Here is a 230686-nt window from a genome sequence, read left to right as displayed (position 1 = left end):
ACGGTAAGCCATGTAAATGCTGGGCAGGAGCGTGATCACAACGATCAGTATTACCCACCTGGTAACTTTCTTCTCTGCACCTGGTGTTTCGAAAATTTTTTTATGCATTTTCAGGTACCTTGCCATTAAAAATGTAGCAATAACAATAAAAACGCTATTGATAAAGTAAAGGTAGACCGCGCCAAAAAAGAACGGCCAGTTGCCCATTGCCAAGCCGAAACCTGCGGTGCATAAGGGTGGCATTAATGCCGTTGCAATAGCTACACCGGGTATGACATTGTTTTTTTCTTTCCTGGAGGCGGCTACCATACCCGCCATGCCGCCAAAGAAAGCGATAAACACATCCCAGGTCGAAGGTGATGTCCGCGCCAGCAATTCAGACTGCGCCTCGTGTAATGGCGTGATCGAAAAGTAAATAGTAGAAGTGATGATAGCGATGATCGTTGCGACAAATAAATTCTTTCCGCCCTTTTTAACCAATTCCAGATCGTTGATGCCAATGCCTAAGCCGATCCCCATAACCGGGCCCATGATCGGCGAGATCAGCATGGCACCGATAATAACCGCTGTAGAATTGACATTCAGCCCAATCGAAGCTATGAAGATCGCAAAGATGAGCGCCCAAAGGTTTGCACCACGGAAATCCACATTTTTGCGAATAGCATTTATGATATCCGACTCTTCGGCTTTGTCCTCCTGCAAGTTGAACCGGTGGGTAAGGATGTATCGTATACGGTGTAATAGAGCACTCATAGTTTACTTTTGAGTTTTTACCTGCAACTTTTGTGCAAGTTTACCAATAGTCAGTCCCTGTACCAATATGGAAAACACGACGATGATATAAGTGATGAGCACAAATTCGTCCCGGTGCATTTTCGCACTTAGGGAAAGGGCAAGCGCAACTGAAATGCCTCCCCGAAGGCCGCCCCAGGTCAGGATCGCTATGGCATTGTTCTCAAATTTGATCTTATAGCGTAATAAAAGTACAGGAAAGATCACGGAGATCCAGCGCGCCAATAACACGATAAGGATGGATATTGCCCCGATCAGCATTACTGTTGAGTTGATCTTGATTATGAGCATTTCCAATCCAATGAACAGAAAAAGTACGGCGTTCAATATTTCATCTACCAAGTGCCAGAATTTCCCTAAGTAATCGCGGGTTTCATCGGACATGCCTTCGGCTTTGGCTTTATTCCCGGTTATTATACCTGCAACAACCATCGCCAACGGGCCGGATACATGTAAATGAGAGGCCAACGTATATCCCCCCATTACAATGGCCAGGGTGATCAAAACCTCAACCTTATATTCGTCTATCGAGCGAAGCGCCATGAACCCTAAATAACCAAGTATAGCTCCAAAAACCAGCCCGCCGACTGCTTCCTGTAAAAAGAGCTTACCAATTTCCACAATGGAAAATGCACCGTCCGCAGAACGTGCGATCTGCGCGATGCTGATAAAGATCACCACAGCCACACCATCATTAAAAAGAGACTCGCCTGCGATCTTAACTTCCAGGGATTCCGGTATTTTAGCTTGTTTCAAAATACCCATCACAGCTATAGGGTCGGTCGGTGAGATCAGCGATCCAAAAAGCAGGCAATAAATAAACGGAATTGGCATGCCGAAAAATCCGAATAGTAACCAGGTCATTCCGCCTACTAAGAAAGTGGAAACCAATATCCCTATTGTAGCCAGCAACAAAACCGGCCAGCGTTCAGCCTTTAATTTGCCGGCATCTATATGTATAGCCCCGGCAAAAAGCAGGAAACTCAGCATAAAATTCATCAAAACATCCTGGAAGTCGACAGAATTGGCTAATTGGACAGCTTTTTCGGAAAGCAGCGATTTCGAATTACCCAGCAACACCAGCCCCACTGAACAAATGAGCGATAACGCCATGATGCCGATGGTTGGTGGCCACTTGACCACCCGATGATTGATGTAGGCGAAAAGTGCGGCTAAAACAATAGTAATAGAAATGATTTCCTGGGTATTCATTAAGGAAGGGGAATTTGGTGTTGATCGACTATTGTATGTTATTAACTTGTGTGTTGGACAATCGGAACAGCTGCCCAATGGCTTCGGTTTATAAATTCTACGCAAAGCGGTTAGAATCGATTGCTCTTTTGCATCCGTAAGATCTGAAAGATCAGCACAATAAAATTAACAACGATCAATACGATCCCTAAATTTCTATCCATTACACGGTATTGCTTATTATTAAGCAATATTGATGGTAATTGTTTAGTGGTTGAGCATATCTGCTACTTAAAATCTCCCGGCCGGCCTAGGATCTTAAAATAACCGGCAACTATTGCTGAATTATATCGCTTAATCCCGTCGTCGCCTATAAATGAGTGGGTCGACGCTTTGCCCTCGACGTAGATCAGCCTACCCTTGGTTACAACACGGCTTGCCATATCTGCTATATTTCCCTTCAGCATTATCGTATGGATGTCTACCTGATCGCTTTTTTTTCCGTTTTTCAAAAAAGGTGTTTTGATTCTGAGTTGAAAGGACATTAATTTTTGATCTCTATCGCCTACCCAATCCGGTTCGTTGTCTAAATATCCTATAAGAATGACTTTGTTGATCCCAGCCATTTTAATCCAATACTATTTTTTGTTATCAGTTAACTTTTGCTCTTCAACCACAAATTTAGGTACTTCATAATCCTCTGGCAAATAATCGGAGGGTACTGTTGTGGCGTTACCGTCCCTTAGTGCTCTGTAATGAGGCGACATGATCTCCACACCGGCTTTATTGAAATGATCCTGAATATTGGCATGCAATGCCGAATAGATGACAGCTTGCCGGTTCGGTTCTTTGGTAAAAGCATTGATCCGGTAGCTAACATAATAATCATCCAGGCTGGTCTGTAAAACATAAGGTTTTGGTTCAGCTTCTATCATTGGTGTTGCCAGGGCCGAATCGATCAATAACTGGTGTACATCCCTCCAGGGAACATCGTAACCGATAGTAACAGTGGTATGAACGATCAGGCCATTTACAGGCGCGTCGCTGCTGTAGTTTATGGTATGGTTTCCCATCACAGTGGAGTTAGGAATGGAAATGATCTCGTTTTGAATGGTACGCACACGAGTGACTAAGATTGTTTTTTCAATTACGTCACCGGTAACTTCTCCGATCTTGACGCGGTCGCCTATTTTAAAGGCGCGCATATAAGTGAGCACTAATCCGGCTACTACGTTGCTCAATGCCCCGGCCGAACCGAAAGTGAACAGTACGCCCATAAACACCGACACACCCTTAAACACCCCTGAATCAGAACCTGGCAGGTAAGGGAAAATGACGATCAGCATAAAGGCAAGTACTAATACGCGGATGATCTGGTAAGTTGGATTTGCCCAGTCCGAGTAAAAGCCAGGCACATTAAGCTGGCCATGTTCTATCTCAGTAGTAATAAATTTAAAGAACTTTAAAACATACCTGAATACGACGATCAAAACCAAGATCGTCATCAGGTTAGGAATATAGGCCCAAATGGCATGTACAATTTTTTTTAACGGGCTGATCAGATAGTTAAGCAGCGTATCCGACACGTCTTTAGTAAATGGAAATATCCCGAATAGGATAGGCAGGGCCAGATAGATCACCAATAATATAACGGCCCATTTGACCAGCGTAAGCACTTTTTTTATGGCAGCAAGTTCATTCTCCGCATTCAGTAATTCATAATTTTTGAGGCGGATACCTTTATTGAACCATCCGGTTTGTTTCATTAGCCTGATCTGAAGCCAGTTGAACAGTTTGCGTATACCATAGATGAGCAAAACGGTAACAACAATCACCAAAAGCGCTAAAAAGCTTTCAAGCATGATGGTTTGCCAGCGTGTTTCCTGCTGGTGTGCTATTACTGCTATTCCTATTTTCGTCCTGATCGAATTGGCAAGTTGGTCCCGGCTGGTATTCTGCCATAATGCATCCTGATCGGATATCGATATCAGCAACTGGTCACGGAATAATATATCTGTAGTTTGCTCGGCTTTGGCCAGTTTTAATGAATCGGTTTTAAATGCAAAAATATCACTGAGTTTAGCAATTCGATTGCTAATTGCTTCTGCACGGTCCCGGGCGGTAAAGCTACCCTGACGGGTAAAGATATAAAAGAGCGTATCGCGAAAAGGGATAACCGGAAAGCCCTTTACAAAGGCACGTAGCGAATCGATCTGGCGCTTTTGGTTTACATATCGGAGTGAATCTTTCTGCCGTAAAGTTTCCAGTTTTTCCAGTAAATCTCTTTTTTGAAGATTGTCAGCGGTGGAAAGCTGTTTTTGTAAATCTGTCCGTTTGATCGAATCAGCCAGCCTTTCTTCAGAAAGTTGCTTTACTTTCTTTTGCTGCAATTCCAGTTGAATGGTCAACAGCGAGTCTTTTTTATGCTTCAGCGTATCTTGCTGGGCAACAACCGGCTGAATAAAAAAATAACAAAAAAGTAAACATAAGCACTGCTTCATAGATCGCTGGGTATTGAATAAATTTAAATGTAAGTAATTATATCAGGCCTTTGATATAATACCTACTCTAATTGTACCAAAAGGGTTATTCAAACATATCTAAGCCTGAACTGTAAGTTCTGTAAAGCTATTTTAAAAAAGCCCTGATATGAAGAATTTCAAAGTGTACCTGATGCTTTTATTGGGCATGGCCTTATTTGGCAGCGCAACGCCGCTGAGTAAACTGGTCTCCAAAGATTTTCCGGTATTTATTGCCGGAGGGTTGAGGGTTTTGCTTGCTTTTATTGTGCTTGCCCCGTTCATTAAACTTTCTAACATCAAAAAATATAAGGGGAAGGATGCCTGGCTGTTAGCTGGCATCAGTTTGGTTGGTGTATTGGGATTTACTGTGTTAATGCTCTATGGAATGCAAATGATCTCCGGCGTGACGGGTAGTGTGATCATGAGTGCTACGCCGGCACTTACCGCTTTATTGTCGGTGATTTTTTTTAAAGATAATTTTGACTGGAAAAAAGGAATGGCCATTGCGCTCGCTGTGGTTGGGGTCGTAATTATGCAATTGGGTAGCGGTGCGGAGGCACATGGAAAGAATGAAATACTGGGTATTGTGCTGGTTGTGGCGGCCATTTGCTGCGAAGCTGGATATACCTTAATGGGCAAGGCGCTAACTAAAGATTACCCGCCGGAGGACATTGCCACATTTTCTGCTATAGTTGGCTTCATCGGCTTTATTCCATTTATGATCTGGCAATTTCATGATCTATCATTTGGTGATGTCTCCATCCAAAGCTGGATTTACCTTATGTTATATGGAGCCGGTACAATGGGTCTGGGTTCGGTCCTTTGGTATAAGGGTATTCAACAAGTAGAGGGAAGTATGGCTGCAACATTCATGGGCGTAATGCCAATCAGTGCATTGGTCTTATCTTACGCACTATTAGGCGAGAAATTCAGATGGATTCATTTGATTGGTTTTGCGCTGGTGTTTTCTGGAGTGTTATTAATAATCAGCGTTCATAGGCAAATGAAGATGAAACGAATGTGAGTAACTTCAGAATTTTGAATAATCAGGTTAAATTTTTGCCGTTGTTCAGATTAGAAAAACATAGGCAATATTGAAACAAGTCTATGATAGTTTTTCCTTAAAGCCACCTTAGTAATCAATTCAAATTATAATACACGAAAGAAAAATCGATGGTTAACTTTTAAAGTTGTTAAGGCTCCGAAATTTCTTCTAATCTACTTTGTATCCATAAAACAGCTAGGTTATGGATATCAATAAATCATGGCTTTCAATGTGGCGAACAATTAACATCTTAATATAGTCGCTTAAATTACCCTTAAATAACAATACCTATTGAATAAAAAATGTCTTTTTCAGTCCTCCTCAGACTGGACATAATTCGAACCATTTTGTAGAACAATTAAAGATTTTAAATGCATTGGCTATTGCCTAATATAAACCCCTTTGCTTGTTCAAGGTATCTAATACCTGCAGCCGATAGAGCTTTCCAATAGGTACGATATTGCTTTCTAAATTTATTTCCTCCTGCGTGTAAGAATCAATCCTATTTACCGATACCAGATAAGACCGATGCACTCTAATAAATGATGATGCAGGCAGCATAGCTTCAAGCGATGTGATCGCATACTTGGTTATGACCGGGCCTTTAGTGGTGTTTATTTTGACGTAATCTTTTAAGCTCTCGACGTATAGAATATCATTAAGCATGACCTTTACCATCTTTCGGTCGGCCCGGAAATAAAGGAAAGCATGATCAACGGCGTCCTGGGCGTTGAAGGGAGCTTGGTCATCAGAACGGTCTTCCTGCGCGGGCAATGCCTTCATGACCGCTTTCAGGAACCGATCAAAACGGATGGGCTTGACCAGGTAATCCGTAACATCGAGCTCAAAGGCCCTGACCGCATAATGTTCAAAAGCGGTCGTCAGGACTATTTTTGGCGGATCAACCAATGTGCCGATCAGATCCAACCCGGTGACCTGTGGCATCTGAATATCAAGAAAAAGCAGATCGATGTGGTGTTGTTTTAGCATGCTAATGGCCTGCACGGCATTACCATATTCCCCGATGAGGCTAAGCATCGGTATCTGGCTGATATAACGCCGAAGTACCTCCCTTGCGGGTGGCTCGTCATCAATGATGAGGCAATTGTATTTCTTGATCGGTTGCATGATAAACAGTTTTGACCACTTGAGCACGTGCGGTTGCCAGTGTGATCGTCAGATTGACAATGTACATTTCTTCTTCGTTATTGATCACCAACTCATGTTGACCCGGATACAAAAGCTCCAGACGTTTGCGGACATTGGCGATCCCGATCCCGGGGTTCGAATTGTTAACGGTGGCCGGCTTGCCATTGATCAGTTTCATCGACAGTTCATCATTATTTATATAAACAGCAAGACTGATCCAGGGGTGCTCGGTTACCTGGCTTGCACCGTGTTTGAACGCATTTTCAACGAAGGGTAAAAGCAATAGCGGGGCGATCAAATGATCGGTAAATTTTGGCATTTGAATAGATAAGTCTAAACCCTCATCATAGCGGGTCGACTCCAGCTGAATATAATCTTTGATCATTTTCAGCTCTTTGTCAAGCGGCACTAACGGCTTGCTACAATCGTAGAGGATATAGCGGAGTAGTTGGGACAGGCCCATGATCATTCCGGATGCCTTCTCGGATACTTCCTGTGTGAAGGAGTAAATATTATTTAGCGTGTTGAACAGGAAATGAGGGTGCAGCTGTGCTTTTAGCATTTGCAGTTCAGCATTCGCTTTTTCCTTTTCCAGCATCAGGGCGGCTTGCTGCCTTTCATAGAAGCACTTCATCAACTTGATCGCAGCGGCTACACCGCCTACGGTAATACTTCCCCGCAAACCAGCCAGCATGGCTACACCGAATTGTATATAAAATGCAGGATGAGGCTCACGGGCAACGAGCGGCGATAGCTTATCAGCATTGAGATGACGAAAGTAGTCGATCACTGTTAGGGATAAGACTGCTGATAATGCCGCCGTTAAAAAAACTAAAACGACCGCACTTATAGTAGCCCAGCCATATCTGCCCGGCAACACCAAGTTAGGAATGACCAGGTACATCAATGTGTAAGCCAAAAACATACTTGGGACCAGATACATTAAAGTTTCCGGCGAGGTGATGATCAAGCGATGGAGAAATGGTTGTTGTTGCAACGCAGGTGACGGCGAGAAAGAGTATAGCAAAAGCTGGAACAGGAACCAGAGCAGCCAAAAGATTAGATGCCGCGACAACCGCCATTTGATACTGTTTGAATAAATAAATGGTATTTGCTGCATCGAATTTAATTATCATACTAAGATACATATAGGCTATCAAAGCATACTATTCCCGGCGACATATTCGACAAACCTAACTAAGCAGTCTATCAGATCATTTCGTCGTCGACGAAATGATCTGATAGACAAAGATAAGGTGTATGCTTTCGAATTGGCTACGTCGGGCTACTTTCCGGCTTTCATATGATCAACGCCAGTAGATTTGAATAAAAACAAATACTATGAAAGCATTACTCACCTTAATTTTTTTGACCTGTATATCGCTTGGTGCGTTCGCGCAGATCGATACTGCGAGCTATCCAAAGGAGCGACAGGAGATCCGGCAACTCCTGCGGAGCCAGGGACCAGGCACAAATATCAATTGCGCGGATATGATCGCGGTCGGTCCCAAAGGCGATATTTCCTTCACCCGTCAGCAATGGATAGAAGCGCAGAAGAAGGAAAAACTGGTATTCAAGGCTGTTAGGCCTATACCCGGCAATGAGTTCATCAGGATCTATGATGGCACCACCGCAGTGGTCAATTTGCTGATCAATGTTAACATTGTTGTTGATGGCCGTGATCTGAATATCAAGGTCCGCCGTTTGGAGGTCTACCACAAAACCTCCGGTAACTGGTGCCGCGTAGCTGGCCAGGGCACGCAGGTGGACGAGAATATATTTCCGATAAATACAAACCATAAACCTTAACCATATCACCATGAAAAGAATGATCAGGTCCATTCTTGCGTTTATCTTGATCAGCACGTTGCTGCTTGGCGTAGCCTGTAAAAAAGATAAAACACAAAAAGATCCGGACAAAGACACAAAAGGGCTTTACAGCTTTTCAAACACAGAATATAAAGGCATTGCAAACGTAGGTAATCATTACTATCCGCGTCCGTAATCGTTACGGTTCGGGGCTAATGACAGTGTTACCGCGTGGTCGCACTTAACGCTAAGTGTATGTCGCCGGGGTGATGTGCACGGCAAAATAACCAAGGTTGAGGAGGATGCCCAGGCCAAACTCAGGTTACTATAATGTTTGATCTGCCGGGCGATGAGCAATTCAATTCGCCGCAGGTGTATACCATCTCGGCCGATAAGTCAAAGATAACAGGTGGTACTTCACCCATCATATCTATGATTGATATGAAATTATTTCCTAAAGATGCGCCCAGCATTGTAGGTACCTGGGAGCAGCCTGAACACCCCGAATGGTTTCCGGATGTGAACGCTATTATGTTTCTTAATCCAAGTGAAACTATACCAGGGCAAACCTTATATACCCAAAACGGAAAAGCAATATATGCCACTGGCGGCCAGTCTTTACGCCATAGGGCATATTACAAACAAGATGGCTCACGTATCACATTTTTTGGAGCGCACCCCACATTGAGTGAAATTTATGATATCCCGTATTATGGTGTGCTTTCAGCAGACGGAAAAACATTATACGTTGATCCTTATGAATTTACAGCCGCCAAGATCACCACAACACTAAGCACTTTTGAATGGTACGGGCCGAAAGGCAAAACGCCATGGTTGATCAGGCAATAAAAAAAGTCAATAAACTATCTGCCAGATAGTAAAAACTTCACCATTAAAAGGCTAAATGGTTTTGTGCTGTAAAAGAACTGTATTTGGAAATTATCGGAAGCGGTTAGCCGATAAATACCATAAATTAACATCGTTATAAAAAAATGCCATCAAATTTTACTTTGATGGCATTTGCTCCCAGAGTGGATATAATCCGAACCACTTGGTAGATCAACTTAAGATCTTGAATGAGTTTAAAGTTGGATAATTGGAGATGAATATCCCGTTTCAGGACCAGTCGTCAGGGAAGAAATTTACGTCTGACAGCTGAAAATATTAAAAGCAATTTTCATCGAGAAATTCGTTAATTTGATATAGAACTAAATGATTGCAGGGTTGCAAAAGTTTAGGAACAAGGATTGGGAAAATACTCAAGCCTTGAAAAATTGATTATTTCCAAAACAGATTTTCCTTTTATAAAGTAAAGATTTAGAATATAAGAAAAAACTCAAACGCTCGTATCAAGTTATATCAATTACCAAGATCGTGTCTTTACAGTTTATGCAAACATCAATTATGTTTGTAATTATTGTTTTAATATGATACAGGCGCCACCCCCAGGTGCAAGATTTACATGAATGATATCTTTCGTTTCGACGTTCCTTTGAGAAACCTTATAACTTTCATTGTTGGTATGATAATCTGCATTATCGCCATCTTGGATAATCGTTACATGGTATTTACCCTTTTTTAAGAAGGAAAGTGGTATATCTAATTCCCGCGCGTTTTCATTGGTAGCTACGCCAATAAGCCAAGTTTTATCGGCAGCTTGCCGCGCCATAACTATATATTCGCCTATTTCCCCTTTAATGGTTTTACTTTCAAGCCAGGGCATTTTTTGCGCAGCGATAAATTGAAGTATCTCGGGATGCTTGTTATAGTTTTCCGGAATATCGGGGATGACCGTAACACCGGAAAACGTAATCAAGGTACGAGCGGCCTCAGCTGCCAAGGTCGTATTGGTCGGGTACGTTGGTGCATGGGTCCTTCCTTTTTGATTAAGATCGGCAAGACCATTATTCATATCAAGCGGACCGGCAAGCATGTTTACGAATACTGAAGTTACAAATGTCCTGGGTTCAAGAACTGTGGCACCATCAAGCTGTGCCTGGCAGAACTCGCGTGTAACAGCGTTAGGAAAAGTGCGCATCTGTCCATAAGGATGGACCGGGCCATCATGGAAATCGCATAACAGGTGATTTTTAGCACATACTTCAGTTATCATGCGTGTTCGCTCATTCTTTTCAGCAGGGGTTCCGGACATAAATCCGTATTTTATACCTGCAGCGCCCCAATCACTGTATTGCTTCAAGGTTTGCTCGATCGGAAACTGGCGCCCGCCAACATCATTTAAGTATAACCAGATGCCCACGTTTTTCGATTTCCCATAGCATATTATTTCGTGTACCTGGGCTACTTTCCCCCCTTTCAGCGGATCTGATTCCTTCCCGAACTCGGGGCCGTACCAGTCGGCATCAAGCGCCAGATATCGAATATTATTAGCAGCTGCAAAGTCTACCATTCTTTTCCAGGAAGGAAGCGACATATCATATTTAAAGCCACCGACCTGTGCGCCTGCGATCCGCCAATCCCAAACAGCAACTCCAGGCTTTACCCACGAATAATCCATGTTTTTCGATGACGGAGGGTTCAATAGTTCGATAATATGCGAATCAACCAGTTCGCTGGCTTTTGTACCATACATAAGCACCTTCCAGGCATCGTTAGGTTGAGAAGCAATCGAAAATAAGGTTTCCCCCTTTTTAGATTGGAGCACCATCGGCTCACCCGACGATAAATCAGCTTCATGAATGGCAAGATAACTATTATTGTCTACCTTGACTGTCATTACCGGTAAACGTTTATCGTCGCAATCTGCTAATTTCTCGGGTCCAATGTTAGCGTGCTCACCATTGTAATACCATGCCGTGTAATTGCCGCTGAAATTAAATTGAGTAAGATCACTGATCCCGCTTTTTTTGGGTGAAATGTATTTAAAAGCAATACCATCATTATAGGCCCTGAAAATTACTTTATAAGTTTTCAGGTCTAAGGTCAATTCATTGTAATACTCTGGCACAAGGGCTCGTTTTCCCCAAACCGGTTTCCAAACTGACCTTACTGAATGTCGCGACACCCTCGTGGGCAAAGGCTCGCCAACACCGCTTACACCCAGCCTTGAATTTACGATCATTGTTTTTGAATTGGCTGTAAACGAATAATTTAAGCCGTCGCCTGTTTTATAATTAAGTTTTAATTGTAATTTATTGTTTGGCGATGTGATAACCATCGGAAATTTAATGGATGCCGGACTGCCAGAACCTCCGGTATAAATGCTTTGTGCTTGTAGTAAAAGTGGAAATAATAATAAAATATTTAGTGCTCTCAATTTCATTAACAATTATAGGTTTTTCAATATTACAAACATAGCTTGCTAACCGATCTTTAAATTCCATTTAAATTGTTCTGTTAGGATGGCGAAACTGTTCCAAATTGTGTAAGACAGCCTCCAAAAAAATCCCTGAAACCGAAGGCAAGTGGAGGCCGGTTTTATCAACATTGCACTGGATATCAGCATGCAGGATAGATTATATAAACAAACACCATGATCAGAAAATTAAAGTTCGGACATTACCACAGTGCCTGTTAAATATCTCAGAAAATGCGACGCGGTCCTGTCTGTTAAATAAGGTAATCAACTCGCTATTTGTGAGCGTGGTGTACGACTTACGAAACACTGTTTAACAAATTTTGAATTGATATCATTAGTTAAAAGCCGGACAGGACCGCTGATAAGTTTAAAACGAACCTTTTTCCTTTATTCCTAAATAGTAACCCAGATTTTTCTCTAACTCCCCGCCGCCTACCTGCCCTGCAAGTACCGCAAGACTTTTGAACTTCCTTGATAAGGAAGGCCAGGTCATAGATTCAGCAAATTCTGTGTAAGATTTAAGGAAGTCTTTATGCGGAGGCAACGATCCGCGATTGATCTGAGATTTCGCTTTTGAAAGTGCCTGTTTGTCAAAAGATGCCAGCCGCTCAGCAATATTTAATACAAAACCGTCAAGTTCATCATCCGGAAGTGCTCTTGTTATCCATCCATATCTTTCCGCGGCCTCTGCATCGTAATCTATACCGGTCAGGATTGCTTCGAACGCTCTGTCGCGCCCGATAAATCGTGGGAGCCATTCTGCTCCCCCGCCCCCAGGTAAAATACCTGTACCTACTTCAGGCTGGCCAAAGTATGCTTTTTCTTTACTTGCATATCTCAGGTCCATCGCTAAGGCAAGTTCGTTACCACCACCCCTGGTTCGGCCCTTGATCACAGCAATACTTACAAAAGGCGCTTCAGACAATTTTAAAATGATCTCAGTCCATAGTGGATTGTTTTCTACGGTTTCCGATACAGGGAATTCGCTGAACTTTGACAAGTCAAAATGGTTATAAAAATAATCATTCGTTCTGCTGGAAAATATGGCAACTTTTAGGTTTTCATCCTCATATAAATCTGTTATGACATCCATAAGCTCAGAAACTGTTTCGGGACGAATTAAATTTACCGGCGGGTTATCATATATTACATTTGTGACCTGCGCATTAATTTTTTCTATTTGAATGAATCTGTATGTTCTCATTGTAACTGTATTATTCATGAAAGAAAGCTTGTATTTGTCGGAACAAACACAAGAACTTGCATTTTGCAAGCACTAAAAATATGCCATATGATTCAGAAAAAAAAGACTATTTAAATTTTATGAAAGAAAATAAGAAAAGATCCGACTGTCCGGTTAGTAATACGCTGGAAATCCTTGGTGATAAATGGTCATTACTTATTGTTCGGGACCTCATGTACAAAAAAAAATGCACGTACGGGGATTTCCTCAAATCATCTGAAGGCATTGCCACGAACATATTAGCAGCTAAGCTTGTAAAACTCGAAGACAGCAAAATAATAAAGAAACAAGCACATCCGGGCAATAAATCGAGCGTACTTTACACCCTGACCGAAAAGGGAATTGAATTACTTCCTACGATGATCGAAATGAGTTTGTGGGCAGAAAAATATTTTGATCTTTCTGCAGAGTGGAAATCAGTTCTTGAAACGGTCAAAAAAGATAAAACCGAATTTTTACAGAATCTAATGGACAAATTGAAAGCAGAAACCGGTAGCTGAAACAAACAGGTTATTAAAACCTCTGCCCATGAATTCTTTCAAAGCTCACCGTAAGGCCTTAGAAACTCTTATACCATTTCAAGCCAGATCAGAAAATAAACAGGCGCAGAATATCCATCACACCGGCCCCTGTTTATTGCAGGCAAGTACCGTTGTATGCAAAAAATTCATTTGCGTGTGTTTAGTTGCGTTTTACGGCAGATATAGTAATGATTGATTGCTAAGGGATCAGCACGATCTTTCCATGAGTATGGCGTTTTTCGAGTTCATTGTAAGCTGCTTTAACCTCTGTCAGCGGATAAGTTCTAGCTACCGGGATCTCCAGTTTGCCTGCTGCCATCATCTTGGCCAGTTCGGTGAGGACACCAGCAGTAGAGGCGCTGCTCAAGCCCTCTGTCTTGGTGCCGAAACGCTTCGCCGCTTCAAAATCGATAACAGTATTGATGCGGTCAGGCTCAATTCCGAGTTTAATACCCAATTCTACATAACCGCTGCCAAAACAGTCGATAAGGGCATCGGCTTTCTTTCCGTCAAGCGCAGCGATTATTCCCTGTTCCGCGCCTTCACCATGTTCAACCGGGATAGCCCCCTGCGCCTTGAGCCAGTCATGGTTAGCTTTTCCTGCCAGGCCGATCACCCTAACGCCGATTTGCTTAGCCAGTTGTACGATCACGCTGCCCACGCCTCCTGCGGCTGCTGAAAGGACGAGGATATCGCCTTTTTTTAAAGTTACGGAGCGCACCGCCGCGTAAGCTGTACCGCCGACAACAAACAGACTGCCTGCCTGTTCCCAGGGCACGGAATGCGGTTTGAAGGTTAACTGATCCCGGCTGACGATAACTGTATCTGCCTGACTGTTCCTGTCATTGCTGAATCCTATCACTTCATCACCCGGCTTGAAATCCTTAACTCCCTCTCCCGCTTCGGCAACTACGCCGGCAAAATCACTGCCCTGGCCGGAGGGAAATGCCGAGGGAAACATCTTTTCCATTTTTCCCTCACGGATAGCACTCTCGCCCGGGTTTATGGAAGCGGCCCTAACATTTATCTTTACCTCTCCGGCCTTCGGCGCGTTCAAGATCTCTTCTTTAATATATAAAACATCAGTACCGCCGAATTTATCATAGCGTACTGCCCGGTAGATCTTCTTTTGATTATTTTCCATGACGGGATATTTAAACCTGTTTATGATAACACTCTGGCGTCTTCATATGGTTTGTCATGTTCTTCTCAAATCAGCAGATGCCAGCCTCCTCCAGTAAATTCAAAAATGACTTGATCGCCTGAGCGATCTTGTGAATAATCAGAAAATGAATACGGATGATTCATCAGCCTGAAGGAAATCTAATATATGATATCATCAATGACAGACCGCTGCAGCGTAAAATATTAGACGGCGCCTTCCCGGTATCACCTTTATTTCCGGTCTGATAATCTATCATAACGAGACAGAAAACCTGTTACCCGCTCTGAGCCCGCTCACACCGCCTCCGTTATAAGAAACGGTATACCGGCCAGGTGTAAGCTTATAAATTGCCGCCAGATCCATAGTTGTTTTGACAGAATCGTGTGCCGGAACAGTGATAAAGGCGCTTTCGGGCGGCGGCATTATCCGCCTGGCCATCGCCCCCTGAAAAGACGCCTCGTTGCCCAGACGGTCTTTGATCTCAAAATATTTACCTATACGCGGTTCAAACGGCGTTTCCCATCTTAAAAAACGCAATGGTTTACCGGTTGGATTGGTTACAGTAAATAGCACAGGAACACGGTTGCCCGATTTCATTGCCGGGGCATCAAACCTTACCTTCAGCTGAGCAGCCTCGTTCAGATATTCGTATCCCTTTTCCCGTGTAACATGCTTTGGACTGTGGCAGGATGCCAATACAATTCCTGCAGCAATGATCATATAGCGACGAATCATTTTTTTACTTATTTAATGATGAATAATTAACTACCCGCAAATCGACTTCCGTTGGAAATTGATTTAACCATAATTACGCCAAAGTGCCGGGCCGCGCTACATCGCTGCTAAGAAAAAACAGTGCATACCTGTATACCAGACTTTTAAATACGAGATCATTTTGGATAACCGTTGCTGAATATATGCAGTCTTTCTGCCGCCTGCCTTTAAATTTCAACCAAAGCGATATTTAATACAGCAGATCAGACAACAACGAAATATCGCCTGTTAACAAATTAAAAAATTCAATAATCAACTGTATATCAATAATTTAAAAAAAGGCACAATTATTTCAAAAGGCTTTTCATATTCAATCAGCCATGCACAACGTAACAGATTCACCAAAAGCCAACCGGGCGCTTACGAAGCGCGTTACCGAATTGCACCGGAAGGGTTACGATCACGACTTCGTATTAACACCCGCCTTTCAGCTTTTTTGTCTGCAGAATAATTATGTATTTATAATGGAAAGCACTTCTGTTACGCTGGTTGACCAGGTATATGATGATTTTTTCGGGCAATATAAATATGTATACGTAGTCGAATCTGAATGCGGAGAGAAAGGAATACTATTATTGGATTTTATCCATTTTGGTGCAATCGCACAGTCATCCTCATTCATCAATTGAACTAAGCTAAACGAAACGATAAAAGAATGATTTCCTTCAGTTTTGCTTACGTTTCGCCTGAAATCAAATCACTGTTATCATGCACTATATTTTGTTGCAGTATATCCTGTTGCTTGCGGCAGTAGTATTGCTGATTATGCTCGCTCAAAAGATCAGGATCGCCTATCCGGTTTTTCTTGTGATCGCGGGTCTGCTGATGGGCTATATCCCCCGCATACCGGAAATATCGATTGATCCGGACCTCATATTTCTTATCTTTCTCCCGCCACTTCTTTTCGAAGCCGCCTGGTATACCTCATGGAATGATCTGTGGAAATGGAGAGGACCGATAAGTCTGTTATCTGTTGGCCTCGTGATATTCACCTCCGGCATAGTAGCCATAGTGTCTGAATTTACCATTCCGGGTTTCACGTTAGCGCTGGGATTCGTACTTGGCGGCATTATTTCACCGCCCGACGCTATTGCTTCAACATTGATACTGAAACACCTGAAGATTCCAAAACGAATTACCGCCATCCTTGAAGGAGAAAGCCTGATGAACGATGCATCAGGCCTTATCATTCTGAAATTCGCACTGGCCGCAGTGATAACAGGTAATTTCTCATTTGACCATGCCCTGAGTAATTTTTTCGTGGTGACACTAATGGGTATTCTAACCGGCCTTGCAGTAGCATACGTGATGTATGCTATCCACAGGTATTTGCCTACAACAGCCAGTATCGACGCTGTCTTCACCCTGATCACACCCTACTTTATCTATCTCACTGCTGAAGAATTTCATTTCTCCGGCGTAATGGCCGTTGTAAGCGGAGGTTTGTTTCTTTCTTACCGCTCCCACGAAATTTTCATGAATGGCCAAAGCCGGCTGCAGGTGATCAGCGTATGGTCCACCCTTATTATCATCATGAACGGACTGGTGTTTATAATGATAGGCCTTCAATTGCCCGGAATCGTAAAAAGCATGGGTACCCGTTCTTTATCAGAAGCTTTGAAATATAGTTTCACGATCGCAGTTGTTGTTATAGTTATCCGAATGTTGTGGATCTATACGGCTACGTTCCTTCCGCGCCGGTTATTCAAAAGCCTCCGGACAACTGAGCCGCAATGGGACTGGAGGAGTGTATTTGTCATCGGATGGGCCGGAATGCGCGGTGTGGTTTCACTTGCCGCCGCACTTTCGCTTCCAACCCTGACAGACGACGGTCGGTCATTTCCGCAAAGAGAGCTGATCGTTTTTATCAGCTTTGTCGTGATACTTGTCACTCTGATTTTCCAGGGGCTCAGTTTACCATGGATCATAAAAGGCCTTAAATTAAAAAATACGGATACGGATACAGCCGAAGACCAGCAACTTGCAGAAATACAATTGCATCTAACCAGGGTATCTCTGGCCATCCTCCAGGATAAATACGCTTTGGAATGTGAAGGCAACGAACTGGTTAACGGATATAAAACGGAACTGGAACACTTGATGGCGCAGGCCGCGGAGCATCTCAGATGCATGACTTGCGGAGTTAGCGGCAAAAAGGAGATCGATCAATATAATAACGTTCTTAAAGACATCTACCGGCAACAGCGGCAGGCACTTTATCAGCTAAAAAAGGAAAAATCATTCAGCGATGAACTTTTGAGAAGAGAGGAAAAGCAGATAGATTTTAACGAAGCAAGGATATTGGAAAGATAAAATCAAACAACCGGCCTTTAAACCTTACTGCATGGTCAGATCTCCTGCTGCCCGTAAATCGGCAGCGTAAAGTAAAAAACGGATCCGCCGGTCGGGCAACGCTCTGCCTTTACAGACCCGCGGTGGCTTTCTATTATTTCCTTTACAAGGTAAAGACCTAAACCTTTGCTCATACGCTGTTTGAAACTTTTGTCTTTGCTGTGATGAAATTTATTAAAGATCAGTTGTTCCTGCCCCTCCGGAACACCGGTGCCCTGATCTTTTACACTTACCACGGTCTGCTGCCCCTTCTTCGATATTTGAACTGAGACCGTAGAGGCCTCGGGTGAAAATTTAACTGCATTTGTGATAAAGTTGATCATTACCTGCAAAATCTTATATCTGTCTGCGCGCACCATCAGCGCCCCGGCATGATTGATCGTGAAGCGGTAGGTGCCATGTACGGTCCGCACATCCTGTATAATTTCCTGTAACAAGGAATTCAAGTCAAATACACTAAAATTATTCCTGCGCGAGCGGTACTCATCCGGATCGTAAGTAAGATAATCGTCAAGCGTCTGAGTGATCCCATTGATATGTCCGTCTACATTTTGCAGCAGTTTTAGGGTTTCGAGATCCTGTTTCCGTGCAAGCATCCTGATGACCCTTTGCGTGTTCAGCTTAACTATGGTGAGCGGTCCCCTTAACTCATGATTTACAACGGCCAGTCCCATCGAGTCCTCTGCAACCTTTTGCGTTATATTTTCAACCATGCCTACTAATTTCTCCGGTCTGCCCCACTGCAAGTAGCTCAAAACACCTGTTACTCTGATCCATTTCGTCTGGCCCTGGGGCGCCGTAATACATAGTTTGAGGTCTATACCTTCATTCTGCTGCAATGCAAAACGGTATGCTCTTAAAAGGGTTATGGTTTGCGCACTTTGTAAAAGTGCAAATATGTCGCTCATCCTGATCCGGTTACCCCCCAAGTCCAGCAGACTTTTACAATCCGGACATATCTTCAGGCGTTTGTTTACAAGATCAAAATCCCAATGCCCTTTTTGGACATCGGTACGGGTCAAATGTTTTGCAGTTTGCTGCATTATGATGGTTAAATTACTTAAAGGAATATTGGCTTTGAGGTGAATTATATTCGGGAGTTATGCAAAGATAGCAGACTTTGAACACCCGGCTCGGAAATAACCACCTCAAAACCAATTCATAAGTTACAATTGTGTAGTTTAAGGATCACCCTTTGTCCGTTTAAAGATGAGCGCGAAGCATCCACGCCATTTTTTCATGTGTTTCCATCAGACCGGTTACAAAATCGGAACTTCCTGCATCCTGCCATTTATCAATAAAAGAAGGCACCATTGCACGCAGCCGTATAATGATACTTTCATGATCGTTCAGCAGCTCTTTTATAAATCCCGAACTGCTATTCTGTTCTCTGGACTGTTCTGTAAGGCGGGTAAGCTCGAGAAAACCCTTTAAGGTAGCCGGTGCGAAATGCCCTAGGGAACGGACGCGTTCTGCAATGCTGTCAATAATTTCATCCAGCTGCTCGAACTGCGACTCGAAGAACACATGCATACTGTGAAAATCAGGACCTTCCACATTCCAGTGGGCATTTTTAGTTTTCGTATAAAGCAAAAATTCATCAGCAAGCAGATGATTAAGTTCATGAGCAATTTCGCCCATGAAGTTCTGAGGGATTCCAATGTTTGTTTTCATATCGGTTTACGGGCGCCGGTCGATCTCGTAACTATGCGAAATTTTTGACACCACTTTTATTTGATCTTTGTTATGATTTAAATGGGATTACAGCAAACGCCGTTTTAATCAAGTCCTTTGTAAACTAAAGCCGTAAAAAAATCAGGCCCGATAACAAATTTGCCCCATTGTTCATCGTACGCCTTGGTAGGTCGGGCATTGATGACATCTGTTAATGGCATCCCGCTCTTCTTTAATTTTGCCACGATCGTCTCGATATTTACCAGCATATCCCGGTAACGCAGCAGATCAGCTTTTTTACCGATGGGGCCGTGTCCCGGCACGACAAGTGTATTTTCAGATGCTGTTTTAACGTTTTCATCAGCCGCTTTGATCATGCCCTGTATGCTTCCGCCGGTGTTATAATCTATGAAAGGGTAATAGCCGTTCCACCAGGTATCGGCCACGTGCAGGGTATCGGTATCAGGAAAGTAAACAGAAATATCGCTGTCCGTATGGGCCGGTGCATAGTGCTTCAACCTGATCACCTGATCTTCAAAAGTGAGTTCATATTCCTGATCAAATACTTTTGAGGGAACGGCATTGGCAGGTGCCGGCGGAAAAGTATAATTCCAGTCATCTACCCTTGTCGTCTGCCCGAGCCACTTCGCCGTATTTTTGTGGGCTATGATTTGAGCACCGTCTTTATTTAACCATTCATTACCGCTGGCGTGATCAAAATGCCAGTGGGTATTGATCAGCAGCTGCAAAGGCACTTGATTGATCTCTGCGATTTTTGCCTTTATCTTTTCCCTGGAAACATCAATGCCCGCATCAACCATCAGATTACCTTTTTCTCCGGCCGATAAAATGATATTTCCGCCTGATCCTTCCAGCAAAGTAAGGTTGCCCCTTAATTTCGTTGCTTTTACAGCCGATTTCCTTGCCTCTTCAATGATCATCGTTACCGGGCTGCCTTTTTGTGCAAAAAGGTCACCGGGTGCCAGCATTAACATTCCTGAAAGCAGACCCGCTGAAGTTATAAACTGCCTGCGGTTCAATTGATTTGTATTTGTTTCCATTCTAATTGGGTTTGATACCAAAATTATGGCCTTTTATGTGCCCGGCTATGGATGCTTGCAGCAATTTATGGTACATATAAATTTCAGACCTTCCGGTTTTATTCCGGGCATATAAAATGCACATCAACATTATAAAGGTGGCGCACCCATTGACACCTAAGAGACTGTCGGGAATAGGATGTTTTCGTTGTCTGTACCATAAAAACGGTTTTCGATACATTTTTCCGGGCCGGGAGCCGCGCTACTTTTGTCATGTCCGGAAATATCAATCGCGCTCCGTCCTGTTCAACACAGGGTGTACGGCAAAAGCTTACCGCAGGTCAAAATCAGACTCCTGATCGGTCAGCAAGATTAAAAAACGCATTGATATAAGAGGAGCAGCACGCTGTGTCAACTGAAATATCGATCATATCCTACCATTAAAAACAAAGACCATGTCAAAAAAAGTAGCAGAGCAATTAGTGAGCATGTTAGTAAATGCGGGTATTAAACGCATCTACGCCGTAACAGGTGATAGCCTGAATGAATTAAATGATGCCGTAAGAAAAGAACCGGCATTGCAGTGGGTGCATGTGCGCCATGAGGAGGCCGGTGCATTTGCAGCAGCCGCAGAAGCAGAACTTAACGGACTTGCGTGCTGTGCGGGCAGCAGCGGCCCGGGCCACGTGCACCTTATCAACGGACTCTACGATGCCCATCGTTCAGGCTCCCCGGTGCTTGCCATCGCGTCTACCTGCGCTACGCACGAATTCGGGACTGAATACTTTCAGGAAACAAATACCATCAGGCTTTTTGACGACTGCAGTAATTATAACCAGATAGCCGCTACAGCTGCTCAGCTGCCAAGAATGGCGCAGGCAGCTATTCAGCATGCCGTACACCGTAAAGGTGTGGCTGTGTTGGGTTTACCTGGCGACGTGGCTGCGCTTAAGGCGGTTGCCAATGTATCATCAGATGAAAACTATTTTACCAAAGCAGCGATCATACCGGCGGCTGACGAACTGAATAAGCTTGCCGCGCTGATCAACAAACACCCTAAGATCTGCATCTTTTGCGGTATTGGTGCAGCGGAAGCACATGACGAAGTTGTCGAACTTGCCGCAAAATTAAAATCCCCGGTAGGATACTCTTTCAGAGGCAAAATGGGTATTCAGCATAATAACCCGAATGAGGTGGGTATGACCGGCCTGCTCGGCCTCCCTTCAGCTTATCACAGCATGCATGAAAGCGACATTGTGCTGCTGCTGGGAACCGATTTTCCTTATGTACCTTTCATCCCTCAGGACAAGATCCTTATACAGATAGACACGAATCCGGAAAAACTGGGCAGGCGCGCAAAGCTGACCATGGGTTTACATGGTGATATCCTGTCAAGCCTGCAAGCATTGCTGCCCCTGATAAATGAGAAAACAGACAGCAGTTTCCTGGATGCCCAGCTGCATATTTATGAAAGAGTAAAAGAGCATTTGACGACCTACGTCAAAGATAAAGGTAAACATGATGCCATCCATCCTGAAGCTGTAGCTGCCGAACTGGATAAACTGGCTGCGGATGACGCCATATTTACGGTAGATACGGGTATGTGCTGCGTTTGGGGCGCCAGGTACATCAGGTCAACCGGGAAACGCCACATGCTCGGTTCTTTTATCCATGGTTCCATGGCAAGCGCCATCCCCCATGCTATCGGCGCTGCGTTTGCCTGTCCGGAAAGGCAGGTGGTGGCCATGTGCGGCGACGGTGGTATTTCCATGCTGCTTGGTGACCTGGCTACGATTAAACAATATAACCTCCCTGTCAAAATGATCGTGTTCAACAACCGTTCGCTCGGAATGGTAAAACTGGAGATGGAAGTACAGGGGCTGATGGATTTTCAGACAGATATGGTCAACCCTGATTTTGCAATGGTTGCCGAATCAATGGGCATTAAAAACATCTCTATTCACGATCCGGAACGTCTCGCGAACGGCCTTCAGGAAGCGTTTCTTTACAACGGGCCCGTCCTGGTGAATGTGTTCACAGACCCTAATGCATTGGCTATGCCGCCTAAAATAGAATTGAAAATGGCTGAAGGCATGGCCGTATCAATGACCAAGCTGATGCTTGGCGGGAAATTCATTGAAGTATTAGACACGGTAAAATCAAACTATAAACATCTGAAAGAACTGGCTGATTAGTCCTGCGAAACTTTCCTTTAGCAAAATAACCATGAATAACATCGCAAAACCGATAAGTGCCAAAAGCGTCGAAAAGAAATTTATCATCGCCTGGCTATTTGGCTTACTTTTCTATTTCCTTGAATATGTTATCAGGTCCTCGCCTGCGGTAATGATCGCAGAACTGACCAGAACATTTCACGTCAATCAGCTCGGTGTAAGCACAATCCTGGGTACGTATTATTATACTTACGCTGCCACCAGCCTCATAGCAGGTATAGCGCTTGACCGCTACGGTGCAAAATGGCCCGTAGCCATCGGCACCGCAATTTTAGCGGCCGGATGCATTTTGTTCGCCATACCAATGGTCATTGCGGGAGATATCGGCCGGATGATGCAGGGGGCGGGCTCAGCATTTGCATTTACCGGCTGTGTATATCTTGCTTCACACGGTTTTTCCGCCAAATATATCGCAACTGCAATTGGCGTAACGCAATGTATCGGTATGCTCGGGGGCTCTGCCGGCCAGTTCGTGGTCGGTCCCTTTATACACAACGGGCTTGGACTCGATGTTTTTTGGATAGGCATAGGCATCGCCTGCGCCGTAGTTGCCCTGATGCTCTATTTTACCACCCCGCCGGAAGACAAAAGCAAAGAGCAAAATACAGGAATTGTCAATATTATTGATCCTTATAAAATAGTATTCAGGAACCTGCAAACCTATTTGAGCGGATTATTGTCAGGTCTGCTGTTTGCCCCTACAACCATTTTTGCCATGACCTGGGGCGTGGCCTTCTTTCAGCACGACAGAAATTATACGTATGCCGATGCCGTGCTCACCTGCTCCATGGTTCCGCTGGGCTGGGTAATAGGCTGCCCTTTACTGGGTTGGCTATCAGACCGGATAGGCCGCAGAAAACCGGTTCTTACCGGCGGCATCGTCCTTATGCTGCTCAGTTTTGCCCAGTTGGTATTCGCTCCTGCCCTGCTGCCCTCCATTTTCAGCATGCTGGTATTTGGGATTGCATCAGGTGCGGCCATGATCCCCTACACGATCATAAAAGAGGCCAACCCTGATGAGGTGAAAGGAAGCGCTACCGGCGCTATCAACTTTTTAACCTTCAGTATCACCGCATTCCTGGGGCCGGTATTTGCGTCAAAGTACGGTAAAGACCTCCTAACGTCAGCAGACCAGACTGCACATTTCAGAAATGCAGGCGGTTTTATGTTGTTAGTGATTGCGGCAGCACTGTTGTTCAGCTTTGTCATCAGGGAGACCGGCAGTGCAGCCAAAGGAAATAAGCAAGCATTATAAGCCATTCAAAAAAAACCGAAACCGTGAAACTGTTTAAATTATCCTTTTGCATTATCTGCTGCTGTTACAGCCAGGCGATATTTGCGCAGGGGGGCTCCCCCGATTACAAAGACGGAATGACCGTGAGACTTGATTCGACAGGTAAAAAATACATCAGGTTTATGACCTGGGCAACTTTCTGGGCCCGGCGGACATCTGCCAACCCCGGAACAGCGATCAACGGCGTTGCCAAGAATAACTGGTCAGACTTTAGCCTGCGGCAATTCAGGTTTGTAACCTATAGCCAGCTATCACCCCGTTATCTGATACTGGCCGATATTGGCATTGATAACCAGGCCTTTTCTTCCGGCGGGTCGGCCGGCGGCGGAAATACTGGTAACGGTGGCCCCGCTTTTTCGGGCACGCTGGGTAAAAAGCCTGCGCTTTATTTACATGACCTGTGGAACGAGTACGCCATAATTCCTGATAAGAATCCCGGCAACGGTAAAGCGAATCCTGCATCTGTCTATATCGGGACAGGTCTGCATTACTGGAACGGGGTAAGCAGGATGACCTCTGCAGGCTCAGCAAATTATTTAGCAGTAGATGTTCCGCTTTATAACTGGCCGCTTGTAGATCTTTCGGACCAGTTCGCAAGGCAGATAGGTGTATATGTAAAAGGGAATATCGGCCCGGTCAGCTACCGCTGGGCCGTGAATAAACCCTTCACCGTACTTTCATCTGCAACCGCTTTTCAGGCAGGCAGCCGCGACAGCAGCTTTGCGGTAGATAACAACGCGACTGGTAAAATGGCCACGACCGGTTACGCGGCCTGGCAATTTTTTGAGCGCGAAAACAACCAGCTGCCATATTTCACCGGCACTTATGTGGGCACCAAAAAGGTACTTAATGTAGGTGCCGGGTATTACAACAGTGCGGAGGGAACAGTTACACAGGCCGGAAACACAACAAATTCTGAATTGATAAGACACGCGGTAACGCTTTGGGCCGTGGATGCTTTCGCCGACCTGCCTTTTGGCGGAAAAGATAAAAACTGGGCGTTTACGGGTTACACTGTTTTTTACCACTACAATTTCGGCCCGAACTATCTGCGTTATGGCTCCATTATCAATGAAAATGTCAGCGCTGCGCAAAACTACAGCGGCAATATCTCCCAGGCCGGGTTTGGTAACTCCGCACCGCTTATCGGAACAGGAACTTCTTGGTTTACCCAGGCAGGTATCCTGCTTCCAAAAACATTTTCAGGCAAATCAACAAGGCTTCAGCCTTTCGGCGAATTCAGCTTAGAAAAATTCGAAAGGTTTAAAGACGCTACTTTCACTTACTGGAGTGCTGGCGGGAACATTTATTTAGACGGGCACCACGCGAGGATCTCCCTGAAATATCAAACCAGACCGATCGTCATCGGCGACAGGCAGGCTTTTTCCAAAGGATCCTTTATCATCGCAACCCAGGTATTCCTTTAACAGGCAATACCGGTCGTAACTTGAAATGCGATACTATTTTGCAGGGAATATTTTCGGATAATAGCATTTGCTATGGCAAAGACCGCATGATCAGATCAACAGCATTGCTGAGCAGCGAGCGTACAGGGAATAAACTGACGTGTGTGAGTGTCAGCCTTCCTGCTATAGTTACCGTCCCGATGGTCTGCTCTTTGCCAGTTCCGGAAACGACCACCGGCCCCCATAAATTCAGGATCTTGTAACTGCCATAAATATCCTGGTTTATACGGCCAAGATTGGTAATCATAAAATCAGTATCAACAGAGGATCTGACGGTCTTGACAATCTCTGAAAACGGCACCGGGCGCATCAGCCCGGCCCTGAAATATTTTACATAGGCTTTTACCTCATCTAAACTATCCGGGCTGCGAAGTTCATTACTTATAAAACGCGCCAGTGGCCAGATTCCGGGGAAATCTGCTGGCTGCAAAGCCATATTCCTGGTAATGACATTTAAAACAACATCCTGGGGATTACTCAATAATTCGCGAACGGACAGCGGGGCACGCGTAATTATGGGGCGATCCTCCGCCCCGCTTTTATTTGCGTTCAGAACTAAAGCGACTGCGGCGTTCAGTGCCCCGTTAATGGTGGTTTTTTCGCGGCGGCAATTTCCCAGCAAACGACTTGTGAAAGCCCCGGTTAGCTGCAGTTTGTTAATAAAAATTTCGGTTTCACTTCCCGGATCAGGGTATTTAACCGGTTCACCCGCCCCCGGGATAAATACCGGCTGGTTTTCCAAAATTTCTCCCACAACCACATCTATAGAACCTGGTATTTTCAACTGCGCTAACGTATAACCTGACAGTATTTTTAGAAGATCCTGCAGTATGATCAAACCCGCCATGCCATCGGCAATAGTATGGTTAGCGAGGATAATCACCGTTGAAGTTCCGGCTTTCTGCAGAAAAATTATTCTTATCATCGGGGGAGTGTCGGTTTGAACAGGGGCCATCATCTCGCTTTTTAAAACGTACAGCCAGTCGGAAAACTCGTCAACTTCCACGATTCTATAGGGTATTGATGGTTCTGGCCCGCAGCGGAACCAGAATTGGAAACGGCTGTCCTCTTTTATATGATAATTAAGCTGAGGATGCCGCCTGATCAGATTACCCATTGCGGCGGGAATATGACCAGGCGGTACCTTTCTGTCAAGTTCAGCAACCAGTGCAAAATCCTTTGTAAAAATATCGTTCAGCGCGAGATAAAGCTTTTCTACAGCGCCTAAGGGTCTGCCCTGGTAGTTCGACATGATTTTAACGTATGTGCTTCGTCCGAAAAGAATGAAGCGGATTTTTAATTACTGTGCCCTGTACTGACAGATTTTCCTATCCAGGTTTCAACTTCTGCAGCAACCCTGGCAGCGTTATTCTTATACCAGTCTACAGCATCCCGTCCCACCAATAAATGCAGAGGTGGCTGTTCGGTGTGCGCAATTTCTATAGCGAGTGCGGCAAGTTTTTTGGGATCGCCGGGTTGCTTACCGTTATTCCCCGCAGCCTGCTGCCTGGTCACACCAACGTTATTATTATAATCAGGGATAACAGTTGACGTTTTGGCGAAAGAGCTTTTACCAAGAAAATCGGTACTGAAAAGGCCGGGCGCAAGTGCCGTAACGTGGATTCCCAAAGGCTCCAGCTCTTTGGCCAGGCCCGAAGATATGCCTTCGACAGCAAATTTTGTTGAACTGTAAATGGTCCAGCCAAGAGGAGCCTCAAAGCCGAATAATGAAGATATATTAATGATATGTCCGGCTTTTTGTTTGCGCATAACCGGTAAAACGGCCCTGATTACATTCAGCAAACCGAACACATTGGTGTCATATTGCTTTCTTACCTCTTCATCTGAGGCTTCCTCGACAGCGCCCAGCAGACCATAACCTGCATTATTTATCAGCGTATCGATACGGCCGAAGTATTCTGCTCCTTTTTGCACGGCTGCTTTTACCGAAGCCTCGTCGGTTACATCCATTACTAACACCAAAAGATTTTCGTGCCTGCCTAAAAGCTCGCTTAATTGATCGGGTTCTGACCGCACCGTGGCAATTACCCTGTCATTATTTTCAAGCGCTATACGCGCCATTTCAAAACCGAAGCCTTTTGATGCGCCGGTGATCAGAATTGTTTTTCTTTGTTCCATTGTTCTTTGTTTTTTATCTGTTCTAAATCCGGGACAGCATTTTGCACCGGCTGTACTTTCTACATGAGCTATTTTTTCATACGGCTCATTACCGATTCAGGATCAACACCAAGTTCATTCACAACGCCCATCCCGAGGTTAAAATCGGCACGAAAGAAATGGCAGAACTGCCGGTTAATGATCTCCTCTTTTTTCGGGCCGTCGATCTGACGCATTGATTCCGCAATATTCCTGATCAGTTGCTTTTTATCTTCCTGTGACAGAACCTCACGGAAAAAGTTACCCGGCTGCGTATAATGATCGTTTTCGCCTTCGGCATTACGGTCAAACGAATCTGCAAACGGATGGCTCAATGTTTCCGCAGGCCTTTTGTAAACTGTATTGGGGCGGATATCATCAAAACTATTCGGATAGTAATTTGCAGAACGGCCGCCGTTGTTGTCATACCTCATAGCCCCGTCGCGCTGGTAATTATGTACCGCAAAGGGACAACGGTTTACGGGCAATTGCTCAAAATTTACGCCCAGGCGGTAACGCTGGGCATCCGGGTAAGCGAGTATCCTGCCCTGGAGCATCTTGTCAGGAGAATGCCCAATGCCGTCAACGATCCTGGAGGGCGCGAATGCCGCCTGCTCCACTTCGGCAAAATAATTATCAGGGTTGCTGTTCAGTTCCAAAACGCCCACTTCTATCAGGGGGTATTCTTTATGACTCCAAACTTTTGTCAGATCAAAAGGGTTGAAAGGGTGCTGGTCGGCCTGCTCAGCCGTCATTACCTGTATCTTGAGCGTCCATTTGGGGAAATCACCTCTTTCAATCGCTGTCAGCAGGTCTCGTTGCGCAAAATCAGGATCTTCCCCCCTCATTTGCCTCGCCTCATCAGAAGTAAAGTTTTTTATGCCTTGCTGCGTTTTAAAGTGGAATTTCACAAAAACGACCTCATTATCCTTATTGATGAGCGTATAAGTGTGGCTGCCGAAACCATGCATGTGTCTGAATCCGTACGGGGTACCCCTGTCACTCATCAGAAAAAGAACCTGGTGCAGCGATTCAGGGTTCAGGCTAAAAAAGTCCCATACCATCGTGGCACTTTTACAATTGGTAAAAGGATCTCTTTTCTGGGTGTGTATAAAGTCGGGGAATTTCTTGGGATCTTTTATAAAAAAGACAGGCGTGTTATTGCCAACAAGGTCCCAGTTTCCGTCTTCGGTATAAAATTTAAGAGCAAAGCCCCTTGGGTCTCTTTCTGTATCCGCTGAACCTCTTTCGCCGCCTACGGTAGAGAACCTTAACAACACTTTTGTCTGCCTGCCAGCCTCTCCGAAAAGTTTCGCTTTTGAATAACGGGTGACATCTTGGGTAACGGTAAATGTGCCGTATGCTGCTGAGCCCTTTGCATGTACTATTCTTTCAGGAATGCGCTCCCTGTTAAAATGAGCCAGTTTTTCATGCAATATATAGTCTTGCAAGAGCAGCGGCCCGCGTGGGCCTGCGCTCTGTGTGTCCTCGTAGTTATCAAAGGGAATTCCCGATGCTGTTGTAAGATCTTTCATGGTTGTTTATTTATCAACCCAAAACTAAAGCAGCAATGCAATGGTCTCAATGGCTGTTTAAACCATTTTATGGTACTAATCAACCGGGATTTGTGCGGCATACAGGCGGCACCCGCTTCGAAATATGGGAATAACAATCCCGTTTTCGATCCTCCTTACCCGTAAAAAGCGAAATATCGTTTTTACAAAATCAGCGATTATTGTCGATAATATTGAATATCAACTAATTAATATATTGGCATTTTACTTGCTGCGGTGAGAACTTGTTGGGCGCTTCACTACCGGAGCGCCCTGTTAATATGAATAATGGGGAACCATAGCCATTCGATAATATCCATCTTCTTAAATGCAATTATCTCCTATAAAAAAACTGATACTGGCCATACATATTATTTGCCATCACCGCCTTTTCCGATCTCGCTTATGGCGGTTTTACTATTAACATTTATTTGCGCGGGTGTTTTTATCATTGGCAAATTACGGCGTGCTAAAAAAGTGATCAACCGGATAAATCAGAAGCAGCGTGAAACAGAACATCGTTTGACCGAATGTCTGGACGAACGAGAGTGGCTTATCGGGGAAGTTAATCACCGGGTAAAAAACAATCTGCAGGTCATCAGCAGTCTTTTGAGCAATCAATCAGCTTATCTGACCGGCGCATATGCATTGGATACCATCAAAACTGCGCAAAGGCGTTTACATACTATTTCGCTGGCCTATCATAATATGTATGTGTCTGAACAATTATCTAATATTAATCTCCGGCAATATGTCAGCGCTCTTTTAAACTATTTAAAAGATGAATATAACGCCGGTGAACTGATTGTTATAAATAAAGAGGTGATTGACATAAGCCTCGGAATACAGGTAACCATACCACTGGGTCTCATCATTTACGAGGCTGTAAGTAATGCCATCAAGTTCGCATTTCCCGATACGCGAAAGGGTGTTATCAATATAAAGATCACCGAAAAAGAAAACAATAAACTTTTGCTGATAGTGTCTGACAATGGTGCAGGATTCAATGACAGCTATGATCCGGCACAAAGCAACAGTCTGGGTTTAAGTCTGATCACGGGTCTGAGCCGGCAACTCGGGGCAGAGGCTGATATCATCAGCGACAGGGGCCTTACTGTCACGGTTGAATTTCAATTTACAGAAGCCTAATAATCAATATAGTTTAAATAATGAAAGAAAATATTCTGATCGTAGAAGATGAATTTATTGTAGCTAATGACCTGCGTTTGAAGCTGAGAAAAAAAGGATACCAGATCTGCGGGATAGCGCCTTGCGTCGAGACGGCAAAAACAATGATCGAACAGCTGAATCCCACTTGGGTCTTGCTCGATATTTGGTTACAGGATGGTTCGATGGGTACTGATCTCGCGCCGATACTGACGGAAAAAAACATCGGCTTCATTTATATATCGGCCAACCCCGGTCCTGAACCGGATGCATATCCGAATGGAAAACATGATATCGAATTTCTTTCGAAGCCTTTCCGCGAAAAAGATCTTTTATTAAAACTGGAGGCGGCCCTGGAAAAACACCGGAATATACCCTTCAACCGGCAGTAGCGAGAAATCCTCTCTCAGAGCATATCCATATTGGAGCGTAAAATAGTGATCTGCATTATACTGCACACTGCCGGGATCTGAAGGTGGATTAGCCCTAATCAAACAATTAAAAAAAGAGCCGCTGATTAACATTTTATTTATCAATCAGCGGCTTTTGGCCAATATGGATGCCTGATCAGATTTGTAAGAACGGGCTACGCTGCGATATTTCGCTTGTAATCCGTAAAACGTTCGCCGCTGATCCGCTTAAAGAATTTACTGAAGTGGGATACATCAAAAAAGCCAAGTTTATAGGCCACCTCTTTCATATTGAATTCGTCATAATTCATCAGTCGTTTTGCCTCTGCAAGAATTCGCTGCTGAATAAAGTAACTTGTAGTATTGCCCAGGGTCTCCTTCACCATGTTATTGAGATAAGCCGGCGTTACGGCCATGAGGCGGGCATAATCGGCAGGCATCTTCAGGGTCGTAAAATGCTGATCAAGCAGCGAAAAGAATTTCTTTGTCTGCTGCAGACACTTACCTTGATTCACGGGCTGAAGGTGAGCGGTAGCCCTGCTCAGGAAAGCAGCGAACACCTGGAATAATCCACGCACCACTTCGTCTTTCATACCGTTGCTTGTATTATACTCGTAGATCAGGCGCTCCATTACATCTTTCAGAAACCGGTGCTCGCTCTTGGGAACCGGTATCTGATCTATATCGCCAAGATTCAGAAATACGGATTGAAGCAATGCGGATGACCCGGTAGAAAGCTGCAAAAAATCATGCGAAAATGAGATCATATAACCATGTGCAGCCTCATATCCCGCCAGAGAAAAAGCATTGTTAGGCCTGACGATGCCGATCTTTGAATTATCAATAGCCAGTTTTCTCCGGTCCATAACATATTCACATTCCCCGTTTTTAAGAAAAATGATCCGGTAGCGTGTATCCGCTCTTTTATTGATCGAGTGAACCGCACCGTCTTCCAGCTTTTGTATATTGAAAAAGTGATGATCTGCGGTCATACCCGACCGTTGGTATGCAATATCAGAAGAAACGTTTAAATTGATCATAGCAGTTATGTTAAACAAAGTGTAAAGTCTCGTTAACCGCTGTTTGCCAATTATATGCCACCATATTAAAGCATTGATATATAACACTTTAATCATTTTAACAATATTTCTGAAATTCGATATTTCGCCTTTATCCCGTTTTTCACATTCGAAGCGATGCCGTCCGTCGCCTCATTTTTTTAACGGAATTCTTTTTATAACGAAAGGTCTTATACTTCGCGGCTGATTTCTTTAATAAAAAGGATCTCCTTTTATACAACATTTACATCCATCCGTACATATTTTGATCTGAGGCCTGCCTTAATTTGGCCTGCTTATTCCTGCAGACATAGAATGCCACATGCTCAGCTATTTGCATGAAGGTTATCCTGAAACGACTGACCGGAAATACCGGTGAATAATCCGGAAATGAATCTATTTATATCTGCCCTGAATGAGACCATCGGATCGTAGCCGGAAAAGAATAATCGCAATGCTGCATTCAGCCTTCTTAGTGGTTTTAATGATAACCGTTGTTAGTTCCCCTGCCCTGTCGCAAAGTACGGGAATTCAAAAAAAAGATAGTCTGGAGATCTTTAGTTTAGCGGGCAAAGCCCGCCAACTTTTAAGCAAACCCAATCCGCAGGAAGCTGATATTGTTAAAGCCGAAGATATTATAAAGCAGGCACTGCAGCGGAGTGAAAAGTTAACCTTTAAAAAAGGCGAAGGAAAATCTTTGCTTCTCCTTTCATCTGTTTTTAAAGCACGTAAAGATGAAAATCGAGGGAGAGCTACTTTAGAACGCGCTGTTATTACATTCAGGTCTGACTCTTTGCTGAAAGAGGACGAAGCGGATGCCTGCATGGAACTGGCTGGCTATTATCCCATCACAGATGCCAAAAGTCTCGAAAAAAAAATCGGTCTGTACGAGTATGCCGTCAAACTTTTATACAAAGCCGTTCCTAAATCAATCAAACTGGCAAATTCCCTGAAATATCTGGGAGACCTTTACAACGTAAAAGACGATAATGTTACCTCAATTGAACGTCTGCAGGCTGCGGTATCAGTTTATAAGACCATAAAATATGATAAACTACAGGACATTTACTGCCTGCTTGGCGCCGTATTAAACAGAACAGGAGCCTCAAGAGAAGGACTCAAATATCTCTTGCTTGCCGAAAAAGCGGCGCTCCGGTACAATGACAGCAGCGCCACCGTTGCAACGCTCTATAACCGGTTAGGGAACGTCTACAATTCCCTGAACCAGTTGCAGGAGGCAAACAAAGCACTCAGGAAATCCCTTATATATGCCAGGCACAATCATGACACCGAAGCCATACTTATTGTAAGTGCAAACCTCGGCTGGAGTTATATCCGGATCGACAAGCCTGAAAAGGCTATCCTGACTCTTAAAGAAGCATTAAAAGATGAAAAGTTACTGGATACCGCCCATCGGATAAGCTTGAATACCACTTTGATGGAGGCCTACATCATCAAACATGATGCTGCCAATGCTTTAAAATGTAATGATGCGATCAAAAATATGATCGGGCAGTTCTATCTATACGATTTCCTGATCATTAATTACCACCGTGCCGCAGCGAAATTATTCTTGATGACACGAAATTTTGAAGAATGCCAGAGACAAGTCGATGCCACTGTTGCGATCACAAAAAACGGAAGCGTAAGCGACATGGCGAGCATTGAAAACATTCTTTACAAACTCGATTCGGCCCGTAACCGCCCATGGGATGCGTTAAACCATCTTAACCGCTACAAGCTGTTAAGCGATTCGCTCAACAGGCGAAACCATGACCGGGAACTTAGCCAGATGCAGATAGAGTACGAAACGGAGAAAAAGGACCTTGACATCGCTTCCCTGCAGCAAAGGTCAAAACTTCAGGAAAGGGCGCTGGGCAGCGAAAAGCTGGTCCGTAACCTTTCGGTTGCAGGAATGCTGCTTTTTGTCCTTTTCACTGCCGTCCTTTTTGCGAGTTACCGCTTAAAGCAAAAAAGCAACAGGGAGCTGCAAAATAAACAAAATGCTATCAACGCCCAGAATCTGTCATTGCGGCATTTGTTAACGGAGAGAGAATGGCTGATCAAAGAAGTACACCATCGGGTAAAAAATAATTTCCAGATCGTGATCAGCCTCCTTGATTCACAATCATCTTTTCTGCTGGACGAAAACGCATTAGACGTGCTTCGTGAAAGCAGACACCGGATGCACAGTATCTCCCTGGTACATCAAAAGCTTTATCAGGACAAAAACCTGACCGGCATAAATATAAAGGGTTATATCACTGAGCTGATCGGCTTTTTGAAGGAAAGCTTTTCCACCGGTACAAGGATCCGCTTTGACTGCAATATCCCCGATTTGTTATTCGATGTGTCGCAGGTTGTGCCTCTGGGACTTATTATTAATGAAGCTATTACCAACTCGATAAAATATGCATTCAAAAACCAAACGGATTGCGTTATTTCCATCAATATGGAAGAAACGAATGACCATCTCATCGGTCTGAGCATTAAAGATAATGGCTGTGGCCTTCCCTCGGACTTTAACCTCGATACCTGTGCGACACTGGGAATGAACCTGATAAGCGGCCTTACCAGGCAGCTCCAGGGAGAATTATCATTTTCAGTTTCAGACGGGCTGACGATCCTGATCAGCTTTGAACGGTTGAAAACCCTGGGCAGCCGCTCAGCTTCTGCAGATTCCGATATCATCATATGACGAGCGGTGTTTATAGTTAAAATAATATTCCCCGAAATATTACCGGTATGAATGATCGCGATTTGACCGGTAACCTAAAATCCATCCGTACCACAAAATCATTTATCTCTACTGCTAACAGCGGCCGCGGGGTGATAATTTTGAAAACAAAATTGCGGCTAATGCAGGCTGCGGAAAAATTTCAAAAACTATGGAAAGCATTATATCAGTAAAACATATCACAAAGACCGCAGAAACATCATACGGGAAATTCACAGAAAAAATGCTGTCTTTACTGGGCCGTATAGGCGAAGATGATTTTAAACAGATGAAGCTTAACCCGCATGGGGCTAAAGATCACATGGCCGCACTTGGCGGTTTTGAGGACCTGATACTTTTCGGCACGCAGGAACACGGCACCCTGCTTCGTCTGGCCGGTCAGCAGCGTAACGCTATTCAGGTTATATTGGGCAATCCGCTTATTGCCCTGCAAATGACGCAGCATGATATCCGTGCGGCGTTATATGCACCTCTGAGGCTGCTCGTTTATGAAACGGCACCTGACACATTGAATATCGAGTATGATCTTCCTTCAACCCTGTTCTCCCAATTCGGCCACCCCGATGTAACAGCTACAGGCCTTTTACTTGATACAAAACTTGATAAGCTCATCAATGAATGCCTGTCCTGATCTGCCGGCTTTCGGCTTAAAAATCAGCACATCCCATTAAAAAAATAAATGACACCTACCGAAACGGCGAAAATACTGGCGACTTTTCCGGCACTTGCTCAGGTGCCGGAAGAGCAGCTCATATGGTTAGCCGCCAACAGCCGGCCAAAGCACATGGAAGCCGGTGAGATGTTGTCCTCGCCGGAATTTCCCCTAACCGGATCGCATTTTATTATGACCGGTCGTTTTTCGGTATATAATTATCAGGGCGGCATCAGGCGTGATCTTGGGGCGCTCCAAACCGGTGAGATCACCGGCGCGTTGCCATTTTCGCGCGGAGATAAAACCACGGTGTATATTGCTGCTGCAAATCCCGCAATGGTGATCACCTTACCTATCGGGCTCATCAGTATAATGATCGTTGAACATTATGAACTTACGCAGGCGCTGGTGCATGTTATGTGTAACCGTATCCGGTATATGACATCCATTCAGCTTCAAAATGAAAAAATGATGGCCCTGGGTAAATTATCAGCCGGGATCACCCACGAGATCAATAACCCGGTAGCAGCCAATATCAGCGATGCCGACAGCCTGATCAGATTCCTCGGTGAAGTGAACAGGTCTGTCAAATTGCTGCCCTCAACACAACTGACTGCGCAGGCAGCGGCGGCATTTGATTTGGTGGACCGTATCGGTGATCACAACGGACATTCTGCGTTCCTGCCATTTAAAGAGCGGATACAAAAAGAAGATGAGCTCACTAAATGGCTTGAGGAAAATAACGTGAATAATGCTGACGATTTAGCAGATATCCTTGTCGACTTAAATATTGATCACAAGACGCTGGATAACTTCAAAACGCATTATACCAATGAGCAGCTCGCTTCATTTTTACGATGGATGGCGGAACTGCTACGGGCAAGGCAAACGGCTCAAAACCTGCTGTCATCTTCAAAAAGGATCGAAGAACTTATACGTTCCGTTAAAACGTTTACCCATATGGACCGCGGGGCCGACAGGCAAACGGCTGATATACATCATGGTATATCAAACGCGCTTACTTTATTAGCGCATAAAAGGAAAAATCTGAACATCGGTCTCGAAGAAAATTTTTATCCGGGGCTACCGGAAATACCAATTCTCATAGGAGAGCTCAACCAGGTTTGGACAAATATGATCGATAATGCGCTGGACGCGATGGAAAATGACGGCGGCGGCACGCTGAGCCTGAGCACGGGCCTCGCAGACGGAAATATCGTTGTCACCATAGCAGATACCGGTCCGGGCATCCCCCAAACTATCCAACCGTTTATTTTCGATCCGTTTTTTACCACAAAAGAGATCGGAAAAGGAACCGGTATCGGACTCGAGGTGGTAAGGACTATTGTCGCACAGCATTTCGGCTCGGTAAGCGTAACCTCAAGGCCGGGCAAAACCTTGTTCACCGTTTCACTGCCCGTTCAAACCCCAGATTAAAAAACATGCAAAAACCTATCATCATATCGGTCGATGACGACCCGCAGGTTTCCGCCGCGCTTACAGCAGACCTGAAAGCGGGATTTGGCAAAACGTACAGGATACTCAGCTCAGTATCGCCCCAAAATACGCTCATCAGCCTGAAAGATTTAAAAGGCAGCGGCGCAAACGTGGCACTTTTTCTTTGTGACCAGCGCATGCCCGGAATGACGGGCGTAGCCTTCCTGCAGGAAGCCATGAAATTGTTTCCTGACGCTAAAAAAGTACTGTTAACTGCCTATTCCGATACCGAAGTAGCTATCAAAGCCATCAACGATATCCGCCTTGACTATTATCTGCTGAAACCCTGGGATCCTCCCGCAGAAAAATTATACCCGGTTGTTACAGATCTTCTGGATGACTGGCAACGCCATTTTAAGCCGGATCTGAAACGCATAAAAGTCATCGGCTTTCAGTACTCGCCGCATGCGCATCTGATCAAGGATTACCTGGCAAGCAACCTTATCCCCTATCAATGGGTGGATGTGCAGGATAATGCCGCCCGTGGCGGTTTTTTGGAAACCAATCGTATCTCCGATAAAGATTTACCGGTAATTATTTACGATGACGGCACCTTCGACAAACTTCCGTCGGTAAAAAAAATCGCAGCAAAACTTGGCCGCGAACCGGTACTGGTGCACAAGATTTATGATGTGATCATTGTAGGTGCCGGCCCTGCAGGCCTTGCTGCTGCGGTATACGGTGCATCAGAAGGACTAAAAACACTGCTGGTGGAAAGAAAAGCGCCGGGTGGACAGGCCGGCACAAGTTCGAGGATTGAAAATTATCTCGGTTTTCCTGCCGGATTAAGCGGTGCAGACCTCACCGGCCGCGCAATAAGCCAGGCCAGGAGACTTGGCGCAGAGTTTATTTCTCCCTGTACCGTATGCAGTATCCACGAACAGGATGGCTACAAAACGGTGGTGCTGGAAGACGGTAAAGAAATTAACACCCGATCGGTTATCATCACTACAGGTGTAGATTACCGCAAACTTGAGGTACCGGGTATTGAGAGCCTTACGGGCTGCGGTGTTTATTACGGCGCTTCGAATACCGAGATCAATGCCTGCAAAGGCCGCGATGTTTTTATTCTTGGCGGGGGCAACTCTGCCGGTCAGTCAGCGGTTTATCTTTCAAATTTTGCAAAAAACGTATACGTTATTATCAGGCGCGACAGCTTATCCTATAGCATGTCTGCCTACCTGATCGACCAGATGGCGGCAGTAAAAAACATCCATTTGATCACAGATTCCGTGATCCTGTCTTTAACGGGGCATGACCACCTCGAAAACATCACTTACCAAAATCAGTCAAGCGGTGAGAAAGTTACCTGCAAGGCAGCTGCTTTATATATCTTTATAGGTGCGAAACCCTATACCGATTGGTTAAACGCTGATATCCTGAGGGATGACAAGGGTTATATTCTTACCGGCGCTGAGTTATCGCGGGACAGGGGTCTGCCCAAAGCGTGGAAGCTTCGCCGGGAACCCCTGTTGCTGGAAACCAGCAGCGCGGGAATTTTTGCCGCCGGGGACGTAAGGGCCGGTGCAATGGCACGAGTAGCTTCGGCAGTCGGCGAAGGCTCGATGGCGATCAGCATGGTACATAAATATCTTGCTGACCAGTAATAAGACATTAAACATAACTACTTATATATGGAAACAAAAATGAATGATCAGGTATTTGCTGTAGCAGAAGATCCTGCCCTGTCCAAACTCACGAAAGATTTTCTCGCGGCCTTAAACGCACCAGGCGGCCCCGGACTGGAAACGCTGCCTTATGTGCAGGCCCGGCAGGTACTGACAGACGCCCAAAATTCAGTACAGGTAGACTATTCCGGGATCGAAGAATCAGAACTAACTATCGTATCGGATGATTTTTCTGTCAACCTCAACATCGTAAAACCGGAGGGTGCATCCGCCGGGTTACCGGTTTTTGTATTCATTCATGGCGGCGGATGGGTGCTGGGCGACTATCCGACTCATAAGCGTATGGTCAGAGACCTTGTCGTGTTGTCCGGCGCAGCTGGTGTGTTCGTAAATTATACACCTTCACCGGAAGCAAAATATCCCCGGGCGATAGAAGAGATCTATGCAGCTGTTAAGTGGGTGGCCGCAAACGGCAGCCAGATCGGTGTTGACGGCAAACGCCTTGCCATTGTTGGCAACAGTGTAGGCGGTAATATGTCTGCCGTAACGGCCATTAAGGCAAAAGAAAATGGCGGACCAGAAATAAAAATACAGGTACTGATGTGGCCGGTTACGGATGCAACATTCGACTGGGCTTCGTACAGGGCATACGGAAAAGACCGCTTTTTAACTACTCCTTTGATGAAATGGATGTTTGATAATTACACCACAAACGCGGAAGAACGCAAATCTGTTTACCTATCTCCGCTTAACGCCACCTTATCGCAATTGCAGGGTCTGCCACCGGCCCTTATACAGGTAGCAGAGGCAGATATCCTGCGTGACCAGGGCGAGGCTTATGGTCATCTGCTTGACGAAGCCGGGGTACAGGTAACCACCATCCGCTACAATGGCATGATCCACGATTTTGGTTTGCTTAACCCGCTTGCACATTTACCGCAGGTAAAATCGCTTTTTGTTCATGCTGCGGCTGAACTGAAAAAATATTTGTTTGCCTGATTTTTGTTTGTATCTGACTGGTTTTTCGCTGTTAAAAGTTGCGCATAGGCGATATATCGCACATGAACCGGACTCAGATTTACACAATCTTATCATAAACAAACAGTTATATGCATGGTATGGATATTGACATTGAAGTGGAGATGCACCTGTTCAGGCGGGTGCATTAACGTTCTTTAACCGGTGACTAAACTTTTTCAAAGAATATGCCCTGCCCGTATGATCAGCAGCTTTTGCAGGCAGCCCTTTACAAATCATCAGGAATACGTTATTTTTATAAAGTAAAGGATCAGCAGTTTTTCTCTTATCCTGTTTTACGATAAAGGTATAGACAGCACAGTGAGAACGGTCTTATGGCTGCTTTCGGATCATAATCAATAAAGGAACCGGAAGTTGTTGATCCGGCTGCAGTTTCCTTTACAAATAAAGACCAGGGCTTACGGATAACAGCGGAAGCCGCACCAAACCTTAAATGCGAACAAAACGCGAATGAAAGAAAATATCCTGATTGTAGAAGACGAATTTATCGTCGCAAATGACTTAAAGATTAAACTTACTAAAGCCGGATATGCTGTTTGCGGCATCGCTGCGTCGGTAAAAGAGGCCGAGCAGCTGATCGACAAGCATAAACCGACGTGGGTGCTTCTTGACATCTTTTTGTTAAATGATTCTAAAGGAACAGACCTTGCTCCCCTGCTCGCCGCAAAAAATATCGGCTTCATTTATATCTCTGCCAACACCAACCAATCTGTGTTGGAAACGGCCAAGGCCACCAATCCTTACGGGTTTCTGGTAAAACCATTCCGTGAAAAAGATCTTCTGATCATGCTTGATATTGCGACACAGAAGCATCAGCATAATCTGCAGATCCAGCAGCAGCGCGAGCAGATATTCCGTACGCAACTGGAAGGCCTGGCTTTCTCCCGCGGAAGCCTGGAAGATAATACCAAAAAACTTCCGGCCATTATTCAAAACTTCATTCCCTTCGACGTCCTGAGGATCATTTTGCCCTCAAGGGCAGTTACTGATCATATCGCTTTTGCAAGAACAGGGTACGAGGAATACCAGACCTTTATCGAGAATGACTTTGCCGCCCTTTTAGGAACAGGCGGAAGAGACTTCGCACAAAACAAAGCTGATTTGCTGGATCTTGGCGGCAGCGAGTTGCTCAGGGGCACAGATTATCGCAGGACCTTACTGGATGATATTTTTGAAAAACAGTTAAGCGCCCATTTCAGGCTTTTGTCAAGGATTTCACTTACCCTCAAATTAAAAAAAGGCCCCTGCACACTTGCATTTTACAGCAGGAACGAGGATACCTATTCTGAGAACCACCTGAACCTGCTGCGCCGGTCATCAGCGTCCTTCGAGTCGATGCTGCAGCACCTGACAGAAGACAAAAGCGGGGTTGCCCCGGTTCGCAGGGACGCACAGTTAAAAAAAATTACGGAAACGAAGGCACCTGCAGTTGAAACAAAATTTGACGGCATTATCGGCAAAAGCAGGTCCTTACTGACCGTGTTAGATCAGATCGATATGGTTGCTACCTCCCCCACTTCTGTACTGATCACCGGTGAGAGCGGAACAGGTAAAGAAAGGATTGCACAGTGCATTCATAAAATGTCGCCGAGGGAAAAAAATGCACTCGTGGTGGTCAACTGTGCCGCTCTGCCATCCAACTTAGTAGAATCTGAACTTTTCGGACATGAGAAAGGGGCTTTTACGGGCGCAATAGACCGCCGCATAGGTAAATTTGAACAGGCTAACGGCGGCACCATCTTTCTGGACGAGGTTGGGGAATTGCCACTTGACGCCCAGGTAAAGTTGCTCAGGGTGCTGCAGGAAATGGAGTTTGAACGGGTTGGCAGCAATAAGCCTATAAAAGTAGATGTCCGGGTCATCGCCGCGACCAACCGTAACCTGGAAAAAGAAGTGGCAGAGGGCCGTTTCAGGCTTGATCTGTATTACAGGCTTAATGTATTCCCGATCTTTATCCCGCCGCTTCGCGAGAGAAAAGACGATATCGGGATGCTGGTAAAAAGCTTCATCGATAAATTCGCGCAAAAAACCGGACGCCCGGTTACGGGGATAAGCACGGGTGCCGTAAATCAGTTAAAACTTTACAACTGGCCCGGTAACATCCGTGAGCTGGAACACTTCATAGAGCGGCAGGTACTGATCAAAGGCGAAGGAATCATAGAACAGATTTCGGTTCCGCAAAGTGCGTCGGGCGCCGTTGTGACCCAAACAGCCCAACAAACCCCTGCAGGGAGTTTCAAAACCATGGAAGAGATGGAAGCTGAATATATTGTGCAGGTATTAAAAAGCTGCCAGGGCCGTATTGGCGGCCCTGGCGGAGCGGCAGAAATTTTAGGGCTGCCAACCAGTACGCTCCACTCCAGGATAAAAAAACTTGGCATAAAAAGGGAATTCAGCGCAGACTGACAGACAAAACTCAGACGCAGCTGATGTCATTTACTTCGGTTTCATCACTAAGTATTATCTATAGTTCAGCAGGTTTCCCTAAACCGAAACCTGCTGAACTATAAATTTCTGACCTGGGCTTTTAAAGCGTCATTTTTTCCGTGACTGTTTCATTCTTTGATTGCGATCGGCAGTGCGGATCTTTCATAGAATGTCTTTCTCTTACAAGGTGTCCTCAACGACAGCGCCTGTAGCTTCTGCCAAGGCTTACCATATTTGCGTGCATTGGTACAATGCTCACGGCCGGCACATCCGTATTTTTACCTTAGATAACAAAACTGTTTTGGGATGGCATATCATCTCATGCCGCAAAGAGCAACCGCGCATAAGCGCCGTAAAAACAGCATTATCTCTTAATCAAAATGTAAACAAAGTCATATGAAAACATACTATAAAATCTCCAGGCTGCCTGATGGCCGGCCGGGCGAACAAGGGCAGTCATTCGGTCCGTCGTTCAAGTCAAAAAAGAAAGCAAAGCACTGGTTAGCTAAAAACGCCCAAGCGGATGGCGAATACGTGATCAGCACTTTGTTTGCAGCTTCTTTTCCGGAAGATATCAAACCCAAAAAACAAGTTGTCAGTTAGCATCGCACATTCGTCATTTTGATCATTATTAGTAAATAAAATACGCACTCACTGCATGAACAATACTGATTACCAGCACTATTTCAAGTCAGTGCTGAACATGGTACATCCCATCGCACCGTACAATGAACCCGATTACATGAACTATTGCCGGCTGAACTGGTTCAGGCAACAGCGCTGGCTAAAAAACGGGATATTGAATAATGAGCTTGTTTCCCTGTTAAATGATATTGATGAACCGCAAAAATGGATATACATCACCGAACCCTGGTGCGCAGATGCTGCCCATACCCTCCCGTTTACACTCAAACTGGCTGAAGGCAATCCATTCATCAGTTTAGACATACAGCTCCGGGATTCGCCGCCATTTACCATAGAAAAATATCTGACAGGAAACAGCAGGTCCATACCAAAACTGATCATCAGGGACGCAGACGAGCGTGAATTGTTCGTATGGGGTTCGAGACCTGAACAGTGCCAGAGGTTGTACGAACGCTTAAAGATCAAAGAAACGCAATACGGGCAGCGGCATATAGAGATCCAGAACTGGTACAACAAAGATGCGGGAAGATCCTTCCAGCTGGAAATTTTAAAAACAATGCGAACTGTTTTAGCTGATAGCCTGCTGAAGTGAGCAGCAGACTTCCTAAAACAAAACCCCGGCAGCCTGAGCTGTTCCGGGGTTTGTCATTTTAAAATTGGGAAGTTATTCGAATTTATTTAAAAATGAATTGGCCTGATCTGTAAAAAGCTCTGGATATTGATTAAAAGAACCGTGGGCAGAATCGGGGTAAAATACCAGCACTGCATTTGGGATAGCTTTATACAGGTCTATCGAGGCAGAGCTGTCCATCATTTCGTCGTTGCTTCCCTGTACGATCAGCACAGGCTGGGTAATTTTTGATAGATTAATGGTAACCGGGTCTGTTCCCCACCTCGTCAGTGCACTTATTTGCGCCTTGATGGCCTCCATAGAGGCATTCTTGTCGCGGTCTTCATCCCTGATAAATAAACGGCCCAACGTAGCACCGATCTTTGCCCTGCTTTTCTCGCTTGCAGTAGCAAACACGAACAGGTACTGTTCCTTTGGCGGGAGCGCGAAGGCTTTTTCAACCAGTTGCGGAAATGAATGAAGCGCTTTTGCCCCCTGCGGAGCCGATCCGACGATGATCAGCTTCCTGAAAAGCTGAGGCTCCAGGTCAACCATTACCTGAGCAAGGAAACCACCAAGGGAAAAGCCCAGCAGATCACATTTACTGATGCCAAGTGCTCTGATCACTTTGATCGCATCTTTACCCATATCTTGTGCATTATCCGGCGTTTTGCCTTCTGAGTTACCAACCCCCGTATTATCGATCAATATAACCTGACGCTCTTTGGCCAGTCCGTCCACGATAATCGGGTCCCAGTTATCCAGGGTTCCTGTAAAGTGTTGCAGGCATACCAAAGGCGTAGCGCCGGGATCACCTGATTTTCTGTAAGCATACCTGATACCGTCTACCTCAATATATTCGGTAGGCGCCGATGCATAAATAAATGTTTTCTCAGTCATAAAAAGTGGATGTATGTTGTTTACGAATTCAAATCCGGCCTCTCTGTTATGTGCTCAGAGGCATCACACAAAATTACCGGGGAAGAGTGTCCTTTTTATGTACCATTGGACTTTATCGTGGTACGGTTCGCGCACGGTATGATCAACCTGTTATCGTAAATCCTGTAGTTTAATAAAAACGACATAAACATATGGTTATCTGTAATAAAATATACTTGTCCTTAATTTACGCTTGAACCTGAAAACACCGGAAAGTTTTCATACATGCGTACGCATCGGTACAATAAAATACAGGATTGGTACATATACCGTGGTGGCCCCCGGCGGTATTTTTACAAAGAAAATTTCACCTGAACCGATCCCGTTGTTCCTGCCGGCGGCAGAAACAAGAATGGAATAATTTTATTTGACACCATAGATGACACATACGGCATTCAAAGCCTTTTTATCATTCTTCTTATTTTTACTTCTGTCCTGCGAAGCATCTGAAGCACAGTTTATTGATCCGCTTTTGGATGTACGGCAGGAAAAGGAGACTGACGCGGCTCAGTTTCTGAAAAACATAAGTGCATTAAAGGCAGATACGAACAAAGTATCGCTCCTGCTTAAGGCCTCGCATATCTATTGGGAGCACCGCAGCGTCAACCCGCTTGCTGCTGACAGCTGTTTGAATACGGCACTCGCCGCTCAAAAGCTGAGCCTTGACCTGCAATACGCACGGGGCAAGGACGAGTCCGGTTTTATGATATACCAGGTTTATTTGCTCCGCGATCAGAATCTGCAGGCTGCCGGGCTCATAAAAGCTTCGCACGGAGAGCAACGCGTAAGGTTGATGATATTACTGGCGAATTATTATCTCAAAAAAAAAGACGCGACTGCGGACGAATTTTCAAAGGCATTTCAATTAATTACCCAAGCAACCGCTATCAGCAACAGTATAACAACTGCTCCGTATCAGGATGACTGCCGCATTATGCTGGCAAAGTATTACCTCGCAAAAGGTGAGATTGAAATGGCCAGGAAAACTTTTCTAAAAAACATTAAGACTCACCAGCTCCGGCATAACTACGCGCTTGAGGCAAGAAACTGGTCTGTGATGGCACATATCTTTCCAGAAAATGAAGATTCTTTTCATCTACTCATTCATTATCATGAAATGGCTGTTGACAGTTACCTAAGGGCAGGCGACAAAAAACAGGCAGCCAATGAATTACGCGACTTGGCGGTGGTTAACACCAACCATAACCAAACCAAGTTGGGCGGCAAGCAACTTCTTCGGTCAATTGCCATACTGGAATCTGTTCATGAAAAGGTGCCGCGACACTATTATTACTTACTGGCAGAAGTCTACAGATTTACAGGCTTATATCATCAGGCGCTGTATTACGGCCTAAAGGCCCTGCAAACACCTGAATATCATCACCCCAAACGTATGCTGATATATAGATCGCTTGGTGAGACCTATGCAGTCCTTGGCGATGTAAAAAATGGTTTGAAATATTACCAGATCTTGTTTGATCACCAATTAAGAGAAAAAAGCGGACTGACTTACGTAAGTGCCTACCGGATGGGACATATTCGGGGCGAGGCTGGACAGCCGGTAAAAGCGCTTTCTGAACTCAGTGAATATATCAAATTGCACCCGCCGGAGAACCTTAGTCAGAAACAGCTTTTCATATCCCTTTACGGGGATCTGTACCGCTTGAGCGGCCAGAACCAAAAAGCAGAAGAGCAGTATAAAAAAATGCTCGCGCTTGATGACGCCGTTAAAATAGAAAACGGCAAAAAGCTAAAGGGGCACGAGATCAATGTACAGGGAAGCGGCGCGCTATTTTTGATAGGTCGTTTTTACGGAGAACAGGGACGATACCGCGAATCAAAGAAACTGCTTGAAAGATCAATCGTCAATCCGCAGTATTTTGATGTACAACAGGAAATGGAGACTTACAAATTTTTGTTTAAAGCAGATTCTGCCCAGGGTGATTATATAACTGCCATCAGAAATCTTCAGCGTTATAAACTCATGTCGGATTCGATCAACAGCCTGTCCAGGAACAACCAGTTAACGGAAACAAATATCCGCTACCAAACCGGGCAAAAAGAAAAAGATATCAAGGTATTGGAAAGCAAGCAAAAGGCGCAACAGGCCGAATTGATGCGCGCGGCTACTGTCCGTAATGTTATTTTAGGTGGCGCCGCGGCTTTATTGCTCCTGACCATCATGGCCTTTACTGCTTTTCGCATCAAGCAACGCAGCAACAGGAGGTTGTTTGCGCAGCAACAGGTGATCAATGATAAAAATACCGAATTGCAGGCCCTGCTTTCGGAAAAAGAGGTTTTTCTGAAAGAGAAGGAATGGCTGCTTAAAGAGGTACACCACCGCGTAAAAAACAACCTTCAAATTGTAATGAGCTTACTGAGTACCCAGTCCTTCTACCTGCAGAGCGAGTCTGCGAGAGAAGCTATATTACTTAGTGAAAATAGGGTACAGTCTATAGCGCTGATCCATCAAAAATTATATACCGGCGATAACCTTGCCAGTATTAGCATGCCAGCTTATATCAGTGACCTTGTAATGCACCTGTCTGAAAGCTTTTCAACCGCCGAAAGCCATATCAGTTTTCAATTACAGATAGCGCCGGTAAGTATTGACCTTTCTCAGGCCGTACCCGTAGGCCTGATATTGAATGAAGCGATAACCAACGCGATAAAATACGCTTTTAATGGAAAAGGCGGCCAGATTTCCGTTATGCTCAGGATGCTGGAGCGCGAAACTGTTGAAATTGCCATATCTGATAACGGCAAAGGTCTGCCGAATGATTTTGACATGCATTCAACCAATTCGCTGGGTATGGAAATGATGCAGGGACTCACCGCCCAGCTAAAAGGAAACCTGGAAGTGGTCAATTCCTCAGGGACAGCGATCGTCATCAATTTCAGGCTGGTAAAAAGCTTCCCCGGCCCGGCTGCGGGTTTGTCTTGATCAACACTCTCCTATTTAATTCATCCCGCAAAGCAGGATTTGTGCGCTCTTCAGCCAAACCGTACCATAAATTGCATTATACGTGCATTGAACGGGGCGTTAAGGCCGGCTAATTTTGATCTTGTAAGCACACCTTGCCGTAGGTGAGCGTTGAGCCGCCTGATCGCTGTTACGTAACGCATGCCGAATGGCCGAAAGTAATCAGTGCCTGAAAAAGGTAGTGTATAACGCGATCGGGGAGTTTTGAGTTTTCGAAATGAAGCAAGATGCGCCCATCGACAGGTGTTACTCTCCGACGGCCTCTGAAGGATAAATGAATTAAAAAAATATGTATTACAGCATAAGTAAGTTTCTGGAAAACTGGAACAGACAAGTGGTTATCACCGCAGAGGTACTGGCCGCTATCCCGGAACATGCCGTGGAGAAAGACGGTTTTAGCGGTCTGAGAAAGCTTGACCGCCTTGCCTACCATATCACTCAGGGGATGGTACAGATCGGTGTGAATGCGGGCCTTTTCAGCGGACCTGAACTTTCACAGGACCCGCTTCCGGAGCGCATCGCCGACTCGTTGCGTCTTTATTTCTTTCACCACCACCAGATGGCCAGAGCGGTCCAGAATTCCTGGAACGATGAGATGCTGACAGAAGAAATAGAAATGTACAGGCAGAAATTCCGCCGGGGTGATGCATTATCGCTGCTCGAACGGCATGAACAGCACCACAGGAGCCAGATCACGATGATCATGGACCTGCTGGACCTCCGGGTTCCAAACCTATATCTGCACGTTCCGGTCAGAGAAAAATTAATCCACAGGTCATCCATAAATAGTTAACCCATAATGTATTATCACATCACTGAGTTTCTGGAAGACTGGACGAACGAGACCGGAAAAACCATCGAAGTTTATTCCATGATCCCCGAAGGATCAAAAGATATCATTGTAAACAATAAAGTAAGAAGCCTTTCCCGCCTGGCCTACCACATCCCGCAGATCATTACGCAGATCGGGGTGCGGACAGGCTTGTTCGACGGGCCCGAACTGCCGGAAGATCCGCTGCCTTTTACAATGGACCTGACGGGCAGCCTCTACCTCGACGTTCACAAAAAAATGGCCGCTGCCGTTTTAAAAAAATGGCCAGACGATATGCTGCAGGGCGAGGTTGACCTTTACGATCATAAATGGCGCCGTGGCGATGTGCTCTCGCTGCTTACCCATCATGAAGTACACCACAGGAGCCAGATGACCGTAATCATGCGCATCGCAGGGCTGAAAGTTCCGGGGCTGTATGGCCCGGTAAGGGAAGACTGGGAGCTGTGGGGTTTGCCGGTTGCCAAATAAGCCCGGGATAAAATTTCAAACGACAAAAACATAAAATAGAAAAATGCATAAAGCTAACGCGTGGGCTCAAATGGAGCCTAAAGGAAAACTGCAGCCTTACACCTATGACTTAGCACCGCTCCAGTCAGAGGAAGTTGAGGTAGAAATTGACAATTGCGGCCTTTGCCATACCGACCTTTCGGCACTGAACGGAGATTTTGGCTTGCCCTACCCTATTGTCGCCGGGCACGAGATCACCGGCCGCATCGTGGCATTAGGTGATGTTGCCAATGAGAAAGGCTTATCCGTCGGACAAACTGTCGGCATTGGCTGGAATAAAGAAAGCTGCGGTCATTGTGATCCCTGCCTTGCCGGCGATCCTCACTTGTGTGTCAATCTTAAAACAACTATCCTTGGCAGCAACGGCGGCTTTGCAAGCCGCATTAAAGCGCATTGGTTATGGGTTATACCCGTTCCCGAAGGTATCAATGCCGCAGATGCAGGCCCGCTGTTCTGTGCCGGAATAACCGTGTTTTATCCTTTACTGGAGTATGGCCTTAAGCCAACCGATAAGATCGCCGTTTTCGGAATTGGCGGATTGGGTCACCTGGCTGTGCAGTTTGCCCATGCCTGGGGTGCTGAAGTTACTGCTTTTTCATCCAGCAAGTCAAAACATGATGAGACGCTGAAATTAGGCGCTGATCATATCGTTTCAAGCCGCGATACGACCGAATGGGAAAGCCTGAAAGGAAAGTTTGATCTGATCATTGTAACGGTAAGCGCCAGTCTGGACTGGGATAAGATCATTTCGATGCTTGCACCGAAGGGCCGTTTACATTTTGTAGGCATACCTTATGACGCCATTCCAGTTTCTGTTTTCTCTTTACTTATACCTCAAATCAGCGTTTCAGCATCACCGGCCGGTTCAAGGTCAGCATTTAACAAGATGCTGCGTTTCGCCGCCCGCCATAAAATACGCGCGATGGTGGAACATTTTCCGATGAGCAGGATCAACGAAGCGATCGAACATCTCGAATCGGGTAAAGCAAATTACCGTGTCGTTCTTGATGCTGATTTTTAAAAAAGGTGTTCATTCTGCAACTAAGGAAGTGACGGAGGGCGGACAAGTGTCCGCCCCGGCTATCTTATTGACCATTATTACAAGTACCGGAAAGGCAGGAGGCTTACAGCTGACGGTATGAATTTGTTATTTGTTCCGTCAGTACCGGCTTGTCCGTTTCCCTTTCCTGTGAAAGTAATGGATTATAAGCGGAGGTGCTGCTTAAGGATTATCAAATGCATTTCCGGACATTCGTTTTGTACCACATTAACGGCTTCCGGTCCATCGAAAGCAGCGGGTGGTGGCGGTAAATTTACCATCATGAAAACCACATTTAGCGTGCCCGAAAGAAACCAGGTTTCGGAGGCCAATCAAACCATTTTCGATACCTTACAAAAGTCGCTGGGCTTCGTGCCGAATTTGTATGCCAGCTTTGCCAGTTCTGATCATGCATTGTCTGCATTTTTAAACGCGCAAGGCGCTAAAACATCGCTGACAGGTAAAGAAAAAGAGATCGTGAACCTCATTGTAAGCCAGGTTAACAATTGTGTTTACTGCCTGAGCGCCCACACCAAGTTCGCTAAAATGAACGGCTTTACCGATGAGCAGATACTCGAGATCAGATCAGGCGCTGCATCCTTCGACCCTAAATATGATGCCCTGGTAAAACTTGCGAAAAGTATAGCTGAAAACAAAGGTCACGCGTCACCCGAAGCCATTGATGCTTTTACAGACCAGGGTTATTCTACGGGCAGCATTATCGATGTTATTATGCTTGCCGGCCTGCGCATTATCACCAACTATGTTTATGCAATGACCAACCCGACGGTAGATTTTCCGTCTGTACCTGAATTGTAACTTCTTAACAGGGCGTTTTCCATGTCGCTATGTAAAGCGCCCGCTAAAAATAATTGTCATCTTTATTATGAAAAATCTGATCAACTCAATTGTCATACTCAGTGCTAAAACTCAAAATTTCGGACTTCATTTCTCCAGGTTTGCCATTGCCCTGGTACTGATCTGGATAGGTGCCCTTAAATTTGTTGACTATGAGGCCGACGGCATTGTTCCTTTTGTAGCAAACAGTCCGGCCATGTCCTTCTTTTACCATTCTGACGGTTCTTACAAAAAGCACCAAAATAAAGAGGGCGAATTTGTTAAAGCCAACAGGGAATGGAATACCCGGAACGGTACTTATTCTTTTGCTCTCGGCCTTGGCGTGCTCCTTGTGTTCATGGGGGTATTACTTTTGCTTGATAGTGCAACACCTTACTCGGGGCTGTTTGGGTCGCTCCTGCTGATCATTATGTGTATCGGTACCTTATCATTCCTGATCACTACGCCGGAATGCTGGGTGCCCGACCTTGGCGACGGTGCCCATGGTTTCCCTTATCTTTCTGCAAGAGGTAGGCTGGTGATAAAAGATATTATCATGCTGGGCGCTGCTTTCTACACGCTTGCCGATTCAGCTAAAAGGATACTCAAACAAAACGAACAAAAGAAAATATTCAGCTTCTGAGTGCAGCAAGGCCGTTGCCTGACTACCTCAGTAAGCATGAATCAGACAATTTCTCTATTATGGAAGATAAAGTAAAAACGATACCCTTGTGGCCTTCCTTTGTTCACGGCAAATGCCCGCGCTGCAGAAGAGGAAATATCTTTTTAAACAGTATGTATGGCCTTTCCGGCCAGAAAATGCACGATACCTGCAGCCATTGCCACCTCACTTTTGAGATTGAACCGGGTTATTTTTACGTGGCCATGTTTGTCAGTTATGCCATGAACGTAGCCGAGTTTATTACTACGGCGGTGGCCATCAGTATTCTCAGCGGTAGTACAAATCCCTGGGTGTACGTACTGGCAGTATTATCGGTATCACTGATCCTTTCGCCGTTCAATTTCCGGTATTCACGTATCATACTGCTGTACTGGCTTACACCCGGACTTCATTACCACCCCGAACTAAGCGGGGACCATCCTGCAGATCATGACTAGTAAGACAATTGATATTAAACACGGAATCCTTACCAGGACAAGCCGGCTTCCTGTAAGGGATACTATGGATGTATTGGCAAAGGGTATCAAAGAAAAGGGCGCAACGATATACGCCCGTATTGACCAGCAGGCCGAAGCCATTAAAGCAGGCATCGGCCTGCCTGCTCTGGAATTCCTGCTTTTCGGGAACCCTTTGAAGGGGACGCTGATGATGAATAAAAATCCAATCGTTGCGCTCGACCTGCCCCTGAAGATCATTTGCTGGCAAGGCGAGAACGGCCTTACCCATATAGCTTTTAATGACCAGGCGTATATCAGCCGCAGGTACGGTCTGAAAGCATCAGCAGATTCTCCGCTGAACTTAGCGCCACTCATCGACCAGATTCTTGCCGGAACAACAGTATAATTATCCCACCCGTTTTAATTTACCTGCCCGGATATTGGCATCAGGCAAATCCCCTTTCAAGGCCGGACGGCCGCCGGTATCTTTCTGATAAGAATTCACCTTTTCCATCGCTCATTTCATTTCAAATTATAAGAGCTTGACATTAGTCCTGACAAATGCCCGGGTCCTCGCGTACTATTCGCAATGTCCGGGAAATTGCAGCCTGATCCTGCCTTGAGGTAAAACAATAACTTGTTGCGGTGAAAATTCACCGCTCTTTTTATCGCTTAGAAATTTCGTTTGTGTCAGTCCGATCATTGTAACTGGCTTTGAGGGGGCGAACACAATGTTTTACGCAAAAAGGGCCCTTTAGTACGAATATGACATGCACTGAGGAGCCTTAAGTAAAAAACTTTATATAATTATAATTGAGTTCTTTTTCATCCGCAAAAACTAAAACCTGAAGTTGAATGCGATATAGGGATACCAGCCTTCTTCGGAATGTCCTGCCAGGACCTGCAGCACAGTAAGGCTGGCCGGCGCAAAGTATAGCCCGCCGCCGACACCCTGATGGATCTTATCTGAATGCTCACTGGCAACCCAAACCCTGCCAGCGTCATAAAAGCCGCTCATGCCGAACTGCCCGGGTAAAATATAGCCGGCAATATCAGCCAGTTTCAACCGGGCCTGCAGGTTGTTGAACACCATGTGCTGCCCCGCAAACCTGTTCTTGAGAAAACCAAGCAGGTTTCCCTGCCCGCCAAGAAACATGGACTGATAGAAAGCCGGACTGCCGATGCTGATCCCGCCGCCTATACGGTCTGAAAATACAAGCCTCGACGAAGAACCTGGTTTAAGGTACCAGGTAAACTCTGTCCGTATCTGGGCGAACGACCTTGAATAATCATTCAACCCTTTATAACCCGATATGCTCAGGTCGAAGTAATAACCTTTAGAGGGAAACACATCGTTGTTGCGCCTGTTACTGATAAAACGTGCGACCAAGCCAACATGGGCTTTATCTTTATCGACCACCGCACTGTCATAAGCATGGATAAGTGAGGGCAGGTTGATCAGCCTGCCGATATTCTCGTCCGGGTTCAGGTGATAGAGCTGGAAGGACGGGCCAAAGCTGACGCTACTGCCTTTTCCGGTGCGCCAGCGAAGGGCAGGATCGAAGTCATAAGTATCAAATATTGCCCTGTGGTATCTTCGGTAACCTTCAAATTTCACCAGCCTGGTTTCGTTACCGCGCCCGAAAAAATTCATGGTATTATCCGGTGCCTGCACAAGTGCATGCAAAGTAAGATCTGCGTTGCCGATGGCTTTTATCCATTCAGCATCGTAATTTATCCTGAAAGCATCCGTTGCAAACGAATGCGTCAGCATGAATTGCTGGGTTTGTGAATAAGCGCCCTTTCGGAATCCGTCATAAGCGGTATACTTAAAACCCGCACCAATCAGGAAACCATCATCGGCATTGATCGCTGCGTTACCCAGCGGCATCCATTTGTTGTAAAGGTTCGTGGCCTGCATCCGCAGGTTTGCTGTATCATTTGACAGGTATTTTATTAAGCGCGACGGATTGCCTTCGAATCGTGTACTGTCTGCAGCTCCGTAAACCCTGATCTTACTGACGGAATTTTTTACGTAAAAATACTTTGCATCCGCACTGTCGATGACCCTCAGCCGGATTGGGGATGTCTGGTTATCGATGATTATACGGTCATTCCCCCCGCCTGTATAAAGACGGATCTCTTTAGTAATCTGCGGCGGGTAAACCATATCCATGTAATCTGCGGCGGGCCCTTGTTTCCCGTTGATCTTTTTAATATTGATCCTCAGGGATTTATCCGGCGTCCCGGTTATCGTTATCAGTTCGTTTTTATCCGATGTCCGGATATCGACGATCCGGTTAATAAAATAATAATATTCAGACATTGCCGCAGGGATGTTGTTTCTTCTTTGCTTCAGCTTTCCAAAAAGCATGGCGCCGCGCAAGTCGTATATTTCCTTTGGCAACCGCTTTAAACCTGCTAAAAGCACGCTGTCATTCTCGGCGGCGACCAAGTCCCTGGCGCATTGCATCCAGTCTTCATAACTGATCTGGGCATCGGGATAGGCCTTGATAAATCTGGTTTTGTAGACAGACCATTTAACCCTGGGTATTTTGCCTTCAAAATCTTCGAGTGTGGGGTCAAGCCATGGCAGGGAAGCAATGGACGGGAACAGACCTTCGGTAACGTGAAAAACCTGATCGCGGTCTCTCGGAACAGCCTTATAAAGTCTTTCATTTCCGTTTTTAATGAATGTCCAGCGCCACTGATCTTCATGCCGGTCCCAGTCACCTAAAAGCAGGTCCAGCATCCTTGCTTTGAGAAAGGCTTTGCCATCAAAACGGTTCGCATAGTTTTTCATCAGGTCCCGTTCCATTTTCAGGGTACTTTCGGAGCTCCCTGCAGGTTCCCTTTCTTCGAGCAGGCAAACCATGCCGGTGAATTTAGTACGAAAATCCCCTAAGGCGGGATCATCAGCAACCACACCAATAACCGGGTTGGCATGCGGCACACCGGCTGCCTCTGCCAATGGCGGCACGACGAGGGCAGAATACGGGTGCTGCCCGGTAAACTCATCACCCACCCAGTCGACAGCAAACGTACCCCGCAGATTTTCCGGAAGTAATTTATCCGGAACTTTCTCAACGCTCCTGAGTACCCATTCCCGGCCGCCCGCATCACGCAGGCGCAGGGATTTGGATTCCATACCACCGCCTTCTTTTACCGGCGTAAGCCCCCCGTGCATTCCTGATAAGCGGATCACCGGCAGCTTTACCGGCAAAGCCCAGTCTTTACGGTAGTTCTCTCCAAAAAGCCTGCGGTGAATTTTACTCACCTGATCGTAAGAGCTGTGCAAATTGACAGTCACGCTGTCAGCCGCGCCGGCAATATCATGCCGGGATACCTGTGCCGTGGCAGCATGTGTGATCCCGGCTGAAGCCAGGAACAGGATTATCTTTCTCATCTTGTTCTAATTAAAAACAGTTCTATATGCTAAGGCAGATCATCTGCTCAATGCATGAACCGGATTTACCGCTCTGGAGGACGAAGCGGCACTATTATTGGATAAGGCCGCAATAACAAAAGAAGTAACGGCGATAATAAGGCCGAACATAAAGATATTGTAGGCCAGTCTCAGCAATCCGTATTTCTTACCGAGCACCACGGCCTGCCCGTACAGGTCACGTATAAGGGTGCGGTAAAGGAACTCCGTGTCACCCATTACTTTGAACATTCCGCGGGCATACGTTTCCAGGTCCATCCTGTAAAAATTGCCGAAAAACAGCAGGTTTACTTCTTTGCGTTCAATATCTTCTTCAGTAAACCTGCCATGGGGTATGGCGGGCCGCGTTGCCAGAAGGGATATGACCATTGATATCAGGCAAACTGTAAGGAGGACGATGGTAGGAATAGTAAGATACGCGTTCTCGTCCAGTTTCCGAAGCACCAAACTGATGATAGCGGAAAGGATAATGGCATTCACAGTGATCAGGATATGCGCCTTCTTATCTGCCATATCACTGAGCCGCTGATTATTGGATGAAGTGATACGGAACATCGTTTCTATCCCTTTATCACGCTTTTCGGTTCCGGGCTTTTCTTCTTTATTATTTTTTTTATCAGATTTGGACATAAATAATACCAGTGATCAAACTTCAAAAGAGTTCAAAGGCGGACTTTTTCTGATCTTGAAAAAGCCCGCTCTTTAGCCACAGAAAAACGCTTTATTAACGATTTAAATTCAATTGCGTGATCTGCAACCGGTGAATGATCGCGTGCGGCGTTTAAGCATACTGAAGATCAAAGATATCCAGCGACACCAGCAGAATATCTTTTACCGGGGTTTGGTCGGCGTCATTCAGCGGATAAATCCTGTGCACGGTAGGTGCCTTAATGCCATTAAACTCTTTGTACTCGGAATAGTAGTGTACGGCTGAATTGTTACCCAGTACTTCCGGCCAGTAATCATGACGTTTCAGCAAACCCTCCTGTGAGAAATAAAATACCTGCCTTGTGCTGTGAGTTGGAATATTGTCAGGGAAAACCACCTGCAGCCTTCTCCAGGTTTCGCCGTTTTCTTCCCATGGGTCCATCTCCAGGATGTGCACACCCGGTTGCGCTAAAAGAAATGGCGTAGTGAGGTAATTCCACGTAGCATAGGATACGAAATAAACGAACTGCAGCCTGCTCCAGGGTGTAAGCAGTTCGTGGCCTTCAAACGTTTTTCTGGCATTTTTTGATTCTTCAACCAGTTCGCCGTTGTTTTTAAGGATCGCTACGTCAAGACCGTTGAAAAGCGTTTTCTTATCATCCGCAAAAATGGGTGTCCAGCTGTCATAAGGTGCATGCAGGTTAGCCGTGAAAACAATGTCATCCAGTGAATCGGGATAACCTTTTCGCGGCCAGGTAATGCCTTTTATTGCAACATGCATTTTTACCGTATTCAGCTGGTTCCAGCGCGAAATTCCGCCATGGGCGTTCAGCACCAGGCTTAAAAGTTCATTTCCGTCTTTCATATTTGTTGATTATTTATTAATTCAAAATTAGCCTGCCGGGCTGCGTGCGGCAATGTATGGTTGCCCGCATTTATGGTACAGTTAGGCATAGGCGAAAATCAGCGGCAAAAAAAAGCCAGGTTTTCCTGGCGTCTTTTACTGGTCCTGTCCCGGATATTAAACAGCAACGATCACTTTGCCGGTTGTTCTGCCGCTTTCTACAGCAAGATGGGCCGCGGGCAACTCGCCAAACGGAAAAACAGCGGAAACATGAGATTTAATGATCCCGGCTTCCATCAGCTTTGCGATCTCTTTCATACTTTCCCCGTCAGATTTCACGAGGTAAAAAGATATAGCCACCCCCAGCTCCTTTGCTTTTGCCTGGGTTGCTTCGCTTTGCGGCGCAGGAATGCTGATGAGCGAACCACCTGGTTTGATCAGCGGTAAAAAGCGGTCAGTGCTTTCTCCTCCTACCGTGTCAAACACAAAATCGAAATTCCTGATCTTCTCATCAAGTGCAGGCAGGTTGTAATCTTCGTGCTCGTCGGCACCAAGCGAGATCACAAAGTCTTTATTCCTGGCAGACGATGTACCGGTAACATGCGCGCCTAGATATTTAGCGATCTGTACGGCAAAATGCCCTACCCCGCCTGAGGCGGCGGGCACAAGTATCTTGTCGCCTGCGCCGATGTTGGCCTGTTTTACCAGTACCTGGTAAGCTGTAAGAGCAGCAAGTGTTGCAGCAGCGGCCGACTCAAAACTTACATTTCCGGGCTTTAGTGACAAATGGGCAGCCGGAGCGTTCACATATTCGGCATAGGCTTCGCCGAGACCGGGAAAGCTGACCATACCGAAAACATCGTCGCCGGGTTCCAGTCCGGTTACCCCGGAACCTGTTTGTTCCACCGTGCCGGCGATATCCCAGCCAAGTATCAGCGGATCAACATCTTTTAAACGTCCGTAAAAACCATACCCTGCACGGGTTTTTACATCCACAGGGTTGATACTGATGGCCTTTACTTTAACCAGCACCTGGCCTTCGGCAGGAGATGATACAGGCAGTTCCTTCAGTTCTAAGTTTGCAGCCTCGCCGGGCGTATTTAATACATATGCTTTCATGATAATGATTATTTGAGGCAATAGTATTCAAAATATGATCTGCTGATTTGTACCGATCGATCCTTTTGTGGTATCCATCGTCAGCAAATGCCCATGGCATGATGTTACTGTGCCTGTCGCTTTTCTAACCTGATGTAATCCATACCATATTTTCGTTGAAAGGTGCACTTCCCGTCCGCACCTGTCGGTTATTTTTATAAAAAACATTAATATGAAAACTTTAAGCTTTGATGCAGAAACCAAATTTATTGATTTGAGCGGCGAAAAACTTGCTTACCGCATGTTCGGTGAGGGCCCTCCGGTTCTTTTCTATAACCGTTTCAGGGGTATACTGGATACCTGGGATCCTTTATTTTTAGATACCCTTGCCCGGGAGCATACACTGATCCTTTTTGATTATCCCGGCACGGGCGATTCAGAGGGCCAATTATCCACAGATATCTATGCCGTAGCTGACCTGGGCATCCGTTTGCTTGATCATCTCGGGATCGGCAAATTTGATGTGGCCGGATGGTCCTACGGAGGTCTGGTAGCGCAGACCGCGCTGTTCGGCAACACCGGCAGAATTGGAAAGGCTGTTCTGATCGGCACAAATCCACCCGGCATCAACGAAGTACCTTTCGATAAAAGCTTTTTTGAAAAAGCATTGAAACCGGTTAATGACCTGGAAGATGAATACACCTTATTTTTTGAACCTGCTTCTCAAAAAAGCAGGGCGGCAGCTCAAGCCTCCCACGAAAGGATAGCCAGACGCCTTGACCGGTCGAAGATCCCTGCCACGCAGGAACAATTTCAGCGTTACTTCGGTGGCTCCGCAATGCTGAAAGAAGATACCCATAATTTCAGGGGCGGGTATAAAACCATTCAAAATCCGGTGCTGGTCATCTCCGGCGATCATGATATCAGTTTTGCCGTGGAAAATTGGTTCCCTCTGCTTAAACAGGCACCTGCCATGCAACACTTTATCCTGAATGATGCAGGACATGGCCCTCAACATCAGGAACCGGAACTGATCGCTGATTATATCAATTTGTTCTTAGGCAGGCCCTGAGATCTGCCGCAACTGAAACTTGATATTGAAATAATCAGTGAAAGATTAAAAACAAAAAGGCCCGCATATATGCGGGCCTTTTTGTAATCATATATCCAGTTATTTTTGCGATATCTCCCGTGCAGCAGCATCGATCACGCCTGCAACTTTGTCCGGCTGTGAAATAAATACAACGTGGCTTCCTTTTATCTCAGTAACCTTCATATTCGCGCGTTTATACATATTGCGTTCTATATCCGGATTAATGGCCTTATCTTCAGTGGCTACAACAGCAAAAGCTGGTTTGGTTCTGAAAGACGCCATGCTAACTTTATCGGTAAAACACTGTCCGAATATCGGCCCTTGTGAAGCATACATAAAAGCGGCCAGTTCTTTACTCAGGTCTGCGCAAAAGCCCGCATGAAATTTCGCCTTATCGAAATAGATAACGCCTTTTTCATCCGGTGGCAAGATACCGAACTCAGGCGCTGCAGGTAACGATGAAGCCCACTGCGCAGTGCTTTCGCCGGCGTCGGGCGCGAATGCGGCTACATATACCAAACCTGCTACTTTGGGGTTATTGCCCGCCTGTGTGATCACAGTCCCTCCCCATGAATGACCGACCAGGATCACCGGTCCGTCCTGTCTGTCAATGATCCGGTTTGCCGCGTCCACATCATCTTGAAGTGACGTGAGCGGGTTTTGTACGACCGAAACATTGTAACCCTTTTTTGTAAGGTTATCGAAAACGCTTTTGAATCCTGAGCCGTCAGCAAATGCACCATGAACAATCACGATGTTTTTGATCTTGCCGGTGTTTTGGGCCATGGTTGTTATTCCTGTGAAAGAAAAAGCGGTCGCTGTCAAAGCGACGAATACTTTTTTGATGACTTTTGTAAAATCTGTTGTCTTCATTTTATTGTGTTTTGTTGGTGAATAATATGATGATCACACTGCGGCGTGCCGGCTGATAGTTCATGGCCCGATCTCTACGATCATTTCGACTTCTACCGGCCAGCCTTTAGGAAGAGCAGCCACACCCACGGCAGACCTTGCATGAATTCCTCTGGTGCCGAAAATCTCGGTCATCAGATCCGAATAGCCGTCCATCACCATAGGCTGACCGTAAAAGCTATCTGTACCGTTCACAAAACCGGTAACTTTTATGATCTGTTTTATTCGGGAGAGCTTACCAAGATTTTCTTTTAAAGCGGAAAGCTGTGCCAGCCCGCATAAGCGTGCGGCTGCATATCCCTCAGAAATATCCAGATCTTTTCCTAGTTTTCCCGTAACATCACTGCCATCTGCCCGTACCGGCCCTTTACCTGAGAGGTATAATAGGTTCCCGCTCCTGACCACTGCCGTATAACTTCCGAGCCGCCCGGGCAGCGCCGGCAAAACAATGCCTTTTTGACGCAGCAAATCATCCGGATCCTGGCCCCTTGCGCTTACGGTAATTGTCAAAAACCAGATCAGGCTGAACATGATGATCAATGCCTGTTTAATAAAGCGTGCTGCTTTGTTCATTTCAATTGCAGATTATAGTGTGTGTCATGAGCTGCAGAGGATATATCATCCTTTACGACAATTGTAAAGGGTCTGCCTTGCGGCGTTTACGGAATGAACTGCTGATCTTATGTATACTTGCGGTTTGAACCCGGTTCTTCAGCTGATCTTGCTGATCTTTTTTCAGAACCTGAAAATCATTGATATTTATCACTTTAGCCTGTATTTTCTTACGCCATGCTACGTAGATGGCAGCCGAACTTACGGCCCGCCGGTACCGCGTTTTAATAGCAGTTTCATCATATTCCGGTCCTGAATTTTCCGGGCCGTTGTTGATCGCGTAGAGAATCGTGGCAATACACAGCACAGATACCATGTGGGTTGTGTAGAAGATAAAATTTTCCATAACTGTTCAGATTGATTTTTAAAGAACCGGTTCTGTTATACTATGGATGCACCGGGACATTGCCCGGTCATCCGATAGTACCACTCTAACCTAACATGAAATTATTTTGTAGCCAGGGCATAAGCGAGACGTAAACCAAAAAAATTCACTTTACTGCCTTCTGCAGCGCTCGTAAATCTAGATGAGCCTTCATAACGTACACCAGCATCGATATAGCTGTTGCTTTGTCCCAGTTGCAGTCTTACACCGACCTGTGGGGCATAAATAAATGCCGCGGTCCTTTCAAATCCTACGTCCGGCTTGTTTGTCGCGAAGGCCGCACCCGCCTCAGCCTGTACGTATAAAATCTCCAGTGGGAAATATTTGATACCGCCCTTAACCGGTATCAGGCTGATATCGGTGAGGTTATTTTTACCAAAAAAATTATTATATCCGGCATTAGCGGTAATATACAAGTTTGCTGCAACGGGAATGTCAGCCTGAAACGATCCGCCGACGTTCCATCTGTGCGATTTATTAAAATCGCCGGTAGACACCCCTGACTCTACACCGAGGCTGTAGACTATACCGGTGCCGGTTTTAACCTGTGTTTCGCCTGTCTGGGCTTTCGCCGCGATGCTAAAACCTGACAAAGCTGACAGGACAAGGATAGTTTTGATTGAATTTTTCATAGATGTTGATTTGATTTATAAATAATTGTTTGATTAATTTTTGTAGCTCCCTATCTGTAAATAGTCATCAGTAGTTCCTGCGCATAAAGAAAGAAGCCGAGGCCGTGACCCTTCAGGAGATGAACCAGGTTCAGATCTCTACAATGCCAGTCCGCCGGATTTCTGCCGGGCACTTTTGATGCGCTTTCCGCAGGGATGGCCGGTTTGGTTTCCGCAGGATTTGCGTTAGGGATTAAATTGCTTTCCGGAGTTGAAATTGCTGTTTCCATACTGCCTTTTATTTGTTTTTTGTTTATCTGGTGCCGATGTATAAGAGGATATGCACGCGAGATGCCAAAATCATAAAAATCTGATTATTAGCTATTTATAATAAATACATTCAGGACTGGAATGTGATATATCATGTTTTCGCGAGTTCGGCAGCGAAATTTGACGGTTAAAAAGGAGGCGACTGAACTGTGTAAAAAGTTATTAATACGGTTAGCCGGTATTTCTGCATCGCAAACGGTGCCTGCAAAAAAAAGCGCCGGACTACTGCCCGGCGCTTCGTTCCATCAATCTATTTACTTTCCTAAATACAGTTTCAGCGTTGCTGAAGCCTGCAAGAAAAGATCTTTGGTCTGCGGAATATCCGCCAGACCGTTCAGTAACCCAAAATCATGGATCACGCCATTGTATCTTACGGTGGTCGCTTTCACCCCGGCTTCCAACAGTTTACGGCCGTAGGCTTCGCCTTCGTCTCTCAGCACATCGTTCTCTGCTACCTGAATCAGCGTTGGCGGCAGGCCGCTTAACTGTTCTGTAGTATCTTTTAAAGGAGACGCGAGTATGTTGCTTCTTTTAGCAGGGTCAGAAATGTACATATCGTACATCCATTTCATCAAAGGGGTAGTTAAGAAGCGGTCCTGACCGTAAAGTTTGTAAGATTCGGTTTCGAAATCTGCATCAACTATCGGCCACATCATTACTGCCACTTTGATCTCCGGGCCTTTTTTTTCCTTTGCCATCAGAGACATTACAGCGGTCATGTTACCGCCAACGCTGTTGCCGATAACACCAAGGCGTTTACCGTCTACGCTGATCTCCGAACCGTGAGCTGAGACCCATTTCAGGGCCGCATAGATCTCATTGATGGCCTGCGGAAACGCCGCATCGGGTGTACGCGTATAGTTTACAAAAACGCCTACAGCGCCAGACCCTACGACCAGGTCTCTTACCATTCTTTTATGGGTCGGATAATCACCTAAAACCCAGCCACCGCCGTGGATGAAGATAAACACCGGCAAAACGCCTTTCACGCCGGCGGGGCGCACAATGTTAAGTTTGATCTTAAGGCCGTCAGCGCTGATCTCTTTTTCGGACTCTGTGATCCCAGAGTAATCTACTTTTGCAGATGCCTGTGCGTTAACAAGCACCATTCTCGCATCTGCCGGTTTCAGTGTCTCCAAACCCGGGCTTCCATTATTAAGGCCTTTAAGGAACGTACGTACCTCGGGGCTCAGATGTTCGTCAGTAGCGAAGTTGGGCGCTTGTGCCTTAACGCCTGAAATTGATGCGGTTGCCAATACAACAGCCAGGATACCCGACTTGGTTTTTTGTAGTGTTTTTTGATTTTTCATTGGATTAATTATGTTAAATATCTTTTTGGGCCTTGTTCCAAATTAAATGCCTTTACATAAATTATTTAATTTCAATAAGTTATGTAAACATCACAGGCTTTAAGGATGTTGAATGTCGCTGAAATCCGATTGAGGACGCGACGGGTCGCCTTTCCGAATGGACCGGGATATCTTCACATGGTCCGGGGGAAATCGAAAGGCTACAGCAGAAAAACGTTGAAAAACTGTATATTTTTTTTAAAAAAGCGGAAGCTTATAGGGCAGGTTCATAAAGCCATCCACAGGGCAGCCATCAGGTCAGGTGCCTTTTCAGGTTTTGGGCTGCGCCTTCTGCCACCGGCAGTTATAATCATGAGGCCTTTAGCGCCGTCTGCGGCTTCGACGGTAAACAGCAGGCTTAACGCATTACCGGGCCCGAAAGCGTGATCTGCGAGGGTGATCGTCAGCTCCCGGGCGGCAAAATGCCGGTCGGTATCCCTGCAATATATACCATTGGCACCCTTAAGCGTGTAGGTGTTTTGGTAACCTTCTGATCTTAACTGTTCAAGGCTGAATATTTTTTGACTTTCTTTTGTAAACGCTAATGTTCTCATAGTCTTTCTTTACTGGAAGAAAAATATCATACCAAACAATGAGTCTTTGATAGTCAATATGTTAGATTAATAAATAATAAAACGAAACGGCGACATTTCGCTGATTGACAGAGGATTGGGTCAATAAAACCGTAAAAGATAAATTCAATGGAGATAACGACAGAAATTGAGCAGCAATTTTTCGCGATGAACATTGTTTGATTGTACATCGATTTTAAATGTTTTTTTATTTTTATCAAAAATATGGCACTTTTCAGGCTATCCATTATTTGCTGCATTACGCTTTTTTTGGGCGCTGGTAAAGTTTATTGCCAGAAAACGTCGTCGCAGGAATTGCAACACTTGCGTGCATCCCTTAAAAGAACGGGCCAGGATACAAGCCGGATAGACGCTTTTACGATGTTAGGCGACTATTATCTGTTTCTTCCAGGTGAAAGAAAAGATGATCTGGACAGCGCCTTTAACTTTTATGGGAAAGCAATCGCTTTAAGTAAAAAATTACATAATGACGAATGGGTAAATAGAGTGAAAGCCTCTTTAGCCAGTTGGTATTATGAGGCGGAAAATCCACATCAAGGCACAGCTTTATTTAAAGAAATCATCCGGTTTTATCAAAAAAGCGGCAACCGGGCCATGGAAGCCTATTCATTGCGACAACTGGGAAGCAACCTGATTGCCGAAAAGTTGCATAATCATCAGCAAGAAGGTTTGTTGTATTATGAACAAGCAATCGATGTTTACAAGAAGCTGGGCGATCGTCAGAAAGCAATCGAACTGACAAGTGGCAAGGCATTGGTATACTTTTCCAACGGAAAACTGGAAAAAGCCGAGAAGGCTTTTTTGAAAATGCATCAGGATCTCAACAAGATCGGCTATTACGGAGAATCCGACGGAACCGCCCTTGATTATCTGGCGTATATTGCCCAGGCAAGAGGAGACTTCAGCGCGGCATTCAGATATGCCCTTGAAAATCTTGAAAACCTCAAAAAACATCCCAATGATTTTTTGGAAAGCCGAAAGGCCAACATTTATCTGCGGCTTTCCGCAATCTATCTGGATGCCGGGAATTTCACTAAAGCCGAATTTTACGCCCGTCAATATTTACCCATCGTTTTACAGGAGAGGATGGATTACACGCCTGGTCTGAATATTCTTGTGAAGTCACTGATTGCCGAAAAAAAGCCCTCGGAAGCGTTAAAGGTATTAAATGGGACCATCAAAAATGCGCCAACAGATTCCGTGCAGCAAATATCTGTCTTTCTATTCTCGGGAGACATTTACAAGGCTTTGCGCTATACCCGTATAGCTGAAAAGAATTACCTCGCAGCCCTCAACTTGTATAATGCCATCTCTCCCTTGCAAAGAAAAACTTACCGCACTGCAAATCTCTATCTCAGCTTAAGTAATTTTTATGTTTCAATGCAAGAGTTTGAAAAGGCAAAAAAGGTTCTGGAACATACCGATCAAACGATTCAGACATTTACGCCACTGAGTAAAAGTAAGCTCGCGTTGGTGCGCTCTAAAATAGATTCAGCTGAAGGCCGTTATTTGCCCGCTTTAAAGGCCTTTCAATATTACAAAGAGCTGTCCGATACGATCTTCGATATCCAGAAAAGCCATCAGATGAGTCAACTGGAAGTAACTCTTGAAGTGCGGCAGAAGCAAGACAAGATCAACCTGCTCAGTGCGCAGAATAAAGCCAGCCTGGCTTTTGCCCAAAAGGCAAAAGTGGAACGTAATATTACTTTCATCGGCATTCTTATCGCCCTTGTTTTCTCGCTGATCACTTTCTTCAGTTTCCGGGCAAAGATCAGGAGCAATCGTTTGCTGACCGCCCGGCAACAGGAAATCAACGAGAAAAATGCAAGCCTGCAAACTCTGGTGAACGAAAAAGAAGTGCTGTTGGCTGAAAAAGAGGGACTGATCGAGGATAAGGATATATTATTGAAAGAAGTACATCACCGGGTCAAAAACAATCTGCAGATCGTCATGAGCCTGTTAAGTACCCAGCTGGAATACTTGGAAAACAGTGAAGCGCTCCAGGCGCTCGAGGAGAGCCAGCAGCGCGTGCAGGCGATTGCACTGATCCATCAGAAACTGTACCGTGATAAGGGCGGCGTGAGCGTACAGATGCAGTCATACATAGCCGATATGGTGGACGATCTGGACAGTTCTTTTAATGCCCGGAAAAGGAATATCAAATTCGAACTGTCCGTAGAGGCCATCCATCTTGATATCGACCAGGCTGTACCGGTCGGCCTCGTCCTGAACGAAGCCATTACCAATGCCATTAAATACGCATTCAGGGATGATAACGGAAAGGTTAATATTGCGGTCTCCCGGGCAAAAGGCCGCGTAAACATAAAGATCTCAGATAACGGCTCGGGGCTTCCTGATGATTTTGATCTTAACGTTTCCAATACACTGGGTATGGAAATGATGAAAGGGCTGACCAAACAACTGCTTGGCACTTTCGAGATCAGCGGCCGCGGGGGCGTAAGCATCCTGCTCAGCTTTCCTTACCGTGAAAAAGTCCTGATTGCCTAAGGTTAGAGAAACAATATAAATCGTGGGTTAAGCCGAACTTTTGTTATATTACTGAATACAGACGCTTGAAAATTATTTTTATTTTTAGAGGAAAAAGCAATGCCGCTTTACAAGATACTTTTCATATCCACTTTTATCTTCCTGTCGGGATCAAGCATTTGTGCGCAATCGCCGGCTAAAGCAGATCTGGGCAACATGCTGTATTCGCTTAGTAAAAGCCGTCCGGATACAAACAGGGTTAAAATCTTATGGGGCATCGGTGACCATTATTTATATAAGCCAGGAGAAAAGAAACAAGACATTGATAGTGCTTTCCTGTTTCTCCGGAAGGCCGTTGGCCTGAGTGAGCAGTTAGCTGAGTCTGAATGGAAAAACAAAGTTTCTGTTTCCCTGGCAGCAGCCTGCTTCGAAGCCAGGAAGGCTGTTGCCGGCAGGCTGATCTTCAAAGAGATCATTTCTTTTTACAAAAAAACTGGCAAAGCCTCATTAGAAGGGGATGCATGGCTTACCTTAGGTGACCAGCTTAAAAATACGGACACGACGCATCAGCAAAAAGAACGCCTGGCTTGTTATCAACGGTCTTACGAATTGCAAAAAAAAGCGTGTCAAAATAAATCGGCAATCCTCGCACTTACACGGTGGACGCAAACGGCATTGTCTATACGGGATTATGACGAGGCTCTAAAGGGGCTTTTAAAAATAAAAGCAGAATCGGAAAAGAGTAAGCTTTACACTAATATTTACGGCTGGGCCATAGATAATCTCACAACAATCGCTGCTTCAAAGGGGGACTTTTATAAGCAACTTTTTTATCAGATAGAAAACCTGAATGCCTTAAAAAAACATCCGGAATATTATACTGTCAATGGAGAGATCATGAGCTATAACCGAATCACCGACCTTTATCTCCAGATGGACGATTATAAAAAGGCCGAGATTTATGCTCTGAAGGAATTAGACTTAACTTTAAAAGCAGGAGAAGATTATGTTTTTCCTTTAGATAATTTACTGATCAGCCTTTTAAATCAAGGAAAAGCGTCGACTGCTCTGGCGATATTACAGCGGACAGTAAGGGCTATGCCGCCAAAAAAAATGCAGGAAATCGATGTGAGTCATTTTTACGGCAGGGTTTATGCGGCCATGCATAACTTCAAAAAGGCAGACCTGTATTTTCAGCGGGCGGCACGCTTGTACGAGGCAATAGACCCGCAACATAAAAATATAGACTATCTCACTTCAACTTACGAAACCGCCGCAGAGTATTATATTTCAACCAAACAATTCAAGATGGCCGCTCCCTTCGTCTCAGGCCTTGCCGGTATAAGAGAACATTTCTCAAATGTCCAGAAGAGTAATTTGGAACTAATGACGTCCAAAGTGGATTCATCCTCCGGAAGATACCTTCTCGCATTACAACATTTCCAGGCGCACTCCTTTTTAAAGGATACCATCTTCAATATGGGCAAAGTAAGCCAGATGAACCAATTAGAAGTTGCTTTTGAGACCAAAGAAAAACAAAACAAGATCAATGTATTAAACTCGCAGAACAAAGAAAATTTAGCGCGAGCAGCAAAAGCAAGACTTGAGCGAAATATAACCATTGCCGGTATTATCATTATGATTATTATCTCAGGGATAGCATATAACGTTATCAGAAATAAGATAAAGAGTAACCGCTTGCTTCGTGCACAAAAAGACGAGATCGACCTTAAAAACGGCCAACTTGAGATCCTGCTTAATGATAAAGAAAAGCTATTAACTGAGAAAGAGGGTTTGATCGCCGATAAAGATATTTTGCTAAAAGAAGTTCACCACAGAGTAAAAAACAATCTGCAGATCGTTATGAGCCTGCTGAGCACACAGTCGGAATATCTCGAGAACAGGGAAGCACTTCAGGCGATAGAAGAAAGCCAGCAGCGGGTACAGGCTATCGCGCTTATCCATCAGAAGATCTATCATGAAACGGGCGGTGTAAATGTCCGGATGCCTTCTTACATTTCGAATATGGTGGAGGATTTTATGGTGTTTTCCAATGCTGAAAAAAGAGGGATTAGGATCATGACAATGGTTGAGGAGCTTGATTTGGACATCGATGTAGCGGTACCAGTAGGACTCATTCTTAATGAGGGCATAACAAATGCAATCAAGTACGCTTTTGGGGATAAGGGCGGGCTTGTCGAGATCAATATGCACCGATGTAATGACCAGTATCATCTCTTGATTTCCGATAATGGGAAGGGGTTACCCCCTGAATTTGATCTTCGTACAGCCAGTTCACTTGGGATGGTGATGATGAAAGGGTTAAGCGGACAGGTTCAGGGTTCCTTTAATATTATAAATTCTGAGGGGCTGACTTTGTCTTTGAAATTCCCAATGAGCAAAACCAAATGATCAGCGCGTAAATACCATCACGCAATACCTCATAAATCTGTAGAAATGCTCACAGGAAATTCATCTATTTGTTTTAACAACATGGAATCAATGAAAATCGTACAGTTTTTTTTGGGGGGGATCAGAAAACTAAAGCCCGAACGAAATTAAGCGATTTTCAAACCCTAAATGACTATCGACTTATACTTTTCTATTATTAATATGAGGGCAACTCATAGCGTAAATTCGATAAGGTGATTGGCCAATCCAACTAAATGATGATCAAAATTATATTCTTACGCCCACATAAATGCGATAATGAAAATGCCTTTTATCGTTATTTACACTTCGCTACTATTTTAAGAAACTTGACACATGGTTTTTGTATTAACAATTCAGAACCGCAGAAAAGAAGAAAATACTAATAGTGAACCGACAGACCATGGCATAGCTCACTTTGACATTTGAGAGCAGCGTAACTGAACATAGCCAATTTGCCGATATCGAGTAATATCATGCCATCAATCTTAATCAGATAACTAATACATATTACTCATTCGTTTGATATAGATTACAGACTTATCTTTTTCTCTCCTGATAGCGAAATTTATATTCGCTACCGGTTAAAAATGCAATCATGAATAGGGTCGAAACACTCATAAAGGAATTGTTAAACACCACAACAATATACCATAACACTAAATCAGCATTTACGATTTGCCGGACTAGTTCGCTATTTATAATATCGGGTGCTAGCCAGTCTTGAAGATTTGTTTTTTAGAAATTGGGTATGCCAATACAGTTAATGTATTTTCGCATCCAAAAATTAAATCAACCTGACAATCAAATTTTTGTTAAATTACAGAAACACATTAGAAACTGAATTTATTAAAAAACATTCGTTGTGTCGACTGGTATTTGGATGTCTATTACGATTAACCATTCCCGCTCTATGGCCAGGAAAAGCCGCTGTTTAAAGATTCGGTCCTTAAATGACTAGGATTTTTTTTTGCTGAATCCTTTTGTTGTCAATTGGAACTGGTAAAGGTTCAATCGGTAAGATTTCAGAAACATGTCTGCGATATTTTTACGATAAGTGTCTGCTGTGTTGTTTTTTAAAGATTCCTGTAACCCCAAAGCCAAAATAACGGTTTGCAGTTTCAATTCCTCTGCTGTTCGTGCCCGCGTTGACGCCGCATTTAGTTTTGAATTGTTAGCCAATATTCCGGCTATTTGCATTCTCGCAGCCCGCTCCTTATCCTTTGTTACCTTTGCATCGGGTACATTGTTCACGATCTGATAACCAGCTAAGATTAAACCTGCCAGTGCATCGGCAGCATCATTATCATGTAATGCTGATGTTTTTAACATTTCGGCATAGACGGTTCCATAATCTGCCTTGCCGGGGCCAAATGTTGTCATCACCGCATTGGCGCCTTGCGGACTCTGGCTTTGCAGACGCTTAGTAAACGAAGCTACCACCGATTGTCGCATTGCAGGTGTAGATGTATAGGGAAAGCTGCTTTTTGCCTTGACGGAACTCTTTGGCCCAAAAGTGTTACCATAGGCCAGATTGCCGGACCACCCGGCCATCAGTGTGGGATCAAGGGCCATGATCGGCGCGTCTTGAGCCATAGCAGCGGATACGATACAGAATAATATTCCGGTAATAAGACTGGTCTTCTTTTTCATAAGCTTTTAATAACCTATATATAATTGACAGATCCGTAAAAAGTTTGGGCAACAAACCTCCAGGTCAGGAAAATGTTATATCAACCGATGGAAACAGCATTGCCCGGATTTTTTTTATATCCTGAATTTATTACCGAACAGCAAGAATTGCTGTTGCTGGATGAAATAGACAGCCAAACCTGGATCGTTGATTACCTGAGGCGACTGCAATATTATGGCTACCGGAACGAGCTGGAGAAACCGTATAGCCTGGTGCCTTTTCCTGTCGAAATGCCGGAACACATACGCGAATTGTCAACTCAATTAGTAAAGCAGGAGATCATACAACTCTTACCTGACCAGGTGATCATTAATGAATATAATCCGGGGGAAGGTATCAAACCGCACAAGGACAGAATGTATTATGAAAACCAGATCTGCGGGGTCAATCTGGGCAGTGGTTGTATCATGCGTTTTATCAGGGGGGAAAATGAAGAAGTTATAGACATCGAGGTGCCCAGGCGTTCTGTCTATGTGATGCAGGACGATGCGCGGAAAAAATGGAAACATGCCATACCTCCTCGGAAAAAAGATAATGTTAACGGCGAGGTAAAGCATCGCGACCGCAGGGTATCCATTACTTACAGAAAGGTAAAATCTAAAAGCGTTCATCAGCTGGACCCGACAGGCAAAGTTGCCCACATGCTTCAGGATCTGTTTCACATTTCGGGCTGATCAAATAGAGATCAAACCTGACCGGGAAGAATATCTTAAAACGCAGGGAAGTATTGTTCGCAGATTTTGTTACTGGCATCTAAATAACCTTAGCGTCATTTTAGAAACTCAGCAACCATAAATCTTAAATAATGATGGGCTGAAAAATTTGAAAACATTTTCTGCTAATTATTTTTGCCTAGTCTTTTAATTGATTGTATCATCAGGCGGCACATACAGCATTTTGGTGTTTATGACCTCAAAAAAGTCTTGCCGGTAGGCTTCACCAATGTTGATCGGCTGCTCTACATTCAGAATTCTGACCATGTTGCCTTCAACAGCCGTAAGATGGCTGAGCGATATGATGAATGATTTATGCACTCTCACAAAACCCCTCGCCGCAAGGCTTTCCGACAATTCTTTCAACTTCAAATAAGTGATGATCTTCTTTTTATCATCCATGTGAATGATCGCATAATTGCTCAGCCCTTCGATATAGGTTATTCTGCGGGCATCGATCTTCAATAACTTCCCTTTTTGCTCGGTTTTGACAAACACATAGTGATCCTGTTCTATGACCGGACGCTGGTTGCTGTGGATAGTCCACATCCGGTTCACCGCTTTTAAAAATCGGAGGAACTGAACTGGTTTCAGCAAGTAATCAACAACCTCATGCTCAAAGCCTTGGACGGCATATTCTTTATATGCAGTAGTCATAATAATGTGGCTATCCTTACTGATCAGTTTAAGCATTTCGACCCCGGTAAGCTGTGGCATTTGTACGTCCAGAAAAACGAGGCCCGGCTTCAGGTCGGTGATCATGGCCAATCCTTTGATCGGGTTCGTGGCAGTTCCCACCACCCGCAGAAAATGCACCTGACTGATATGTTGAAGAAGCAGGTCTATTGCGTGCTGCTCGTCATCTATAATAACGCAATCGATCATACTCAGAATGTTATATGTAAAGTTACACGGAAAGCTTCATCTATATTTTCTGTCACAAAGGTACAGCGATCACCATAAGTTAATTTGAGCTGTTGCCTGATATTTTGAAGGCCGACGCCATTCGAAAGTTCTTTGATCCCTTTACCTTTCTTATTTTCAATTGCAAAGCTAAGCTGGTTAACACTGGTGCTGATCCTGATCAACAAGGGATGATCAGTATCATGCAGGTCGCCGTGCTTAAAAGCGTTCTCTACAAGCGTGATCAGGATCAGAGGAAGGATGTTTATAGACTGATCGTCTATCTGCTCCTCATATTTAATATTTAAGTTATGGTCGTGACGGCGCTGGTTGATCTCCACTACATTCTTCATGTGTTCGAGTTCATCCATGATATTTACTTTTCCATCAATACCTTCACCCGTAGCCAATGCATAGCGCATAATGTTAGCCAGTATCAATACTGAATCAGCGGTCTCCCTGTCCGTTTTGATCACCTTGCCGTAGATAAAGCTTAAGGAGTTAAAAAGAAAATGAGGATTGATCTGGTGCTTTAAAGCAGTTAGCTCTGCCTCGGTTCGCTGCTTTTGCAGTAAGATCCGCTCTTTACTTTTATTGACCCACTCTACCAGCAAGGCTACAGAGAGGCTGCTGACCAGCGTAAATAAATAAGATATGATCAGTATCCAGCCTAAAGAATTTTCGGATAACTTGTTTCTCACGACATCGTTGTTGTCTTTCTCATAAAGGTAGCTGCCATAATTGACCGCAAATTTCATCAGAAAGACTGCTATCGTTATCAAAAAAGCGCTTCTGCGACTACGTTGCCCGTGCATAGCAGGCAGTATGACAACGAAGATCAGCAGGTAATGCGTTATAACAGACTCTGCAATAAAGCTTATTATATTAAACGCGAGACCATCGTCGCCGGCAAAATTCCTGATCGTCTGCTCTGGTGTTACCAGATACGAAAGCATGAAGAACGATCCGTAAATGAACAGCGAAAAAACAGTAAGTAACAGCAGGCGCCTGCTGTTATACTTGAAAAACCTGATCAATGCTATCATCTTTTATCACAGATCATCGTCACACTCTAATAGCTACTTATTATTCATATTTAATGAAGGTAGCAGTTATTTTTTTTGCTTTTATATCCATAGTTGAGGAACTGTTGGTACCTGTTACATTTTTCTTTTTTGAAAGGGATACATTGCTGGTACCGGTTTGTTGTGTGCTTACGACCTCTTCATTAAGTTCCATGATCACACCGTCTGCCCCCTTAGCTTTACCTAATTCGATCACCTTTTGCTGTGCAGCCTCCAGCGAGCCGAAACCTTTGCCGACTTTAGTAGAACCCATGGTCGTGTAGTTCCTTTTAACATCGTTTTTAGCCAGGTAAACATCGACATCTGATGTAGGTGAATAGGTTTTGCCAAAATAGGAAGGCGTTGAACATGCTGCTAATATCCCCATTACCAGGAATGTGATAAGCGAAAATACTGTTGCTTTTCTCATTTTAATTCTTTTAATTATCAATTAGTAAGTTATCAACGGCTTTCCATTCCTTAAAAACATTAGATCATTAGATCAACGGTCTTTGGAATATCGGAAAACCATGAAGCAAAAGTAATTTCGGATTTACCGGTGGTAAACTTAATTATGCGAACAGGCTTTTGCCCGATGTGAAATTGGTGAATTAAAAATTTGATTAGCTTAACCATATGGTTGTTTGAACTTAAATAATATTTGATCAGCTGATGGCGATAATAACGTCTGCATGCGAACTCAAACTTAGCCGACTGGCGAAGGAAGTTGTTATATTGAGCTACCCGTTCTAAAGCTGATCGAATAATACCTTATTTAATGCCCATGAAACTTAACATTGCCTCGATAGCACCCGGGGCCATTAAAGCCGAATCATAAAGGCGATGCCGCTTACTTTAGCACCGCCTATTTACTTACGCCTGACCGAAGAACAAGTTGCCATCGTCGTCCATACAGGTGTACTACGTGACCCTTAATCGATCAGGTTGTCTCCTAAAAATTGCCAAACGCAGTATAATTGTAGTTCACCCATTATATTCCTGATTTTGATCAAATTATACTTCAAATTCACTTGCTTTTGGATCACTATGAAACGTACCTGCCGGAGTTATTCTGAAACTACCAGCCGTGGCGAAAGTGTCTTCCATGAACATGAAATGATAGATCTTTTCATCTTTTACCTTTGCCAGTATCGAGAATGGAGAAGTAACCTGCTTGTTGAGCGATCTGGAAGTGTAAGTAAAACTACCGAAAACGGCTACTTTTTCATTTTCTGAAAATATATCCTGCACCTGAAAAGCCTGAATGGTCCAAAATTCATTAACTCCGGCAAAAGTGTCGATAAAACCTTTCGCCCCTTCATAATGGGTCCCGGTCCAAGGCAGGATTCGCTGTAATTCAGGGTTGTTAAAGTTCAGCGAAATATAAGTTGCGTTTGGATCAACGACCGATCTGATAATATCGGGATTTGTAGTGTTTGCTAAAAAAAGTTCGATAGTTTGTTGTGGTGTCTTCATTTTTATTGATTCTAATTTTTTTAATGGATGAGACGGGTGTGTATCTAACAACCGCATCAGATCATTCTTATTTAACTTCCGCCAGATACTTGTGCACGAAACTGATCGCCATCGAACCTTCACCGACTGCAGAGGCTACACGGTTCATGGCACCTGCTCTCACGTCGCCAGCCGCGAAGATCCCCGGGCTGCTGGTCTCCAGTAAATAAGGGTCACGTTTTAGTTTCCATATCTTAGGGAAGTCAGCATGTGTTTTCAGATCACGTCCCGTTTTAACAAATCCCTTATCATCTTTGATAATATGCATCTGTATCCAATCCGTGAATGGCTTTGCGCCAATGAAAATATATAGGGCGTCCGCCGGCAAGTTCCTCAGTTCCTGCGTATCCAATGTGCGGATATCCAGACTTTCCAATTTCTCTGCACCATAGGCTGATGCAACCTCCACTCTTGGCACGACATGGATATTATTTTCTGCGGCGATCTGGTCGATCAGATAGGCCGACATCGTATCGGTTAGGTCATCTTTACGGATCAGGATATATACGTTTCTGGCAAATTTCGAAAGATGCATAGCGGCCTGACCGGCAGAGTTACCGCCGCCCACGATATAGACATCTTTGTTCGTACAGGCGGTGGCCTCCGTCATGGCGGCGCCGTAATAAATGCCCGCTCCGGTTAATTCAGATACGCCGGAAGTTTCCAGTTTGCGGTAATCGACACCTGTGGTGATCACTACGCTGCGGGTAACTATATCGGATGCATCGTCCAAGATGATCCGTTTATAGCCATCCTTTTCTTCGATCGACCGCACTGATTGAGGTGAAAGGAACTCGACACCTAAACGGGTAGCCTGTGTCATAGCTCTGCGGGTCAGCTCAGCACCGCTTAAACCGGTGGGAAAACCAAGGTAATTTTCGATACGTGAACTGGTTCCTGCTTGGCCGCCCGGAGCGCGGCGCTCGATCAGCAGCGTCTTGAGTCCCTCGGAAGCACCATAAACACCGGCGGCGAGACCCGCAGGACCGGCACCGATGATCACTACGTCGTAAACTTCCTGCAATTGAAGATCAGGATTTAAGCCTATTTTGCCGGCAAGTTCGACTAAGCCCGGGCGGGTCAGGTAAGTGCCGTCCTCCAGGAATATGACCGGCAGGTCAGATTCCGCCAAACCGTTATTCTCCAATAATTTCTTTCCCTCCTGATCCGACTGGATATCCAGCCATTGGTAAGGAACCAGGTTTCCGGCCAGAAAGTCCTTGATCTCATGTGAACTTTGAGAATATTGATAACCGATCATTTTAATGCCCCTGAATACAGGGTGGTAGTCGATCTGCCAGTCATGCAGCAGGTCGTCAATTACCGGGAACAGTTTTTCTTCAGGCGGGTCCCATGGCTTGACCAGATAGTAGTCGAGCTTTACTTCGTTGATCGCCTTGATGGCCGATTCTTTATCAGAATAGGCGGTCAACAGTGCCCGTTTGGTCTCCGGGAAATAATGCATGGCTTTAATAAGAAAATCTACACCCTGCATATCGGGCATGCGCTGATCGGCCAGGAACAATGCCACGGCGTCTCCTTTGTTGTATAATTCCTGTAAACTCTCCAGCGCTTCCTGTACATTTATGGTACTCAGGATCCGAAACCGATCCCGGTAACGTGTTTTTAGGTCACGTGTTATCGCTCTTAAAACCTGAGCATCGTCGTCTATGCAAAATATAATGGGTAAGCTCATAAATTTAATAATTGGGATTAAGTGAATAATTCAGTTCAGTGACCGATCGGCATTTCCACGATAAAATCAGTTTGTCCCGGCCTGGATTGTACCTTGACGGCACCCTTGTGTTGTTTAATGATTCGCATCACTACATCCAGACCGAGCCCTGTGCCCTTACCGATCTGTTTCGTAGTAAAAAAAGGGTCGAAGATCCGACTTTTCACGTCTTCAGGAATGCCCGGTCCGTTATCTGAAATAGTCACCCGCACACACTCTTTATTCCTGAGCGTGGTAATGACCAGTTTTCCGTTCTTCTGCCCTTCCATCGCATCCAGGGCATTGTCAAGCAGATTGGTCCAAACCTGGTTAAGTTCCCCGATCATGGCATTGATCTCCGGCAAAGTCGAATCGAAATTTTCGACGACCTGTACGTTAGCATTCCTGATCTTGAACTGGAGCATCTTTAAAGTACTCCGGATCCCGTTATGTATGTCGGCGAATTGTTTGCCGTGGCCCTGGTCCATATGGGTAAATGATTTGACCGCACCTACAAGATCGGAGATCCTGCCGGACGCCTCATGAATATCCATCACGATCTTCTCCGTGATGAGATTGCTTTTGATAAAATTGAGCACCGCCGGAAAAGCCGTAGCGGAAAATTCCTTTTTAAGTTTATCCAGTTCTTCAGTACCAAGCCCGAAATCGACCAGGCTTTCTGCGATCTCCGCGGCCTCTGCAATGTTGTTATCGTCTAACCAATCCAGGAGGTCATCCTCCAGAGATGATCGCTCCATCATGCTCAGTTCCGGTTTTGCCGTTCTTAACAACGCGTTTAAAATGATATCGGTCAGGTGATCAGCTTCAGTACGATCCAGCCCAAGCGACATCACCTGCCTGAAGACGTCCGGAACTGCTTTCAGGTGCTGCAGTAACGATACGGAACCGCGGACCACCGCCGCCGCCGGATTGTTCAATTCATGAGCAAGTCCCGCGGAAAGCTTTCCTAGGGCCATCATCTTTTCATTTTGCTGCTCGAAGGCGGTAGCCTCCCGGATACGATTAGCCATTACATGCACGAGCGCTTGTGTAAGATCGAACTGTGTCCGGATCATCTCGTCGATCTCACCTAACGGCAGCTGAAGATAGGTCATGTCTTCCACGACATCCGCTACTACTCCCGCAAACTTGCCCCGCGAAAACGGCAGGTATCCTCCGATAGCACCCGTCTCGAAGATCCCGGCTTCGTGCAGTTCCTGGCCCCGTGGCACACTCAGCATCAGTTTTCCCGACAAGATCACAAACGGTCCGGGCATCTGATCGCCCTTGCTGAACAGGTTATTTCCGGAAGGCAGATCAAGAACCGTCCCCCGATCTATGAACCATTGCAGTTGATCCAGGGGTACATCCTTAAAACTGTCTATGGCCCGCAGCCATGTGGTGGTAATATTATCTTTCATAGGTTTTTCCTTTTAAGAAAATCGGATCGTTTTGAATATTAAACAAGCATGATCTTTCCGTGCCGGCCCGATTCTTTTGACCGTTCGATCGCTAACTTATAATCTTCCAGCTTGAAATCTCCGTCTGACTTTAGTATCAGCTGTTCATTCGCTATCAGTGTAAATATTTCACTAATCAGCCTTGTTTTATGTTCATAGCTGTTTTCGTTAAGCCAGTGAAAACTGGTGTAACCTGCAACGGTCAGCTTTTTACTAATGAATTCCATAGGCTCGATCTTGACGCTGTCACCGGACATATCAGAGAACAGCAGCATTTTTCCGCCGAAGGCAAGTGTCTTCGCGGCCATGGAACCTGTCCGTCCGCCGACAGGATCAACCACGGCATTAACACCCCGACCTTTGGTCAGGCGTTCGCAAACCGTAATAAGGTCGTCCGTATTGGTATTGATGATATAACCTGCACCCAGCGATCTGATATTTTCTTCAGCCGCACGGTTCCGCACCACGTTGATCAGCTGAAATCCCAATATATTGGCCAACTGGATCAGTAACTGCCCGATATTGGTGGAAGCAGCGGTATTCATTACCCATTGTCCCTCTTTAATGTTCAAGATCTCGCGGAGAATGACCAGACAGGTCAGCGGATTTACTATAAGTGCAGCCTGCGTGTCGTCCACATTGTCAGGAACGGGAACAAATTGTTCCGGACGACCTGTAACGTATTCCTGCCAGGTTCCCGGCAGATCAACAGGTGCAGGGATAACACGCTGTCCCTTCGTGAAAGCCAGATCCTGACTGCCGGCCGCTTCCACGATCCCGATACCCTCGAAGCCCGGTACCTGCGTACCTGCCGGCTCAGAACCATTACCACCAGAGATCATTGCCAATTCATAAGGATTAACCGGTCTCCGGATCATGCGGACAAGCAGTTCACCTGCCGCCGCTAAGGGAACAGGCGCTTCTTCTATCCGTAGCACCTGCGCCGGATCACCGTGTTTATCAAATACAAGTCTTTTCATAAGATCTATTCGTTCAGAACCCGGATCAGCGTGTCGGCTTTTCTGGCAGAGCCGAAATTCTGCCTGCGGATGTTCATTACAGTATTATTGATCTGCGTTTTCCGGAGGCTGGCCATTATTCAGGGAGCTATGCTGTTCATAGTCGATCTTGCCATAATCGCCGTTGAAATAATCCCTGTATGCTATAGCTGTATCTACCTTGGAATTCATGACGAAGGGTCCCTCCGCGAAGATCGGCTCTGTATAGGGTTCGCCGCCGAACAGTAGGATGTCACAAGCTTCCGGGTTACCATTTCGCAATTCGATCGTGCCGGCCTCCCTGTCGAATTCCGCGAAATCACCACCCCTAAAATTTTCATCATTGATCATGACCGGTAGCAAAGGCAAAAAAGCGGCAACTTCCGTTCTCTCCGAAAATTCAAAAACCAAAGCGCTCCCCGGCTCCAGGCGGACATGATAAAGGAACTGTTCAGAATAATCCGGTATCACAGCGGACAGATCCTCATAGGTGCCGATGACCACTTTGATCCACCCTTTTCCGTCTGCCAGAGTTTTTACAGGCACTTCCTCTGCCTGCACAGATCTGTAGGACGGCATTTCCGCCTTGATAATTCCGGGCAGGTTGATCCAGAACTGAAAGGCATGGATCAGTTTGGAATCGGTCTGCGGATCATGGTTGATCGTTTCATCATGAATGATACCATTGCCGGCGTTCATCCATTGTACACCACCTGAACGGACTATCGCAAAATGCCCGGCGCTGTCGAAGTGCCTGGCTTCACCATTCAGGATATAGGTCAGCGTGGCGATGCCCCTGTGCGGGTGAGCGCCGGTGCCTTCTGAACTGACCTTTTGCTGGATATTCGGTAGGATATGATCCAGTAACACAAATGGCCCAACGGCGTTTGCATACCTGTTAGGCAGCAGGCGCTGAATTCCCAGTTCGCCGATATCTTCTCTTTGTCCCTGAGTGGAAAAACTGCTTTTCTTTTTCATGTAGGTAAACTGATCCAAGCAGGCTTAAAGCCTGCTTTATGGGTAGTGCAATTTGTTGTTAAAGGAGGGCGATCGTATTAATGACCTTTCTCTCTCAATAAAGGGATCACTTTTGTTCCTATCAGTTCAGTGGAGCGCAAAAGCTGCTGATGGCTAAGGCCCGCATTATCCATCTGGAAGGTGAAGCGATCGACACCGCCAAGCGCTTCGCTATGCCGTATCAACTTTTTAGCGACTGTCTCAGGTCCGCCTAAAACGATAGCACCGTCGGCGGCTGTCTGGCTGTCAAATGAACTTCTGGTGACCGGCGGCCAGCCGCGTTCACGCCCAAATTTCGTCCAGATCTCGGAATATCCCGGGTAGTAATCATCTATCGCCGAACGGTCATCCTCTCCAACGTATCCGGGTGAATGAAGTCCTACAATAAGCTCTTCCGGTCTGAAGCCGGCCTCTGCGCCTGATTTACGGTACAGATCGACCAAAGGCCTGAAACGGTAAGTATCACCACCTATGATAGCGACCATTAACGGAAGGCCCAGCATACCGGCGCGTACGAACGATTGCGGCGTTCCGCCTACACCTACCCAAATAGGGAGCTTGTCCTGTAAAGGTCGGGGGTATACGGGCTGGTCTTTTAATTCCGGACGAAATTTACCCGACCAGGTTACGAATTCATGGTCCCGTATCTGAAGCAGCAATGAAAGCTTTTCTTTGAACAAGGCGTCGTAATCATTCATTTTAAATCCGAATAAGGGATACGATTCCACTGCGGATCCCCTGCCGACAACGATCTCTGCCCGGCCTTTCGAAATGATATCCAGCGTTGCGAAGCTCTGGAATAAGCGAACGGGATCGGACGTACTGAGTACGCTGACCGCACTTGTCAATCTGATCTTTTTTGTTCGGGCTGCAGCGGCAGCAAGGATCACCGCTGTCGCCGAATCCAAAAATTCCTTTTTATGATGTTCCCCGATCCCGTAAATATCAAGTCCGGCCTCGTCGGCTGCAACTATCCTGTCAAGGAGCTGTTCCATAGCATCAACGCTCCCGAGTTCACTGCCATACATTGCCGAAGCAAAACTATCGATGCCTATTTCCATTGTATTTTTTTTGATCATTAAATTGCTTGTTATTCTAGCGTGTCCCATCCAATGGCCGGACCAGACAGTTCATTTTGGTCGTTCTGTAAACATCAAACGAATGCTTGCTGAAGGGAATGACCGAAAGGCGGACCCATTAATAAACGGTTAATTCGGCTGTTACAATCTCCGGCAAAATAGCTTGAATGGCATCTGTCGTACGCTTTTGCAAAGATCACTATCCGGAGAGTCATGGAAAGATGATATATGTCAGGAAAATAAATAGACTAATGTCTACGATCTTGTATTTTATGTTCTGTTGCATTATCTTAAAGTAAATATTCTACTTAAAATTCTTTGGATAAGTAACATATTATCAATACTTTATAACTACCTGATCGGTCGCGTATTGTTGAAATGCGTAAAAATTAAGCTATATTTGTATTAATTATTATGGTGATTTCAACTGATATATAATTCTAAAAAAATAGGAAAGGTTACTATGTACGAGGCTTTTTTTGAGTATCTGAAAAAATTTAGTTCCGACCCACTTTCAGATGTAGAAAAGGAGTTGCTTAGTAAGGCATTTATCCCGTTCAAGCTGAGGAAAAAGCAGTTTTTGCTGCAGGCAGGAGATCAGTCGAAATTTATCGGTTTTATTATCAGCGGTTCTATGCGGATGTATTCCGTTGATGATAAAGGCGCGGAACATATCATTCGCCTGGGCGTAGAAGGCTGGTGGATGGGTGATCGGGAAAGCTGGGCTATGAATACCCCCAGCAATTACAATATCGATGCTTGGGAAAATTCCGAATTGCTATTGGTCAGCAGGGAAAATACATTAGAGCTTATTAAAACGATTCCTGCATTCTGTGAAATGATGCGTCAGCTTGATGAACGGAATATGATCGCCAATCACCGGAGACTGACCTCTTCGATCAGTTCACCCGCAGAAAAACGTTATACCGATTTCACAGATCGTTACCCGGAACTGGTCGAGCGTTTTCCGCAGCACCTGATCGCGTCTTATATCGGCGTGAATAAGGATACCCTGAGCCGTGTTAAACGGCAGCGCTTCCAAAAGTGAATTGCGGGATAATGATGTGAAATTCGCAAAAGTCTGCTTTCTTTCTGACAGATTATACCTTACTTTCTTGACAGCTTCCTGAATTCGTGTTGAATATAAATGATAGTTCACTTCAGATCGCAGGCTGACGACCTTAAAAAACATCAAAACCTTCGTCCGGTACGTGTAGTAACGAACGAAGGTTTTTAACACCGATCAGGTCAGTACCAAAAGTAGACTTATGCACTTACACCTGCTACTGACCATCCGGTCCGGCTGATGTCACGATTAGCGCAGGCTTTCAACAAAGAATGATCCGTTCGCTTTCAGGCTGTCAACAAATACGCCTGTGGTATCGGTACGGTTCCAATCCCGCTGAAGTTCACAGGCGAACTGGGTCACAGAAGATAATTGTACACCGGCCTGCTCCATTCGACGCAGCGCAACGTCATGAGCTACGACAGATGTTCCGCCTACGGCATCAACGATCGTGTAAACCTCATAGCCTTCTTTGATCAGATCCAATGCAGGAAAACACAGGCATACCTCGGTCCACAAAGCACATACGATCAGTTTTTTACGGCCCAGCGCTTTTACGGCATCCTGGAACTCCTGGTCTTCCCAGGCATTGACCGTTGTCCTGTCTATCTCGACAAGACCAGGTAATTCGTCTTTGATCTTTTTAACGGTCGGTCTGTTCAGGCCGGTCGCAACGTTCACCGTCGTAAGTATGACCGGAACGTTATAGCCGGTAGCGAGCTTGGCCACTATCGAGATATTATTGACCAATTGTTCGTTATCCATTGATCTTACAGAGCTGACCTGCAAAGGCTGGTAATCGATAAGAAGAAGGGCGGAATTTTCAGGGGTTATCAAATGATCGTTCTTAGGATCACGGATGGGATTAATGCTACTCATTTGTCTTAATTTTGATAGTTAAAAAATATATGAATTATTGAATTGTAAACAAGGTGCCTCGGCCTGGTCCGGGACGTATGAAAAGCAGGAACCAGCCGCGCTTCAACTAATGAGAAACATCGTAAATAAGGTGTCGGGACGTTATTTTAAGAAGTGTGCCTGACAGCATCATTGGATGAGTAGAAAGATGTTTTTTCATAGCGGTAACATTAGTATCGTTGTAAAAGATCTTCGCCAATAACAGTTTCGTGAACATATTCAAACAAGCGGATCGAGCTACAAAGTTGCGGTTCTAAAAATTGCTGGTCATTGAACTGGTTTAAGAAATCGGGCAAAAGAATAAAAAAAAATCGCGTATACCTTTTACTTTGCCGCCAGTCTTTTGCGGATCGTGCTGACGAATTCCGGCGTGACGCCAAGGTAGGACGCGATATGATATTGCGCTACCCGGAGCGGTACGGAAGGATAGGTTCTGATAAATTCCAGATACCGCTCCGATGCCGGCATAGCCATATTGTTGATCAGCCTATTTTGCGTAACAGAAAGATTTCGCTGTACAAGGATCCGAAAAACGCGTTCGAACTTCGGAACACGTGCCAGTAATTGTTCTTTTGTCTGTGGGGTTAGGATATACATATCCGTGTCTTCCAGCGTTTCAATAAAAAAACGCGTTGGTTTCTGCTCATTAAAAGAAGCTATGTCGCCAAGCCACCAATCTTCTGTAGCGAAAGATAAAATGACCTCATGCCCGTTCAGGTCGACATAATAGATCCTTGCGCAACCTTTTTCGATATACCCTTCAAATTGGCAGACCTCACCCTGTCGCAGTAAAAAAGTCTTTTTCTTTACAGTTCTAGGTTCCAGGAAACCGGTGAAGATCTTTCTTTCCTCATCCGTCAGCGTTATGCACTTACCTATGTGAGAAAGGATATTTTCGAACATGATATTTGATTTTTAAAGTGAAAAGTGCAGAAAAAGACAGGCGAGAAATTCTTCATAGGAACGACCACGTCCACGTTTTTTCTGATGGCAAATTTCACGATCACATAAGGTTTTAAACGATGATAATTGTCGACGATTTATTCAATAAAACGATTGAATATTTCGCGCGCCTTTCACTTCGTATAATTAACTACCAATGAGCAGATCAGGTCACTACAGATGGTCGCGGAAGCCAACTGCCCGGCCTTACACATGGCATACGCCTTTCTTATCTCCCATGACAGGCAATCGGAGGGCCCGGCAAACTATCGTAACTCATCAATGCTTCGATAAGGATGCGCTGAACGGTTTTAAAAGCAGCGTATTAAATTCGATAAAACAACAATGGATGACAAGGAGTAGATATTTGTCTACTAATTTTTCTGTCATTTATCATCTTTCAGATCTGATGCTCTTACTGAAATTTGCGGTTTCGACATTAAGAGATGCGTCAGGACGTAAAACCAGAGGGGGACTTCCTCACGCTCTTTTTTAGTCTTAGCATTTTTATTAAAATAACTCATGGAAGCTTTAGAATATCCGAACGGGGAAATTACCATCATCTGGAAGCCAAAGGTCTGCATACATTCAGGTGTCTGCGTCAGGACCCTTCCGGGCGTTTATGATCCCAAGGCACGGCCCTGGATCAGGGTAGAAAATGCGACGACACAGGAACTGGTCGACCAGATCGCCAGATGCCCGTCAGGCGCGTTAAGTATCAAACAAATTTAAACCAACAAGGAAGTTACTGAATAATGGAAAATACAAGTGTTGATTTTACGGATAAGATCCATGCCGAGGTCCGGCTATTCTCTGATAATGTACAGGTAGGTAAGATGAACCTGGCGCTGACAGGCGGAAGGCTGGCAGTATTCCATACCGAGGTCGATCCCGAGTTCGAAGGCAGGGGGTTTGCAAAATTACTTCTGGAGAGACTGGTAAGATATGCCAGGGAAAATGACCTGAAGATCATTCCGCTCTGCCCTTATGTGAATGCGCAGTTTACCCGTCACCCTGCGGAATATGACGATGTGTGGTCTAAAGATTGGCATCAATGAAATACGTTTTAGAAGATTCCGTCCGGGGTACGATAGGAGCTGAGAAATTCAGGTCAGCTATCCGGTGGAGAAACGGTATCCTGATCACGGACGAGCCGGAAAAACTGGGCGGGCAAGACCTGGGACCGGATCCCTTTACTTTACTGCTGTCATCTTTGGTATCCTGCACCCTGGCAACGCTACGGATGTATATCGACCACAAGGATTTGAACATTAAGGTGATAACGGTAGAAGCTAATATGTTCCATAAACTGGAAAGCAGCGGGCCGGTCCTGCTCATCGAACGCAGCATCAGCCTGGAGAACGTGCCGGATCCGGAGATGCAGCAGCGACACATCCGCATAGCAGAAAGCTGCCCGATATCCAAATTACTCAAAGGTGATATTAAGATAACGACGGAAATGAACAGTGAGCCCGCCGCAACCGGTGAGGATCAGACGTAGCTGTTCAGGTTCAACAGCTTTTTGCCATACCTGCGGGCTGATCCCGCAGGTGCGCCATAACCGGAGATGCGTAAATGATAAACCGGTATATCCTGAAAATGGACGGTCCATCAGATCAATTAAAAAGGGAAATTAAACGCTATGCATGAAGATCTGCTTTTGATCCTCGGATTACTTTTTGTAGTGATGCTGCTGGTCATGCTTGCCCAAAAGCTGCGCATCGCCTATCCGATATTTCTGGTACTCGCCGGTCTGGGGATCGGTTTTATTCCCGGCATCCCTGCGGTAAAAACAGACCCGGAACTTATTTTCCTCATTTTTTTACCTCCGTTGCTGTATGAGGCGGCCTGGTATACTTCCTGGAAGGAATTCAAAAAATGGTCAGGCAGCATCATTCTGCTGGCTTTTGGCCTGGTATTCCTGACCTCGCTGATCGTTGCCTGTACGGCACATGCCTTTATTCCAGGATTTACACTGGGTCTGGGATTTTTATTAGGAGGCATCGTATCTCCGCCCGATGCGGTAGCGGCTACCACAGTGCTGAAAGGCCTTAAAGTCCCCCGCCGGACCATCACGATTTTGGAAGGTGAAAGCCTGGTGAACGATGCCTCTTCGCTCATCGTGTTCCGTTTTGCCCTTGCAGCGATCTTTACCGGTACGTTTTCCATGCAGGAGGCCTCCGGACAGTTCTTTCTGGTGGCCGGCATGGGCGTTGTGGTCGGACTGGCCGGGGCGCATGTCATGTACGCCATACACCGCTTTCTGCCGACCAGTTCGGCTATTGATGCGACACTGACAGTGATGACACCTTACCTGCTGTATCTATCCGCCGAGCAGTTCCATTTTTCCGGGGTTATGGCCGTTGTGAGCGGCGGCTTGTTCATGTCCTTTCGTGCACATGAGATCTTTACGACCGGAGGCACCCGGGTCAATATGAAAGCGGTCTGGCACACGCTGATCTTTGTGATGAATACCCTGGTCTTCATACTCATTGGCCTTGAACTGCCCGGTATAGTCAGCGGGCTGGGCAGCGTATCTGTTTTTCAGGCTATCAAATTTGGCCTGCTGATCAGCCTGGTATTGATCGCGCTCCGGCTGGTGTGGGTGTATGCGCTGGCCAACTTTCCCTGGTGGATCAGCAAACGGATGGACAACGTTCCCCGGCCTGGATGGAAAAACCCGCTGGTCATCGGCTGGGCAGGCATGCGTGGTGTGGTTTCGCTGGCTACCGCCTTATCTATTCCGCTCCTGATCAGTAACGGGGCGTCGTTCCCTCAACGAGATCTCATCATTTTCATGACCTTCATCGTGATCTTTGTCACACTGGTCTTTCAGGGCCTTACGCTCCCCCTGATCATCAGATTGCTCCGTATCGATGAACTGGACCCCGTGCTCCCGCAGAATGAACAGTATGCCGGCATCCGCCTGAGACTGGACACGCTGGCACTACAACACCTGAACGGGAACCACACTTCTGCCAGCGAAACCAATAGTTTGGTAAGGGCCTATACGGCAAGGCTTGAACATGAGATAACCGGACATCAGAGCTATCTGGCATCGGTGGAGGCCTGTACGAACAGGGCGTTGGAGCGGGAAGGATTTCAGCGGATCATGTCAGATATTCACGACCTGCAGCGCAGGGAACTTTTCAAAATGAAAAAAGAAAAGACCTATACGGACGATGCGATACGAAAAGCAGAACACCTCCTGGATATTAACGATATGAAAGTTTCAGAAACTGATCTGTAGACCGGAGGAAACACAAAGCCGGGAGTTACCGGACAAAAACTGATTTTAAAAGGATTAAAACCAAACAACTATAATAAAGAGAGACAGATACCTTTCAAATGAAAACAAGATCAAATCTCAGGCGCCCTGCAGTACTTATCAGCATGGCCAACATTACCTTTTTAATATTTAGCGCCGCCCGGAAGTTTATCGCAGGATGTACCGAAGGTCCGGGACAAATATTACGGAGATCATAGGCGGTCACAGTGTAATTGTATCAAAGAAAAATGCTGTGGCTGAGGTGATCGCAGGCGCCGCCAGCAGAGAATAACCGATCGTTCGGCTTAGCGATATCCCGGTCGAAATGATCACGACATTAACAATCCTTTTCTTTCAGCCCCCGGGATCTTTTCCGGGGATTGCTTATCACTATATCTATGAGAATAATTTCCCTGTTCAAGTTAATATCTCTACCGCTGTTGTTCATTCCGGCCAGCCTGCTTGCACAGATCGGCAAAATTACGATACCACCGGGCGCTGACAGTGTACAGGCCGATGTGCATCCGTCATACAATAATGTCAACGGGTTTCACCGTATGCTCTTTGGAGAGAATTATCGCAGGGACTGGGCTATGCCGGTTAAAATGCCGGTGCTCCGCATCTCCGCCCTGCACGGCGGGCTTACGCCCGTCCGGGAAGGCGGCGGCATGCAGTCCAAGTCACTGCGGCTGACAGATGCACAAGGCCGGGAATGGGTATTGCGCAGCGTGGAAAAGATACCGGACAAGGTCGTGCCTGAGGCTTTACGCGGAACTTTTGTGGTCGACTGGGTTGGCGATGAGTTCAGCGGTCAGGAACCGTTTTCCGCACTGGTCGTACCCCCGCTGGCTAAAGCCGCCGGGGTACCGTACTCCAAGCCTGTCATCGGCGTTGTTGCTGATGATCCGGCACTCGGGCAGTACCGAAACCTTTTCACCGGGATGATCTGCCTGCTGGAAGAACGTGATCCGGCCGGCCCCACCGATAATACCTTTAAGTTCGAAAAGGAACTGATGCAAAGCTACGAGGCCCGTTTCAACGGTGAGCAGTTCCTGCGTGCTCGCCTGCTTGACCTGTTACTGGGTGACTGGGACCGGCATGAAGACCAGTGGCGCTGGGCAGTGACGCGCGAAGGTAACGCCCGGAAATATATCGCTGTCCCGCGTGACCGCGACCAGGTGTTCCATATCAACAACGGTGTTTTCCCCTGGATCGCTTCGCTGCCCTGGATCAATCCTGCGCTGGAAGATTATGACCCCAAAATACCACATGTTAAATTCAGCCTGTTCAAGACCAGGTTCCTCAAGGCCTATCCGGATGCACAGATCAGCTATGCTGACTGGAAGCGGATCACCGATGCATTCGTTAAGGCAGAAACGGACGAAGTGCTCGAAGCCGGCTTAAGGGGTTTACCGGCAGAGATCTACCGGCTGCGCCACGATGAACTGTTCAGCAAAATGCGGGAACGGCGCAACCATATCCCCGCCGCAATGTCGGAATATTACCGGTTCATTTACCGGATAGCCGATCTGCGCCTGACCGACAAAAATGAGCAGGTAACGATCAGTGATGGTGCGGGCAACGGCCTGCGCGTACTGGTGGAAAAAACAGCAAAGGATGGCACCACGCGGGGCACCTTAATGGATATGACCTATGATCCGAAGATCACCTCGGAACTGCGCCTTTACACTTCCGGCGGCGAGGACAGGATCAGTATCAACGCTCCTAATGCGTCCGTTCGTTTGCGCATCGTGGACAGTACCGGCGATAAACATTTTAATATTCAGGCGGCAAAAAAGGCCGTACACATTTACGGGGGATCGGACAGTTCCCGCTATACAGGAAACATTTCCCGCATCAGGCTGCATCTTTCTGCGGATACCATCAACCGGAAATTCATTCCGACCGATCCCTACAATGTCTGGATGCCGCTGGCGACAGCCAATATCAACCGGGATGACGGATTCCTGTTCGGCCTGGGTTTCCGGTACACCGGCCATGACGGCTTTCGCAAACAGCCGTACACCACGATACAACAGTTAATGCTGACGCATTCCTTTTCGACGAACGCATTCGGTATCAATTACTCCGGACAATGGCGGGAAGCGATCGGCAAGGCGGACCTGACGCTGGATCTCATAGCGCAGGCACCTGATAATACCCAGAACTTTTTTGGCCAGGGCAACAATACCGTATTTGACAAGACCGGAGACTATCGCCGCTTTTACCGTGCCCGATATAATGTTTATCACCTCAACCCGGCATTGCGCTGGCAGACCGGAAAGAACAGCTTTATCAGTGCAGGACCGTCTGTTCAGTTCTATCAGTTTGATGAGGAGGACAATATCGGCAGATCTGTTACCCGTCCGGGACTGATCCGTACATATGACAGCACCTCTTATCAGAAGACAAAGCTGCATGCCGGACTGCTGCTGAATTTCATTCAGGATCGCCGTGACAATACGATATTGACCGGCAGCGGTTACCTGCTCTCCGTCAGGCTGCAGGCTTATGCCGGCCTGAACAATGCTGCACGGTCATTTGCGCAGCTGATCCCCTCATTTACCGTTTATGGCAAAGCGGATCCCAAAGGGCGGCTTGTCCTTTCAGACCGTATCGGCGGCGGCATCAGCGCGGGTAACCCCGGATTTTACCAGTCCATGTACCTTGGCGGCCAGGGCAACCTGCTGGGATACCTGAAGAACAGGTTCGCCGGTGAGCACATGATCTATAACAATTTCCAGGCGCGGCTGCGCATTGCCAACATCGCCGGCTATATCCTTCCCGGGCAATTAGGTTTTACCGGATTCTTTGATACGGGCCGGGTATGGCAGTCAGAGGCTAATTCGGACACCTGGCACCATGGCGAAGGCGGCGGCCTTTATTTCTCACCGGCAGGTTTAGGCGTCGTGCAGCTGCTTGCGGGACATTCCGCGGAGGGCTGGTATCCATACATTTCATTGAATTACCGGCTGTGACCGGTTCGTTTAAACTATTAATTTCTATGAGCAAGAAAAAAGAACAGGTCAGATTCCTGAAAAAGAAATTTGCAGCGGTCATCAAAGCCTTTGAAAAAGAAAAAGATAAAAAGAAACGCAAAGAAGCATTTGAGTTTTTATGCGGCCGTATCGCAGAGTTCGGACAGTACGAAAGCATAGCGGCCGGGATCACGGCTGCTGAGCAAACGGACGGGGCGGCTAAGGCAACCCCGGCGATCACCGGCGTGCAGCCTTCGCCGGCACTCGTGGAAGAGCTCCGGGCCTCACAACATAACCTGCAGAACTGATATGGAGAACATACAAAGCGTCTACGCATCCGCGCTGGGTTACCTCAGCAGTTACTATCATTCCTTCTCCGAAGAGAACTTCAACTTCGGCCTGTCTTTGTGTACCCGCATCTCCCAGGAGTGCAGCAAGATCGCCAAAGACGAAAAACTAAAGGGTTACGACCTGGGCAATGCCTTGCTGGCCTGCTGTTTCCGCTTTGCCGGGGTGACCAATATCATGGTCCTGGAGGATACCGGTATCAAACTGCTTAACGATTTTACTGCTCAGGTCGACTACCCGGCGGAGGAGGTCGAGATCGTTCGCGGTCTGATCAGCCGCCACAGCCTTAATGAGGCACCGTTAACCCAACTGGACAAGGTTGTTTGGGATGCCCTGGATTACCGGCTGGCCATGGATGACCTTTTTCTCCATGTGGTTTATCTCAAAGAGGAATTGAACCGGCTTAATGATGAGCAGTACGATGAACTGGCTATCCTGAACAGATTACAGGATGAACTTTCCGGTACCCATTGCTATACTGATTATGCGAAAAAGCATTACACGGATGAGTTGCTCCGCAATAAGAACAAAGTGATCAGACGCATTCAGCGGATGTCCGGTGAACCTGCTGCCGGTAAGGGCGCGCCCTCGGCCATGTCTGATAAAGAGACCGAGGACCTTTTCAAGATCGCGTTCCGCAACTATGTAAAACTGGTCGATGTAGCCGATTCCAAGGCAGGACTGCTGATCCAGGTCAACTCGGTCCTGATCTCCGTGGTGATCGGATTTACCATGAGTCGCACGGAGAAATACCCGATGCTGATCGTTCCTATCTTTATCATCCTGGCCGTGGCCTTTGTGACCATTCTGCTTTGTATCCTGGCCAGCCGGCCCCAGCGCAATTCCTATATTCAGAACCGTTCATCCAAAAGTTACCAGACCTTTTTCTTCGGCAGTTTTGACCTGGTTGGTACGGAATTCCGGGATGCGGACTTTGATACTTATTCGGTACAGCTGGACAGCTTCCTGAAAGGCGGCAAAGAGCATGTTTACAATGAAATGTACAAGGAGGTATTCAATGTGCGCAAAGTGCTTAACAAGAAGTTCACCTTCCTGTCCTACGCGTACATGGTCTTCCTTGGCGGCCTGGCGGTCTCCATTCTCGCATTTTTTATCTCTACACGGTAAACCTTAAAAATATTGATACCCACTCATGCGATGCCCCAAAATAGTCGTCTGCGGTGCCACCGGAAATCAGGGTGGTGCTGTTGCGGCTGCCCTGCTGAAAAGCGGCAGCTGGTCCGTGACCGCGCTTACGCGCGATCCCGGCTCCGCCGCGGCTAAAGCGCTTGCTGATCTGGGTGCGGAGGTCCTGAAAGCGGATCTGCTGAACATGCGCTCCCTGCGTGAGGCATTCAGGGGTGCGCAGGGGGTCTTTTGCGTCACCCAGCCCTGGTCTTCAGACAAGGGCCGCTTTGATCCCGGGATGGAGATCAGGCAGGCTAAGAACATCATCTGGGCCTGCCGGGAAACCGCTGTACCGCATGTGATCTGCAGTTCTATCCTGAATATAACGGAGAGTATCTCCGGAGTTCCTTATGTGGATAGCAAATTGATCATCGAGGACCTTTTTACCCGGAACCTATCGGGCTGTATCATCGTCAGGCCTGCCCTGTATATGGAGAATATCGGCACACCGCTGATGAGTATCAGCGATAATAAAATAAAGGGAAGGTTCGCCGGCGACTCGTTCATCCCTTATGTTGCCTTAAGCGATATCGGTGCTTCAGTGGCGGAAATATTCTCATCACCGGATGAATTCGCCGATACAAAGATCATCCTGGCCGGAGATCTCGTTAGCGGTAATGAGCTGGCGAAATGGGCATCGGAAGTTTCTGAGGGCCGGGTATTCAGGTATGAACCGGCTAATGAGTTACTCCTCCGTTTGTTCAGGCCACGTTTTTATCATATGCGGAGGTTTTTTACGAAGCAGGGTCTCTTGTTGCACAGAGATACCTCTCCGCCGGGGGCTTACCACATGCTGCCTGCAGATCCGCTGACCATGGCCGAATACCTGAGCACAAAGTTCGGTAACAGCAAAAGATCTCCTTTCGTTCATATCCGCTGATGGCATCCCGTTCCGGCCGGGCTATCCGCTGTATCTTCTCCGAAGGATGCCGCTGTTATCCCTGATGCAGGGCCCGCAGATCAGGTTCATCCATTCGCTTCGCTGCATTTCTTCTCCAGATCCCGGGCCGCCGGCAAGAGCCCTTCCGCCGGCAGCCACCCGCATACCCGGGGCGGACCGTACGCTGCGCTTCACCTGGCCGCTCCTGCGCGCCTGCCGGCTGAAGGGCACTTGCATTGGGGGCAAAAGACCGGGTGGGAACCTGAAAACTGATTACACTGGTTAAACAGGGGTCTTCTTAATATCAAACAAGCTGCAGAACGTTTCGTTTTATAGCAGTGCACAAGCTCAAATGTTGAATATGAAAACTAATAAATCGATTCTATTAAAAGCGAACGAATATATTGTCAAGAACGACCACGAAGGATTTCTATCCTTATGCACCGAAGATTTGGTCTGGGAATTCGTAGGTGATCAGATACTGAACGGCAAACAAGCCGTACGTGAATACATGAAGTCTGTTTACAATGAATCTCCCGATTTCGATGTTGAAGAACTGATCGGCGATGGCGACCAGGTGGTAGCCGTCGGCCGCATTACATTAAAAGATGAAAGCGGTAAATATGTCACATCTGAGTACTGCGATGTCTGGAAATTCCGTGAAGGCAAGATGGCTGCGCTGAAAGCATTTGTTTCTGAGGTAAGATCCTGATTAATACTTTGCCAAAATCTTGCGGAGAATGATTTACATATTCTCCGCATATCTGCGGAGAATAATTTTTAAGACGTGGTTACTGATCGTTTGTTTTCCGGTCATTAGAACGGGTCGTCACGGGTATGATCAATGAAGGATCTATTATCCGCAAGATCTCTGTATCAAGGGTACCTAACGGGAAATGCCAGGTATCGTGCTCTTCTGAATCATAAATAAAAATTCCTTTATCCGTCTTATTTCCGCTTACATCACAAGAATATTGACAGATCATGATAAGATTGAAAAAGTATTCTTGCTTTTCTATTTTAATATCGAACACGTCATTCCTCCTGCGAATATTCAAGCATTCCCGCAATTGCTGAGGATCTGAGATCATTGTTGATAGCAGATACCTGATCTGTTCGATCTCCGGTGGGATCTCACTATTTTCTTCACTGTCGTAAAAATCATCCCACATATCTCTTTCCTTTAGTAAGATACCTGCGCGCTCTGGCTGTCCTTCGTAAGGCACTATCTCTATGACATACCCTGATCCAGGTTCATCGACTGGCCAGCAATCCGCTTTGGCAATGACAGTTTCCCCTGCGGTTACATTGTAAGAGGTCATCATTCTCGTTTTTTTGATCGTTTTTTCCATACCCAAATATCATCCTCCCGGCGTAAAGTATTTACAGATCAGTATCTCCTAGCATTTCTTCCGGCTTACCGCCTTCACCTGTTTTCACCGAACGGGCCAAAAGCACAGCTAAGTTCGTGACCGTGCTTTCTTTAGGAGGAAAAGACTACAGCATAAACGGCCGCCTCCCCAAAGGGTCCCCTCCAATTATTCCGTTTCCTTTTCCCGCAACCGGTCACATACTGCTGCTTTCTTTTTCCACTCATCGCCAAAAACATAAAGAAGAGGCTGGCAAAAAAGAAAAAAAGTTTAACAGATCAAAAATTTAAAAAGTATGGCAAACTGGTGTAACAACAGAGTAGAGTTCATTGGAGAACGCAATGAACTCATCGTGGTAAAAGCGTCATTTCAGGCGCTGGCATTTAAAGAAAAAAATGAGGGACGTGGACAGCTACCCACCTTCATTAACGAAGTGAATGGTGGCTATTTTTTTAATATCGTCTGGCAGGACGACCACCTTTATTATCAGACGAAATGGGCTCCTAACACCCAGGTACTGGTAAAGATCGCTGAGGAATATAACGTTGGCTTTACTTACAGCTATGATGAAATAAGCAACGGCGTATTTGGCGAGGCTTCCTTTTTGAACGGTGAACTGACCGAGATCGACCTTGATGCAGATGATATCGGCCAGTATGAATACAACGAAGACAACGGCACTTACCGCTTCGAGAACCGAAACTACGAAAGCAGCGAGGATATCCTGTCAACCATGCTGGAACGCAAAAAGGCAACTCTCAAACAACAAGAACTGAATAACAATAACGAACAATAACCATCAACAATTAAAATACAGATCATGGCACATCATCTTAATTATAATCAGCAGAACAATGAATACAGTTTTTTCAGCGTAAAGGAAAAAGCATGGCACGGTCTCGGCAAGATCGTCGAGCATTACCCGACCAGCGAAGAAGCGATCAGGTTCGCGGGACTTGATTACAAAGTCGAGAAACGACCGCTATTTACCTACGATACGGAAAACCATTACGGGGAAACTGATACGATCATTCCCGAGGTCAATGTTCCTAACTACTATGCCACCGTCCGCATAGATACTGAGGACGTATTAGGTGTCGTAGGCAAGGATTATGAGATCGTACAGAATGTAGATGCCTTTCAATTCTTTGATGCAATAGTTGGTGGCCGTGATGGCATCCTGTATGAAACGGCGGGTGCACTCGGCAAAGGCGAACGCATATTTATTACTGCTAAACTGCCAGGATACATTCGTGTGGGCAAAGAAGACCTCATCGAACAATACTTGTTCCTTACCACCTCGCATAATGGCTTCGGGAGCATAACTGCAGCCTTCACTCCGATCCGCGTCGTTTGCAACAACACGCTTAATGCAGCTTTAGGAAATCATAGTAATGCCATCAAAATTCGCCACACATCGTCAGCTAATGACCGTATCAGGCAAGCGCACACTTTAATGGGGATCAGCAGCGATCTGTCAGCTGAACTGGAAAGTATCTTCAATCACTGGGCAAAAGTGCGGATAACTGATGCGCAGGTCAAAAAACTGGTCCAGATCGCTTTGGCACCTAATAAAGAGGTATTGCAAAAACTGCATAACGGGGCGATGGATGAATTATCTGCTAACTATACGAACATCATCGATAAGGTTTATGAATACGCTATAGGCAGCCCGAGCCAGCAAATGGCAACAACCGGCGGTACCGTATTCGGTGCCTATAATGCAGTGACCGGCTATTTTCAAAATGTGCGGAAATACAAGGATGACGAGGCAAAATTCAGATCGATCATTGAAGGAACTGCAAAATTAAGGGGACAAACTGCATTCAACCTTTGCAAAGAATTTGCAATTCACGGCGCAGATACTTTACGCTTTAACTAATTATTAAAGGGGGAGCGATCCCCCTCACTTTAACATACATATCATGACACGTTCAAATTTACATATCATACTAACCAATGGCAAAAAGACAAAATGTGTTGCCGACAGCAGCAGTGCTCCCGAACAAGGCTATATAGTCGAAAATTTGATCCTGCCACTTTTAAGATTGAGCGATCCTGAAAAGGAATTGATACTTATTCGTGAGCATTGCACTATGAACGAACAGCGGATCAATGCCACGTACCGCTATGAGATCAACCTTATCACAAAGAGGGTTTCATTTTTTGAGGAAGATTTTAATTCTGGGGAAGACAGATTCATACGGGGTGAAGATATTACAGAAAGGTATGATGCTTATCTAAACGCGATAAAAAACTAGTAAACAATATGAAAAAAGAATTATTGGAAAGCTTAAATGCTAAGTTTCGCGCGATTACCTTCACAGCAGATGTATCTGACGAGATGTTGTTTACAGCTGAATATTTTTCTTATGATATAATATGTAAAATGTATATAAGTGAGAGATTTACTTTACATGATGAATTGAGAAGAGGGTCATTTTATACCACTATACAACGTCATCATTTTTCAGGTCAAACCGCTCCAATATTTCAAACAAGACAAATTATTGGATTGCAAGATCTTTATAAATACATAGATTCTTTTCTAAAAATGATACCATTCAAAATCGTTAAATATGGAAAGAATAAATATCAATTGCTCGATCCTGAAGGAATGGATCATTGCGGAGAGTACATAACTTTAAAAGATGCAAAGTCTACATCATTTGACAACTACATATTGTGGTTTTGAAAATGATTACTATTCGTAGTAATTAGCTGCTGTTAAATTACAACAGGAAATGCACTCAGTAATAAAAAAAATATTCTCTATTACAGCAACATAGTTGAGAACTAATAAATTGTTAATTTTTAATTCTATCAATAGATATTTTAATGTTTATTTTGTATCGAATTTAACTTAATTGCTAATTTAATTAGCAATTAAGTCAATAATAGTTTATCTTAGTTTTTTTTAGAATTAACTATATGGCACAAAATCAAAGTAAGGCTGTGAAATATACCTTCTCTGGACACGAAAGCTTCCATTGCAGACAAATGTGGTTGAAAAAAGGATTCGATCATCTAAAGCAACACCGCAGTTTTAATGATCCCGATGCGACTGTTTTGTTAGGGGTTGGAAAGAATATGCTCACGTCAATAAAATTTTGGCTGAAATCATTTGGATTACTAAATGAAGATGAAACGCCGAATGCCTTTGCGGATTTTCTATTCGACAATAACGGCTTCGATCCTTATTTGGAAGATGATCAAAGCCTTTGGTTACTGCATTACTATTTAATAAAGACAAATTTTTCATCTATATATAGCCTGATTTTCAACGAGTTCAGAAAGGAAAAAATACAATTTACAAAGGATCAATTTATTGCCTTTGCGTTAAGAAAAATGGAGCAGGTGAATATTAAAACTGTCGCCGACGATTTTGACGTTTTTAAAAAAATGTATCTGGAAAAATCTGAAGATGGAAAATTGAGCGAGGATTCATTTACCGGACTTTTATCTGAACTGCAATTATTACGAACAAAAGAGAAAGGTGTTTATTACATAGACCAGGGTGAACGACCAACGCTTTCGCCGGAGGTGTTGTTATACTCCATTTTAGATAACGACCGTTATGGTTATTCGATTAGCTTACAATCGCTAGAGCATGATGAAGATGGACCGGGTAACGTTTTTGCATTGACTCGTCAAGAATTGTTAGATAAAATTGAGATGTTAACTAGCTCTTATCCATGGATCACATATAATGATCAAGCAGGTGTGAAAGAAATACAATTTAAAGAAAAGCCGTCAAATCCCCTAAACGTATTAGATTTATCAATATGCAAGTAACATTTTCTCCATCAGTTAATATTATTAGAGATGGTAATGCATCTTTAAATTATATAGCAACGCCAAATGCAAAAAGGATAGTTGAGCAATTGCAGGGTGACTTTAATAAAGGCTTACGATCTTTCAATCTTATTGGTTCTTACGGTACCGGTAAATCAGCTTTTTTAAATGCTTTTGAGCAAACGTTAATTTTAGATAAGAAGTATTTCCAAATTCCTGAATTTAGAAAAAACAACATCAGTTTTGTAAAGTTGGTTGGTAGCTATCAATCCATCATTTCAGCGTTCGCTAATGAGCTTGATGTTCATTCTGAGAAGCACCAGGTTGAAAACGTCCTGTCAGAGTTATTTAATCGTTATCATCAGCTACAAGGCGACGAACCATTGCTAGTTATTGTGATTGATGAGATGGGTAAATTTCTAGAATACGCATCCAAAAATGAACCTGAGAAAGAATTGTATTTTCTGCAGCAGCTCGCAGAATTTGCTAATAACGCCCGGCATAGAATTTTGCTGATGACCACCGTTCATCAAAGTTTTGAAACGTATTCTTACGAGTTGAGTAAAAACCTCCGTCAGGAATGGACAAAAGTAAAAGGACGGTTTACGGAATTAACTTTCAACGAACCGGTGGAACAATTGCTTTATCTTGCTAGCGAACATATTGCAAAAGCGCGCGTAGGTAATGGGGTTCCAAAAAATGTAAAAGAAGCACTTACTATCTTTGAAAATACAAAGGCATTCAAAGGTACTTATGCTAAAGATATTGCTTTGCAATTATTTCCGCTTGACCTTTTAGCCGCAAACGTTTTAACATTAGCACTACAAAGTTATGGACAAAACGAGAGATCACTTTTCTCTTTTTTAGAGTCTACCGATCACACAGCGATTAGTAATTTTAAACCTTCAGAAAAAGATCCTTTTTATAGCATCGCGCAGGTATTCGATTATATTAGCAATCATTTTTATGGCTACCTGCATTCTAAACACAACCCCGACTCTGCGTCTTGGGCAGCTATAAGACAAGCTATTGAACAGGTAGAAAACAGCTTTGAAACTCAGTTAGAAGATTATCTCAAAATCGTTAAGACCATTGGCCTACTCAATATATTTTCATTAGCCGGCTCGGTGTTTGACGAACAATTCTTGAAACGCTATTCAGAATTGTGCCTAGGAATACCTGTTGCAGATAAGCTTATCAGTGATTTAACTGCCAAAAGTATTGTGCGTTATAGAAAGCACAGTAAACGATTTGTTTTATCTGAAGAAGCTGAAATCGATATTGAATTGGCGTTGATCGAGGCGGGCGATCGTGTTTCAGAAATATCAGATATACCAACTGTACTTAAACGGTATTTTGAATTCGCACCTGTTGTTGCAAAAGAATACTCGTATACAAACGGAAGTAGCAGATACTTTCAATTTGAAATTTCTGAATTTCCACAAGCGCTGGCACCAAATGCTGAAATAGATGGATTTATTCATTTAATTTTCAATGCACCAGATGAAGCGCAATTAAAGGCCATTTATGAAGAAGAACCATCGGCAAACATTTACGTATTCTACAAGAATGCTAAAGAAATAAAGAGTCTGCTTTTTGAACTTGAAAAAACAAAAAAGGTACTTCAGGAAAACTTGAATGATAAGGTAGCCAAACGGGAGTTAGAGAGCATTGCAGCCCATCAGCAAATGTTACTAAACCACTATATTTTAAATAATCTATTTACAGGGTCTAAAGATATTTTTTGGTATTGGAATGGCCTTTTGGAGCCGGTTAATACAAAGAAATCCTTCAATAAATTATTAACAAAAGTTTGCTATAACGTATATCGCTCTGCTCCAATTTTTAGAAACGAACTTGTAAATAAACAAAAGATTTCAGGTGCAATTCATACAGCGAAAAAGAATTATTTTCGTGGCCTTGTACAGAATTGGAACGAGCCGGATTTAGGGATACCTGCACACTTGTTTCCCCCGGAAAAAATGATTTTCAGATCCCTATTACTCGACAATGGTTTATCTCCTGTTCGAGAAAATATAAGAGAAGCTCTTAAACCCGGTGACAGCTTTTATGATTTGGTTCAAGCAAGTGATAAATTTTTAGAAGCGAGCAAAAAGCAGCCGAGACCACTTAGTGCGTTTATTGAAATATTGTCACAGCGGCCATTCAAACTAAAGCAAGGTTTTATAGATTTTTGGATCCCATCATATTTATTCTTGAGACGTAATGATTTTGCTTTATACTGTGATGGATCATTTTTACCTGTAATAAGTGCCGATACTTTAGAACTTATATCTAAAAAACCAAGGGACTTTCAAATTAAAGCTTTCGATGTCGAAGGAGTTCGGTTAGATATATTTAATAGTTACCGAACATTTTTAAATCAAGAGACCAAAGAGGTTGTTGGTACCACATCATTTATTGAGACCATCAAACCGTTTTTAGTGTTTTATCGGACACTGCCCGAGTATGCTAAACAAACAAATAGAATATCCAAAACTGCATTAGCTGTAAGAACAGCGATTTCGAAATCAAAAGATCCCGAGCATACTTTTTTCGAAGCGTTTCCAGCGGCTCTAGGTTATGACATACAGCAATTGAATGAAAATTCAGAATTGCTTGTTTCCTATATCCAAACTTTACAAAATGCGATAAGAGAAATTCGCACTTGTTTTGATGGATTGGTTGATCGCTTTGAAGCTTTTATAAAACACGATATCCTTTTTGAAGACAATCAGGTAGAATTTGAAGTTTATCGATCTAAACTACAGCATCGCTATATTGGTCTCAAGCGGCATTTACTACTTCCAAAGCAAAAAACGTTCATGCAGCGTTTAGATTCCTTATTAGATGATAATAAAGCTTGGTTAAGTTCAATGGCTCAAAGCCTGGTGAACAAGCAATTGGAAAATTTAGTGGATGATGATGAAGTGACGTTACATGACTCATTTAAAACCATGGTTGCAGATCTTGATAGCTTAACAGAATTATCAGCTGTTGAAGTTGATGAGGAAAAAGAACAGGTTTATAATTTGCAATTTATAACCTTCGGCGCTACTCCGCAAAAGAACATTATTAGAGTTTCTCATGAGAAAGCTGCAGTTGCTGATCAAGAAATAAACCGGCTTTACAATCAGCTTTCTGCAGATAACGAAGTTAACAAATTGGTATTGACAAAACTCCTACATAAATTATTAAATAATGAATAAGGTTAGGCATGTACTCGGAATTTCAGGTGGCAAGGACAGCGCTGCCCTGGCTATATATTTAAAAAACCTATATCCGTTAATGGATATAGAATACTATTCAAGTGACACTGGAAAAGAATTGGATGAGACCTACAATCTAATCACAAATTTGCAAGTTTATCTTGGTAAGAGTATTGAGATATTGAAAGCAGCAGAAAATAGTCATGAAGATCCATTTGACCATTTTTTAAGTATGTATGGTGGCTTTCTACCGTCATCAAATGCAAGATGGTGTACGAAAAAGTTAAAGCTTGAACCGTTTGAAAAGTATGTTGGTAATGACCCGGTAGTGTCATATGTAGGCATTCGTGGTGATGAGGATCGTGAAGGATATATCAGTCACAAAACTAGCATTCAATCTATATTCCCATTTAGACGTAACATTTGGAGTGAAGATGTAATATCAAAGTTTTTGGCAAATGATAAAATTGAAGAAAATCTTACCTGGTTAGATGCAGCAGGCGTTGGTAGTCGAAAAAACTTGTTCCAGGAAACCCTACTTAAGCCTCTAAGTATTTCGTATCATGAACATCAAAAGTTAAATCAACTTTTGGATATTGGTGTAGCAGAAACTAATCAATTAATTTATTCTTATTTAAAAACTACTGATTACCCATTAGGCCGTGATGATTCCTATTTCCCCTTATTGCAAAACGAGGAAAATCTTGTAAGAGACGACATTTTTCGAATTTTAGAGGAAAGCGGTGTGGGTGTGCCAGCTTATTACAAAAAAATCAATTTCGAGGTCGATGGAAAAACTTCTTCTTATGCACGAAGCCGATCAGGTTGCTATTTCTGTTTTTATCAGCAGAAAATCGAATGGATATGGTTGTATGAGCAACACCCAGAAATGTATAGAAAAGCAATGACATATGAGAAAGATGGTTACACCTGGATGCAAAATGAAAGCTTAGAGGAGTTAATTACTCCTGACAGAATGCGCCAAGTTAAAAATGATTATGCTAAGAAGATGGAAAAGGTAACATCAAAGCAGTCCAATTTTTTGCTTGACATTCTGGACGAAGAAGAAGGCATTGGCTGCGCTTCTTGTTTTATATAACAAAACTGGACTGTGAAAGCAGTCCAGTTTACATTCTTCAAATATCTCATCCAATTTATATCAGGAAGAAACACGATAAAGCCGTTCTGAGTGATTGGGGCGATCAGCCTTATAAATTCCATCACTAAGTTTCGTAATCCAACGATACAAGATTTGAATATTCTCAGTTATTTCAAATTTACGGGGGGTTGGAACGTCTGAGCAGTTGCGATGGATCCAATCTTTTGCACCACCGAAAAATACTTGTTCTTCAGTATCTACATACTCTAGAAACGATCTAATGAACGGGTGATTAAAAAATTTTGATTTTAGTTCCTTTTCAAATGCATGCATTTCTAAACCCAGTGGTATTCTGTAAATCGCTAAATCGTGCATAGCGCAGTTTAATTCAATTTTATGTATTGATTCCTGGGTCTGATATATTCTATGCAATGTTTCTACACTGTAGGTCATTGGAAGCGAAGCTATAGAAAACCCCTTATCCGGAAAATTAACTTCAAACTTGAAATCAGCCTCTTTGGGAAATGTTTTGATTTTCTCAGGCAACTGTAATTTTATCTGATCATAAATATTATCGGTGATCAAAATACTTTCAGCTTCAATCATGTTGAAGTATAGCCTATCTGAGAGGTCAAGCTGTTGATCTACTAATGCAAGCTCATAGTTGTAATTTATGTTCTCAGGATAATTAAGTGCTCGTTGAGAAATATTCGCGCTTCCTATAAACGCACGCTCATAATTTGCGACAAAGGCTTTTAAATGTAATCTTGGATTTCTATACAATGTAATTCCTCTTTCTTTAAGATAAGGATAAACCTCAAGATCGGAAGACCCCGCGATAAGGTCTCTAGGTTCCCATCGCACCACAACCATTTTTACATTTTCTTTAGCTTCAATCAAAGGCTTCAGAGATTCCAGCTTTATGTAGGGAACATAAATATGGCATTCTTCCTGGTTAGTTAGGAAATTGAGTAGCTCTGACCTTAATTGTACACCGTTTTTAAACAGCATCTTATTCCTCAATAGACATAAAAGCACTAGCCATTTTACCCCAATCTTGTCGAGCACTTTTCACAGCATCCTTTAAGCGACCCACAGGCTGTTCGTCTTCATAACGAGCCCAAGCCATCAACAAAAGTTTCAAACCTGTTTTTGCTTCAGTGAGTCTTTGACGAAGATTTGTCGAAGTAGCTTCCGGATCTATCGTGTCATTTAATATCTCAACAAACTGGTTATATGCGGGGTGAGATGTATTTAATTTTATAATAATCTTTCCTGCTACTGGCAATACTGTAAAGAAAGCATTTGATTCAAAGTTTGACTCGATAAACTGATATTTAATACTTTTCTCAATCAGAATTTCTTTCGCCAATTGTAAAGGATCCTCCACATTTTCATCATCTGCAAGGATTGTTGCAAGAGCATTCTCCTTTTCTTCATCAGTTGTGGAAGACTCTTCTTTATCGTTTGGCGTCACGTGTCCATCTTCCTTCCGCGACTCCGTAACTTCAGAGGCGTGAATCTCTGCTCCCAAATCAGTTTGATCATCATGTCTTGTAGCAGAGGGTTCCTTTTCTAATCGTTTTTGTTGAGCATCTAATGTTTTGCGAATATTGCTTAACTGGTTTTTAATATCTTTTGCAATATCAATTAAAAAAGCCTTAGGGTCATCTTCTGCCAGAAGTTCTTCTTTAAATTCAAAAATCGTTTGATTTCGGTCTCTTAACTCCTGAGTAAGGTTTAAGGCTCCTAATTCCCGGAAATTATTTGCATACTGTTTATTATTAGTTACACCGAATACCTCATCCAATGCAGGCGGAAACTCAACTTCTACCCCCCACCAGCGTTCAACGGGATCGTAACCAATAATCCATGACGTATCTAAATCTAACTCTCTTCCCGCACGCAGTATTGAAACCCCGACATTACCTCCAGCATGTTTACCATGGGGTAAACCACCAGGATTTCTACCTTTACGAGCGGCTTCAAATGCTACAGAATAACGAACGTAAACAATGTGTGTTTCGCCACGATATTTCACTGGGTATTTTACTTCAAAGTCATCATCACCGCCATACTTAAAAAACATCGGATCAGGCAAACTTTGGGTGGCCAAATATTTGGATACACTTGTATTCTCCATTAAATATAACGGATCATTTGCCAAAAAAGATGTCGTAAATTCAGGGTTTAATAAATTGGCTTCTCTAACAACTGTCGCATTTATAATTACTTTACCAGAATTTATAAATTTCCTATACATCCGTCCAACTAAATATTCTGAATGTTCGATAATGGTCTTTCCGGTTCTCCATAAACATCTATCAAGTTTGCTCCATACAACCAAAGTTCCCGAATCGCCTAAATTTTCTGCTATTTGAATATATTTATTTGGAATCGGTGATTGAGCTGGATCTGGTACCATAGTGAGCGTCCCGTTACTTATTTCATCGACGTCAATATAAGAATGTAAAGCCCATTGGTATCCATGTTGCCAAGTCCAAACATCAACCCTTACAGCCTGTGAAATTGATGAAGAAGGCAAACCCATTCCAAATTTACCAATACTTACTTGTGCCTCTTTAGTGAGATTAGTACCGTTGCCGAATTGCAATGCTTTTTGCAGGGTCTCGGCATCCATGCCACTTCCATTATCGAGTATGGCAATTTCTTTAATTCGCGATACCGTTCGCATATTAATTAATTCGTCATGCTCAAGGCAAATAAGATCTACTGTAGAACTCCCGTGTTGTATTGAGTTGTCAATTAGTTCGGCTATTGCATAAGCCGTATTTTTATAGCCGTTGTCTCTCATTGATTTTACAACGAGCTGTACCGGTACAATTGAATGATCCATATATTCTTTAATAAATTTTAATTCCAAACATCTTCCCAATTAATGAATGCGTCGGCAACTTCGCTGAAGCCTGGCAAATTCTGATCTATTACAGTAACAATTTCAGCTTCCATATTGCCGCCGGATCGAATTCCTCTTATTGCTCTACCTACCATTTGACTATAAAGCACTAATGAATCGGTTGGCCGAGTAATCACAGCGCAACTAGTCTCTGGAGCGTCAAAACCTGTTGTCAAAATACCGTAATTGCAAAGAATCATTGGCTCAGGAAAATCAACTCTTGATTTTTTGAAGTCGGCAATGATTTTAGAACGTTCAACCGAATTTGTTTCGGAAGTTACAACTTTCGAATTTAACCCAACCGCAGTCAAAACGCTATTTAAGGTAATGGCATGATCCTTAGTAATACCAAATACAATAATCCTTTTATGATTTTTCACCAAAGATTGAATTCTGCTTATAATGGCCATATTCCTCAAACGATCTTCCGATATGGCTTTTAATACAGAGGGTGACAAAACATAATTAGATTTTAAATATTCAATATCTTCTTTAGAAAGTTTAATCCCCACTTCTCTAAGCAAGCGAGTATTTGTAACTTTCGCCAAATAACCTTCATCAGTCAAATAATCTACGGGATTATCATATCCTGGAATTTTAAGCATAGCTTTTTGACGGAAAAAGAAATCCGCCAACTTCTGATCCTCCTCAGGATCATTCCAGGTTCGACCTGGGGTTGCCGAAAGTCCAATAAAGCCTGTTCCGCCTTTAATAATATTTTCAATTAATAATTGATAGGTAGGCGCAATGGCCATATGGGCCTCATCCATTATGACAAGTGAACAATTTGCGGCAAAAATGCTCATCGCCTGAAGATCCCGCATTAGGAGCTGGTACGTTTTATCAAGCCCGGCCACTATAAAAGAACCTTTAACTTCCTTTAAATCAATATTTGTTTTATCCCAAAATTTGATTGCAGTAATTTCGCGATCACCCAAAAATGCCCAAGCTTTATAAAATTCGTCGTAAGCTTGATCAAGTAATTCTTTTGTGTTCGCAAACCATATTACATTCTTTTCTGGCTGATCAACAAGATGTCGGCAGATAAAACTAATTGAAGTCCTGGTTTTACCAGAGCCTGTCGGCATATGAAGTAACGCCCTATTATTTGCACTAGTCAGAAATGTTTTCAGCTTTCTAAGAACATCTCTTTGATAATAATAAAGCGGATACCCAACCTGAACATTTGTTGAAGCTACCCAATCAGGTTGCACATCTGGAATGATAATTTCACCAAAAAACTCAAATAGTTTTTCTAACGAAGTGCCTTTAAAGTTAATAGCAGTAAGCTTTTCGAAAACATCGTTGGTCTCAGGAAGATTAAACTGTTTACCGAGTTCATATGCCTCATTGAGTGAAAGTGAATTGATGATAATATCTCGCGAAACTTTATTAATTAGTAAAGCTTGATGCGTGAATGTATTAATCAGAACTTTTCTAAGGTTCTCTGGATATAAGTATGAGCTGTCTAAAGTTTTAAGAGTGCCAATTACTTCTTTGCCTAACATTTCCTGATAAGCACTTTCTTCAAGATTGCTAAGAACATCTGTTATATTCATCAATTGTGATTGTTCAGGTTTATTGAACCAGGCCCTAAAATAATATAATTTTCTATTTCAATTGCTATAGTTTTAATGCAATATCATTTTACGTAAATACTTTTTTTTAAAATGGTAATTAAAACCATCAACTAAAAAAATAACACCAAGATTTTAGCTGTCGATATTAAAAGTCCATTAGATCTTTCAACGGAATTTCCAAACCCAGCGCCAGTTCAGTTAGCGAAATCAAACTTGGATTGTGATCACCGTTTTCGTACTTTTTTATTACAGAATGATCAAGATTACAATTTAAAGCAAGTTTTCTTAAAGATAGATTTTTCTTTTTGCGCAGCGTTTGGAGATGGGCTCCAAATTTTATAAGTATGTCTTTATGACTTTCGCTTTGCATTTCAAATTATGAAATACGAAAGTTGTCTTTTTTACTCTTAAATGTGGTGAGATATATATCACCACCAAGTATATTTGGTTTTTTAAAAATTAGATGCCCAATAATGCGACGAGGGAAAGTTTACAATAAAAAAGGTAATCAACTAACTGAGACTGGCAATGGTAATAAAGTATCAAGCAATAGTTATTTTAAGCAATACTTTTATGGAATTGCCCTTCTTATCACTTGGTTAATAATTTACCTCGTCAATAAATTTAGATGAGAGCTTAAGTAGAGTTTTTACAATTTAAAATCTAAAAGTAATTTTGGCTCAATTTCCAGTCCTTTAGCAAGTTTGAAAATAGTCGTCAACTGTAAATCGGTTGCCCCAGATTCTATAAGCCCGATCTTTACATGATTTAAATCTGCTTTTAAAGCCAATTGCCTTAAAGAAAGTTTTTTCTCTGTACGAAGAGTTCTTAAATGAATTCCAAATTTTTCTTTTACACTTTGATAACTCTCCAATTTATTGAATTTAGAATCGAATATGCTTTTTTAAACGCAAAAAATTGTATACCAATAGGTGTACAATTGTAATTATTATTTATATTTGTTTTGCGAAACTTATTTACAGTATATAAGCTTTCGCTTTAGTCTCGATTTAGAAACCTGAGAAATTTTTAGCAACGGGACGACTAGTGAATTGCCCACGCCATAGCTTTAGCCATAGGTGTGGGCTCTCTTGTCGTGTTGCATGGCTTCTCAGGGCCTCTAAATCCGGCAAGTTGAGTCCACGCCTATGGCTTATCATTGACCGACTTACCGTTAATTAATTTGAACGATGGAAGCGGTAATACAACAACATGATTTTGAACCTTCCTTATCTTTTAAAGATGAGGTAAGGAAGTTTTTTGCAGATCGTACGCCCGATTCTGCAAAGGTGATGTTCTGGAAATTGTTCCAATGCTGGGCGACAAAGGAATGCACAATTAAAGGTGAAGTCACCGATGAAGAAGTCGCCCTGTTCTTCGATCAGTTAACAGACCTGGTGGCCGCGGCTTACATATTACACCAGGCGAACGGGGCTTTGAATAACCAGCAGGAAGGAGAAGAACATGAATAGCTATCCTGTACAATCCTGGGCTCTGCTCATTTCTCCCGGAGAATAAGCTTCTTCCAGTCTTATTAATTAATCAAACCTTTTTATCTAATAACTAAACTAAAATGAAGCTAAAAATATGCTCAGTGGCTTTGCTATGCCTTTTTTTTAAGGTGGCTGCCCATGCTCAAACTGAACCTGTTTACCTCAAAGTCGGCGATAAAATGCCTGATGTCGAGATAAAAAAAATAATGAACTGGAATCGCAAAACCGCCAGGATCTCTGATTTCAGGGGAAAAATGATTGTCCTTGATATGTGGAATTCCTTTTGCGGCAGTTGTATAGCCGGGTTTCCAAAACTTGACTCACTTCAGCGCCGCTATAAGGATAAGCTGCAGGTTCTCCTGGTCAATCCATCCAGCGATAATGAAACTGTCCGAAGCATGAAGATCGTGATCGATCGGATGAATTCCTGGTCGGACAAACCTTTCAAACTTCCGATCGTGTTCCGTGACAGTATCATATCAAGAAATTTCGACTTCTATGGCGTACCATTTTCGGTCTGGATCGGTCCGGATGGAACTATTGTAGCGATCCCGAAGCTTGGTGAATCGATCGAAGCAAATATTGACAAGGTTTTGGCGGGCGAAAAAATTAACGTCACGCCGCGCATTATCAATAGGCCTGCAAATGCAAAAAGAAGGGCATACCAATGAAAAATTTAAAATACCTTATATCTTGTTTGATTCTTATAAGCAGCGCTTTATGTGCGGGCGCTCAGGATTTCGTGGTGGTCTACGGCGAGGTTAAGAGCGCAGGCGGTCAGGCAATTTCCGGCGCTACAGTAAAAGTTAAGCATCAATATGCCCAACAAGTGACAGATGAAAAAGGGCATTTCAAAATTCAAATTTTTGGGACTGATACTCTTATTGTAAATTATATCGGTTATAAACCTGCATCTGCCATCATCGACCCTAAGTTATCTTCCATCCTGCGGATAACACTGGAACCTCTGGTTAGTGAATTAAAAGAAGTAGTAGTAAGTACCGGTTATCAGGACATCCCCAAGGAACGCGCAACAGGATCATTTTATAAACTGGACAATCAATTACTAAATCAGCGGGTTGGTACAGATATCATCAGCCGGATCGACGGACTGACAAGCGGGCTGCAGATCGACCGTCGTGACCCGAACCAGCAAACTATACAGATCAGAGGCCTAAGCACACTCAATATCGAATCGGCGGGCCCGCTGATCGTACTGGATAATTTCCCATACTCCGGAGACATCAATAATATCAACCCTAACGATATCGAAAGTATGACAGTTTTGAAAGATGCCGCTGCGTCATCCATCTGGGGAGCAAGAGCCGGAAACGGGGTTATCGTTATCAATACGAAAAAAGCAAAGCTGAACCAGCCTCTGCAGGTAGCCTTTAACTCGAATTTTACATTTAAACGGAGACCCAACCTTTTCTCTGCCGATGAGATACCTGTGAGCAGTTATATCGATCTTGAAAAGAAGATATTTGGTGAGGGCTACTATGACAATTTGTTTACCGATCCTGCTTTTCCGGCAACATCACAGGTTGTATCCTTGCTGAACGATGCAAGAAATGGTACGATAACGGCGGCCCAGGCTGAACAGCAGATCGCAGGACTGCGCTTAAAAGATGTGAGGAATGACCTCCAGAAATATATTTACAGAAATGCTGCAGATCAGCAATATTATCTCAACCTGACTGGTTCAGGCGCAAACATCAGATACCTGATCTCCGCAGGTTACGACAAGGATATTTCCAGTTTGCGCGGTAATGGAAATGACCGGGTGACCTTACGTTCAAATAATCTGATCGACCTGACTAAAAAATGGCAGCTGAGTACTGATGTGATCATTACCAGGAGTAATTCCTCCAGCAACAGCCCGGGTGGGTTCGGCTCCTACCGGTATGGTCAAACCTCTCTTTCCCCCTATGCATCTCTTACTAACAGCGATGGTTCTCCAGCGGCCATTGATCTGAAATACAGCAAAGCCTTCACTGATACGGCCGGAAAGGGACGCCTGCTCGACTGGAAATATAGGCCATTACAGGAACTGGTCAATAATGATAACAAGTCAGGAACAACTGACGTGCTGCTAAACGCAGGAATGACTTATAAGATCATGAACCCGCTTAAAGCTGATATTAAATACCAATACCAGCAATCCTGGTCATCAGCTGATAACCTGCAGAATCTGAATAGTTTTTCTACACGTGACTATATTAACACTTTTACCCAATTAAGCGAAACCAGCGCCTTCTATGCCGTTCTCAGAAGAGCGATCCTTAATTCTGCTGATCAGGTTAGCAGACAGCAGGCTATCCGTGGACAGCTAAGCTATGAACAGTTATGGAATCAGCGGCACAGGCTAACCGCGATCGCCGGTACTGAGATCCGCGAATCAAGATCAAGTTCGTCTTCTTTTATGACTTACGGGTATGATCCAAATACGTTAACGACGATTCCTGTGGATTATGCCCATCTTTATCCAACGTACGATGGCATCAACGGAGACAGTTACATTCAGGATGGTACATTGTATAAAGCCTATCTTAACCGTTTCGTATCTTACTTTGCTAATGCAGCCTATACGCTTGACAGCAAGTATACTCTAACTGCCTCTGCCAGACGGGATGAATCCAATCTATTTGGGGTAAAGACCAATCAGAAGGGAGTACCCCTTTGGTCTGTCGGCGGGCTGTGGAGAATAAATCAGGAACATTTTTATCATATTGCCTGGCTGCCGGAACTCGCTTTAAGGCTCACTTATGGTGTAAGTGGTAACCTATCACCGAATGAATCCGCATTAACAAGGATACAGAACCTGCCGGCCACACTTAACCCGATCAGGCTACCATTCATAAGTGTCAGCGCTCCGCCAAATCCGGACCTTCGCTGGGAGCAGGTGAAAACCTTGAATGCCGGTCTGGATTTTAGTTTCTTCGATGGAAGATTAACAGGGTCATTCGAATATTATACTAAACACTCGGACGACCTTATCAGCAGTGCATTACTTGACCCTACGGTCGGTTTTATCAGCGGTAACCGCAATTCGGCCAGTATTTTTACTAAAGGATCAGATATCATACTAAACTCGATCAATTTGGATGGTGAACTGAAATGGAGAACCACGCTGCTGTTCAGTAAGGTGAATTTCAAAACCACGAAAAACCTTAACCCACTTACAGACGCTGGATTTGTGAGCGATGGTGGCTTTATTTTACCGCTGTTAAACCAGAACCCCTACGCTATTGTAAGTTATAAATGGGCAGGGCTTGATCCCCAGACCGGTGATCCGCAGGGTTACGTTAATGGTGCGGTCAGCAAGGATTATGACGCGATCATGCAAACCCCGTTGGATCAGCAGGTGATCAGTGGTTCAGCTTTGCCAACCATATTCGGTAATTTACGCAATACGCTGGATTGGCGGAGATTCTCACTGGCCTTTAATTTATCCTACCGTTTCGGCTACTACTTCCGGAAACCAACAACAGATTATTCCAGCCTGATCAGAAGCGGGACAGGCTATTCAGATTATGAGCAGCGCTGGCAAAATCCGGGCGATGAACAAACTACCAATACGCCTTCGTTCATATATCCCGGCAATGCTTCAAGAGACAATTTTTATCATTATGCCTCTGTGAATGTGGAAAAAGCAGACAATATTAAATTACAGGAAATATATCTGAGCTATGATATCCGACCAGCAAGGCCAATATTTGGTATCAGGTCAGTTCAATTCTACCTCTTCGCCAATCAGCTTAATGTAATGCTCTGGAAGGCAAACAAGGCTGGTCTTGATCCGGATGTGCTTTACAGTTTTAAACCGCCTGTCTCTTATTCCGCAGGCATGAAAGTCACCCTTTAAGATATCAAACATATGAAAACTTTGAAATTTATAAATAAGTCTCTCCGGCATATAATAGCGATAGCATTGCCCTTTTTCATTTTGCAATCTATGCTGGTATCCTGCAACAAATATTTAGATGCGAAGCCCGATCTGTCGATCTCTACACCTTCAACGATTGATGACCTGGAGGGTATTTTAAACGGATACGGCACCATGAATGCCCGATACCCTTCCGCATCTGAAGTTGCCTCTGACGACTATTATCTGACAGCTGCGGATTTTAACAGCACGGCAGAAGCGCAACGGCTTTATTACAGCTGGCAGAAATCACCATTTTTTGTCGGTGACTATAGTTCTCCTTACCAGGGAATTGAATTTGCCAATGTCATCCTTGAATCGCTACCCCGGGTTTCCGGCGGGGATGAGATCTCCCGCAATAGACTGGAAGGAAACGCGCTGTTTATAAGAGCTTCGTATCACTACGCCTTAGCGCAATTGTACGCGAAGCCCTACAATGCTCAAACCGCCGGTGCTGATCTAGGTATAGCATTGCGCAAGACTGCAGATGTAGGGATCAAACCAGAGCGTTCTAACCTGAGCGAAACTTACAGCTCGGTGATCGCTGATCTGAAACATTCCATTGCCCTGCTGCCTTCAGCTCCGGACGTCAAATACAGGGCGAGTAAACCTGCGGTTTATGGAATGCTGGCCAGAATTTATCTTTCAATGCGGGAATATAAAACTGCAGGCTTGTACGCGGATTCCGCCCTTGCGCTTTATAGTACTTTACTGGACTATACAAAGCTGAGTACTACGGCTTCGCTTCCTTTCAAGCAGTTTAATGATGAAGTGATCTACGATGCCCGAGGTTTAGGGGCGTCGGCACTGACACAATCCAGGGCACGAATTGATACCATACTTTACAGTTTTTATGCGGCATCAGACCTGAGGAAAAGTATTTTATTCAAGGCAAATGCCAACGGTTCTTTTGCATTTAAGGGAACATACACCGGCGTTACCGGAACAAGTCCCTTCACTGGTATCGCTACCGATGAATTGTATCTGATCAAAGCGGAAACCGCTGTACGGAGTGGTGATGTTCAGCAGGGGGTCGACGCTTTAAATAAGCTTCTTGTGACGAGGTGGAAAAAAGGAACGTATGTTCCTTATGTGGTAACTGATCAAAAACAGGCATTGGCTACGATCCTGAAGGAGCGACGAAAAGAATTGCCATTCAGGACCCTGCGCTGGTCAGACTTGCGCAGGCTGAATTTTGAACCGGAGTTTGCAAAAACACTGACCCGAAAGCTTGGAGGTACCACTTTTGACCTCGCTCCTAATGGTGCCCGGTATGTGTTTCTGATCGATCAGAAAGCTGTGGACATCAGCGGTCTGCCGCAAAATCCTTAAACAACAAAGGGGGCGATTGCCCCCTTTGTTGTTTAATTCGGAGAGGTTATTCCTCCATACCTATCGCAGCGTTAGCAGCTGTATGGCTCTGCTGAGAGCTCCACAAGTTGGCTTTCTGAACATTAAACTCGCTTGATGCCGGAGCTTGACCAATTGTTTTAGCAGTCGTCAAGGTGACGCCGCAGACATTACCGTTATCGATACAAGGATTGACATCCAGCGCGGCGTAATTGTTCAGGTCCTGAACCTGGGCAGATGTCCTTGCGGACGGGCCAATATATTTAAAGAAATTACTGGTTGTTGTAGTTGCTTTAAAAGCGCTTGTGCCAAATGCCAGGGCGATCGCAACAGCAGGGATAATTAACTTTTTCATGTGATGTGCTGCTTTATTAGATCAAAAAACAGCTCAAAAACTTTAGTGTAATTTAATGTTATAACTGTGCCTACTCTGTCTGCAGGTTTTCGGCAGTTCCTGTTCGCTTCGATAAACTCCCTTATCCAAACGTTCTTTCGTGAGACTTGCTAAATGTCACCGGACTCCTTTCGCTGGTAATTTGTTATGATGATCAGGTTTAGTGCAAGGAATGTAAGGTTGAACCAGAAATGGAATTTCCAGCCAAACTTTTCGATCAGCCCCCCGCAGGAACAGGGAATGTGTCCGAAGAACCGTAAAAAGATCATGGCGATATAACCTGTAAACAGGATGAACATGATAGCTGACAGGCAGATACCTGGTTTGACAAACCTGTCCGTAAGCAGCGCTGCACCGGTCAAAGCTTCCACTGGCGGCAACGCCCAAACGAGTACATTTTGTATGACCGGATGAAAAGGCTGCTTAGACATCGCAACTTTGAATTGATCGTGATCGATCAGCTTACTGATCGCCGCATATAGCCAGAGCAAGGCAATGAGTCCGGTAGCGACCTTTATGAAATTCTCCGTTATTCCTTTTTTTATAAGCATGGAATAAAGGTATAATGGCCTTTGTGCCAGAACTTGTCACTCTTTTTCTTTCAGGAAATATTTTTTTTGAAGACGGTCATATTGGATATCATGACCGCGGTCGCGGAGATGGTTGAGCATGCGTTTGATCGTGCGTGTGCTGCATCCAAAGCGTACTGCAGCATCCTCAACTGTGCGGAACCTGTTCTTTATGATCAGTTCCAGAATATAGTCCAGCCTTTTCTCATATGATCTGTAGTCCATAACACCTCTACCATTTGTCAGGTGAAATTGGCGGTAAGGATGACAAAAAACTATAAGCCCAGCTTATAAACTAACTGAAAATCAGCTTCAAAGTGTCACTATGGCAACCAGTTACAGTACAGGATGGCTGAATCTTTTTGGCTTGATGCCTGTTTGAAAGGACCTGCGCAGATCATTCATCATTTCCATGATGCGGTGATAATTGATTCCACTGCCGAATTTCGGTTTTGGCATCAGTTCATAGGGGGATATTTCAAAGATCTCTGCGATCTCATATACCCTCCTGATCGTCATTTCCGTTTCGTCTCTTTCCAGATTGGAATAAGCCGCCTGTGAGATCTCCAGCATGAATGCCATATATTCCTGGCTGTACCCCTTTATGATCCTTCTTATCCTGATCTTTTCGCCTATACTTTGCATTTATTTAATAAGGATGATATTATTCCTATAAGCAAAAGTAATAAAATACAAGTTAAGGTTTTAGCGTATGAAGAGACCTGGTTGCACTTTTACATAGCTTTCAATTCCGGAAGCAGTAAACAAATAAGTGTATGAAGGATCTATCAGATGCAGAAGCAAAACAGATCAAAGGCGGTTCAAGCACCTGCGGCTACAATATTGCCGTCTCGGCAACAGTAGGTGGTTTATTCGGAGGTGCCGGCGCTGTAGCTGGTGCAGTTCTTGCCGCAACAGGCCCGTCCTGCTTGGGCTGGTGGTAAATATCGCCTGAACACCGGGAAGAGATCTTGCCGGTGTTCAATAAATAAGTCCCGGATAATATAAGATCGTAGTTAAGATGCCACCTAGCGCACTGAAGAAATGCAGTTCATTATCCATCATTATGTTGCCGGATCTCCATTTATAAACGATCAGTCCGACGATCACCAGTAAAGCGGCATACTGGTTCCTGATCTCGCCCGCTAAAGGGAAATAGAACGCGACATAATGCGGGGCAAGGATCATAAAGCCCATCATGCATCCCAGTATACTACCAGAGGCGCCAGCACTTGAATAGTCATAATTATTCCGGTTCGACCAGCATACCGCCAATGCGCCGGACAGATGGCTGACCAGATAGATCAGCAGCAGGATCAAACTGCCGTAAAGATATTTTGATCTTAAAAACTCTTCAAATTCACCGCATATCAGAAATAACAAAACAGCGTTGATCAGCAGATGAACGGGATCGTTGTGGATCAGGTCGGAGGTTATCATGCGCCTGTACTCCCTTCTTTTAAAAATGCTGTAAGGATGCAATATCCATTTAAGGTATAGGCTGCGGCTTCGCAATGCCTGTACGCTCACTGCAGTGGTGATGACCAACAGGGTAACCGAAACTGGTCTCCCGGCTAATATTGAAATAAGGTTAGGCATAATGTATTTAATTTAAACTCTTTATCACTTCAACTTATAATTTACAATTTTTCCTAATTGTAAATGGCACCGCTGCGATAGAATTTTACTTAAAATTCTATCGCATGAAATTTCTATATCGACACGGTAAACTGAGCCTGGCCTTATTATTTACCATCACGTTCCTGCTCATCTACCTGACCAATACGTATGTCCTGACCACCGGATTTTATGAGGCTAACGGTGATCCGTTAGCCGCAACCCCTGCACAGGGCGCTATCATTTACGAAGCGCTTCAGAAGTGGGTATACCTCTCCTCAGCTGCGTACCTGCTTATCAAAATTGGTGTGATCGCACTGATCCTGCATACCGCACTTTTCCTGCAGGACCTTGAGGTACCCTTCCGGCGGATCGTCAAAATTGTGGTTTTGGCAGAATTTACTTTTCTGATACCCGCATTTATAAAGCTTGTCAGTTTCAATTATACGTTCCAACACGGAAATTTGTTGGACTGGCACAAATATTATATTCTTTCGGCCTTATCGATTGCCGGCGAAGTGCCTGCTGATTGGTATTATACACTTCAGACCTTAAATCTTTTCGAAGTGACCTACTGGTTCATTCTGGCCTATGGCATTTCGAAGATCACCCAAAAGCCTTTTGATGAAAGTTTAAGAACAGTGGTATGCTCATATGTTCCCGGCTTATTCTTATGGGTAGTTGCGGTTACATTCTTTACACTAATGATGTTCCCCACGGCCGGCTGAAATTACCTGCAACATCGCTCCTTAAAAAATATATACCATGAAAAATCTCATTTCTGTTTATAATACTTATACCCCGCAACGGGGTCCGGACGACTGCGGTCATGCCTGCCTTTCCATGTTATTAAATTATACAGGACGATACGCCGAAGGTGAACGGCTCATGCTCGAGAACTGTTCGCCTCCAGGTGGATCTTCCCTATTTGAGCTTCGCGGACTTCTTTCGAGTTATGGTATCAATGCCCGTAATGTCAGTATGGACCTCATTACCCTGCGGGAATTAAATGTCCCTTGCATCCTGCATACCGTAACGGCTGATGGAGAATTCCATTTTATGGTTTGTTATGGAGCAAAATGCAATGACATTGACTGGGAATACCTGATCGCCGACCCTGCGACAGGTATCTCTTGGTGTCCGGAAAATGAGATAGGCAGATTATGGAAATCAGGTGCTGCGCTATATCCGGAAGGTTTACAATTCAAGTTTCCAAAAGTGACCGATCTGACCTGGAATGTCCTATTCCGATCAGCATCACTCCCCAGGATCCTGTTTGTTTCGATTCCCTTTCTGAACTTGTGGGCTGCTTTGTTTGGTATCGCTTTATCCTGGCTCTTGCAGCGGGGGATGAACAATTCTTTAAGTGACAGCAAAAGCAGTTTGCTTTTCGCAGTAGTATTACTCCTGTTACTGATAATGCTCGCAAAAGGACTCGGTAATTATATCCGGCAGCAAATGCTGATCAAACTGAACGCAGGAATCAGGCGGAAATACATGGCGATCTTTATTGGCAGGCTGATCAACAATGACATCTCCGAAAGATCCCTAAAGAAAGGGCTTGATGATGTTCAGATGATCCAGAACGCTTTTTCAGCACTGTTCGGCATCCTGTTCTCGGATGGTTCACTTGTTATTATTTTGTTGATTGGGTTATGCTATTTTGAACCGTTTGCGGGCCTGATCAATGTTCTTTATGTAATACTGATCGGATGGCGTGGCGCAGTTAACGCCGTAATTATAGCTATTAACCAGCGCAGCCTGGCAGATAAAGCTGCAACAAACGAAATTTCTCTTGCTCAGGTACTAAAATCCCCCCGGTGCACACCAGATCCCCTCGTCACCCATATCGAAGAAGAGCACCGATACACCAATACCGCGAGATCACTCGCAACGCTGATCAACAAACAAAACTTCTTCTATGAATGCCTGGGCAACTTTTCGGTGATCAGTGTGCTGTCCTGCTGTCTTTTTTACGTCCGTAATAACATGATATCTTACAATATGCTGATCACAGAGGTCGTGACCAGTTATTTTGTGACGATGCTGATGCCACGGATATGCCATTCTTTTCCGGTGATCACAGCAGGGGCTCAACTGATGAAAAAATTCCAGGTCAAATAATTTTCACATCGTGGTATAGCGACCATTGCATTATTGTGCGATACAGGATACCTATACCCTAAATTTTACATTTATGGATCAGCAATTAGAGGAGATCAAAGCGGCTCTGACCGCAAGGCTTCTTGAAGTTAATGAAATGGACATGGGCATCGACAGGCTCAATGTTGCACTTAATATAATTGACGAAGCTCTGGCCCGGATTGCCACAGTGCGCGATGATCTGAAATTTACGGATATAGACGAAGAGATCTATTTCTTTAAATATTACCAGCCTGAGATACTGGCAACGCGTATTGAAGAAGTAATGAAATATCATATACAAATGCACGTGCCCATCGGCACAGATGCAAGTAAGATCCGATATTTCGAAGAAGAGATCAGGGCCCGGAAAAGCTTCTTTCGTATGAATAACTTCCATTATCAGTATTATAAGTCCGGACTGACCGAGCTTGATCGCAGTTATTTTCTCATGGACGCCGCGCCGCTTTCAGTACCGCTGCCTGAGCTTTCAGAGTTCGGTCAGGAAATCTCTATGCCAATGACCTACCTGTTTGCGAAATTCATCGCCTATGAACGGATCCAATATTGTCTGCTGGAAGAGATTGCACGGGTAGCACATCCGGAATTGTATGCCGTAAGATCCGGCGCATTAACGTCTGAATTACGCTGGACAGGAGATGCGGTTAACGCCGTTGAACTGGCCTACGGACTATGGCTGACCGGACAATTGAATGATGGCAATGCCAGCCTTAACCAGATCGTTCGCTGGCTGGAAGGCAGCCTTCAATTATCTATTGGCATCGTCCAGCGGCGCTTTAATGAAATTGAGCGCCGCAAGCGTCTCAGCTTTACAAAATTTATCGATCAGATGAAAGAAGCTATCCTGCGAAAGATTGACAAGGGTAATTCCTGATTTTTTTTAGTCAGGCTATGATGCTTTTAAAGGGCGACCGTCGAACGGTCGCCTTTTTTTTAACGATTTATTTTTCGGTAGTACCGAAATGCTCCTGAATTCCCTGTCACTGATACCCTCACCTTTGATCTGTTGACCACGGCGACCATTTGATCGCCGGTCGGTAAGAAAGCTCTTTGACGTACAGGGACAAAGCATTATTCCGCGGGGAGCGGAAAATTCTGCGAAGGTGAGATCATATCAAAATACCGAAAACGCATTGGCAGGCGAAGGCCCGGCATGTAGATGCCGACGTGAGTAGTCCCGAAATATATATACCGGCAGAAGCGGATTTGACGGGTTCGTTACCCGCTGCCGGTACTCTACCCTGAATGCTTCAGGGAATTGATCATCCTATAATACATTTACCATGACGGAATTATTAAATGCGAAAGACCTAAAAGAACAAGTGTCGATCGTTGAGCTTCTTAGCCGGCTTGGCTATGAACCTGTAAAAAAATTCGGTAAAGAATATATGTACCGGAGTATGTTGCGTGAAGGAGATAATAACCCCTCTTTCAGCGTCGACGATAAGATCGGAGCCTGGTACGATCATGGGATCGGCAAAGGCGGCAATATCATAGACTTTGGTATGCTATACTGGCCTGACCTGAAATTCAATGATATCGTCGAAAAGATACAGGCAACCTGTAATATGGTCTCACCGGTACGACGGGAACCTCGGACAAGACTGCCGGTCAAAGCCCGGAACTATGTCATTGAACAGGTCAAACCCATTGGCACCCATCCGGCTATTACGGGTTACCTCAAAAGCCGCGGGATCTTTGACGTAGCCAGACCCCTTCTGAGTGAGGTTTATTATCATGTCAAAAATGAAAAAGGAGAAAAGAAACAGTTCTTCGCGGCCGGATGGAAAAATGAAGCGGACAGCTGGGAAGTCAGGAACAGGTATTTCAAAGGTTGCCTGGGCCGGAAATCGATCAGTCTTATTCCCGGAGATCCCAGATCGGTCGCCGTATTTGAAGGATTCATGAATTATCTCAGCTGGACGAAAGAACATCCGGATGCCAAACAAAGCGTGATCGTTCTGAATACACTTTCACTGCTCGGCGAAGGTATCCGGTCTTCTTTGAATTATCCTTCTATCGACCTTTTCCTGGATAGAGACACATCAGGCCTTCACGCCACAAAGGACTTTATCAAAGCATTACCCTATGCCACTGACAGATCAGGTAATTATGAAAATTACAATGATTACAATGACAAACTTGTCGCTGAAATTAAACCGGATCCCGGCATAAATGGGACAAGTTACAAAAGCAGGCATTTATCAATCTGACCATTATGAAAGATCAGTTACGAATGCTAACCGACCGGGTGACGCAAGGTGATTGCCTTGATGTAATGAAGATGATCCCAGACAGCTGTATTGATATGATCTTGTGTGATCTGCCCTACGGGATGACCCCGAATGAATGGGACCTGATCATCGACTTCCCGCGGCTCTGGACCGAATATGAACGGATCATCAAACCTAACGGCGTGATAGCGCTTACAGCCGCGGGTGCATTTACGGGCAAGCTGATCATGAGTAATCTCCCGCTTTTTAAGTATAAGATCGTATGGATAAAATCTAAGTCGAGCAATTTTTTGTCAGCCAAAAAACAGCCTATGCGTAAACATGAAGACATTTGTATCTTCTATAAACGGCAACCGATTTATCAGCCTCAAATGCTTATGGGGGACCCTTACGTACGCGGATGGCGAAAAGGCCTACCAACAGGTTCTTTCGGCGATTATCAAACGTCTTTTGTAAAGAGTGACGGAGGACGATATCCAAATGATTTTGTTTTTTATGAAGAAGATCATGATGACTGGTTCCATTGCAAAACCGCCGATCACGAAGGCGGACCGACCTTTCACCCAACGCAAAAGCCCGTGGAACTTGGACGGTATCTCATCAGAACCTACACCACCCCGGGTGCACTGATCCTCGACAATGCCTGCGGGAGCGGATCATTTCTCATCGCAGCGATGCGCGAAAGAAGGCATTTTATTGGAATTGAAAAAAACGAAGGGACGTATTTTAAGAAAAAGATCCCTATAGATTTTATCGCTGTCTGCAACGAGCGGATCCGGCAGGAACACCTGATGAAAAAGGCTTAATAACCGCTTTGAAATATCCGAAATCATCTTTGATTTCGTCAAGGCAAGATGTCTTTTTGTCGGACAAAAAGTATCTTGCCCTACGGGGTCATTGGTCAAAACTTCGCAAGTCGTTTTTCTTTATGGCTGATCAGAAAAAACTTTCCGGGCGGCCAAAACTGAAGGATGGCAGGCGGGTCAAAAAGCTGGACATAAGATTTACGCAGGAAGAATATGATCTGATCGTTGCCATGGAAAATGAATTCGGTATCAGCAAGACAGAGCTGCTTCGGATGCGTGTTTTAAACGATGCGAATAAGACCGTGGTTAACGCAGCCGAATTACTAAAACTGCTGGATAAGACCGGGGCCGAACTTGGCCGCTCAGGCAATAACATTAACCAGCTTGCCAGGCATGCCAATACCCTCAGACTTAAAGGGGATGTACCTTTACAGATCATTGTAAGTTTCGAGCAGCTAATGGGAAAATACATTCTCAACCAGCGTTCGCTGGAAACTGCTCTTCGCAAGATCATCAGACTGATGGGAAAATAAAATATTTGATATCCTTGATCGCCTGCCACTTCAGGCGATGTTATCTGGATATAATGATACTCTTTCCTGCTGATATATAGATCTAAAGTTACCAGGTGATCAGGTTTTGTCGTTATCCAATACTGCCGTTATACTGATAGGCAGTTATAGTGTTTCATCGGTCATCCGTTACATTGACAGCCTGTTCTTCTGTAATAAAACTATCAAGGTCTGATGCTACCCCGTTGTATCGTTAGCATGTTACCCCGTTACTGCGAGGGTTAATTGCCGGGTTATACTGATACCTCTGTCAGCTGATATTGGGTTATAAAGAAAGTCTGATCAGATGTCACCGCGTTCAGCTGTTACACGGATATCAGGTTACTACGTTAAGCAGTTATACTGCCTCTCAGGTGCTTAGTTACAGCGCTATATCGCTACCATATCGCTCAGCTTTTATGATCTTTCCGGAATGCTCACAGCGATAGCTTACGTTCTTCTAAATATCTACAGCAGATGATCGTAAAAATTCTGGCACCGTCCTCCGGCTTTACAGGTGTGAGTTATAATACACGTAAGATCGACCGCAATAAAGGCGAACTGATGAAGACGGCGAATTTCGGTCCTTTACAGGGTCTGGGACAGCTTAAGCCAAAGGATTACATCAATTATCTTACTGCACTTTCAGCTTTGAACAGGAATGTCCGGCTGCCTCAGTTCCATGCGGTGATCTCAGGTAAAGGCAGATCCTATGACAAAACAACGCTGACCGGGATCGCAGAAAGCTGGCTGAAAGAAATGGGATATGGCGATCAGCCTTACCTGATCGTGTATCATAAGGACACCGGCAATAACCACGTACATATCGTTACATCACGTGTCGGGCATGACGGCAAGAAGATCAGCAGTGCCTATGAGCACGTCAGGGCTCAGCGGACCATCAGTAAAGTTCTGGGTTATGAAATGGCAATGCAGTATCAGTTCAGCACCCGGGCGCAGTTCTTCATGATCCTGGAATCCAAAGGTTTCCCTGGTACTGATCCGAACGAACAGCAGATCAGAGCAAAGATCGATAATTATAAACCCGATAAAAAAATTGCAGCTGACATCGCAGCGCTGCTCCGGCAGAACCGGCATTTGCCCGGCCTTGATCTGTTTCTTAAAGAAAATCATGATATCGAACTGCTTTTCCATGCTGCAGCTGGTAAACAGCCTTACGGTTATTCCATCATTGACCACCGCAATCTGATCGTATTTAAAGGCAGCGAAGTACTTCCGCTTAAAGAATTACTGCATTCACAGGGTGGCAATATTTACGGACCGAAGAATGAGAGCGAGCGCCTTACCATGACAAATGACGTAGCAGCGCAAACGCCGGTCTATATCGGGCAGGTCAGTATCGCTGACGATGTTGATGACCAGCAGATCCACGGAATGCGCCGGAAACGGCAGAAGAAAGCCCGTACCAACACCAGATAATAATCCATATGAACTATGATAATAATAATCGGAAACCAAAAAGGCGGCGCGGGGAAAAGTACGCTTGCGCTCGTGCTGGCTAATTACCTCACGCTGGAAAAAAAATGCCCTGTCACTATAATTGACATGGACTACCAGCAGTCCATCTCACAAAAGTTCGAGAAGGCCAAGATCCTTGAAAATGCAGAGCCCTATGAAGTGGTGCCCGCCAATCTCGAAAGTTTTCCTTACCTGAAGAATTTGCTTGGCAAAAATGAAAAAGATGTCATTCTGATCGATCTGCCGGGCAAGCTGGATGATGACGGGCTGATACCGGTATTCAATTCCGCTGACCTGGTCATATGCCCGTTCTCCTATGATGAGTTTACCTTTCAGTCGACCGTGCTTTTCACGGTCGTAATGAAAAGGATCAACCCGGATATTGGGATGGTATTCGTACCTAACCGCATCAAATCAAATGCCCGCTATGAGATCATGCAGGAGGTCGATGGGCAGCTCTCGAAGTTCGGCCTGATCACCCCGGTACTTCCGGACAGAATAGACTTTCAGCGGGTCAGTACATTTTATACACCTGTAAGCCTGCAACCAGTTATTAACCCTGTTCTTGAACAGATCTATACCGAGCACCTCTATGGAAAACATGAAATCACTGGCAGACCAGATCCGGGAACAACTGGTTAAACCTGCTCCCGGGGAACCCGTAAAGAATACAGATACAAGTGCCAAAACTGTAAGAAAAGCAAAACCTAAAGAGGTGCCGCAGATCCTTGCCGATATCCTGGCCTACGATAACAGTAGTAATAAAAGCATGGTGCATGCGCGCTTCGACGAAAAGACCGTAAGGACAATGAATCAGTTCAAGATGGCGACCGGCGTCGATGTTACCCGTCTGGTCTCTTTTGCCGTCAGACATCTTTTCGACACCTGCCCCGAACTCAAATCAACTATCAAACAATTTATTCAAAACAACGACTTATGAACTGGATGAAATTTATGCTCTGGCTGAGTATTATTTACCTGGCCTATTACGCGGTGGTCCTGCTCTGGGACTTCCTTCGCAGCCGGAAACTGCCGGCGGATGAAAGATCCGACATCATTTCTTTTGATGATGACAGCGAACCTGTCCGCGAGATTCCCGCTCCGGAGCCCGAGGTATACAATGCCTCCGTCCTGTCTTCAGGCGGTGTCAGCCTGAAGCAGCTATTCAGCCTTGCAAGGGAAGAGGCGATCGAATATACCCGCCCGGTAAGTTTCTGATGATGAAACTATCACTTACACTATTTTGCTGCATGATGGCACTAAGTGCCGCTGCTCAGCCCGGAATTTCCGAAATGCAAAAGGCGCGTGACGACCTCGCCGCAGATTTCTTCTCTACATTCGACCTTTCGCTCGTCCTGGCGACCCTGTTCGGGCTTACCGGCGCAGTAAAGATCTACCATAACTGGCAGATGGGTAAACATCATATCGATTCTGATGTGGCCGCATGGTTTTACGCGGCTTTTTTTATGATACTGTCCGGTGCTTTTCTAAAAGCCATATTCGGTATCTGATGCTGTTCATACTGAAAAATTGCCACCCGGCAGCTTTCAGAGAGCTTATACAGACAGCAGCATTGAATGCAACATGTCCCTGAGGGGTTATTGCCGGTGGATTTCGTGATCTGACCACCGGTTTCCGTAGCGGCGGCCTCCCGGCTGCCTATAAAAGATCACTGCCTGATTTTTCATTCCCTTATTTAATGTTTAACAAAACAAAACAATTGTGGGCCTCGGCAATTTTGCTGGCCCTGACGTTACCTGCAATGGCACAAAGCGGTGTCAATGGCCTGAACACAGCAACCTCAACGCTGAAAACCTATGTCGCACCCGTAACCAACATTACCCTCGTGATCGGCGGTATCGTAGGTATAGTCGGTGCCATCCGTGTTTATTCCAAATGGAATTCCGGTGATCAGGACATCAACAAGGAGTTGATGGGCTGGGGCGGCTCCTGCGTGTTTCTCGTAGTTTCCGCACTGGTGATCAAAGCTTTCTTCGGCCTGTAAGATGGCCAGGAAATATCCTGTTTATAAGGGGCTGCAGAAGCCCCTTATTTTCAAAGGTTTCAAAGGGAAATTTATCTACTGGGGCCTGGGTTTCCTGCTTGCGGGACTTGTATTAGGGGCACTCACCATGTCCCTTATCAACATGTGGCTTGGCGCTCTTGTGCTGACCGGCTGCATTGTCGGCGGCCTGCTGTTCACTGCCGGAAAGCAGAAAGGCGGACTTCACGCCAAAAGCCGCCATACCGGCATCAATATCATCAATCATTATGGCCGTAAAAACACGCTTTGATATCCCTTACGCCGGTATCGACAAAAGCGGCGAATACGATCTGCTCATTGGCAAGAATGGCGAATGTTCTGTCGTTATCCGCATCATCAATCCTGTTGTCCGCTATTCGGCCTATCCTGCCGGGTATGATGAATTTCACAACCTTTTGCTCAATGTGATCAAGGTGCTGGGCGACGGTTACCTGATACAGAAACATGATATCGTCAGCCGCGCCGGATGGGAATCCGCGGAAGGCGGCGAATATCTTCAGGAAAAATATAACCGGCATTTTAAAGGCCGGGAATGCCTTCGGATCGAAACGTATCTGACGATCACCCGACAGGTCAAAAAAGGTGCATTCTTCGTTTATGATGCGAAAGTACTTCGAGAATTCCGTCAGGCTGCCGGTAAAGTGCTCGGATTGCTACCTTCTCCGGTCGTGCTGAACGAAGCCGGCGTCAATAAGCTGGTCATGCGGATGCTCAGTATGGATTTCAGGGAAAACAGCATCATCCTGGATAACCTCTCACCGGGTGATACAGAGGTAAGGATAGGGAACAGATCGGTCCGAAGTATTAGTCTGGTCAATATTGATAGTATCGATCTGCCGCCCGAGATCGGTACGCACATCGAACTGAACGAAAAAGATAGCACCCGGGGATTCCCGGTAGACTTTTTGTCTTTCCTTTTCAAAGTGCCGGGAACCGATGCGCTGATCTATCACCAGGTCATTGAGATCCCTAACCAGACGATGACGCTTCGAAAACTGGAGCAGAAGAAAAAGCGGCATTCCGGAATTCCCGACCCTGCAAATCAGCTTTGTGTGGAGGACATCGACCTGCTGCTGACCGATGTGGCAAGAGAAAACCAGCTGCTGGTCAACTGCCACTTCAACATTCTGGTGGTCTCACCTGCCGAAACTATTCAGAAAGCAGCAAATTTCATCGAAAGCTCGCTTTTCCAGCTGGGCATCATACCGAGCAAAAATGCTTATAACCAGCTGGAACTGTTCCGCAGTACCCTTCCCGGTAATTCGGTCGAATTGAAAGATTACGACTGGTTCCTGACGACTTCAGACGCTGCCGCCTGCTTTTTCTTTAAGGAATCACTGCCCAGAGATGAACCATCGGATTTCCTGATCCGCTTTACCGACCGCCAGGGTATTCCGGTCGGTATGGATCCGGCAGATCTGCCTATGCGGACAGGCCGGATCAATAACCGAAACAAATTCGTGCTCGGCCCGAGCGGGTCTGGCAAAAGCTTTTTTATGAATGCGCTGATCGAACAGTATATGCTCTACAATATGGACATGGTCATCGTAGACACCGGCCATTCCTATTCGGGCTTATGTTCCTATTACAAAGGCAAATACATCACCTATACGGACAAGTCGCCGATCACTATGAACCCGTTCCGTATAACGGAAGAGGAATATAATATTGAGAAAAAAGACTTTTTGTGTACGCTGATCGGTGTAGCCTGGAAAGGAGCTGAAGGCTCATTCAGTCCGGTAGAACGGGATGTGGTGGCCAATGTCATTTCCGCCTATTACAGCAAATTCTTCTCCGAGGGCGGCGAGCTTAAATTCGACACTTTCTACGACTTCGCACTGGTGAAGATACCGGAGATTAAGGCTGAAGAAAAGATCCTGTTCGATTTCGATGAGTTCCGCTATGTACTGAAGAAATTTTATAAGGGCGGTGAATTCTCACCGATACTCAACAAGGAAGCCGACAGGTCGCTGTTCACGGAAAGGTTCATTGTATTTGAGATCGACTCCATCAAGGAGCATAAGATCCTCTTCCCGATCGTTACGCTGATCATTATGGACGTATTCATCCAGAAAATGCGCTACCGCTCAGACCGGCGCAAAACGCTGGTCGTTGAGGAGGCCTGGAAAGCGATCGCCAGCCCGCTAATGGCCGGCTATTTGCTTTACCTCTATAAAACCGTCCGTAAGTTCTGGGGCGAAGCCATCGTGGTGACCCAGGAACTGGGCGACATCATCGGCAATGCGGTGGTCAAGGACAGCATCATCAGTAACTCTGATACGATCTGCCTGCTTGACCAGACCAAGTTCAGAGACAATTATAATGAGATAGCAGCGCTGCTGTCGATCAGCGAGACCGAGCGCAGAAAGATCTTTACCATTAATCAGCTTGACAACACCGATGGCCGCGGACGCTTCAAGGAAGTGTACATCCGCAGGGGTTCATCAGGCGAGGTTTACGGAGTCGAGGTTTCCCTTGAACAGTACCTGACCTATACTACCGAGAAGCCTGAAAAATCTGCAATAGAAAGCTACACCGGAATGTTCAGCACCTATCAGGAAGGCCTCGATGCCTTTGTGGCCGATTTCCGGCAGAGCGGCCTGTCTCTGCCCCAGTTCATCCGAAACGTTAATCAACATTGATCGCTATGAAATTCCTTATTATTCTATTGCCCTGGCTGATCGCCAGAACATGCTGTGCCCAGGAACTGGTCATTGATCCGGTTGTTACCGGGGCCATCGCCGTCAACGCGGGCATCATCAATGGCCAGCTGAATACGACCAACGACCGCCTTAACCTGATCCAGAAAGGGCAGCTGGCTGTAAGCGGGCAGCTGGTCATTGTCAACAGCCTCCAGAACAAGATCTACAATGGTCTGAGCCAGGTTGCCGCTGTGATCAGCAGCCTGAATACCATCCGGGAAATAGCGGACTGCGGCAGCGACATCGTCACCGACGTGCAGGGCGCTGTACAGATCGCCCGGACAAATCCGGTCCTGCTCCTGTTCGCGGAACAGGGTGCCCGTGATTTCCAAACGCGCTCTTACATGCTCGCGGCCGATGTCAGCGCTTTCGTACTTAAGGGCGGCACTAATAACCTCATGGATTCCGGCGAACGCGGGAAACTGCTTAATCACATTGCCGGAGAAATGCGCATTCTCAGAGGCATTGCCTATGGCATGAACCGGGCAATGTACTGGGCGCGGATGAACGGCATATTCAGATCTCTTAATCCCTGGGCGGAATGGCAGAACAATGATGTTCGTATCGCAAATGATGTACTGATCAATGCTAAATACCTTAAAAAATGAAAGCACAGCTGATACTTTTTTGCTGCCTTACAGCGGGTCAATTTGCATTTGCCCAGCGCAGCACCATCAACATCGTCGGAATGCACCAGTTGGTGGATGAATCTATTTCTGAAAACAAACTTCAGGTGAAAGCCAGAAATCAGCAGGCGCTGACTACCGCCAACGAACAGGCCAACCTGACCCTGCTGGCGAAACTCAAAGGCGTTTACCGGACCATACAGCAGCGCTATAATACCCTGGGCACTGCTATCGACGTCGCTCAGATCGGCATGTACGGATCACCGATGGTCAGCCGGATCGTCAGCAACGAACGTCAGATTGTTGAACTGGCAGAGCGGACGCCCGCGCTTGCCGCTATCGGTTATCCCGCCGCGCTTCAGTTCGCAACGAAGGCGCGCAGCCTGATCAGTTATATCGCCGGGCTGTCCCTTTCCATCGGCGATATTAACCAGATGAGGCCTTCTGACCGGAAAATGCTGTTCGATTTCGTGCTTTCCGAGCTCAGCACGATCCAGGATCTCTCGGGCAACATGCTGACAATGATGCAATATTCAAATACCTCAGACCTGCTTCGCGCGGCGAATCCTTTTCAGAATTTCATAGATGCCGACAAAGACATTGCGGCTGATATCATCCGTAACGCTAAATACCTCAGACAATGAAGCATATCCTAAGCCTGCTGATCCTGATCAGCGGAACAATGGCAGCCTTCGCACAGGAATATGTGATCGACATACAGCATGCGGTCGCTGTTACGGAAAATGGTGTAATGCGAAGTTCCGCTGAATCTGCCCATTCCAACTATCTCGGTAAGATCAATGACAACATTAATGACCTGAATACCAATGTCGGATCAGTAGTACTGGCGCAAACCATGATCTATAACGCCTTGTCCAATGTGAACAGCGCATTGAAAAACGGACTTGAAGTGAAGAACATGGCCGTCATCATAGCGGATATGACGGGTTATATCGATCAGGCGCTGTTACTTGCCAGAAACGACCCGGCGCTGCTGGTCTTCGCCGGCAACATTTCGGGAGAAATGAAGAACCGTGCCCTGGCTCTGGTGACCGACGTTTCCGGTTTTGTACTTAAAGAAGGGAATTACGTACTGGCAGATTACGCCGCCCGTGATGAATTGCTCCGAAAGGTCACCCAGCAATTGCAGATCCTGGACGGGCTTGCTTATGGTGCCTGGAAAGCAATGTTCTGGGCAAAGCAGCGCGGTGTGTTCAGATCACTCGATCCCTTCTCCGCTTATATCAGCCGTGACCGGCTGTTCGTAGCGCAGATCCTCCGGAATGCCAAATACCTAAAACGCTAATCTTAGATAATAACACATGAAAAAGATCATTTATATCATGCTTACTGCGATGTGCTGCGCAGCTTCCTGCTTCGCACAGTCATATGTCGTAGACAAGAATATCCGTTACCAGCAGGAACGGATGGTTTACAAGCAATGGGACAAAAATAAATTCACGCCGACATCCGGTTTTCTGGGACTGAATCCCTGGTACTGGCTAACCTGGGGCTTCTTTTATCCCAATTACCATAAGAATGACCTCCGGCCGCTTAGTCCGAACGGTCCGCAAAGCCAGCGACTTGCCATGGTCGGTACCATGAACGGGATCGACAACAAGTATAAACAGGAATCTGATACGGTACGCAATACAGCCCTTTCAGAAACAGCCGGGCGATCCGGCCTGGTCACAGGTGCCGATCCGCTCTGGGCGCTTTACTACAGCCGGGAGTTCAAGCCGGTGCTGGAACACTCCATGGCCTCTGTTCTTGGCGGCCTGAGCCCACAGGTCAGTACCAGGCTGATATCAGAAGGCTTGTACGACTGGTATCGCGGCGAACTTGACCGCCTGAAGGAGCGCATCGATGGCGCGCATTCAGCCGATATGGAACGCGGTTCCCGTATCATGGCTTACTTCCGTTTATTGAACGAATATCGCCGGCTGGCCGGCGTATGGGCGATCCGAACGGCATCAGCGCAGACAACGCTCGACATGGAAAAACACCAGCAGCAGCTGCATAACCGAAATACTTCCGCGCCGGGCTGGACCCCGCAGACAGATATTCAGATCGCAAAGCAAGTACTTCATCACGTTCATTAATGAAAAAGTTTTTCCTTTTATTGCTGTTGTCATCCGGGATGACAGCAGCGTACGCTGGTAACGGCAATGGCAAGACACTGGAGTACTTGCAGGGCGATGGCGTTTATGAGACCGGTGTAATGGTTTTTCTCAAAGGTCTGAAGGAGTCCATATGGACACATTTCGACCTTTTTATCGCCGACGCCAAGGCGCTCGCGGCCATATTTATGATCATTTTCTTTGCCATCAGGTCATACGAGATGATGGTAGGCGATAAAAAGATGGAGATCATGCCGCTCCTCCGCCCGTTCGGACTGGCGATGGTCATTCTCTGGTGGGGCATTTTTGTAAAGGTGATCGCATTTCCGACCGATCTGGTGACGAACCAGACCGAGCAGATGTTCAACGACGAGCAGACCATCGTTAACGACCTGCGGCTTAAACGCGCTGATCTGATGCTTGCGGTCGCCAATTCGCTGTATACCTTTCAGGCGCAGGCCGAAGTAGCTGAGAAGGAAAGTGATACCTGGTACGGACAGGCCTGGGATGCCGTGAGCAGCACGGTAAAAAAAGGCATCAGCACCGTGGTCTCGCCTCTGATCGAACTCAAAAACCGGCTGACCGTCGGAATGCAGCTGCTTTTTACCCAGGCACTTGAACTGCTGGGGATCTGGATCCTGCGGATCGCCGTTTACATCATTTTTATGCTGCAGATCATTTACTCATCGATCCTGATCATCCTCGGGCCATTCGCCGTTTCGGTCAGTATCCTTCCGGCTTTCCGGGACAGTTTCAGCACCTGGATCGCCCGATTTGTTTCGGTCAACCTTTATTCCGGAATAGCCTATCTGATCATGTATCTCTGCGGGCTCATGCAGGAATACGCACTGACATCCGAGATCAGTAAATACAAGGAACTGGTCGGAGAAGACGGCATGAGTGCCAACCTGGAAAAAATGGCCTGGTTCGCCGGTAACGGCGTTCTGTCCTTCGGGACGGTGATCATCGTGTTCATGATCGGCGCTATCTGTATGTTCACGGTACCGAGTATTTCTACCTGGATCATTTCAACCTCCGGCATCAGTTCAGCCACTTCTACGTTCGGCCGCAGCGCCGGAACGGTTACCGGCGCGGCGCGGAAAGTAGCCGGCAGTTTCTTTTAAACTTTTCAACTATCATTTATGATCATCAAAAATATCGAAGCCAAGATCAGGCTGGCCATATTCGTTTCGGCAGGCAGCCTGCTGACCGCTCTGGTCATTGTCGGCATCAATTCCTTTTATGCGTACCGGCTGGTATCCAACGCGCAAAAAAGCATTTATATTCTGGATAAGAGCGTTCCGATCCTCGCCAAGCAAACGGATATGCAGATGAACAGGCCGGCAGAATACCGTGCGCATGTGGATTTGTTCCATTCCTATTTTTTCTCGCTGACCCCGGATGATAATTATATGGAGTACCAAATGAAGAAAGCCATGTACCTGATCGACGAATCCGGCATGCAGCAATATAATGATCTGAAGGAAAAAGGCTTTTTCAACTCGATTTTGTCCTCCAGTTCTGTGCTTACACTGGAAACGGATTCCGTGGCCATCGACATGCCCAAACATTATTTTCGGTATTATGGCAAGCTTAAGATCGACCGCCGCAGTTCGACCGTTATTCGCTCCCTCATTACGGAAGGTTACCTGAAAGACATCCCCCGGAGTGATAATAATCCGCATGGTGTTCTGATCACCGGCTGGAAAACCCTTGAAAATAAAGACCTCGAAGATGTGGAGAAAAATACATTCTAACCGCGATCCCAGGGATACGCTGTATAGTGAACTGCGGAGGGAGTTCCGGCCCGGAATCGAAAAGCTTGTGGCACGCTGCAAAGAATTGTTAAGCGGAAATCCGAAGCTTACTTTTTCGGTCATGCTGCTGCTGCTGATCCTCTCCGCAGCACTTTCATTCACGCTCTTCCGCCAGCCGGCCGACCAAAAGGTAAAAACGGCCGTCAAAGGACCCGCGGTCGTTTCAGATGGGTTCGGAAAGATCATGCAGGCGGCAGGCAGGATCGGGGAAACCATCGAACTCAAACACACGGTCGACAGCCTGACCGCCAAAAAACAGCTCGGCCCCGCCGACAGTGTTCTGCTCGACAGCGTTCTCGACCGGCTGCAACAGATCCAAACAATTAAATAACAGATCATCATGAACATTAATTTCAAACAGCCCAAATATGTGCTGCCTCTCCTTGCACTGCCTTTTCTTTGCCTGTTCTTCTATGTCTGGCAAAGCACGTTCAGTAAGCCTCAGGCTGAGGCCAAACAGCCGGCCGGGCTCAACAGCAGTGTCGGCAATGTTTCCGCAGGGGTACGCAAAAAAGAACTCGACGATAAACTGGACGCTTACCGCAATACCTACAAGGAGGCTGATGGTTATTCTGCAGTAAATGTCATTCCAAAAGAAGCAAGCAGCAATATCTCTTTTAAAGACAGCTACTCCGGCAGCGAAAAACGCAAGCTCGATTCTATTGACCGCGCAATGAAAGCCAAATTCAATTCACCCGTTGCGAACAGTAATGATCGCGTACTGGCTGCAAAACTGAATGCACTGCCGCGGCGCCCCCCGGCGAGCCTGCCGGTGCAGCCTGTCACCAGAGAACGGGACCCCATGGACGTTTTCAAAATGCAGATGGCCTACATGGATAGTCTGAGCAGAGAGAACGATCCTTCCTACAAAGCCGAAAAGCAAAAAAAGCTTTCTGCCGCTAAAACAGCACAGCTGAAGGCATCCGAAAAAAAGCTGACCGTAAGCCGGGCCGAAGACGTAGCGGCCGATTTCAATACGGTCAGGCCTCCGGCTGAACATAAGTTCATCACAGCGGTGATCGACGAGAATGTGACCGGATATGCGGGTTCAAGGTTACGTCTGAGACTGCTTGAGGATATCCGTGCCGGCGGGTTTACCATCTCGAAAGGAACCTTTTTATTTGCGCAGATCAGCGGTTTTTCCGAACAGCGGGTAACCCTGTCCGTCACCACTATCCTTTCAGAAGGCCGCATCCTTCCGGTAAAACTCGACCTGTATGACCTGGATGGTATGCCGGGACTCTATGTGCCGTCATCCGCCTTCAGGGAATTTACAAAAGACCTGGGCAGCAATTCTGTACAGGGTGTGACCATCGACGGTAATTCTACCGGGAGCCAGTTCATCATGAGTTCGGTGGACAAGTTGTTCCAGTCGACCTCATCTGCCATCGCATCGGTGATCCGCAAGAACAAGGCAAAAATGAAATACAATTCTTTCATCTATCTCATCGACACGGACGCCCTGCAGAATGTGCAGCGGACCTATTGATCTCCCTTCCCGGGCTGTGAAAGTCCATACTCATTTTATCATCATTTAATAACCCGAACATGAAAAAGATCCTTTTTTATCTGTCCTTGCTGTGCCCGAACATTTTGTTCGCGCAGCCGGCGATTAGTATCTCCAAAGACCTGACCCTTCATTTTATTTCACCGGAACGCATACAGTACGTTGATATTTCTTCAAAGACCTTAACGGGCGATCTGCCGCTTAAAAACGTTTTCAGACTTCGCCTTAAGGATTCCGTATCAGGCTTCAGCGGTGCACTTGTCACCATTGCCGGTGAAAAGTTCATTGCCCAGTACCGAATCGTTCCTGGGGAGGCGGCAGGTATCTCTACGATCGAGATCACGCCATCTGACACCCGCCCGCTTGATATTTCCGGTATCGGCTTTTCTGAGAACCAGCTGAAAAGCATGGCGCTCGGTCTGATCTCCAGAAAGCCCGACAAACGCATAGAGAAGCAAAAAGCTTTTGGCCTGACCGGACAGCTTAACCATGTATATACCGCAGGAGATTATATATTTCTCGATATCGCTTATAAAAATACTAACAAGCTGCGATATGATATCGAAGACCTTCGTTTCAGGGTGGACGATAAGAAAGTGACCAAGGCATCCAATGTCCAGTCATTTGAACTGAAACCGGAATTTATGCTTTTAAGCACACCCTCGTTTTCCAGATCTTACCGGAACATTTTTGTCTTCAGAAAGCTCAGTTTTCCGGGAAACAAAGTACTGCTGGCCGAACTCAGCGAAAAGCAAATATCAGGACGCGTCCTGACCCTTAAAATATCCTACCAGGATATTCTCGACGCGGATACACTTCCAAACTGATCCATATGACAAACCCGACCGCCTATGATTACCTCAGGCTCGTGCTGGAGCAGGAATTTTTGGGAGTATACCTGCGATATATCAACCTCGGCATCCTGCATTATGAGCTCACCAATATTCAGGAACTCTGCGCGCCGCTGCTGACCGGTCTGGATGAGGACGACAGGTTCCTCCGGTACGAGGTCATCGGAACGATCGCTGATTATTTACAGGAGGAATAACTATGGCATTTAACAGCAGCAAAAAACTGGCTGATAATATGGCCGCCATCAATATCGCCCTCAATTATATCGGGCAGGAACTTTCCCCTGAAGAGATCGGCATGCTTCGTGATTACGCCGGATTTGGCGGCATCAAAGCCGTATTGTTCCCTCCGGGCACAGAAGCTGACTGGCGCAATTATGATATCTCCCAGGCCGATCTAAAGCTTCACCCGGAGATCATGCATCTTCATGAATTACTGTCGGGTAAATTATCCGCCGCGGATTACAAGCGTGTTTACAGTTCCATTATCAACAGTGTAGCCACCGCATTTTACACGCCGGAGATCATCCCGCAGGCAATTTACGGCGCATTGACAGACCAGTCCGTTTTTCCCCGGCGCATTTATGAACCCAGTGCCGGGGCCGGAGTGTTCGTTACCGAAGCCCTGCGTTCTTTTCCGGATATCGAAAAGATCAGCGCGGTTGAAAAGGACCTGCTGACCGGCCGAATATTGTCTGTCCTGTCTCAGGCACTTAGCCCCAGGATAAATGTGCAGATCAAAGGCCTGGAAGAGACCGGCCCGAATGAAAAGGGCATGTCGGACCTGGTGATCAGCAATGTTCCGTTCGGCAATTTCTCCGTGCATGACCCGGCTTACGGCGGCAGCGGCATCACTTCACGGATACACAATTATTTTTTTGCGAAAGGTCTGGAGAAACTTGCCGACGGCGGCTTGCTGGCTTATCTGGTAACGGACGGGTTTCTGAACACCCCTTCAAATGATGCAGCCCGCAAATATCTGTTCACCTCAGCTGACCTGATCAGCGTCGCAGCACTGCCGGCAAATCTGATGAAGGAGAACGCCAACGTTGAGGTCGGTACACATCTGCTGATTGTACAGAAGAACGACCAGAAAGAGGCGCTCACTGAAGCAGAAGCTTTGCTGATCGATACGATCGAAAGAACAGGTCCGAAAGGTACCTATCATCTGAACGCCTATCTCGACGAAAATGCCGGTCTTTTGCTGGGAGATGAACTTCTGGAAGATACCAATGCTTACGGGCAGCCGAATTTAACGACCTGGCAGAACGGTGATATGCAAGACATCGCCGACGCGCTCCGCTCACAGATCGCTGCCGGGATATCAAAGGTTTTTGATCATGAGAAATGGCAAGCGATCCGCTTTCAGTTCGACCTGGCGGCAGGCCGGAAATTTACTTTCCTTCCGGTTCCGGAAGTTTCAACAGAGATCCCGACCGGGCAGCTGGGACTGTTCGATGCCGTACCGGCTGAGAAAAACAATAAAGCGGCATCCTATCTTGATGGCCTGGACAAAGCGACGGTCGACCCGGCAACAGCAAGACAGATCAGCACTATCCGGACCACCGTCAAACCGGCGCACGACAGTCTGGTGATGCTTACCGCGAGAGCCAGGCAGAATGGACGATATCTGTACAAACTGTTCAGCAACGTTGCTGAGATCTCCGTTCCCGCCCGCTGGATGAATGGACTCATGCTCGGTAACGAGCTGGATGCCCTGTCCGCCAAACTGAAATATTTCGCTTACAATTTCCGCTATGAGGGCGATACCAGTCTTGAACCTGCCTTCAAGATCATGCCCGATCGTCCAAAAGCATTTACGGATCTGCGCCCTTTTTATGAAAAAGATACTTTAGTGATCTTCGATGGCAAAGCCGGTCTGATCGGGACACCGGCCAACGGGGAAGCGGCGTTCACACCGCTGGAGTCCCAGGAACACGTTTCATTCTTCAGCGCTTATATCCCGATCAGGGATACCTACCTTTCGCTTTATGCGCTTGAAGCAGAGCATCGTATCGCTTATCCGGAACTGCGACAAACACTGAACCGGCTTTACGAGGATTTTACTGAAAAAAACGGCCCGCTCAATAAGCTGGTGAATAAAGCGCGTATCGCTGCTGATCTGGCTTTCGGATTCAGATCGATCGCCTCCTTAGAGTTAAAGTCGGGTGACAGGTTCGGGCCATCTGATATTTTTCGCGAACCTGTATTCCCACCTGGAATGCGGGAGCAGATCGAAGAGCCGGAAGATGCGCTTGCACGATGTCTGAACGACATTGGCCGGGTTGATATCGGCTATATCGCGGGCATGACCGGTTTGAATACCGATGACGTGATCTACCGGCTCGAAAAACAGATCCTCTTTGATCCGGAAAAAGGGAACTGGGAAACCACCGACAGTTATCTATCCGGCAATGTTGTTGCCAAGTTACGGGCGGCGGAAAGGCACGCGGCTGCCGACCCTGAGAACTTTCAGCTGCTGCGCAGCCTGACGGCTATCAGACGGGTACAGCCTCAGCATATACCGTTCGAACTGCTCGATTTTAATCTCGGTGAGCGCTGGCTGCCCCTGAAATATTACGAGGCCTTTGCATCCGATCTTTTCCAGCTCCCGGCCGAGATCAATTATTTTCCTTCCGTCGACACTTTCAAGGTAAATTACAGTAAGGGGAACACGACCACCGACGCAGAATTTGCGGTCGTGCCCAAACAAAGCGACCGGATCACCGGCAAAACCCTTCTGGAACATGCCCTGGAAAATACTACTCCGAACATTACCTATCCGGTAGACTATGACGGGAAGATTAGGCGGGTACCGGATACGGAAGCGATACAAAGCGCCCACCGCAAGATCGAGACCATTCGCAGCCGCTATAATGAATGGCTGAAAGAGCTTCCGCCTGACGATAAGCAGGAGATCGAAAAGTTGTATAACGAGACCTTCAACTGCTATGTTCTCCGGGAATATGACGGAAGCCATCTGCGGTTTCCGGGGCTTGATCTCAAAGCCCTGAATATCCCGGGGCTCTACGCTTCTCAAAAAGATGCGGCCTGGAGGATCATCCAGAACCGCGGCGCGCTGGTTGACCATGAGGTTGGCCTGGGAAAAACGCTGACCATGGTAGTATCCGCGATGGAAATGAAACGGCTCGGTCTGATCCATAAGCCGATGATCCTGGCCCTCAAAGCGAACGTCAGCGCGATACGCGACACTTTCCGGACGGCTTATCCGCATGCAAAGATACTGGCCCCCGGGGAAAACGATTACCTGCCATCACGCAGGCAGCGGCTGTTCCATGAAATAAAAAACAATAACTGGGACTGTGTGATACTGACCCATGATCAGTTCGGGATGATCCCCCAATCGCCGGAGATACAGCGGGAGATATTTCAGACAGAACTGGACAATGTCAGCCGCGACCTGTCAACACTGGCTACACTTGGCACTGCGATCAATAAAGCGATGTTAAAGGGCCTCGAAGTACGCAAGAACAATCTGCAGGTACAGCTTAGCGCGATCCTCCATGCGATAGACACGCGTAAAGACACCGGTATCAATTTCCGGGAAATGGAGGTCGACCATCTTTTTATCGATGAATCACATAAGTTCAAGAACCTGACCTTCACTACCCGTCATAACCGTGTGGCCGGGCTTGGCAATATCGCAGGCAGCCAGAAAGCTTTAAATATGCTGTTCGCTATCAGAACGCTGCAGGAAAAATTCAGTTCAGATCTCTGTGTTACTTTCCTTTCAGGAACGCCGATCTCTAACAGCCTGACGGAGATGTATCTGATCTTTAAATATCTCCGCCCGAACGAGATGGAGCGGCAAAAGATCAGCAACTTCGACGCCTGGGCCGCGGTCTACGCGCGTAAAACGGTTGATTTTGAATTCAGTGTGACCAACGAGATACGGGCCAAGGAAAGATTCAGGTATTTCATTAAGGTGCCGGAACTGGCGCGGTTTTATAACGAGATCACCGACTATAAAACGGCGAAACACATCAGCCTTGATAAACCACAGATCGATGAGATCCTGGTCAATATCCCGCCGACTACTGCGCAGAAAGTATTTACCAAACTGCTGATGCTTTTTGCAAAGAATGGCGACGCAACACTCATCGGACGGGAACCCTTAACCAAAAGTGAAGACATCGGACGTATGCTGATCGCGACGAACTACGCAAAGAAAATGGCGGTGGACATGCGCCTGATCAGCGATACGGAATACGAGGATGATCCGGGAAATAAGATAAATGTTTGTGCCAGGAACGTAGCGCGGGAATACCATGACAGCTCAGATCACAGGGGAACCCAGATCATCTTCAGCGATATCGGTACACCCAAACCCAGTGGCTTCAATGTTTACGATGCTTTGCGCGATAAACTGGTCAATGACCTTGATATTCCTTCGGGCGAGATCACGTTCATCCATGACTGGACGGATAAACGGAAACCGGAGCTTTTTGCTAAAATGAACGCCGGGCAGATCCGGATCCTTATCGGGAGCACGGAGAAGGCCGGAACCGGACTGAACGTACAGCAGCGGGTCGTTGCCATGCACCATCTGGACATTCCCTGGAAACCCTCGGAACTCGAACAGCGGGATGGCCGCGGGGCCCGGCAGGGCAACTGGCTGGCTAAACTGCTCTCAGACAATAAAGTGCGCAATTACATTTATGCAGTTGAACAATCACTGGACAACTACAAGTTCAATCTGCTGAAGAACAAGCAGACCTTTATCGGCCAGATGAAAAATTCCGAATTGGGCAAACGAACGATCGACGAGGGCGCAATGGATGAACAGAGCGGCATGAATTTCTCAGAGTATATCGCTATTCTTTCCGGTGATACCTCACTGCTCGAAAAAACGAAGATCGAGAAAAAGGTCACCGAACTGGAAGGGTACCGCTCCTCACATTTTAAAGATGTCGCCCGTAGCCGCTACCTGCTGGAAGATACTGAAAAGCAAAGGGAAGCAACAGCTTCGATGCTCGAAAAGTTGCGAATAGATGAAGCGAATTACACAAAGGTGCTACGGACGGACGATAAGGGAAGCAAACTCAATCCCGTGCATTTACCCGGTGGATCGGAAACGGGATCTGCTGAAGTCGGCAAATATTTTATTGCGCTTTACCGCAAATGGAGACCCGAAGACCCGAAACAAACCGAATATAAACTGGGAGAACTATACGGTTTTGACCTGAAGGTCAAACGAGAAATGGCCTGGGTACAAACCGATCAGGGCAGTAAATATGAATATGTTTCGGCCCTTTTTGCAGAAAGCCCGGAGACCGGTATCAAATACATGCGTACTAACGGCATTCCCAATACCGATAACCCAAAAAAGGCTGCACGCTATTTCTTGCATGCCATCGACCATGTTGGATCCCTGGTGAGTAAATACCGGACGAAACTGGAGGGCCTTGAAAAAGAGATACCAGCGATCAGGGAGCTTACCGCGAAATCCTTCGCTCAGGAAAAAGAACTGGCTGCCTTAAAGACCGAACTTGCCCGGCTTGAAGACGAGATCAGCCGGAAGATCACGGAAAAGGATGAAAAGCCGGAAGAAACACTCGATCACTCGGAAAATCTTCAGCCACTTAGGGCGCAGCATTTTGATCGGGATGATTACCCGGCAAATGGGATTGGCCGTTAACGGCACTTCAAAATTTGATCATAACTATTTCATGGAAATTACAACTAAAAAGTATCAGCTGATCTATGCTGATCCGCCATGGCACTTCCGTGTGTGGAGCGAACGCGGGAAAGCGCGCAGCCCGGATAATCATTATCCGACGCGATCACTCGACTACCTGCGTAAACTTAATATTCCCGGCAATGCCGAAATAAACAGCGTGTTGCTGCTTTGGGCGACATTTCCCTGTCTGCGCCAGGCATTTGAACTTGCTGCAAGCTGGGGCTTTACTTATAAAACGGTAGCTTTTACCTGGGTGAAAACCAACAAAAATAATGGCAGGCCCTTTATGGGGATGGGTTATTATACCCGGGCGAACGCAGAGTTGGTCCTATTATTCACCCGCGGAAAACCGTTGCCCCGGCAGTCACGGAACGTACCTCAGGTGCTGCTGTCGCCCATAGCCCGGCATTCCGAAAAACCAGACGTCATCAGAGACCGCATCGTTGAACTTTTTGGCGACGTATCCCGTATCGAACTTTTTGCCCGCGACCGCCAGGACCATACGGACGCTGAAAGATTTGCCGGTGGGGATGTGTTCGGTAATGAAGCCGCTAATTCGATCATTCTGCCGGGAAGATAACTTATCCCGTATTTATTTTCAAGCGTAAACTGGTTCCGGAAGCCGTCTGATCCGGTGCCTGGACCTCACTTCAATACATATCTATGGAAGAAACACGTGAGCAGCAGAAACTGCATGGCTTCCTGCAAGGCGGCATTTATCTGTCCATCCTTTTGGAAGCCGCCATATTTATCTATCATGATGCTCCGTTCTGGGGCGTTTTTTTTACTCCGCTGGACCGCGCAGGACATATGCCCATATATAGCAATCTCCTGTACAGCAAACTGGCTACGTTCGGTCTGATCTGCCTGGTAAGTGTAGGTACGCTGTCAAAGAAAGATACGGAATTGGATCCCAAAAAGCAGATCATCTATCCGCTGATCTGCGGGCTGCTGCTGTTTTTTGGCAGTATCGTCTTTATGGGAAGAGCATCACCGAAGGTGTTTGCCTACACCACCTGGTGGAACCTGGCTTACCTGGTCTGCTCTTTCAGCGGCGCTTTCCTGACCAGTCTGTCTATGGATAATATTTCCAAGATGATCAGTTCAGGCCTTGGGAAGGACAAATGGAATACGGAAGCTGAAAGCTTTATGCAACCGCAAAGAAAGGTAGAAACGCCGTATTCGGTCAATATCCCGATGCAGTTCTACTTTAACCGGCGTGTTCGGCCCGGATGGATCAATATCTGTAATGTGTTCCGCGGAACCATCGTTATCGGGACCCCCGGTTCCGGAAAGAGCTTTTCGATCGTTAATCCATTCATCAGGCAACTGATCGCCAAGGGATTTGCGGTCTGCCTTTACGATTTCAAATTCCCTGATCTTGGGCAGATCGCTTATTTCCATTATCTGAAAGCCAAACAGGCCGGAAAACTCAGCGGGTTCCAGTTCCACGTCCTGAATCTTGATGACCCGGAAAAAAGCCGCCGCATTAATCCTTGGCGTTCGGATTATATCCGTACGCTGGCTGACGCGGCGGAGACCGCCGAAGCCTTGGTAGAAGCTTTGAAAAAAGGTGATCGTTCTGGTGGCAGCGACCAGTTCTTTACGCAATCGGCTATCAACTTTCTCGCATCCTGTATTTACTTCCTGAGCAAATATTCCGGCGGCAAATATTGCAGTCTTCCGCATGTGCTGGCAATGCTCAACCGTTCTTACGAGGAGATCTTTAATGTCCTGGTTTCCGAGGGGGAACTTCGCTCACTCATGTCACCCTTTATGAGCGCCTACAACGCGAAAGCATTCGACCAGCTCGAAGGACAGATCGGCACCCTGAAAATTTTTATCAGCCGCCTGGCGACCAAAGAGACCTACTGGGTTTTCTCCGGCGACGACTTCGACCTTAAAATATCGGCGAAAGACAACCCGGGTATGCTGGTGCTGGCCAATGACCCCAATACACAGAATATCAATTCTGCCTGTTATTCCATTGTCATCAACCGGCTGACCAAACTGATCAATACCAAAGGCAATCTTCCATCAGCGCTGATCGTAGACGAAGTGCCCACACTTTTTGTGCACAAGGTGGAGAACCTGATCGCAACCGCCAGGAGCAATAAAGTGGCCGTACTCATGGGATTGCAGGAGCTTCCCCAGTTCAACCAGCAGTATGGCAAGGATACAGCAGCGACCATCACTTCCGTCGTTGGTAACGTGCTTTCCGGTTCGGTGCGCAACAAGGAAACGCTGGAATGGCTGGAGCGCCTGTTCGGTAAATCCAAACAGATCGGCGAAGGCCTTTCCATCGACCGCGCGAAGACATCGACCTCCCTTAACGAAAAGTTGGAAGTGCTGATCCCGGCAGGCAAGATCGCATCGCTGAATGCCGGCGAAATGGTCGGCGTGATCGCCGCGGATGCGCAGGAGAAATTTACCGGACAATTCGATACGTCTGCGGTCAACTGCCGCATCAACCTCGATATGGCGGAGATCGCACTGGAAGAAAAGAATTACCGCTCCCTGCCAGCCTATTACAATTTCAACGGACGCAGAGACGAGATCCTCCGGCAGAACTTTAACCGCATCGGCCAGGAGATCGAAGATATGGTGGCGCTCTTTAAGCCGCCGCCGCCAAACCCCTCTAAACTCAAACCAAAATGACAAACAAGGAACTGCTGGGGACACTTGTACTGGTGCACCCTGATCTTGAGAACCACCCGGCCGGACGTGAAGGCGATATCGGCATTGTGGCCTATATCGACGAACCTCACAACGAGATTTACCTTCGCTTTACTGATGAAGCCGAAGCTATTTACCCCTCAGATGCGCTTTTTCTGCTGAAGGACCGTGAACATATATTTTCACGGGAGTCAGGCGGGACCAATGCCGCAACGTTAAACGACTACAAAAACCTATTTAAAATTGCCACACTGCAGGACCTCGGAAGAAGTACCGACATCTGGAATGCGCTGGAGATCGCGCGGGACAACCCGGAAATATGGCCGGCCAGTCTCGTTTCTATAGAGGAAAGCCTTGGCTTACGGCATAATCAATATATCAGCCGGTGAAGTCGCTGATCTGCTGCCTCATCTGCCTGCCACTGGCCAGCCTACATATTACTTCATCGTTCGGATACCGCGTCCATCCCGTTACCGGCAGCTATGCCTTTCACAACGGGGTGGACTTGAGAGCCAGGTCAGATACGGTTTACGCGCTGGCACTTGGCCGAGTTTCCTCAGTTACTTACGATGAGCTGCTGGGCATACATATCTCTATAGAGCATAAAGCTTTCAGTTCCGGTTACGGCCACCTGAGCCAGGTCTTCATTTCAGCGGCAGATACCGTCGCATCAGGGCAACCGATCGGCATTACCGGAAAGACCGGCCGTGTTACCGGTGAACACCTGCATTTTTCGATCCGTGCCGCCGGTCGCTGGACCGACCCGCTCGAATTCATTTATCATTTAATCCATACAAAAAATCATGAGTAAAAACTTCAAACCGCTTTACGCGCAGCTTGCAGAAAAGCTGGTCGCGGAATTCAGGACCGGAACATCACCGTATCAAAAACCGGTGAAAGATAACGGCATGCCGGCGTTCGTAACCCCGGTCAATCCTATTACCGGCAAAGGCTACAGTGCCCTGAACGCACTGAATCTTGCTATGCGCGGACATGAAGATCCCCGCTGGATGTCCGCTGATGCCGCGAGCTTCAACGGCTACCTGGTCAAAGAGGGTTCTAAAGGCACCCTGATCAATTTTCCGAAACGCAGCGAGATACAAGCCATAAGAACCCCTGATGGTGCCAAAGTGAAGGACGATGCCGGTGTGACGCAAACCAAAACCGTCGAATTTGACAAAGTTCAGAACGGCAAAGCCTTCCTGTTCAACGCCGAACAGATCAGGGACATTCCACCGCTGGAAGACTGGCTGAAGACGGCAGCAGAACAACAACCGCTTTCACCCGCAGAACGCACCGATAAACTGATCGCCATCACCGGTGCGGTTATTATACACGGCGGGCAGGAAGCTTATTATGATAAGGTGAATGATCAGATCCACCTGCCGGAAAGGGATGCTTTCGAGAATGAAACCAAATATCTGCAGGCGGCCGTTCACCAGCTTGCGCACTGGACCGGTCATGAAAGCCGCCTGAACCGTCCGATGGAGGGCAAATTTGCTTCGATGGACTATGCCCGTGAGGAACTCCGTGCGGCAACAGCCGCCATGCTGATTGGCGGTGAACTCAAGATCGGCCATAGCTTCGGACAGCACGCCGCTTATACCGGTGCCTGGTCGAAAATACTGAAAGACGAGCCGTTCGAACTCTCCCGCGCAGCGTCCGATGCGCAAAAGATCGTTAATGCATTGCTGAATGCCGGTCAGAAGCGCGAGGTAAAAGAAACCGCTTCGGTCAGCAATACGCTGAATAAAGGTGAAGAGATCGCCTATAATGATACAACCTACAAAGTACTGGACAAAAAAGGCAAAACTTTTGAAGTGGAAAAGGCAGATACGGGCGAAAGATTCAAGGTCAAGCCGACCGACAAGGTCTTTGCCAGCCTGGTAGAAGCCCGGAACAATCCGCTGGCTGCAAAGCTTTCAGTTGACCAGGGAATAGATAATGATCAGGAACAGAGTCAGGAACGGGCAGTTAAGATCGGCAGATAACATGGACCTTATCAATTTTAAAGAATCCGAACTTCCGGTCAAGGACCTGGAAACGCTCGGGCTGTCCGCCGGAGGTCAGCTTCTGCTTAATGTAAATGATCTGAAAGCCTTACTTTCCGGCCGCCGTACCGATATGCTGCATCTGGAGAATCTGGAAACGGAAAGTATAAAGATCAAAGCTATAGATGCGAAAATATCTCTTCACAGGAACGAACAGGGTAAGGCCGACCTGCTGATCCACCCGATTTACCGCAAGCCGGCGACACCGGACTTTCTTGATGATAATGAGGCCGCTAAGCTGGAAAAAGGCGAACTCGCCAATTTGCTGAAAGTAACTACAGATAAAAAAGGCAATAAAAAAGAGATCCTGGTGGAATATGATCCCGAAACGCGGGAATTCATTGTTTCTGATACGGATAAGATCCTGGCGCCCGATATGATCAACAGTGAATTTCTGACACCCGCCCAAAAAGATGCTTACCGTAAGGGGAAGGAAGTGAAACTCGCTGACGGCACATCGCTGAACTACTCGGGCACAGATACCAACGGAATACGCTCGAACAGGCTGGCGCTGATCGCGTCGATCCTTGTGGATGGTGGTCTATCTTATATGGTCTATAAGGGGCTTAACGCGGCATTCGGACAAAAGCACGATCTGAAAGAAAGTACCAAGTTAAGCCCCGGCTATCATAACGCAATGAAAGCTCTGGAGGACGAACGGCCTGCGGCGGACAATGCACATATCCGCTTTGAAAGATCCCGCCACACGCGCTGATGCATCAATTACTGACAAAGCTTGGAGTATCTGCGGAGCTCCAGGCTTTTTTTAATGATCCCGATGGCTGCTTCAGTTATGGCAACGAACAGGAGATCTTCGGCCAGGGTTTCCATTTCGTTCCCTTAACAAAAGATATCTGGATGAAGGGCAGCTACCCGGCAACCGAACTGATCATCACTTCCAGCGCGATGGAAGCGATCGCCTACATGGCACTGAATGCCTGGCGGCATCCTGATGCCAGCTCGCTGTCGTTCATCGCGGTCGGCCTGCGCCCGCAAACTGAGCAGCTGGAATGGATAAGCAGGTACTGCCTGAAAAGAAAAATAACGCTCGTTTTTCCTAACGACCTGTGCGGCCGGGTGGCCGATATCGTGGTAGCAGCCGGTATCAGGCAAAAACCCGTCCGGGCGGTATGGCAGCAAACGAAGGTTCGGCTTTACGTGAACAGCCTGTCCCTGGATCTTGCTCCGGAAAAGGTCAGCCTGAACGTGTTTGAAAAAGCAGCAGCTGTAAGAACTGCCATAAGAACACGAAAACCGGCAAGATCCAATACTTATTTAGAACAACTGATCGATGAAAACACCTGATGAAATTATACTCAGGCCGGCGGTAAGTTTCGCCATCCTGAAAATAGCGCACCTGATCCTCCTCTCGCTGACATTCCTGGTACTGGCCTGGTACAGTTCACCATATTTTATTTTTTTTAGTGTCGCCATACTCGGTGCGGGCTGGTACCGGCTGCTGCTGATACGCAGTCACCGTTATCTGATCGGCGCAGAAATTATCCGCACCAGCCATGGAATATTCTTTAAACGTACCGATGAACTCGAAATGTACCAGATCAAAGACTATATCATTACCCGGCCTCTTTTATTGCAACTGCTCGGCCTCATGAACGTGATCCTGAAAAGTATAGATGCCGAGACACCTGTTCTGCATTTAAGAGGGATACCCCGGTCCGAGCTTATCGAAACGATACGGACCCGGGTTCAGGAGGCCAGACAACACAATAAGATCTTTGAAATTAATTAAGATCCGACTTGATACTTGCTAAACTTATTAGTATATTTATAGTATTGAAACATCATGAAAAAGAACGTTATTTTATTCTTTACCTGCATGGTCATTTCGACTTTTGCCATGTTCGGTGCACTGGGCGCTAAAAACCCTTTTCCTTGTTTTGGTGTGGCATTCGGGATATGGGCCCTTTTTTTCTGGATAGCTTCCAGGCGGAACAAGCGGGAAGCCGAAAGACGGTTCCATGAGCGTATTTTCAATGATTATATGAGGTCAAAAACGCGGAATTCACTTCGGCGCTGATATATTTCTATATTGCACTTAATTCTTAGCGGGCGACCCGTCCGCTATTTGTGATAAGGTTTCCTCTAAAAATAGTTAAAGTCTTTATTTAACTTTAAAGACTTTAACTATCAAAAATATGAGAATCTTAAATAGCGAACATAGAACCTGGTATCTGGAGGCCATCAATATAAACGATCAATCAAATACACTCTGGTTAGCTTTCAGGCAAGACTCATTATATGCCATAACTAGAGATCCGGACAAAAACAGATATTACTACAAAAATGTATTGCTGCTTTTATGGTTTAATGACTATTCAACGGCAGAGAGATATTTCAAACTCTTAAAAGACCTCTACTTGAACCACGTAATTTCAGTTGATGAAAATACGCCTAATGTTATTGAGTTTGTAAATGGCAATGACATCAATGTCGAGGTCGTAAAATATGAGGAATCTGTTATCGACCAATCTATCGAAGATTGGGTAAACAGATATTTATGGGTCTCAAAATTCTATTTCGATGAATCCGCTAACAACGAACTGGAATCCAATTTCACAAAAGACATTGAGATACTTTTAAAAAACTATAAGAAAGATAACCCCAACTATAAAGATAACAGACTTTATCAAGCTATATCAGAGAAATTGAAAGAACATCGATCTCCAATGAGAAATATCACAACTGATGATCTTCTGTTTAGTATGAATAGGCAACTGTATGTCATTAATGAAAAGTTGGACTCGATAAATAAGTCTGAATGATTCTGATGACGTTCTAAATTGCATATTACACATTATAATAAAGTGGCTTTTAGACATTGGCATCTTTTACCATAAAAAATAAGTTTCCTCTGCGTTCTCATGGAACAAGCCTGGGTGCTATCTAATAGTTGGGCAACTTAGGTTACAGACTAATTGCTCTAAAACCTTATCCGTCCTTTTAATATCGTACAATATTATAGTTCAGTTGATGGCCATTGTTGCTTCATCCGGTGATACAACGCAGCTTTGGCTTGCAAGTCAACAAAATGAGCAATGCCTTTCTCCTGATATATAGTAAGAGTATCTAATGTTTTGTGAACGACCTTAAGCATTCTTCGGGCAATGGCTACAATGGCCTTCTGTACCTTCATCCGTTTACGTAGGCGTTCGAACAATGCGCGCCAGTATGAATCCTTAACTCGTACTGCTGCCCACGCAGCGGTAACAAGAGCAGTTTTCAAATAAGGGTTGCCTTTCTTCACCGATGTATCTCGGCGTTTACCTGCACTTTCGTTGTTACCTGGTGCCAATCCGCACCATGCTGTTAAATGGTCTGCGGTACTAAAGCGGCTCATATCATTGCCTGCTTCGCTTAAAATGATCTGCGCTGAACGGCCAGCGATACCGGTGATACTGTCGAGGCACTCGTAAGCGAGTGAATAATGTGCTTGAGTTATTTCAATGATCATCAACTCAAGCGTACTAAGCTGGCTTTGCACATGGTCAAAGTCTTGCAACAGCATTTGTAATTGGACTAAATGATGTGGTGCTAAAGTTCCGTCAAGCGCTTTGATCAGTGCTTCCTTTTTACGTTTAACCTGCCCCCGGGCGCAGCCTGCCAGTTGCTCCTTATCTGTTACGCCAACAGCTAGCAATCGTATCATATCCATCGCCGATTTTGTTTTAATACTGCTGATGACCGAACGTAATTTGATATTATTGCTTTCTAAGATCTTGAGTAACCGATTCTGTGTCTTATTCTGCTGCCGCATATAAAACAGACGGCTACGACAATGGTCACGCAATACCCGCTGTTCGGCTGTCGGCATAAAGCTCGGGCGTACCAGCCCGTTCAATAGTAAGGTGCACAACCATTTAGCATCCTTTCGGTCGGTTTTGCGCTTAGGCACCTGTTTAATGTGGGTTGGATTAGCAACCGTTACGTGAATGCCAGCTTCGGTAAGTATGGCATACAGACTCATCCAGTATATACCAGTGCTTTCCATCAGGCAATGTTCGACCTGATGGCTTTGCAGCCATTCCCTGATCTGCCGAAGCTCACAGGTGAACGTTCCAAACTCTTTAAGTTGCTGTCCGGTACCGTCCTTACCAGAAATGAAGCCAACGATCTTATCCTTGTGCATATCCAAACCGCAGGCTTTGTCCAGCTGCGGAACGATACTCACATCTACACCGCTATGCTCTTTCATAAATATCCTCCTTCTTTTATACGAAAGACGTTTTTATAAGCCTGGGTGTTTCATTGAATCATATCACTTAGGTTAAAGTCCCCTGGCAGCGAGTGTTCAGGGGATTTTTATTTTTGTCTTAAGATACTACTGCAACCAGGGATCTGCCTCAAACTTTTATGCCGGCCATTTCTTCATCAGAATATCCGGACCGTAGCTTAGTGCTTGCTGTTGTTATCGAGCTGGCCGGGTGACCGGATGCACATCATCAGCAGCTTTTACCTGATTCCTTATCAGGGATTTTATTACATTAGTGTCTTCAAATCCTGATGAAGCGCGTAGTAATTCTCCTATTCTGGTTATTCCCAATTTTATTAAAAGCCCAGGCTCCGGATGCTGCTTATGTTAAAGCTCTTTATCAGCAATATCCTACTCAAAGAACTGACCTTTGTCCATCCTGCAAACTGTGGGTAAACCCTTATTTCAGATCTGTTGCAGATACCCTCCATCATATCCCCGTACTCACTTTTTACATTTATACCAAGGCACACCGACTCGAACAGGAAGCCTTAAACCTGCCAAGGACAGGGATCTATGCTTCATGGCATGCTGTCGCAGGACAGCCCGATGAAACCAAAGTATACCGCGAAGCCAACCGGCAGATCGGAAAACCCAACTCAGCAGAAATGATCGCTAAAGGGCACTGTCAGCCCTGGATACTGCTCTCGTGGTCCGGGGACGCCGCCATCTTATCAAATACTTATACGTTTAATGCCGGGATGGAATTCCAGGGACAGAATGTAGGTACGGAACTGGCTACTGAAGAGCTATGCCGTAAACTTACCGGCTACCGGACATCTGGTGTCACAGATAGCGTATCGATATGGTGCGGGACTTCCGGAATTCAAAGCACTTATTCTAAAGATAACATTACCATAAGTGTTCCGGCAAATTACTATAAGATCATCAAATATTACGATCATAAAGCTGGAGGAGAAGTTGTGCAGTGTTTCTGGATGCCGAACGAAGCCACCGAGAAAAAGTCAAAATTAGCAGAAAGAATGGTATCTCATCAGGAACTGATCGGCAAACTTGGATTTGATCCCTTAACGATATTCGTCAATTAAGATCCGCTTATGTTAAACGTGCCGATCATCTTACTGTCTTTTGGGGTATGATCTCCAGTGAATCTATGTCTGCGACGAGATCATGCAGCGGGCAGATAAGTAAGCCATGATGCTCATTCATGTCCGTTCCCAGATGAGGGCATTTACGACCTTCACATTTTTTACCAATAAAACCCTGATACCATTGTTCATAACGACCGATCTGGATCTTCTGATCTTCTGTAGGTATTTGCGGCATGAGCAAGCCGGTCATCAAACCGGTACATATAAGTTCCCGGTGAACGATCTTCATAAAATCATAACCTGTCTTTGATCGCGGAACTATTACTGCTGAAGTTCGTCCCTGCTGCAGTCCGAAGTAATGGAGCATTCTGGGTTCCATGTAAAACCTGCCATCGATATGATAATGCGATTCCCTGAATCCGAATTGCGGGTCACTGTGCTGATCGCCAAGTACCGGAATAAAATAGGTTCGGCGATCCTCCCTCCAGCGCACTTCTGCGCAGGGAACTTCATAACGATGACCTATCACATAATTCATGACCCAATTTACAAATTTACTTTACATACTGTCTTAAATGTTCCCCTATAGCCTGCAGATCTTTGGCAGTGTAGTAAGTATCACCTATCTGCTGATAGCCGCCGTTCTTTTTACGGGATATATAACCCTTAAAACTCCCTTCTGAAGTGATCATGAAACATGGACCGTTCTCACCGGGCATCGCTTTTTTATCTAGTTGCAATTCCATTTCCTGGTCGCCGATAAGGCATTTGATAGTAAATCTGTCCATTGTTGTCATTATTAAGAAATTACAGGATTGGGTACGATAGGTAATTTTGCAAATTTCAGGACCTCCAGGCTGGCAAAGCCAAACTCCTCAACGACCTTACCAAGGATGAGATAGCAGCCTGCTCCCCGGAACGGATAAGCCGGCGTCCTGTTCGGGAAATGAACGGTATCGAATGTATTGCCTTCAGCATCCAGAAAGTTTCCGAACCACATTTTTTGATTGTTCCTGGTGTGAACGGTCTTCTCGCAAACATATAATCCGACCATTCTTACCGTCTGCCCGACATGATTGATGAGGTCATTCGCGCCGATCTCTCCGCGGTAGTCCGTTTGCAGGAGCTCGAACATCGTCATACTTACCGGAAACCCGAGCAACTCTAATTCATGGTAAGCATTCTCCAGACAGGTATTGACCAGCAAGGGTAGCGAATAATTCTTTGACTCTAACTGAAATAGTTCGGCATTAGGATTAGGTTTTACTTTTGCACCCAGGAGCAGATGGATCGCCCATAGTAATTCCTTTTTACTTTTGCCTGTAAATCGCAGCGCGCCGACCCGGATGAGGATGATCGCCTGCTCAAGACCTATTCCTGTTCTTCTGATCAGATCTTCCAGGTTAAGGTAAAGCCCGTTTTGCCTGCGTTCCTCCGGTATAAGTTCGATGTAAGTTTCATTTAAACCGTGGATACCTACAAACCCCAGATAGACGTCGACCCCATTAATGCTGACAATAGCATCGCTATTGTTCACGCATGGAAGATGTATGATCCCTCCCGAACGCTGCAGCTCCTGCACATATAAAGCCCGGTCATAAAATCCGCCGTAATTATTGAGTACTGCCACCATGAATTCCCGGGGGAAATAGGTTTTCAGATAAAGACTCTGATAACTTTCCACTGCGAAACTCGCCGAATGCGCTTTGGAAAAACTGTAACCGGCAAAAGAACTGACCTGACGCCAGACCTCGGCAGCAGTTTCAGCAGGGCGCTGGAGTCGCTGCGAGCCGTTAAAAAAACTCGCTCTGATCCGGTTCATTTCATGTTCCGACCGCCACTTGCCGCTCATCCCTCTTCTTAATATATCGGCGTCCGTTCCGTCCATGCCGGCGAAATGGATACATATCTTGATCACATCTTCCTGGTAAACCATAACCCCATAGGTTTCCTTCAGTTGTTCCTCCATCACCGGATGCAGGTACTGTACATCCTCAGGATGGTGGTGGCGTTTGATATATTCCCCCATCATGCCCGAACTGGCCACGCCGGGCCGGATGATGGAACTGGCAGCGACCAGCACGAGGTAACTTTCGCAGCCCAGTTTCCTGTTCAACTGCATCATAGCAGGAGATTCGATGTAAAAGCAGCCTTTGGTATTTCCTGCTTTAAGGTTTGCGTTGACGGCCGGGTCTTTCATGAAAGTTTTCACCTGGTGGATATCGATCTTCCGCTGCTGATTTTCTTCTACCAGTTTCACAGCCATTTTGATGTGCCCGATCCCGCGCTGGCTCAAAATGTCATATTTGTCAAAACCTATCTTCTCCGCTTCATACATGTCCCACTGTACGGTCGCCATACCTTTCGGCGGAAGGTCCAGCGCGGTATAATAAGTGATCGGTTCCTCTGTGATCAGTACACCTCCGGCATGTATCGAACGCTGGTTGGGCATATTGCACATCCGTTCATGTATCGCAACGATCTTTCTGAACACCTCATTATTCTGGTTAAATGCTGCCCTGGTCTGGTCGGTAAAGCCATCGATCTCCGACTTGGGCAATCCCATGACCTTGCCGATCTCACGTATGATACTCCGGTCCTTGAAAGTGGACATGGTACCCAGCAGGGCGGTATGCTGGCTGCCATAACGCTTAAAAATATAATCCTGCACATCTTCACGCTCATCCCAGGAGTAATCAATATCAAAATCTGGCGGTGACGTGCGCTGCGCGTTCAAAAACCTTTCAAAATAGAGGTTCAGTTCTATAGGGTCAACATCAGTTATTTTCAGACAGTAAGCAACGATACTGTTCGCGCCGGAGCCTCGCCCCACATGATAGTACCCCTGTGAACTGGAATAACGGATGATATCCCAGGTAATCAGGAAATAGGCGCAAAAATCGAGTTCGTAAATAACTTTAAGTTCATGCTTTACTCTGCGCTGCGCTTCCTTGTTGTTTTTGCCGAACCGGTATTCCATGCCGCTTATAGCCAGTTTCTCCAGCAATTCCCTGTCATTTTTTTTATTTCCGGTGAACGTCCTGCGATTTAGATTGATCCTGCCTTTAGGATAATCCATCACACAACGGTTCATCAGGTTCCGGGTATTGTCCAGTATGAAAGCATACCGAGAAAACTTCGCCTCCAGCTGCCCTGGCGCAAGGAACATATCTGTCGGAGCGCATTTATCTCCTGCGTTAACTTCTGTTAAAACCACATTCAGGTCGATACCCCGAAGGTATTCGTGCAGTCTGTACTCTATCTTGTCGGCAATAAAGACAGGTTGCAGGGCGACCAGCCTGTCCCTGATCTCATTCAAATCCGCCTTGAAAAGTTTATTTAACTGATCGAAACGTATGCCCAGATACTCATTTTCTTTCAGGGCATTTTTATGCCCGTAAGGATAAACCACATAGGCATTTTTAAAACCCGGCGCCAGATCAGGTAAGGGCTTTTTTTCCAGATTATGCTCGGTCAGGAAATCATTCAGCTCTTTCATGCCTTCTTTATTCCTGGCGATACCCAAATAAAGGAGTTGCTTATCCTGCCTGAATTCAAGACCAGCTATTGGTTTGATCCCCTTTTCATCGCACTCCCGCATAAATTCCATGATTCCGGTGGAATTATTGATATCCGTAAGCACCAATTGCGTTACGCCGCAGGCAATAGCTTCTTCTACCAGTGCCGGAATTGACATGGTTCCATAACGAAGGCTATACTGAGAATGAACATTCAGGTACATGGCATTTATAAATTTAAGTTGACACCTGAAGCAAGTTTTATAGAATCAGGACCGAACCTGCGACGGATCTTATCCATCGCCTGACAAAGGCTGTACTGTTCTTCTGAAGCCGAGTAAAGGTCGATCTGTTCAAAACCGTTGACTAGACTGGATAATCGAACGCCTACCAGCCGGATCAGCAGTCGTTTCTGGTAAGCCTGCCTGAACAGCTCTTTTACCTTTTTGATCAGCGGATCATCAAGCGCGGTGTAGGCGATTGTGGCCTGTTTGGTCACGTCCTCACGCGTGGAATAACGAACAGTAACGGTTACACAGGCTGCCTGTTTTTTTTTCTGACGCAATTCAAAAGCAAGTTCCATCGTCATGGAAGTGAGCAGGTCGCTTATGGCTGCAAGGTCGATACTGTCGTTGCTGAACGTGGTCTGCTTACCTATTGATTTTTGCTCCTGATAGGGAACAATGGGTGATTCATCAACACCTTTCGCTTTTTGCAGTAACCATATCCCGTTTTTACCCAATATACTGTTCATATACTCCGGATGGACCTGCGCAAGTTCAAAGATACGCTTGATACCCATGTCACTTAGCTTGATAAATGTCTTCTCGCCCAGACCGGGGATCTTTCGGATAGATAAGGGGTTTAAAAAAGGCTGTACAACGGCCTTCTCTATATTCAATTCTCCATTCGGCTTACACTCGTTGGTTGCCATTTTAGAAACCGTTTTGTTGACTGAAAGACCGAACGAGATCGGTAAAGCCGTTTCTCTCATTACTTTGGCGCGAAGTTCTCTGGCGTAACGCAGGGTTCCGAAATGCCGGTCCATTCCCGTCATATCGATATAATGTTCATCGATACTGGCCTTTTCGATAAGAGGCACATTCTCTTTCAGGATCTCTGTGATCTCATGAGAAGCTTTGGAATATTCATCCATGTTGCCCCTGATCCAGATGCCATGAGGGCACAGCATCCGTGCCATGCGAGCCGGCATGGCCGAGTGAATACCGAATTTGCGTGCTTCATAACTGCACGAAGCCACCACACCACGATCAGATAGGCTGCCGATGATCACGGGTTTGCCAGTCAATTCAGGATTTTTGCGGACTTCAACGGACACAAAAAAAGCGTCCTGGTCCATGTGGATGATCTGGCGGTCTGTGCTCATTTTACCTTGCTGTTTGTACGTGATCAGTTCGTTATCACATGGTGATCTTGTTATGTTAGAAAACGGATGACAAAACTAATACTAAAAATATTAGTATTTTGTTTATCTTTGAAAAATATTTTAGGAGGCTGGGCTAAATGACTGATAGCTTGTTTTATAATCCATTTCTACGCATTAAGGAGGACAACCTGAAAAAACTCATGGGAGCCGGTAAGCCTTACGTCGTGATACAGCGCTTTCAATGGCCTGGTCAGCATTTGCAAAAGACCTTTTTATTATCAGCTTATGCCGATGAACACGATGCCCGATGCCATGAGCAGGAATTAAGGAATAACGAGGGCAAAGCGCAAAACCTGCTTGACCTGAACGAATATCAGACGGTAAAGAAGCTTTTAAAAAACGAATCCGGGATTTCCGTGTTCTTTAACGGAACAATAGACCCGCGTCACGAAAAAAGACTACAGAAGGCTTATGTTAAGAGCGTTTCTGCGTATATTCACTATATCCTGATGAAAAAGGAGGATCATTATGAGGTGCGTATATTTACCGAGTATGGCCGTTTAAAGGCCCGGATCACCTCCGGTGAGCAAAGCCACACGGCGCTTTTTTATGATATGATCAAATAGCTATGTGCAGAGATATCAGTTTTCATTCAGAAATACAGATTGTCACCCAGGACTTTAAAGGGATCCAGCTGGCACCCAGTCTGGCGCATTACCCCACTGAGATGTTACATGTGACCTGTGAGGTTTTGCCTACGCATCCCATCGTGGTCAACAGGAAGGCCCTTGTCCTGGCGAATATGAGCTGGGGCGTGGTTCCCACTTTCATCGATGATCCCAATGAAAGGCAAAAACAGCGGTTGAATTACGTTAATGCGAGATCGGAACGGATCATCGGTGATAAGAAATCCTACTGGTACAGAATACGTCAGAACCGTTGCCTGATACCGGTTACCGGCATTTTTGAACACCGCGAAGTAAAAGGCTTCAGAAACAGGATCCCCTATCATATCAGTTTAGAAGGGCGCAAAGGATTTTACGTGCCGGCGCTCTATCAAGTCAGTCAGGAAGTCGATCAGTACACCGGAGATATCACTAATCTTGCATCATTTACAATGATCACCCGGCATGCCAACGATAAAATGCAATGGATACATAATGCCGGTGACAATAAACACAGGATGCCGCTGTTCCTGACCCCTGAAATGGAACAGGCCTGGGTTCTTGATGATCTCGGTGATGATGACATGGATGAGTTTTTTCATTTTGAAATGCCCTCGGATGCTATCGCACATTATCCGGTTTATTCTATCCGGAGCCGCAAACCCCGGCCTGACGGGATCATACCGAACGCTTATTACGACTGGGGCAAGAAATTGCCTGTTTACGGTCAGGAACAGCCTCCGGCTGAACAGGCGAGCCTTTTTTGATATTTTGCCGTTCGTAAAGAGAAAGAACCTGTTTTTAAGCCGTTTCAGTAAGTTATCCTGACATCCAGATAACACTATTTTTTCCATTATTGCGTATATTTGTGTTGCAAAGATCATAGCTACCTTTCTCCCGCAAGCATCAGTTATCACTGCACTCTCTTCGAGAACCACTCAGCTTTTAGCGTATTCTAAGGCACGGATCTTAAGCGTTTCACTTTAATATTTTTTATTATGAGGCAACTTAAAATTAGTGAGTCGATCACCAATCGTGAGACGGCATCGTTGAATCAGTATTTGTCAGATATCGCAAAGATCCCGATGGTTACCGTGCAGGAAGAAGTGACACTGACGCAAAAGATCAGGGAAGGCGATCAGGCGGCATTGGAGAGATTAACGACCGCCAACCTGAGGTTTGTCGTTTCCGTGGCTAAACAATATCAAAGTTCAGGGCTTACCCTTGGTGACCTGATCAATGAAGGAAACCTGGGGCTTGTGAAAGCTGCAAAGCGTTTTGACGAGACAAAGGGATTTAAATTCATTTCCTATGCCGTGTGGTGGATCCGTCAATCGATCTTATCGGCGATCAATGAACAGTCAAGGATGGTCCGTCTGCCATTGAATAAGGTCGGCGATATATCAAAGATAGCGAAAGCGGCGTCTCAGCTTGAACAGCAATTTGAACGCCAGCCGACGCCGGAGGAACTGGCAGAAAGTTTAGAGATCACCGCAGAAAAGGTCAGTGATGCTTTAGGACATTCCGGCCGGCATATCTCTTATGATTCTCCTTTCTCCAGTGAGGAAGATAACACACTGCTGGACGTGTTAAAGAGTGATGAACCAGGCACCGATACCGGTTTGATGAAAGAATCGTTATCGGTTGAGGTAACCGATTGTCTGCGCGTTCTTGGCGAAAAAGAACAAGACATTCTTACGATGTTTTTTGGCCTCGGCGACCACCAGGCGCAAAGCCTTGAAGAGATCGGCGATAAATATCACCTGACCCGTGAAAGGGTGCGGCAGATCAAAGACAAAGCGTTATCGCGGTTACGCCAGAACTCTAAAGCCTGGGTATTAAAGGGCTACTTGGATTAAAAGGTGGCGTCAAATATTAATTGACTTAAATAACTTACAAGATCGAATACTTATCTTATATGTGCTGTGCAAGTATTGACATCTCGCTTAATTTCTCTCTGCAACAGCATGGCTTTGGAATTGTGATTGAGAAGAAAGGTGAAGTGCATTCTGATCGAGGCGAATATTCTATCCCTCGGTCAGATCTTTACCAGCGTTAATAACGCATCTTACCGATCATCGATCCGTGATTTCTCCCTATCACTTGAAGATACTTTGCGCCTTTTTGATCGTTTTGGCAAGGTCAATACCTATTCCAAGAACACCCGTAAATAGGTCACCTGTTTCTTTGATCCGCCCAATAGCGTTATGAATTGTAAAGTCTCGCATTGTTAATCCCGGTTTGACCTCATCCCATGTTACAGGCATCGATACGGTTGCACCCGGTTTTGGCCTCAAAGAGTAAACACCGGCAATTGTCGCGCCGGGGCGGTTCTGCAAAAAGTCCAAATACATTTTGCCTTTCCGGTTAGAGATCATTCGCTCAAGTGTGGTGAAATCCGGTATCTGTTTATGGACCAGTTTTACAATGATATTAGCAAAAAGCTGGCTTTGGTCATAGGTATACTGTGCGCCAAGCGGAATATATATGTGCATGCCTGTCGAGCCTGAAGTTTTGGGATAGCTGGGAACGTCTATGGCATCCAGTACCTTTTTTACCTCCACCGCTGCCTGTATCACCTGATCGAAATGCTGCTTATCCGGATCAAGATCGATCACACAATAATCAGGGTTATCAGGTGACCCGACCCTGCTGAACCAAGGATTCATTTCAATACAGCCTAAAGATGCCATCCATAGCAAAGTCGCTTCATTGTTGCCCAAAAGATAGTCTTTCTGTTCACCCTCAACATTCGTATGTGGCATCGTTTCAGCCCAGTCGGGTGCCTTATCCTTAACATTTTTTTGATAAAAGCTTTCGCCATGTATCCCGCCGGGATACCTGTTAAGCGACATTGGTCTGTCTCTTAAGTAAGGCACCATGAACGGCGCAACCTGGTGGTAATAGTTGAACATATCCCTTTTGGTCACCTTATCCTCCGGCCAGTACAGTTTATTGAGATGCGTGAATTTTAGCAAGTGGCCGTCCACCTTCTTTTCTTCGGTCTCATTTCTGGAGGTAAGCAGCTGATGAGGCGGGATTTTAACAGCTTCAGACTTAGAAACTTTATTACTTACCTGCTTAGTCTTTTTCGGCTTTACATTATTAACGGTTGCCTTAAGATCATCTTCAGCCAGTACCAGGTCTGTATCTGCCTCTGATTCCAGGATCACATCTTTTGGATCTTTGTCGATCCGCATCCCTTTAAATGAAGCTTGCCTCACCTTGCCATCATTTGTTATCTCCGCGAATTCTACCTCGCACACGAGAACAGGCTTCAGCCAGGTCGCTTTAGCCCCCATCCGCCTTGGACGAAACTGGGAAGGCTCATCAACGTCCGGCTCAACTTCAAATGGACTTTCGGCGGTAATGAGTGGTTCAAATAGTTTCATCAATTCCTTTTGCTTGGCCATGTTAAAACCAGTTCCTACCTTTCCGATATATCGTAACGACCCTTTACGGTCATAAACTGCGATAGCCAGCGCACTAAAATTCTTGACTGTGCCTTCATTCCTGGTAAAGCCCGCAATGATCACCTCTTGCCTGTGTTTGGCCTTGATCTTTAACCATTCGCGGGAACGCGCATCAGCGGTATATAAACTATCCGCCCGCTTGGCGATAATCCCTTCCAATCCCATGCGCTTTGCAGCTTCAAAGAACTCAATGCCGCCCACTTCAAACATTTGACTGGGCCTGATCAGCTCATTGTCCTTTGGCAAAACAGCGTCCAGTATCTCCCTTCTTTCGTTTAGGGGTATACCGGTCAGGTCCCGACCGTTATACCATAAGATGTCAAAAACATAATAAGCAAGGAGCGCGCTCTTTTTGTTCCGCCAATTTTGTAAGGCACCAAAGTCTGCCGTGCCCTGTTCATTCAGAGCCACGATCTCGCCGTCGAGGACCACGCTCATCTCCCAGGTTTCCATTAGTTCATTGATCGGCCCGAACTGCCCGAACTCCAGATTGTTTCTTGACATCAGCGTAGCTTTACCGTCGTTTAGTATGCCGAGTGCCCTATAACCATCCCACTTGATCTCATAGATCCAGCCAGGTTCATCGAATGGTTCATTCACCAGTGTAGCTTTCATTGGCTTAATATCCAAAGGTATAGGGCTTTCCGGGAGTGTATTCAGTATAGCCTTCAAACCCTTCGGTTCTGGTCTTTGTGACCCGACCCGCTTCTCTGACTTCATTTCAGGATCTTCAGCTATGTTCTTTTTACGTTTAGTTTCTAAGACTTCCCCTTCAGAAAGTTCTATCCATACCGGCGCGTGGTCGCTTGTTCCCGGCCAGCCGCGTACATATTTATCGACATCCGCAGCTACAAGAGAAGGCGCGATCTTTTTGTTAAGCAGAAAATGATCAAGCCGCAATCCGGCATTTCGACCGTACGCATCCCGCAAATAATCCCAAAACGTGTAGATCCGTTCATCGGGGTACAGGGTTCTTATCGCATCCGTCCAGCCCTGATCGACAAGCTCCTGATAGGCTTTCCGGCTCTCGGGCCGAAAGAGCGCATTATTCAGATATTTTTCGGGCTTATAGGTATCTAACTCGGTCGGCATGACATTGTAATCGCCGATCAATATCACCGGAAGGTTACGGTTGATCAGGTCTTGTGCGTGATCTGACAACCTTTCAAACCATCTTAGCTTATAATCAAATTTAGGCCCGGGATACGGATTTCCATTAGGCAGGTATAAGCATCCTATGACAAGATCGTTAATGAATGCTTCGATGTACCTGCTATGGGTGAATTCTTCATCTTCACCCGGCAGGTCTCTCCGTAATTCCCTGATCTCGGTTCTTGAAAGTATAGCTACGCCGTTCCAGCTTTTCTGGCCATGCCATATCGCCTGATAACCAGCATCCTTGATAGCCTTTTCGGGGAATTTATGATCTTCGGATTTCAGTTCCTGCAAACAGACAATATCAGGCTGCGCTTCCTTCAGCCAGCGCAGGAGAATTTCCAGGCGTCCGTTAATGCCGTTGATATTGTAGGTTGCTATTTTCATAGCTTAATCAAGAACGACCTGCCATTGATTTTCGCTGTTCAGCATATAGCCTAGGCCGTCGCTCATCTCATGTACTTCTTTCTGGTGCTTATCACTGAAACGAGTGTGCAGTTCACGAATAGCTCCGCCGTTCTCCCGCTTGAGGAAAAGCAATAGCGAAGCCATATTTGGAGTAATATCTTTCAATTGCTCGGAGTCGCTTTCTTTAACAAATGCACTGCTCATTGTTGATCTGTTTAGACGAGAAAGCCCCGTTAACCGGGGCTTTCTCTTTCATTCTTGTAAATGATTATTTAACTTTTTTTTCGATCTCGCTGCGCTGGTTACCAGCCGATTTTTTGGCATCCTTGATTGCCTGCGGACTGGTACCTTCTTTTTTCGCTTCGTATTTGATCTCATGTGTCTGATCCGATACGGACTTTCTTTCCACTTTACTTCCTCTGGTGCTCATAGTCGATGTTTTGAATGTTTTTCTTAAAAGTTTAACAAATTCTATTCCAACAAGTTTTATCAGGCTTCGAACCGCCGGATATTTTCGTCCTGAACACGTTCGCGCTTAACACGGCATGAATGATCCCGGATATTCAGCGTGAACATCATCTTTTCTCCAACTGTTACCGTTCTCCCATAAACCCGATTTTTTATGCTAAGGTAAAGCGCCTCTTAAGGTATCAAGGGTATATAAATCACGGTACCCGTGTCCCTTGATACCTTATCCGTCCTGCTTTATTCCTGCATAAAAATCAATTTTATGGAAAAGCTCATTTTAACTGTTGACTCGAAAGATCAGATCATTACTTACCGGAACGAAAATAGTCTTGTCCGGTATGAGCCGTTGATCCTTAACGAGATCCTGTTCGCTGCAGAAGCAGGTGACACAAGTCTGCTTAACTGGTTTAACGGATTCGGTGACTCTTTCCGGAGTATTATCATGAATGTCTATGCCTATCGCAAAGGGTTGGAGTTTGGGTTTACTGAAATTGCCTTCGATCAATACGGCTGGCTCTTACGTCCAAGATTTCTGTTTACAGAAGAATTGGTCTTTGGTAATGAAAAACGTTATGGTGAACACAGTACTTTAAAAATTGCTAAAGGCAATCATAATGTCTGGACCAACGCCCTAAGTTACAGCTTTGGAACCGCCGGCGGAGGCAGCGGTTTATCAGTCTTTGGCAAACAATTCAATTCTCGCGAAGCAGCGGTGAGTGCCGGTATATTGGAATTGAAAACAAGGATGACCGCAAAAGTTGGCGACAGCGACCGGTCGAATTATAATCCGCAGGTGATTCGCGGTACACTTAATGATGTCGCTAAATTCGAATTAGAGTCTGTTCAGTTGACACTTTTCTGAGATCTATAGCTAAGTGAATTCTTCAATATTAGTTATCTAATGACTTATATTCGCATGGAGATTTTTCGATATAAGCATCCGAAATTACTTAAATACTAAACCTATTACAGCTATGACCTGGTCCAATTTAAAGGAATATGGTGAAGGCGCTTCTGCTGCTTTCGAGTCACTAATGAATCATTTGTTTGAACGATACGTCCAACGAAATTATTCCGGCAAAGTAAAAAAATTTAGGTCTGTTAATGGAAAAGGTGGTGACGGTGGCGTAGAGGCTTACGCTGAAATCAAAGACGGAACTTTTATAGCTGTACAATCCAAATGGTTCAGGAACCGTTTTGGTAAAGATCAAATTGACCAGATTGAAGAATCTGTTAAAACGGCAATGGCTATAAGGCCATTAATTACGGAATACATCATCTGTATGCCGATTGATATCACATCTTTAAAGAAAGTAACCGCCGGACAAGACAAGAATGGCAATCCTGCTCAACAGCTAACCACAAATTCAGGCGACCAGCTCATTAGTAATCTGGAACAGAAGCTAAAAGTTTCTTTCCCGGCCCTTGCACTTAAATGGTGGTTAGACCATGATATTGAAAATGAGTTAGCAGAACCTGAGAATGCAGGTATTTATAAGTTTTGGTTCGACAGGGAAACAATCACCCATTCTTTTCTCAAGGATCGTTTTGAAATGGCTAAGGCTAAATGGCTTGGCGAGCGATATGTTCCCAAACTACACGCGCAGGGTTACATTGAGAGCAGTATTGATGCCAGTATGTATGGATCAAACTATCGGAGAGGAATTTTAAGGGAGCTGGCTGATTATGAATTAAGTTTGCACAGAGGCATCGTCTTGGGAAATAAGGTTCTCTTGGAAGTTGATCTTTCCTCTGAAGATAAAGATAAATTATCAGAATTGGTTCAGAAATACCGGCAAAAGGTGGAATCGATAAAGGAATTTATGCCAAAGTTGACCAGTGGAGAGCCTATTTCACCAGTTGATTTTGAGAATGCCCGAAAAACTCATGCTGTATGGAAGGTCTCCTCAAAAATTTCAGATCAGGGCTCCGTAAATCTGTTAAGTCGTTTCAAAAATGTCAGTGACGAGATCGGCACCCATTCCGCGAAGATCCTGCTCAGGAATTTAGAGCGGAATCTCAGCAAGCCAAATAAAGTGTTTCTCGGTCGGCCCGGGAGCGGTAAAACCCATGCGCTTTCCCACGCGACCCAAAGACACTTAGAAAGACATTTACCCGCAGTGATTATCCAGGCATTTGGTACTGACAATACAGATTGGGGTGCGATCATGCGGGCTGCACTGATTGAAAGCGGCTGGAGCATGGATGAATTATTTAATGCACTCGAATGCCAGGCGATCCGCGAAGATAGGCGACTGGCCAACTCACAAGGAACATTAGGTGATGAACTTACAAATGCGCCGACTAAGGTGCTGATTTGCGTTGATGGCTTGGAAGAGGCAACTGGCAAATGGCAAAGCTGGAAACAGAGAATAAGAGAATGTGAGGTGCTTTCAGCGAAATATAAGCGTCTTCTATTTATTTTTTCGTCTCGTGATTATTTCTTTGAAGATAGCGAGATTGAAAACGCTACCCTTCAAATCAGCGAGATACCTGCCGAAGGCGATATACCCTATCAAAGTGTTATTGATGACTATTTTCGTGAATACGACATCACTATTTCATCGGCAAGCATCATACGGGGCATTGATAGCTTGTTTGCCTTAAGATTATTTTGCCTTGCCTACGAACATGGTCGTTTGAATGAAACTTCTAAAGTCAACACTGCGGGCGACAAGTTGCTGGCTGAAAGGATTAAGAATATAGAAGCTGAATTTGCTAAAAAGTTAAATAAGGAACTTATACCCGCGAACCGTCCGGTCGGAAAAGCGATTAGTGTCATTGCAGATATATTCATAAACTCCGATAACATTAGTCACGATCAATTGAAAGAACTAATTCTGCCTCCCGTAAGCACTTTTTTAAACGGCAACGAGACAGACCTTCTCATCAATTATCTAGCTGAAAATGGGATTCTAATAAAAACAGAAGTGGAGAAGATATCGGATGGAATCCCAATAATTGTCACAGAGTATTCGATGACTTATAGATCAATTCCAGAAATCGTGATTGCGTCGCGTGTAGCCAAACGAATTGTTAATGGAGAGATAACAAATATTACCGACGATGCCTTCTATGCACTGTTTAATGCAATACAGGGTTCATCACGACCTGTTTCAGCAGATGAAGTAAAAAGATCTAGGAAAAGGATCAGGCAGGAGATCGTTAACATCTTACTTCACGAACATGGCAAAATGATCGGCCGAGGTGGTTTCATATCTACCGGATTAAGCGAGGATGAAATTTTTGACTTAAGATTTAACGCTATGCTGAAAGCGCCTGAGTCCCTCGTTTCTGAGTATGAAAAGGGTGTTGAAAATGTTTTCTTTGGCGACATGGCAGGTAGATTGAATTTGCTCCGTCATCAGATCCTGCCGGCAAGTGTTGAAGCTGAAAATAATTTTGGAGCACGTTACCTGCACAAATTACTATGTAGTTTTTCCAACCACTTTGAGCGTGACAAGATTTGGCAAGGGGATGACCGCTTTGGCAGCGATGGAAAAGAAAAGAACAACTTACGATCTGTGATTTTAGGAGAATCTGGTACACTGGAGCTGTCTCCCTACGCCCTGCATGACGAAAAACCTTTGATCTACGCTTGGTGTTTGTCTACCCTTAACCAGGAATTTCGAAGTAATCTGCGTTTAAGCCTGACCAAATGGGCGCTAGTGCAGCCTTTTGAATTTGCAAAAATGATTACCTTATTATTTAACGTTGTTGATCCTCAGATTCAAGAAGATCTCGCTTCCATATCACTTGCGCTTGCGGGCAGACTTAATGACGGACCTGCGATTCTAGCAATAGCTAATGCAGCTCTGGCTGAAGTATTCAGTGATACGCTTAATCACAGAAATGTGATTGTACGTGCGGGTTTTCGATCTATTATCGAACGCGCATATCAATACAATCTATTAACCGAGGATCAGGTTAAAATAGCCCGTCCTCATGTCCAAATGCAGATCAGCCTAATTCCTCTTGATGTTCCGACACTTGAAAGTGGATCAGATGAACCTTACCCGATCGTTCACGACCTATCATGGTATGTGATTGAAAGATCTTACTCGGGGTTTTTAAGATATCCTGATGGGACAGGTCCGGTCCAGAAAGACCAGGATAGCGACAAAGCACGAGAATTGCTTGATTTATACCGGCAGCAGTTTCCTGGTCACAGCCTTTTTGCAAAATCCTGGGCTTTAGCTGCCGGCATTGGTTACATGCGCAGTCTTGGCTTTGATCGTACAAAAGGCAATGGAATGACCCAAAGAACACATGGAAGCCGCAGTCCTCAATTTACTTATGAAGAAAAATATACCTGGCTCGCCGTTAGTTATCTGAAAGGATATCTGGCAGATTATGTGCCTTACTCGGACAGTAATTATGAGAACCCAAGTTTCGTTGAAGATTATTTCAAAATCGTTCATGTGCCCAATCCCGGTGAACTACTGGGCAATCAGCATGTTAAAGGATATGATGCTTTTAATTCCATTGTGATTCAGGAATCGCTGGTCCACAATTATAGTTCCGGAGATATCAAAGATTTTGTACACCATGAAATAACAGATGAACCTGTTATAGATTTCGAAAAATGGCTGTATTTCCAAGAGTCACAATTTTACGTTGGCAGAACTGACCGGAAACTTATCGCATTATATCACGACACCACACAGAAAGACGCAAAGGAATATGTCTATGCACGTCTCGAAGCCATTGCCTGCCTTATCCCCTCTGATCAAAAAAGCACGCTGATTGATCTGGTGAGAAAGGATCCTGAAGTGCTGCATTTCAGTCATCACTTTGAAAGTCTCATGACATCCCCCGATACAGATACCTATGCCAATCCCAGTGATATTGTCTGGATGAACTGGATCGAGGAATATGATACCGTGCAAGAATATGAGATCGAAGATGATCCGCTCAGCATTTTTTATGGTCTTGTAAAAATAGCGTCTACCAGTGTAGATGGGGAGACACACAGTGTCTATCCGTCAAAAACCGTACGGTCGATCGCCCCTGTAATGTTAAATATCGGAAATTACTTCCTAGATAATAAAGATGATATTATTGGCTATCACCAAGACCTTAGAAATGGTTCCGGCCTACGTCAGGAGATTACGCTGCTCAATAAAGATACCATTAACGGTGCTTTGAGTTCAGCAGGATTAGATCTCGTGTGGTTCGTTCATCTATATAAATCAAAAGAGCATAGTGATAATATAGAAGATATCCCTCATATCCAGCGTAGCCGGAAGTATTTGGTCTATACTAATGCTGATGGCAAACTTGGGTCCTTTCAATTTTGGAATGAAACAACATCTACAGAACGCGACCGATTCTCCTGGGGGAGAGTTTCCGAACTTGAACCGATCATAAAGAAACCTGATGAACTGACACCTGAAAAATTGCAGCAGATTAAACATTTCCTCGTTGCGGGAGGAGAAGTCAGTACTACTAATATAGAAGAAAGGATAGCGGCTTCACATTTTATTGCATTCTTTCAGACCGATGGGCTGATCATTTCAACAGCATCGATCAAAAAGCCCGTAAAAAGCTATCGTGCAAAAGTTTTTAGCAAGGCCAAGACTGATATGGATCATACCGGATTCACCTATGAATTAGGATACTTATACACTTTACCAAGAGCAAGAGGCAAAAACTTAAGTAATCGGTTAATAAGTGCGCTGTTAAAGAACCTAGATGGCGAAAAGATCTTTTCGACAACGAGGATGAATAACATGCAGGTTAATTTGATGATGAAAAAAATGGGGTTCGCCCGTATAGGTGAGCCTTATTGGAATACGAAAAGGTCGGATTATTTGCTATTGTATATAACGACTGTCAGCGCAACTGCAGTGCCTTCGGAGTTCGAGATACGATGATAATAGCGGGGGCATTTTCGAAGTAATTGCTGTGCCATAATATGACTAATTTTATTACGACATACCTAGTGTATAGCTTTTATTTAATACTTTGCATCTGATTTAAAGACCTGCTTACACGATTAAATATTAATGAATACTACCTATCCGCTTATCCATCTTTTTGGAAAAACCTTTAATGTTCCTTCCTATCAGCGGGGCTATCGCTGGACGAAGATCGAGGTCAACGAACTATTGAATGACCTTTATGAATTTTTGCGCAATAAACAGAATGGCAGATTCTATTGTCTGCAGCCAATCGTGCTAAAAAAAATCGGCGAAAATGAATACGATCTTATCGATGGGCAGCAGCGGCTGACGACCTTGTACCTGATCCTTTCTTTTTTAGAGGATAGCCGATTTGAAGACAACTATAATCAGGAACTATTTAAACTCAACTATACGACGAGAGATAATTGCCGGCAATTTTTGGAGGAAAAGCGATTTGCGAACGGGATTGACGACACCAATATCGACTATCATTACATGTGCTTGGCATATGAGGCGATCACCAACTGGTTTGCCGGACAGCCGGGAGCCAAAAGCAAAATGACGGCTTTGTTAATGGACAGCGACGAAGACGAGAATCGCAACGTTAAACTCATATGGTATGAAATTGGTCCGGAGGAGAACCCCATCGAAGCGTTCGTCAGGCTGAATATCGGTAAGATACCGCTGACCGATGCAGAATTGATCAAAGCCTTACTTTTGCAATCTGATAAATATTCTGATTCCAAACGGGATACTATTAGAAGGCGATTGTTCGAGATCGCTTCAGAATGGGATCAGATCGAATACAATCTGCAAAAAGAGGAAGTGTGGTATTTTATCAATGACAGACCGAAAGATACGCCAACACATATCGACTTCATTTTTGACCTGATCGCAGACCAGGAAAACCAATTTGAGGAACGGCCTGAAAAGCATGCCACCTATCATATCATCAGCAAATACCTCTCTGATGTACTGGCAAAAAACAAAACCACAATGAACGGGGATGCGGGGATGCTGCACGCAGTAGAATTGTTCTGGGAAAAGGTGACGAATTACTATAACTATATTATGGAATGGTATGGGGAACGTGATCTCTTTCACTATATCGTATATCTAATTAATGAGAAGGGAAAAGGCAATATCGATGTCCTGATTGAAGCCTCTAAAGTCATGACAAAAACCGAGTTCAAAGTTTACCTGCGAAAACAGATCAAGGACGGCCTTGATTACAGGCGGACGAGGAAGAATCGTTACGGAAAACAGATCCCCGTGACCTTTGAAACCCTGGTATACGAGACCGAAGAAGGCAGAAATGATAAAGCACAGATTCTTAAAATCCTGTTACTTCACAACATTATAACGACGCAGAACAGCGAAAAAGAACTTGCACGTTTTCCTTTCAACTTGTACAAAAAGGTAGGAGCAAAAAAACGCTGGAGCCTTGAGCATATTCACGCCCGCAAGATCGAGCCGATCACAGACAGAGAAAAACAGAACCTTTGGATGAATGACCATATGATCTCTCTTAGGTCGATCGATTCTGAAAACCATAAATCCCTGATTAAGCAGCTTCAGAACACGGTTAATATGGAGAAGATTGAACAGGAACTATTTGATCAATTGGTAGAAAAAGTGGCGAAAGTGTATCAGAGGGCGACAGAACTTGATGAGAAAGAGGTTCATCTGATCGGCAATATGTGCCTGATAGATGCGGAACTTAACAGTCATTTAAACCGTTCGATGTTTGACGTCAAACGCGAAAAGATCAAACAGCGTGAAATAGACGGATGCTATATCCCCATTTGCTCACGCAACGCCTTCCTTAAGGCATATTCAGTCTATCCCAAAAACACGGCCTTCTGGGATCGCAAAGATCGCGAAGCCTATATCAGCCATATGAAAACTACACTTAACCCTTTCATCCAGGACGACTGGAAATAATCATACTATGAAATTTAGTTTTTACTCGCTGGCTGACCAATACCAGATCAGCGTTCCTTTGATACAGCGCGATTTTGCGCAGGGGCGTCAAACTGCGGACGAAGTCCGTTCTGGCTTTTTAAGTAAACTGAAAAAAGTACTTACGGCCCCCGCTGAAGATCATAAAAATAACCGGATTCACTTAGACTTTGTCTACGGCTACGTAGACGGGGGCACCACATTTGTGCCTCTTGACGGACAGCAGCGACTGACAACACTTTTCCTGCTTCACTGGTATATCGCTTGTAAGGAAGATATGATCCAGAATCCGGAAACGCAGCGCCGTCTGAATGCTTTCACTTACCAGACACGCGAATCGTCCAGAAAGTTTTGTAAAAAACTGGTAGCTTATGCGCCGGCGATCGAAGAAGAAACCCTGCTTAGCGCAAAAATTCGTGACACTTCATGGTTCCATTTATCCTGGAACAATGACCCGACGGTTGATGCCATGCTGAATATGCTGGACTCCATTCATAAACATTTTTTTACAACCGCGCAGATCTGGCCTAAACTTAGCACGGAACAAAGAATCAATTTCGATTTTATCGATATCAAATCGGAGGATTTTAAACTGACGGATGAGCTCTACATCAAAATGAACTCGCGTGGAAAACCGCTAACGAAGTTTGAAAATTTCAAAGCCCAGTTTACCGACCTTCTCAACAATAAGGAGTTCGAGGAGGAAAAACTCATTCTTGATGGAGCTAAAGTTTCACTCAAAGACTATTTCGCATTCCGAATCGATGGTGAGTGGACCAATTTATTCTGGGATTACCGGAAAAAGATAGGCACGGACGTAGCCATGGTCAATTTCCTGACGTCAATTTCTGAATTGCTTTACTATATCGATAACGATAAAGAAAATTCTTACACTTTCGATCTTACAACGCTTGCTCTGATCTATGGCAAAAAAAGCAATGTGCTTTTCCTGATCGACGCTTTCGATGTGCTTTGTAAATTCAGACCGGTACCGGATTATTTTAATGAACTGTTATACTGTCAGAACCCTTTGCAAACCGACAAGATGAGATTATTCGGCGAAAAAAGCACCGATCTTTTCTATAGCAGCATATCCGGAGAAACATTTAATATCAAAAGCCGCATCCTCTTCTATGCAGTTTTAAGCTTTGGAAAACGCTGCGGTACTGAAGCGCCGGAGAGATTCCGGCATTTCCTTAGGATCGTAAGAAATATGACCAATCGCTCACGGCAGCCAGCCAATAATCGTACGGAATATGCCCCTAATCTGAGGTTAGGTTCTTTCGGTGACTATAGTAAATTCATAAACGCCTTCGCTGATCAGATCGCTGCTCAGCCAGGGATAAATGTACATCAGATCTTTCTGGCCGGAAACTGGACAGGATTCCCAAAAGAAAATTTTGAGGACGAAAAAACTAAGACCCGGCTGATCATCGAAAGCACATCGAAAAAAGAACAGATCTTTCTGCTGGAAGACAGTGAGCAGATCCAGGGTATTACTGATAACTTTGATCTGAGCGCTCCGGACATTAAGCCACTTGTCAGCGCTTTTTATGAGATCTGGAACCCGGAAGTCAAAAACTCCCTGGTAGTCCGCGCCCTGCTGGCGGTCAGCGGTGATTATGCCATCAAAACACATAAAAACGGGATATACTATTTTGGTGATAAGAACGCCTGGAATAAACTTTTCACGAATTACGATGACGACCGTGACCTGTTCGGCCCGGCGCTAAATCAATTCCTGAAAGCCTATACGGCTATACCTGATGGTACACCAGAAGCAAAACTGAAGGCTATTAAGAATAGCCACATATCTAAAACAAGGGACTGGATCTACTATTTCATAAAGTATCCCGCGATGGTTGCAAATTATAATGATTATTACAATCTGTTTCTTTGGGATGACCGCGACACATTTAACCTGAAACGACTTGGCAGCGCGAGCAGCAATCCCCTGTCCGCTTTTCACATGAATCCTTATGTCCTGACGGTATATAAAAAATTGAAAGATTTTGAGGTGCACTTCGCATTAAGAATGGGGCGATATACTGATTATATCGCCTGTCTTGAGATCATTGGAATCGGAAATTTGTACTGTGAAGCAGAAGGCTGGGAACTTACGCAGGTGCAGCCCGGCACGATACCGGAAACCTTGTATAATCATTATAAGCTGACCAGCAGCGAACATGGGCTAACATTCACTGACACTGACGAATTTGACAGAATTGAAATTGCAGTAAATTTTTGCAGAGACCTGGTTTCCTTAAAAGATAACTAAGCAGAATTACCGGCACACGCTGAAAAAAAAACTTTATATTTGATATAGGAAACGTCTTTCGCATGCAGATAAACAGTTTATTTATTAAGAACTTCAGAGGCTTTTCGGAAAAAACATTCAGGTTAAATCCAAAATTCACTGTTGGTATCGGTAATAATGGTACAGGTAAATCTACTTTATTACATGCTGTGCAGGTAGCTGCAGGAAGCTTTTTCCTAGGTCTGCCCAACGTTGTCTCCCGCAGGCATATCGAGGAAAATGAGATTCGTTTCGAATTCAATAAACGATCAAAGCAAGCCGAATTTTTCACTCCTACGATCGTCGAGGCCACTGGCTTCATTAACGGAAGCGGTGACTTTACCTGGCGCCGAGAGATTCTGCAATATGGTCAAAGTACTTCAAGTAAGATCGCTGACGTCGGACAGATCAGAAGTATAGGAGATGATTACAGTGCCCGTATCAATGATAAAGACCGGCCGGAATTGCCTGTCATCGCTTATTTTGGTGTACAGCAGTTGGGGGGTACCAAGTCCAAAAAGACAAAACCCGAAGTAAATCGCGTAATCCTTCGCGATGGTTATTATAACGCTTTGGGCGCTAAATCCGATGAAGGAGCATTCAACCGCTGGTTGTATTATTATCAGGAAAATCTTAGACACGGACGCGAATTTAAAGGCACCTATGAAGCAGTCGTAGAAGCGATACAGACGGCTATACCTTATCTGAGCAAAGTCGACTTTGATAATTTCCGACTGGAGATAGTAGCGGATTGTACGATAGAAAATCAGGAAACCAGGAGGTTACCGCATTCGCTCATGAGTGATGGCATTAAACGTATATTAGGGATTGTTGCCGATATTGCTTATCGCTGCGTGATCCTGAATGGTTTTTTGGGCAAACAGGCCGTTAAGAAGACCAAAGGGGTCGTTATGATCGATGAACTGGATATGCACCTGCACCCTAACTGGCAGCGCAACATCGTTCGCAATCTGAAGGATGCCTTTCCAAATTTACAATTCGTTGTAACTACACATTCACCTTTTATTGTACAATCACTCGATAGTGCGGAACTGATTAATCTGGATGTAGATTCGGATGTTCAGCCGAAAGACCTTAGCCTCGAAGAAGTTGCCGAAGACCTGATGGGCGTCGATGATGTTTACGCTGAAGATAATCAACGGGTTGAAAAATTGTCGACCGATTATTTATCTGCACTGGAAACTATCAGATTAAAGCCTGAAAACGCCGACAAGAAGAACTTTGCAAGGCTCGATGAGATCGAAACTAAAATATCCGACCCTTCTGTTCGCGCTTTTCTGAAAATGAAGCGCCTGGAACTTGCCTCAAATAAATAACCAATGCGACCAGTAGTTAGAGGTTCTGTTCCTTTGGTGGCCGGTGTTGCAAAAACGGTCAGTGACTACAAAGACTGGCGTCTCGACCTGCTAGGAAGAATTGGAAACTATTGCAGTTACTGCAACATGGTGCTGAACGATAGTCCGCAGGTTGAACATGTATCACCAAAAGCTCCTAATCCTGGTTTGACTCTTACCTGGGATAACATGTTACTCGCCTGTGGTCCCTGCAACCGAACGAAAGATGATGATCCGTTCGATATTGCAACGCATTACATTCCGGATTATCATAACACCCACCTGGCATTCAGTTTTAAGGTAGTCGACCATCCTACTAAAAGAAACCAAAAAGCCTGTATAATTATTCCCCGAAATGATCCTGCTGTCGATCCTGCCAAAGCTCAGGCGACGATCGATCGTTGCGGTCTTGACGCTACCACTTACAATGTCAGAGCGACAGATCTCCGCTGGAAATACCGTTACGAAGCGCTGGTTACCGCACAATTATGGCGGTCTGATTGGGATAAATGGGGTAGCGGAATTGGTGCACCATTCGTAGACCTGCTACTCACTGCAGCTACAGGTAAAGGCTTCTTCTCGATATGGTTCGATGTTTTTCATGACGTCCGGGACATAAAGATTGCTCTGATTCACGAATTTGAAAATACGCATGCTCCGAGCTTTGACCCTGGTAGCGACTTCGATCCTATTGTACGGGTTGTCGGTGATCTATAATATCAGGTTGATTTATTTTACTGTACTACCGAAAGACTGGTGAAGTATTACTTTTTGTAACTACCAGTTTTGCAGGTATGGAACCGTTTAATTTTAATGAACTACCAGAAGTGATCCGATTGCTTTTCGAAAAAGTAGAACTGATCGAAAAGGTCGTTATAAATTTACAACCTGCTGAAACCACAGACAATGACCTGCTCAATGTAGAAGAGGCTGCGGATTTTTTGAAAATATCTACGGCATCACTGTATACGAAGGTCAGCCGAAAGGAACTGCCGTATTCCAAACCCGGTAAGCGGCTATATTTTAAACGAAGTGAATTACAGGAATGGATCAGTTCAGCCCAATATAAAACTTCTGCTAGTCTCAGTTCGGATGCCTCCGGTTTTCGCAGCCAGCCGAATTTTAGGAGGGCGGAGAGATATCGCGGTTCTTAACTGAACTTTTGTGGAATTCCAGCCCAATTAGCGATGCTATAAATAATTATCATGAAACTGTAATTTCGACAGAAAGGACTTGTAGGCATTTAGGTAAATACCTAAATTTGTTTTATGAAACTACTGGAAGTTATCAAATCATTATCTAATCAAACTCGTTTGGAGATCCTTACCTGGTTGAAAGATCCTTTTGCTCATTTCCCGGCTGAAGAGTTATCTGACTATAAACCAACATTGGGCGTATGTGTATCTGACATCGCTAAAAAAGCAGAAATGTCCATTCCCACGGTTTCAGTTTACTTAAAAAATATGGCATCAGCGGACATTCTTGTAGCAACAAGAAAAGATCAGTGGACTTATTACAAGCGTAATGAAGAAGCCATACAAGAGCTGGCTCATTTGATTAAAGATAGTTTGTAAAAAATTTGGTAAATCAATTAGAAATTTAGCTAAATAGCTAAATTTCTAATAACAAATAAATAAATAGTTTAATTAAAATAGATCATTATGAAAGCAGCAGTGCTAAACGAGTTCGGCTCGGTTGAAAAGTTTGAAATATTAGATGTACCTACCCCAAAACCGGGATCTGATGAGGTACTCGTAAAAGTTATGGCGACATCAGTAAATCCGCTTGATTTTCAGGTCCGTCGAGGTGATTACGTAAATGAATTGCAGTTACCGGTCATCACCGGGCATGATGTTTCCGGCGTGATTGTAGAGGTTGGAACAGGCGTCAAGAATTTCAAAGTCGGTGATGAAGTTTATTACACTCCCGAAATCTTTGTAGGGCAGGGAAGCTATGCAGAATACCATGTTGCCAGGGAAGCTATAATTGGTATCAAGCCGAAAAACGTAAGCCATTTGGAAGCAGCAACTTTTCCTTTAGCTGCTGGTACTGCCTGGGAAATGCTTTACACCAGAGCACAACTTAAGATCAACCAAACAATATTGATACATGGTGGTGCGGGCGGAGTGGGAATACCCACTATCCAGATTGCAAAGGCAATGGGTGCTACCGTATATACAACGGCCAGGACCGTACATCACGAGTTTTTAAAGGGACTGGGAGCGGATGTCATTGACTATGAGAAAGAAAATTACATTGATGCTATCTTAAAACTGACAGATAACGTAGGCGTTGACCTCGTGATCGATACCATTGGCGGAAATACACTTTCTGACAGCGGTAAGATCTTAAACCAGATGGGACAGGTCGTGACTTTGGTTGATATAGAAAAGCCGCAGAACCTGATCCATGCCTGGGGGAAAAATGCCACTTATCATTTTGTGTTTACAAGGCAAAGCAGAAATAAATTGGACGAACTTACTAAACTGATCGAGGCTGGAAAGCTAAAACCTGTAGTAAACAAAGTTTTTCCATTGTCTGAAATTGGCAAAGCTCACAGTTTACTTGAATTCAGAGACAGCGACCAGGATTTCTACGGAAAGATCGGTGTTCAGGTCAATAACTAAAATTATATAAGATAACGATTAGGTATGAGTAATCAGGATATATTCTTAATGGCAAATAACGCATTGGCAGAAGGTAATTATGACGAGTTCATAACGTATTGTACCGACGATGTTAAATGGGAAAATGTCGGCAAAAGCACCTTTAATGGAAAAGTAGAACTACTCAGATATATAAGTTCAGCTTATGAGGGGATAACCTTCACAACTGAAAATTCGGTCAAAGAAAACGATATAATAATTGAACTTGGCCAGCTGGTAATCGAAAACAACGGCAAGCCAATTAAAAGTCATTATTGTGACGTTTGGAAATTTAAGCAGGGATGGATCAGTGAGGTAAGGTCGTTCGTGATATGATCCTATATTAATAAAGTTGTTTAATTTAACCCCCTGATTTTATCAGGGGCTTTGTCTTTTGAGATTTTTCAAATACAGAAAAAGTGGAAATCTTAACTGATTGCCGTTGCAACCCTATAAGTGAAGAAAACCTTTTGCCTGCTTTTTAACACGCATATTACCGATCTGTTAACACCTTCTTTTGCTCCCAAAACTGTTTCAATGATATTTTTCCAGATGTAAAAAGGTTTTCAAATCGATACATTGTAAGAAACTACATTATCTCCATTGATTTACAAAGCAAGATTATTTGATCTTGCTAGCTTTTTTGTCAATCAGTCCCATATTGTTTAAGTTAAGCTTAATCCTACCCGCCGCTTCAATCTTCATTTTGTCTTTGACCTTTGTATATATCAGTGTCGTCTTTACAGTTTTATGCCCAAGCATTTTAGATACTGTTAACAGTTCGGTTCCCATTTCTAACTGTAATGTAGCGAACGTATGTCTGAAGCTATGAAACGTAATATTTTTCATAATTCCAGCATTTGGCATCCAGTCTTTAAAGCACGGCTTGATATTCGAATAATGAAGATTGTTAAAACAACGCTTCTCTGGTTCACAACGTTTTCCAAGTAGGGAAACAGCCTGGTCTGAAATCGGCAAGATTTCCGCTCCTTCCGTTTTTTCCTGAGTAAATTGTAAATAATATTTGCCGGGGGTTCCTCTGACTTCACTCCACATCAACGTTTTTACATCTGAAAATCGCAGCCCGGTCAGCCCTGAAAAGATGGCCGCTCTTTTGATCAAATCAGATTTTGCAGGGGTATCTACCAACGCCTGGAATTCTTCCATTTCCAGCTGTTCCCGGTGGGTTTCTTTTAATTTGATCGGATCAGTTTGCGCATGAAGGTCAACCGTGATCAGCCCTTGCTTGTAAGCCCGCTTCAGCGCATTGCGGAATTTCGCAAAGTAACTTGCAGCGGTGTTCCGGCTGATCGGGCGTCCTCTTCTGCTGATGCCGGGTCCGCTTAACATGAAGTTCTTGTAATCTTCACAAAGAAATTCCTCCAGATCGTTAAAAATAAGATCATGCCCGGCGAATGCAACAAAATAGCGAAAAGCCATCGCGTTGTTATCGCAATCTGATCTTGTTTTTGTATTAATGAATTCTTTGAAATAGTCGATAAAACTGGCCGAGCGATCGCGGTTGGAAATGAACCCGTATTTCCGGTTTTGGATGTCAAGCAACCTGTTTGCCCGAAGGTTTTCAACTAGTTCCATCGTTTCTGAATTATGGCGGCGTTCAATGTTATTTTCTGGCTTATCGTAAACGAATATGTCCAGAAATTCGAACCGCTGCGGTTTCCCTGTCTTCTTATTTCTGATAGGGGGCGAAAAATCAAGATAAATGGAATGACGGCCCTTTGTTAAGGCTTTTTTTCTTACGTGTACTTTAGCCATAATTATGATCCTGGATTTAATACACTATTCAGGTCCGATTTGGCAACATAGACAAATTTGCCCTCCTGAAACTTGAACAGGTTATTTCGTTTAATTATCTCGAACAGCGCTTTTTCTGAAATATTAAAAATCCTTTGCGCTTCGCCCATGTTATAGCATTCCGAGATTGGTGGAGGTTTGAGCTCCTTCAGTTGAACTACCGGCGGCAGCTCAAATAACTTGTCAATATCCTTGCGGAACACAAGTGTTTTTCTTTTTGAAAGGTTGACAGCATTTAGCTTGCCTATATTGATCAAATGATAAATCATTTTATCTGATGCACGAAGAAGTTTGGCAGCACTTTTTACGTTCAGGAATTCTCCATTAACGCCGTCAGGATCTTTAGCATCAAGTACTTTTTTTACGACCTGATCCATAGCTGCCATTTTTTCATTACGGCTTTTTTGCTTACTTGCACGTTTACTACATAATTTTCCACAAAACCGGGTAACTGTCGTTTTAGCAATGAATACGTTTCCGCATTGCTCACATATCCTATTTACTGTAAAATTCGAACTCATCTCGAAAAATCCTTTTTTTGTCTTTGCCAAAATTTTGGCAAAGCAATTCCAGGGCGGTAATTTCGCCACATTTAAAACATTAATAATCAGATTATTATCCCGCAATGGCGAAATAACCGGCGACCTAACTACTGATGATAGGGGAAACTATTCATCTGTAGTTATTTCTCCACTTTCAGCAGGGATTAAGCGTATATAAGGCGCAATAAGCGGAAATAAGGGTATATAAGCGACTTAATTTCTCCCTAAAATTGTCGACTCAATTTTTTTCTGTTTTGAGTAACAAGATAGTAACAAAAATAAGAAATACATCGCTAATTATCCAAGAATTTGGACAAGCAAAATCAACATAACTTATTAACAATGAGATATTTAATTGCCGTTAGTTGTCGTTAGTTTTGGTTGTTTGGAGAGGTCACTTGCCGATACAGAACTTACTAAAGATATTATCTAACAAATCGTCGGTAGTAACAGCGCCGGTTATTTCGCCAAGGTAGTGCAGGGCTTGTTTGATATCCATTGATAAGAAATCGGATGTTACGGTATCTATTCCGTTTAGCACCCTTATTAGCGCTTCCTCTGTTTTTTGCAGGGCTTCCAGGTGGCGGATATTAGTCACCAGCGTTTCATGGCCACTTAGTTGCTCTTTTATAGCTGCCTGATATATCTTGCTTTTCAACTCATCTATATGCTGCTTTTCTTTGGCAGATATAATGATCGCTTTATCTGTATGCGGCAGGGCTAAGAGTTGCTCGGCAGATAAAAGATCAGCTTTATTGGCTACTACAAGCATGGTTACGCCGGGCTTTTGCAGGCTTTCTAAATCGCTGTTAAGCTCTTCGACCGTAATTTGTTCGGCATCGTAAACATATATAAGCAAGGCACTTTGGCTAATTTTTTCCATAGTACGCTGCACCCCTATCTGCTCAATAGTATCTGTAGCTTCCCGGATACCGGCTGTATCAATAAGGCGAAAGTTTATGCCTTGTATATTCAGCACTTCTTCAATGGTATCACGCGTTGTGCCGGGTATATGGCTAACAATAGCACGTTCCTCGTTCAATAAAGCATTCAGCAGCGTAGATTTACCTGCATTGGGCCTGCCGGCAATAACAGTATTTACTCCATTTTTTATAGCATTACCCAGTTCAAACGATTGTATAAGGTTGCCTATAACACGTGTAATTTCGTGGGTTAATCTCTTTAATTGATCGCGGTTGGCAAACTCAACATCTTCTTCGGCAAAATCAAGTTCAAGCTCTATTAATGATGCAAACTGTACCAATTGTTCGCGTAACTGCTGCAGTTGGTTACTGAATCCGCCCCGTAATTGTTGCAGGGCTACCTGTTGTGATGCTTTAGAATTTGACGCGATGAGGTCGGCAACTGCTTCGGCCTGCGAAAGGTCGAGCTGTCCGTTCAGGAACGCCCTTAGCGTAAACTCGCCAGCCTTGGCTGCACGTGCGCCGTTTTTTATCAGCAGTTTAATTATCGACTCAATAATATAATTAGAACCATGACAAGAGATCTCAACCACGTTCTCGCGGGTGTATGATCGCGGCGCAACAAATAAGGATGCAACAACATCATCCAATTCCAGCTCACCATCCACTATTCGCCCAAAGTGGAGCGTATGCGATGCCTGCCTGGTTAGGTCTTTACCTTTCCAAACCTTTTGAGCAATTGTTATAGCATCGGGGCCCGAAAGCCTTATTACCCCTATTGCCCCTGCCCCGTTTGGTGTAGCAAGCGCTACTATTGTTTCCTCTGTGTGTGCCATTTTGCTATCTGCAAAAGTCGTAATTTACTATGAACTAAAAGTTTTATTTTCGCCACACTATGGTAACTTTTTTTGAAGCTTCGCTCGATACAATTTCTGTACATCATGTGGGTAACCAAACGGTTGGTGAAATGTACGCATTGTCAGAAAAACCGATTGAGTTGAAAGATGAGGTGATCCCTACCCTGCTGATGCAATACTTTTTAAAACCATTTGAAAAAGCCAACGAGGTTTACCACCTGATGCACAGCAGCGGCGACCTTGCCCTTAACGAGTTACATAATTTTGCTACAAAAGTATTTGACGACCGGGAGAAATTTCAGGAAATGTCTGAACAGATAGCGAAGCATTTGTACAAAGTAAGCACCCACCCCAACATAAAAGGCGGAGAACTATACGTGGTTTATTTTAATAACGTACAAATTGAAGGTAACCTATTGGATGCTATTGGTATATTTAAATCGGAAAATAAAGAAACCTACCTTAAAGTATACCCGGATAATGGCGGTTTCGCGGTAGATTATGAGCAGGATGCCATTAACATCAATAAATTGGATAAAGGCGTACTGATTTTCAATATAGAAAAAGAGAACGGTTACAAAGTAGTTGTGGTTGATAAAGTGAGTGGCGGGCAAGATGCCGCGGTGTACTGGAAGGATGAGTTTTTACAGCTAAAGATCCGTAACGATAGCTTTAACCAAACCAGCAACACCCTTGGCATCTACAAAAACTTTGTAACCCAAAAGCTGGATGATGAGTTTGAGATGAGCAAAGCCGATAAGATAGACCTGCTAAACCGCTCTATGAAGTACTTTAAAGAAAAAGAAACCTTTGACTTGGATGAGTTTAGCGAAGAAGTAATAAGCAACCCGGAGGCCATTATCTCCTTTAAAAATTTCAAAAACCAATACGAAGACGAGTTTGATACCAAGATTGGCGACAGCTTCGAAATATCCGGCAATGCCGTTAAAAAACAAGCCCGCATCTATAAAAGCGTTTTAAAGCTCGATAAAAACTTCCACATTTATATACACGGCGATAACAAACTGATTGAAAAAGGTTTCGATGATGATAAGGCCATGAATTATTATAAAGTTTATTTTAAGGAAGAAGCATAACCGCTGATCTTATTGATCCGAATGATTGGGGTTATTCTTCGCTGTAAGCCATCTTCATAAAGCCTAACACCTCATCATTCACATCCTCTACATTCAACATTCTGAAATGATGATTGAATTGCTGCTGCCCCGGCACCTGCGGTATTTTGGTAAAACACATATTATCAAGATATGCCTCTTTGAAAGGAAATATAACATGTATAAAGTTTTTACCCAGCTGGGTAATGTAGGCTATGCGTTTGTGCCCATTATCTAAACCTATCATACTTTTTAGGGGCACAACTTCTACCGGGCCAATGATATTATATTGGTTGATAAAATGATTGAACAGCGCGACTGTGTGCTCGCTTTTGCCGGTCAAAAACTGTGATAATTGTTTTTCTTCCACAGGTATAAATGTTGATGTTCCCAAACTAATATCGTCATTGTATTGTATTTATGCAAACCTTAAATGCAACATTATTGCATTTAAGGTTTTAGCCTGTTACATTTGCTTTATGAAAGAAGATTTTGAAGTTATTATTATAGGTGGCAGCTATGCCGGACTTTCGGCTGCTATGTCATTAGGCAGGGCATTAAGAAATGTATTGGTAATTGACAGCGCCGAACCTTGTAACAGGCAGACGCCCTATTCTCATAATTTAATCACACATGACGGCCAAACGCCGGCCAGTATAGCAAACGAGGCGCGGCAGTAAGTACTACAGTATCCTACAGTAAAAATAAAAAAGGGCTTAGTTACGCAAGCACGGCAACACAATGACGTATTTAATATAGCTACCCTCGAGGGTGAAAGTTTTACCGCTGAAAAACTATTATTTTCTACCGGAATAATTGACGTAATGCCCGATATACCTGGTTTTGCCGAGTGCTGGGGAATATCTGTTTTGCATTGCCCTTATTGCCATGGTTATGAAGTGAGAAGCCAGCCTACAGGCATTATTGCCAATGGCGATATGGCTTTTGAGTATGCTAAAATGATAAGCACACGCACAAAACAACTAACCTTATTCACAAATGGGCCCTCTTTATTGAGCGAGCAACAATTGCATAAACTACAGCAGCACAATATTGCTGTTTACGAGAAAGATATAAAACAAATAAATCATAATAATGGCATTTTGAGTAGCCTGGAGCTTATGGATGGCTCCATTCACAATTTAAAAGCAGTTTACGCGCGCCCGGATATAAAGCAGCATTGCAACCTGCCGCAGCAATTAAATTGTGAGATGACGGAAACAGGATACATAAAGGTTGATGCTTTTCAGGCAACTACCGTGGAAGGTGTATTTGCTGCGGGAGATAATGCAACCATGTTCCGGTCGCTTGCAATAGCAATTGCCGATGGGAATAAGGCTGGTGCTTTTATTGATAAACAACTGATACAAGATAATTTTTAGAATTCAGGCAATATCCCTTCAAGCCCCCAGCGCTCTTCAATACCCAAACCGAACAGGGCAAAATCGTACTTAACAGGATCGTTTGGGTCCAATTCTCGCAGGTTTTTGGTAAGCTCTACAGCTGTTTGCCAGTCGGTTTGTTTGCGGGTGATGAGTTTGAGTTTGCGTGCCACGCGATCTACGTGCAGATCGCAGGGGCAGATCAGATGGGCAGGCTTTATTTTGTTCCAGATGCCGAAATCTACACCGTTATTATCCTTACGTACCATCCATCGTAAATACATGTTTAGCCTTTTACAGGTTGATTTTTGCGATGGCGACGATACATGCTTTTTGGTACGTGGCGGAAAATCGGGAAGGGAGAAGAAATAGGAACGAAAATGGTTGAGGGCTGCTTCTACCATACTGTCACCCTGAGCTTGTTGAAGACCTTTATCGCGAACAGGTCCTTCACTATTGTTCAGGATGACAGGATTATTTCGAGGAATAAACGCATCCTCTAAACTCTCATAGTTTTCATAGTGCCATCTAAAGAATGAAATAAAGTACAGGGTATCTATATCATTAAATGTGCGATGCTTAAAGTGAAGTAATTTTTTAAGATCGGGTTCCTCGTGGTTGATGATAAAATCGTAGGGCGCACCATCCATCAGACTAATAAGCTCTTTGCACTTGTTGATGATAGTCACCCGCTGCCCCCACGCTAAGGTAGCTGCCCAAAATCCCATGATCTCGATGTCTTGCTTTTTACTGAACATATGAGGGATGCCCACGGGATCGTTAGCGATAAATTCCGGGCGGTTGTATTGAGAAACCTTAGTGTCAAGGAAAGCTTTAAGATTATCGTTCATAATTTTAGAATTAAGAAACAAGAGCCAAGAAACAAGAAGGAAGCTTGTCGTCTTGGCTCTTGACTCTTATATCCTGGTTCTCCTTATGCCAGCGCCTGCTTCAAATCTTCCAGCAGATCTTCGATGTCTTCTACCCCAACGCTTAAGCGAAGAAGGTTATCTACTACTCCTGCTTTATCGCGCTCGGTTTTAGGGATGCTGCCGTGGGTCATGCTTACGGGGTGGTTTATCAGCGATTCCACACCGCCTAATGACTCCGCCAGCGCAAATACTTTAAATGAAGATGCGATGCGGAAGGTTTCCTGCAAATCAGCGTCTTTTAACACTATTGAGATCATTCCGCCAAAATCGCGCATTTGCTTTTTGGCTATGTCGTGATTTTTTGCATCGGGGAAACCCGGCCAGTAAATTTTTTCTACACGTGGGTGATCTTTTAAAAACTCCGCAACCTGTCGGCCGTTCTCGCAATGCGCTTTCATGCGCAGGTGCAGGGTTTTTATACCACGCAATACCAAAAAGCTATCCATTGGGCCCGGCGTAGCGCCACAGGCATTATAAATGAACCAAAGCCTTTTGTAAAGCTCCTCATCGTTCAGCATTAGGGCACCCATCACTACATCGCTATGGCCACCAATGTATTTGGTAACAGAGTGCATTACCACGTCAGCACCAAGATCAATAGGGTTTTGCAGGTATGGCGATGCGAAGGTATTATCCACCACAAAAAGCAGGTTTTTAGCTTTCGTTATTTTGCCTACGGCCTCAATATCTACCACCTGCATGGTTGGGTTGGTTGGCGTTTCTATCCAAACCAGCTTTGTTTTATCGTTCACATATTCGTCGATGATGTCGGGGTTGCCCAAATCAAGGAAATGAAATTTAATACCGTAGTTAGCGTAGATCTTGGTGAAGATTCGGTATGAACCACCATACAAATCGTTACCGGTAATTACCTCATCACCCGGGGTAAGCAATTTCATTACGGCATCGGTAGCGCCCATACCACTTGAGAATGCCAAACCATACTTAGCGTTCTCTAACGCTGCCAAACAATCCTCAAGCGCCTTACGGGTTGGGTTGGTACCACGCGAGTATTCGTAGCCCTTATTATCGCCCGGCGATTTTTGCCAGTAGGTTGATGTTTGGTATATCGGCGTCATGATAGCGCCGGTAGTTGGGTCGGGCTCCTGCCCTGCATGTATTGCTTTGGTTCCGAATTTCATGGGATGGTGAATGGTTGATGGTTCATAGATCATGGCTCATGGTGCAGCTACTATGAACTATCAACCATGAACCATAAACTCCTTTAATATGCTCGCGCAAACAGCACCCTCTGTGTCGACGGTTTACCCGTAAGGATGCATTTGCCTTCTTCTTGTTTATTGTTTAAAGGTATACAACGTATTGTGGCCTTGGTTTCGTCTTTTATTTTTTGCTCGGTTTCAGATGTCCCATCCCAATGGGCCGATATAAAGCCCGGTTGCTCATCAAGCATACGTTTAAATTCTTCGTAAGTATCCACCTCGATAGTGTTCTCTGTACGGAAATCAGCGGCCTTTTTGTAAATATTTGCCTGTATCTCTTCCAACAGAGTTTCGATATGTGCTGCAAGGCCTTCCTGGTTTACCGTTTCTTTGGTTTTCGTATCTCTGCGTGCCAGTTCAACCGTTCCGTTTTGCATATCACGGCTGCCAATAGCAACGCGCAAAGGCACACCTTTCAACTCGTACTCGGCAAATTTAGCGCCCGGGCGGTGGGTATCGCGTTTATCAAATTTCACGCTGATATCTTTAGCGCGCAACTCTTTGGTTAACGTGTTTACAAACGTTGTGATGTTTTCCAATTCTTCGTCGTGCTTGTATATGGGCACAACAACAACCTGTATAGGCGCCAGTTTTGGTGGCAATACCAGGCCCGCGTCATCAGAATGCGCCATAATTAGCGCACCAATTAAACGGGTAGAAACACCCCATGAGGTTGCCCAAACAAAATCCTGCACGTTGTCTTTGGTAGTAAATTTCACATCAAATGCTTTGGCAAAGTTTTGCCCTAAAAAGTGCGACGTACCTGCCTGCAAAGCTTTACCATCCTGCATCAAAGCCTCAATACAATAAGTATCTAATGCGCCTGCAAAACGTTCGTTGGCGGTTTTACGGCCTTTTACAACCGGCAGTGCCATCCAGTTTTCGGCAAAGTCTGCATAAACCTCCAGCATCTGTTCTGTTTCTGCTACAGCTTCGTCTGCAGTTGCGTGGGCGGTATGGCCTTCCTGCCATAAAAATTCGCTGGTGCGCAAAAATAAACGGGTGCGCATTTCCCAACGCATTACGTTAGCCCATTGGTTAACCAATATAGGCAGGTCGCGGTAGCTTTGGATCCAGCCGCGGTAGGTATTCCAGATGATGGTTTCGGATGTTGGGCGGATAATTAATTCTTCCTCTAATTTTGCTTCTTCATCAACAATAATATTACCATCACCATCGTTTTTTAGCCTGTAGTGTGTCACAACGGCACATTCTTTAGCGAAACCTTCTACGTGGCTGGCCTCTTTTGAGAAGAAAGACTTTGGAATGAGCAGCGGAAAATAAGCATTTTGATGCCCTGTTTCTTTGAACATTTTATCGAGCACCGCTTGTATTTTTTCCCATATAGAATAGCCGTACGGCTTAATGATCATACATCCTCTCACGGGCGAATATTCGGCCATGTCAGATTTAATTATTAAGTCGTTAAACCATTGCGAGTAATCTTCGTCTTTACTAATGACACCTTTGCTCATTTTGTGATATTTGGATTATAAATTGATCTGATATTTAACATTTAGCAGGGCTCAAATTTATAAATTTATACGTTTATTTGGCCTTAGAACTTTACATCCTTACAAAAATGAATAGGAACCTTATTAAAGGAATGATTTTGATCAGTGCTATAGCGCTGAGTTCCTGCTCCGTTAACCGAACCGCATCCACATCTAACAACAACAACGACGACGTTTACTTCTCGCGCGCGACAGCGGCCGAAGAGCCGGTTTACATTACCCGGAACGACCAGTATAACCAGGACGGCGACGACCAGACTGATGAAGACGATTACTTTTATTATGACGATTACGCTTCGCGCATAAACCGTTTTGCTTACTACTCTCCTTTTGGCTATTACGATAACTTATATTATGGCTATGGCGGCTACGGCGGCCTTGGTTATGGTTATGGCAGCGGCTGGAACATTGGCTTAGGCTTTGGTTACGGCGGTGGCTTTGGCTATGGTGGCTTTGGCTCGCCATGGTATTACGGTGGTTTTGGCTATGGCTACCCTTGGGGCGGTTATGGTTACGGTGGCTTTTATTCTCCGTACTCTTACTGGGGCATCGGTTACGGTTATGGGGGTGGCTATTGGGGCGGTTATTCGGCCTATCGCAGCAACCCGCGCCCTTACAGGGGTAATGGCAGCCCGGGCACTTCTTTTGGCAACCAGGGCCGTACGGCATTTGGCGGCCGCGGCAGCACTAATTCAAACGGTATAGGTTACATTCCAAACAGAGGTACACGTGGTACTACGTCAAATAGCAACGGCTATGGCGATGCCCGCGCAACACGTGGCGTGCGTACCGACAGGCCTATCTACCAGCCAAGTGTAGAACGCTCTGCACCTTCATCATTTGGTGGTGGCGGTGGCGGCCGAAGCTCTGGCGGCGGCGGTGGCGGCGGCAGGCCGGTAAGGAATTAAGTTTTAACATCAACCTCACTCAATTTATGAAATTTAAATATATACTTAGTGTAATTGCTATAGTAGCATTTACCCAAAATACTTTTGCTCAATATTCGCAGGATGCCGTAAGGTTTTCTCAAACTACCACCGGTACCACATCAAGGGTAAAAGCAGTTGGCGGCGCAGGTACAGCTCTTGGCGGCGACTTAAGCAACGTTAGTGGTAACCCCGCCGGTCTTGGATTTTTTACCCGGTCAGAATTTAGCATTACCCCCGGTTATGATAATAACAAAACCGAGGCTAACTACCTTAATAATAAAACTACAACCACCCGCAACAACTTTAATTTAAATAACGCGGCCATTGTAATTTACAACCAATTAACCAAACCGGCCGGGGCCGATAAAAACAAAGGCTGGTTAAGCGCTAACTACGGTGTAAGCTTTAGCCGTACTAATAATTTTAACCAAAACATCCGCTATAGCGGCAATGGAGCAACCTCTATTAATAGTTACTTTGCATCACAAGCCAACCAGTTTGGTATTGACGAAGGCAGCCTTGCCGGTTGGGCGTACGACCATAACTTGATAGATGCTTACGCGCTTACACCAACCACATCCGAGTATCGGGCTAACAATGTTAGTTCAACAGCACAGGAAGCTATTTATAATCGTTCGGGTAGCCAGTCATCTGTCGATTTTTCGGTTGGCGCCAACTACAGCAATAAACTTTACCTGGGCTTCAGCCTTAATTTTACTGATATTAAATACAATTCATTCAACACTTTTTATGAGGATGGAAATGTATCAGTTATAGAAAATAACACGCCGCCACCTGTAACCCGTGCATACAGTTCTGCATATTCGCAAAACCAGGTTACTACAGGTACGGGCTTTAGCGCTAAAGTTGGTGTAATTTACAAACCGGTAGAAGCTGTGCGCCTTGGTGCAACATTCACTACCCCTACGTTTTATAATATTGATGATGTTTATTATGAATCGTTATCTTCAAAAGTTGGCTCAAATACAACAAACAACAGCGCCTCTCCCGACTATCAGTTAAACTACAACCTGCGCACCCCACTTAAGTTAGCAGGCGGTGCGGCGGTATTTATAAAACATTTTGGTTTTATAACCGGCGATGTAGAATATGTTGATTATGGCACTACCCACCTAAGCAGCAATAATAATTACAATGCAGACCGTATAGATAACCCGGAAATTAAAGGTTTGTATAAATCGGCAGTTAATGCGCGCATTGGTGCCGAGGCACGTGTAAACAGCTTCTTTTTACTACGCGGTGGTTATGCCATACAAGGCGATGTGCGCAAAGATAACGGCAGCGATATTAAAACTGTAAGCGGAGGTATAGGCCTGCGTTTTGGCCAGTATTATGTAGATGGTACTTATGCCCATTCAAGTGGGAACCAAAACCTGTTCCCGTATGATATTGGGGCAAGCAGCCCGGCAGCCATGTTAAGAAACACCAGCAATAACGGGTACTTAACTTTTGGATACCGCTTCTAAGATTTGAGATATTAGACTTGAGATTTGAGACAAAATATAAGTCCACAAAAAAGGCGATGAGTAAACTCATCGCCTTTTTTGTGATTAGGAGTTAGGCCTAATCTTTGATTAATAATCTCTAATCTCTGAAACCTAATCTTCATTCACAAAAGAACGCAGCATCCAGGTGTTTTTTTCTTTGAATTGCATGAAGCGGTTAACCATATCGTTGGTACCATCGTCGCCTGCATCGGCTGTAATATTTAATATCTCGCGCTCCATTTCAATCAATGCGGCCATATCATCAATAATAGCCTTAACCATAGCTGTATCCTTTAGGCCAATTGTATTTATCTCCTGAATAGTAGATGTTGCTATATAATCTTTAAAGGTGCTATAGGGTGGCTTACCTAAAGTAAGTATCCTTTCGGCAAGTTCGTCAATAGTAGTTAAAGCAGCGGTGTATAGCTCTTCAAACTTAATATGCAAGGTAAAAAAGTTTGACCCTTTAACATTCCAATGGCAACCGCGTAATTTTTGGTAGTGGATATGATAATTGGCCAACAGATCGTTCAAATGATCGACAACGGGTTTTACTTTCTTTTCTTCTAAGCTTATTTTTTCAGCGTCCATGATGTGTGTGGTTTTAGTTGTAAATAACAGCCTTTTAACAGGCATTGTTTACCAAAGTTAACATGTTTTAATATAAATAGCCCATATTTGCACACTTAATGACAATGCTACAACCATTCATCTCGCAGGCCTTTAACGGCACTGTCTGGCGCCTCCAGATTGATGAGGTAACAGAAACTTTAGGCATTGAGATCCGCAACGAAGCGGATAAACAAACCAGCTTCGCAACGCTGAATCTATCTACCGGTAAAGTAAATTTTACAAACTTTGCCCTGCCCGAGCGTTGGCTAACCGGCGTTGAAGCGGTTTATAACGGCATAATACTTTTACATTACTATAAACACGAAAGCGGCCCCGAACATAAAGCTATTATTGCTATTGATAGTACAACCGCTGCAGAAGTTTGGAGCAATTACAGCCTGGCGTTCGATCATATCTCCATTAATGGCCCGGTGGTTTACAATACCAGTTTCCAGCCAAATAAATTGATGCTGGCAGATGTACTTACCGGTCAAACCATCAGGCCGTATGATGCTGTTGTGGATAAACCTTTAGAGAATAATATAGTCGTACCTGTAATGATGCCTGCCACGGAGATGGTTCCGGGTATGCTGCCCGATGAACCTTACGGAAATATGGTGCATTACCTAAACCATAATAGTTACATAATTGTATCTTTGCACACTTTAAAAAACGGGTTGCTGCAACAGCACCTGTATATTACCGAAGGCAGCAATGTGGTTTACCACGATTTATTGAACCACGATATACAAAAATTACAGCCAGAGGCGTTTGTATTACATAAAAACGCACTGGTTTATATAAAAAACAAAGCCGAAATAAAGGTTTTAAAAATATAAATTACTGAATAAGAATTTATTATGAAACTTAAAATACTATTATTATCAACCGTTCTGTTAGGCTTAAGCTCCACCCTGTTCGCATCGGCACTGCCCGATTCTGTTGGTGTTGAGAACCTGAACGGCAAAAAAGTTATCCTGCACAAACTCGACCCAAAAGATAACTACTACTCCATAGGCCGTAAATACGGGGTAAGCCCAAAAATTATCCAAACGTTTAATAATAACGCTAAAATGCAAATTGGGCAAATTATTAAAGTACCAACCGAACGTTCAATTGTAGCGAATGATAAACCGGCAGCAGTAGCGGCGACGCAAACCAAACCGGTTGTACAGCAAGCGCCTGTTGCTAATAAATCCGCAGAACAAGCCCCTGCAAAAACACCGGTTGTAACACAGCAGCAACAGGTACAAAAAGATGAGCAAAAAGCTCCTCAAACCCCTGCCGCTACAACTCCAAATACACAAGAGTATAAAGTATCGGCACACGAAACGCTTTACGCTATAGCAAAACGTTTTAATACTACTGTTGATGCGCTTATTGCGTTAAATAAACTAAAATCTGCAAGCTTAACCGCCGGCCAGGTTTTAATTGTACCTAATGGTACGCCTGCACCGCAAGCACAGCCTGTTGTTGCAGCTGCCCCTGCAGATACCGTTAAACGCGATTCTACTTACGTTGCCTCTCCTATTGATAGCGCGTCGCGCAAGCCGGGCAGTAACAAATACGGCTTATTTGAAAAAAATGAAAAGGGCGTGGCTACCTGGATAGATGATGCCAGCCTTGACCCTAATAAAAAATTGGTTTTACACCGCACCGCCCCAATAGGCACCGTAATGCGTATAACCAACCCAATGAACAATCGCACAACTTTTGCTAAAGTGGTTGGCCGCTTTACTGATAGCCAATCAACCAAAGACGCGGTAGTAGTGATGACCAAAAATGTTGCTGAAGCATTAGGCGCACTTGACAAACGTTTTCATGTAAATATCAGCTACGGTACACCTAATGAATAAACCTTATGTAATTGGCGTTGCAGGCGGCAGCGGATCAGGCAAAACCTTCTTTTTAAAATCTTTCCTTGAACACTTCAGCGACGACGAAGTGTGCCTGGTATCGCAGGACGACTATTACTTCCCGGTTGGCCACACCATGACCAAAGAGGAAAACAAGGAATATAATTTTGACCTTCCATCCACCATTGATCATGACCACTTTGAGAATGATATTTTTAAGCTTTTGAAGGGCGAATCGTTCATGAAGCAGGAATATACATTTAATAACCCAAATGCCACTCCAAAAATAATGGAGATAAAGCCTGCCCCGATTATTATTGTGGAAGGCCTTTTCATCATGCACTTCGGTAAAATTAAGGAGGTGCTGGATATGACCATATTTATTGAGGCCGATGAACATATTGCCCTACAACGCCGCCTAAAGCGCGACCTGGAAGAGCGCGGCTACTCTAACGAAGATGCATATTATAAATGGGTGAACCATGTTGTACCGGCTTATAAAGAGTATTTGCTGCCCTATCGTGATATGGCTGACAAGATCGTAGTTAATAACACCCAGGTATCGGCAGACATAATCAAGATAACCGACGAGATCTCGCAGGAACTACGTGATAAACTTTTAAACTAACTTACTTTAATGGCATTGATGCTGTTGTTTGACTAATAAAGACCACAGCATTAAAATCTATCCCGGCCCTGATAGGTAGGGCGCGCATATTCCCCCAGTTTGCGAACAGGTTGGTAATTTTATTATTAACGTTAAATAAAGGGTTACCCGCAGAATTGCTCAGCGATATAAAAAACTCCGGGTATTTTGCTTTAGCGAACAGTGCGGAGAAAGAGTTTGGTGTTCCCTCAAAGTTGTGCGGCACAAGCGCTTCGCCATCTATCACGGTCACATCCCCCTTAAAAGTATCAAAGGCAATGGCATAATATCCTTTTTGATATGTTTGCTTTATGTAATAGCCCATGCCCTTGCATTCTGCCATTGTTGTATCTTTTGCCAGGTGTACATTGTGCCCCCATATAATCGTTTTCACGTTATGCTCCTCCCGAAAATCTGCGATATTAGTTGCCATAAACTCATCTCTTGCCAGCGGGTTAGAAAGTAGTGTACCCTGGTAAAGTAACGAAAGATGCTTCTTAAAACGCGAAAAGTCAGGTGCTGTATTAGGCGTTTTAGCTGCCCACTTATTTAAAGCTGTAATTTCTGCGGTCTCGGCTTCCGGCAAATCGGTTAAATAATAGAGCGTTGGATTGGTTACTTTACTTAAAGCCAAAACCGCTTTAGAAGTATTATTATATAGCGCAGGATGTGCTGTAAGATAATCAATACAATATCTTGCCGATGCATCATTATCTGGTTTGTAAAAGTCGCTGTCAAAACCAAACAGGGTAACCTTATTGGAATTCGTCTGACTATCATTATATGTTTTAATGGACTGGAATAGATCAAACAGTTCAACAGTATTAAATAACCGCAAATCGGCCATTAACTTTTTCAAATCGCCTTTACCGGTTTGCAGGTAACTATTTATAACGGCCATTTTGGTATAGCCAAATTCAAAACCTATTGCCTTGTAATTCGCATTAGAAATCAAATATTTTACAATGCGCGCCTTCTCTATAAAAAACTCATGAGTACCGTGAGATGCTTCACCCAAACCACAAATGGCATTACCCTCTAATTCAGATACTAACTTAGGTAGATAATTTTTGTTATTTTCTAGAGTTACTGCATGTGCATCAAGCCAATTTAAGGTTTGATCTTGTGCAAAACAGTTGTTAACAAAAAATGAAAAAACTAATGACAGGATTAAAAAACTTTTGTTCATGATTAGATTATACAAATAATAGTTTGAAAAATCTAATATATAGATATTTTATTTTGATAAATTAAAATTTATAAAATAAAATTCCGAAATTAAAATTGAAGATTGCTTTAAGGGTATTATCAATCGCAGTTGAGCAGCAGATCGTAATATTTTTTCATCAAAACAGTATCGTAGTTTACAAGAGAATTATAGGCTTCGGTAACCAGCTCGTTCAAAATAGATGAGCCAAGCTGCCCTGCCCCATTTGGAATGGAATCGTAATAGGTAATAAGCTCTTTAACCCTTATAATTTCGTACAATAACTTCTGGATCAGATCAGTTTGTGCACCACTCTGTACCCCGTGAGAATTATTGAGAAAATCTAAAGGATCATTGGTGGTAGATGTCATTTGCAATGTCAGGACCGGCTATAGTGTTTCTCTTATACTTTATTCTTAACTAACTGAAACATTAAAACATTAAAACTTGTTTCAATTATTTTATATTTTTTTCAATTAAATAACAAAACCCTCTTTTAGAGGGTTTTGTTATTATAAATCAATTTAATGATTAGTTGTTTTCAGCAGGTTTATTGCTCTCCGGGCGAGGCAATAAAGCCTTGCGCGATAGTTTCAATTTACCTTGCTTATCAACGTCAAGTAGTTTCACACGTACTTCGTCGCCAACGTTAAATATACCGTCCATTGTTTCGATGCGGCGGTGGTCAATTTCAGAGATGTGTAATAAACCATCTTTACCCGGCATTATTTCAACAAATGCACCAAACGGCATAATTGATTTCACCTTACCTTCGTAGATCTCGCCAACCTCCGGTTTAGAAGCAATAGCACGGATACGGCCTAAAGCTGCATCAATAGCTGCTTTGTTATCGGCAAATACCTGTACAAAGCCCATGTTGTCTTTCTCTTCAATAGAGATGGTAGCACCGGTTTCGCGTTGCATTTCCTGGATGATTTTACCACCGGGGCCAATAACCGCGCCAATAAACTCTTTATCTATCTTAATCATTACAATACGCGGAGCGTGTGGTTTGTAGTCCTCACGTGGGGCGCTAATGGTTTTAGCCATTTCGCCAAGTATGTGTAAACGGCCGTCTTTAGCCTGGTTTAACGCGTTGGTTAAAACCTCGTACGATAAACCGTTTATTTTCAAGTCCATTTGCACGGCAACTATACCGTTTTTGGTACCGGTTACTTTAAAGTCCATATCACCTAAGTGATCCTCATCACCCAAAATGTCAGAAAGGATAGCATATTTAGTACCCATTTCGTTAGTGATAAGGCCCATAGCGATACCAGATACCGGGTTGCTGATCTTAATACCTGCATCCATCAAAGCCAATGTACCGGCACAAACCGTAGCCATTGATGATGAACCGTTAGATTCCAGAATATCAGACACCACACGTATAGTGTAAGGGTTTTGATCTTCGGCCGGCAATACACGTTTTAACGAACGCATTGCCAGGTTACCGTGACCTATCTCACGACGGCCTGCACCCCTGTTAGGGCGAACCTCACCGGTTGAGAAGCCGGGGAAGTTGTAGTGTAATAGGAATTTCTGATAACCGTTGATGAATGCGCCATCAATCATTTGCTCATCATCCTTAGCGCCTAAGGTAACAGTGGTTAACGATTGGGTTTCGCCACGGGTAAACACCGCGCTGCCGTGTGCAGATGGCAGGTAACCAACCTCGCTCCATATTGGGCGGATCTGGGTGGTGCTACGGCCGTCAAGGCGTTTACCTTCGTCTAATACCAGGTTACGGATAGCATCGTACTCCACATCGTGGTAGTATTTTTTTGCTAAGGATTTTGTGATATCGTCTATCTCGCCCAAGGTTTCGATATACTCGTCACGTACGGCTTTAAACTTAGCACCACGCTCTTCTTTAGCTGAAGCCTCGCCTGCAATGGCGTAAACTTTTTCGTAAGTAGCGGCGTAGATAGCTTTTTTCAACTCTTCGTTACTGTGTTCGTGGCTGTAAACACGTTTTTCGGTTTTACCAACTTCTACAGTAAGCTCTTTTTGTATTAAACACTGTACTTTGATAGCGTTGTGCGCAAATTTAATAGCTTCAACAAGTTCTTCTTCTTGTATCTCAGCGCTTTCGCCTTCTACCATGTTAATATCGTGCTCGCTACCGGCAACTATAAACTCTAAAGTTGCGTTTTGCAACTGGGTTAAAGTTGGGTTAATAACCAGTTGGCCATCAACTTTAGCAACACGCACCTCAGATATAGGGCCATTGAATGGAATATCAGACACAGAAAGCGCAGCTGATGCCGCTAAACCTGCAAGTGCATCAGGCATAATATCTTTATCGGCAGATATCAATGATATCATTACCTGGGTATCAGCGTGATAATCTTCGGGGAACATAGGGCGCAATGCACGGTCAACCAAACGCGAGATCAGAACCTCATAGTCTGAAAGGCGTGCCTCGCGGCGTAAGAAACCACCCGGGATACGACCGGTGGCAGCGTATTTTTCCTGATAGTCTACAGAAAGGGGTAAAAAATCAACTCCCTCTTTCGCTTCTTTAGATGATACTACAGTAGCCAATAACATGGTATCACCCATTTTAATTACTACCGATCCATCTGCTTGTTTGGCCAGTTTACCGGTTTCGATCTCAATGGTGCGGCCGTCACCTAAATCAATAACCTTTTTAATTACGTTTAAACTCATCTTGTTTGTGTTGTGGTACGCTTTTCATCTTTCGGAGCGCACCGGTTGTTTTATGTGTGTGTATAATGTTTCAAAAGTAAAAAAGCCATCCTGCAAATGCGGACGGCTTTTTTTAAAAAAATAAGAAAAGTTATTTGATGATATCCCTTAGCTGTAAAGCTTTGATGATAGCACGATATCTTTCAATGTCTTTTTTGTATAGGTATGCCAACAAACCGCGGCGTTTACCTACTAATTTTTGCAGTGATAACTGGGTTGAAAAATCATGTTTGTTCTTTTTCAAGTGACCGGTTAAATGTGCGATACGAGTAGTAAAAAGTGCTACCTGACCTTCGGTTGAACCTGTATCAGTGGCGCTTTTACCATGTTTTGCAAAGATCTCTGCCTTTGCTTCTTTACTTAAATACATTACCTGAATAATATTAAAGCGTAAACAATTTGATTAATTGGGTGCAAAGATACTGTTTAAATTCAAAAGTAAAAACTCAAAATTCAAAAGTTTCATCATCCCTACCAACTTGTATATGAGCTTATTTTGACTTTTTAATTGACAATGGCGTTACCTGCGGCCCGGGCTATCCGCTCATACTGCACAGGCCTTAGCCACCGGGCCGGTATCCGCTACTATCCATAACGCGAATTTTGCTTGTCGCAATAGCCCCCTACTTATGGCATTTTTACACAGCACTCGCTAACTATGGTAGCTGTATCTTCGTTTTAGTTACATTTTATTACAAATTGCCGTAAAGGCTGTATATTTAAACGCCTGTTAATTCACCCTGTATGTCACAACCTACCAAGTCGCAAACCAAAGTATCATCATTTTTCAGCGTTTTAAAGCAGTCGTTAAAAGGCGAGCATGTAGATCTAACGTCCATCAGTATTAAACGGGCTATTGTTTTATTAGCCATCCCCATGATGCTGGAGATGGCTATGGAATCGGTATTCGCGCTTGTGGACCTCTACTTTGTAGGACACCTCGAAAACAGCAGCCACGCCATACAAACCGTTGGCCTCACCGAATCTGTACTCACCGTAATATACTCTTTAGCCATAGGGCTAAGCATGGCGGCCACAGCGGTTGTAGCCCGCCGCATTGGCGAAAAAAATCCTGAAGCGGCATCCAAGGCAGGTATGCAAACCGTGGTAATAGCCGTTTTTGTGAACATTATCATCAGCATCGCTGGCCTGCTTCACGCCTGCGATCTACTGTTACTAATGGGTGCTTCACAAGAAACCGCCGACCACGGCACGCAATTCGTACGTATCATGATGGGCGGCAGCCTCATCATTGTACTGCTGTTCCTCATTAACGGAATCTTCCGTGGTGCGGGTAACGCGGCCATTGCCATGCGCAGCCTTTGGATAGCCAATATCGCCAACATCATTCTATGCCCGTTATTTATCCGTGGATTAGGGCCAATCCCTGCATTCGGGTTAACGGGTGCTGCAATTGCCACAACCATTGGTCGTGGTTTGGGTGTGAGTTACCAGTTGTATAATTTATTTAACAACAAAAACGCTTTAACTGTGAGGTTAAGCTATTTTATTCCCGATTGGGAGCAGATAAAAGCCATCATCAAAATAGCCGCGCCGGGTATCCTGCAATTTGTAATAGCCAGTTGCAGTTGGATCTTCCTGGCCCAATTGGTTGCCACCACCGGCGGCGACCATGGGTCGGCAGGTTACCAAACATCGCTAAGGTTGATGATGTTCTTTCTGCTGCCAGCCTGGGGCTTAAGTAATGCCGCGGCTACTCTGGTCGGCCAAAACCTTGGTGCGGGCAGTGTAGAGCGGGCCGAGCAGTCGGTTTACCAAACCATCAGGTACGTCGCAGTGTTTTTGGGCGTGGTAACCGTGCTTTTCTTAACCTGCGGACATTTATTCGCTTCGTTCTTTACCGAGGATGAGGCGGTAAAAAAGGTGGCCACACTATCATTAAAGATCCTGAGCGGCGGTTTCATCATCTTCGGAATAGGTATGATCTTTACCAGCGCGTTCAACGGTGCCGGCGACACCTGGACACCCACCAAGATCAACTTCTGTACGTTTTGGCTCTTCCAGATCCCGTTCGCCTATCTCCTTGCCAAACATTTCGATATGGGCCCAACCGGCGTATTCATATCCATTCCCGTATCCGAGATAGGGCTTGCCATTGCAGCTTACATCTTGTTTAAAAAAGGAAAATGGAAAACGAAGAAGGTGTAGGAGATGTGCAGATGTGCAGATAAAATAAACTCTCGTCATGCTGAACTTGTTTCGGCATCTCATCATAAAGTAAAGCGTACTAAAACAACAATTCCGGTTTTAACTTTTTACTTTTGACTTTTAACTTTTTACTTAAATGCCCTACTCTACCTTCGAAACCGAACTGCGGGTACGCCCCGATGATATAGACATGTTTCAGCATGTACACAACAGTAAGTATTTTGATTACGTGCTTGCCGCCCGTTACGACCAAATGGAGCGCTGCTACGGCATGGGCATGGACAAATTTATAGAACGCGGCTTTGGCTGGGTTATACGCACCGCTCATGTAGATTATAAACGGCCACTCACCATGGGCGATTACTTCATCGTAAAAACCGGCATCGAAACCATTAACGACAAGGGCTGCCGCGTTGCCTTTACCCTAACTAACAAGGCCACCCAAAAGGTTTGCTGCGACGGCTACTTCGACTACGTAATGATAGATATGGCCACCGGCCGCGGCGCTAAAGTACCCGAAGATGTGATCGAGCATTATCAGATATAGGAAGTAAACTTTTCCTGCTTATTCACTGGGTTTGGTAAAATTAACGCTGTACCTAACCGCTAACCTCGCGTAAGGGTAGCGCTTATTCACGTCAGGATGTTCCTTGTAGTTCCCCCGTAAAAAGAAATAACCCGACTGTCCTATCAATGATACCTTTTTAGAAAAGGCGTATTGTAGTTCGCTGTTTACCGTGTGCAGGTAATAGTGCGATTTATTGCCGTTAACCGTATACAACCATCCGCCGCGGTAATCTACACTTGCAAAAAACCTGTCTTTCACCACAACGCCTACCCCGCCATTGACGTTAAAACCTGATGTATAATCATAATTTCGGCCGTTAGATGAATAGGTACTTGGTACCGCAGCCAATAGTACAGGGCCGGTCCCAAAGCTGGTGTTTATCTTTACCTTCTCCCCCGCTTCGTATTGCGAGAACAGGTTTAGCTTTACACTCTGCCCGCCATAAAAGAATGCCTCGTTACTGATGTAATCGTAGTTAGCGCTTAAGATAAGCAGGTGTTTAAGGTCGCGGTTTGATTCCAGTTCCCAGCCTGCCAAAGAGCCGTACACGTTTATAGCGTTCACCGCCGAGCTGTCATCCTTCCCAACTTCCACATTGATCATAATATTACTGAACGGTGTGTGATAGTCTTTATAACGGCTACCGTAGATCAGCTTGGCCCTACCGTAAATACCTGTTTTCTTATTGCCCCCTTCGGTGCCAGTCAAGCTATTAAATGTCCGCAAACCCAAATCAAATTCAGCAGATACCTGCGATGAGTCCCTGTCTTTAGGGTTTCCGTAAACCTTACCCCATTTACCATCGAGCAGGCGGTTAAGGCCATTCATGGGGTTGGCTAAAAACGCGGCTATCTCTTCCATTTGCCTGCCAAAACCACGGTGGCGGTTGTTTACGATCTTGTTAGAAAGGCGGTAACTCATCTCCCCCAACACAATGCCACCAAAGCTTGTATTCACAAAATCGTTTGGAGATGGGCGCTCATTTTCGCCAAAGGTTTCCCAAAAATAACTGCCCGCCACGGCCGCCGGTGCCGATTGCCAAAAGCTATAACCATTACTTCGGAACGCGCTAAAGTACAAACTCCCCTGGTATGGGTGCCCAAATTGGTTGGTACGGAAAATATCCTTATCCCACTGAAAGCTACCCGGGTTTAAGTTACGCCATATGGTTGCGCCGGTAACATTCGAGTATGGGGCATGGGCAATAAACTTGCCATAGCTAAACGGAATAGCCTGCGCAAGCCCCCACTCGGCTGCTGCGCGGCCAAAGCGCTTGGTTTGGGGTGGCACAGGGCCAAAAAAAGGCGTACGCACGCGGGGTTTGGGTTTCGGCAACGTGTCAACAAGTAACTTATTGGCATCCTGGGCGGTTTGTGCAAGTAAGGTTACAGGCAAACATAAGATTATTGCAAAAACCAGCATATTAAACTGGTAAGGTAAAAATTTCAATATGTGTTAATTTTAAGGTTAAGCCATTAACAAATTCATATTACCTGGTTGTTAATGTTTAATAAAACGTTATAAGTAATTTTGCTGTAAATAGTTTTAATTTATAGCGAAAAGAGGTGAATATTCATAGAATTATATTCCGCCTCGCCTGTTTCAAGTCTGCTAAAGTTTTTTATTTTTGAAAAGGAAATAAATTTAATTAGAAATTCACCCCACCCTTGGAGCCAGCCGAAAGTATTTATCGCAATATTGTTGAAACATCACCGTTCCCTGTATTTGTTTGTACCGGGGAAGATATGATCATCACGGTTGCTAACACGGCTACCTTAAATGCCTGGGACAGGGATTCATCTGTAATTGGTAAACCTTTTTCTGAGGCACTTCCCGAACTGGAGGACCAGCCCTTTTTGGGCTACCTGCAAAGCGTATACCGTACAGGTAAAACATTCAACAGCCTTAGCGAACGTGTAGACCTGTTAGTTGGTGGCAAATTACAAACCTACTATTACAAATTTACTTATCAGCCTATACATGATGCCGACGGCAAAGTCTATGGCGTTGTTGCCTTTAACACCGATGTAACCGAACTGGAACGGGCCAAGCAAGCTGTTGAAGAAAGCGAAATGACACTTTACAACCTGGTAAGGCAAGCGCCCGTGGGTATTTGCATAATACAAGCAGGCGACCTGATGATAGAGGTTGTTAATGACACATACCTTAAATTAGTTGGCAAAAAACGCAAAGAGCTTGAACGTCAAACTATTTGGGATGCTGTGCCTGAAGCTGCTGAAGCCTACGCCCCCATCATGAACCGCGTTATTGAAACCGGAATAGCGTTCACAGCGAGTGAAGCCGAACTGATTTTGATACGTAGTGGTAAACCAGAAATTGTATTTGTAGATTTTGTATATGAACCTGTGCGCCACTTTGATGGCAGCATCAACTCTATATTGGTAATTGCAATTGATGTTACCGATAAAGTATTGGCGCGCCGTAATATTGAAGACACCGAGGAGCGCGGCAGGCTTGCTATTGAAGCGGCTGAAATAGGCACATTTGACCTGAATATGCTCACCAACCACATGGTGACTTCAGAACGTTTCAACACGATATTTGGGTTTGATAAACCTGTTAGCCGCCGAACGCTAATAAATGCTTTTGTCCCTGAAGACAGAGAAATACGAAACAAAGCTCATGAAGACGCTGTGAAAACCGGCGTTTTATTCTATGAAGCACGCATCTTAAACCCGGATGAAACTACGAGGTGGATCCGTGTGCAAGGTAAAATCTATTACAATAGCGAAGAAACGCCCGTACGAATATTAGGAACCGTGTTAGATATTACCGAATTTAAGCGCCTGCAACAACAAAAAGACGATTTTATAAGCGTTGCCAGCCACGAGCTTAAAACGCCCATGACCTCTCTTAAGGCATCTATACAGATACTGGATAAACTGATAAAAACAAACGGCAATCCCGATAAGGTAACGCAGTTTATTGATAAAGCAAACACCAGTCTGTCAAAAATGCAGCACCTTATAGAGAGTTTGTTAAACGTATCAAAAATTAGCGCGGGCCAGTTAGCACTCAATAAAACCAACTTTAACATTGGTGAGATGGTTAACGAAAGCTGCGACTATATACGTATCACAGGCGAGCATGTCCTAATTTTAAAAGGCGATGCCGATATTGAGATATATGCCGACCGTAGCAAGATTGAGCAGGTTATTGTTAACCTGATAAATAATGCGGTTAAATATGCACCGCTATCCAGAAAAATAGTTGTAGAGATCAAAAAACGCGAACGTTCGGTTAAAATTTCGGTGCAGGATTTTGGCGAGGGTATAGCTTATGACAAGATCCCTCACCTGTTCGAGCGCTACTACCGGGTAGATTCTACAGGCTTGCAATACTCGGGCCTCGGTTTAGGCCTTTATATCAGTGCCGAAATTGTAGAACGCCACGGCGGCAAAATTGGCGTAAACAGCGATGCCGGTAAAGGCAGCACCTTTTGGTTCACTATCCCTCTTCAGGAAAATTAATCCCATATGCCGTTCGCGGCAGTTAATATAACAGGTTGCCCGCCGGTTACCATTATGGTATGCTCGTGCTGTGCAACAAAACCACCTTTGTTACCAACCAGTGTCCATTTATCGGGCTGGGTATTGGCTATGGTAGATGCGGTAGAGATGAAAGTTTCTATAGCCACTACCGAGTTTTTCTTGAAGCGGGTGGTGTTCCATCTGTCGTGGTAATTGGCTATTTCGTGCGGTTCTTCGTGCAGGCTGCGGCCTACACCATGGCCGGTTAAATTTTTAATAACCGTATAGCCGGCCTTTTTGGCTTCCGTTTCAATCAAACGGCCAATCTCGTTGATCTTAACACCACCTTTTATATTGCTGATGGCTTTTTGTAATATCGCCTTTGATGCCTCTACCAGTTTACCGTGGCCATAAATATCATTACCCAGCACAAAAGAGCCGCCATTGTCTGACCAGTAGCCGTCCAATTCTGCAGATACATCGATGTTCACTAAATCACCTTCCTTCAATATCTTTTCTTCGGAAGGGATGCCATGTGCCACCTCGTTATTAATGCTGATACATGTCCAGCCCGGGAAACCATAGGTAAGATTCGGGGCCGATTTTGCACCAAAGCTGTTAAGCACCTCACCCCCAAAATCGTCAAGTTCTTTTGCGCTCATACCGGGTTTGGCATACTCGCGCATTTGCTTAAGCGTAGTGGCTACTGCATCGCTCACTTTCTCCATTCCTAAACGTTCGGCTTCCGTTGATATAGACATGATGCAAAATTACGCAATCCGCATTAAAGTTTGCCCATGCTCTAACACAGCTACGTAAAATCAATAGCAATAATTATCTTTATCAAACCAAATAAATCTGCATGAAGCTTTTCGCACAAATTATGATAGCCCTCGTTGCTATCGAGCATATTTATATTTTATGGATCGAGATGTTCGCCTGGACCACCAAAGGCAAAGCCACATTTAAGAGTTTCCCGCCGGATTTATTTGACCAAACCAAAACTCTTGCAGCCAACCAGGGACTTTATAACGGCTTTTTATCGGCCGGGTTAATATGGTCGCTGCTTATCAGCGACCCGGTCTGGTCAAAACATGTCGCGGTGTTCTTTTTAGGCTGTATAATTATTGCCAGCTTATACGGTGGTATTACAGCAAGCAGGTCCATATTGATCAAACAAGGGCTGCCTGCCACTATTGCTTTGGTTGCAGTGCTTATCTTGTTATGATTCGCTTATCCTAAGCTTATTTATTATAGTTTTAAAACTTCGAGTTTTTTAAAACGCTTAGCATCTAAGAAATTCATTGCAATATTATTCCTTGCATTTAAGTTCAACATTGCGCTAACGCAAGAAAGTGTACCGAAAGCCTATTTGTGGTGAATAAAGGCGTCATTTATAACACCGCCCTTGCCCCTGATGCCGCCCGCGGGGTGCCCTGCCTTTTTATAACCGGCGGTAAGAAAATGCAAAGCCGTACCAATGCTATCAAAGGTATTTATGAGATGAACAGTCGTTTCGGCGCGGTTTGCTGTTGTTCAAACGACCCGCTTATGGCGCACGACGAGGGTACAAGTCTGCAACTGGCGCTAATTTTTTGTAAGATGCTTGTTTACGCATTGGCAGCAACGCCCAAAAAGATAGTCGAATACTTCAGCAGCCTGTCCCACATACTAACGCTTACCTGGGTAGCAGCAAAATAGAGATATTGCCGTGCTACACAAGCACACACCCACCCCACCGCTTCCTGGCTGCCGAATACATAGCTGCAAATAGCTGGCTAAAGTTTATTACAGGCGAAATTAAGCTACCGCGCTTACCGGCATCTTGAAGGTAAATCTGGTCTTGTCATCGTCAGATTCCACGCCCAGGGTTCCGCCATGGGCACGCGCTATTTCCGAAGCTATGTAAAGGCCAAGGCCAAGCCCGTCTTTACCGGCATCATCGCCACCGCGAGAGAATGGCTCGAAAAGTTTCTCTTTAACGGTTTCCGGGATCTTTTTGCCCGAGTTGGTTACTGATACCGAAAATTCGGCACCGTTGCAAACTACATCTACGTCTATCGGGCTATCTTTGGCGCCATGTGTAATGGCATTCCCTAAAAGGTTGGATAGTACCTGCGAAATACGTTTACCATCGCAATTGATGCCGCCGCTTAGTTTGAAATTGGCATTTATTTCCCTTTCAGGCCACATTAAATTCAATTCGGCTATAACCAAAGTCAGCATTTCTTCCATTGGTTCATTATCAGCTCGTTTCAGGATAATACCTTCACCAAGTTTGCCACGGGCAAAGTCGAGGATGTTTTCTATTAAAGCCTTCATCCTGTTAGAAGAATTTTGCAGGATAAGCGCCAGTCGCTTAGTGCGTTCATCTAAAGGCATACGCAATAACAACTGCGATACGTTTAAAACCGCGCCTACCGGGTTCCCAAGGTCGTGCCCTAAAATGGCGATAAATTGGTCGCGCAGTTTAGCTGTTTCCTGTGCTTCAACAAGTTGTTGGGCAGACAAAGCCAGCCTGTCCTGCGCATCCAAATGAAAAGCGATCAATTCGACAAACAGCTTAAACATGCCCGTTATTTGGGGGTTGTTTAACTGGGCTGGCTTAGGGTCTATGGCGCAAAGAGTGCCGAAAAAGTTTCCGTTTTTAAGTGTGATAGGATATGAAATGTAGCTTTCGAAGCCATACATAGCCGGCGTGTGATGGTTACAAAACGCTTCATCTTCAGCAACATGATCTATCACCACTGGGTTGTGGTGCTGGCGGATTTCGTTACAAATGGTAGTTTCCAACTTAAGCTCGCTGCCCGGAACAAGTCCAAAGGCTATCTCATCGCGCACGGCGCAGGTTATCCATTTGTCATCGGTAACGCGGGCTACGGCCGAAAAACCCATACCAGTGGTACGGCAAACTACTTCTAAAATGGATGCGACCGCATCTATGCGGCCAACTGCCTCTATATCTGCCCGGATATTAATCAATATACTTAGGGTTAATAAATTATAAGACAAAATAAACGCTTTTAATGGCAATTACAAGCCATAATATTAAATTTTTGAAGGATACGTGCCCACGTTATTTATAAAGCGTACCTTTGCGGAAATTTTCGGGGAAATAAATTTTCGTCGGCAATAACAAAACACAATATATACAATGAAAAAAATTGTCGATTACCGCAAACTTTTAAACGTTAACGAATCTGCCGAACTTTCTGAACTAAAATCTACCTACCGTAGCCTTATGAAAGAATGGCACCCCGATAAATTCCAGGATAGCGAAGAAAGCAAGCACGCGGCCGAAGAAAAAAGCAAGACCATCATTGAGGCTTATCACTTCCTGGTTAGCATTGCCCCGGAAACCCGCGCGCAATCATTAGCCGAATATACAGCCACTACAGGCACTGCAGCCATTGCCGATTTTGAATACAAATCGCAGGTATTACGGGTTGACTTTACAGATGGTAACTCATACGAATATTTTGATGTACCGAAAGCTGTTTACGTAAAATTAGTTAATGCCGATTCGCCGGGAAGGTTTGCGCGCAGGCATATTTATAATGAGTATGTTTACCGCAGCACAAGCAAACTTGTAGCCACAGCCTGATAATTTTCAATTGTGGTGTACCCATGACATGCCGTATAAAGCAGATAATTAAATTTGTTTGTAATTTTCTGCTACTTGTATGTTAAAAAAAGTATTTTTTTCCGCGACACTGCTTATCGCTTTATCTGTTAGTGCATTTGCCCAATATAACTGGGCTTTAAAAAGCGATAAAGACGGTATAAAGATCTTCACCAGCCCTGTTGCTAACTCAAAACTAAAAGCGTTAAGAATTGAGTGCAGCTATGAAAGCACCCTTACCCAAATGGTTGCGGCACTGCTCGATCTAAAGACACGCCCGGAATGGATCTACCACACCAAATCTGTCCGGCTGATTAAGCAGGTATCGCCTTCCGAATTATTTTATTACTCGGAGATAAGCCTGCCCTGGCCTGCACAAAACCGTGACTTTGTGGCCCACCTGATTACCACGCAGGATGAAAACACCAAGGTTGTAACCATGGATGGCCCTATTGCGCCAACTATGGTACCCGAACGTGATGGTATAGTAAGGGTAAAAAGCTCGATAAGCAAATGGCTGATCATACCCGTAAACAAAAGCGAGGTAAAGGTTGAATACACCATTCAGCTCGACCCGGGTGGGGCTATCCCGGCCTGGCTTACCAACATGTTCGCGTCAGAAGGGCCTACGCAAAGTTTTAAAGCCCTCAGGCAACAACTTAAAAAGCTGGAATACAAAACAGCGCATGTGCCGTTTATTAAGAATTATTAGGCAAATATTACTTCCCACACTAAGTCATCTTTAGCGATAGCGTGGCAATCCCCGATATGCCGGGTCGCTACACAAGTCGAGGATTGCCACGTCGCTATCGCTCCTCGCAATGACGTTGAAAAAACAAAAAGCCCTCTCAGAACATCTGAGAGGGCTTTTTAGTTGGCAATGTTTAATATTACATTTTCGGTTTGCCATCGGCATCCAATTCAACAATTGGGTAGCCAAGTTTTTGCAGTCCGGGTAGTATCCTTGCTTTATCGCCCACTACCAGTATCACCATATTATCGGTGTTTAGGTATTTATCGGTAAGCGATTTTAGCTCAGCCGGGGTGATGGTTTGCAGGATCTTGTTCTGCTCATCAACATAAGTTGGTTTAAGGTTATAATCCAAAATACGAGATAAGAACGCTGCTTTCTGCCCGTTAGTTTCGTACCTGCGGGCATCGCTCTGGCCTATTGATGTTTGTGTAAACTTCAACTCCTCGGGGGTAATGCCGCTTTTTTGATAATCCTTTATTTCTTTGATAAATTCATAAACAGAGCTGTCTGTAGCGGTTGCCAGTACACCTGCAGAAGCGGTGAAATCGCCGCCAAACTTGCCCGAGCTAAAGCCCGAACGCGCGCCGTAGGTCCAGCCTTTCTTCTCGCGCAGGTTTAGGTTGATGTGGCTATTGAATGCACCGCCCAAAATATAGTTGGCTATGCCCAGTTTATAATAGTCGCCGGTTGCATCGTAGTTCAATTTATCCAGGTAACCAATGCGGATCTCTGATTGAGCAGCACCAGGGATGTCAACCACGTAAAGGGTTGTCTTATCAAAGGTTTTACCCTCAACCGGGGTTGGGATGGTCACTTTTTTATCGGCCCATGCATTCAGGAATGCTAAGTTGCCTTTGGCTGTGCCTTCGTTTACATCACCCACAACTACAATTGAGGTTTGCGATGGGGTAAAGTATTTGTTGTAGTAATCCTGCACATCCTGCAAAGTTATCGATGCAACAGTTTCCTCATTACCACCTGTAGAGTAGGTGCGCACGTTATCGGTACCGTAAAGTATTTTACTGTACACTGTTGATGCTACCACAGCCGGCTGTGTTTTAGCTTGTTTCAAACCCTCTATGGTTTGCTTTTTGATACGGTCTAAAGCATCCTGTGTAAACTTTGGAGAGAACAAACGCTCTTGCAGCAAAGTCATGGTTTTAGGAAGGTTTTTTGTAAGGGTTGATACGCTTACATACATCTCTTCGGCACCTGCACCAATGCTGATGTTGCTTCCCAATTTATCCAGCTCCGATGTAAATTGTTCGGCAGTGTATTTCTGCGTTTCCTCGTTCATCATACGGCCAACTATGCCTGCCAAACCGGCTTTAGATGGGTTGTTTATGGCATCTAAACCACCGCCTTTTATTGACATAGAGATAGACACGGTTGGGATCTCACTATTTTTAGTGCCGATCATCTTGATACCGTTTGGAGTGGTTGAGGTCCAAATTACAGGAGCTTTTATGGCAGGGTTTGCACCTATACCCGGTTTTGCAGCGCGGTTGAACTTATCAGTCGCTTTTTTGTAGGTCAGGCCGTTGTAACCGTAATCGGGCGCTTTATAGCCCGCGGTGTTAACGGTGTAATTATCCGGCGCGACAGCTGCAATAGTACCGCCTTTTGGTAATACGCTAAGTATTACAGCGGGTTTACCTTTAACATATTTGTTGTAAACACGCATCACATCCTCCTTGGTTACCGCGCGTATATCGGCAAGTTCGCGGCCAATCTGGTTTGGGTTGCCGGTTAAGTATTGCGCCTGTGCAAGTTCAGATACCTTGCCGCTAACACTAGCTAAACCATTAATGGCATTTGCCTCGGCACTTGCTTTAAAGCGTACTAATGCATCATCGGTAACGCCGGTTTTTTCAAACTCAGCTAACGACTCATCAACCAGTTTTTTAGCGTCGGCAAGGGTTTGCCCCGGGAATGGTACCACACGAATGGAGATCTCGCCGGCCAGCTCGGTGTTTGACGAGTTCATTGATGCCTGCGCGGCTTTACGGGTTTTTACAAAGTTTTTGTAGAAGATAGAGTTTCGGCCCTGTCCAATAATTTCCGACAAAGCGTCTAACGCGGGCATATCCTTATCATAGATCTTTACACCCGGATAGGTGATAGACATCAACGGCAGCTTGGCGTAATTGTCGGTATAGGACACGTATCTGTCAGCGGTTAAAACCGGCATCGGGAACGACGCGTTTTTAACAACCGGGCCGCGCGGAATGCTGCCAAAATATTTGCTTACCCATTCTAAGGTCTGCTTAGGGTTAAGGTCGCCGCCAATGGTTACGGTAGCGTTGTTTGGCCCGTACCATCTTAAAAAGAAGTTCTTAAGATCGTTCACGCCTACTTTATTTAACTCCTCTATATAACCAATGGTTAACCACGAATATGGGTGACCATACGGATACAGGTTTTTTGAAGTGTATTCGCTGGCTAAGCCGTAAGGGCGGTTATCGTAGTTCTGGCCGCGTTCGTTCTTTACGGTAGCGCGTTGTACTTCAAACTTTTGCTGGGTAACGGCATCAAGCAAAAAGCCCATGCGGTCGCTTTCCAGCCAAAGCATTTTTTCTAACTGGTTTGCCGGAACGGTTTCATAATAGTTGGTACGGTCGCGGTTGGTAGAGCCGTTTAGGGTTCCACCCGCCTCGGTAATAATTTTAAAGTGGTCACCGTTTGCAACGTGGTCGCTTCCCTGGAACATCATGTGTTCAAAGAAGTGGGCAAAGCCCGATTTACCAATTTCTTCGCGTGCGGAACCTACGTGGTAAGTAACATCCACATGCACTAATGGGTCTGAATGGTCTTCGGCCAAAATTACGGTCAGTCCGTTTGGCAACACATACTTCTCGTATGGGATAACCAGTTCGGTACCCTTTCGGGTTACCTTCTCAATTAGTTTAGGTTGTGCGGCTGTTTGGGCATTAGCGGTAAGCGCGCCAATAACAAAAGCCTGCGCCAGCAAAGCACATTTTAAAGTTTTGTTCATTTGATTAATGTTAGTCAGTTAATTATCTATAAAATATAGCTATTTACAGAAAACATAATATTAAGAATTTAGCTATGAATTAAATATTATAGCTAAAGATTTTAAATCATTGTAACAGATTTGTGACTATATATTAACTTCGATATTTTCGTTCGTATGGTTCAGCTTCCTGATCACTACCGCCGGGTTGCCCACAGCTAAAGAATCATCAGGGATGTTTTTGGTAACCACCGCCCCTGCCCCAATAACGCTACGGTTGCCAATGGTAACACCCGGGCATATTACCGCCCCGCCGCCTATCCAGCAATCATCGCCTATGGTAACGGGTTTGGCATTCTCTTTACTGCGGCGTAACACCGCGTCTAAGGGATGGGTAGCTGTATAAATTTGCACTCCCGGCGCGCAGAAAACATTGTTACCAAGCTTTACTTCCATCACATCCAATACCACGCAGTTTACATTAAAGTACACGTTTTCGCCACAGGTGATGTTATACCCATAATCGCAATGGAAAGGTGGCTCTATGTACAGGCTTTTAGGCGCGTTGGGTATAAGCTGTGCTAAAACGGCGGCAGTGCCATCGCCTACTACGTATTCATCAATGTTTAATTTCTTTAACAACTGTTTGCAGTGTTTACGCTCGGCAGCGAGTGTTTCGTCATTTGCCAGGTAATATTCGCCGGTAAGCATTTTTTGCTTTTCTGTTTTCATAAATAATATAGTTACAGCAGCAATATCAGTATAATGTAATGCTTTTCAAAGCCTGTAACATTTGGCAGTAATCTGTCGTTCATAAAACAGCAGATACATTTAAATGTAATTTATGGTGCCGCTTGTCATAAGGCACTAATTATAATGCACAACCGTTGTGGTAAAACGTTTGGCCTGCTATTTGTATTTAGCAATACATTACAAATACTAACACAATGAAAAAGAATATATTAGCCGCTGCCATTATTGCTTTTTTAAGCATCCCGCTCGGTACCTTCGCGCAGCAAAAAATAGCCTGGGCCATGGTTAGCGCGGAAAAGGAAAAAACAATTGAACTACCAAAACCGGCAACTAATGGTAAATCTCCATACTGGATCATCGTATCAAACGAGAAAGAATTTCAGATAGATACCCTTAGCGCCATCAAATACCTCGACCCGCAATGGATGACCGCGGTTGACTTCCCGGATCTTGATGTGGCCAAGGCTAAATATGGCAAAGCCACGCTGGATGGCCTGGTGATCATTACCATAGATGATAAAAAATTCCCAAATGCTTTTGAGGAATTGAAAGAACACATGGCCTATATTGACGATTACGAAGAACTGCCCTTTTACGATTTTACAACATTGCCATAAGTTAGAAAATTTCCCTCTTGTATAAACCCCTCCCTCCCGGTACACAGCCGAACTCACCCCTCCCAAGGGAGGGAATTAAAATATCACTTATCGTTTTGCGGAAAGATACGTACCGTTTTAACATACCTGCCCTGGTAATAGCTGTTAAAAGGCGTTTCGGTTACACCATCGGCTTTGCCGGATGTGGAATGGATAAAGGTTAACTCCTTACCCGGCGATTTAATTACGATACCCATATGCCCAACCTCCCTAACGGTACTATCGGTGCCGGTAAACAGGATAAGGTCGCCGGTTTTGGCATAATTCAGATCTACAGTATGATTTATGTAGGTAAAATCTACCGAGCGGCGCGGAACCGCGATCTTAAAATGATTGAAAACATAAGTGATAAACCCCGAGCAATCGAAACCCTGTGTAGGATCTATCGACGCGTATTTATAAGGGATGCCTTTTAAAGTATGAGCGAAAGAAAGCAGTTGCTCGGGCGTGGTGCTGCCTGTATTTATTTTGGTGAATAACCCTGCGCTATCGGGTTCGGGCGGTGGCAGGGTATCTTGCTTGGCGACGGTTACGGTATCACCCTTGCCGGTAATTACATAGGTAGGTTTGCGCGCATCCGAACAGGAGTATATAAAACCTGCTAAAGCAAATAAAATAGTGAGATAGCGCATACATAACACTACATCACATTGTCTGTTAAGTTTTTAAATTGATGATATTATTTACGCTTCAATTTAACTTTAACGCCCGACAGGCTATTAAATAAGCTCCTCAACTCGCTTATCTCTACTGTATTCAAACTGGCCTTTGATACGAAATTTGCAGTTTGTTTACTTTGATAAATCAAGAACCAATTTTTAAGCTCTTCGATTTTAAAAGTTTCGTTAAGGCCTAATTCCGAATGGAAAGTTTCACCTCTAACAATCATTTTGTCAGAAGTAAACTCATAATCAATTGTTTCACTTAATCTTTTATTTGAGTTGAAGTTCTTTTTTGCTGAAAGATAAACCGATACTGGCAACACGAAAATCACGAACGCTCCAAAAACCAGCGCAAAGGTTGGATCTGTCTGCATGTCGGAAATACCCGCTACACTTAAAATGCCTGTAACAAACATGATCACCGCAATAATGGATATATAAATTGTCCCCCCTTTCCGGTAGGTAAGAAAGTACATCAGTTTAATATATTGTTGAAGTGTAATGTGGGTTTTAACAACCATGATAGTTTAGGATTTTCTCCAAAAATATGATTATTAAACAAAATAAGGCGGATGATCTTCATCAGATCATCCGCCTTTAATATTAACGAAAGCTTCTTACAGCGTTGCGATATCTATTACAAAACGGTAGCGAACATCGCCTTTAAGCATACGTTCATACGATTTGGTGATGTCTTTGATATCTATCAATTCAATTTCTGATACGATGCCATGCTCCGCGCAGAAATCAAGCATTTCCTGAGTTTCGGCAATACCGCCAATGCCCGAACCGGCAAGGCTTTTACGGCCGCCCAAAAGGCTAAATGCCGCTACCTTTGCAGGCTCTGACGGTACACCCACACATATCATGGTACCATCTGTACGCAACATATTAAGGTACATGTTAAAATCATGCTCGGCAGATACGGTGTCTAATATAAAATCGAACGTACCGGCAGCAGCTTTTACCTGCTCAGGATCAGACGTTACCACAAAGTGATGAGCGCCCAATTTTTTAGCATCTTCCTCTTTCTTAGGGGAAGTACTTAACACGGTAACCTCAGCACCGAAAGCAACACCAAATTTGACTGCCATGTGGCCCAGACCACCTAAGCCTAAAACGGCAAGTTTGTGGCCTTTACCCACTTTCCAATGCCTTAACGGCGAGTATGTGGTGATACCTGCACACAATAATGGCGCGGTAGCGGCAAGATCTAATTTGTCCGAGATATGCAACACAAACTCCTCGCGCACTACTATGCTGTTGCTATAACCGCCGTAGGTTGGGGTTTTGCCATCGCGCTCGTAGCTGTTATAAGTTTGGGTGCTGCCGCCATTAAGGCAATATTGCTCAAGGTCGCGTTTACAGTTCTCGCACTCCTGGCAAGAATCTACCATACAGCCGGTACCGGCAAGGTCGCCTACTTTAAACTTCTTAACGTGGTCGCCCACTTTGGTAACACGGCCAACAATCTCATGGCCCGGCACCATGGGGAAGATCCCCGGGAACCAGTCGTTTTTTATCTGGTGAAGATCTGAGTGGCAAACACCACAGAACAGAATTTCGAATTGCACATCATGGGGGCCAACATCGCGGCGCTCAAAGTCCCAGGGTGCAAGGTCGGTTTGCGGGTCTTGTGCCGCGTATCCTTTTACTGGTATCATGTTTTTTGGTTTTTGTTTGTTAGTTTTTCGTTTTACGAATATCAACAGATTAAATAGCTAATAGTGTAAAATTGTTGTAAATAAATATGCCTCACCTAAATCCTCTCCAAAGGAGAGGACTTTTTGAACTCTCTTTCCCTTTGCGGAGAGGTTGGTCGAGCGAAGCTATGACCGCGTGAGTGAGTGCCCTTGCATGCTCATTAACACACCCCTAAACCTCTCGAGAGGGGAACTTTTTCCAAACCCTCTTTCCGCTTGCGGAGAGAGGGTGGTCGAGCGAAGCGAAGACCGGGTGAGTGAGTGCCCTCGTATGCTCATTAACACACCCCCTAACCCCTCTCGAGAGGGGAACTTTTTTGAAACCCTCTTTCTGCTTGCGGAGAGAGGGTGGTCGAGCGAAGCAAAGACCGGGTGAGTAAATACCTTGCATGCTCATTAACGCACCCCAACCCCTCTCAGGAGGGGAACTTTTTTGAAACCCTCTCTCCGCTTGCGGCGAGAGGGTGGTCGAGTGAAATAAAGACCGGGTGAGTAAATACCTTGCATGCTCATTAACACACCCCTAACCCCTCTCGAGAGGGGAATTTTTTAAACCCTCTTTCCGCTCGCGGAGGGTGGTCGAGCGAAGCGCAGACCGGGTGAGTAAATACCTTGCATGCTCATTAACACACCCCTAACCCCTCTCAAGAGGGGAACTTTTTTGAAACCCTCTTTCCGCCTGCGGAGAGAGGGTGGTCGAGCGAAGCGAAGACCGGGTGAGTAAAATATCTTGCATTCTAACACACCCCTAACCCCTCTCAAAACTTTCCCCCTCTCCTTTGGAGAACGCTGTGGCTCCTTAATAACCTGTATTAACTGTTACTTCTTTCCAGGTTTCCAGGTCGTTTTTAACATCACTCATTTTCTGATAAGCCACGTCGTAAGCATCCTGCCCAAGGAACAGGTGCAACGGCGCTTCATTTGCCTCGGCAACGGTTATAATAGCTGCTACGCCTTTTTCAGGGTCGCCGGGCTGGTTACCGCCAATTTGATTTAGGTGAGTATCCTGCACTTCTCTTACAGTTTTATAAGCTTCTATCTCGTTTTTGGGCGTAATTAATGCATCAGGCGCTAAAAAATTTGTACGGAAGTATCCCGGAGATACAATAGTAGCCTTGATACCCAGTGATCTTGCCTCGGCCGACAGCGACTCGGTAAAACCCTGCACCGCAAACTTAGTGGCGCAATAGATACCAAAGCCCGGATAGTTACCACTAAAACCGCCAATAGAGGAAATATTAAATATATGGCCCGATTGCTGTTCGCGCAAATGCGGCATTACCGCACGGATAACGTTTAATGAACCAAATACGTTGATGTCGAAATTAGCACGTGTTTCGGCATCGCTCAGTTCTTCTAACGCGCCTACTATACCGTAACCGGCGTTGTTAACCACCACATCTATTTTACCAAACAGGCTTATGGCCTGGCTAATGGCATCGTTAACACTTTTTTCATCGGTAAGGTTCACGGCTAATGGTAAAAAGCTTTCGCTTTTGCCAACGGCGTTTTCAAGGTCGGCAATGTTACGTGATGTTGCTGCTACGTTATAGCCTTTTGTTAGCAGTTGTTTTACAAGGCTTAGTCCCAGGCCTTTTGAGGCGCCTGTAACAAACCATACTTTTTGATTGCTCATAGTTTTATGTTTTAAATGTTAGAATTTCTAAAAAATTTTGACAAAGCATCTCCTACTCCCAACGCAGAAGCAATTGTCATTAAGTAAAATCTGTTTTTAATTAAGCGCTGTACGCCATTGATTTGCTCAGCTCTTCGTTAAAGCGGAACTCTTTTTCCAGCTTCTCTAACTGCGCCATGGCACGGTCATAAGCATCGGCGCCTAACAATAAATGCAGTGGCGGGTTTTCGTTGTAGGCTACATTGATGATGGCTGCAGCTGCTTTCTCAGGATCGCCCGCTTGCAGGCCGTGGTAACCAAGATACCGGTCTAACGATGCGCCAACCACTTTATAATCTTCGATGCGGTTTTTTGCTATAGCGATAGATTCGGGAGTTAAAAAGCTGGTGCGGAACGCGCCCGGGGCTACAACGGTAACCTTAACGCCAAACTCGCGCACATCCTCGGCCAATACGGTTGAAAGCCCCTCTACCGCGAATTTCGTAGCCGCGTAAACAGACCAGCCAATGCCAGGCGCAAAGCCTGCTATAGACGAGATGTTGATGATGTGGCCGCTTTGCTGGTAGCGCATATAAGGCATAACCATGCGGATGACGTTTAGGGTACCAAATACATTTACGTCGAAACTATCGCGGGTTTCTTTATCGGTCAATTCTTCGATACTGCCGCCGATGCCGTAGCCGGCATTATTTATCACTACATCTATACTGCCGAAGGCTTTTTTAGTTTGGTGCATCGCGCAGCCCACGCTATCTTCATTGGCAAGGTCAACCTCAATGGGTAAAAAGTTGTCGGCAGTGGATCCAACAGCTACTACCAGTTCGGCAAGGTGGCGAGATGTTGCGGCAACATTTTGCCCTGCTGCCAGCAGTTGCTTTACCAGGCTAAGGCCTAAACCCTTTGAAGCGCCTGTTATGAACCATGTTTTAATTTTGTTTTCCATTATTTGCTGATGATTTGATAATACAAAAGTACATCAGCAAATAGGGCAAGCGTTTACATCATTCAAACCAATTATTGCAAAATTCAAACAACACGGTAAGAAGATGGCGTTGTACTGGTTTGTTTTTTGAAAAAATTATTGAAATGCGCCGGCTCCTCAAAGCCCAGGCAGTAGCTAATTTCTGATACGTTCCAGTTGGTATGCCTTAGTAAAGCCTTGGCCTCGCTGGTCAGGCGTTCAAAAATATGGTCGGTAGTTGTTTTGCCCGTGGTTTGGCGTATGGCCCTGTTCAGGTGGTTTACGTGTACCGATAACCTGTCGGCAAAATCTTTTGCCGAACGCAGGTTAAAACGCTGTGATGGCGTTTCTATCGGGAACTGGCGCTCCAGCAGCTCGGTAAATATCGATGTGATGCGCGAATTAGCATCGGTGTGCTGATAAATCGTTTCCTGTGGCTGCATCTTTAACGCGAAGTGCATCAACTCGGTAACATAGTTGCGCAGCAAGTCGTATTTAAAACGATAATCGGAATTGATTTCGTCCAGCATTTTGCCGAATATCTGGGCCACGTACTCATCCTGTTCCTGATTAAGGCTGTATGTTGGCTTGGCGGTTAAGGCAAACATAGGCAGCTCATGCACACTGGCGCGCAATGCATCAGTAAAAAAAGCCTCTTTAAAAATGCAGAACGAACCTGTTTTATCTTCGCTTATATGCTCGAATGTATAGGGTACGTTGGGGTTAAAGAAGATAAGGGTGCTACCATCTATTTCAATGCTTTTATCGGCATAATGCACCACGTTACGGCCACGCACAATGCTAATTTTATAGTAATCTCTGCGGGCGTAAACAATTGGCTTAGCACCGGGCGCGTAACAATCTTCTAAGCGGAACACATTAAAGTGCCCTATCTCATGCCCCAGGTTATCGGGCAGGTAATTAAACTTCTGCCTGTAAAAATCTTCTATTGTTTCTGTAGCTGCCATAAGGCAAAGTTACATAATTCAAACTAATATTGTAAAATTTTGACAGGGTGTCCCATTCCGTCCCGTTTTTTGCAGAGTGGGACACCTCGCAAAAATACATATCTATTTAAACTTCAAATACTTAACATGAATTAACAATGTATGGCTTTAAATAAAAAATAAAGCTAAAAATTCATAAAATATTGATTATCAATACATTAGAGATTAAAAAGCAGTTAGTGTCTCAAATAGTGGGACACCCTGTTAAGCATGCATGGTACCTTCTATCAAAGTGCCGTAAAATTCGGTTACACTCATGCCGGCAGCCCGCACCTGTTGCGGTATCAAACTGTTGGCGCTTTGGCCCGGGGTAGTGTTCACTTCAATAAAGTAGAACTCCTGCGTATCCTCTAACAATATAAAATCTACCCGTACCATACCGCGACAGTTAAGGCGCAAATAAACTTGGGTAACAATGTCGGCAATTTCCCGGTTCTTGGCTTCGGGGAGGTCGGCAGGGGTAATTTCTTCAGATACGCCGGGGGTATATTTGGCCTCGTAATCAAAAAAGTCCTTAGAGCTTTTGATCTCGGTAGCAGGCAGCACCACAATTTTACCATGCAGCCTGGCAATGCCAATACTAAACTCGCGGCCTTTTATAAATTCTTCTATCAGGATCTGGGTATCTTCTTTAAAGGCTTTTTCTATGGCATCATGCAGGCCGCTAACGTTATAAACCTTGCTCATGCCTACGCTGCTGCCGCCATTATTTGGTTTAATAAACAACGGAAACTTTAACGCCGACGCTATTGTAGCCGTATCGTGCTCGTCCTTTTGGTGCAACTGAATAGATTTTGCCGTATGCAAGCCATGTATGCCGTTTACAATAGCCTTGGTATAGGCCTTGTTCATGGTAATGGCCGATGTGGTAGCGTCGCAGGTGTTATAAGGTATACCTATGAGGTCGAAATAGCTTTGTAGCTTGCCATCCTCGCCCGGTGTGCCATGCACGGTGATGAACGCGAAATCAAATTTGATCTTTTCGCCGTTCAGCGTGAGGCTAAAGTCATTCTTATCAATATCTATGGACTGGCCGTCAGTTTCGTAAACCCAGTTGTGGCGGTTTATTAATATGGTATAAACCTTGTATTTGCTGGCATCTAAACTGGCGGCAATGTTTTTGGCGCTGTTGACAGATACTTCGTATTCGCCGGTAAAGCCTCCGGCTAAAAGGGCTACGTTTATGGTGTTCATTTCATTTAGGTCCGGATGTTCAATTTCGGATTTCCGGGCGCCCTAAAGTATCTTTTATTTAAAAAATAAGCTAATAGAAAATGATATTCGTGCTAAGCGCAGCCGATTACAATGTTTCGGCGCTTACAACAGGTAAACTAAAATGAAACTTTGTCCATTCGTTTTCCTCACTTTCGGCCCAGATGCGCCCGCCATGGTCATCTATGATCTTTGAACTTACAAACAAGCCCATGCCAAGGCCGGAATGTGTGGCAACAACATCTTTCGCCCTGTAGAATTTTTTAAAGATGGAGGCGATAACCTCTGCCGACATACCTCTTCCATAATCAGTTACGGTAACTACAACCTGGCCATTGATATCTACCGAGGTCTTCACCTCTATTTTGGTATTTGTTTTTGAATACTTTGCAGCATTACCCAATACATTTGAGAATACTTGCTCCATCCGTAACGCGTCGGCCAGTACATATACATCCTTATCTAAAACGGTCTCTAAAATATGATGGGGTAATATTTGCTGCATTACAGCCAGTTGGTCTCGTACGAAACCATTTAAACTAATGGGTTGCATGCTGTATTGAAGGCTACCGTTTTCGATTTTTGAAATATCCAGCAGTTGTTGCACAAGCGAATTTAATTTTGTTGCCTGGATGTCTATTTTACTTAAAAGTCCCCTTAACTGGTCAGACACGGGTTCTTTAGTGGCCTTTGCCATTTGTGTGTAAGCCTTTAATACCGTCATGGGTGTTTTTAGCTCATGGCTTGCAATAGAAATAAATTCCGTTTTTTTCTCGTCTACCAATTTAGACCGCTTTATCTCTTCATCCTTTTCTATCGCTATTTGATAAAGATCAAAGTTGCGCCTTTTTATTTCTTCGTACGCGCTTATGGGCGGTTCGTTTTCAAAGAAGTCTTTAAGCAGGTTTATTTTAACCGCATCTATTTTTAAGGACCGTGGGAGGCCTATTTTCATTTCAATTAAAGTAGCCTCATCCGTCGAGGTCAGTTCAAATTCGGGCACCAATTTTTGCGCGTAGAAAAAGCCTTCAGTAGCTGTAGTAAAGGTTGCATCGCTTTTAAAAGTAACCAGGGCAACCAAAGCGTACCTTGTTTTATTCTGTTCCAGCCCGATAGAAAGGTGGCCATTATCGGTATATTCAATAACCGTTCGTGAAATTTCAGATACAGCCGTAGCAAAAGTAGTTTGTGTAGCGATAGTAAGGCCCAGCCTTTCGGCAACCTTCATTGATTTTTTATGCGCGAGGACAAGGTCCATATCGTTTTCTAACGACATGTTTACTACTTCTTTCATCTTATTTAGTTTTTGCCATAACTACAGACATATCATCATTACGGCGGGCATGGTCTTTATAAATAGCAGCGGCTAAAACGGTAAGGTCGTACTTGTACATCATTGGGTAACGTGCCATATCTATACGTGTTTTTATCCCGTCGGAACATAGCATTACCTGGTTAAATTCATCAGCCTTGTAATCCTGGTCGTTCATGGTATTGGGGATATTGTGGCCAACAATACCGTTATACGACATATGATTTTTAAAGTTAACAGGGCCGGATAAACGCGCGGAGATGTTACCAACCCCCGTAGTTGTCCAAACTTTACGGCTATAGTCATACGCTGTTATATTTATAACAGCACCACGTGTTTTTTTTATAGCATTATGTATAAAACGTATGGTTTCTGTAGGGCTGTAATCCGGGAATACCTTAAAAGCTGCTGCAGCTTCATTAACCGCCTTATTCGCTTCGGGGCCATGCCCCAGCCCGTCGGCCAGCATCACTTTAGTGTACTTATCTGTTTTTTTATAAATAAAACCGTCGCCACTCGTTTTTTCGCCGGGCTTATACACCACTATAGGGCGTATAATAACATCATTTTTAAGTTTCGCTTTTTCGGGCTGGCTGTAAACGCGACTTAAAACTATAGTACCCCAGCCAATTTGCGAATACAGCTCAAAAGTATCAGAAAGCCGCTTCATGCTGCCTAAGCCGTGCCCAAGGGTGTTTGAGGTAGATACACCATCCTGCATCATGCGGGCGGGGTTCATCATACCTGGGCCGTTATCAATGCTTATAAGTTCTACATAAGGCGAACCATTGTTTGGGAACACTCCCATCAACAACTCGCCATCGTTACTATACTTAAATAAGTTAGAGGTCATTTCTGCTACGATGAGGTCGAGCTGATTGATCTTGGCTACGTCCATACCTCCTTCGGTAGCCATACGATGGATCTCTTTTTTTATAAGCGAAAAGTAGCTGCGGTCGTCGGCCGTGAAGCTAATGTGTGTTGCATCAACCATTGGCCCATTTTATAATTACAATCACTGTCCCTTCTCCTACTTTGCTTTTTATATCAAATTCGTTAACCAACCTTTTTGTGCCCGGTAAGCCCAGGCCTAAGCTTTTACCTGTAGAAAAACCATCGCGCATGGCAGCCGCAATATCCGGTATACCGGGGCCTTTGTCTGAAAAAGTTAAACGTACGCCATTATTGCGGCCGCTGGATACAACTTCTATCAAACACACGCCGCCATTGGCATACCGCATCATGTTTCTTACAAGTTCGCTGCAGGCGGTAAGCAAACGGGTTTGGTTAACCAAACCCATCTTTATTTTCACAGCGGTTTCCTTGACGCGATTTTTTAGAAAAACCACATCCTGCTCCTTTACTATCTGGATGGAGTCTTTACTCAGTGATAAGGTCATCGGTGGTCTGGTCTTCGTCTGCGTCCTCTTCGGTATCATCGATCATGGCTTTCAGCAGGTTCATGCCTTTCTCCATATCCAAAGCGGTGTGCACGCCCTTTAGCGGCAAGCCCAGCTCAATTAAAGTTATAGCAACCGCGGGCTGCATGCCCACAACAACCGTTTCGGCATCCAGTATTTTAGACATACTGGCTATGTTACCAATTATACGGCCCATAAATGAATCGACTATTGATACAGCCGAAATATCGATCAGTACACCTTTTGCACTTGTTTTGTTTACCATTTGTACAAGGTCGGCTTCCAGGTTTAGCGCCAGGCGGTCGTAAAGGTCTACTTGTATGGTAACCAGCAAAAAGGCTCCCATCCTTAGAATAGGGATTTTGTCCATTAGCTTAGGAAATTAATTTTTTGAAACGGTATTTATCTTTCTAACCTCTAACCGCATTATTTTAAATGAATAAGCCAATGCGCTGGCCAATGTTGCCTTGGTAATAATGTTTGAAAGATCGATACCTAAATGTACCACCGTTTGTGCAATCTCCGGGCGTATACCGCTTATTATACACTCCGCACCCATTAAACGGGTAGCGCTTACGGTTTTTATTAAATGCTGAGCCACCAGTGAATCTACAGCAGGCACGCCCGATATATCTAAAATAGCTATGCTTGAACCTGTTTCTACAATTTCCTGTAACAGGTTTTCCATCACAACTTGTGTACGCGCGCTATCCAATGTACCAATAATAGGTAAAGCAAGTATGCCCTCCCACACGCGAATAACGGGTGTAGATATCTCGGTGATCTCATCCGTTTGGCGTAATATAACTTCTTCTCGGCCTTTTATAAAAGTTTCAAAAGTAACCACGCTTAGGTTGTCCATCAGGCGGTTTATCTTTTGGCTTTCGGTAAACAGCAATTTGGCATCATCTGCTACTTCTTGCTGTAAAATTTCAAGGATGGCTTCCTTCAATGAAAATACGAAGTTACCTGTCTCGCGGGGGCTAAAACCCTGGCGGGCACGCGTAATGGCAATGCCTCCCAATATTTCAATAACCGGGCTCCACTCGTCCGAATCAAGATCTGTAAAGTTTTCGCCTGATAAATTACTTACTAACGCGTTAATAAGCTCTTCAGACTGGCTTCTTAATTCGTCGTTACTAATTAAGTCTTCGCGCAAACCTTCGTCTGCCAGCTGGTTCTTCATCCACAGTTCAAGGATGTTCTTTTTCTTGTTTTTTAGCAATTGATGAGTTTTTAGTGACATGGATGAAGGATACAGGTTAAAATTAAACTATAAGATCCAAACTTGACAAAGTTGAATTAATGGTGAAAGGTATAAATTAGGTATTGTATTACAAAATATATTATCTGTATAACAAACGGTACTATCACAAGTAGCTTATTATCATTTTGTTTAACGCTTCCTCCTTTCCAAGCCAAAATTGGAAATTCGAAATCCGAAATCAAATCCCTATGTTTGAGGTTAAATTTCCTAAGCAAAAACATGAGTAATTTTTGGGCTTATTTAAAAACCAGGCAATTCAGAAACACTATATTATTGGTTATAGCAACTGTTATAAGCATTGTTTTGATAGCCTTCTTCAGCCTTAGCTCGTACACACGCCATGGCCAGGGCATTCCTGTTCCAAAACTAAAGGGCCTTAATGTTGACAGGGCTATGGAACTGCTTAAAGAACAAGGTTTTAATTTCAAAATAGATTCGGTTTACGTGCCAGACCAGGCGCCCGGTACAATTGTAGAGCAGGACCCTGATGCGGGCACTAACGTTAAAGAAAACCGTACCATATACCTTACGATGGTTACCCAACTTGCCCCAAATGTTTCCCTGCCTGATATTACCACCGAGCAAAGCATCTACCGCGAAGCTGTAGCCATCTTATCTAATTATGGCTTAAAGGTGGGCGACACCACCTACCGGTCTGATATTGCGCGGGACCGCGTACTTGAAGTACGTTTTGGCGGGCAGATCATAAAGCCCGGCACCAAGATACCTAAAGGCTCTAAGCTTGACCTGGTGCTTGGTAACGGCGAAGGCGCGAGCGAAGTAGAGATACCCGAGCTGATAAACCTTGATCTTGACGCGGCCAAGTTTTCCATAAAAGGAGCTGGTTTAACAGTAGGTACCATTACTTACGAAGGCTCTATAAGCGATTCTACAAACGTAGTGGTGGTTTCGCAATCGCCAATGCGGAGCGATTCGTTAAGCAAAACCAGCATCGGCACACGCATTAATTTAACGGTATCGCAAGGTAAAGCAGATAATGGCCCAGCAAATTAACGCTGTAGAGTTACAGCAGCGCTTACAACGCGGCGATGTTATTAACCTGCTCGATGTTCGGGAAGCTATAGAATACCATACCTTTAACATTGGCGGTAAAAACATGCCGGTGAACAAATTGGAGCATAATATTAACAATTTAAGCTACAACAAAACCGACGAGATAATCGTTATTTGCAGTGCGGGCATCAGAAGCCAAACGGCGCAAGCTATATTGGCCGAAAACGGTTTTACCAATGTGCTGAACCTTAGAGGCGGCCTGAAAGCCCTGCAAAAATTGAATATTAAATAAATAAGAGCCTCACCCTGCCCTCTCCGAAGAGATTCCAAAGAAGGAGATTGAAGTACTTCTCCTTTAAAGAGGATTTAGGTGAGGCAAAATAAACATTAACAACACATCTACCTAAACATAACATGAAGAAATTTTGGATAGCGCTGGTAGTCATCATCGTATTATCATTGGCCGGCACCGGCATATTTTATTACCTGCGGTTTTTTGGGCCAAACGTAACCGATAAGCAAGAATACCTGTACATTAAAACAGGTTCAAATCTTGATGATGTTTTTAAAAGCATCACCTCGCAAGGCATAGTAAAAGACACTACATCATTTATACAGGCTGCTCAGAGCATGAAGTTTGTGAAAGTAAAGCCGGGAAAGTACCGCCTTAAAAGCGGCATGAGTAACCGCAACTTTATTAACATGCTAAAATCTGGCAACCAGGAACCGGTTACGCTATCTTTCCATAATATCAGGCTAAAAGATCAATTCGCGGGATTTGTGTCTAAGAAGATAGAGGCCGATTCGGTTTCAATATTGCGTTTGCTGGATTCGGCAAAGTTTGCAAAGCAGCACGGCTTTACAGCCGATAACATTTACACGGTATTTATTCCTAACTCGTACCAGATATATTGGAATACATCTGCCGAAAAGTTCTTTGCCCGCATGTATGCCAATTACCAAAAATTTTGGACACCTGAGCGCAAGCAAAAAGCCGAAGCGCTGAAACTTATCCCCCAGGAGGTTTCTGTCTTAGCATCAATAGTAGACGCAGAGGCCTTACACGACGACGAGATGCCTACTATTGCAGGCCTATACCTCAACCGCCTTAACAAAGGCATGAAGCTACAGTCGGACCCTACCGTCATCTTCGCGGTGAACGATTTTACCATTAAGCGTGTGCTTAACCGCGATTTAATTACTAATTCGCCATATAATACTTACATGTATAAAGGCTTGCCCCCGGGACCTATTATGATGCCATCTGTAGCAGCAATAGACGCTGTGTTAAACCATAAGCAAACCGATTATTTGTATATGTGCGCCAAGGCGGATTTTAGCGGTAACCATGCTTTTGCTACTAATGAAGCCGAACACAGGATAAACGCCAAAGCATTTCAGCAGGCACTTAACGACAGGAATATTAAACGCTAATGTTCCAGAATGCTACAAAAATTAGGGTGCGCTACGGCGAAACCGACCAAATGGGCTATATGTACTATGGCAACTACGCCGAATTTTTTGAAGTAGGCCGTGTGGAAATGCTGCGGAGCCTTGGCCTAACTTACGCCGGCATGGAAGCCCAGGGTGTAATGATGCCCGTGCTGGAAATGAAGTGTAAATACCTTAAACCCGCCCGTTACGACGAGGAGATAACCGTAAAGGTAATTATGGATAAAATGCCCGGCGTAAAGATCCATTTCAGTTACGAGTTGTTTAACGAACGTGAAGAACTGATACACCTTGGCGAAACGATGCTGGCCTTTATTAACATGAAAACCAACCGCCCCTGCCTGCCCCCTGCCGATTTTATTGAAAAACTAAAGCCTTTTTTTGAGTAATTTTAACCACAATGAAATGGGCTCATAAATTTTTATTACACTTTAAGTTTTACCAATACCTTACCGACTGGGCCCGAACGGTTTATATCCCCGGTTTCAGGCCGCTGCCTTTGTATACGGTAATTGTGTTTTTTATTCTCGAAATTCAGAAAACATCACTGGCAAACCGTGCGGCAGCATTGGCATATAACTTTATGCTGGCGCTTTTTCCGGCTATTATATTTTTATTTACACTGATAGCTTATATACCGGTGAAGGGTTTCCAGGACAACCTGCTTAGCCTCTTCGCGCTGATAATGCCTACAAACGCTTACCTGGCCTTCAAGAGCACCATTACCGATATTATTAAGCATCAGAATGGCAAGCTACTCTCAATAGGTTTTATAACGGCGCTATATTTTGCAACCAATGGCGTAAGCAACCTGATGCAGGCGTTCAATAAATCGTCGTTGATATTGGAAACCCGTAGCTGGTTAAAGCGCAGGTTTGTAGCGCTGCTGCTCACAGTAATGATCAGTATAGCTTTGCTGATCTCCATCATAATCATGACTGCCGGGCAATCGGTTATTTATTTCATTAAACGGGAGTTAAATAGCGATGCTGAGTTTTGGTTTTGGATGATAGCGTTTTCGCGCTGGATAATTATCCTGGTGATATTCTTTGTAAGCATTTGTATTTTGTACCGTTACGGGCCGTCTAACAAACGCAAGTGGAATTTTATTAACCCCGGCTCGGTGTTGGCTACATCACTGGCAATACTAACATCAGTAGGGTTTACTTATTACACCAATAACTTTTCATCGTACAATACAGTGTATGGAGCCATCGGCACCCTTATAGTAGTAATGATATACCTCTACCTAAACTCTATGATTTTGCTCATCGGGTTCGAATTAAACGCCAGTGTTGACCTTTCCAAGCGTACAATTCGCATCGAAAAACCGCGTTATAACACCTTTCGCACCAAAAAACCGACAGTTTAAGTAAATAATACAATGGCAATCAGCCCATTACAATTAATTAAAAAAAAGTTAATATCAAATTTGGCAATTCGCCCCGGATTTGTACTTTTGTCCCCGGAGAGTTGGCAGAGTGGTCGATTGCGGCAGTCTTGAAAACTGTTGACTGTAACAGGTCCTGGGGTTCGAATCCCTAACTCTCCGCAAAACACATTTAAAAAGTAAGGAAAGCCCTTTAATTGCAAGATTAAAGGGCTTTTTCTTTGTTATTACCTACCAAAACTCGCATATAATCGCAAAACTCTATTGCGTCATTCATTGCGTCTTTTATCCATTGTGAAACTTTTTCATGCCCACAGTACACAGATCCGAAACTTTCGATAATAACGCAATTTGGCGTCAGGGCTGAAAGAATTGTGGCTGTATCTTGAAGGCGCCACCCAGCGATGTATTGTTCCAAAGCTGTCATATGTTGTTTAATGAGCGATCATTAAGTTTTAGACTCAAATTTATAATTAAAACCTTTGGTTATTGATATCTGGCCGATCATCGTTAAATTCGGTTAACCGTTATCCACCCAATTTACCGGATAATCAAAACCTGCATGAAAAAACTGGCTAATAATCCGTTCATCCTCGCCCTGAAAGCCCGAAACCTTACCGTCGAGATCCATCACCATTCTGCTTACCAAATCGTGTTATCTAATGATACCCCTTTTAATTCCACGATCAATGGTACACTATTTGAACGCATACATGGCTTTTTGATCAAACCACAGGTCCCTCATTTTTGCGTAGCAGAGAATGGGACCTTGAATGTTCTGAATATTGAGCCTTACTCAACGGTCGGACTGGAATTGGCTGGCAGGTTTCAGGATAATGAGGATTGCATTGTTTTTTATTCACCATCGGAGACCAATTCCTTTTTTCAAACGCCGAAAGACAGTCTGGCTATAGGTCACATCATCGACGCCGTACTGGCCAAATTGCCGCCCGTTGATTACGATGAAAGGGTCACTAAAATAGTCGAATATATCAACGCTAACTATGCAGAGCAGCAAATAGCACCCCAAACGTTTGCCGACATTGTTTATCTGTCTCCTTCCCGCTTGGCCGCACTGTTTAAGCAACAAACCGGAAGCAGTCTATCGAAGTATTTGCTATGGACGAGATTACGTCAGGCCATTTATTTAACGCTTACAGAAAAAGACCGCAGCCTGACCGAGATCGCCTATGATACCGGTTTTTATGACCTGCCGCAACTCAACAAATACATGTACGAGATGTTCGGTATGCCGCCTAAGGCTTTAAAATTTAACAGCGACCTGATCGAGATTCACTGACCACATTTTTACTGACCAGTTATACAAGGGCATCTTCGCTATGAAGATGCCTTTTTTGTTTTTTTTATCGAAGTGCCGATCTTCCGCAATACAGTTATCTGATACAAGTTTCCCGCTGCGCATGTCCGCAATTTTGTGATATCATTTTAAACAATTAAAAAAATAATATCATGAAAGCTGTAGTTTATCATCAATTCGGAAATACCAATGTTTTGCAGATGGTCGAACAACCCAAACCCGGCATCCGCCCCGATCAGATCCTGATCCAGGTCAAAGCCTTTTCTATCAATCCCATGGACTGGAAGATCAGGAAAGGAGAAATGACCCTGATGTCAGGCTCAAAATTCCCCAAACGGACAGGCACTGACCTTTCCGGCATCATAGCAGGCATTGGCGCCGAGGTTCGTGGGCTAAAGGTCGGGGATGAAGTTTTCGGTGTAGTGCAAAACATTATGAAGGAAGGTGTTTCTGCGGAATACATCACTCTACCTGCTTCTTTGGTTTGGAAGAAACCAAAGAACTTGAGCTTTGCGCAAGCTGCCGCGATACCGGTCGCCGGGACCGCCGCGGTGACCGCTTTAGAGAAAATGGGTAACATAGGTACACAGACAAAGATCCTGATCAATGGAGCGACCGGCAGTTTCGGCATGTTCCTTCTACAATTGCTGAGGCCTAAGGGAGCAGATGTGACCGCAGTTACCGGCAGCAAAGGAACTACCTATGCAAAAGATTGGGGTGCCGCTACCGTTATCGACTATACGGCCGAGAATGTGCTGACCAGCAAGGAAACCTATGACATCGTGATCGATCTTTCAGGAAAGATGGGCTATCAGAAAGCGAAGCCGATCATGAATCCCAAAGCTGTTTTTCTGAACGCAACACCCAAGCCCATAGAGATACCAGGCTCACTGCTCAACAACCTATTCACCGGCAAAAAGCATCAGGTCATCCTCTCAGCCCCGTCCACTAAGTATACCAATATGCTGCTAGACGCCATAAACAGTGGACTGGAGATCGAGATCCATAAGGTATTCCCGTTCAGCGAATATCAGCAAGCTTATGAATATGCCGAACGAGGAGGCTATGTGGGCAAGATCGTGGTAGAGATCGCATAAGGATAAACGACAAAAAATAAAAAGGATGATCACAAAAATAGCAAACTCGCTGAAGTATGGTAAGCAACATGGCGAGTTCGGCGTGCAGATCTTATATCCCGGTCTTATCAAACCGGCACTGCCGGATACCGGATTTTCCACCATCGGCCGGATCGACCACGCGCGGATCAACCCCGGAACACTGATACCGATGCACCCGCACCAAAATGATGAGATCTTGACCTATCTGCGCAGCGGAAGTGTCGATCACAAAGATTCGGAAGGAAATACAGGTAAAATATCAAATAATAATTTGATGCTGATGAACGCCGGCGCAAACTTTTATCATGAAGAGCAGGTGCTGGAGGAAGGCGGTATTTTGGAAGCTCTGCAAATATTCATCCGACCGGAGACAGCAGATCTGCCATCTGGTGTTCAATTCGCTCAATTAAAGGAGCCCCATAGCGTTAACCACTGGCGCACGATCGCCGGTAAAGATGCTGATGTACCGCTTCAATTTCGGAGCGATACCTGGGTAATGGACCTGCGGCTGGAAAAGGGCGAGCAGATCGGCCTGCCGGAAGCACCGGCAACGAACTGTACCTATCTCTTCTACCTGTTCGAGGGGGAAGTAAACGTTGACGGAGAACTATCCCTTACCAAAGGCGAAAGCGTACTGTTGGAGACAGGCCTGGCAGAATTCCAGGCGACCAGAACCAGCGATATCGTGTTGCTCATTACGCGGACAACTGCAGCTCATTACGACAGAGGCATGTACAGCGGTAACCTGCATCTGTAAATACAGAACAGTGTTCTGATACAAGTTTCCCGGATCGGATCACTGCAAATTTGCATCATACATCAACAACAAAACATCATTGAAATGAAAAAGAGAATAGTAATACTCGGAGCCACCGGAACGGTAGGCAGCAAGATCGCAGCAATCCTATTGAAGGAAGGTCATCAGGTTACCCTGATCGCCAGACACACGGAAAAACTAAGCACTTACCGTGACCAGGGGGCAGAGGTCATCTCTGCTGACATCACGGATATCAAGGCTATTACGCAGGCATTCAGCAATTCGGACAGCGCGTTCGTACTGATGCCCGATAATGTAAAGGCGGAAAACACCAGGGATTTTCAGCGAGACGTAACAACTAAGCTGATTGAAGCGATCGAAAGATCGGGAATTAAGTACATCGTCAATATGAGCAGCCTTGGTTCTCATATGCATGAAGGCAACGGTATCATGGCCGGGACCGGTGAGCAGGAGGTCAGGCTCAACCAATTGGAAAATGTGAACGTGCTGCATATCCGCTCCGCTTATTTTATGGAGAACTTCCTGAGAACGATAGGCCTGGTCAAGAAAATGAACATCAATGGTACCGTAGCTGATGGCGACCATGCGATACCAATGGTCGCGACCAAAGATGTGGCAAAAATAGCCGCACGACATTTAGCTGCCCTTGACTTTACCGGCAAAAGTGTGCATGCGGTCATGGGACCTCGGAACTATACTTACCGCGAATTCACACACATTATCGGTCAAGCGATCGGTCAGCCGGAACTACCATACGTACAGGTACCGGTGGCGCAGATGAAACAAACATTTTTGGGCAATGGCTTTTCAGCGGATTCCGTCGACAACCTGCTTGAAATGGGGACTGCGATCAAGACGGGCTTCATGAATTACCAGGAGCGGGATGAACGTTCCACTTCTCCTACTACGGCAGAAGAATTTGTGAACGAGGTTTATCTACCAGCATATCGCAATTAAACAAATTACAATAGTGTTCTGATACAAGTTCCTCTGTGAGGAACAAAAGAACTTTGTATCAATAACAATTTAAATAAGGAACTATCATGAAATTACTTGAAAAAACACAATTAGGGAAGCTGATCCTAAAAAACAGCATGATTATGTCCGCCATGACCCGAAGCCGTGCGGATGTCAATGGTATCGTAGGAGACATGACGGTTGAATATTACAGCCAAAGAGCTAGTGCCGGATTGATATTTACCGAAGCGATCCGCATCAGTGAAGAAGCCACCGGCAGTCCTTTAACACCGGGTATTTATACTAATGAGCAAATTGCGGCCTGGAAAAGAGTAACGCAAGCGGTCCATGAGCAAGGTGGTTTGATCGTAGCTCAACTCTGGCATACCGGCCGCGCCGGCCACTCGTTGGATCGCAATGGAAAACTGCCTTTGGCACCATCTCCCCTGTCCATCCGAGGCATGCAGCATTTCACGTCGCAGGGATTGAAAGATTACGAAACGCCTCAGGAGATAACTATCGCTGAGATCAATGAAACTGTGCGAGATTATGCACAAGCGGCCAGAAACGCGATCGAAGCCGGCTTCGACGGGGTCGAACTCCATGCCGCCAGTGGTTATCTGCCCAGTCAGTTCCTGGCAGAGAGTGCCAATCAAAGGACCGATGGATATGGTGGCAGTATACCTAACAAAGTCCGGTCGTACTGGAGGTCATGCAAGCACTGATCAGTGCGGTCGGCGGCGATAAAGTAGGCATCAAATTATCAGCTTTCCATCCCTACGGAGATATGGTGCTTGACGATCCGGCTGCGACCTATACCTACCTGATCGAACAGTTGAACGGACTTGACTTTGCTTATGTGGAACTCATGAAACGCAGTCCTTATTTCCCTTCACCATCACACTACCCGGTTGACGATGAACTGGAGTATTTCGGAAATAAGATCCGTCAAACGGTCATTGCGAATGCCGGTTACGACAAGAGTAATGCCGAGGCAGAATTGGAGAAAGGAATAGCCAAGATGGTCTCTTTCGGGACGCTCTTCCTGTCAAATCCTGACCTGCCAAAACGATTCGAACTGAACGCCGAACTTAATCAGCCTGACCGTGCGACGATGTTCGGTGGCGGCGAAGAAGGTTACATCGACTACCCTTTTCTCAACGAAAAATTCATAGCGACTGTGGCAGCTAAGGGGGATTAAAACTTCATTTCCGCAATTAAATAAAGTTTTAACGGTGTATCTGCTAAACGACAGGAAACAATTTCGAACAAAAACAAAGCCATCTGCATCGCCGGGTGGCGTTGTTGTTATCAGGGTCGATCCTTAATTCGAAAATACTTGCGTTATTCACACGCACGCTCACTTATGTATAGGTCCCAAATGATCTGCTAATCACTTTCCTGAAGTACTTCTTCTGATCCTACTTAGTGAAGACTGGGTGATGCCAAGGTAAGACGCCAGGTAAGAAAGCGGGATCCGGTTGGCAAGTTTAGGGAACCGGCCAA

222 protein-coding genes and 1 tRNA gene (2 of these 223 running past the window's edge) are annotated in these 230686 nt (G+C 44.8%); 131 read left to right on the top strand and 92 right to left on the bottom strand.

The features are described 5' to 3' along the window. From ACFQZI_RS07150 to ACFQZI_RS07135, 4 genes are all read right to left on the bottom strand, one after another. A protein-coding gene (locus tag ACFQZI_RS07150; protein WP_377140366.1) for a TIGR00341 family protein crosses the window boundary here: on the bottom strand, nucleotides 1-753 show its 5' portion. 570 nt of this gene lie to the left of the window's left edge; only the first 753 of its 1323 coding nucleotides appear in the window; the start codon lies at nucleotides 751-753; the stop codon falls past the left edge of the window. Nucleotides 754-756: 3 nt separating this feature from the next. Then, on the bottom strand, nucleotides 757-2004 hold the full coding sequence (locus ACFQZI_RS07145; protein ID WP_377140364.1) for a cation:proton antiporter: 1248 nt from the start codon (nucleotides 2002-2004) through the stop codon (nucleotides 757-759). A 266-nt stretch (nucleotides 2005-2270) separates the two neighbouring features. Continuing rightward, on the bottom strand, nucleotides 2271-2609 hold the full coding sequence (locus tag ACFQZI_RS07140; protein ID WP_377140361.1) for a single-stranded DNA-binding protein: 339 nt from the start codon (nucleotides 2607-2609) through the stop codon (nucleotides 2271-2273). A gap of 12 nt (nucleotides 2610-2621) precedes the next feature. Continuing rightward, complete coding sequence (locus tag ACFQZI_RS07135; protein ID WP_377140359.1) at nucleotides 2622-4484, bottom strand: mechanosensitive ion channel family protein; 1863 nt, start codon at nucleotides 4482-4484, stop codon at nucleotides 2622-2624. Nucleotides 4485-4632: 148 nt separating this feature from the next. Between ACFQZI_RS07135 and ACFQZI_RS07130 the strand changes: the two genes are divergently transcribed. Beyond that, the gene (locus tag ACFQZI_RS07130; RefSeq protein WP_377140356.1) at nucleotides 4633-5529 is read left to right on the top strand and encodes a DMT family transporter; all 897 of its coding nucleotides are present in this window, start codon (nucleotides 4633-4635) and stop codon (nucleotides 5527-5529) included. A 408-nt stretch (nucleotides 5530-5937) separates the two neighbouring features. Here ACFQZI_RS07130 and ACFQZI_RS07125 read toward each other — a convergent pair whose 3' ends face one another. Both ACFQZI_RS07125 and ACFQZI_RS07120 read right to left on the bottom strand, forming a co-directional pair. Then, the gene (locus tag ACFQZI_RS07125; RefSeq protein WP_377140354.1) at nucleotides 5938-6678 is read right to left on the bottom strand and encodes a LytR/AlgR family response regulator transcription factor; all 741 of its coding nucleotides are present in this window, start codon (nucleotides 6676-6678) and stop codon (nucleotides 5938-5940) included. After that, nucleotides 6641-7819, bottom strand: a complete 1179-nt coding sequence (locus ACFQZI_RS07120) for a sensor histidine kinase (protein WP_377140352.1) — start codon at nucleotides 7817-7819, stop codon at nucleotides 6641-6643. The genes ACFQZI_RS07125 and ACFQZI_RS07120 overlap by 38 nt, the downstream gene beginning before the upstream one ends. Nucleotides 7820-8040: 221 nt before the next feature. Between ACFQZI_RS07120 and ACFQZI_RS07115 the strand changes: the two genes are divergently transcribed. From ACFQZI_RS07115 to ACFQZI_RS07105, 3 genes are all read left to right on the top strand, one after another. Next, the gene (locus tag ACFQZI_RS07115; RefSeq protein WP_377140349.1) at nucleotides 8041-8508 is read left to right on the top strand and encodes a nuclear transport factor 2 family protein; all 468 of its coding nucleotides are present in this window, start codon (nucleotides 8041-8043) and stop codon (nucleotides 8506-8508) included. Nucleotides 8509-8518: 10 nt separating this feature from the next. Further along, the gene (locus tag ACFQZI_RS07110; RefSeq protein ID WP_377140347.1) at nucleotides 8519-8704 is read left to right on the top strand and encodes a hypothetical protein; all 186 of its coding nucleotides are present in this window, start codon (nucleotides 8519-8521) and stop codon (nucleotides 8702-8704) included. A gap of 134 nt (nucleotides 8705-8838) precedes the next feature. Next, nucleotides 8839-9357: a hypothetical protein gene (locus ACFQZI_RS07105; RefSeq protein ID WP_377140344.1), complete on the top strand. Its 519-nt coding sequence runs from the start codon at nucleotides 8839-8841 to the stop codon at nucleotides 9355-9357. A gap of 565 nt (nucleotides 9358-9922) precedes the next feature. Here the strand turns inward: ACFQZI_RS07105 and ACFQZI_RS07100 are convergent. Together ACFQZI_RS07100 and ACFQZI_RS07095 are read right to left on the bottom strand one after the other, a co-directional pair. Next, nucleotides 9923-11791 carry a glycoside hydrolase family 97 protein gene (locus ACFQZI_RS07100; RefSeq protein WP_377140341.1) on the bottom strand — a complete coding sequence of 623 codons (1869 nt, stop codon included), beginning with the start codon at nucleotides 11789-11791 and terminating at the stop codon, nucleotides 9923-9925. 403 nt (nucleotides 11792-12194) lie between these two features. Beyond that, nucleotides 12195-13031, bottom strand: coding sequence for an enoyl-CoA hydratase/isomerase family protein (locus ACFQZI_RS07095; RefSeq protein ID WP_377140339.1), 837 nt, complete (start codon nucleotides 13029-13031; stop codon nucleotides 12195-12197). Between the two features lie 119 nt (nucleotides 13032-13150). Here ACFQZI_RS07095 and ACFQZI_RS07090 point away from each other — a divergent pair, with 119 nt between their 5' ends. Then, entirely contained in the window at nucleotides 13151-13570 is a 420-nt protein-coding gene (locus ACFQZI_RS07090) for a winged helix-turn-helix transcriptional regulator (RefSeq protein WP_377140337.1), read from the top strand. 220 nt (nucleotides 13571-13790) lie between these two features. On the opposite strand, the gene ACFQZI_RS07085 is transcribed toward ACFQZI_RS07090, so the two are convergent. After that, the gene (locus ACFQZI_RS07085; protein WP_377140334.1) at nucleotides 13791-14735 is read right to left on the bottom strand and encodes an NADP-dependent oxidoreductase; all 945 of its coding nucleotides are present in this window, start codon (nucleotides 14733-14735) and stop codon (nucleotides 13791-13793) included. Nucleotides 14736-15008: 273 nt separating this feature from the next. Then, complete coding sequence (locus tag ACFQZI_RS07080) at nucleotides 15009-15491, bottom strand: hypothetical protein (protein ID WP_377140331.1); 483 nt, start codon at nucleotides 15489-15491, stop codon at nucleotides 15009-15011. 359 nt (nucleotides 15492-15850) lie between these two features. Here ACFQZI_RS07080 and ACFQZI_RS07075 point away from each other — a divergent pair, with 359 nt between their 5' ends. Continuing rightward, a complete protein-coding gene (locus tag ACFQZI_RS07075) occupies nucleotides 15851-16159 on the top strand; it encodes a hypothetical protein (protein WP_377140328.1) in 309 nt (102 codons plus the stop codon). Between the two features lie 79 nt (nucleotides 16160-16238). After that, nucleotides 16239-17843: a Na+/H+ antiporter gene (locus ACFQZI_RS07070; protein ID WP_377140326.1), complete on the top strand. Its 1605-nt coding sequence runs from the start codon at nucleotides 16239-16241 to the stop codon at nucleotides 17841-17843. A 35-nt stretch (nucleotides 17844-17878) separates the two neighbouring features. Here the strand turns inward: ACFQZI_RS07070 and ACFQZI_RS07065 are convergent, their stop codons facing one another. The 3 genes from ACFQZI_RS07065 to ACFQZI_RS07055 form a co-directional block, all read right to left on the bottom strand. After that, nucleotides 17879-18925: a sensor histidine kinase gene (locus ACFQZI_RS07065; RefSeq protein ID WP_377140324.1), complete on the bottom strand. Its 1047-nt coding sequence runs from the start codon at nucleotides 18923-18925 to the stop codon at nucleotides 17879-17881. Between the two features lie 160 nt (nucleotides 18926-19085). Next, nucleotides 19086-19556, bottom strand: a complete 471-nt coding sequence (locus ACFQZI_RS07060; protein ID WP_377140322.1) for a Dps family protein — start codon at nucleotides 19554-19556, stop codon at nucleotides 19086-19088. 104 nt (nucleotides 19557-19660) lie between these two features. Continuing rightward, nucleotides 19661-20617: an MBL fold metallo-hydrolase gene (locus ACFQZI_RS07055; protein ID WP_377140319.1), complete on the bottom strand. Its 957-nt coding sequence runs from the start codon at nucleotides 20615-20617 to the stop codon at nucleotides 19661-19663. A 434-nt stretch (nucleotides 20618-21051) separates the two neighbouring features. On the opposite strand from ACFQZI_RS07055, the gene ACFQZI_RS07050 reads away from it, so the two are divergent. Genes ACFQZI_RS07050 through ACFQZI_RS07040 form a run of 3 tightly spaced genes read left to right on the top strand, consistent with a single transcriptional unit; the run spans nucleotide 21052 to nucleotide 25551 of the window. Then, nucleotides 21052-22791 (top strand): thiamine pyrophosphate-dependent enzyme, encoded by a 1740-nt coding sequence (locus ACFQZI_RS07050; RefSeq protein WP_377140316.1) that lies wholly within the window; start codon nucleotides 21052-21054, stop codon nucleotides 22789-22791. A gap of 31 nt (nucleotides 22792-22822) precedes the next feature. After that, complete coding sequence (locus ACFQZI_RS07045; protein ID WP_377140313.1) at nucleotides 22823-24085, top strand: MFS transporter; 1263 nt, start codon at nucleotides 22823-22825, stop codon at nucleotides 24083-24085. Between the two features lie 23 nt (nucleotides 24086-24108). Then, the gene (locus ACFQZI_RS07040; protein ID WP_377140311.1) at nucleotides 24109-25551 is read left to right on the top strand and encodes a hypothetical protein; all 1443 of its coding nucleotides are present in this window, start codon (nucleotides 24109-24111) and stop codon (nucleotides 25549-25551) included. 70 nt (nucleotides 25552-25621) lie between these two features. On the opposite strand, the gene ACFQZI_RS07035 is transcribed toward ACFQZI_RS07040, so the two are convergent. The 3 genes from ACFQZI_RS07035 to ACFQZI_RS07025 all read right to left on the bottom strand — a co-directional run bounded on the left by ACFQZI_RS07035 (nucleotide 25622) and on the right by ACFQZI_RS07025 (nucleotide 29282). Beyond that, nucleotides 25622-26842, bottom strand: coding sequence for a hypothetical protein (locus ACFQZI_RS07035; RefSeq protein ID WP_377140309.1), 1221 nt, complete (start codon nucleotides 26840-26842; stop codon nucleotides 25622-25624). A gap of 44 nt (nucleotides 26843-26886) precedes the next feature. Then, complete coding sequence (locus ACFQZI_RS07030; RefSeq protein WP_377140306.1) at nucleotides 26887-27729, bottom strand: oxidoreductase; 843 nt, start codon at nucleotides 27727-27729, stop codon at nucleotides 26887-26889. 68 nt (nucleotides 27730-27797) lie between these two features. Next, nucleotides 27798-29282, bottom strand: a complete 1485-nt coding sequence (locus ACFQZI_RS07025) for a catalase (protein WP_377140303.1) — start codon at nucleotides 29280-29282, stop codon at nucleotides 27798-27800. A 423-nt stretch (nucleotides 29283-29705) separates the two neighbouring features. Here ACFQZI_RS07025 and ACFQZI_RS07020 point away from each other — a divergent pair, with 423 nt between their 5' ends. Together ACFQZI_RS07020 and ACFQZI_RS07015 are read left to right on the top strand one after the other, a co-directional pair. Continuing rightward, nucleotides 29706-30449: a sensor histidine kinase gene (locus ACFQZI_RS07020; protein ID WP_377140300.1), complete on the top strand. Its 744-nt coding sequence runs from the start codon at nucleotides 29706-29708 to the stop codon at nucleotides 30447-30449. Nucleotides 30450-30469: 20 nt separating this feature from the next. Continuing rightward, nucleotides 30470-30859, top strand: coding sequence for a response regulator (locus ACFQZI_RS07015; RefSeq protein ID WP_377140296.1), 390 nt, complete (start codon nucleotides 30470-30472; stop codon nucleotides 30857-30859). 194 nt (nucleotides 30860-31053) lie between these two features. On the opposite strand, the gene ACFQZI_RS07010 is transcribed toward ACFQZI_RS07015, so the two are convergent. Continuing rightward, nucleotides 31054-32013, bottom strand: a complete 960-nt coding sequence (locus ACFQZI_RS07010) for a helix-turn-helix domain-containing protein (RefSeq protein WP_377140293.1) — start codon at nucleotides 32011-32013, stop codon at nucleotides 31054-31056. Between the two features lie 376 nt (nucleotides 32014-32389). Here ACFQZI_RS07010 and ACFQZI_RS07005 point away from each other — a divergent pair, with 376 nt between their 5' ends. The 8 genes from ACFQZI_RS07005 (at nucleotide 32390) to ACFQZI_RS06970 (ending at nucleotide 43151) form a co-directional block, all read left to right on the top strand. Further along, nucleotides 32390-34633 carry a tetratricopeptide repeat-containing sensor histidine kinase gene (locus ACFQZI_RS07005; RefSeq protein ID WP_377140291.1) on the top strand — a complete coding sequence of 748 codons (2244 nt, stop codon included), beginning with the start codon at nucleotides 32390-32392 and terminating at the stop codon, nucleotides 34631-34633. A 190-nt stretch (nucleotides 34634-34823) separates the two neighbouring features. Then, nucleotides 34824-35303 (top strand): DUF302 domain-containing protein, encoded by a 480-nt coding sequence (locus tag ACFQZI_RS07000; RefSeq protein ID WP_377140288.1) that lies wholly within the window; start codon nucleotides 34824-34826, stop codon nucleotides 35301-35303. A gap of 48 nt (nucleotides 35304-35351) precedes the next feature. Continuing rightward, complete coding sequence (locus ACFQZI_RS06995) at nucleotides 35352-36761, top strand: ATP-binding protein (protein ID WP_377140285.1); 1410 nt, start codon at nucleotides 35352-35354, stop codon at nucleotides 36759-36761. 5 nt (nucleotides 36762-36766) lie between these two features. Next, the gene (locus ACFQZI_RS06990; RefSeq protein ID WP_377140282.1) at nucleotides 36767-38428 is read left to right on the top strand and encodes an FAD-dependent oxidoreductase; all 1662 of its coding nucleotides are present in this window, start codon (nucleotides 36767-36769) and stop codon (nucleotides 38426-38428) included. A 27-nt stretch (nucleotides 38429-38455) separates the two neighbouring features. Continuing rightward, the gene (locus ACFQZI_RS06985) at nucleotides 38456-39448 is read left to right on the top strand and encodes an alpha/beta hydrolase (RefSeq protein ID WP_377140279.1); all 993 of its coding nucleotides are present in this window, start codon (nucleotides 38456-38458) and stop codon (nucleotides 39446-39448) included. A 489-nt stretch (nucleotides 39449-39937) separates the two neighbouring features. Continuing rightward, the gene (locus ACFQZI_RS06980; protein ID WP_377140277.1) at nucleotides 39938-41893 is read left to right on the top strand and encodes a sigma-54 dependent transcriptional regulator; all 1956 of its coding nucleotides are present in this window, start codon (nucleotides 39938-39940) and stop codon (nucleotides 41891-41893) included. Nucleotides 41894-42310: 417 nt separating this feature from the next. Continuing rightward, nucleotides 42311-42517 (top strand): hypothetical protein, encoded by a 207-nt coding sequence (locus ACFQZI_RS06975; protein ID WP_377140274.1) that lies wholly within the window; start codon nucleotides 42311-42313, stop codon nucleotides 42515-42517. Between the two features lie 55 nt (nucleotides 42518-42572). Continuing rightward, nucleotides 42573-43151 carry a thioredoxin family protein gene (locus ACFQZI_RS06970; protein ID WP_377140272.1) on the top strand — a complete coding sequence of 193 codons (579 nt, stop codon included), beginning with the start codon at nucleotides 42573-42575 and terminating at the stop codon, nucleotides 43149-43151. 72 nt (nucleotides 43152-43223) lie between these two features. Here ACFQZI_RS06970 and ACFQZI_RS06965 read toward each other — a convergent pair whose 3' ends face one another. Further along, nucleotides 43224-44069 (bottom strand): alpha/beta fold hydrolase, encoded by an 846-nt coding sequence (locus ACFQZI_RS06965; protein WP_377140269.1) that lies wholly within the window; start codon nucleotides 44067-44069, stop codon nucleotides 43224-43226. A 418-nt stretch (nucleotides 44070-44487) separates the two neighbouring features. Between ACFQZI_RS06965 and ACFQZI_RS06960 the strand changes: the two genes are divergently transcribed. From ACFQZI_RS06960 to ACFQZI_RS06925, 8 genes are all read left to right on the top strand, one after another. After that, nucleotides 44488-47052, top strand: a complete 2565-nt coding sequence (locus ACFQZI_RS06960) for a tetratricopeptide repeat-containing sensor histidine kinase (RefSeq protein WP_377140266.1) — start codon at nucleotides 44488-44490, stop codon at nucleotides 47050-47052. A gap of 328 nt (nucleotides 47053-47380) precedes the next feature. After that, nucleotides 47381-47884, top strand: a complete 504-nt coding sequence (locus ACFQZI_RS06955) for a DinB family protein (protein WP_377140264.1) — start codon at nucleotides 47381-47383, stop codon at nucleotides 47882-47884. 6 nt (nucleotides 47885-47890) lie between these two features. Further along, nucleotides 47891-48391, top strand: a complete 501-nt coding sequence (locus ACFQZI_RS06950; protein ID WP_377140261.1) for a DinB family protein — start codon at nucleotides 47891-47893, stop codon at nucleotides 48389-48391. A gap of 43 nt (nucleotides 48392-48434) precedes the next feature. Continuing rightward, the gene (gene ahr, locus ACFQZI_RS06945; RefSeq protein ID WP_377140258.1) at nucleotides 48435-49451 is read left to right on the top strand and encodes an NADPH-dependent aldehyde reductase Ahr; all 1017 of its coding nucleotides are present in this window, start codon (nucleotides 48435-48437) and stop codon (nucleotides 49449-49451) included. 300 nt (nucleotides 49452-49751) lie between these two features. Further along, nucleotides 49752-50288: a carboxymuconolactone decarboxylase family protein gene (locus ACFQZI_RS06940; RefSeq protein WP_377140255.1), complete on the top strand. Its 537-nt coding sequence runs from the start codon at nucleotides 49752-49754 to the stop codon at nucleotides 50286-50288. Nucleotides 50289-50355: 67 nt separating this feature from the next. Next, the gene (locus ACFQZI_RS06935) at nucleotides 50356-50949 is read left to right on the top strand and encodes a DUF417 family protein (RefSeq protein WP_377140252.1); all 594 of its coding nucleotides are present in this window, start codon (nucleotides 50356-50358) and stop codon (nucleotides 50947-50949) included. Nucleotides 50950-51008: 59 nt separating this feature from the next. Then, nucleotides 51009-51425, top strand: a complete 417-nt coding sequence (locus ACFQZI_RS06930) for a DUF983 domain-containing protein (protein ID WP_377140250.1) — start codon at nucleotides 51009-51011, stop codon at nucleotides 51423-51425. Next, nucleotides 51418-51831, top strand: coding sequence for a DUF302 domain-containing protein (locus ACFQZI_RS06925; RefSeq protein WP_377140248.1), 414 nt, complete (start codon nucleotides 51418-51420; stop codon nucleotides 51829-51831). Before ACFQZI_RS06930 ends, ACFQZI_RS06925 begins: the two co-directional genes overlap by 8 nt. 432 nt (nucleotides 51832-52263) lie before the next feature. On the opposite strand, the gene ACFQZI_RS06920 is transcribed toward ACFQZI_RS06925, so the two are convergent. The 4 genes from ACFQZI_RS06920 to ACFQZI_RS06905 form a co-directional block, all read right to left on the bottom strand. Next, nucleotides 52264-54831 (bottom strand): BamA/TamA family outer membrane protein, encoded by a 2568-nt coding sequence (locus tag ACFQZI_RS06920; protein WP_377140245.1) that lies wholly within the window; start codon nucleotides 54829-54831, stop codon nucleotides 52264-52266. 39 nt (nucleotides 54832-54870) lie between these two features. Then, nucleotides 54871-55500, bottom strand: coding sequence for a Pycsar system effector family protein (locus ACFQZI_RS06915; RefSeq protein ID WP_377140242.1), 630 nt, complete (start codon nucleotides 55498-55500; stop codon nucleotides 54871-54873). Nucleotides 55501-55651: 151 nt separating this feature from the next. Beyond that, nucleotides 55652-56383 carry a hypothetical protein gene (locus ACFQZI_RS06910; RefSeq protein WP_377140240.1) on the bottom strand — a complete coding sequence of 244 codons (732 nt, stop codon included), beginning with the start codon at nucleotides 56381-56383 and terminating at the stop codon, nucleotides 55652-55654. Between the two features lie 156 nt (nucleotides 56384-56539). Then, nucleotides 56540-57481 (bottom strand): NADP-dependent oxidoreductase, encoded by a 942-nt coding sequence (locus tag ACFQZI_RS06905; RefSeq protein WP_377140237.1) that lies wholly within the window; start codon nucleotides 57479-57481, stop codon nucleotides 56540-56542. 211 nt (nucleotides 57482-57692) lie between these two features. On the opposite strand from ACFQZI_RS06905, the gene ACFQZI_RS06900 reads away from it, so the two are divergent. Then, nucleotides 57693-58532 (top strand): alpha/beta fold hydrolase, encoded by an 840-nt coding sequence (locus ACFQZI_RS06900; protein WP_377140234.1) that lies wholly within the window; start codon nucleotides 57693-57695, stop codon nucleotides 58530-58532. Between the two features lie 99 nt (nucleotides 58533-58631). On the opposite strand, the gene ACFQZI_RS06895 is transcribed toward ACFQZI_RS06900, so the two are convergent. The 7 genes from ACFQZI_RS06895 to ACFQZI_RS06865 form a co-directional block, all read right to left on the bottom strand. After that, the gene (locus tag ACFQZI_RS06895; RefSeq protein ID WP_377140232.1) at nucleotides 58632-59339 is read right to left on the bottom strand and encodes an alpha/beta fold hydrolase; all 708 of its coding nucleotides are present in this window, start codon (nucleotides 59337-59339) and stop codon (nucleotides 58632-58634) included. Between the two features lie 147 nt (nucleotides 59340-59486). Beyond that, a complete protein-coding gene (locus tag ACFQZI_RS06890; protein WP_377140229.1) occupies nucleotides 59487-60038 on the bottom strand; it encodes a RidA family protein in 552 nt (183 codons plus the stop codon). 52 nt (nucleotides 60039-60090) lie between these two features. Continuing rightward, on the bottom strand, nucleotides 60091-60423 hold the full coding sequence (locus tag ACFQZI_RS06885) for a hypothetical protein (RefSeq protein WP_377140227.1): 333 nt from the start codon (nucleotides 60421-60423) through the stop codon (nucleotides 60091-60093). A gap of 101 nt (nucleotides 60424-60524) precedes the next feature. Further along, nucleotides 60525-61094 (bottom strand): hypothetical protein, encoded by a 570-nt coding sequence (locus ACFQZI_RS06880; RefSeq protein ID WP_377140224.1) that lies wholly within the window; start codon nucleotides 61092-61094, stop codon nucleotides 60525-60527. Nucleotides 61095-61144: 50 nt separating this feature from the next. Next, nucleotides 61145-61363, bottom strand: coding sequence for a hypothetical protein (locus ACFQZI_RS06875; protein ID WP_377140222.1), 219 nt, complete (start codon nucleotides 61361-61363; stop codon nucleotides 61145-61147). 294 nt (nucleotides 61364-61657) lie between these two features. Then, nucleotides 61658-62713 (bottom strand): alpha/beta hydrolase, encoded by a 1056-nt coding sequence (locus ACFQZI_RS06870; RefSeq protein ID WP_377140219.1) that lies wholly within the window; start codon nucleotides 62711-62713, stop codon nucleotides 61658-61660. Between the two features lie 266 nt (nucleotides 62714-62979). Then, on the bottom strand, nucleotides 62980-63306 hold the full coding sequence (locus ACFQZI_RS06865; protein ID WP_377140216.1) for a hypothetical protein: 327 nt from the start codon (nucleotides 63304-63306) through the stop codon (nucleotides 62980-62982). A gap of 243 nt (nucleotides 63307-63549) precedes the next feature. Between ACFQZI_RS06865 and ACFQZI_RS06860 the strand changes: the two genes are divergently transcribed. Both ACFQZI_RS06860 and ACFQZI_RS06855 read left to right on the top strand, forming a co-directional pair. After that, nucleotides 63550-65853 (top strand): histidine kinase dimerization/phosphoacceptor domain -containing protein, encoded by a 2304-nt coding sequence (locus tag ACFQZI_RS06860; RefSeq protein WP_377140213.1) that lies wholly within the window; start codon nucleotides 63550-63552, stop codon nucleotides 65851-65853. 99 nt (nucleotides 65854-65952) lie between these two features. Then, nucleotides 65953-68244: a histidine kinase dimerization/phosphoacceptor domain -containing protein gene (locus tag ACFQZI_RS06855; RefSeq protein WP_377140210.1), complete on the top strand. Its 2292-nt coding sequence runs from the start codon at nucleotides 65953-65955 to the stop codon at nucleotides 68242-68244. A gap of 975 nt (nucleotides 68245-69219) precedes the next feature. Here ACFQZI_RS06855 and ACFQZI_RS06850 read toward each other — a convergent pair. Next, a complete protein-coding gene (locus ACFQZI_RS06850; RefSeq protein ID WP_377140208.1) occupies nucleotides 69220-69915 on the bottom strand; it encodes a hypothetical protein in 696 nt (231 codons plus the stop codon). Nucleotides 69916-70002: 87 nt separating this feature from the next. On the opposite strand from ACFQZI_RS06850, the gene ACFQZI_RS06845 reads away from it, so the two are divergent. Further along, the gene (locus ACFQZI_RS06845) at nucleotides 70003-70629 is read left to right on the top strand and encodes an alpha-ketoglutarate-dependent dioxygenase AlkB (protein WP_377140205.1); all 627 of its coding nucleotides are present in this window, start codon (nucleotides 70003-70005) and stop codon (nucleotides 70627-70629) included. Between the two features lie 186 nt (nucleotides 70630-70815). Here ACFQZI_RS06845 and ACFQZI_RS06840 read toward each other — a convergent pair whose 3' ends face one another. The 9 genes from ACFQZI_RS06840 to ACFQZI_RS06800 form a co-directional block, all read right to left on the bottom strand. Further along, nucleotides 70816-71553 carry a LytR/AlgR family response regulator transcription factor gene (locus ACFQZI_RS06840; RefSeq protein WP_377140202.1) on the bottom strand — a complete coding sequence of 246 codons (738 nt, stop codon included), beginning with the start codon at nucleotides 71551-71553 and terminating at the stop codon, nucleotides 70816-70818. Between the two features lie 2 nt (nucleotides 71554-71555). Beyond that, complete coding sequence (locus ACFQZI_RS06835) at nucleotides 71556-72617, bottom strand: sensor histidine kinase (protein ID WP_377140199.1); 1062 nt, start codon at nucleotides 72615-72617, stop codon at nucleotides 71556-71558. Between the two features lie 40 nt (nucleotides 72618-72657). After that, the gene (locus tag ACFQZI_RS06830; protein WP_377140196.1) at nucleotides 72658-73065 is read right to left on the bottom strand and encodes a hypothetical protein; all 408 of its coding nucleotides are present in this window, start codon (nucleotides 73063-73065) and stop codon (nucleotides 72658-72660) included. 584 nt (nucleotides 73066-73649) lie between these two features. Then, nucleotides 73650-74111, bottom strand: a complete 462-nt coding sequence (locus ACFQZI_RS06825; protein ID WP_377140193.1) for a nuclear transport factor 2 family protein — start codon at nucleotides 74109-74111, stop codon at nucleotides 73650-73652. A 67-nt stretch (nucleotides 74112-74178) separates the two neighbouring features. Next, on the bottom strand, nucleotides 74179-75846 hold the full coding sequence (locus ACFQZI_RS06820) for an FAD-dependent oxidoreductase (RefSeq protein WP_377140190.1): 1668 nt from the start codon (nucleotides 75844-75846) through the stop codon (nucleotides 74179-74181). Between the two features lie 35 nt (nucleotides 75847-75881). After that, nucleotides 75882-77285 (bottom strand): ATP-binding protein, encoded by a 1404-nt coding sequence (locus ACFQZI_RS06815; protein WP_377140187.1) that lies wholly within the window; start codon nucleotides 77283-77285, stop codon nucleotides 75882-75884. Nucleotides 77286-77323: 38 nt separating this feature from the next. Further along, on the bottom strand, nucleotides 77324-78304 hold the full coding sequence (locus ACFQZI_RS06810) for a zinc-dependent alcohol dehydrogenase family protein (protein ID WP_377140185.1): 981 nt from the start codon (nucleotides 78302-78304) through the stop codon (nucleotides 77324-77326). A gap of 84 nt (nucleotides 78305-78388) precedes the next feature. Further along, the gene (locus ACFQZI_RS06805) at nucleotides 78389-79300 is read right to left on the bottom strand and encodes a pirin family protein (RefSeq protein ID WP_377140183.1); all 912 of its coding nucleotides are present in this window, start codon (nucleotides 79298-79300) and stop codon (nucleotides 78389-78391) included. Between the two features lie 77 nt (nucleotides 79301-79377). Then, the gene (locus tag ACFQZI_RS06800; protein ID WP_377140180.1) at nucleotides 79378-80418 is read right to left on the bottom strand and encodes an LLM class flavin-dependent oxidoreductase; all 1041 of its coding nucleotides are present in this window, start codon (nucleotides 80416-80418) and stop codon (nucleotides 79378-79380) included. Nucleotides 80419-80881: 463 nt separating this feature from the next. Here ACFQZI_RS06800 and ACFQZI_RS06795 point away from each other — a divergent pair, with 463 nt between their 5' ends. After that, complete coding sequence (locus ACFQZI_RS06795; protein WP_377140177.1) at nucleotides 80882-81466, top strand: Crp/Fnr family transcriptional regulator; 585 nt, start codon at nucleotides 80882-80884, stop codon at nucleotides 81464-81466. 267 nt (nucleotides 81467-81733) lie between these two features. On the opposite strand, the gene ACFQZI_RS06790 is transcribed toward ACFQZI_RS06795, so the two are convergent. Further along, the gene (locus ACFQZI_RS06790; RefSeq protein ID WP_377140174.1) at nucleotides 81734-82363 is read right to left on the bottom strand and encodes a hydrolase; all 630 of its coding nucleotides are present in this window, start codon (nucleotides 82361-82363) and stop codon (nucleotides 81734-81736) included. 363 nt (nucleotides 82364-82726) lie between these two features. Then, nucleotides 82727-83305 (bottom strand): Crp/Fnr family transcriptional regulator, encoded by a 579-nt coding sequence (locus ACFQZI_RS06785; RefSeq protein WP_377140172.1) that lies wholly within the window; start codon nucleotides 83303-83305, stop codon nucleotides 82727-82729. Nucleotides 83306-83866: 561 nt separating this feature from the next. On the opposite strand from ACFQZI_RS06785, the gene ACFQZI_RS06780 reads away from it, so the two are divergent. From ACFQZI_RS06780 to ACFQZI_RS06740, 9 genes are all read left to right on the top strand, one after another. After that, a complete protein-coding gene (locus ACFQZI_RS06780) occupies nucleotides 83867-84076 on the top strand; it encodes a (4Fe-4S)-binding protein (RefSeq protein ID WP_377140169.1) in 210 nt (69 codons plus the stop codon). Nucleotides 84077-84099: 23 nt separating this feature from the next. Next, entirely contained in the window at nucleotides 84100-84402 is a 303-nt protein-coding gene (locus ACFQZI_RS06775; protein ID WP_377140167.1) for a GNAT family N-acetyltransferase, read from the top strand. Then, nucleotides 84399-84845, top strand: a complete 447-nt coding sequence (locus ACFQZI_RS06770) for an OsmC family protein (RefSeq protein ID WP_377140164.1) — start codon at nucleotides 84399-84401, stop codon at nucleotides 84843-84845. Before ACFQZI_RS06775 ends, ACFQZI_RS06770 begins: the two co-directional genes overlap by 4 nt. A 141-nt stretch (nucleotides 84846-84986) precedes the next feature. Next, the gene (locus ACFQZI_RS06765) at nucleotides 84987-86594 is read left to right on the top strand and encodes a Na+/H+ antiporter (RefSeq protein ID WP_377140161.1); all 1608 of its coding nucleotides are present in this window, start codon (nucleotides 84987-84989) and stop codon (nucleotides 86592-86594) included. A 416-nt stretch (nucleotides 86595-87010) separates the two neighbouring features. Beyond that, nucleotides 87011-89590 carry a BamA/TamA family outer membrane protein gene (locus ACFQZI_RS06760; protein WP_377140158.1) on the top strand — a complete coding sequence of 860 codons (2580 nt, stop codon included), beginning with the start codon at nucleotides 87011-87013 and terminating at the stop codon, nucleotides 89588-89590. 26 nt (nucleotides 89591-89616) lie between these two features. Further along, entirely contained in the window at nucleotides 89617-89898 is a 282-nt protein-coding gene (locus ACFQZI_RS06755; RefSeq protein WP_377140155.1) for a hypothetical protein, read from the top strand. Between the two features lies 1 nt (nucleotide 89899). Beyond that, nucleotides 89900-91066 (top strand): Pycsar system effector family protein, encoded by a 1167-nt coding sequence (locus ACFQZI_RS06750; protein ID WP_377140152.1) that lies wholly within the window; start codon nucleotides 89900-89902, stop codon nucleotides 91064-91066. Nucleotides 91067-91091: 25 nt separating this feature from the next. Further along, nucleotides 91092-92006: an NmrA/HSCARG family protein gene (locus tag ACFQZI_RS06745; protein WP_377140149.1), complete on the top strand. Its 915-nt coding sequence runs from the start codon at nucleotides 91092-91094 to the stop codon at nucleotides 92004-92006. Between the two features lie 352 nt (nucleotides 92007-92358). Beyond that, a complete protein-coding gene (locus ACFQZI_RS06740; protein ID WP_377140146.1) occupies nucleotides 92359-92718 on the top strand; it encodes a nuclear transport factor 2 family protein in 360 nt (119 codons plus the stop codon). A 79-nt stretch (nucleotides 92719-92797) separates the two neighbouring features. On the opposite strand, the gene ACFQZI_RS06735 is transcribed toward ACFQZI_RS06740, so the two are convergent. After that, nucleotides 92798-93358, bottom strand: coding sequence for a hypothetical protein (locus tag ACFQZI_RS06735; RefSeq protein WP_377140143.1), 561 nt, complete (start codon nucleotides 93356-93358; stop codon nucleotides 92798-92800). A 313-nt stretch (nucleotides 93359-93671) separates the two neighbouring features. Here ACFQZI_RS06735 and ACFQZI_RS06730 point away from each other — a divergent pair, with 313 nt between their 5' ends. The 7 genes from ACFQZI_RS06730 to ACFQZI_RS06700 all read left to right on the top strand — a co-directional run bounded on the left by ACFQZI_RS06730 (nucleotide 93672) and on the right by ACFQZI_RS06700 (nucleotide 101479). Beyond that, nucleotides 93672-94172, top strand: a complete 501-nt coding sequence (locus tag ACFQZI_RS06730) for a DUF1281 family ferredoxin-like fold protein (protein WP_377140140.1) — start codon at nucleotides 93672-93674, stop codon at nucleotides 94170-94172. Nucleotides 94173-94196: 24 nt separating this feature from the next. Further along, nucleotides 94197-95258, top strand: a complete 1062-nt coding sequence (locus tag ACFQZI_RS06725; RefSeq protein WP_377140137.1) for a DUF932 domain-containing protein — start codon at nucleotides 94197-94199, stop codon at nucleotides 95256-95258. Nucleotides 95259-95301: 43 nt separating this feature from the next. Then, on the top strand, nucleotides 95302-95637 hold the full coding sequence (locus tag ACFQZI_RS06720; protein WP_377140134.1) for a penicillin-binding protein: 336 nt from the start codon (nucleotides 95302-95304) through the stop codon (nucleotides 95635-95637). Between the two features lie 8 nt (nucleotides 95638-95645). After that, a complete protein-coding gene (locus ACFQZI_RS06715; protein WP_377140131.1) occupies nucleotides 95646-96071 on the top strand; it encodes a hypothetical protein in 426 nt (141 codons plus the stop codon). Nucleotides 96072-96307: 236 nt separating this feature from the next. Next, entirely contained in the window at nucleotides 96308-97171 is an 864-nt protein-coding gene (locus tag ACFQZI_RS06710; protein WP_377140124.1) for a DUF4007 family protein, read from the top strand. Next, entirely contained in the window at nucleotides 97162-100380 is a 3219-nt protein-coding gene (locus ACFQZI_RS06705; protein ID WP_377140121.1) for a hypothetical protein, read from the top strand. Before ACFQZI_RS06710 ends, ACFQZI_RS06705 begins: the two co-directional genes overlap by 10 nt. Then, nucleotides 100373-101479 (top strand): phosphoadenosine phosphosulfate reductase domain-containing protein, encoded by a 1107-nt coding sequence (locus ACFQZI_RS06700; RefSeq protein WP_377140118.1) that lies wholly within the window; start codon nucleotides 100373-100375, stop codon nucleotides 101477-101479. Before ACFQZI_RS06705 ends, ACFQZI_RS06700 begins: the two co-directional genes overlap by 8 nt. A gap of 60 nt (nucleotides 101480-101539) precedes the next feature. On the opposite strand, the gene ACFQZI_RS06695 is transcribed toward ACFQZI_RS06700, so the two are convergent. The 5 genes from ACFQZI_RS06695 to ACFQZI_RS06675 all read right to left on the bottom strand — a co-directional run bounded on the left by ACFQZI_RS06695 (nucleotide 101540) and on the right by ACFQZI_RS06675 (nucleotide 106850). Next, on the bottom strand, nucleotides 101540-102490 hold the full coding sequence (locus tag ACFQZI_RS06695; protein ID WP_377140114.1) for a phospholipase D-like domain-containing protein: 951 nt from the start codon (nucleotides 102488-102490) through the stop codon (nucleotides 101540-101542). Nucleotide 102491: 1 nt separating this feature from the next. Further along, nucleotides 102492-104336, bottom strand: coding sequence for an ATP-binding protein (locus ACFQZI_RS06690; protein ID WP_377140111.1), 1845 nt, complete (start codon nucleotides 104334-104336; stop codon nucleotides 102492-102494). Nucleotides 104337-104353: 17 nt separating this feature from the next. Beyond that, a complete protein-coding gene (locus ACFQZI_RS06685) occupies nucleotides 104354-105955 on the bottom strand; it encodes a DEAD/DEAH box helicase (protein ID WP_377140109.1) in 1602 nt (533 codons plus the stop codon). Nucleotides 105956-106121: 166 nt separating this feature from the next. Then, a complete protein-coding gene (locus ACFQZI_RS06680; protein ID WP_377140106.1) occupies nucleotides 106122-106346 on the bottom strand; it encodes a helix-turn-helix domain-containing protein in 225 nt (74 codons plus the stop codon). A gap of 279 nt (nucleotides 106347-106625) precedes the next feature. Further along, nucleotides 106626-106850 carry a helix-turn-helix domain-containing protein gene (locus tag ACFQZI_RS06675; protein WP_377140103.1) on the bottom strand — a complete coding sequence of 75 codons (225 nt, stop codon included), beginning with the start codon at nucleotides 106848-106850 and terminating at the stop codon, nucleotides 106626-106628. A gap of 316 nt (nucleotides 106851-107166) precedes the next feature. Here ACFQZI_RS06675 and ACFQZI_RS06670 point away from each other — a divergent pair, with 316 nt between their 5' ends. The 4 genes from ACFQZI_RS06670 (at nucleotide 107167) to ACFQZI_RS06655 (ending at nucleotide 112726) form a co-directional block, all read left to right on the top strand. After that, on the top strand, nucleotides 107167-107448 hold the full coding sequence (locus ACFQZI_RS06670) for a hypothetical protein (RefSeq protein WP_377140100.1): 282 nt from the start codon (nucleotides 107167-107169) through the stop codon (nucleotides 107446-107448). A gap of 101 nt (nucleotides 107449-107549) precedes the next feature. Then, the gene (locus ACFQZI_RS06665; protein ID WP_377140098.1) at nucleotides 107550-108140 is read left to right on the top strand and encodes a TlpA family protein disulfide reductase; all 591 of its coding nucleotides are present in this window, start codon (nucleotides 107550-107552) and stop codon (nucleotides 108138-108140) included. Further along, complete coding sequence (locus tag ACFQZI_RS06660; RefSeq protein WP_377140095.1) at nucleotides 108137-111334, top strand: SusC/RagA family TonB-linked outer membrane protein; 3198 nt, start codon at nucleotides 108137-108139, stop codon at nucleotides 111332-111334. The genes ACFQZI_RS06665 and ACFQZI_RS06660 overlap by 4 nt, the downstream gene beginning before the upstream one ends. Nucleotides 111335-111346: 12 nt before the next feature. Next, nucleotides 111347-112726 carry a RagB/SusD family nutrient uptake outer membrane protein gene (locus tag ACFQZI_RS06655; protein ID WP_377140093.1) on the top strand — a complete coding sequence of 460 codons (1380 nt, stop codon included), beginning with the start codon at nucleotides 111347-111349 and terminating at the stop codon, nucleotides 112724-112726. A 46-nt stretch (nucleotides 112727-112772) separates the two neighbouring features. Here the strand turns inward: ACFQZI_RS06655 and ACFQZI_RS06650 are convergent, their stop codons facing one another. The 4 genes from ACFQZI_RS06650 to ACFQZI_RS06635 form a co-directional block, all read right to left on the bottom strand. After that, the gene (locus tag ACFQZI_RS06650; RefSeq protein WP_377140090.1) at nucleotides 112773-113099 is read right to left on the bottom strand and encodes a hypothetical protein; all 327 of its coding nucleotides are present in this window, start codon (nucleotides 113097-113099) and stop codon (nucleotides 112773-112775) included. 149 nt (nucleotides 113100-113248) lie between these two features. After that, nucleotides 113249-113689 carry a MauE/DoxX family redox-associated membrane protein gene (locus tag ACFQZI_RS06645; protein WP_377140088.1) on the bottom strand — a complete coding sequence of 147 codons (441 nt, stop codon included), beginning with the start codon at nucleotides 113687-113689 and terminating at the stop codon, nucleotides 113249-113251. Between the two features lie 36 nt (nucleotides 113690-113725). Beyond that, nucleotides 113726-113932: a DeoR family transcriptional regulator gene (locus ACFQZI_RS06640; protein ID WP_377140085.1), complete on the bottom strand. Its 207-nt coding sequence runs from the start codon at nucleotides 113930-113932 to the stop codon at nucleotides 113726-113728. A gap of 111 nt (nucleotides 113933-114043) precedes the next feature. After that, entirely contained in the window at nucleotides 114044-114352 is a 309-nt protein-coding gene (locus tag ACFQZI_RS06635) for a helix-turn-helix domain-containing protein (protein ID WP_377140083.1), read from the bottom strand. A 131-nt stretch (nucleotides 114353-114483) separates the two neighbouring features. Here ACFQZI_RS06635 and ACFQZI_RS06630 point away from each other — a divergent pair, with 131 nt between their 5' ends. Further along, nucleotides 114484-114651 carry a hypothetical protein gene (locus ACFQZI_RS06630; RefSeq protein WP_377140080.1) on the top strand — a complete coding sequence of 56 codons (168 nt, stop codon included), beginning with the start codon at nucleotides 114484-114486 and terminating at the stop codon, nucleotides 114649-114651. A gap of 37 nt (nucleotides 114652-114688) precedes the next feature. Here ACFQZI_RS06630 and ACFQZI_RS06625 read toward each other — a convergent pair whose 3' ends face one another. Next, complete coding sequence (locus tag ACFQZI_RS06625; protein WP_377140077.1) at nucleotides 114689-115306, bottom strand: rhomboid family intramembrane serine protease; 618 nt, start codon at nucleotides 115304-115306, stop codon at nucleotides 114689-114691. Nucleotides 115307-115410: 104 nt separating this feature from the next. Here ACFQZI_RS06625 and ACFQZI_RS06620 point away from each other — a divergent pair, with 104 nt between their 5' ends. The 33 genes from ACFQZI_RS06620 to ACFQZI_RS06460 all read left to right on the top strand — a co-directional run bounded on the left by ACFQZI_RS06620 (nucleotide 115411) and on the right by ACFQZI_RS06460 (nucleotide 146402). Beyond that, nucleotides 115411-116052 (top strand): hypothetical protein, encoded by a 642-nt coding sequence (locus ACFQZI_RS06620; RefSeq protein ID WP_377140074.1) that lies wholly within the window; start codon nucleotides 115411-115413, stop codon nucleotides 116050-116052. A 37-nt stretch (nucleotides 116053-116089) separates the two neighbouring features. After that, the gene (locus ACFQZI_RS06615; protein WP_377140071.1) at nucleotides 116090-117448 is read left to right on the top strand and encodes a cysteine peptidase family C39 domain-containing protein; all 1359 of its coding nucleotides are present in this window, start codon (nucleotides 116090-116092) and stop codon (nucleotides 117446-117448) included. A gap of 73 nt (nucleotides 117449-117521) precedes the next feature. Then, nucleotides 117522-118361: an RteC domain-containing protein gene (locus tag ACFQZI_RS06610; protein WP_377140068.1), complete on the top strand. Its 840-nt coding sequence runs from the start codon at nucleotides 117522-117524 to the stop codon at nucleotides 118359-118361. Between the two features lie 409 nt (nucleotides 118362-118770). Continuing rightward, a complete protein-coding gene (locus tag ACFQZI_RS06605; RefSeq protein WP_377140065.1) occupies nucleotides 118771-119700 on the top strand; it encodes a CHC2 zinc finger domain-containing protein in 930 nt (309 codons plus the stop codon). A gap of 5 nt (nucleotides 119701-119705) precedes the next feature. After that, entirely contained in the window at nucleotides 119706-120527 is an 822-nt protein-coding gene (locus ACFQZI_RS06600; RefSeq protein WP_377140062.1) for a DNA-methyltransferase, read from the top strand. Between the two features lie 122 nt (nucleotides 120528-120649). Continuing rightward, a complete protein-coding gene (locus ACFQZI_RS06595; protein ID WP_377140059.1) occupies nucleotides 120650-121060 on the top strand; it encodes a plasmid mobilization protein in 411 nt (136 codons plus the stop codon). Between the two features lie 495 nt (nucleotides 121061-121555). Beyond that, nucleotides 121556-122518, top strand: coding sequence for a relaxase/mobilization nuclease domain-containing protein (locus ACFQZI_RS06590; protein WP_377140057.1), 963 nt, complete (start codon nucleotides 121556-121558; stop codon nucleotides 122516-122518). A gap of 15 nt (nucleotides 122519-122533) precedes the next feature. Next, nucleotides 122534-123199, top strand: coding sequence for a ParA family protein (locus tag ACFQZI_RS06585; protein WP_377140055.1), 666 nt, complete (start codon nucleotides 122534-122536; stop codon nucleotides 123197-123199). Beyond that, on the top strand, nucleotides 123150-123497 hold the full coding sequence (locus ACFQZI_RS06580; protein WP_377140053.1) for a hypothetical protein: 348 nt from the start codon (nucleotides 123150-123152) through the stop codon (nucleotides 123495-123497). Before ACFQZI_RS06585 ends, ACFQZI_RS06580 begins: the two co-directional genes overlap by 50 nt. Continuing rightward, nucleotides 123494-123775 (top strand): hypothetical protein, encoded by a 282-nt coding sequence (locus ACFQZI_RS06575; RefSeq protein ID WP_377140051.1) that lies wholly within the window; start codon nucleotides 123494-123496, stop codon nucleotides 123773-123775. Before ACFQZI_RS06580 ends, ACFQZI_RS06575 begins: the two co-directional genes overlap by 4 nt. After that, nucleotides 123775-124068, top strand: a complete 294-nt coding sequence (locus tag ACFQZI_RS06570; RefSeq protein ID WP_377140048.1) for a DUF4134 family protein — start codon at nucleotides 123775-123777, stop codon at nucleotides 124066-124068. Before ACFQZI_RS06575 ends, ACFQZI_RS06570 begins: the two co-directional genes overlap by 1 nt. Before the next feature lie 188 nt (nucleotides 124069-124256). Next, the gene (locus ACFQZI_RS06565) at nucleotides 124257-124562 is read left to right on the top strand and encodes a DUF4134 domain-containing protein (RefSeq protein WP_377140046.1); all 306 of its coding nucleotides are present in this window, start codon (nucleotides 124257-124259) and stop codon (nucleotides 124560-124562) included. 1 nt (nucleotide 124563) lies between these two features. Beyond that, the gene (locus ACFQZI_RS06560) at nucleotides 124564-124851 is read left to right on the top strand and encodes a plasmid transfer protein (RefSeq protein ID WP_377140043.1); all 288 of its coding nucleotides are present in this window, start codon (nucleotides 124564-124566) and stop codon (nucleotides 124849-124851) included. Next, a complete protein-coding gene (locus tag ACFQZI_RS06555; protein ID WP_377140040.1) occupies nucleotides 124829-127243 on the top strand; it encodes a TraG family conjugative transposon ATPase in 2415 nt (804 codons plus the stop codon). Before ACFQZI_RS06560 ends, ACFQZI_RS06555 begins: the two co-directional genes overlap by 23 nt. A gap of 5 nt (nucleotides 127244-127248) precedes the next feature. Further along, nucleotides 127249-127911 carry a hypothetical protein gene (locus tag ACFQZI_RS06550; RefSeq protein WP_377140038.1) on the top strand — a complete coding sequence of 221 codons (663 nt, stop codon included), beginning with the start codon at nucleotides 127249-127251 and terminating at the stop codon, nucleotides 127909-127911. Further along, nucleotides 127908-128573: a hypothetical protein gene (locus ACFQZI_RS06545; RefSeq protein WP_377140035.1), complete on the top strand. Its 666-nt coding sequence runs from the start codon at nucleotides 127908-127910 to the stop codon at nucleotides 128571-128573. Before ACFQZI_RS06550 ends, ACFQZI_RS06545 begins: the two co-directional genes overlap by 4 nt. Further along, the gene (locus tag ACFQZI_RS06540) at nucleotides 128570-129235 is read left to right on the top strand and encodes a hypothetical protein (protein WP_377140032.1); all 666 of its coding nucleotides are present in this window, start codon (nucleotides 128570-128572) and stop codon (nucleotides 129233-129235) included. The genes ACFQZI_RS06545 and ACFQZI_RS06540 overlap by 4 nt, the downstream gene beginning before the upstream one ends. A gap of 16 nt (nucleotides 129236-129251) precedes the next feature. Beyond that, complete coding sequence (locus ACFQZI_RS06535; RefSeq protein ID WP_377140029.1) at nucleotides 129252-130031, top strand: hypothetical protein; 780 nt, start codon at nucleotides 129252-129254, stop codon at nucleotides 130029-130031. After that, a complete protein-coding gene (locus ACFQZI_RS06530) occupies nucleotides 130031-131173 on the top strand; it encodes a plasmid transfer protein (RefSeq protein ID WP_377140026.1) in 1143 nt (380 codons plus the stop codon). The genes ACFQZI_RS06535 and ACFQZI_RS06530 overlap by 1 nt, the downstream gene beginning before the upstream one ends. A gap of 18 nt (nucleotides 131174-131191) precedes the next feature. Beyond that, nucleotides 131192-131806, top strand: a complete 615-nt coding sequence (traK, locus tag ACFQZI_RS06525) for a conjugative transposon protein TraK (RefSeq protein WP_377140024.1) — start codon at nucleotides 131192-131194, stop codon at nucleotides 131804-131806. Between the two features lie 121 nt (nucleotides 131807-131927). Then, nucleotides 131928-132197, top strand: a complete 270-nt coding sequence (locus tag ACFQZI_RS06520; protein WP_377140021.1) for a hypothetical protein — start codon at nucleotides 131928-131930, stop codon at nucleotides 132195-132197. Between the two features lie 9 nt (nucleotides 132198-132206). Continuing rightward, nucleotides 132207-133355: a conjugative transposon protein TraM gene (traM, locus tag ACFQZI_RS06515; protein WP_377140018.1), complete on the top strand. Its 1149-nt coding sequence runs from the start codon at nucleotides 132207-132209 to the stop codon at nucleotides 133353-133355. A gap of 59 nt (nucleotides 133356-133414) precedes the next feature. Then, nucleotides 133415-134200, top strand: coding sequence for a DUF4138 domain-containing protein (locus ACFQZI_RS06510; protein ID WP_377140015.1), 786 nt, complete (start codon nucleotides 133415-133417; stop codon nucleotides 134198-134200). Nucleotides 134201-134205: 5 nt separating this feature from the next. Next, a complete protein-coding gene (locus ACFQZI_RS06505) occupies nucleotides 134206-134421 on the top strand; it encodes a hypothetical protein (protein ID WP_377140012.1) in 216 nt (71 codons plus the stop codon). A 2-nt stretch (nucleotides 134422-134423) separates the two neighbouring features. After that, the gene (locus ACFQZI_RS06500) at nucleotides 134424-139883 is read left to right on the top strand and encodes a helicase-related protein (protein ID WP_377140009.1); all 5460 of its coding nucleotides are present in this window, start codon (nucleotides 134424-134426) and stop codon (nucleotides 139881-139883) included. Continuing rightward, nucleotides 139852-140505 carry an MT-A70 family methyltransferase gene (locus ACFQZI_RS06495; RefSeq protein ID WP_377141749.1) on the top strand — a complete coding sequence of 218 codons (654 nt, stop codon included), beginning with the start codon at nucleotides 139852-139854 and terminating at the stop codon, nucleotides 140503-140505. The genes ACFQZI_RS06500 and ACFQZI_RS06495 overlap by 32 nt, the downstream gene beginning before the upstream one ends. 83 nt (nucleotides 140506-140588) lie before the next feature. Continuing rightward, the gene (locus tag ACFQZI_RS06490; protein WP_377140006.1) at nucleotides 140589-142583 is read left to right on the top strand and encodes a type IV secretion system DNA-binding domain-containing protein; all 1995 of its coding nucleotides are present in this window, start codon (nucleotides 140589-140591) and stop codon (nucleotides 142581-142583) included. Beyond that, nucleotides 142580-142990 (top strand): hypothetical protein, encoded by a 411-nt coding sequence (locus ACFQZI_RS06485; protein ID WP_377140003.1) that lies wholly within the window; start codon nucleotides 142580-142582, stop codon nucleotides 142988-142990. Before ACFQZI_RS06490 ends, ACFQZI_RS06485 begins: the two co-directional genes overlap by 4 nt. Further along, the gene (locus tag ACFQZI_RS06480; RefSeq protein WP_377140000.1) at nucleotides 142987-143412 is read left to right on the top strand and encodes a M23 family metallopeptidase; all 426 of its coding nucleotides are present in this window, start codon (nucleotides 142987-142989) and stop codon (nucleotides 143410-143412) included. The genes ACFQZI_RS06485 and ACFQZI_RS06480 overlap by 4 nt, the downstream gene beginning before the upstream one ends. Next, nucleotides 143405-144592 (top strand): ArdC family protein, encoded by a 1188-nt coding sequence (locus tag ACFQZI_RS06475; RefSeq protein WP_377139997.1) that lies wholly within the window; start codon nucleotides 143405-143407, stop codon nucleotides 144590-144592. Before ACFQZI_RS06480 ends, ACFQZI_RS06475 begins: the two co-directional genes overlap by 8 nt. Continuing rightward, entirely contained in the window at nucleotides 144546-145367 is an 822-nt protein-coding gene (locus ACFQZI_RS06470; protein WP_377139994.1) for a DUF4099 domain-containing protein, read from the top strand. Before ACFQZI_RS06475 ends, ACFQZI_RS06470 begins: the two co-directional genes overlap by 47 nt. Beyond that, a complete protein-coding gene (locus tag ACFQZI_RS06465) occupies nucleotides 145367-145957 on the top strand; it encodes a hypothetical protein (RefSeq protein ID WP_377139991.1) in 591 nt (196 codons plus the stop codon). The genes ACFQZI_RS06470 and ACFQZI_RS06465 overlap by 1 nt, the downstream gene beginning before the upstream one ends. Further along, complete coding sequence (locus tag ACFQZI_RS06460; protein ID WP_377139988.1) at nucleotides 145944-146402, top strand: PH domain-containing protein; 459 nt, start codon at nucleotides 145944-145946, stop codon at nucleotides 146400-146402. Before ACFQZI_RS06465 ends, ACFQZI_RS06460 begins: the two co-directional genes overlap by 14 nt. A 72-nt stretch (nucleotides 146403-146474) precedes the next feature. Here ACFQZI_RS06460 and ACFQZI_RS06455 read toward each other — a convergent pair whose 3' ends face one another. Next, nucleotides 146475-146633, bottom strand: a complete 159-nt coding sequence (locus ACFQZI_RS06455; RefSeq protein ID WP_377139985.1) for a hypothetical protein — start codon at nucleotides 146631-146633, stop codon at nucleotides 146475-146477. 175 nt (nucleotides 146634-146808) lie between these two features. Between ACFQZI_RS06455 and ACFQZI_RS06450 the strand changes: the two genes are divergently transcribed. Beyond that, complete coding sequence (locus tag ACFQZI_RS06450) at nucleotides 146809-147435, top strand: hypothetical protein (protein WP_377139982.1); 627 nt, start codon at nucleotides 146809-146811, stop codon at nucleotides 147433-147435. A 194-nt stretch (nucleotides 147436-147629) separates the two neighbouring features. On the opposite strand, the gene ACFQZI_RS06445 is transcribed toward ACFQZI_RS06450, so the two are convergent. Beyond that, entirely contained in the window at nucleotides 147630-148865 is a 1236-nt protein-coding gene (locus ACFQZI_RS06445) for an IS110 family transposase (protein WP_377139979.1), read from the bottom strand. Between the two features lie 308 nt (nucleotides 148866-149173). On the opposite strand from ACFQZI_RS06445, the gene ACFQZI_RS06440 reads away from it, so the two are divergent. Further along, nucleotides 149174-149971, top strand: coding sequence for a DNA/RNA non-specific endonuclease (locus ACFQZI_RS06440; RefSeq protein ID WP_377139976.1), 798 nt, complete (start codon nucleotides 149174-149176; stop codon nucleotides 149969-149971). A gap of 25 nt (nucleotides 149972-149996) precedes the next feature. Here the strand turns inward: ACFQZI_RS06440 and ACFQZI_RS06435 are convergent, their stop codons facing one another. Genes ACFQZI_RS06435 through dinB form a run of 4 tightly spaced genes read right to left on the bottom strand, consistent with a single transcriptional unit; the run spans nucleotide 149997 to nucleotide 154879 of the window. Continuing rightward, nucleotides 149997-150512 (bottom strand): hypothetical protein, encoded by a 516-nt coding sequence (locus tag ACFQZI_RS06435; RefSeq protein WP_377139974.1) that lies wholly within the window; start codon nucleotides 150510-150512, stop codon nucleotides 149997-149999. A 16-nt stretch (nucleotides 150513-150528) separates the two neighbouring features. After that, nucleotides 150529-150762 carry a hypothetical protein gene (locus ACFQZI_RS06430; RefSeq protein WP_377139971.1) on the bottom strand — a complete coding sequence of 78 codons (234 nt, stop codon included), beginning with the start codon at nucleotides 150760-150762 and terminating at the stop codon, nucleotides 150529-150531. Nucleotides 150763-150773: 11 nt separating this feature from the next. Next, complete coding sequence (locus ACFQZI_RS06425; protein WP_377139968.1) at nucleotides 150774-153716, bottom strand: DNA polymerase III subunit alpha; 2943 nt, start codon at nucleotides 153714-153716, stop codon at nucleotides 150774-150776. A gap of 5 nt (nucleotides 153717-153721) precedes the next feature. Then, nucleotides 153722-154879 carry a DNA polymerase IV gene (gene dinB / locus ACFQZI_RS06420; protein ID WP_377139965.1) on the bottom strand — a complete coding sequence of 386 codons (1158 nt, stop codon included), beginning with the start codon at nucleotides 154877-154879 and terminating at the stop codon, nucleotides 153722-153724. Between the two features lie 137 nt (nucleotides 154880-155016). On the opposite strand from dinB, the gene ACFQZI_RS06415 reads away from it, so the two are divergent. From ACFQZI_RS06415 to ACFQZI_RS06405, 3 genes are all read left to right on the top strand, one after another. Further along, entirely contained in the window at nucleotides 155017-155505 is a 489-nt protein-coding gene (locus tag ACFQZI_RS06415; protein WP_377139962.1) for a hypothetical protein, read from the top strand. A gap of 2 nt (nucleotides 155506-155507) precedes the next feature. Then, complete coding sequence (locus tag ACFQZI_RS06410; RefSeq protein WP_377139959.1) at nucleotides 155508-156311, top strand: SOS response-associated peptidase; 804 nt, start codon at nucleotides 155508-155510, stop codon at nucleotides 156309-156311. A 231-nt stretch (nucleotides 156312-156542) separates the two neighbouring features. Continuing rightward, entirely contained in the window at nucleotides 156543-157403 is an 861-nt protein-coding gene (locus ACFQZI_RS06405) for a sigma-70 family RNA polymerase sigma factor (protein WP_377139957.1), read from the top strand. Between the two features lie 240 nt (nucleotides 157404-157643). On the opposite strand, the gene ligD is transcribed toward ACFQZI_RS06405, so the two are convergent. The 3 genes from ligD to ACFQZI_RS06390 form a co-directional block, all read right to left on the bottom strand. Then, nucleotides 157644-160559 carry a DNA ligase D gene (gene ligD / locus ACFQZI_RS06400; RefSeq protein ID WP_377139954.1) on the bottom strand — a complete coding sequence of 972 codons (2916 nt, stop codon included), beginning with the start codon at nucleotides 160557-160559 and terminating at the stop codon, nucleotides 157644-157646. Nucleotides 160560-160562: 3 nt separating this feature from the next. Further along, the gene (locus ACFQZI_RS06395; protein ID WP_377139951.1) at nucleotides 160563-160784 is read right to left on the bottom strand and encodes a hypothetical protein; all 222 of its coding nucleotides are present in this window, start codon (nucleotides 160782-160784) and stop codon (nucleotides 160563-160565) included. A 64-nt stretch (nucleotides 160785-160848) separates the two neighbouring features. Then, nucleotides 160849-161010, bottom strand: a complete 162-nt coding sequence (locus ACFQZI_RS06390) for a DUF3606 domain-containing protein (protein WP_377139948.1) — start codon at nucleotides 161008-161010, stop codon at nucleotides 160849-160851. A gap of 300 nt (nucleotides 161011-161310) precedes the next feature. On the opposite strand from ACFQZI_RS06390, the gene ACFQZI_RS06385 reads away from it, so the two are divergent. The 10 genes from ACFQZI_RS06385 (at nucleotide 161311) to ACFQZI_RS06340 (ending at nucleotide 175548) form a co-directional block, all read left to right on the top strand. Continuing rightward, nucleotides 161311-161910 (top strand): hypothetical protein, encoded by a 600-nt coding sequence (locus ACFQZI_RS06385; protein ID WP_377139945.1) that lies wholly within the window; start codon nucleotides 161311-161313, stop codon nucleotides 161908-161910. 112 nt (nucleotides 161911-162022) lie between these two features. Then, nucleotides 162023-166924 carry a GNAT family N-acetyltransferase gene (locus ACFQZI_RS06380; protein WP_377139942.1) on the top strand — a complete coding sequence of 1634 codons (4902 nt, stop codon included), beginning with the start codon at nucleotides 162023-162025 and terminating at the stop codon, nucleotides 166922-166924. Between the two features lie 132 nt (nucleotides 166925-167056). After that, a complete protein-coding gene (locus ACFQZI_RS06375; protein ID WP_377139939.1) occupies nucleotides 167057-168898 on the top strand; it encodes a DUF262 domain-containing protein in 1842 nt (613 codons plus the stop codon). Between the two features lie 7 nt (nucleotides 168899-168905). Further along, nucleotides 168906-171194 carry a GmrSD restriction endonuclease domain-containing protein gene (locus tag ACFQZI_RS06370; protein ID WP_377139936.1) on the top strand — a complete coding sequence of 763 codons (2289 nt, stop codon included), beginning with the start codon at nucleotides 168906-168908 and terminating at the stop codon, nucleotides 171192-171194. Between the two features lie 62 nt (nucleotides 171195-171256). Further along, the gene (locus tag ACFQZI_RS06365) at nucleotides 171257-172549 is read left to right on the top strand and encodes an AAA family ATPase (RefSeq protein ID WP_377139933.1); all 1293 of its coding nucleotides are present in this window, start codon (nucleotides 171257-171259) and stop codon (nucleotides 172547-172549) included. 3 nt (nucleotides 172550-172552) lie between these two features. Further along, complete coding sequence (locus tag ACFQZI_RS06360; RefSeq protein WP_377139931.1) at nucleotides 172553-173284, top strand: HNH endonuclease; 732 nt, start codon at nucleotides 172553-172555, stop codon at nucleotides 173282-173284. A 77-nt stretch (nucleotides 173285-173361) separates the two neighbouring features. Beyond that, the gene (locus tag ACFQZI_RS06355; RefSeq protein WP_377139928.1) at nucleotides 173362-173721 is read left to right on the top strand and encodes a helix-turn-helix domain-containing protein; all 360 of its coding nucleotides are present in this window, start codon (nucleotides 173362-173364) and stop codon (nucleotides 173719-173721) included. A 114-nt stretch (nucleotides 173722-173835) separates the two neighbouring features. Further along, nucleotides 173836-174141: an ArsR/SmtB family transcription factor gene (locus ACFQZI_RS06350; RefSeq protein ID WP_377139925.1), complete on the top strand. Its 306-nt coding sequence runs from the start codon at nucleotides 173836-173838 to the stop codon at nucleotides 174139-174141. Between the two features lie 87 nt (nucleotides 174142-174228). After that, nucleotides 174229-175194, top strand: a complete 966-nt coding sequence (locus ACFQZI_RS06345; RefSeq protein WP_377139922.1) for a zinc-dependent alcohol dehydrogenase family protein — start codon at nucleotides 174229-174231, stop codon at nucleotides 175192-175194. Nucleotides 175195-175218: 24 nt separating this feature from the next. After that, nucleotides 175219-175548: a nuclear transport factor 2 family protein gene (locus tag ACFQZI_RS06340; protein WP_377139919.1), complete on the top strand. Its 330-nt coding sequence runs from the start codon at nucleotides 175219-175221 to the stop codon at nucleotides 175546-175548. Between the two features lie 285 nt (nucleotides 175549-175833). On the opposite strand, the gene ACFQZI_RS06335 is transcribed toward ACFQZI_RS06340, so the two are convergent. Further along, nucleotides 175834-176988 (bottom strand): site-specific integrase, encoded by a 1155-nt coding sequence (locus tag ACFQZI_RS06335; RefSeq protein ID WP_377139917.1) that lies wholly within the window; start codon nucleotides 176986-176988, stop codon nucleotides 175834-175836. Between the two features lie 2 nt (nucleotides 176989-176990). Then, nucleotides 176991-177578 carry a helix-turn-helix domain-containing protein gene (locus tag ACFQZI_RS06330; protein ID WP_377139914.1) on the bottom strand — a complete coding sequence of 196 codons (588 nt, stop codon included), beginning with the start codon at nucleotides 177576-177578 and terminating at the stop codon, nucleotides 176991-176993. A gap of 4 nt (nucleotides 177579-177582) precedes the next feature. Here ACFQZI_RS06330 and ACFQZI_RS06325 point away from each other — a divergent pair, with 4 nt between their 5' ends. Next, on the top strand, nucleotides 177583-177747 hold the full coding sequence (locus ACFQZI_RS06325) for a hypothetical protein (RefSeq protein WP_377139911.1): 165 nt from the start codon (nucleotides 177583-177585) through the stop codon (nucleotides 177745-177747). Nucleotides 177748-177963: 216 nt separating this feature from the next. On the opposite strand, the gene mnmE is transcribed toward ACFQZI_RS06325, so the two are convergent. Next, nucleotides 177964-179328, bottom strand: a complete 1365-nt coding sequence (gene mnmE, locus ACFQZI_RS06320) for a tRNA uridine-5-carboxymethylaminomethyl(34) synthesis GTPase MnmE (RefSeq protein WP_377139908.1) — start codon at nucleotides 179326-179328, stop codon at nucleotides 177964-177966. A 59-nt stretch (nucleotides 179329-179387) separates the two neighbouring features. Here mnmE and ACFQZI_RS06315 point away from each other — a divergent pair, with 59 nt between their 5' ends. After that, complete coding sequence (locus ACFQZI_RS06315; protein WP_377139906.1) at nucleotides 179388-180446, top strand: nucleoid-associated protein; 1059 nt, start codon at nucleotides 179388-179390, stop codon at nucleotides 180444-180446. A gap of 31 nt (nucleotides 180447-180477) precedes the next feature. On the opposite strand, the gene ACFQZI_RS06310 is transcribed toward ACFQZI_RS06315, so the two are convergent. Further along, complete coding sequence (locus tag ACFQZI_RS06310) at nucleotides 180478-180834, bottom strand: hypothetical protein (protein ID WP_377139904.1); 357 nt, start codon at nucleotides 180832-180834, stop codon at nucleotides 180478-180480. Between the two features lie 109 nt (nucleotides 180835-180943). Here ACFQZI_RS06310 and ACFQZI_RS06305 point away from each other — a divergent pair, with 109 nt between their 5' ends. After that, nucleotides 180944-181144, top strand: coding sequence for an FAD-dependent oxidoreductase (locus tag ACFQZI_RS06305; RefSeq protein ID WP_377139901.1), 201 nt, complete (start codon nucleotides 180944-180946; stop codon nucleotides 181142-181144). 24 nt (nucleotides 181145-181168) lie between these two features. Then, nucleotides 181169-181846: an NAD(P)/FAD-dependent oxidoreductase gene (locus tag ACFQZI_RS06300; RefSeq protein WP_377141746.1), complete on the top strand. Its 678-nt coding sequence runs from the start codon at nucleotides 181169-181171 to the stop codon at nucleotides 181844-181846. On the opposite strand, the gene ACFQZI_RS06295 is transcribed toward ACFQZI_RS06300, so the two are convergent. The 3 genes from ACFQZI_RS06295 to proS form a co-directional block, all read right to left on the bottom strand. Then, nucleotides 181843-182697 carry a TIGR02757 family protein gene (locus tag ACFQZI_RS06295; RefSeq protein WP_377139898.1) on the bottom strand — a complete coding sequence of 285 codons (855 nt, stop codon included), beginning with the start codon at nucleotides 182695-182697 and terminating at the stop codon, nucleotides 181843-181845. The two genes, ACFQZI_RS06300 and ACFQZI_RS06295, sit on opposite strands and share 4 nt — an antisense overlap. 83 nt (nucleotides 182698-182780) lie before the next feature. Further along, nucleotides 182781-183920: a cystathionine gamma-synthase gene (locus ACFQZI_RS06290; RefSeq protein ID WP_377139896.1), complete on the bottom strand. Its 1140-nt coding sequence runs from the start codon at nucleotides 183918-183920 to the stop codon at nucleotides 182781-182783. Between the two features lie 83 nt (nucleotides 183921-184003). After that, nucleotides 184004-185476: a proline--tRNA ligase gene (gene proS / locus ACFQZI_RS06285; protein ID WP_377139893.1), complete on the bottom strand. Its 1473-nt coding sequence runs from the start codon at nucleotides 185474-185476 to the stop codon at nucleotides 184004-184006. Nucleotides 185477-185583: 107 nt separating this feature from the next. Here proS and ACFQZI_RS06280 point away from each other — a divergent pair, with 107 nt between their 5' ends. Both ACFQZI_RS06280 and ACFQZI_RS06275 read left to right on the top strand, forming a co-directional pair. Beyond that, nucleotides 185584-186423 carry a hypothetical protein gene (locus ACFQZI_RS06280; protein WP_377139891.1) on the top strand — a complete coding sequence of 280 codons (840 nt, stop codon included), beginning with the start codon at nucleotides 185584-185586 and terminating at the stop codon, nucleotides 186421-186423. A gap of 26 nt (nucleotides 186424-186449) precedes the next feature. Then, a complete protein-coding gene (locus tag ACFQZI_RS06275; protein WP_377139888.1) occupies nucleotides 186450-187931 on the top strand; it encodes a hypothetical protein in 1482 nt (493 codons plus the stop codon). Nucleotides 187932-188063: 132 nt separating this feature from the next. On the opposite strand, the gene ACFQZI_RS06270 is transcribed toward ACFQZI_RS06275, so the two are convergent. Next, on the bottom strand, nucleotides 188064-188543 hold the full coding sequence (locus ACFQZI_RS06270) for a Dps family protein (RefSeq protein WP_377139885.1): 480 nt from the start codon (nucleotides 188541-188543) through the stop codon (nucleotides 188064-188066). Between the two features lie 104 nt (nucleotides 188544-188647). Here ACFQZI_RS06270 and ACFQZI_RS06265 point away from each other — a divergent pair, with 104 nt between their 5' ends. Genes ACFQZI_RS06265 through ACFQZI_RS06255 form a run of 3 tightly spaced genes read left to right on the top strand, consistent with a single transcriptional unit; the run spans nucleotide 188648 to nucleotide 191048 of the window. Beyond that, the gene (locus ACFQZI_RS06265; protein WP_377139882.1) at nucleotides 188648-189403 is read left to right on the top strand and encodes a DUF4905 domain-containing protein; all 756 of its coding nucleotides are present in this window, start codon (nucleotides 188648-188650) and stop codon (nucleotides 189401-189403) included. A gap of 21 nt (nucleotides 189404-189424) precedes the next feature. Next, nucleotides 189425-190420: a LysM peptidoglycan-binding domain-containing protein gene (locus tag ACFQZI_RS06260; protein ID WP_377139879.1), complete on the top strand. Its 996-nt coding sequence runs from the start codon at nucleotides 189425-189427 to the stop codon at nucleotides 190418-190420. Next, nucleotides 190413-191048, top strand: a complete 636-nt coding sequence (locus ACFQZI_RS06255) for a uridine kinase family protein (RefSeq protein WP_377139876.1) — start codon at nucleotides 190413-190415, stop codon at nucleotides 191046-191048. Before ACFQZI_RS06260 ends, ACFQZI_RS06255 begins: the two co-directional genes overlap by 8 nt. A gap of 1 nt (nucleotide 191049) precedes the next feature. On the opposite strand, the gene ACFQZI_RS06250 is transcribed toward ACFQZI_RS06255, so the two are convergent. The 4 genes from ACFQZI_RS06250 to rpsO all read right to left on the bottom strand — a co-directional run bounded on the left by ACFQZI_RS06250 (nucleotide 191050) and on the right by rpsO (nucleotide 195355). Further along, entirely contained in the window at nucleotides 191050-192255 is a 1206-nt protein-coding gene (locus tag ACFQZI_RS06250; RefSeq protein ID WP_377139873.1) for an erythromycin esterase family protein, read from the bottom strand. 119 nt (nucleotides 192256-192374) lie between these two features. After that, a complete protein-coding gene (locus tag ACFQZI_RS06245) occupies nucleotides 192375-192644 on the bottom strand; it encodes a hypothetical protein (protein WP_377139871.1) in 270 nt (89 codons plus the stop codon). A gap of 160 nt (nucleotides 192645-192804) precedes the next feature. Then, a complete protein-coding gene (pnp, locus tag ACFQZI_RS06240) occupies nucleotides 192805-194946 on the bottom strand; it encodes a polyribonucleotide nucleotidyltransferase (RefSeq protein WP_377139868.1) in 2142 nt (713 codons plus the stop codon). A 130-nt stretch (nucleotides 194947-195076) separates the two neighbouring features. Continuing rightward, entirely contained in the window at nucleotides 195077-195355 is a 279-nt protein-coding gene (rpsO, locus tag ACFQZI_RS06235) for a 30S ribosomal protein S15 (RefSeq protein WP_377139865.1), read from the bottom strand. A 374-nt stretch (nucleotides 195356-195729) separates the two neighbouring features. Here rpsO and ACFQZI_RS06230 point away from each other — a divergent pair, with 374 nt between their 5' ends. Both ACFQZI_RS06230 and ACFQZI_RS06225 read left to right on the top strand, forming a co-directional pair. Then, entirely contained in the window at nucleotides 195730-197154 is a 1425-nt protein-coding gene (locus ACFQZI_RS06230; protein ID WP_377139862.1) for an MATE family efflux transporter, read from the top strand. A 136-nt stretch (nucleotides 197155-197290) separates the two neighbouring features. After that, nucleotides 197291-197701: an acyl-CoA thioesterase gene (locus ACFQZI_RS06225; RefSeq protein ID WP_377139859.1), complete on the top strand. Its 411-nt coding sequence runs from the start codon at nucleotides 197291-197293 to the stop codon at nucleotides 197699-197701. Between the two features lie 18 nt (nucleotides 197702-197719). Here the strand turns inward: ACFQZI_RS06225 and ACFQZI_RS06220 are convergent, their stop codons facing one another. Next, nucleotides 197720-199171 carry a DUF3943 domain-containing protein gene (locus ACFQZI_RS06220; protein WP_377139856.1) on the bottom strand — a complete coding sequence of 484 codons (1452 nt, stop codon included), beginning with the start codon at nucleotides 199169-199171 and terminating at the stop codon, nucleotides 197720-197722. A 218-nt stretch (nucleotides 199172-199389) separates the two neighbouring features. On the opposite strand from ACFQZI_RS06220, the gene ACFQZI_RS06215 reads away from it, so the two are divergent. Further along, nucleotides 199390-201213 carry a PAS domain-containing sensor histidine kinase gene (locus tag ACFQZI_RS06215; RefSeq protein ID WP_377139853.1) on the top strand — a complete coding sequence of 608 codons (1824 nt, stop codon included), beginning with the start codon at nucleotides 199390-199392 and terminating at the stop codon, nucleotides 201211-201213. On the opposite strand, the gene map is transcribed toward ACFQZI_RS06215, so the two are convergent. After that, on the bottom strand, nucleotides 201210-201974 hold the full coding sequence (map, locus tag ACFQZI_RS06210) for a type I methionyl aminopeptidase (RefSeq protein ID WP_377139850.1): 765 nt from the start codon (nucleotides 201972-201974) through the stop codon (nucleotides 201210-201212). The two genes, ACFQZI_RS06215 and map, sit on opposite strands and share 4 nt — an antisense overlap. 101 nt (nucleotides 201975-202075) lie before the next feature. Here map and ACFQZI_RS06205 point away from each other — a divergent pair, with 101 nt between their 5' ends. Then, nucleotides 202076-202441: a DUF1304 domain-containing protein gene (locus tag ACFQZI_RS06205; protein WP_377139847.1), complete on the top strand. Its 366-nt coding sequence runs from the start codon at nucleotides 202076-202078 to the stop codon at nucleotides 202439-202441. Nucleotides 202442-202590: 149 nt separating this feature from the next. Further along, nucleotides 202591-202914: a hypothetical protein gene (locus ACFQZI_RS06200; protein ID WP_377139845.1), complete on the top strand. Its 324-nt coding sequence runs from the start codon at nucleotides 202591-202593 to the stop codon at nucleotides 202912-202914. Nucleotides 202915-203013: 99 nt separating this feature from the next. On the opposite strand, the gene ACFQZI_RS06195 is transcribed toward ACFQZI_RS06200, so the two are convergent. Then, nucleotides 203014-204195 carry a GAF domain-containing sensor histidine kinase gene (locus tag ACFQZI_RS06195; protein ID WP_377139842.1) on the bottom strand — a complete coding sequence of 394 codons (1182 nt, stop codon included), beginning with the start codon at nucleotides 204193-204195 and terminating at the stop codon, nucleotides 203014-203016. A gap of 172 nt (nucleotides 204196-204367) precedes the next feature. On the opposite strand from ACFQZI_RS06195, the gene ACFQZI_RS06190 reads away from it, so the two are divergent. Both ACFQZI_RS06190 and ACFQZI_RS06185 read left to right on the top strand, forming a co-directional pair. Next, nucleotides 204368-204817, top strand: a complete 450-nt coding sequence (locus ACFQZI_RS06190) for a KTSC domain-containing protein (protein ID WP_377139839.1) — start codon at nucleotides 204368-204370, stop codon at nucleotides 204815-204817. A gap of 79 nt (nucleotides 204818-204896) precedes the next feature. Then, entirely contained in the window at nucleotides 204897-205547 is a 651-nt protein-coding gene (locus ACFQZI_RS06185) for an START domain-containing protein (protein ID WP_377139836.1), read from the top strand. Between the two features lie 178 nt (nucleotides 205548-205725). Here the strand turns inward: ACFQZI_RS06185 and ACFQZI_RS06180 are convergent, their stop codons facing one another. Further along, nucleotides 205726-208584: a M16 family metallopeptidase gene (locus ACFQZI_RS06180; RefSeq protein ID WP_377139834.1), complete on the bottom strand. Its 2859-nt coding sequence runs from the start codon at nucleotides 208582-208584 to the stop codon at nucleotides 205726-205728. A 126-nt stretch (nucleotides 208585-208710) separates the two neighbouring features. Beyond that, nucleotides 208711-209295 carry a sugar O-acetyltransferase gene (locus ACFQZI_RS06175; RefSeq protein ID WP_377139832.1) on the bottom strand — a complete coding sequence of 195 codons (585 nt, stop codon included), beginning with the start codon at nucleotides 209293-209295 and terminating at the stop codon, nucleotides 208711-208713. A gap of 215 nt (nucleotides 209296-209510) precedes the next feature. On the opposite strand from ACFQZI_RS06175, the gene ACFQZI_RS06170 reads away from it, so the two are divergent. Beyond that, entirely contained in the window at nucleotides 209511-209933 is a 423-nt protein-coding gene (locus ACFQZI_RS06170) for a hypothetical protein (RefSeq protein ID WP_377139829.1), read from the top strand. Between the two features lie 83 nt (nucleotides 209934-210016). On the opposite strand, the gene ACFQZI_RS06165 is transcribed toward ACFQZI_RS06170, so the two are convergent. The 12 genes from ACFQZI_RS06165 to ACFQZI_RS06110 all read right to left on the bottom strand — a co-directional run bounded on the left by ACFQZI_RS06165 (nucleotide 210017) and on the right by ACFQZI_RS06110 (nucleotide 221132). Next, nucleotides 210017-210604 (bottom strand): C40 family peptidase, encoded by a 588-nt coding sequence (locus ACFQZI_RS06165; RefSeq protein ID WP_377139826.1) that lies wholly within the window; start codon nucleotides 210602-210604, stop codon nucleotides 210017-210019. Between the two features lie 47 nt (nucleotides 210605-210651). Beyond that, a complete protein-coding gene (locus ACFQZI_RS06160) occupies nucleotides 210652-211155 on the bottom strand; it encodes a YcxB family protein (RefSeq protein WP_377139823.1) in 504 nt (167 codons plus the stop codon). A gap of 96 nt (nucleotides 211156-211251) precedes the next feature. Next, nucleotides 211252-212298 carry an NAD(P)-dependent alcohol dehydrogenase gene (locus ACFQZI_RS06155; protein WP_377139820.1) on the bottom strand — a complete coding sequence of 349 codons (1047 nt, stop codon included), beginning with the start codon at nucleotides 212296-212298 and terminating at the stop codon, nucleotides 211252-211254. Between the two features lie 838 nt (nucleotides 212299-213136). Then, the gene (locus ACFQZI_RS06150) at nucleotides 213137-213973 is read right to left on the bottom strand and encodes an SDR family NAD(P)-dependent oxidoreductase (protein ID WP_377139817.1); all 837 of its coding nucleotides are present in this window, start codon (nucleotides 213971-213973) and stop codon (nucleotides 213137-213139) included. Nucleotides 213974-214073: 100 nt separating this feature from the next. After that, nucleotides 214074-214916 carry an SDR family NAD(P)-dependent oxidoreductase gene (locus tag ACFQZI_RS06145; protein ID WP_377139814.1) on the bottom strand — a complete coding sequence of 281 codons (843 nt, stop codon included), beginning with the start codon at nucleotides 214914-214916 and terminating at the stop codon, nucleotides 214074-214076. A gap of 83 nt (nucleotides 214917-214999) precedes the next feature. Then, entirely contained in the window at nucleotides 215000-215902 is a 903-nt protein-coding gene (locus ACFQZI_RS06140) for a helix-turn-helix domain-containing protein (protein ID WP_377139811.1), read from the bottom strand. 243 nt (nucleotides 215903-216145) lie between these two features. Further along, nucleotides 216146-217135, bottom strand: coding sequence for a D-alanine--D-alanine ligase (locus ACFQZI_RS06135; protein WP_377139809.1), 990 nt, complete (start codon nucleotides 217133-217135; stop codon nucleotides 216146-216148). 106 nt (nucleotides 217136-217241) lie between these two features. Beyond that, complete coding sequence (locus tag ACFQZI_RS06130) at nucleotides 217242-218447, bottom strand: ATP-binding protein (RefSeq protein WP_377139806.1); 1206 nt, start codon at nucleotides 218445-218447, stop codon at nucleotides 217242-217244. 1 nt (nucleotide 218448) lies between these two features. Further along, nucleotides 218449-219459, bottom strand: a complete 1011-nt coding sequence (locus ACFQZI_RS06125; RefSeq protein WP_377139803.1) for an ATP-binding protein — start codon at nucleotides 219457-219459, stop codon at nucleotides 218449-218451. Next, entirely contained in the window at nucleotides 219452-219865 is a 414-nt protein-coding gene (locus tag ACFQZI_RS06120) for an anti-sigma regulatory factor (RefSeq protein WP_377139801.1), read from the bottom strand. Before ACFQZI_RS06120 ends, ACFQZI_RS06125 begins: the two co-directional genes overlap by 8 nt. After that, nucleotides 219846-220256 (bottom strand): STAS domain-containing protein, encoded by a 411-nt coding sequence (locus ACFQZI_RS06115; protein WP_377139798.1) that lies wholly within the window; start codon nucleotides 220254-220256, stop codon nucleotides 219846-219848. Before ACFQZI_RS06115 ends, ACFQZI_RS06120 begins: the two co-directional genes overlap by 20 nt. Nucleotides 220257-220268: 12 nt before the next feature. Then, complete coding sequence (locus ACFQZI_RS06110) at nucleotides 220269-221132, bottom strand: STAS domain-containing protein (RefSeq protein WP_377139795.1); 864 nt, start codon at nucleotides 221130-221132, stop codon at nucleotides 220269-220271. Nucleotides 221133-221372: 240 nt separating this feature from the next. Between ACFQZI_RS06110 and ACFQZI_RS06105 the strand changes: the two genes are divergently transcribed. The 6 genes from ACFQZI_RS06105 to ACFQZI_RS06080 all read left to right on the top strand — a co-directional run bounded on the left by ACFQZI_RS06105 (nucleotide 221373) and on the right by ACFQZI_RS06080 (nucleotide 225171). Continuing rightward, entirely contained in the window at nucleotides 221373-222167 is a 795-nt protein-coding gene (locus tag ACFQZI_RS06105) for a PASTA domain-containing protein (RefSeq protein ID WP_377139792.1), read from the top strand. Continuing rightward, entirely contained in the window at nucleotides 222151-222459 is a 309-nt protein-coding gene (locus ACFQZI_RS06100) for a rhodanese-like domain-containing protein (protein WP_377139790.1), read from the top strand. Before ACFQZI_RS06105 ends, ACFQZI_RS06100 begins: the two co-directional genes overlap by 17 nt. A 122-nt stretch (nucleotides 222460-222581) precedes the next feature. Continuing rightward, nucleotides 222582-223601 (top strand): endolytic transglycosylase MltG, encoded by a 1020-nt coding sequence (gene mltG / locus ACFQZI_RS06095; protein ID WP_377139787.1) that lies wholly within the window; start codon nucleotides 222582-222584, stop codon nucleotides 223599-223601. Beyond that, nucleotides 223601-224008 carry an acyl-CoA thioesterase gene (locus tag ACFQZI_RS06090; protein WP_377139785.1) on the top strand — a complete coding sequence of 136 codons (408 nt, stop codon included), beginning with the start codon at nucleotides 223601-223603 and terminating at the stop codon, nucleotides 224006-224008. The genes mltG and ACFQZI_RS06090 overlap by 1 nt, the downstream gene beginning before the upstream one ends. An 11-nt stretch (nucleotides 224009-224019) precedes the next feature. Next, complete coding sequence (locus ACFQZI_RS06085; RefSeq protein WP_377139782.1) at nucleotides 224020-224991, top strand: YihY/virulence factor BrkB family protein; 972 nt, start codon at nucleotides 224020-224022, stop codon at nucleotides 224989-224991. 95 nt (nucleotides 224992-225086) lie between these two features. Next, nucleotides 225087-225171: transfer RNA gene (locus tag ACFQZI_RS06080), tRNA-Ser, on the top strand. Nucleotides 225172-225214: 43 nt separating this feature from the next. Here ACFQZI_RS06080 and ACFQZI_RS06075 read toward each other — a convergent pair. Next, on the bottom strand, nucleotides 225215-225436 hold the full coding sequence (locus ACFQZI_RS06075) for a hypothetical protein (RefSeq protein WP_377139779.1): 222 nt from the start codon (nucleotides 225434-225436) through the stop codon (nucleotides 225215-225217). 135 nt (nucleotides 225437-225571) lie between these two features. On the opposite strand from ACFQZI_RS06075, the gene ACFQZI_RS06070 reads away from it, so the two are divergent. The 6 genes from ACFQZI_RS06070 to ACFQZI_RS06045 all read left to right on the top strand — a co-directional run bounded on the left by ACFQZI_RS06070 (nucleotide 225572) and on the right by ACFQZI_RS06045 (nucleotide 230381). Beyond that, a complete protein-coding gene (locus ACFQZI_RS06070; protein WP_377139776.1) occupies nucleotides 225572-226309 on the top strand; it encodes a helix-turn-helix domain-containing protein in 738 nt (245 codons plus the stop codon). A 170-nt stretch (nucleotides 226310-226479) separates the two neighbouring features. Beyond that, nucleotides 226480-227424 (top strand): NADP-dependent oxidoreductase, encoded by a 945-nt coding sequence (locus ACFQZI_RS06065; RefSeq protein WP_377139773.1) that lies wholly within the window; start codon nucleotides 226480-226482, stop codon nucleotides 227422-227424. Nucleotides 227425-227449: 25 nt separating this feature from the next. Further along, nucleotides 227450-228202, top strand: coding sequence for a pirin family protein (locus ACFQZI_RS06060; protein WP_377139771.1), 753 nt, complete (start codon nucleotides 227450-227452; stop codon nucleotides 228200-228202). Between the two features lie 84 nt (nucleotides 228203-228286). Continuing rightward, nucleotides 228287-229180, top strand: coding sequence for an NmrA family NAD(P)-binding protein (locus ACFQZI_RS06055; RefSeq protein WP_377139768.1), 894 nt, complete (start codon nucleotides 228287-228289; stop codon nucleotides 229178-229180). 86 nt (nucleotides 229181-229266) lie between these two features. After that, entirely contained in the window at nucleotides 229267-229905 is a 639-nt protein-coding gene (locus ACFQZI_RS06050) for an oxidoreductase (protein ID WP_377139765.1), read from the top strand. Beyond that, a complete protein-coding gene (locus ACFQZI_RS06045) occupies nucleotides 229893-230381 on the top strand; it encodes an oxidoreductase (protein WP_377139762.1) in 489 nt (162 codons plus the stop codon). The genes ACFQZI_RS06050 and ACFQZI_RS06045 overlap by 13 nt, the downstream gene beginning before the upstream one ends. Before the next feature lie 192 nt (nucleotides 230382-230573). Here ACFQZI_RS06045 and ACFQZI_RS06040 read toward each other — a convergent pair whose 3' ends face one another. Further along, nucleotides 230574-230686, bottom strand: the 3' portion of a protein-coding gene (locus ACFQZI_RS06040) for a hypothetical protein (RefSeq protein WP_377139759.1). The gene runs 94 nt beyond the window's last position; 113 of the gene's 207 nt are visible here — the last part of the coding sequence; its start codon lies off the right edge, out of view; the stop codon is at nucleotides 230574-230576.

The sequence above is a fragment of the Mucilaginibacter lutimaris genome (genome assembly GCF_042676625.1).
GTDB classification, from domain to species: Bacteria; Bacteroidota; Bacteroidia; order Sphingobacteriales; family Sphingobacteriaceae; genus Mucilaginibacter; species Mucilaginibacter lutimaris.
The sequence above is the reverse complement of the archived record's forward strand: the minus strand, read 5'-3'. Positions and strand labels throughout refer to the sequence as shown.

What these genes read in the sequence shown, in the direction of transcription:
- ACFQZI_RS06940 (WP_377140255.1), top strand. Translation starts at nt 49,752, where the DNA reads ATGAAAACCACATTTAGCGTGCCCGAAAGAAACCAGGTTTCGGAGGCC.
- ACFQZI_RS07000 (WP_377140288.1), top strand. Translation starts at nt 34,824, where the DNA reads ATGGAAAGCATTATATCAGTAAAACATATCACAAAGACCGCAGAAACA.
- ACFQZI_RS06445 (WP_377139979.1), bottom strand. Translation starts at nt 148,865, where the DNA reads ATGAAAGAGCATAGCGGTGTAGATGTGAGTATCGTTCCGCAGCTGGAC.
- ACFQZI_RS06230 (WP_377139862.1), top strand. Translation starts at nt 195,730, where the DNA reads ATGTCACAACCTACCAAGTCGCAAACCAAAGTATCATCATTTTTCAGC.
- ACFQZI_RS06475 (WP_377139997.1), top strand. Translation starts at nt 143,405, where the DNA reads ATGAGTAAAAACTTCAAACCGCTTTACGCGCAGCTTGCAGAAAAGCTG.
- ACFQZI_RS06335 (WP_377139917.1), bottom strand. Translation starts at nt 176,988, where the DNA reads ATGGCTAAAGTACACGTAAGAAAAAAAGCCTTAACAAAGGGCCGTCAT.
- ACFQZI_RS06735 (WP_377140143.1), bottom strand. Translation starts at nt 93,358, where the DNA reads ATGGAAAAAACGATCAAAAAAACGAGAATGATGACCTCTTACAATGTA.
- ACFQZI_RS06270 (WP_377139885.1), bottom strand. Translation starts at nt 188,543, where the DNA reads ATGGACGCTGAAAAAATAAGCTTAGAAGAAAAGAAAGTAAAACCCGTT.
- ACFQZI_RS06970 (WP_377140272.1), top strand. Translation starts at nt 42,573, where the DNA reads ATGAACAATACTGATTACCAGCACTATTTCAAGTCAGTGCTGAACATG.
- ACFQZI_RS06135 (WP_377139809.1), bottom strand. Translation starts at nt 217,135, where the DNA reads ATGAACACCATAAACGTAGCCCTTTTAGCCGGAGGCTTTACCGGCGAA.
- ACFQZI_RS06790 (WP_377140174.1), bottom strand. Translation starts at nt 82,363, where the DNA reads ATGAGTAGCATTAATCCCATCCGTGATCCTAAGAACGATCATTTGATA.
- ACFQZI_RS06620 (WP_377140074.1), top strand. Translation starts at nt 115,411, where the DNA reads ATGAAATTTCTATATCGACACGGTAAACTGAGCCTGGCCTTATTATTT.
- ACFQZI_RS07120 (WP_377140352.1), bottom strand. Translation starts at nt 7,819, where the DNA reads ATGCAGCAAATACCATTTATTTATTCAAACAGTATCAAATGGCGGTTG.
- ACFQZI_RS06375 (WP_377139939.1), top strand. Translation starts at nt 167,057, where the DNA reads ATGAATACTACCTATCCGCTTATCCATCTTTTTGGAAAAACCTTTAAT.
- ACFQZI_RS06815 (WP_377140187.1), bottom strand. Translation starts at nt 77,285, where the DNA reads ATGAAAGATAATATTACCACCACATGGCTGCGGGCCATAGACAGTTTT.
- ACFQZI_RS06845 (WP_377140205.1), top strand. Translation starts at nt 70,003, where the DNA reads ATGGAAACAGCATTGCCCGGATTTTTTTTATATCCTGAATTTATTACC.
- ACFQZI_RS06580 (WP_377140053.1), top strand. Translation starts at nt 123,150, where the DNA reads ATGGAAAACATGAAATCACTGGCAGACCAGATCCGGGAACAACTGGTT.
- ACFQZI_RS06715 (WP_377140131.1), top strand. Translation starts at nt 95,646, where the DNA reads ATGAAAAAAGAATTATTGGAAAGCTTAAATGCTAAGTTTCGCGCGATT.
- dinB (WP_377139965.1), bottom strand. Translation starts at nt 154,879, where the DNA reads ATGAGCACAGACCGCCAGATCATCCACATGGACCAGGACGCTTTTTTT.
- ACFQZI_RS06660 (WP_377140095.1), top strand. Translation starts at nt 108,137, where the DNA reads ATGAAAAATTTAAAATACCTTATATCTTGTTTGATTCTTATAAGCAGC.
- ACFQZI_RS06500 (WP_377140009.1), top strand. Translation starts at nt 134,424, where the DNA reads ATGGCATTTAACAGCAGCAAAAAACTGGCTGATAATATGGCCGCCATC.
- ACFQZI_RS07045 (WP_377140313.1), top strand. Translation starts at nt 22,823, where the DNA reads ATGAATAACATCGCAAAACCGATAAGTGCCAAAAGCGTCGAAAAGAAA.
- ACFQZI_RS06435 (WP_377139974.1), bottom strand. Translation starts at nt 150,512, where the DNA reads ATGAATTATGTGATAGGTCATCGTTATGAAGTTCCCTGCGCAGAAGTG.
- ACFQZI_RS06635 (WP_377140083.1), bottom strand. Translation starts at nt 114,352, where the DNA reads ATGCAAAGTATAGGCGAAAAGATCAGGATAAGAAGGATCATAAAGGGG.
- ACFQZI_RS06610 (WP_377140068.1), top strand. Translation starts at nt 117,522, where the DNA reads ATGGATCAGCAATTAGAGGAGATCAAAGCGGCTCTGACCGCAAGGCTT.
- ACFQZI_RS06305 (WP_377139901.1), top strand. Translation starts at nt 180,944, where the DNA reads ATGAAAGAAGATTTTGAAGTTATTATTATAGGTGGCAGCTATGCCGGA.
- ACFQZI_RS06395 (WP_377139951.1), bottom strand. Translation starts at nt 160,784, where the DNA reads ATGAGCAGTGCATTTGTTAAAGAAAGCGACTCCGAGCAATTGAAAGAT.
- ACFQZI_RS06050 (WP_377139765.1), top strand. Translation starts at nt 229,267, where the DNA reads ATGAAATTACTTGAAAAAACACAATTAGGGAAGCTGATCCTAAAAAAC.
- ACFQZI_RS07140 (WP_377140361.1), bottom strand. Translation starts at nt 2,609, where the DNA reads ATGGCTGGGATCAACAAAGTCATTCTTATAGGATATTTAGACAACGAA.
- ACFQZI_RS06865 (WP_377140216.1), bottom strand. Translation starts at nt 63,306, where the DNA reads ATGAGAACATTAGCGTTTACAAAAGAAAGTCAAAAAATATTCAGCCTT.
- ACFQZI_RS06545 (WP_377140035.1), top strand. Translation starts at nt 127,908, where the DNA reads ATGAAAGCACAGCTGATACTTTTTTGCTGCCTTACAGCGGGTCAATTT.
- ACFQZI_RS06440 (WP_377139976.1), top strand. Translation starts at nt 149,174, where the DNA reads ATGAAGCGCGTAGTAATTCTCCTATTCTGGTTATTCCCAATTTTATTA.
- ACFQZI_RS07095 (WP_377140339.1), bottom strand. Translation starts at nt 13,031, where the DNA reads ATGAGAACATACAGATTCATTCAAATAGAAAAAATTAATGCGCAGGTC.
- ACFQZI_RS06745 (WP_377140149.1), top strand. Translation starts at nt 91,092, where the DNA reads ATGCGATGCCCCAAAATAGTCGTCTGCGGTGCCACCGGAAATCAGGGT.
- ACFQZI_RS06810 (WP_377140185.1), bottom strand. Translation starts at nt 78,304, where the DNA reads ATGAAAAGACTTGTATTTGATAAACACGGTGATCCGGCGCAGGTGCTA.
- ACFQZI_RS06575 (WP_377140051.1), top strand. Translation starts at nt 123,494, where the DNA reads ATGAACTGGATGAAATTTATGCTCTGGCTGAGTATTATTTACCTGGCC.
- ahr (WP_377140258.1), top strand. Translation starts at nt 48,435, where the DNA reads ATGCATAAAGCTAACGCGTGGGCTCAAATGGAGCCTAAAGGAAAACTG.
- ACFQZI_RS06890 (WP_377140229.1), bottom strand. Translation starts at nt 60,038, where the DNA reads ATGAACAAAGCAGCACGCTTTATTAAACAGGCATTGATCATCATGTTC.
- ACFQZI_RS06705 (WP_377140121.1), top strand. Translation starts at nt 97,162, where the DNA reads ATGCAAGTAACATTTTCTCCATCAGTTAATATTATTAGAGATGGTAAT.
- ACFQZI_RS07085 (WP_377140334.1), bottom strand. Translation starts at nt 14,735, where the DNA reads ATGGAAAATAATCAAAAGAAGATCTACCGGGCAGTACGCTATGATAAA.
- ACFQZI_RS06355 (WP_377139928.1), top strand. Translation starts at nt 173,362, where the DNA reads ATGGAACCGTTTAATTTTAATGAACTACCAGAAGTGATCCGATTGCTT.
- ACFQZI_RS06100 (WP_377139790.1), top strand. Translation starts at nt 222,151, where the DNA reads ATGGCCCAGCAAATTAACGCTGTAGAGTTACAGCAGCGCTTACAACGC.
- ACFQZI_RS06065 (WP_377139773.1), top strand. Translation starts at nt 226,480, where the DNA reads ATGAAAGCTGTAGTTTATCATCAATTCGGAAATACCAATGTTTTGCAG.
- ACFQZI_RS06180 (WP_377139834.1), bottom strand. Translation starts at nt 208,584, where the DNA reads ATGAACAAAACTTTAAAATGTGCTTTGCTGGCGCAGGCTTTTGTTATT.
- ACFQZI_RS06350 (WP_377139925.1), top strand. Translation starts at nt 173,836, where the DNA reads ATGAAACTACTGGAAGTTATCAAATCATTATCTAATCAAACTCGTTTG.
- ACFQZI_RS06280 (WP_377139891.1), top strand. Translation starts at nt 185,584, where the DNA reads ATGAATAGGAACCTTATTAAAGGAATGATTTTGATCAGTGCTATAGCG.
- ACFQZI_RS06895 (WP_377140232.1), bottom strand. Translation starts at nt 59,339, where the DNA reads ATGGCCCAAAACACCGGCAAGATCAAAAACATCGTGATTGTTCATGGT.
- ACFQZI_RS06275 (WP_377139888.1), top strand. Translation starts at nt 186,450, where the DNA reads ATGAAATTTAAATATATACTTAGTGTAATTGCTATAGTAGCATTTACC.
- ACFQZI_RS06885 (WP_377140227.1), bottom strand. Translation starts at nt 60,423, where the DNA reads ATGGAAAATTTTATCTTCTACACAACCCACATGGTATCTGTGCTGTGT.
- ACFQZI_RS06140 (WP_377139811.1), bottom strand. Translation starts at nt 215,902, where the DNA reads ATGGCAGCTACAGAAACAATAGAAGATTTTTACAGGCAGAAGTTTAAT.
- ACFQZI_RS06755 (WP_377140155.1), top strand. Translation starts at nt 89,617, where the DNA reads ATGAGCAAGAAAAAAGAACAGGTCAGATTCCTGAAAAAGAAATTTGCA.
- ACFQZI_RS06695 (WP_377140114.1), bottom strand. Translation starts at nt 102,490, where the DNA reads ATGCTGTTTAAAAACGGTGTACAATTAAGGTCAGAGCTACTCAATTTC.
- ACFQZI_RS06665 (WP_377140098.1), top strand. Translation starts at nt 107,550, where the DNA reads ATGAAGCTAAAAATATGCTCAGTGGCTTTGCTATGCCTTTTTTTTAAG.
- ACFQZI_RS06820 (WP_377140190.1), bottom strand. Translation starts at nt 75,846, where the DNA reads ATGAGCTTACCCATTATATTTTGCATAGACGACGATGCTCAGGTTTTA.
- ACFQZI_RS06160 (WP_377139823.1), bottom strand. Translation starts at nt 211,155, where the DNA reads ATGGTTGTTAAAACCCACATTACACTTCAACAATATATTAAACTGATG.
- ACFQZI_RS07130 (WP_377140356.1), top strand. Translation starts at nt 4,633, where the DNA reads ATGAAGAATTTCAAAGTGTACCTGATGCTTTTATTGGGCATGGCCTTA.
- ACFQZI_RS06535 (WP_377140029.1), top strand. Translation starts at nt 129,252, where the DNA reads ATGAAAAAGATCATTTATATCATGCTTACTGCGATGTGCTGCGCAGCT.
- ACFQZI_RS06250 (WP_377139873.1), bottom strand. Translation starts at nt 192,255, where the DNA reads ATGAACAAAAGTTTTTTAATCCTGTCATTAGTTTTTTCATTTTTTGTT.
- traM (WP_377140018.1), top strand. Translation starts at nt 132,207, where the DNA reads ATGAACATTAATTTCAAACAGCCCAAATATGTGCTGCCTCTCCTTGCA.
- ACFQZI_RS06205 (WP_377139847.1), top strand. Translation starts at nt 202,076, where the DNA reads ATGAAGCTTTTCGCACAAATTATGATAGCCCTCGTTGCTATCGAGCAT.
- ligD (WP_377139954.1), bottom strand. Translation starts at nt 160,559, where the DNA reads ATGAAAATAGCAACCTACAATATCAACGGCATTAACGGACGCCTGGAA.
- ACFQZI_RS07115 (WP_377140349.1), top strand. Translation starts at nt 8,041, where the DNA reads ATGAAAGCATTACTCACCTTAATTTTTTTGACCTGTATATCGCTTGGT.
- ACFQZI_RS06650 (WP_377140090.1), bottom strand. Translation starts at nt 113,099, where the DNA reads ATGAAAAAGTTAATTATCCCTGCTGTTGCGATCGCCCTGGCATTTGGC.
- rpsO (WP_377139865.1), bottom strand. Translation starts at nt 195,355, where the DNA reads ATGTATTTAAGTAAAGAAGCAAAGGCAGAGATCTTTGCAAAACATGGT.
- ACFQZI_RS06730 (WP_377140140.1), top strand. Translation starts at nt 93,672, where the DNA reads ATGGCAAACTGGTGTAACAACAGAGTAGAGTTCATTGGAGAACGCAAT.
- ACFQZI_RS06570 (WP_377140048.1), top strand. Translation starts at nt 123,775, where the DNA reads ATGATGAAACTATCACTTACACTATTTTGCTGCATGATGGCACTAAGT.
- ACFQZI_RS06915 (WP_377140242.1), bottom strand. Translation starts at nt 55,500, where the DNA reads ATGTCCAAATCTGATAAAAAAAATAATAAAGAAGAAAAGCCCGGAACC.
- ACFQZI_RS06875 (WP_377140222.1), bottom strand. Translation starts at nt 61,363, where the DNA reads ATGGAAACAGCAATTTCAACTCCGGAAAGCAATTTAATCCCTAACGCA.
- ACFQZI_RS06955 (WP_377140264.1), top strand. Translation starts at nt 47,381, where the DNA reads ATGTATTACAGCATAAGTAAGTTTCTGGAAAACTGGAACAGACAAGTG.
- ACFQZI_RS06485 (WP_377140003.1), top strand. Translation starts at nt 142,580, where the DNA reads ATGACAAACAAGGAACTGCTGGGGACACTTGTACTGGTGCACCCTGAT.
- ACFQZI_RS06860 (WP_377140213.1), top strand. Translation starts at nt 63,550, where the DNA reads ATGGCACTTTTCAGGCTATCCATTATTTGCTGCATTACGCTTTTTTTG.
- ACFQZI_RS06520 (WP_377140021.1), top strand. Translation starts at nt 131,928, where the DNA reads ATGCTGCTGCTGCTGATCCTCTCCGCAGCACTTTCATTCACGCTCTTC.
- ACFQZI_RS06130 (WP_377139806.1), bottom strand. Translation starts at nt 218,447, where the DNA reads ATGAAAGAAGTAGTAAACATGTCGTTAGAAAACGATATGGACCTTGTC.
- ACFQZI_RS06070 (WP_377139776.1), top strand. Translation starts at nt 225,572, where the DNA reads ATGAAAAAACTGGCTAATAATCCGTTCATCCTCGCCCTGAAAGCCCGA.
- ACFQZI_RS06560 (WP_377140043.1), top strand. Translation starts at nt 124,564, where the DNA reads ATGGCCAGGAAATATCCTGTTTATAAGGGGCTGCAGAAGCCCCTTATT.
- ACFQZI_RS06075 (WP_377139779.1), bottom strand. Translation starts at nt 225,436, where the DNA reads ATGACAGCTTTGGAACAATACATCGCTGGGTGGCGCCTTCAAGATACA.
- ACFQZI_RS07050 (WP_377140316.1), top strand. Translation starts at nt 21,052, where the DNA reads ATGTCAAAAAAAGTAGCAGAGCAATTAGTGAGCATGTTAGTAAATGCG.
- ACFQZI_RS06900 (WP_377140234.1), top strand. Translation starts at nt 57,693, where the DNA reads ATGAAAACTTTAAGCTTTGATGCAGAAACCAAATTTATTGATTTGAGC.
- ACFQZI_RS06540 (WP_377140032.1), top strand. Translation starts at nt 128,570, where the DNA reads ATGAAGCATATCCTAAGCCTGCTGATCCTGATCAGCGGAACAATGGCA.
- ACFQZI_RS07080 (WP_377140331.1), bottom strand. Translation starts at nt 15,491, where the DNA reads ATGATTCGTCGCTATATGATCATTGCTGCAGGAATTGTATTGGCATCC.
- ACFQZI_RS06410 (WP_377139959.1), top strand. Translation starts at nt 155,508, where the DNA reads ATGTGCAGAGATATCAGTTTTCATTCAGAAATACAGATTGTCACCCAG.
- ACFQZI_RS07005 (WP_377140291.1), top strand. Translation starts at nt 32,390, where the DNA reads ATGCTGCATTCAGCCTTCTTAGTGGTTTTAATGATAACCGTTGTTAGT.
- ACFQZI_RS06600 (WP_377140062.1), top strand. Translation starts at nt 119,706, where the DNA reads ATGAAAGATCAGTTACGAATGCTAACCGACCGGGTGACGCAAGGTGAT.
- ACFQZI_RS06505 (WP_377140012.1), top strand. Translation starts at nt 134,206, where the DNA reads ATGACAAACCCGACCGCCTATGATTACCTCAGGCTCGTGCTGGAGCAG.
- ACFQZI_RS07105 (WP_377140344.1), top strand. Translation starts at nt 8,839, where the DNA reads ATGTTTGATCTGCCGGGCGATGAGCAATTCAATTCGCCGCAGGTGTAT.
- ACFQZI_RS06260 (WP_377139879.1), top strand. Translation starts at nt 189,425, where the DNA reads ATGAAACTTAAAATACTATTATTATCAACCGTTCTGTTAGGCTTAAGC.
- ACFQZI_RS06855 (WP_377140210.1), top strand. Translation starts at nt 65,953, where the DNA reads ATGCCGCTTTACAAGATACTTTTCATATCCACTTTTATCTTCCTGTCG.
- ACFQZI_RS06290 (WP_377139896.1), bottom strand. Translation starts at nt 183,920, where the DNA reads ATGAAATTCGGAACCAAAGCAATACATGCAGGGCAGGAGCCCGACCCA.
- traK (WP_377140024.1), top strand. Translation starts at nt 131,192, where the DNA reads ATGATCATCAAAAATATCGAAGCCAAGATCAGGCTGGCCATATTCGTT.
- ACFQZI_RS06185 (WP_377139836.1), top strand. Translation starts at nt 204,897, where the DNA reads ATGTTAAAAAAAGTATTTTTTTCCGCGACACTGCTTATCGCTTTATCT.
- ACFQZI_RS06245 (WP_377139871.1), bottom strand. Translation starts at nt 192,644, where the DNA reads ATGACATCTACCACCAATGATCCTTTAGATTTTCTCAATAATTCTCAC.
- ACFQZI_RS06950 (WP_377140261.1), top strand. Translation starts at nt 47,891, where the DNA reads ATGTATTATCACATCACTGAGTTTCTGGAAGACTGGACGAACGAGACC.
- ACFQZI_RS06385 (WP_377139945.1), top strand. Translation starts at nt 161,311, where the DNA reads ATGGAAAAGCTCATTTTAACTGTTGACTCGAAAGATCAGATCATTACT.
- ACFQZI_RS06925 (WP_377140248.1), top strand. Translation starts at nt 51,418, where the DNA reads ATGACTAGTAAGACAATTGATATTAAACACGGAATCCTTACCAGGACA.
- ACFQZI_RS06645 (WP_377140088.1), bottom strand. Translation starts at nt 113,689, where the DNA reads ATGCTTATAAAAAAAGGAATAACGGAGAATTTCATAAAGGTCGCTACC.
- ACFQZI_RS06595 (WP_377140059.1), top strand. Translation starts at nt 120,650, where the DNA reads ATGGCTGATCAGAAAAAACTTTCCGGGCGGCCAAAACTGAAGGATGGC.
- ACFQZI_RS07030 (WP_377140306.1), bottom strand. Translation starts at nt 27,729, where the DNA reads ATGGAACAAAGAAAAACAATTCTGATCACCGGCGCATCAAAAGGCTTC.
- ACFQZI_RS06315 (WP_377139906.1), top strand. Translation starts at nt 179,388, where the DNA reads ATGGTAACTTTTTTTGAAGCTTCGCTCGATACAATTTCTGTACATCAT.
- ACFQZI_RS06495 (WP_377141749.1), top strand. Translation starts at nt 139,852, where the DNA reads ATGATTACCCGGCAAATGGGATTGGCCGTTAACGGCACTTCAAAATTT.
- ACFQZI_RS06920 (WP_377140245.1), bottom strand. Translation starts at nt 54,831, where the DNA reads ATGAGAAAGATAATCCTGTTCCTGGCTTCAGCCGGGATCACACATGCT.
- ACFQZI_RS06255 (WP_377139876.1), top strand. Translation starts at nt 190,413, where the DNA reads ATGAATAAACCTTATGTAATTGGCGTTGCAGGCGGCAGCGGATCAGGC.
- ACFQZI_RS06465 (WP_377139991.1), top strand. Translation starts at nt 145,367, where the DNA reads ATGCATCAATTACTGACAAAGCTTGGAGTATCTGCGGAGCTCCAGGCT.
- ACFQZI_RS06585 (WP_377140055.1), top strand. Translation starts at nt 122,534, where the DNA reads ATGATAATAATAATCGGAAACCAAAAAGGCGGCGCGGGGAAAAGTACG.
- ACFQZI_RS06710 (WP_377140124.1), top strand. Translation starts at nt 96,308, where the DNA reads ATGGCACAAAATCAAAGTAAGGCTGTGAAATATACCTTCTCTGGACAC.
- ACFQZI_RS06690 (WP_377140111.1), bottom strand. Translation starts at nt 104,336, where the DNA reads ATGGATCATTCAATTGTACCGGTACAGCTCGTTGTAAAATCAATGAGA.
- ACFQZI_RS06965 (WP_377140269.1), bottom strand. Translation starts at nt 44,069, where the DNA reads ATGACTGAGAAAACATTTATTTATGCATCGGCGCCTACCGAATATATT.
- ACFQZI_RS06345 (WP_377139922.1), top strand. Translation starts at nt 174,229, where the DNA reads ATGAAAGCAGCAGTGCTAAACGAGTTCGGCTCGGTTGAAAAGTTTGAA.
- ACFQZI_RS06360 (WP_377139931.1), top strand. Translation starts at nt 172,553, where the DNA reads ATGCGACCAGTAGTTAGAGGTTCTGTTCCTTTGGTGGCCGGTGTTGCA.
- ACFQZI_RS06060 (WP_377139771.1), top strand. Translation starts at nt 227,450, where the DNA reads ATGATCACAAAAATAGCAAACTCGCTGAAGTATGGTAAGCAACATGGC.
- ACFQZI_RS06405 (WP_377139957.1), top strand. Translation starts at nt 156,543, where the DNA reads ATGAGGCAACTTAAAATTAGTGAGTCGATCACCAATCGTGAGACGGCA.
- ACFQZI_RS06510 (WP_377140015.1), top strand. Translation starts at nt 133,415, where the DNA reads ATGAAAAAGATCCTTTTTTATCTGTCCTTGCTGTGCCCGAACATTTTG.
- ACFQZI_RS07010 (WP_377140293.1), bottom strand. Translation starts at nt 32,013, where the DNA reads ATGATTAAAGTGTTATATATCAATGCTTTAATATGGTGGCATATAATT.
- ACFQZI_RS07025 (WP_377140303.1), bottom strand. Translation starts at nt 29,282, where the DNA reads ATGAAAGATCTTACAACAGCATCGGGAATTCCCTTTGATAACTACGAG.
- ACFQZI_RS06770 (WP_377140164.1), top strand. Translation starts at nt 84,399, where the DNA reads ATGAAATACGTTTTAGAAGATTCCGTCCGGGGTACGATAGGAGCTGAG.
- ACFQZI_RS06175 (WP_377139832.1), bottom strand. Translation starts at nt 209,295, where the DNA reads ATGAAAACAGAAAAGCAAAAAATGCTTACCGGCGAATATTACCTGGCA.
- mltG (WP_377139787.1), top strand. Translation starts at nt 222,582, where the DNA reads ATGAAGAAATTTTGGATAGCGCTGGTAGTCATCATCGTATTATCATTG.
- ACFQZI_RS06850 (WP_377140208.1), bottom strand. Translation starts at nt 69,915, where the DNA reads ATGAAAAAGAAGACCAGTCTTATTACCGGAATATTATTCTGTATCGTA.
- ACFQZI_RS06590 (WP_377140057.1), top strand. Translation starts at nt 121,556, where the DNA reads ATGATCGTAAAAATTCTGGCACCGTCCTCCGGCTTTACAGGTGTGAGT.
- ACFQZI_RS06605 (WP_377140065.1), top strand. Translation starts at nt 118,771, where the DNA reads ATGACGGAATTATTAAATGCGAAAGACCTAAAAGAACAAGTGTCGATC.
- ACFQZI_RS06905 (WP_377140237.1), bottom strand. Translation starts at nt 57,481, where the DNA reads ATGAAAGCATATGTATTAAATACGCCCGGCGAGGCTGCAAACTTAGAA.
- ACFQZI_RS06105 (WP_377139792.1), top strand. Translation starts at nt 221,373, where the DNA reads ATGAGTAATTTTTGGGCTTATTTAAAAACCAGGCAATTCAGAAACACT.
- ACFQZI_RS06630 (WP_377140080.1), top strand. Translation starts at nt 114,484, where the DNA reads ATGAAGGATCTATCAGATGCAGAAGCAAAACAGATCAAAGGCGGTTCA.
- ACFQZI_RS06295 (WP_377139898.1), bottom strand. Translation starts at nt 182,697, where the DNA reads ATGAACGATAATCTTAAAGCTTTCCTTGACACTAAGGTTTCTCAATAC.
- ACFQZI_RS06760 (WP_377140158.1), top strand. Translation starts at nt 87,011, where the DNA reads ATGAGAATAATTTCCCTGTTCAAGTTAATATCTCTACCGCTGTTGTTC.
- ACFQZI_RS06365 (WP_377139933.1), top strand. Translation starts at nt 171,257, where the DNA reads ATGCAGATAAACAGTTTATTTATTAAGAACTTCAGAGGCTTTTCGGAA.
- ACFQZI_RS06985 (WP_377140279.1), top strand. Translation starts at nt 38,456, where the DNA reads ATGGAAACAAAAATGAATGATCAGGTATTTGCTGTAGCAGAAGATCCT.
- ACFQZI_RS06450 (WP_377139982.1), top strand. Translation starts at nt 146,809, where the DNA reads ATGAGAATCTTAAATAGCGAACATAGAACCTGGTATCTGGAGGCCATC.
- ACFQZI_RS06935 (WP_377140252.1), top strand. Translation starts at nt 50,356, where the DNA reads ATGAAAAATCTGATCAACTCAATTGTCATACTCAGTGCTAAAACTCAA.
- ACFQZI_RS07070 (WP_377140326.1), top strand. Translation starts at nt 16,239, where the DNA reads ATGCACTATATTTTGTTGCAGTATATCCTGTTGCTTGCGGCAGTAGTA.
- ACFQZI_RS06800 (WP_377140180.1), bottom strand. Translation starts at nt 80,418, where the DNA reads ATGATCAAAAAAAATACAATGGAAATAGGCATCGATAGTTTTGCTTCG.
- ACFQZI_RS06995 (WP_377140285.1), top strand. Translation starts at nt 35,352, where the DNA reads ATGACACCTACCGAAACGGCGAAAATACTGGCGACTTTTCCGGCACTT.
- ACFQZI_RS06370 (WP_377139936.1), top strand. Translation starts at nt 168,906, where the DNA reads ATGAAATTTAGTTTTTACTCGCTGGCTGACCAATACCAGATCAGCGTT.
- ACFQZI_RS07100 (WP_377140341.1), bottom strand. Translation starts at nt 11,791, where the DNA reads ATGAAATTGAGAGCACTAAATATTTTATTATTATTTCCACTTTTACTA.
- ACFQZI_RS06785 (WP_377140172.1), bottom strand. Translation starts at nt 83,305, where the DNA reads ATGTTCGAAAATATCCTTTCTCACATAGGTAAGTGCATAACGCTGACG.
- ACFQZI_RS07020 (WP_377140300.1), top strand. Translation starts at nt 29,706, where the DNA reads ATGGCGGTTTTACTATTAACATTTATTTGCGCGGGTGTTTTTATCATT.
- ACFQZI_RS06870 (WP_377140219.1), bottom strand. Translation starts at nt 62,713, where the DNA reads ATGAAAAATCAAAAAACACTACAAAAAACCAAGTCGGGTATCCTGGCT.
- ACFQZI_RS06110 (WP_377139795.1), bottom strand. Translation starts at nt 221,132, where the DNA reads ATGTCACTAAAAACTCATCAATTGCTAAAAAACAAGAAAAAGAACATC.
- ACFQZI_RS06090 (WP_377139785.1), top strand. Translation starts at nt 223,601, where the DNA reads ATGTTCCAGAATGCTACAAAAATTAGGGTGCGCTACGGCGAAACCGAC.
- ACFQZI_RS06120 (WP_377139801.1), bottom strand. Translation starts at nt 219,865, where the DNA reads ATGACCTTATCACTGAGTAAAGACTCCATCCAGATAGTAAAGGAGCAG.
- ACFQZI_RS06930 (WP_377140250.1), top strand. Translation starts at nt 51,009, where the DNA reads ATGGAAGATAAAGTAAAAACGATACCCTTGTGGCCTTCCTTTGTTCAC.
- ACFQZI_RS07090 (WP_377140337.1), top strand. Translation starts at nt 13,151, where the DNA reads ATGAAAGAAAATAAGAAAAGATCCGACTGTCCGGTTAGTAATACGCTG.
- proS (WP_377139893.1), bottom strand. Translation starts at nt 185,476, where the DNA reads ATGAGCAAAGGTGTCATTAGTAAAGACGAAGATTACTCGCAATGGTTT.
- ACFQZI_RS06490 (WP_377140006.1), top strand. Translation starts at nt 140,589, where the DNA reads ATGGAAGAAACACGTGAGCAGCAGAAACTGCATGGCTTCCTGCAAGGC.
- ACFQZI_RS06625 (WP_377140077.1), bottom strand. Translation starts at nt 115,306, where the DNA reads ATGCCTAACCTTATTTCAATATTAGCCGGGAGACCAGTTTCGGTTACC.
- ACFQZI_RS06835 (WP_377140199.1), bottom strand. Translation starts at nt 72,617, where the DNA reads ATGATAGCATTGATCAGGTTTTTCAAGTATAACAGCAGGCGCCTGCTG.
- ACFQZI_RS06430 (WP_377139971.1), bottom strand. Translation starts at nt 150,762, where the DNA reads ATGGACAGATTTACTATCAAATGCCTTATCGGCGACCAGGAAATGGAA.
- ACFQZI_RS06825 (WP_377140193.1), bottom strand. Translation starts at nt 74,111, where the DNA reads ATGAAGACACCACAACAAACTATCGAACTTTTTTTAGCAAACACTACA.
- ACFQZI_RS06910 (WP_377140240.1), bottom strand. Translation starts at nt 56,383, where the DNA reads ATGAAAGACGGAAATGAACTTTTAAGCCTGGTGCTGAACGCCCATGGC.
- ACFQZI_RS06455 (WP_377139985.1), bottom strand. Translation starts at nt 146,633, where the DNA reads ATGGAACCGTCTTTCGGCTTCCCGCTTGTTCCGCCTGGAAGCTATCCA.
- ACFQZI_RS06565 (WP_377140046.1), top strand. Translation starts at nt 124,257, where the DNA reads ATGTTTAACAAAACAAAACAATTGTGGGCCTCGGCAATTTTGCTGGCC.
- ACFQZI_RS06750 (WP_377140152.1), top strand. Translation starts at nt 89,900, where the DNA reads ATGGAGAACATACAAAGCGTCTACGCATCCGCGCTGGGTTACCTCAGC.
- ACFQZI_RS06725 (WP_377140137.1), top strand. Translation starts at nt 94,197, where the DNA reads ATGGCACATCATCTTAATTATAATCAGCAGAACAATGAATACAGTTTT.
- ACFQZI_RS06550 (WP_377140038.1), top strand. Translation starts at nt 127,249, where the DNA reads ATGAAATTCCTTATTATTCTATTGCCCTGGCTGATCGCCAGAACATGC.
- ACFQZI_RS06640 (WP_377140085.1), bottom strand. Translation starts at nt 113,932, where the DNA reads ATGGACTACAGATCATATGAGAAAAGGCTGGACTATATTCTGGAACTG.
- ACFQZI_RS06795 (WP_377140177.1), top strand. Translation starts at nt 80,882, where the DNA reads ATGTACGAGGCTTTTTTTGAGTATCTGAAAAAATTTAGTTCCGACCCA.
- ACFQZI_RS06190 (WP_377139839.1), top strand. Translation starts at nt 204,368, where the DNA reads ATGAAAAAAATTGTCGATTACCGCAAACTTTTAAACGTTAACGAATCT.
- ACFQZI_RS06960 (WP_377140266.1), top strand. Translation starts at nt 44,488, where the DNA reads ATGACACATACGGCATTCAAAGCCTTTTTATCATTCTTCTTATTTTTA.
- ACFQZI_RS06615 (WP_377140071.1), top strand. Translation starts at nt 116,090, where the DNA reads ATGAAAAATCTCATTTCTGTTTATAATACTTATACCCCGCAACGGGGT.
- ACFQZI_RS06265 (WP_377139882.1), top strand. Translation starts at nt 188,648, where the DNA reads ATGCTACAACCATTCATCTCGCAGGCCTTTAACGGCACTGTCTGGCGC.
- ACFQZI_RS06340 (WP_377139919.1), top strand. Translation starts at nt 175,219, where the DNA reads ATGAGTAATCAGGATATATTCTTAATGGCAAATAACGCATTGGCAGAA.
- ACFQZI_RS06555 (WP_377140040.1), top strand. Translation starts at nt 124,829, where the DNA reads ATGGCCGTAAAAACACGCTTTGATATCCCTTACGCCGGTATCGACAAA.
- ACFQZI_RS06085 (WP_377139782.1), top strand. Translation starts at nt 224,020, where the DNA reads ATGAAATGGGCTCATAAATTTTTATTACACTTTAAGTTTTACCAATAC.
- ACFQZI_RS07060 (WP_377140322.1), bottom strand. Translation starts at nt 19,556, where the DNA reads ATGAAAACAAACATTGGAATCCCTCAGAACTTCATGGGCGAAATTGCT.
- ACFQZI_RS06225 (WP_377139859.1), top strand. Translation starts at nt 197,291, where the DNA reads ATGCCCTACTCTACCTTCGAAACCGAACTGCGGGTACGCCCCGATGAT.
- ACFQZI_RS06165 (WP_377139826.1), bottom strand. Translation starts at nt 210,604, where the DNA reads ATGCGCTATCTCACTATTTTATTTGCTTTAGCAGGTTTTATATACTCC.
- ACFQZI_RS07035 (WP_377140309.1), bottom strand. Translation starts at nt 26,842, where the DNA reads ATGTCGAACTACCAGGGCAGACCCTTAGGCGCTGTAGAAAAGCTTTAT.
- ACFQZI_RS06980 (WP_377140277.1), top strand. Translation starts at nt 39,938, where the DNA reads ATGAAAGAAAATATCCTGATTGTAGAAGACGAATTTATCGTCGCAAAT.
- ACFQZI_RS06990 (WP_377140282.1), top strand. Translation starts at nt 36,767, where the DNA reads ATGCAAAAACCTATCATCATATCGGTCGATGACGACCCGCAGGTTTCC.
- ACFQZI_RS06170 (WP_377139829.1), top strand. Translation starts at nt 209,511, where the DNA reads ATGAAAAAGAATATATTAGCCGCTGCCATTATTGCTTTTTTAAGCATC.
- ACFQZI_RS06805 (WP_377140183.1), bottom strand. Translation starts at nt 79,300, where the DNA reads ATGAAAAAGAAAAGCAGTTTTTCCACTCAGGGACAAAGAGAAGATATC.
- ACFQZI_RS06680 (WP_377140106.1), bottom strand. Translation starts at nt 106,346, where the DNA reads ATGCAAAGCGAAAGTCATAAAGACATACTTATAAAATTTGGAGCCCAT.
- ACFQZI_RS07075 (WP_377140328.1), top strand. Translation starts at nt 15,851, where the DNA reads ATGCACAACGTAACAGATTCACCAAAAGCCAACCGGGCGCTTACGAAG.
- ACFQZI_RS06830 (WP_377140196.1), bottom strand. Translation starts at nt 73,065, where the DNA reads ATGAGAAAAGCAACAGTATTTTCGCTTATCACATTCCTGGTAATGGGG.
- map (WP_377139850.1), bottom strand. Translation starts at nt 201,974, where the DNA reads ATGTCTATATCAACGGAAGCCGAACGTTTAGGAATGGAGAAAGTGAGC.
- ACFQZI_RS06780 (WP_377140169.1), top strand. Translation starts at nt 83,867, where the DNA reads ATGGAAGCTTTAGAATATCCGAACGGGGAAATTACCATCATCTGGAAG.
- ACFQZI_RS06670 (WP_377140100.1), top strand. Translation starts at nt 107,167, where the DNA reads ATGGAAGCGGTAATACAACAACATGATTTTGAACCTTCCTTATCTTTT.
- ACFQZI_RS06390 (WP_377139948.1), bottom strand. Translation starts at nt 161,010, where the DNA reads ATGAGCACCAGAGGAAGTAAAGTGGAAAGAAAGTCCGTATCGGATCAG.
- ACFQZI_RS06775 (WP_377140167.1), top strand. Translation starts at nt 84,100, where the DNA reads ATGGAAAATACAAGTGTTGATTTTACGGATAAGATCCATGCCGAGGTC.
- ACFQZI_RS07135 (WP_377140359.1), bottom strand. Translation starts at nt 4,484, where the DNA reads ATGAAGCAGTGCTTATGTTTACTTTTTTGTTATTTTTTTATTCAGCCG.
- ACFQZI_RS06055 (WP_377139768.1), top strand. Translation starts at nt 228,287, where the DNA reads ATGAAAAAGAGAATAGTAATACTCGGAGCCACCGGAACGGTAGGCAGC.
- ACFQZI_RS06045 (WP_377139762.1), top strand. Translation starts at nt 229,893, where the DNA reads ATGCAAGCACTGATCAGTGCGGTCGGCGGCGATAAAGTAGGCATCAAA.
- ACFQZI_RS06425 (WP_377139968.1), bottom strand. Translation starts at nt 153,716, where the DNA reads ATGTACCTGAATGTTCATTCTCAGTATAGCCTTCGTTATGGAACCATG.
- ACFQZI_RS06685 (WP_377140109.1), bottom strand. Translation starts at nt 105,955, where the DNA reads ATGAATATAACAGATGTTCTTAGCAATCTTGAAGAAAGTGCTTATCAG.
- ACFQZI_RS06415 (WP_377139962.1), top strand. Translation starts at nt 155,017, where the DNA reads ATGACTGATAGCTTGTTTTATAATCCATTTCTACGCATTAAGGAGGAC.
- ACFQZI_RS06125 (WP_377139803.1), bottom strand. Translation starts at nt 219,459, where the DNA reads ATGGTTGATGCAACACACATTAGCTTCACGGCCGACGACCGCAGCTAC.
- ACFQZI_RS06460 (WP_377139988.1), top strand. Translation starts at nt 145,944, where the DNA reads ATGAAAACACCTGATGAAATTATACTCAGGCCGGCGGTAAGTTTCGCC.
- ACFQZI_RS06470 (WP_377139994.1), top strand. Translation starts at nt 144,546, where the DNA reads ATGATCAGGAACAGAGTCAGGAACGGGCAGTTAAGATCGGCAGATAAC.
- ACFQZI_RS06880 (WP_377140224.1), bottom strand. Translation starts at nt 61,094, where the DNA reads ATGAAAAATTCAATCAAAACTATCCTTGTCCTGTCAGCTTTGTCAGGT.
- ACFQZI_RS06150 (WP_377139817.1), bottom strand. Translation starts at nt 213,973, where the DNA reads ATGAGCAATCAAAAAGTATGGTTTGTTACAGGCGCCTCAAAAGGCCTG.
- ACFQZI_RS06840 (WP_377140202.1), bottom strand. Translation starts at nt 71,553, where the DNA reads ATGATCGATTGCGTTATTATAGATGACGAGCAGCACGCAATAGACCTG.
- pnp (WP_377139868.1), bottom strand. Translation starts at nt 194,946, where the DNA reads ATGAGTTTAAACGTAATTAAAAAGGTTATTGATTTAGGTGACGGCCGC.
- ACFQZI_RS07055 (WP_377140319.1), bottom strand. Translation starts at nt 20,617, where the DNA reads ATGGAAACAAATACAAATCAATTGAACCGCAGGCAGTTTATAACTTCA.
- ACFQZI_RS06740 (WP_377140146.1), top strand. Translation starts at nt 92,359, where the DNA reads ATGTTGAATATGAAAACTAATAAATCGATTCTATTAAAAGCGAACGAA.
- ACFQZI_RS06380 (WP_377139942.1), top strand. Translation starts at nt 162,023, where the DNA reads ATGACCTGGTCCAATTTAAAGGAATATGGTGAAGGCGCTTCTGCTGCT.
- ACFQZI_RS06115 (WP_377139798.1), bottom strand. Translation starts at nt 220,256, where the DNA reads ATGGACAAAATCCCTATTCTAAGGATGGGAGCCTTTTTGCTGGTTACC.
- ACFQZI_RS06720 (WP_377140134.1), top strand. Translation starts at nt 95,302, where the DNA reads ATGACACGTTCAAATTTACATATCATACTAACCAATGGCAAAAAGACA.
- ACFQZI_RS06975 (WP_377140274.1), top strand. Translation starts at nt 42,311, where the DNA reads ATGAAAACATACTATAAAATCTCCAGGCTGCCTGATGGCCGGCCGGGC.
- ACFQZI_RS07125 (WP_377140354.1), bottom strand. Translation starts at nt 6,678, where the DNA reads ATGCAACCGATCAAGAAATACAATTGCCTCATCATTGATGACGAGCCA.
- ACFQZI_RS07145 (WP_377140364.1), bottom strand. Translation starts at nt 2,004, where the DNA reads ATGAATACCCAGGAAATCATTTCTATTACTATTGTTTTAGCCGCACTT.
- ACFQZI_RS06700 (WP_377140118.1), top strand. Translation starts at nt 100,373, where the DNA reads ATGAATAAGGTTAGGCATGTACTCGGAATTTCAGGTGGCAAGGACAGC.
- ACFQZI_RS06155 (WP_377139820.1), bottom strand. Translation starts at nt 212,298, where the DNA reads ATGATACCAGTAAAAGGATACGCGGCACAAGACCCGCAAACCGACCTT.
- ACFQZI_RS06765 (WP_377140161.1), top strand. Translation starts at nt 84,987, where the DNA reads ATGCATGAAGATCTGCTTTTGATCCTCGGATTACTTTTTGTAGTGATG.
- ACFQZI_RS07110 (WP_377140347.1), top strand. Translation starts at nt 8,519, where the DNA reads ATGAAAAGAATGATCAGGTCCATTCTTGCGTTTATCTTGATCAGCACG.
- ACFQZI_RS07015 (WP_377140296.1), top strand. Translation starts at nt 30,470, where the DNA reads ATGAAAGAAAATATTCTGATCGTAGAAGATGAATTTATTGTAGCTAAT.
- mnmE (WP_377139908.1), bottom strand. Translation starts at nt 179,328, where the DNA reads ATGGCACACACAGAGGAAACAATAGTAGCGCTTGCTACACCAAACGGG.
- ACFQZI_RS06655 (WP_377140093.1), top strand. Translation starts at nt 111,347, where the DNA reads ATGAAAACTTTGAAATTTATAAATAAGTCTCTCCGGCATATAATAGCG.
- ACFQZI_RS06145 (WP_377139814.1), bottom strand. Translation starts at nt 214,916, where the DNA reads ATGGAAAACAAAATTAAAACATGGTTCATAACAGGCGCTTCAAAGGGT.
- ACFQZI_RS06530 (WP_377140026.1), top strand. Translation starts at nt 130,031, where the DNA reads ATGAAAAAGTTTTTCCTTTTATTGCTGTTGTCATCCGGGATGACAGCA.
- ACFQZI_RS07065 (WP_377140324.1), bottom strand. Translation starts at nt 18,925, where the DNA reads ATGCAGCAAACTGCAAAACATTTGACCCGTACCGATGTCCAAAAAGGG.